A 230,686-nucleotide genomic window follows, 5' to 3' on the forward strand; every position below is an offset into this window, starting at 1 on the left:
AGCCGTTTCGATGGGTCTCGCTATGGGAACGGCTTTCCCTCCTTTGATGGTGCAGATCGCAATGGCGATCGCCGGGATGGTGATGGGTGGCATCTGGATCGGCGCGGCGGGATGGCTGCGGCACTATCGCGGCGTGAATGAGACAATTAGCAGCCTGCTGTTGAACTACGTGGCGATCGCCCTGCTGAATCACCTCGTTGGCGGCCCCATGCGCGATCCCAGTTCGCTCAATAAGCCATCGACCTTCCCGCTGGCGGAGATTAATATGCTGGGCGACATTCCTGGCACGCGGGTTCACTGGGGCTTGCTGTATGGGCTGATCGCCTGCGTCATCGCCTATTTCCTGATGCAGCGCACCACCTTTGGCTTCGCCGCCCGCACCGCTGGTGGCAACATCCGCGCCGCCAAAATTGCGGGGCTACCCGTTGGCAGGCTGACGGTGATGATCTGCTTTCTGGCAGGTTCCTGCGCGGGTTTGGCGGGCATGGTGGAGGTGGCCGCTGTGCAGGGTTCTGCCAATGAATCGCTGAATGTTGGCTACGGCTACGGTGGCATCCTCGTCGCCTTTGCCGCCCGCCACAACCCCCTCGCCGCTGTGCTGATCTCCCTGCTCGTCGGCGGCATCCTCGCCAGCGGCGGCATCCTCCAGCGGGCCCACGGACTGCCCGATGCCACCGTGCTGATCTTCCAGGGACTCGTCTTCTTGATGGTGCTCTATAGCGACTCGCTCTACGGCAAGTTCGGCCTCTTCAAAGAAAAGCCCATCGTTATCGAACCCCCCGCGCCGCCGCCGCCGAGTCCGGGGCAGGAACCAGTTATGACGGTGTGATGAGGAAGGATGAAGGCAGAAGGATGAGGCATGAATGGGTGCTTTATTGAGCAAAGTAGGTTCATCTCTGTATCACTCTAACGTTCCTTATTCGTTCCTACCATTCGTCTTCCAAGCATCTCTTCCTTGATTTCACAAGGTCATTTCACCCACTAGAAATCTCTGATTCATCCCTCATCATTACCCCTATGTCAGAACCCTCACAAGCAATTGGCTGGCTTGGTGTTCCCCTAGCAATCATTGCGGGAACCATGCGCGGCGGCACACCCTTTCTGTTCGTTAGCCTGGGCGAGTGCCTGACGGAAAAGAGCGGCAAAATCAACCTGGGTCTGGAAGGGACGCTGCTGACGGGCGCGATGGCTGCCTATGCGATTTCTTATCTTACCGGGTCGCCGTGGCTGGGTGTAATTGCGGCGGGTATCGCCGGAGCCGCCCTCGGCGCAATTCACGGCTGGCTATCGCAGCAGTTTCGCGTCAATGATGTGGCGGTGGGCATCGCCATGATTATTTTTGGCAGCGGTGTGGCGTTCTTTTTTGGCAAGCCTTTTATTCAGCCCAAGGCTCCCCAACTGCCGACGATTGACCTGGGTAACTGGAGCCAGGTTCCCGCCCTGCAAGCCGCGCTGCAAATCAGTCCGCTGTTTTTAATAGGGCTGGCGATCGCCCCTCTGATGGCCTGGTTTTTCCGTTCCACCCGCTGGGGACTCTTCGTCCGCGCCGTAGGCGACAGCCCCGAAGCCGCTCGTGCAATGGGCGTGTCGATTTTCAAAGTGCGGATGCTCAGCGTCATTGCCGGAAGTTTCCTAGCGGGCATCGGCGGCGCGGCCCTGTCGCTGTATTATCCCGGCCTATGGACAGAGCGTATCTCCAGTGGTCAGGGATTGATGGCAGTGGCGCTAGTCATCTTTGCCCGCTGGAACCCGATTATGTGCCTCTGGGCATCGCTGCTTTTCGGCGGCGCACAGGCCCTCGGCCCCGCCCTGCAATCCGTTGGCATTAAGGAAGGCTATTACTTGTTCAACGCTGCGCCCTACGTGCTGACGCTGCTGATCATGATTTTTACCTGCTCGCCCAAGCGCACGCTCAACGGCGTTCCCGGTGCGCTTGGAACCGATAGCTGATTCAGGAGGTTGATGATGGGACGATTTGTAGAGGCCGATCCCTATCCCTACCCATTTAACGGCGAACTGCATCCCGGCAATACGGCTGTGCTGGTAATTGATATGCAGATCGACTTTTGTGGCCCAGGCGGCTATGTAGACAAGATGGGCTATGACCTGTCGCTGACTCGTGCGCCGATCGAGCCAATTCAGTCCGTGCTGGCGGCCGCACGGGCGCAGGGCTATCACGTCATGCACACCCGCGAGGGACATCGCCCTGACCTGTCGGATTTGCCAGAAAACAAACAGTGGCGATCGCGCCAAATTGGGGCAGGCATTGGCGATCCGGGGCCCTGCGGCAAGATTCTGGTGCGCGGCGAACCCGGCTGGGAAATCATCCCCGAACTGGCCCCACTACCTGGCGAAGTGGTAATCGACAAACCCGGCAAGGGTTCCTTCTACGCAACCGATCTAGATCTTGTGCTACAGCGCAATCGTATTCAAAATATCATCCTTGTCGGAGTCACCACTGATGTCTGTGTGCATACCACCATGCGGGATGCAAACGATCGCGGCTATGAGTGTCTGCTTCTCTCGGACTGTACTGCTGCAACGGATTATGGCAATCATCTGGCCGCCCTCAAGATGATCAAAATGCAGGGCGGCGTGTTCGGCGCAGTATCCGATTCACGTTCCTTCATCGAGGCGATCGCTCCATAACGTCTGAATCATCAGCAGATTCATCAGTAGATTCATTGGTAGATTCATTAATCAATACATTTGCTCTGCATATCGCATCTCAAACAGCCCTATCTTCGACCTTGGTTAACCTCTAACTCCATCACCCCTCATGACTTCCATCGCCACAACCAGCCCAACCCTCCAAGTCGAGCGTCCACCCGATCTCCAGGTCACAGGCATGTCCAAGCACTTTGGCACACTCATCGCGCTGGATAACGTATCGCTGCACCTAAAACCTGGCAGCTTTCACGCGCTGCTGGGCGAAAACGGCGCGGGCAAAAGCACCCTGGTCAAGTGCATCATGGGCTTTTATTCCCCCACCTCTGGGGCCGTGCTGATCGACAGCAACCCGGTAAAAATCGCCAATCCCCGCGATGCACACCACTACGGCATCGGCATGGTGTATCAGCATTTCACCTCCGTTCCTGCCATGACGGTCGCCGAAAACCTGGTTCTGTCTCGCTACGAAAGCAAGGCGCTAATCAACTGGAAGGATGAACTAGAGGAGCTTCAAGCCTTTATGGATGCTTCGCCCTTCCGCGTGCCGATTGACGTGCCGATCGCCCAACTTGCCGCCGGACAAAAACAAAAACTGGAAATTCTCAAGCAGCTTTACCTGAAGAGCCGCATCCTGATTCTAGATGAGCCGACTTCGGTGCTGACCCCTGCCGAGGCGGACGAAGTCCTGGGTCTGCTGCGCGAACAGGTCACCGATGGCAAGCTGAGCGTGCTGATGATTTCGCACAAATTCCGTGAGGTGATGGCCTTTACCGACGAGATTACAGTCCTACGCAAGGGCAAGTTTGCAGGCAGCGGCCTGGTGAAGGATCTGACCGTGCCAGAGATGGCAGAAATGATGATGGGCGAGAAAAAAGAGCCAACACCTGTTAACAAAGTTGACGACTTGGAAAAAGTCTCTGTGCTGGAAGTGCGGGATCTGCACGCCAACAAAGACAACGGCGTAGAGGCCGTTTCAGGCATAAACTTAACCGTTCATAGCGGCGAGATCGTCGGCATTGCAGGCATTTCGGGGAACGGTCAGCGGGAACTAGTAGAAGTGCTGGCAGGACAGCGCGAACCCACGTCTGGCAAGATTTGGGTCAACGGTGAACCCTACAGCGCGACCCGTGCTGAAATGTTCAAACACAAGGTTTTTGCCTTGCCGGAGGAACCTCTAAAGAACGCCTGCGTTCCACATATGAGCGTCGCGGAAAACATGGCTCTGCGAACGTTCGATCGCCCACCCCAGGCAAAAGGAATCATGCTGATCTTGAACGCGATTAGGAACATGGCAGTGGGGCTGATTCACCAGTTTTCCGTCAAAACGCCATCACCCGAAACGCCCGTCGGCAATCTCTCTGGCGGAAACGTGCAGCGTGTGGTTTTGGCACGAGAATTGTCTGCCGATCACATCAAGCTGCTAATTGCGGCAAACCCCTGCTTTGGTCTGGATTTTAACGCGGTGGACTTCATCCACACTCAGATCGTAGATGCCCGAAACCGTGGCGTGGCGGTGCTGCTGGTCAGTGAGGATCTGGATGAACTGCTGAAATTGAGCGATCGCCTCATCGTCATCAGCGGCGGCAAGTTTGTATACGACAGTCCAACGAGTGAAGCAGACTTTGGGGCGATCGGCACCAGCATGGCCGGCCATTAGCCACGCATCCAAAATTCAAAACCCAAAACCGACCTGCCGGAGAACACCAGTCATGGATCTAACCATCACAGCGCTTCCTTACGAATACACCCTGCCAGACGACCTGAGCAAACTGGCACTGGTCATCATCGACATGCAGCGTGACTTTATGGAACCAGGCGGCTTTGGCGATGCGCTAGGTAATGACGTAACGCGACTCCAGGCAATCGTTCCAGCGCTGAAGGAACTGCTGGCAGCGTTTCGGACACTGGGTTTGCCTGTAATCCACACGATCGAGTGCCATCAGCCCGATCTATCCGACTGCCCGCCTGCCAAGCTCAATCGGGGCAAAGGCTCACTGAAAATTGGCGACGAGGGCCCGATGGGGCGAATTCTCGTGCTGGGGGAACCGGGAAACGGCATTATTCCCGATTTGGCTCCGCTGCCGGGTGAAATCGTCATCTCTAAGCCAGGAAAAGGCGCATTTTACGCGACACCGCTGGGCGCAATTTTGGCAGAGCGCGGCATCACCCACTTATTGATGACGGGCGTGACCACTGAGGTGTGCGTGCAGACGACGATGCGCGAAGCCAACGATCGCGGCTATGAATGCCTGATGGTGGAAGATTGCACCGAGAGCTATTTTCCAGAATTTAAGCAGGCGACTCTGGAAATGGTGCGGGCGCAGGGCGGCATCGTCGGCTGGACGGCTCCCTCAGCAAACGTGCTGGACACATTCGCCGCATTCCGAGCGTCAGAGGCTTCTCCTGTCTGAGCTACCGCTTCACCCTAAATCGGGCAGAGAACCTCTGCATGGCCGCCTGTGAATTCAGCCCCGCAGGCGGTTTTTCTTTTCGGCTGGCGCGTCGGTTCGCACGTCGGTTCGCACGTCGGTTCGCAGACCCGCTTGCTGCCTAAAATTCAGCGCTGAGCGGCGTTCGGGGGAAGGGGATGACATCGCGGATATTTTGCATTCCCGTCATGAATTGCACCAGACGCTCGAACCCAAGCCCAAAGCCCGCATGGGGCACCGTGCCAAACCGTCGTAGATCGAGATACCACCAGAGATCTTCGATGGGCATTCCTAAGTCTTGAATGCGTTTTTCCAAGACATCCAGGCGTTCCTCGCGCTGTGATCCACCGATGATTTCTCCAATACGTGGCGCAAGCACATCCATTGCGCGAACCGTTTTCTCATCGTCGTTCAGCCGCATGTAAAAAGCCTTGATCTCGACTGGATAATCTGTGACGATCAGCGGTTTCTTAAACAATTCCTCTGCTAGGTAACGCTCATGTTCCGATTGCAAGTCCAGTCCCCAGGAAACAGGGTACTCAAAGGTGCGATCGCTCTTTTCCAGAAGGGCGATCGCCTCTGTGTAGGTGATCCGTGCAAACTCGCTGTTAATAATATTCTCGGCCGTTTCCAGCACTGTGTTTTCAATGCGCTCATTAAAGAACGCCATATCTTCTGGGCATGTCTCTAGCACATGCTTGAACACGGACTTCAGGAAGGACTCGGCCAGTTCCATATTGCCCAGCAAATCGCAAAACGCCATCTCTGGCTCAATCATCCAGAACTCCGCCAAATGGCGTGACGTGTTGGAATTTTCGGCGCGAAACGTGGGGCCAAAAGTATAGACATTGGAAAACGCCATCGCCATGATTTCCGCCTCTAGCTGGCCGGAGACAGTGAGATAGGCGCGTTTGCCAAAGAAATCTTGCCCAAAATCAACCTCGCCTTCTTTCGTCTTGGGCGGATTTTTCAAATCCAGATTCGTGACGGTGAATAACTCTCCCGCGCCCTCACAGTCGCTCGCGGTGATAATCGGCGTATGCACCCAGAGAAACCCCCGCTCTTGGAAAAAATGATGCACCGCCTGAGCAGCAGCGTTGCGGACGCGGAAAACTGCGCCGAGAGTATTGGTGCGCGATCGCAGGTGGGCAATCGTCCGCAAAAACTCAAACGAGTGCCGCTTCTTTTGCAGCGGGTAGGTTTCCGGGTCTGCCTCGCCGTAGACCGTAACCGATTCCGCCCGCAGCTCAATCCGCTGCCCCTTGGCAGGCGACTCCACCAGCACACCGGAAATTTCCACCGCTGCACCCGTGTTGATGCGGGCGATCGCCTCGGCATATCCCGGCATGTCTTGATTTGCCACCACTTGCAGCCCCGCCATCGAGGAGCCATCGTTCACCTCGATAAAGGTGAACTCCTTTTGTTCACGTTTCGTCCGCACCCAGCCGCGCACGCTCACGGCATCGTTGGGCTGGCCCTGGCGGAGGAGGTCAAGAATGCGGTTCGGCATATTTCAAAGATCAGGGGTCAGGAGATGGGAGTGAGAGCCGGAAAGCCCTTCATTAAAAATAGCGGGTTTGGGGCGATCGCTCCCACTCTTTCACCACGTTTATCGCCTAATCCCACCTTCCTAACCCAAAAAAGACCATTTGCTACAGAGCAGCAGCTTCGTAGCACTGCATAAAACTTGTGGGATTGCCCCTCTGACAATTGCAATCCCAACACCGACACTTCTGGGCGATCGCCCTTCATCTCCCAACACCTGCACCTTTGGGCGATCGCCCTCATCTGGCAGCACCGACATCTTTCGGCGATCGCCCCCCGGATACCTTTTGGGGCATTACACACTGGCCTGAGTCTGTCGCTACTCCACCTCTGCGGCTGACCCGAAAGCGGCTGGGAGTGTACGGCTTGACCCAGATCTCGAAGAACTGAACCTTCGCAATTTGGGGGGCGAATCGCTGACCCCACCGGAAGCTGACAGAACCAAGGCGCTGAGGGCTAACGGTGAAGTTGTGCGGCAGCAGATAATCTTGAACTCTCACCAATAACCTCTGTACCGTCCGCACCAACGCAGTGTTTGACAGCTGACGCCAACCTTAGACAAAACGTCGAGATAAGAACATTTGTTCACAACACTTGCAAGCATGCTACCATCCAAGTAGCATGGGTACCTAGTTTTAGTTTCGCTCCCGAAAGCATGGCTACTCAATACCTCTCTGTAAAAGAAACCTCTGAAATCTTAAACTGCTCGGAGCAATATGTGCGTCAGCTACTCAGGTATGGCGAGATCAGCGGGGAGAGGATTAGTAGTCGGTGGATTGTGGCATCAGAGTCTGTTCAGAACTACCGTATTAAAGGAGAAGATGTTAGCTTAAAAGTTCCTGATCATGGGCGACGCTCGTTCAGCAAACCTGAGCTAAAAGCCTTGAGTTTTTTTTCTGGTTGCATGGGTTTGGACTTGGGACTAGAAAAAGAAGGTATTCAGGTGCTACTTGCTTGTGAAATTGATGCAGCCGCTCGAAAAACAATTGAGATCAATCGACCCGATATGGCATTGATTGGGGATATTCGGGATTACTCAGCTACAGAAATTCGAGAAAAAGCAGGACTGAGTTCAACCGATGAGATTGATGTCATCGTTGGCGGACCACCGTGCCAAGCCTTTAGCAGTGCAGGAAAGCGCCAAGGATTTAATGATGAACGAGGCAATGTTTTCTTGACATTTATTGATTTAATTACTGAGCTTAAACCGAGATTTGCAGTCATTGAAAATGTTCGAGGATTATTATCTGCTCCGTTGAAGCATAGACCTCACGAAATGCGAGGAAAAAATTTCCCACCCTTGTCTCAGGATGAGCAAAGAGGTGGTGCCTTGCTGTTTATTACTCAACGGCTCAGAGAGGCTGGGTACAGTATTTCCTTTAACCTGTACAATGCTGCTAATTTTGGATCGCCACAACAACGGGAAAGAGTTGTCATTGCTTGTAGTCGTGATGGAGAAAAACTTCCCTACCTCACACCCACTCATTCAGAAAAGGGTCTATATGGGCTACCAACCTGGAAAAGTCTACGAGAAGCCTTAGAAGGTCTTCCCAAAGATGGACATCATTTTGTCAAGTTTCCTGAAAAACGGCTTAAGTATTACAGGTTGCTGAAACCCGGACAATACTGGCGGGATCTACCAGAAGAGCTACATCAAGAGGCACTAGGCGCTTCTTATCACGCAGGAGGGGGAAAAACAGGCTTTTATCGCAGGCTAGCGTGGGATAAACCTGCCCCTACCTTAGTCACTCATCCAGCGATGCCTGCAACGGATCTAGCCCATCCAGAAGAGGATAGACCCCTGAGTATTGAAGAATATAAGCGTATTCAAGAACTTCCAGATGATTGGATTATTGCAGGCACCTTACTCGATCAATATCGTCAAGTTGGTAATGCTGTACCTTGCTCTCTAGGAAGAGCGATCGCAAAGATGTTGCTATCTCATCTAAGGGGTGAACAGCCTATTGCCTATCCAGATTTTCCGTATTCTCGTTATCATAAAACCGATGATGTTAGTTGGATGAGTGATATGGGCTGTCTTGAAGATTCCTCGACAAAGCAACTATCTCTTAGCTTAGTTTGATGAATTCGATAAATCCTTCCAAGGATTGTCCACCTCAATGGCTAAGGCATCTGGATTGCCAATTAGAACTTGTTGAACAAAAGCAACAAAGTTTTCTTCTGAAAAGCGATTCGTATTGTACTTGTCGTTGAAATAAGACCATTGATACGAGCCTGTTCTGGCATCAACCCGATGCCATTTTTCAATGGGCTGATTAATTCTGACTCTAGAAGATGAACTATTTTCCGAGTTGCTACGGTTTTTGACCTGTAAAAGAGAACCGTCAACATTGCAAAAATCTACGTGCCGAACAGATTCTCCCCAACAACAATACCAACCATAGTCAGCGAGTTGCTCAGCCAAAAACTCCTCTAGCAGTAGTCCTTGAATATTTTCGGCAGACATCGATAGCCTATGGGCATATTTGATTTGCTCAAGATGTTCTGTTGTTAGTCCTGTCAATCGAGCCTTGATAATTATACTGACGATTGGATCGGCAACTGTGCTTGGGAGTTGTGAGATCCGTCTTGAAATTCGATTTTCATAGCTATCGTTATATTTCTTTAACCAAGCCTTGGCTAGCGCTTCTGGTGTATTGGCTTTTAGGGTTGGAGAAAGTCCTGGATTTCTGTAGCAGGCTGTGAGAATTGTTCGGTGCGCTTCAAGCAATCGCTGATCCTGTTGAGAGAACGCATCTTCAAAAATCTTTAAAAAGTCTTCTTCAGAACTTGAAGTGTTGATAATGCTATCGAAGTTAACAGACATCTAATATTTTTCCTCTGAACGTACAAATCATGTGCCAGAAATGTCCACGATTGTACGTCACAGTGATTTTCCTGGATTTACTCCTCAAAGCTTAAACGGTTGTCCTCGAACAAGCAAGGTCTCGGCTACTGCCTCAGCCGAGACTTAAAGCTGTCTAACGGTGAAGTGCAGCGGCGGCAGATAGGCTTGACTTAGCACCGGCAGCTTTCGCCCGTCCGCTGCCACGCAGTGTTAGCCTGCGCCACTACTACGACGCTACAGCAAACTCCGTATACTGTCTCATCTTAGGCTCATGGAATGCCAGTACAATATCCTCTTTGGGAACACCTTCACGAATTAAATCAGTCGCAATACCGTTTTCAGTCCAATCCTCTTCGATCCAGAATTTACCATCCCGAATCCGAACATAGACCGTCATCCCAGTAATACGTTCCCCATTCTGCCAACCAAGGTTCATCCAGATATAGTGGGCTTTAGCCTCATCTACAATCAAAAACGTTTCAATGTCTGGGTTAGGGTGACGTTTACTCAGCTCCACGTATTCAGTCAAAATGCGCTTAATTAACTTTGGATACTTCGTTAATTTATCCATTGCAAAATTTCCTCCGTTTCTATATCTACAACAATGACGGGAAGTCGATGTTTATTGAGAATGAGTTGAGTCACATCCTGAGCAAAAAAGGTATTGTATGCAACTTTGTTGACGGCAACGTACAACTTACGGTCTGGGGCTATTTCCTCTAAAAGATAGCGGTATATGTCATACTGACCGAGAGCCCTGGTTGCCTGACACAAGTCCCGAAAGCCCAGAAAATTCGTTGTCTTGGGATCGAAGCCCATAGCTCCTGAGTTGGAGCCGGAGGGCTTGGTCAGAGGAGCTTTTGGGCCAGCGTCCCCTACAAGAAATCAGGGGTTTCCAGAGATGTGTCAGGCAGTCAGGTTTTCAGCACTTTCACCTACAGCAATTGTACCCACCAGCTTTAAATTGATGCACATTTAGAGATCTTGTACACCTCAGCTTTATCTTGTCATCCCTAACTGTAGCCGTACTAGCAGTTTTGAGATGTAACCTTACCACGCTGTTTTCTTGCCTACTGTGTTCTGGCTACTAACGGGTATGCTTTTGGTTGTGGCCTTATTGTTGACTCAGCAGGCTAACGTTCCCAATCACCCGCCGCAGACAATCTCGGACTCCAACCGATAACTGATTGGCGGCCGGTGTGCATTGGGGTTGTTAGCACTGAGCGATCGCCCTCATCTGGCAGTACCGACATCTTTGGGCGATCGCCCCCCGGATACCTTTTGGGGCATTGCACACTGACCGAAGTCTATCGCTACTCCACCGTGCCTTTACCGTCAAGTATATACCCGCCAGTTCTAATCGCACACCGACCGAAGTCTATCGCTACTCCACCTCTGCGGCCGACCCGAAAGCGGCTGGGAGTGTGCAGCTTGACCCAGACCTCGAAGAACTGAACCTTCGCAATTTGGGGGGCGAATCGCTGACCCCCACCGGAAGCTGACAGAACCAGGGCGCTGAGGGCTAACAATATTATTAGACGGAAAGTTTCTGGATAACTGCCCATCTGGGGGTGTTATACGGAAACCGTCGGGCTAATTCCGGATGTTGGGGAATTAAACCGAAACTTGCCGTATAATATCCGCCCCAGGGCAATTAAACCGACATTTTCCGTATGTTTTCAGAATCACGGCAAAGACCGTGAGGAATTTATACCCGTACACTGAATCGGGGTGGACGGGGGGAAAGAGTCCGTTGGATGGGTGAGTGCAGAAGAGGGCTTTGGGGGTGTTTGGACGGGTTGAGTTTTGGAGTGGGGATTTTGGATTTTGGATTGAGGGGATGCCCTGCTAAAATCCAAAACCCAAAATCCTCCTTATCTGTTCTTACTCGTTTGCGCTAGGGTTGCTGCGGATTTCACGATGGAGGTAGCGCAGCACTTCGCCGGGGCGACCGTCGAGGACGATGCCGTGGGGCGGGAAATCCAGGGCGTGCGTCCACTCGAAGCGTTCGGCATAGCGCAGCAGGTGGAGCCGGTCAATCGCCATCTGTGCGTCTTCGGGCAGGCCGATGATGCAGTGGCGCAGGCGGCGACGGTGGGGCAGTTCGCAGGTGAGCGGGGGCAGCGAAAACTGGGTCGCCTCCGAGAGTGGAGACGACCAGGTATATTGAATTTTCAGCATTTGGGGTTTCCTCCAGGAAACGAGGTAGGGAAACCCCGAAAAGATGGCCGCCCAAACGACGCAAAGCAGGTTTCAAGGCGGCCATACAATAGGCAAAGCCCTGAGACAGCTCACTCTGTCCTGGGGTCAGGCGTTGGTAGGTGCGCCAACATCTACCAATGCCGTAAACGACGAACCGGCCAAATTTTCGGGGAGTGAAGCAAGCTGCGTCTTGGAAAAATTACAGCTTGATGGACGATTGTAGTGGATACCCCTGATCGGCGCAAGCAAAATTTTGCTACGGAGTGTGAAGGGGTTTGTCGCTGCTTGGGAGGCAAGATTTCCCTGCCAAGGCTCGCACCGCAATGTCGGCCCTAGCCTACCCGCAGCCCGTCTGATCGGCGCAGCACCGCCAGGTCTTCCTCGTCTAGTTCTGCGGGGATGCCGCTGCGAATCAGTTCGGCAAAGTCTTCATTGGGCACCATGATGCAGAGTGCATACAGCCGCCCTGGCCCGGTGTTTTCAATTTCATGCGTGCCCGTTGCGGGAACCAGAATGCTGTCTCCTGCTGAAATATCGACCGTCTTGCCGTCGCAAGTGGCTCGCCCCTGGCCCTTCAATACAAAAAACATTTCCACAGCAAGCTGATGCCGATTGGGTGGCGTTTTTCCGCCCACGTCAAAAATTTCCACGCAATAGGTCAGCGACATATTTGCGCTGATGGGGTCAAATACGATCGCCAGTCGATTTGTATCCTGTGGACTAATGCGAAACGCCTGATAGTCCTTGGGCGTTCTGATCACTGGAATGACGCAGGTTTCGGTAGTCATGGGGGAGGGAAGAGGGAAAAAGGAAAGAATTTCGTTTTTCGTTTTTGCTCCATCACTCACTTCATGGCATCCAGAATTGCGTGAGAGTGAGTAACAAAACCGAAGCACTGATTCACGTTGTAGACCGTGGCTTGCCAGCAGTATTCAGGCGACGTGGTGGCTGTGCAATCGCTAACCAAAATGCAATCGTAGCCAAGAAAGTTGGCATCTTGCAGCGTGGCCATGACGCACTGATCGGCGTTGACTCCGCCAAAGAACAGGGTCGTCCGCCCCAGGTTTCGCAAAATGCTGTCGAGCGGCGTGTCCCAAAAGCCGCTCATGCGATACTTATCGACTTTGATATCTTGCGGCAGTTGTTCCAGTTCGTCTACGACGGCGGCGGCCCAGCTATCTTTTTGCAGGACGGGTGCGCCGTTTTTGGGCAGGGGGTCGCCCAGACCCACGCCATCGCCGGAACTGTTGTAAACGTGGCGCAGTCCGGCGCTGATGTTGAGCAGGTCGGGTCGGTTGCCCCAGTTGATCCAGAGGATAGGCACGTCCAACCCACGCAGCACGGGTAGTAGGCCTTGCAGCGGGCCGATGGGGGCGCGGGCGGGGGTTACGTCTACGCCGATGTGTGCTAGCCAGCCGTCGGGATGGCAAAAGTCGTTTTGCATGTCGATGACCAGCATGGCCGCTTTTGCCAGATCGACCCGCAGCGTTTTGGTGTCTGCTTTGAGCGAGATCGGGCGGGGGGGGAGCGGCGGGCGCGTCAGGTCAGCATTGTGGGCATCGACAAGCCAAGCGTTGGGCGGCGTGCCAAGCGATCGCATAGGAAACCTCGTCCAAAGTTGTTATGACAAGCCAGTATCGACTAGTCCTACGATAAAAGGCGATCGCCTTCAGTATTCACCGACACTTCTGCGATTGGCAGATTTGCACCACAAAGCTTAATGTGCCACGCTGATTTTAGATTTCTAGATTGCCAGTTTCAGATTGGGATTGGGAATTTTGCACTGCGAAACCAGGGACAGGCTCTCTTGGCTTTGTTCCCAGAGCCAATCCCTGATCCTCAGCCCCTAAAGCCTACTCTCCGCAGTAGGCAATCAAATCAATTTCGACATCGCCAAAATCTGCCAGCGCCGACACGCCGACCGTGGTGCGTCCTGGCAGCCGTCCTGATTCAAAGTACGACTTGTAGATATCGTTAACTGCGTCGTAGAAGCGAAAATCGGTGACAAAAATCCGCGCCATCACCACCTGACTAAAGCTGCTACCCGAAGCCTCCAGCACCATCTTCAGATTTTCCATCACCCGCACTGCTTGCTCCTCAATGGGGCCACGCACGACCTCGCCAGTTTTGGGGTCTTCCGCGAGTTGCCCCGTCACAAACAGAAAATCTCCTGCCCGTACCGCATGGCAATAGGGCGCAACACAGGGTAGACCGTCGAGGGTGATGTACTGAAGCATAGTTGGGAACAGGTAGATGAAAAGACAAACAGAATGTAGTTTTGTAGGCAGTAATTCAGAGAATTCATTAAATCTGACTTAAATCCGACTTAAATCTGACCTGAATCTAGTTTTAATCACCAATTACTCAAAGCACTGGATATTTTGAACGGTTTATACCCATTTGCAACTTGAAAGTTGGAACTTAAAAGTAACTGTATTCCCCTACAAACATCCGGTCACTCTATCGCAAAACGAGCATCCCTTGAAATAGGTACTTTACGGAACTCGCGTGCGGATAGCAGTCAAGAAATGTCATAATCCTGCTGTGCAGGGACAGCATTTTTGAAACGTCTTGGATGCTTTTGTGAATGCTATTTCAACGCCATTTGTGATACCCCCCAGGAGGGTTGCGGCAGTTTGCTAATTGTGCTGTTAGGCTTTAAGGGCTGTTAGAGGATGTTTGAAAAGTCCTACTGTTTGTAGCAAAGCGTGCAAGATCCCCCTTAAAAAGGGGGACTTTGAGGCGGTTTCCCCCCTTTTAAGGGGTTCTAGGGGGGAGCTCTGAGTGCTTAACATTACAGGCGATACCTTTTCAAACACCCTCTTAGGCTTTAGCTTTGCAAAGCACACCCTAAGGCAAGCGCAAGGGGCGCATCCTAGTTCTGTAAGTTTGCCCTCATCCCCCAGTCCCTTCTCCCAAAAACGGAGAAGGGGAGCCGGATTGGAAGTCCCTCTCCCGCTTTAGGAGAGGGATTTAGGGTGAGGGTTACAAAAGTGGGATGCACCCAGCGCAAGGATTTTGTTATAGAGCGATTCTGAGGGTTAAACCATTGACAGGCTATACGATTCGGCAGGCATGGATTGCAAGTGAAACGGGCTATGACACGGTAGATGTGCAAATTGAGGGCGGGAGAATTGCGAATATTGCTCCCCAGCTTGACCCTGTGGGAATCGTTGTGGATGGACGCGACAAGCTCCTGTTGCCAGGGTTTGTCAATGCCCATACCCACTCCTCGGAACTGTGGCAGCGGGGGGCAATTTTGCCTTATCCCTTGGAGCTATGGCTGGCGGAACTCTACGACTTTGCGCCCGCCGATCCAGAGCAAGTCTACCTGAGCGCCATTGGTACGGCGGTGGAAACCCTGCTCTCTGGGGGCACCACCGTTGTCGATCATCTGACCATCATGCCGGGTCAAGAACTGGAAACCATTGGCGCGGCGGTGAAGGGCTATCGCGAAGCGGGCATTCGCGCATTTGTTGCGCCGCTGATTCAGGATCAGTCGCTGCCCTCTAGCATTCCTACGGGAGGAACTGTCCAGGTCTACGAGCCGTATGCCCGCACAGCCCAAGAAACGCTAGAGATGATGAGCGAGGCGATCGCCCAGTTTCATCGTCCCGATGACGGTATCTATATTGTGATGGCTCCGACCGGGCCCCAGCTTTGCTCTGACGAACTGTTTGCTGGGTGCAATGAACTGAGCGATCGCCACGGACTCTGCCGCCACACCCACCTGCTAGAGAGCAAAGCCCAGAAGCTGCTGGCAGAAGAAAAATACGGCTGTACGGCAGTGGAATATCTGAAACGGCTGGAGTTCTTGGGGCCACGCACCTCCCTGGCCCACTGCGTCTGGCTCAACGACCACGACATCCAGCTTCTCGCCGCCACACAATCCACCGTTGTCCACAATCCCCTCAGCAACCTGCGCCTGGGGAGCGGCATTGCGCCAATCTTGAAATATCGGCAGGCCGGGGTGAACGTTACTTTTGGCTGCGACGGCTCCGCCAGCAACGACTCCCAGGACTTGCTCGAAGCAATCAAAATCGGCTCCATCTTGCACAACGTCACCGACTTTGACTATCGCCACTGGATTACACCCCGTCAGGCCGTCAGCATGGCCGCCTTGGGCGGCGCAACCGGGCTGGGAATGCAAGACCAGATCGGCTCCCTGGACGTAGGAAAGCTGGCAGATTTGGTGCTGTATGACCTCACCAGTCTGTCGCTGTTGCCGCGCACCGACCCCATCGGGCTGCTGGTGCTGGGTCGCCCGGTGCAGGCTGTTCATAGCGCCTGGGTGGGCGGCCGCCAGGTAATTGCTGACGGCAACATGACGACGGTCAATGTCCACCAGCTTCGTCAGGAACTCTTTGCCCGGAGCCAGTGGGCTGTCGATCGGCAGTCCCCAACGCGGGATGCGCTGGAGGCACGGTATCGCAGCGTAATGGGATTGCAGGGGGACTGAGCGCAGGGTGATGGCGGGACAGTGATGGCGGGATGAGACAGGCTGATAGACCCTGCTTCGACCCTCCATCACGCCCGCCCGCCGATCACAGAACTTGACACGTCATCCCACGCTTGTTGCGCTAAAGTTTCTGAATCGGAGTTTGTGCAACATCCTGGGATTTCGTCATGCTAGGCTTTTTCACCAAATCGGATTATCTGCTGCGAGAGACGCTGCTGGGGCTACGGCGGGGCGGCTGGATGAACTGGGCCGCTATCAGCACCATGACCGTGTTGCTGTTCCTATTTGGCATCAGCTTGCAGGCATCCTGGCAACTGGAAGGGTTGCTCAATCAGTTTGGCAGCCAGCTTCAGGTGTCTGTATTCCTCCAGTCGGGAGTTCAGGCCAGCACGCTTGCGCCCCAGGTGCAGGCAATGCCAGAGGTGGCAGAGGTGGTGGCTGTGTCTAAGGAGGAAGCCTGGGAGCAGTTGGTGAAGGAGTTGGGCATCTCCGATATTCGCGGCGCGACGCAGCAGCTAAATGGCAACCCGCTGGTGGACGAGCTAAAGGTGCGGGCGCGGAGTTCTGAGAGTGTGGCAGCCTTGGCGCAGCGGCTAGAGAAAACGCCGGGGGTGGATGCAGTGCAGTATGTCGATGAGGCAGTGCGCCGGATTGCTCAACTGCATCAGGGCTTGGGCTGGATCAGCGCGGGAATTATTACTGTGCTGACGCTGACGGCGATCGCCGTTCTAACCACTACGATTCGTCTGATTGTCATGGCTCGCCGCCGCGAGATTGAGGTCATGCAGTTAGTTGGGGCAACGTCTGCCTGGATCTATCTGCCGTTTATTTTGCAGGGCCTAGCGTTTGGCGTGGTGGGGGCGATCGCCTCCTGGGGACTCATTTCAGGCGTTCAGGGCTTTATCCATGAACTGCTCAGCCAACAGGCAGACTTTATTCAGTTTTTGACCGAAGGACTCCGCCTCAGCCCAGAAAAAGCGCTTATCTTGCCGCTAGCATTGCTGGCTCTGGGCAGCTCCGTTGGACTGCTCGGCAGCCTGTTTGCGGTGCGCCGTTTCGCCACCCGCTAAGCACCCTTCCGCGTCTAGCCGCTACGGTTATCCCAAATCTACTATCCCAAATCCGTCTACGAAGCAATCCAGATTCCCGTATCGCCTGAAGCAGCAATTGCCACACAGGCTCAAACTAGCGACGGATTTTTGTTTTTGAACGGGCTTTATGATTGCTTCAGGATGACGGCTTCAGGCTAGAATGCTATGTGGGTCATGACTTAACACTTAAATTTTCGAGGTCACCATGAAGTTGATTGCTCAAATTTCACGGAGTCTAAGTCTTGCCCTCTTCGCGCTTGTGCTGATGGTTGGTAGCTTTGTAGCAGTGGTATCTCCCGCTGCGGCTGAAACCTTCACCGTCAAGATGGGAGCCGATAGCGGCTTGCTCCAGTTTGAGCCTGCCAATATCACCGTTCATCCTGGCGATACCGTGAAGTGGGTGAATAACAAGCTCCCTCCCCATAACATTCTGTTTGATGAGAAGCAAGTTCCCGGCGCTAGCAAAGATTTGGCCGATAAACTAAGCCACAATCAGCTAATGTTCTCTCCTGGCGAGTCCTACGAGATTACTTTCTCTAGCGACTTCCCTGCCGGAACCTACACCTATTATTGCGCTCCTCACCGGGGGGCTGGCATGGTGGGCAAGATCACGGTTGAAGGCTAGTTCCCTTCCCGTAGCTTCAACCCGTAGCTCCAAAATGTGTGGCGCTTGACGCACGTCTACACATGGCTTGCTTTAGTCAAAGTCTAGTCAAACTTGATTCAGAATTAGGGCTTGTGAGTCCAGCTTGGTTGATGGTTGTCATCGACCTTTCTTGGGGCACAAGCCTTAATTGTTCTTTAACTGTTGGAGAGAATACTCCGGCAAGTTTTGATGCACCTTAAGCAATATCGTTCGCAATAGATATTCCCCCCTGAGCGTCCCTATAGTAGAGTACTCGGTGTAAGTTAGCCGGAAAAATTCCCTGTGGTTCCCTTAAACGACGAAAATCCAACCCGAATCACCCCCTATGTCACCTACGGGTTGATTATTGCGAACGTTCTGGTCTTTTTGTATGAGATTTCGCTGTCGCAGCCAGAGCTAGAGCGGTTTCTACAAACTTGGGCAGTGGTGCCTCGCCAGCTTACGGCAAGTTTTGGAGGTGGCGCAGGGGTGGAATCTCTTACCCCGGTTCCAGAATGGGTGACGCTGTTTACCTCCCAGTTTCTCCACGGCGGCTTTTTGCACCTGGCGGGCAATATGCTCTACTTGTGGATCTTCGGTAATAACATTGAAGACAAGCTGGGGCATGGCAAGTTCTTGATTTTTTATCTGGCCTGCGGGGCGCTGGCGGCGTTGTGCCAATGGTTTGTTGCGTCGGGATCAGAGATTCCCTCGCTGGGCGCGAGTGGGGCGATCGCCGGAGTGATGGGAGCATACATCTTGAGATTTCCTAAGGCGCGAATTCTAACGCTGGTGCCCCTAGGGATTATCTTGATTCCCTTCCGAATCCCGGCACTGCTGTTCCTGGGCTTTTGGTTTGTGATGCAGGCGTTCTCTGGTCTGGCCAGCCTAAGTGTGACCACGGCGGCGGAAACGGGCGGCATTGCCTACTGGGCCCACGCGGGCGGCTTTGTTTTTGGCATGATTTTGGGGCCGCTGCTGGGGCTGTTTAGTGATGGCACTCGCGAGTTTCGTTGAGGCGCGTGTGGGTCGAGCTAGGATAGAGGGAGAAGAGGGAAGAGGGAAGAGCGAAGAACGAAGAGCGAAGAACGAAGAGGGGAGAGTGAGGTTTTTGGGGGTGCTTGGTCGCCTGATTGAAGTTCGGAGATCCGGCTATGTATTTGGAGCGGGCGATCGCTATACTGCATGAAAGTACCTTTACGAAGGTGCTGTCTTAGAATTGCGGGGGATTGGGTGACGGCAGATTCGTGGCGTACTTGGCGATTCCCGGTTTTCCTGTAGAAGAAACTAGACCATATTCTTTAGACCATACTCCTTAGACAAGTCCAGACAAGTCCTATGACCTCTTACGCAACTGCTTCTGCCAGAGCCGATTTAAGCGAACTGCGCCGACTGAAATCGCTGCTGCCGCCTGAGTTGCGGAGCTGGGTAACGATCGAAGCGTCGCCTGGAGTCAATCCGCCGCTGATCACTAGCGAGGAGATTGGCAAAGATCAGGTCGAGGTTCAAGTCGATCTGGCGAAGTGGGATGCGCTGGCGCTAGATCAGCGGAACCTGCTGTTCTGGCATGAGGTGGCCCGCATCCAAAACGACACTATTCCTAAGGATGGCTGGGAAATGGCGGCTTTGGCCATCGGCCTGGGTGGTGCGGTCGGCGAGCTGTGGGTTCAAGATGGGCTGCTGTTGCTGCTGGCGCTAGGGCTGTGCGGCGTGTCGGGCTGGCGGCTCTATGCCCGCAACAATGGCGAGAAGACGCTGCGAGAGGCAATTGAAGCGGATGAAAAGGCGATCGCCCTGGCGACGCGCTTTGGCTATTCTCTGCCCAATGCCTACAAGAGCCTAGGCAGTGCGCTCAAGATTTTGGTGGAGCAAAGCAAGAACAAAAAGGAGCGCCGTCGCTATGAACTGCGTCTAGACGCGCTGAAGAAGAGTGCTGCTAAGGCAAAAGCTCGCTCGAAGGGAGAAGCGTATTAAGGACTTGCGACGCTTGACGGCTTCAGTTTGACCCGCTTTAGGTTGACCCGTAAGAAACTTGTTAAAAAACTTGTAAAAGATGCGATCGCCTTTCATGAGTGCGATCGCATCTTTTCGCTTTCTCTGTTCGGGCAGACCTTTCTGGCAGAACTTTCTGACGTACTTAACGTCTGAGTGCTTAACGGCAGCCTTATTTTCCAGAGGCCGTTTCAGAAAGCTGGTACGCATTTTCTAGGTCTGCAATGGACTTGGCCGGAGTGCCGCCCCACATTGCCGTCAGCCAGCCCGACAGCAACGCATCCACCGAAAACAGCCCCGCACCGTTGATAGTGAAGAACAGGAACACGGCTGCATAGAGCGTCGAGAGTTCCAGGTAGGGAATGCTTAGGCCTGCCACCTTGACATGGTGATACATGGCAACCAGCATCGTCGAGAACAGACCGAGCGCAGCAGGGCGAGTGAACAGGCCCAAGGCCACCAGCGGCGATGCCAGCAGTTCGGTGTAGGCGGCAAGGTAGCTGAAGAAAATCGGGAATGGCAGCCCAATCACCTTGACATAGGCTTCTGCGAAGCTGGGAATGTCGGACAGCTTATCGAGTCCGTTATGGATCATCACCACACCAGCAATCACACGAAGCACTGTCCAGGCAAGTTGTGAGGGATAGTTCGGCGTGAGGTTTGGACGAAGGACGGCGGACAATAGCCCGGTGGCACGCTGGATTATATTCATAGGGGGTGCGACTGGAGGTAAACGAGATTAAAGCGGATACATATCTTCATTAAGTAATATAACGAAAATTAATAGTCAAGACCAGTTCCCAAATGCAAATTCTCGGTGAGATTTCCCCACCTCGAATCTGCATCTTGCATGAACTCTATTCCAATGCGGCATTGCAATGCGGCCCTACTGAACGGCAGACTGACTCAACGGCGGCCCTACTGAACGGCAGCCCTTAAGCTTCAAGCACCCAGCCCAAATTCCAGCCCTTTGGCACAGTCACGGCCCTGACGTTTTGCATCTTGTAAGGCTTTCTCGGCGCGTTGCAGCACGCTGCGGGCGTTGCGATCGCCCCTGGGATCTTGCTGCGCCACACCAAAACTAACGGTGACCGAAACCGGCCCCGCCGATGTGTCAAACGGGTGGCCATGAATCGCATTCAGCAGACGCTCGGCCACGTCTAGCGCGGCGGTCAGCGAGGTGCGCGGCAGGATAATGGCAAATTCTTCGCCGCCGTAGCGATAGGCCAGCGTGCCCTGGCGCAACTGGCGACGCAGGCGCTGAGCAAGCTGGCTCAAAATTTGGTCGCCGACGCTGTAGCCATAGGTCTCGTTAATCAGCTTGAAATAGTCGATATCGCAAATGATCAGGCTAAAGGGCGGCTGCACCGTCCACAGCGCTGGCCGACTCAATTGTTGAAGCTCCTGATCAAAGGCTTCGGCGTTGAGCAACTGCGTCAGCGAATCGCGCAGGGGCGTTTGGGGAACCATGACTTGCAGCCGCAGCGCCGCAGTTTGCCGATGGGAATCGTGGTGGTGCTGGGCGCTGGCGAGGGCGATCGCCGTATGGTCGCCCACCTGCCGCACGGTTTGCACCTCGTCCAGCGCATACCACCGGACTTTGAAGTAATCCAGCAGGCAGATGGCCCCAAAGAAATCGGACTGGATCAGGATTGGGATCAGCAGCGCAGACGTTGCGCCCATCTGTTGCAGCCAGTGTTGCAGACTGCTGGAGGAGGCATCGGGGCGCACGGTCAAGTAAGACGCTCCGCCGTCTAGGAAGGTGTCGATTACGGGCTGCCAGACCTCGCTGCGCTCCAGATGTTCTAGCGCAGGCAACACCACTTGCGATCGCTCCCAGTGAGCCACTGGCGCAACGCCTGTCGCCTGGAGCCGCATCACCAAGCAGCGATCGCCCATTAGCCCCTGTCCCAACTCAGCAGCAATTTGCTGCAAAATGTCATCTGTTTCCAAACCAGAATTCAGCAGATGGGCAATCCGGCCCATCAGGGCGATCTGTCGCTGCGATCGCTCAAACTTTTCTCGCCACAGCAGCGAACTGTATGTCAACCCAAGCTCATTGGCCAGCCGCTTGATCAAGCTAACGTCGTGAGCCGTCCAGCCCTTCAGTGGATTGACATCGGCAGAGTCTCCCAGCGGTGGGGCGATCGCAGCAGTGCTGCTCAGGTCTGCGTCTTGGGCTGGGTCAGACAGGATCGAGTCTTGGGGCGATCGCCGGACTTGCAGCAGCAGTTGCAGATTGCCGCGAGTCCCGCTGTAGGTTTCTGGGGTGAATCCATCCACATCAAACGCCTGCGCCAAAATGGGCACGATCAGGTCGCCTGTCTCTAGCTGGGTCAGCCGGGGCGCGTCGAGTTGGTCAATCAGCCATGCTGGAAAGTTCCTCGGCACATAGCAGGCGATCGCCCCCTCATCCTGCGCGGGCTGCTCAGTGTCAGAATCAGCATCACAATCGGCGGGATGAGGGGCAGCAGGCTCTACCCCAGCAGGCTGAACCTCCACATCATGGAGCATGGCCCCTGCCCCCGGTGAACCATACACGCGAGACTCACCCGGTTCGCCCTCTAGAGATGTCCACAGTAAACACTCGACATGGAAGTAGGAGGCAATCGCCTGAACGGCCCTTCGCAGCAGCAAATCGGTGGGGCTTGGGGGAGCGATCGCCCGCTCCTCAATGCTGACCAGTTGTTTTAAGGGTTTCACTTTTTCACCAAACGGCCTGCGCCGCTCAAAGCGCAGAGGACAGAAAAAACGCCCAAACTCAAACCCGAAACCTCAAACTGCGCTCAAACACTCGCTCAAAAGTCCACTGAGCTAGATACCTGGCTAATCGCAAACCTAGAACCGACATAGCAATCGCTTGCCATAGCAGCCTAGCCCCAATCGCAACCCTCTAACATCCTCCAATGAGAGGGTATCAGTATCCTCCCAAGGGATACACGCCTGTAAGTAAAGCTAAATGCGCTGTTCCAACTATTCGTCTTTGAGCGTCGGATCTTGTTTGCTCTTTGGTTTCATATTGTTTAGCGAAACGGCCGCCGCTTGCGACAAAATTTTGTGAATTTCATCTGGTGTGAGATCACGCGGCGGCGGCGCAGATTTTTGCGGATGTGCGGCGGTCTGGCGCGGCTTGTCCGACCAGCCACATTTCATGCAAACTTGACGACCCGAGGACTTCAGCGGCGGCCCCAACCGATGCTGGCATTTTGGGCAATTGTCGAGTGGCATAGGCAATTGGCAACAAATCAACGAAACACGTCAGTCAGAGCAACCAGGTTAACGGCAAGGTCAAACCATCCTGTCCCCTCCGTCTGCTAAGACTATCCTTGCTTAAATCATAGAATAGCCTCCCGACGCGGCAGGCTGCTTGAAATTTAGAATGCCCCAATACCCCATAACCCACTGCCCCCATAAAACCCATAAAAGGAGAAGGCTCGTCTCAGTTGGCTAGGAGCCGCAAGACGAGCCTCACACTTGTAGTTTTCACACGGATCTCAAAACAATTGAATAGTTAGGATTGATCTTGGGATTCGTTCTTGGGATTCGTTCTTGGGATTCGCTGTTGAACACACCTGCTGAGGATTGCGTTTGAGAAAGGATTGAGAGAACGCCGTTTCGCCTTCTCTCAGTTCACCTTCTCTCAGGCAAGCTTTGGGCAAGCCTTGCTCAATCAACCCAGAGAACTTATTGCTCGGCGCTGCCTACCAATTCCAGGCTGTCGGGATCTACGTAGTGACAAGTCGCGTCATCCACGCAGATCAGTGCCCAACCCGATTGGTCAATCCCCATGAACTTGTATTGACCTTCCTGGATGAAAAAGCCCTTGTGATTGCGAGTATCCGGCTTTACTTCGACATTGTCATGCGACATAGCTGCCAACTCCTTGAATATGAATATGCTTTGTAGGCGATAAGTCATAGCCGAAACTTATCACCGATTTCATGAAATCTTATCATCCGTCTTGCTGAATCATAGTTAAAAGTCTTGAGGAAAGATTGCGTCTTCTAAATAATTAAATGATTGTGTAAGTGCCCCAATCCAAAACAGCAAAACCTCCATTCTCTATCGGGTTGAGCAATATTAACCCGGCAGAAAATGGAGGCAGTACAGCAGTTCAAACTATTAAGCGTTGTAACTCAGCCCTCGAACAACCACGACTGGACGCGCTTTAGGCTCTTCCATTCGGGGCGGCGGCTTAACCCTTCTTTAAAGTTGCCTTCGACTTCTTCTTTGAGTTCGGGGGCGATCGCCACGATTTGCCCTGCGATTTCCACATGCTCTCGCACGCCCTTGCTGGCGGTTTCCAGCATGGCGATCGCCAGATTAACTCGCGCCTGTGGGTCTTGGGGGTTTAGCTTGACGGCTTTTTGAGCAGCCTTCTGGGCAGGCGTGGGCTTGCTGTCCAGCAGGTATAGCCACGAGAGGCAGGTCCAAGCGGCGCTACTCTTGGGCGAGCGATCGCACACTTCCTTAAACAGCGGAATCAGAGCTTCTGGGCTTTCACCGGCCTGATAGCGCTGCACCCCCTGCTCAAACAATTCTTCGACGGTCAGTTCGGTCATGGTTCAACGGATAGTTTCTAAGCAGATGGACACAAATAAACATAAAACAAAAGCCCTGAGTCACCCACGCAGCGGGCAGCGCAGGGCTTAAGATCTGGTCTTTTTGGACTAACTACTTAGGAGAACGACTTCCCACAGCCGCAGGTTTGATTGGCGTTGGGATTGGTGAACTGGAAGCCGCCGCCAATCATCGCGTCGCTATAGTCCAGCACCAGTCCGTAGAGATACAGCATACTCTTGGGGTCGCAAACGACCTTAAACCCGTCATAGTCAAACACTTCGTCGGTGGGCTGGATGTTGTTGGGATCTTCAAAATCCATCATGTAGGACATGCCAGAGCAGCCGCCCTGACGCACGCCCACCCGCAGACAAAGATCCTTGCCCTGCTTTTCGCGCAGTTGCAGCACATGCTGAAGCGCTGCGTCGGTCATCAAGATACCGCGCTGTTGGGATTGTGGTGCTTGAGTGGTCATGGGCTTGAAGCTCTCCTTGGCGGGGTAAGTGAACTGCTCAAACGTTTCCAGAAAGACTTGAGGAAAGACACGCAAACGGCTCACAGGTGGGTTTTAGCGCTGCGAGCGTGAATTTATGCTAACAAAACCTGGGTTCTTCGGTCTGCCGAATCATCTAGGATTAGTATCATTTAGCATCTAGATATGCTGCATATGCCGTTGAGCAGGCTTTCAATAGCCAAGTTCTCAAAGACGGTGTATTCAGTTTGCAGAATCGCTTTATCTACCCAGCCCCACTGGGCTTGCTCTGGTTAGACTATGACACCATTGACTCCATCCACTCGGCGACGGCTGCAAAAATTGCCCCAGCTTTCTAGCGTGTGGGAGGGCGATCGCCGGACGCTGATGCCAGAGATTGCCGAAACCCTTGATGCCGACGATATGCAAGGGGACTGCATTCTTTGGGTGGATGGGGTGGAAGAAGTCGTGCGGGCAATGGATGTTGTCCCCAACGAAACTGGCTCGGAAGCCATCGTGCGAACCCTGCTGCGAGCGATGGAAAATCCCCACAGCGGTAGCGCTCGACCCGGAAGACCCCAGCGCATTTTGGTGCGCGATCGCGAGCTTCAGTTTTTTCTGCGCGGCGTGCTGCAAGGCCTAGATATCGCCGTGGAATATGTCGCTGAGTTGCCGATTATCGACGAAATCTTCTACGGCTTGCAGGATGCCGCCCGCCAGCGCCCGCCGTCGCTGCCCCCGGACTATGCCCGTGCTGTGCTAAGAGCAGCAGCAGAAATCTGGCAGGATGCCCCGTGGGAAAACCTAGATGAGGAGAAGATTTTTGCGGTCGAGCTAAACTACGGCGATGTGGGCACGCTCTACATTTCCATCTTGGGGCTGATGGGCATGGAGTTTGGCGTGTTGATGTATCGCTCTATTGAATCGCTCAAACAGTTTCGCCAGCAGGTGCTTGCTGCCGAAGATTCGCCCCGAGACTTGCAGCAGGCCTTTTTGCAGCAGGACTGCCTTTTTCTAACCTTTGACCCAACAGACGAGGATTTTTTGGACAACGGGGATGACCCCGAGTTGCACCCGGAAGAGCTGGCAGAGTTGCGCCTGGAAGCGTTGGGGGAGATGAGCGAAATGATTCCGACCTTCGGCAATCTGCACCCGCTGGAGGGAATGCGGTCGGTGCTGTACGACGAAGAGGCGATCGCCGTTTTGCTCACCCTCCAAGCACTCCACAAGTTTTTTGGGCAGCACCTCGATCGACTCAGCCCAGAAACCTTTCCGGCGTTGACCAAGAGCTATCGTCTGCCCGATCCCAAAAATCCCAAAGCAAAAGTATCCGTCAAAGTGTCTACCTTGCCCGATCTAGCCGCAGAACTGGCGGAAATGTCGGGCAGTGACCCTTCCGACTATATGAACTATCTCAACTCGCTAGGGGTCTTGGAGGATGATTCGGAGCCAGTGCCCATCTTGCTAGACGACCTAGTGCCCAAAGATGCGATGTACAGTCTGGGGGCAATCCCAACTACGCTGATTGAAACCCTGCGCCTGAGGGTGTCCCATCACCAGCCTGGCCCCGCCCCACTCCCTGCCAAAGCCAGCGAGTTTCCCGTTATCATGATCCAAACTTCGCGCCCCAAGGCAAATGAACTGCTGGCGGAAATTCAAGCGTTTGGCGGCGTGAAAGGCATTTCCTTCAACCCTGGCGAAGACCCCTCCAGCCAGAGCCGCTACGACCTCGCCATTTTGCACACCAACGACGGCAAGATGCATTTGCTGGGCGAGTTTCGCGATAGAGACCCGGTTCACCTCGCAGCGCGGCGCAAGTGGGATCAGCGCTGCAAAAAGACCAAGGGACAGTGTGGGCTGGTCGTGGCAATGGGGCTGACAGGCAAGTCTCGCGGCAACCCGGCTTTGCAACACATGCTGGGCTTTTTTGAAGCGCGATCGCTCTCCTCCGAAGAAGTTGGGCTGGGGACGCTCCAGCTTCTACCAAGACCATTTGACGAGCTTTAGCCCACGCAACCCTACCCAAGCCCGCCAAACTTTAGCCCGCCAAGTCTGTGGCTCAACAGGAGCAGGACTTACGCACTTGCGATAGGTTTTCTGGGTTTTGGACGATTTTTTGCGGGCTGTGCCCGCAAAAAATCGTCCAACTGCGTCAGTCCTAAGGAGATCAACAGGCTTGACAGGCGTGCCCCTGTTGCCCCTAAATGTCCACCTGTGGATGGGGGCATCGCCTCGGAATCCCTTCTGCCTAAAGAACTGTAACAGTTCCTCAAGAATTTGATTCGGGGGTTCAAACCCAGTGATAGGATGCGTAAAAACTGTTCAGGGAAATACTTTTCATGACAGAGACGCTTACTGGACAAACGCCCAAATTCGGCGGCAGCACCGGCGGCCTGCTGAGCAAAGCTGATACTGAAGAAAAATACGCCATCACGTGGACCAGCCCCAAAGAGCAGGTCTTTGAAATGCCCACGGGCGGCGCGGCCATTATGAACCAGGGTGAAAACCTGCTCTATCTGGCCCGCAAGGAGCAGTGCCTCGCGCTAGGTGGACAACTTCGCACGAAGTTCAAGCCCAGGATCGAGGACTACAAGATCTATCGTGTTTATCCCAACGGTGAGATCCAGTACCTCCATCCGGCCGATGGTGTGTTCCCCGAAAAGGTGAACCAAGGCCGCCAGCAGGTGGGTACGGTGATGCGGAACATTGGCAGCAACCCCGACCCTGCCACGGTCAAGTTCAGCGGACGGAATACCTTCGATCCCTAGGCGATCGCCCTTGGTCTGTCCTCATTTCTGGTCTAAACTTCTTGGTTTAATTTCTGTCTAATCTCTATAGGTTTTCGCGACGGGGCAGGCTCAGGTCTGCCCTCTTTTTTTGCGGGTTTCCTCTTAGAATGGGGGGTCAGAGGTTAGGGAGTGGTCGGCAGGGGGAAGTTCCGCCTTCACCCCCATACTTGCCCTCTCACCGGCTTCTAATCTCCTCACCCAACCCCTTATCACTCCTTTCCCAATGATCCTCCCTGATTTTCAGCACTTCACCGAACTCGCCGCTCAGGGCAACTTTGTCCCGGTGTATCAGGAGTGGGTCGCCGATCTGGATACGCCCGTGTCGGCGTGGTTTAAGGTGTGTGCGGGGCAGCCCTACAGCTTCTTGCTAGAGTCGGTGGAAGGGGGCGATCGCGTCGGGCGCTATAGCTTTGTGGGCTGCGACCCGCAGTGGGTGCTGGAGGCGCGGGGGGCTCGTACTGTGCAAACCCATCGAGATGGCGCTCAGGTTGTCTTTGAGGGCGATCCCTTTGAAGCGCTGTCGGCCTGTCTGGAACCCTATCACCCAGTGACGCTGCCGCAGCTTCCGCCGGGCATTGGCGGGTTGTTTGGCTTTTGGGGCTACGAGCTAATCCACTGGATCGAGCCACGGGTGCCTGTGTTTGCTGCCCAGGAAGACGACACGCCGGACGGGCTGTGGATGCAGATCGATCACCTGCTGGTGTTTGACCAAGTGCAGCGCAAGATTTGGGCGATCGCCTATGCCGATTTGCGCGACCCGGCCACTGATTTGCAAGCGGCCTATGAGCAGGCGGGCGATCGCGTCCGGCAGATGGTAGAAAAGCTGCAACTGCCGCTGGCAGGCAAAGACACGATTTTGGAATGGACCCCACCGAGAAAAGACGCTGGCGCAAAGGCAGACGCAGGATCTTTGCCGCCCGACTACCGCAGCAACACGACGAAGGAGCAATTCTGCGCCAATGTGGTCAAAGCAAAGGACTACATCCGCGCGGGAGACATCTTCCAGGTGGTGATTTCCCAGCGGCTTTCGACGCAGTATCGTGGCGATTCCTTCTCGCTCTATCGCTCGCTGCGGCTGATCAACCCTTCGCCCTACATGGCCTATTTCCACTTCCCCACCTGGCAAATTATTGGTTCTAGCCCAGAGGTCATGGTGAAGGCAGAAAACGGCGAGGGTGGAAGAATTGCCACGGTGCGCCCCATCGCAGGAACCCGGCCGCGCGGCAAAACTCCCGCCGAAGATCATGCGTTTGCCGAAGATCTGCTGCAAGACCCGAAGGAAATTGCCGAACACGTCATGCTAGTAGACCTGGGGCGCAACGATCTGGGGCGCGTGTGCAGTAGCGGCACAGTGCGCGTGGATGAACTCATGGTGATCGAGCGCTATTCCCACGTCATGCATATCGTCAGCAACGTGGTAGGCTGCCTCGCGCCCGGAAAAACCGCGTGGGAACTGCTGAAGGCTTGCTTTCCGGCGGGCACCGTCAGCGGCGCACCCAAGATTCGCGCAATGGAAATTATCCATGAACTGGAGGGCAACCGTCGCGGGGTCTACTCCGGAGCCTACGGCTATTATGACTTTGAGGGGCAACTGAATACGGCGATCGCCATCCGCACAATGGTTGTTCGCAATCAGCCCGACGGCTCCTCGACCGTCAGCGTGCAGGCAGGCGCAGGCCTCGTCGCCGACTCTGACCCCGAAAAGGAATATCAAGAAACCCTGAACAAGGCGCGGGGAATGCTAGAGGCAATCCGCTGCTTGCGACAGGGCTAGGCAATCGAGATTGGGTCAGTCCTGCTAGTTAATCCCTTGCGCCTGGGTGCTGATGGGTTCAGCAACAGGGGCGGCCAAGGGTGTGGGCAGCGCGACGGGCTGCGCGGTGGCGGGGGCAAGCTGTTTGGCGGCTTGCTGCACCAGGGTTTGCAAAAAGTCCGTGCGCTGGTTGTTTTGAAACACGGCCTTGATGGCCTGAATCAGGCGATCGCGCTTCAGGGCAAATTCGCCCGCCGGGGCCGCCGTGGAACTTTGCTCTTCAAAGTAGGCGACTAAGCTGAGGCCAGCGACGCGGGTCAGATACGCCGCACTCACGCCTTGCAGCGCCCCGCCTACAGCAAAGGTGGCCAGATGGCTCTTCAGCAGGGGGGCGATCGCCTGGGTAGACACTTCTACCAGCCCTAGCTTCAGCATCACTTCGGCCATCGTGGTGGCGATCGCCTTCGCCTGCTCTGCCGAAAACGCCTGCTGATAGACCTTGCCCAAGTCCATCACCATCTGTGCGTTAATCGCGCCCGTTGCCAGCAAATCTAGGCTGGGCATCGGCGTGGCAAAGGCGGCCGCGCCCGCAATCCACTGTGCCTGTTCGATCAAGGGCATCGCGCGATCGCGGCGCAACTGGTTCAGCGCTGCCAAAATCTCGGCCTTCAGCGCAGCGGCGCAACGCAGAACCGTGTTCAGCACCAACTGCGGCCCCGCCACTGAGACGATTCCCGTCAGCCGCTCAGTCAGCGCGGAGACATCGGGCGCAGGCTGCTCTAGCGTTTCCTGAATCGTGCCGTCGGCCTGGTGCTGACGCACTTTTAATGGTGCAGGCGCAGCGGTAATGGCAACCACTTCCTGCACCGGAACCTGCCCCAGCAGCCGCTCCCGAATTTGCTGGAGAATCAGCGGGCGATCGCCCGGTAGGTATTGATCCTGCTTGTTAAACGCCAGCACGATGCGCTGCTGCTGGCGCGACAGTTCCTTCAATACTTGAAATTCTGAATCCGTGATGTCGCCTGCTGTGACGAAGACCACCAGATCGGCCGCCGCAGCCAGGGCAACCTCTGATGCGGCATCTAGCTCATCAAACAGCGCGGGCGTATCGGTCAGCGTCACCGTTTGGGGCATATTGGGCAGCCAGTCGGCAGTGAGGCGCTCGGCAAGCGTGGTTTTGCCAACGGACTTGCCGCCGATCAGGGCAACATTCAGCGCGTCACGGTCTAGCTCGGTTTTGAGGAGGGCGAGGCGATCGCGCCAGTGTTGCGGAGCAATATCGCGCGGATCGGGTTGTAGCGACAGCGCAACGGTGCTGTCGGTCGGGCTGCCAGAGGTCGTTGCCGATTCTCGCTCTAGCTGATCCAGCAGCGGCTCCAGCGCCTTCAGCACTTGCTCAACGGTGGTGCGATCTAGCGGAGCCGTGGTGTCCAACTCTGGCGCGGGCTGCTGTTGTCTGAACCACCACAGGCCACCCCCCAGGGCGATCGCCCCCCAAACAATCGTTTCGCCCCAGTGCGCCCCGGTGGGATGCCCCAGTTGCAGCAACCAGGCACTCGCCGTCAGCCCCACACTCCCCACCACCAACGGTCGCCGAATCTTAGGAACCATGCTCGTTTCACCGCTTTCGCATCACCTGTTCTATTCTACCGGGCTGGCTGAAGGCGCTGGGAGTGCGGAGTCCTCTACAAAACCAGGCAGTTTTCCCCTGAAAATCGCAAAAAGCAGGAAAATTGCGTCATGAATAGGACTTACGCAGTTGGACAATTTCTCGCGGGCGCATCTCGCGGGCGGGCGCAGCCGTAAGAAATTGTCCAAACCCCAAAGAGCTGATCGCAAGTGCGGAAGTCCTGATCAAAACAGATGATTATTTTTGCATCCGAAAAAGCATCCGAAAAAAAGAGAAGCCAGCTTTCACACTGACTCCTCCTGACCTAGAAACCCATTACAGGGATCAAATTTGGTGGCGGGAAGTGGATTTGAACCACTGACCTTCGGGTTATGAGCCCGACGAGCTACCAGGCTGCTCTATCCCGCGTTGCCTTTTCAAGTATAGCGAAAGATTGGCGGGTATGGCCAGGTTTTTCGGAAAACTCTTGAAAAACGCTTAGAAAACTTGCTGCAACGCTTGACTAACCTAGTCAGGGTGGGGCTTTTGTTGAACATTTGTTGAACAATGTGGGAGTGTAACGGAGAGGGCGATCGCACCTGATTCGACCGCATCTAATTCGACCAGCCCACTCGTCTTGTTGGTTTTCACCTGTTGATGTTTATAAGCTAAGGAGGACAAAGGCAATGACTCAAGCCGCCAACCCGACCTCCAGCAGCGAGCTGCGTGACATTGTTCGCGATCAGCTCCAACTACTGCTGGAGCAAAAAAACTACGAAGGCGCAAAAATGCTGCTGGTTCCGGTTCCTCCTGTCGATATTGCCGAAGCGATTCAGGGATTATCGAGGCCGATGCAAATGCTTGCGTTTCGCCTGTTGAGTAAATCAGAGGCGATCGCCGTTTATGAATATCTCGACAGCGATGTTCAGCAATCTCTTTTAGAAGAGTTTCGCGATCAAGAAGCGATCGACATCGTAGAGAGCATGGCTCCAGACGATCGGGCCAACCTGTTCGACGAAATGCCCGCAAACCTGGTGCGGCGGGTACTAGCCCAACTCGACCCCAGCGAACGCCAGGCCACCGCGCTGCTGCTGGGCTATAAACCCGACACTGCCGGCCGGGTGATGACCCCCGAATTTATTTCGGTGCGGGCAGATATGACCGTGAGCCAGGCCCAGGAGCGCATTCGGGAACTGGCCCGCGACAAGGAAGTCGCCTACTACGTCTATGTCACCGACCCAGTCAAGCGACTGCTGGGCACCGTATCCCTGCGCGATCTGATTCTGGCATCGCCAGATCAGCGGGTAGAAGACGTGATGGAGCGTGATGTGATTTTTGCGCGGGCCGATGTAGACCAAGAGGAGGTGGCACGGCTGATTCAGCGCTATGACCTGCTGGCGCTGCCAATTGTGGATCAGGAAGGCATTCTGCTAGGCGTGGTCACGGTTGATGACGTAATCGACATCTTGGAAGAGGAAGCGACCGAAGATATCTACGCCATCGGCGGCGTGCGGGCTGAGGGCGAGAGCTATTTCGACAGCGGTTTCTGGTCAATTTTGAAAAGGCGGGTGCCTTGGCTGCTGGTGTTGGTGGTGACGAACATCGCCACGGTGTTCATCATGTCGCAGTACGAAGAGGTGCTGGACAGCGTGGTAGAACTCGCCTTCTTCACGCCGCTGCTGATCGACACGGGCGGCAATATCGGGGCGCAGTCTTCAACCGTGCTGATTCGCGGGCTGAGTACCGACGAGCTGCGAAACAAGAAACCTGCACGGGTGATTTTGCGAGAACTGTTTGCTGGGGCCGCGCTGGGGATTGTGCTAGCAGTGCTGGTATTGGGCATTGCGATGGTGTTTGTGGGCAAGGTGGAGATTGGGCTGACCGTGGGACTGAGTTTGATTGCGATCGCCGCACTGGCTGCCACTGTCGGCACGCTCCTGCCCTACCTGTTCCACAAAATGGGCTTTGACCCAGCATTTATGGCATCGCCGTTCATCACCACAGTTGCCGATATCCTGGGGATTTTGATCTACCTCAACATTGCCAAGCTGTTGCTGAACATTGGCTAGCCATCTCCAGTTACCCCTTCGACTAGCCCTTTGACTAATACTCTGGCTAGATTGCTCTGGCTAGACTGTTTTGCCTTCGTCAAAAGTTCATATCCTCAAACACGGCAAACCAATCCGAGAATCATAGTATGATTGCTATCAACGGGTATTTGATGATTGAATTAAGTCTATAGTTTTGGCTCACGCCATACAGGACTGGTCGAGGCGATCGCCGAAGGGATTGGGCTACGGCGGGGCCTGGGGTCGGTCTTAGTTTGGGCAAGGAGGATGCTGTGTTAGAGGCCTTTGTGATCGCCACCATTCTGTGCGGGTTCTTTGGCATCGTCTTCAAAAAGAACCTCGTGATGAAAATCATCTCGATGGACGTGATGAGTACGGGCGTAATTGCCTATTACGTGCTGATTGCTTCGCGAGAGGGCTTGAAAACGCCGATTCTGACCGAGGCACTGGACAACGCAGCAGGGATTGCCTATGCCGACCCCGTGCCCCAGGCCGTGATTTTGACTGCGATTGTGATTGGGTTCTCCATTCAAGCGCTGATGTTGGTCGGCATCATGAAACTGGCACGAGACAACCCCATCTTGGAGGCCAACGAGATTGAAAGGGAGAACACGCCATGACCAACTTCGTCGGCCTCCTAGAAGGGTTCAATGGGTGGATGAGCGGGTTTTCGTTTAGCAGCCCGATTGCCACAGATCTGAGCATTAGCAACACCACGATGAGTCGTTTGACCATTGGTTGGGTGGCATTGCCGCTGTTTGCTGGCTTTGCAGTGTACCTGATACCCCGTCTGGCCCGTCCTCTGGCGCTGGCGGCGGCACTCGCCTCGGCGGTTTATGCCACGCTGCTGTTTCTGCGCGAGGTGCCCCTCAGTTTGGGGCTGCTGGATCGGTTTGGCGTGACGCTGCTGCTCGATCCGCTAAGCGGCTTTTTCATTTTCACAAATGCTCTGGTGACGGCGGCAGTGATTCTCTACTGCTGGGATACGGGCAAGTCGGCGTTTTTTTATACCCAGCTCACGATTTTGCACGGCAGTGTCAACGCAGCGTTTGCCTGTGCCGATTTTATGAGCCTCTACGTGGCGCTGGAGGTGATCAGCATTGCGGCATTTTTGCTGGTTGCCTATCCCCGGAGCGATTGCTCGATTTGGGTGGGTCTGCGCTACCTCTTTGTCAGCAATACGGCGATGCTGTTTTATCTGATGGGGGCGGTGCTGGTCTACCAAGCGAATCACTCCTTTGCCTATGTGGGGTTGAGCCGTGCGCCCTTGGAGGCGATCGCCCTGATTTTTCTGGGGTTGTTGGTCAAGGGCGGTGTGTTTGTTGCAGGGCTATGGCTGCCGCTCACTCATTCGGAATCGGAGTCGCCCGTGTCGGCGCTGCTGTCGGGTGTGGTAGTCAAGGCCGGCATCTATCCCCTGATGCGCTGCGCCCTGCTGCTGCCAGAAATTGATCCGATGGTGCGGGTGTTTGGCGTGGGGACGGCGCTGTTGGGCGTGGCCTATGCCGTCTTTGAAAAAGACACCAAGCGGCTGCTGGCATTTAGCACCATCTCACAGTTGGGCTTTGTGCTGGCGGCTCCGGAGGTGGGTGGCTTCTACGCGCTGACGCACGGAATGGTCAAGTCGTCCTTATTCCTGCTGGCAGGCAACCTGCCCAGTCGCAGTTTCAAAGAGCTACAGCAAGTGCCAATTCGCAGGTCGCTGTGGATTGCGCTGGCGATCGCCAGTTTCTCGATCTCTGGCTTTCCGCTGCTGTCGGGCTTTGGCGCAAAAGTGCTGACGATGAAGAGCCTACTGCCGTGGCAGGTTGTTGGCATGAATCTGGCAGCCGTCGGAACGGCGATCGCCTTTGCAAAGTTTATCTTCCTGCCCCATCGCCAATTTCCACCAGACTCGCAGAGCCAGCCACTCAAGCCCGGATTTTGGGCGGCGATGCTGGTGCTGCTGGGTGGATTGGTGCTGGCTAACGCAGTCTACTACGAAGCATATACGGTCGAAAATGTCGTGAAGCCGCTGCTCATTATTGGAATTGCCTGGATTGCCCACAAGCTGATCTTCCGGCAAGCCAATGTCAAACTTCCCCGCACGGCTGAAAAGTTCGAGCATTTAATCGGCGGCATGAGCTTAATGTTAATCCTCGTCTTCTGGATGGTCTTTGCATGGGTGGCAAACTAGCTCGGCAGCTTATCTTACGGCTCACAATTTGGTTCTTGCTCACCGCAAATTTGAGCTTGGCAAATATCGTGATCGGCGTAACCGTGGCGCTGCTGTTGCCCCGGGGCGATACTGGCCGAAACGACCGCCTCAGCGAATGGCTGAGGGTGTTGTTCAAGGTGTTTGCCTCTATTCCTCAAGCCTATGCCGAAGCCCTTGAAATGATTCTCCGTCCCCACAAACGGGAGGAAATTGTTTTGCAGCATGTGCAGCCTCGGCGATCGCCCCACTTGCTTTTTCTGGATATATTTCTGATCACGTTCACACCCAAAACTATTGTGCTGAAATATCACGAAGCGGGCTGGTTCGAAGTGCATCGCGTGACGCGAGGGGGGCCATCATGAAGCTCATTCTCCTGATCATGTTGGTGGCGTTGCTGATTCCACTTTATGAAGCATGGCAAGACGATAATATCTGGCAAAAAATGTTAGCTTTTGCCAGCATTGCCACCAAAACCTCAATCATGATTTTGATTGTGTCGATCTTGCAAGACGACTGGATGATCGGCGTAGTGGGTGTGCTGATTCTGAGTGTTGGCAATGCAGGCTTGATGCTGCTGGCTCACGTCATCAAACGGCTCAATGACCTGTCACAAACTCTCTAGAAAACTAGAGGAAAACTTGTGTAGATCTGTAGAACTTTTGTCTAAGAGGGTGTTTGAAAAGGTATCACCTGTGATGTTAAGCACTCAGAGATCCCCCTAGCCCCCCTTAAAAAGGGGGAAACCGCCTTAAAGTTCCCCTTTTCAAGGGGGATTTAGAGAGATCTTGCACACTTTGCTACAAACAGTAGGACTTTTCAAACATCCTCTAAAACCGCCTTTCAACAGATTAGAAACCCACCATGATCACTATGCCAGTTGTGAATACCTTAATAGACCTTTTGAGTTATGGCTGCATCGCGCTGGGGCTGGTGTTTTGGTTTTGGGGAACCTGGCCGCTGGTGGGCGATCGCTCAGTTCTCTACAAACTGCACAGCCTCTCGATTGCCGACACCCTGGGATCTCTCAGCATCGTCTTCGGGCTACTGCTGAAAATTCCTCGCGAGTGGCCGCTGCTGCTGCTGGCTATCTTCTCATTGGCGCTGTGGAACACCATGCTAGGCTATGTGCTGGCCTATTGCGCCAGCGACCTGCCTGCCAAAGAACGCTGGGGAGAGGCTGTAGAGCCGTTTAGCAGCATCACCAGTGAACCGCAGACTGACCAGGGGGACGTATGATGCCACACAGCATATTCGGGCCACACGACGAATACGTGTACGCAATTACGGCGCTTCTGCCTCTGTCCGCTGCCATGCTGGTGTTTCAGGTGAATCCCTACCATGCGCTAGTGATTCGCGGCATCCTGGGCGCAGTGGCGGCGTTGGTATACACGCTGCTGGGCGCAGCAGACGTGGCACTGACGGAGGCAATGGTGGGCACGATGCTAGCGGTAACGCTTTACGCGGTAGCGGTGCGTTCCTCGATGGTGCTGCGGCTGGGCGTGCTAAAGGACGAAGCGATCGCCCTCAACCTGCTTTCCGAGGACGCTAGCCTGCCTTTGGGGCAATCCACGCCAGCAACCTCGGACTCTCCTCTCAAGTCGCTCATCAACGACCTCCGGCTAACGTTTGGTAAGTATCACCTGCGACTGGAGCTAATTCCCTATCTCAGCCCAGAAGATTTGCAGCAGGCGCTCCTCGAAAAGGAGGTGCATCTCACCTGCACTCAGCTTGAGGCAGACGACCCCTCTACCCCACACGATGTAGCCGTGAAGGCGACTTACCAGACTGCCACGCGCCTCCGCCGCATCTACGACATCTTGCAAGCCGAGTTGCCCTCTTCCCCGGCGATCGCCTACGTTGGCCCACCCACTCCCGGAGCAAAGCACCCATGATCTGGATTTATCTGCTGGCAGGCGTTGCCATTTTTTTGAAAATCCTGCTGATGCCCCAGCCTGCCCCTAGTGAACTGGATTTCTCCATTGTTGAAGCTATCGTGCAAGATAGCGGCGTGCCCAACGCCGTCACGGGCATCATTTTTCGCAATCGGCTCTACGACACCATTTTTGAAGTCGTGGTGTTCACTATTGCCATCATGGGAGCCTACTTCTTGCTGGCAAACGAAAAGCCTTCGGCCAAGTTTCGCCGCTTTACAGACGAACCCTCCATCGTGCTGGCACGGCTGGGCGCAACAATCGCGGCGCTGGTGGGCATTGAACTGGCGATTCGCGGACACCTTAGCCCTGGCGGTGGCTTTGCGGCTGGCGTGGCAGGCGGCACGGCTATTGGACTGGTGGCGATCACATCCTCTTCCGAACTGATGCAGGGCATCTATCAGCGCTGGCACACCGCCCGCTGGGAAAAAGTCTCGGTGATGATTTTTATCGTGCTAGCCGTGATGACGCTGGTGGGCCTCGAACTGCCGCACGGCGAACTGGGCAGCCTAGTCAGCGGCGGCGTGATTCCCATTCTGAATATTTTGGTGGCGCTAAAGGTGGCGCTGGGTTCCTGGGCGGTGATCCTCGTGTTTATCCGCTATCGAGGGTTGCTGTAGTCAAAGCGTAGGGCTGAACGCAGGGGATTCGCAGTCCAGCAAGATGAGCCTGACAACACACGCAGAGAGCCGATCCCAAGTTCAGAATCGACTCTCTGCCACAACTCTAGTCCGAATTTTTGGCTCAACCCCCACCCGTGACTCCTTCATTGCCGAAGCGCGGCTCGACACTGGCCACTTTGGGAAAGGGCGATCGCCCACTTTTGAGGAACACACTGGGTCAATGCAGACGATGCGGCTTCTGAGACCTTAGTCACCTGAAACCCCAGTCACCTGAAACCCCAGTCACCTGAAACCCCAGTCACCTGAAACCTTAATCGATGGAAACTGCTTGCACATCGACAGGCGTGTCCGCAGACGTAACCTGCTCAGAATCCACCACTTCTTTCTTGTTTTTCACGCGCTCGATTAGCAGTTGAGAAACTTCTGTGAACAGCAGCGTGATAATAATCGCATCATCAATTTGACCAATGACGGGAATGAAATCGGGCGCGATATCGAATGGCATAACGATATATGCAATCGTGCCTAAGATAATCCACCAGCGGTATTTGGGATTGCGAATGACATCGCGATACCAGTCGTAGAGGCTTTGCAGGGAGAACGCCATCGGGAATGTCCTTTACTCAACATCTTCATTCTGCGAGATTGTGCCTGCGCTGTAGAGTGGGAAAAACCGTCTGCGTTGGGATAGGAACCCCACCCACCCTTGGTCTAGCTCTCCAGGAGGATGCGCTCCAGATTTCAGTATCTTATGCTACAAAATGAAAGTTTGTTCGATATGATTAGAGAAGAGCCAATTTTTCAGCCTGTTTGAACGCTGAAACGGCTGCCCCCCAAGGCACAAAAAAAGATTCGCACATGCCCTTGCTGTCCAAGTTGCCTATAATTTGGCTGCATCAAGCATGGTGACAGGTTTGGATGTGCCTCCTGATCGTTGATTTACCAGGAGGTTCGCAATGCGAAATCTAAAATCTGACTGCTCCAGTTTGCTTGCTTCTGATCCTTCACTTCGAGATCGCCTGCCCCTGACCGTGGGCGATCGCCATGAGCTAGGCTCCATCCGCCATCCTGCCTTGCCGCGCCATTTGCATCCCAACTATCAGCACTGGCAGTGGCTCAGCCGCTGAGCCTGATTCGCAAATCAGGACCGTAAGCTGAACAATGCTAGCGGGCGATCGCTCCTATTCCAGTCCTTCCAGTAGCTCCGTCGGGTCGATGCCGCGCTGCCGCAGTTGCTCCAGGAGTCTCTGGGTACGCTGGCGCTCGGCAGCGAGTTCTGCGGCCGCGTCTTGGAGCCGCTGTTCTGCTTGGGCTGCGCGTTCTTCGGGCGTGGGGTAGCGATCGCCCGCTTCAGAATACCAGTACAGCCATTCCCGCGTGATGCCCAGGTATGTGCCGCGATCGCGCCCCAGCCCCAGCCCAATTTCCGGCATCCACAGTGGATTGTCGCGCTGGAGCGTGTACACACCGTCTTGCAGGCGGTAGATTTCTAGCGGCGGTTTGCGGCGGCGGCGCGTGGAATAAACGGCGTAGTATTTCACGCCCATCTCAGCATAGAAGGCTTTTTTGCTGCTGTACTCGCCCCGATACTTGCGCGAGACAACCTCCAGCACCAGCACTGGAACGATGTTCTGCTCCTCCCACAGCACATAGCTAAGGCGCAATTCTTCGTCTACAATCCGCTCTACGCCCAGGCTCAAAAAGCCGTCGGGGACGATGGCTGGCTCCTCTGGGTCGTAGTAGATGCCCATGTCTACGCCAAAAAACCAGTCCTGCCGATCGGCCCAGATCTGGGCCAGGATTGCTTTCAACAAACCGGGCATCAGATCCTGGAGTTCGTTATCCACGGGCGTTTCGTCGGAGTCGGGCAGTTCTTCGGACGAGGGCAGACAGAGGCGCGGGTCGTAGAACTTGAGCATGGCAGCCGGAGTGAGAGCAACAGCGCGAGGGGCTTGAGAGTCGGTGACTTGATTCTAGCGGCTGGGAAACAGTTGCTCAATGGTAGAATACTTCTCAAGCTAGGGGTGCTTGCCCTGTCTGAATCAAGACATGAATCAAGACAGAGCAGGCTGAGATTACACCCTTGGAACCTGAGACTGGGTTATGCCAGCGGAGGGAAGCGAGGCTTGCATCGACGACATCCGAAGGGTTGGCAGAACTAGCAGAATAGGGAAGTGAAATTACGGAAGTGAAATAGGTAGGGGCGATCGCCCTCTACCCTACCCTAAGCTGTCCTCCAATCTGTTCACGTCACCGTTCGCGATCGCGTCTTCAGCGTCAGTCCAGCCGATTCGCGCAAGCATCCGAGTTGCATTCACGAGGGCTTGCGTAAATCCTGGCAAAAACCTGTAAGGGCGGACTAGATTCAGCGACACTCGCTTGCGAACAAGCTGCGACAATCCCCAAGACCAAACCAGCCTCTAGCGACTTTACCGAACAATTCCCAGAGGAGGGTTTGAGCATGTCGGTTCAATCTGTGGCGCTGTTGGTGACGCTGGCAACGGCGGGCGGGTTTGCCCTGCTGGGGCTGGTGCGGGCCAGCCAGCAGACGATGAATTTGGAAGATTACATGGTCAGCCGAAATCGGTTTGGCCCGTGGATGTCCTTTGCCACCGTCGTTGCGTCGGCGCTGGGTGTGTGGATTTTGTTTAGCCCGCCCCAGGTGGGGGCCAGCAGCGGCATTGCGGGCATTGTGGGCTACTGTCTGGGGTCGGCGGCTCCCCTGGCGCTGTTCACCCAAATTGGCCCGCGCCTGCGCCGGATCTTGCCCCAGGGCCACTCCCTCAACGAGTTTGTGCTGTGTCGCTTCGGCAATGCGATGTATCTGCTGGCGCTGGGGGTGATTGTGTTTTATATGTTTATCTACCTGGCGGCGGAACTGACGGCGATCGCCAAAGCGGTGCAAATCCTGGCAGACGTGCCCCTCGGCTGGACGGCGCTGGTGGTTATTGCCGCAACGTTTCTCTACACCACCTACGGCGGCTTGGGCGCGACTATCTTCACCGACGCGATTCAGTTTGCGGTGATGGTGCCGCTGCTGCTGGTCAGCTTTCTCGTAGCGCTGGCGGCAATGGGCGGCTGGGAAGCGGCGCTGCAACCTGTGCGGCTGAATGCGCCCCAACTGCTCTCGCTGGGCAACGTGGACGGCATCAAGTTTGGCGCAACGCTGGTGCTGGCAATTGTTGCTGCTGAGGTGTTTAACCAGGCAAACTGGCAGCGGGTCTACGCCAGCCGCACCGACAAGACCGTACAGCAGGCGTTTCTGGGGTCCGCGGTGATTACGCTGCCGCTGTTGATGATAGCGGGGGCACTGGGGCTGCTGGCGGCCAGTTTGGGCTTCACGGACGATCGCGCTTTCTTTTCTCTGTTGCAGCAGCTTGCTTTGCCGCTGTGGTTCACGGTGCTGGTGCTGGTGCTGGCGCTGGCGCTGGTGATGAGTACGCTGTCGTCGCTGCTGAATGGCATTGCCAGCGTGTTTACCATTGACCTGATCCGCCTGTTTCCGCAAATGCAGACCAGCGGGCTGCTGCGGGCTTCGCGGCTGCTAACGGTGGCGGTGGGGCTGCCCGCGATCGCCATTGCGGCACGGGGCTTCGACGTGCTGTACCTATTTCTGCTGGCGGATCTGGTCTGCGCTGGGGCTGTGTTTCCGGTGATTTGGGGACTTTACTCCCGTCGTCTGACTGGGCAAACTGCCTTTTTCAGCGCTCTCGCGGGCATTGGCGCAGGGGCCCTGTTCTTCCCCAAGCCCGATTTTTCACCCTGGAACGGCCTACCCTTCGCGGGCGACCTGCTGGTGAGCTTTGCCGTGGCGATCGCCGTTTCTGCTGGAATTGCTCTCGTCGGAAGTGCGATCGCCAACCGCCGCCAGCAATTTGACTTTGCCACCCTGGGCGATCGTAGCCGCGCCTACGCCGTTCCTGCGCCCGATCAGATTAGCATCGGAAAGTAAGCAGCGGGGCGACGGAACGCCAACTCCAACCCTCGTCGCCGCCTCCCTCTCTCCCCTTGCCTAACATGGACTGGAACCTAATCATTGACCTCTGCATCGGCATCGGCCTCAGCGCGGCTGCTGGTTTTCGGCTGCTGGTTCCGTTTTTGGTGCTGAGCATGGCGGCGCTGTTTGGGCATTTCCCGGTTGCGCCCGATTTGCAGTGGGTAGACTCGTTCCCGGCGCTGCTCACGCTGGGCGTGGCGGTGCTGGTGGAGGTGATTGCCTACTTTGTGCCGTGGCTGGATACGCTGCTGGATTTGGTTGCGTTTCCCGCGTCGATTATTGCGGGGACGCTGCTGACGGCGGCGTTCTCCAGCGGGCTAGACCCGTTTTTGCGGTGGAGTTTGGCGATTTTGGCGGGGGGCGGCGCGGCGGGCGCAATGCGGGGGCTGTCGGGGTTTTCGCGGCAGTTGACCACAATCTTCACAGGCGGACTGGCGAATTTTTTGATTACGTCGCTGGAAATCCTGATTGCAGTAGTGCTGTCGGTGCTGGCGATCGCCCTTCCTGGCGCAGCGATTGGCTTCCTCCTGGGTCTGTTGGGGCTATTGGGGCGGCTGTGGTTGCGAGTCCGAACTGGACTGCTGGGACAGCCCGTAGCGGAATCACCCGCGCCCGCCGCCGCTGCGCCACCCCCGCCATCTCCCCCTGTCTGAACTTCTACTGAGCTTCTACTTGAACTTCTACCTGAGCGTCTGCCTCAGCGTCCGCAGTTGCGCCAGCCTAGAACACCAGAATATTTGCTGCGGCGATCGCCACGCCTGCGGGTAGCTGAGCAATTTGCACCTGGGGAGCGCTGCCGCTGCCGTCGGGGTCAAAGAACAGGTTGCCCGTGCTGCGGTCATAAATGAAGCGATCGCCCTCTCGCACTGCCCGCGTGCCCTGGCGCAGGAGTGTTGTAGGCAGTGTTGTAGGCAGTGTTGTAGGCAATGTCCCTGCCAAATCTGCCAGACCAAACTCCGCAGCGGGAACCAGCAGCACATCCTCACCGGGGCGAAAGTCGATCAGCGTGTCCAGTCCGCCGCTGCGCGTGGTCGAGAGGTCAAAGGAATCGCGCCCTGTGCCGCCAGTCAGCGTGTCACGGCCCACGCCACCCACCAGCAGGTCGTTCCCCCCATCGCCGACTAGCACGTCATTTCCGGCTTCGCCTTTGAGCGTGTCATTACCACCCTCGCCGCGTAGGGTGTCGCCGCCGCCGCCGCCCCAGAGCAGATTATCGGCTCCATTGCCAATGATCAGATTGCTCAGCCCATTGCCGCGCCCCGTGAGGGCATCGCCGCGGAGGGTGAGGTTTTCTAAAGAATCGCCCAGCACCCAGCTGATCAAGGCAATCACCGTATCAGCTCCCGCCCTGAGCAGTTCAATGACCCCATCGCCGAGGCTGGCTACGACATAGGTATCGTTGCCGCGACCGCCCTCCAGCGTGTCGTTGCCGCTGCCCCCATCCAGCCAGTCATGCCCGTCGAAGCCGCGTATCCGGTCGTGGCCGCCCATGCCCGCCAGCGTGTTGCTGCGGAAATTGCCCAATATCCCGTTACGGAGCAAATTGCCAATGCCCTCTGGCGCTGTGCCCTTCAGCGTCAGGTTTTCTATATGGTCGGGTAGAGTGTAGCTGATGCTGGCCTCTACCGTGTCGATGCCGCCGTCGGCTCGCTCAATCACGCGATCGCCCACATGGTCTATCACGTAAGTATCGTTGCCCCTGCCGCCGACTAGCTCATCGGCCCCAGGGCCCCCGTCGAGGCGATCGCCCCCGTCGTGCCCCATCAGCGTGTCATTGCCGGCGCCGCCCATCAGGGTGTCGCTGCCCGCGCCACCGATTAACCGATCGTTGCCATCGGTTCCCGCTAGGTTCAGCGGGTCAGACGGGCGGGGGGGATCTGGCGGCACAGCGCCCAAGTCTGGTTCTGCCCACCAGCGAGGATTGGCGCTCATGAAGGCTTGCAGGGCGGTGTACTTGGGCGCATCGGTCTGGTCGAGGCTTTCCATCATGCCCCAACTGCCCCATTTGCTGGGCCGGGCAATATCCACAAAATGGTTGAACAGCGTGCCGCCTGCCTCTTTCCAGCCGTCGAGCAGTTGTTGATAGAGTTCCGCCATTTCGGGGCGACGGTTGAGCGCGATGAAAAACTCGGTCAACTGCGCGTCGTTTTCGATGCCCGACGTGCCGACGATGTGCTGCCCGCCCTCGTAGGCGACGAGCTGCAAGTTGTGGCGCTGGGCGATGTCGGCGTGGTACTTGAATAGGGCGATCGTGTCTTTGACGGAATCTTTGCTGTCGCCCAGCAGACCGCCCTCGCGGAGGTGCTGAAAGGCTTTGGCAAAGCCGCCGTCGGGTTCCGAGAGCCAGGCGCGCACCGTGTCGGCGTGGGTGGGGCTGCCCAGGTTGTTGCCAAAGTAGCCTGTAACGGCGTAGGCATCGACGGCTTTCCAGGCGGGTTCGTTGCCCTCGGCAACCCAGGCGGGCGTGTTTAGCGCATAGGTTTCTAGCCCCTTCCAGCCCGTTTGCGTAGCCAGCACAGCGATGACGCGATCTTGCGCTGCAAGGCGATTGCCACCGCTCTTTTCTGCAAAGGTTTCCTTCCAGATTTTGGCGGTCTGCGCCGCCCTCATGCCATACCACTGCATCCAGCCGCCCTGCACGTCTTTGCCCCAGCGGGCCTCGGCCTGCGCCTGGGCATAGTGCGCCTGGTCAAACTGCCAATTCCACACCTCGTTGGAAAATTCCACATACACCCGCAGGTTGGGGTCGAGGTGGTCGCGAACGTAGGCGGCAAAGTTGGCAATGTATTCATCCGTTGCCTGGTGCGGCATGTTGAACCAGGGCGATACCTGCATCTCATTTGCCAGGGCCACCATTGTTTCTACCGACGCGCCTTTCCAGGCCCAGCTTGCGTCGGTCGGTTTGGGGCGATCGCGCCATTCGCGCTGGGTGGAATCATTGGTCTCCATCCAGTCCATGAACCGCAGTGTGCCAAAGTTGCGAATCCGCTCCTGAAACGTGGGATTGAAGACTGAGCCTTGCGCCACCAGCGGCAGGTCGTCTTCGTGATAGACGCGGATGTTTCGCAGATAGTCGCCCGTTTTCTGCGGGTCGGTCGCGGTGATCGAGAGCAGAATGCCCGCGTCTTTGGCGGGATCAACCTGGATCACGTCGCGGCCGGGCCGGGACAGGTTCTCCAGTTTTGCGGCGTTAAAACCGTATTCCAGCGTGCCCTGCCCGTCATACATCACCACATAGCGGCCGGGGCGATAGGCTCCGGGGATGTCGCGCAGCAGCAGCGTGCTGAGCTTGGTGTACGTCGTGCCTTTGGCGGCAGTGGGCAGACGGGTGGGCCAGCCGTGGGCATCCAGATTTTGCACCGCCTCGCCGGTATTCCAGACCTGGCTGGTTTGCGGAATCCAGGCGCGGGCTGTTTTGAACAGGTCAAGAAACGGAAGCTGGGGCGAAAAGTCGTTGATGCTCGTCAGACCGATGCCGAGCGATCGCCCTGTGGGTTGCCCTATGGATCGCCCTGTGGTTAACCGCTGCTCATTCAAACGTGCCGTTGGCATGAATGCAATCCTCCCAGACTGTCGTAAAGCTGGCTGCAAGCGGATGCGACAGGAGGCGGGTCTTGACCCATCACCCCTCCCACCCCGCTGACCCCTGAGAGCCAATCTCTAGTACTATCCCCCCTGCCGAAATCCGGGCAGACGACCGGAGAACTGCATAAATTCGGCAAAATACCGGAGATGAGAACCCCTGACAATACAAAGTGTGCAGTGATGCTTTAGACAAAGACCTCCGAAAACTTTGGGAACTGGATTTTTCACCCAAAATGCTGGGGGCGATCGCCCAACCCCCTTCCAGGAAATGGTTTCAACACGCTGCGCGACACTTCAAGTAGGCTTTATACCTGCTAATCTCCGTGTCTGTAGGTTGCTAACCTCATCCGTGCTTTACCTTTTGAACCCGGTGAGCCTACAGAACCGCATTACTCTTTGGCGAAGGCATCCCATTTTCTGCGTCAAACCACGCAGACGAGGGCGATCGCCCAAATGCGGATTCGCCCGATTTCTCGAAAATTTCCTGGATGATTCGCAAAATCATCCCAGCTTGATGAAGCCAAGCCTACGAATTGCGCTCAGTCATAAAGATTACGGAGAGATGACGGAGGAGCCTGATGGGGGAAATGCGATCCCAAAATGCGACTTACAAACTCCGAATCAGGGCGCGGGCGTAGGCAAGGGAGTTTCAGCGGGCGCGGCTCCTGTTGGCGAAGCGCTGGCGGCAGGCGCTTCGGGAGTGGCTGGTGAATTGGGAGCAAACGGATCGAGGGGAACGGGGCAATCATCGTGGGCGATCGCCCCATCGGGCATCGTTGTGCGGCAGAGCGTCGCGCCGTCTAGCTTTGCCCCGTTCAGGCTAGCTCCGGACAGGTTCGCATCGGTCAGGTTTGCGCCTGTCAGGTTCGATCGTCGCAGGTTCACCGATTGCAGGTTGGCGCGTTGCAGGTTTGCCCCTGGCAGTTGGGCCCGCCCCAGGTTGGCCCGCAGCAGACTGGCTCCCGCTAGGTTTGCCTCACTCAAGTTGGCAGCCGTTAGGTCGGTATCGTTGAGCGTAGTCTGTTGCAGCTTGGCGCGGCGCATGTCGGTGCGGGTCAGGTTTGCCCGCGACAAGTTGGCGTTGCGAAGCCTCGCATCCTTGAGCCGCGCATTGCCCAGATAAACTCGCCGCAGATCGGCATTTCGCGCATCCACGCCCGTCAGGTTCGCTTCGCCCAGGTTTGCACCCACCAAGTAGGCTCGATTGAGCGTGGCTGCCTGCAGATTTGCCCGACTAAAAATTGTTTCCCCCAGATAGGCCGCATTAAGCTGGGCCCGCTCTAGGTCTGCATCCCCTAGATAGGCCCGCCGCAGATCGGCTTCCTCCAGCCGCGCCTCTGCCAAAACTGCCCCACCTAACGTTGCATCGGTCAGGAGTGTCTTCCGCAGGTCGGCTCTGTCTAGGGCGGCTCCGGTCAGGTTGGCACTGCTCAAGTTTGCCCGCTTCAGGTCTGCTCCGCGCATCAGTACGTTTTGGAGGTTGGCATATTGCAGGTCTACTTCATCGAGTTCTGCATTATTCAGCCTGACGCGCTCCAAGTCGCAACTGACGCAGGCTTTCGTCCGCAAGAGCTGATTGACTCGCCCAGCTTTTGCGGCATTGCCCATACGAACCAATCCTACGGCGGTGGCCAGCGATCCCAAAAAGACGGCGATCGTGAGCAGCGCCATGACATCTTTTCGATCCATAGCAGGAAAAAGAAGAGAAATCGGCTTTAGCACGGAACTCTAGAACCCTAGGCATTGTTTTAAAACTTTCTAGGTCGGTGATTGCCCTGAGTTGATCCCCCTAAATCCCCCTTGAAAAGGGGGATCTCCGGAGCGGTTTGGCCCAGTTCCCCCCTTGTTAAGGGAGGCTAAGGGGGGATCAAATTGATCCAGTTCCCCCCTTGTTAAGGGGGGCTAAGGGGGGATCGTTAAGGGGGGCTAAGGGGGGATCAAAGGGTTTTAAAACACGCTCTAGCAAGTTGGCCAAACACCTCTAGCCTAACCGATGAGGAATCGCCCGCTTGCACCTATGGCGCGAATCATTCACGCTAGAACACGAACGGGGCAACTCATCCTATCCCCCCATCACCTCCCCTTATCACATCCTCCATCACACCACCCATTACAACACTATGGCCGACTATCACGAGCGTCGCAGGCTGATTCGCGAAAGCTTGAAAATTCAGCCCCTCAGCCACGGACAGGTCTATACCTACACCGTGGGCGTGCGATCGCAGCCGGAGATTTCTCCCGAACGCTATGCGGAGTTGCGCTGGAGCCTGGAGAATCACAAGAGCAACCTGATCCCCATTGTGGTGCGCCGCACCGATAGCCTCGGCGATGAAAAGGAATACGAAGCGATTTACGGAGCCGATTGGGTTAAGGTCGCGGAGGAGATAGGCATTGAAATGCTGTGGGCGTGGGTGTTTGACCTGAGCGATGAAGAGGTGAAGACGACGCAAGCTGAATTCGCTATGTTGCTAGATGCTTCTCTGAACACTTCTCTAGAAACTTCTCTAGACACCTCCGCCGATAACCCTGCCTCGCCCCTCCAGGCAGCGACCGCACCCGAAGAATCTGCCCCCATGCAGCCCAGTTCTGCGCCCCAGCCAATCGGCTCTGCGTCTGAAGGATCGGTGTCTGAAGGATTAGTGTCCGAGCTGATGTTGGAAACGTTGACGCGATCGCTCAGTTCTATGCTCGATCAAAAGCTGAATCAAACGCTGGATCGAAAGCTGGATCAAACGCTGTCTCGGCTGTCGAGTTTGGCGGGTGCAGGGAATGGGGGTGGAGGGGCGATCGCCCTCCTGGAAAATAAGCTAGATCTCTTGGAAAGACGGCTCAACCATCTTACTGATGAAATTTCCAACCTTGCCCGGAGCGTAGAAAGCCTCAAGCACCGTCCTGCCACTTCGCGTTCTACTGCTAGTTCTACTAATAAAGTCGATTTCAGCGAACTTGCAGCTAGGCTCAAACAATTCCGCCAAGACCCCAGTTCTGTGCCCGCTGCCCAGCTAAAAGCCGACCTAGAGCAGGCGACAAAAGACCTTCTTCGCGCTTGGGCAAACGAATTGGGAATAAGAGCCCCTAAAAGAGAGAACAAAGCTCCCCTAATTGATCGCCTTTTGACTTTCTAAGGTTAGGTGTAGGTTCGATATTTCGATGCTTTCCTGTCGTTTTTGTTGGCAGCATTGGATTTTCTTGTGCGATCGCCGATCTTTACGAAAATATCAGTCAGTTGTTCTGATGAATATTCTGACGAAGGTTCTGACGAAGGATGGCGGTGCTGCTGAACAATTCATGGCCTGTTGCTGCGTAGAACTGCTGCATAGAACTGCTGCACAGGACATCGATGACCCAGAGTACCAGGCGTGATTGGGCGTGATTGGGCGTGATTGGGCGATCGCGCAGTCACCCTTTAAACTGGAAATTGAACTGGAGATAAATCAGCAGCAGCGTGATTAGCAGCAGCAGGGTCGCCGCCGCCGCCGCATAGCCAAAATCAAACTGGGCGAAGGCTTCGGTATAGACGTAATAGACCAGCAGGTTCGTGGTATTCAGCGGGCCGCCGCCTGTGATCACGTAGGGCTGCTCGAAGCTGCGGAGCGTGAAGAGGGTCGTTGTGACGATTGCAAAAACCAGGGTGGGCCGCAGTCCCGGAAGTGTAATGTGCCAAAACTGCTGCCAGTCATTGGCTCCGTCTAGCTCGGCGGCTTCGTAGCGGCTTTGGGGAATGGTTTGCAGCCCCGCTAAAAAAACGACGAGGTTAAATCCAAGCTGCTTCCAAATGCTGAACAAAATTAGCACGGGCATGGCCCAAGTGGTGCTGCCTAGCCACGGAATTGGGGTAATCCCCAGCCAGCCCAGCGCCGCATTGACGGGGCCATCGGTTTGGAATAGCCAGCGCCAGCCCAGACCCACGGCCACCAGAGACGTAATCGAAGGGATGAAATATGCCGCTCGCAGCCAGTCCCGAAACTTCACGGCTCGATTCAGCAACACAGCCAATCCAAGCGGCAAGACTAGGCTGGGCAGCACTGTGGCCGCGGTGAAGTAGAGCGTATTTCCCAGCACTTGCCAAAAATCGGGCGTAGCCAGCAACCGTGTATAGTTTTGTAGCCCTACCCAGTGGATGCCGCTGCGGGTGAAGCTGCCCTGGGTCAGGCTGAGATAGGCGAGATAGGCAATCGGGAAAAATACAAAAACGCCCAAAAACGCCAGGGCTGGGGCGAGAAACAGCCAGGCGGTGAGGGTATCCTGCGAAGGGCGATCGCCCCCACCGGGTCTTTGAAACCTTGGGGACATCAGAAGCCGTTGTGGTCTATTAAATGCTTCACAATGCCAGAGATCACCTGCTTCACGGCGGGTTCGCTGGCGGTGTAGTTAATGGCGACCGAAATCACGTAGCGTTTGCCCTTGATGTTCACGCCGACGGTCGTGCCCAGCACGCTGGAGTTTTGCCCCGTTTTTTCGCCAATCCACACGGCGGGTCGCCGAATGGCCTCATAGCCCAATTCCCAATCGTACTGGTTTACCAGTCCTTCCAAAATCAGGTCTGCACCGGGAACTTCATTGTTATAGATGCTCACCATCATGTCAGTGAGTTCGTCCATGTTGATTTCGTTGGGCACGCCGCCGACATTATCCGTAGGACTGATGGAGTTTCCTGTGAGCTTGGTGCTGATGCGAGTGTACTGATAGCCGCGATCGCGCAGGGTTTGGTTAATTGCGTCCCAGCCCACGTAGTCGATCAGTTGATTCGTGGCGATGTTGCTGCTGTGGGTGATCGTTTGCAGCAGCACTTTGCGGATGGGATATTCAGTGCCGACCCAAATCTTGGCTGCGTCTTCGGTGTAGTTGCTAGGGTCGATGAAAATCGGCGTGTCGGGGTCGATCTTTTCGCGGGTCAGCTTGTCCATTGTGGCGATCGCCAGCGGCACTTTGATCAGGCTGGCGGGGCTGGCGGGTGGCTCTTTGCCCTGATAGCGGCGACATTCGCGCTCTAGCGAGCAGACCGTGACGTGAACCTGACTGCCCATGCCCGTACTGTCGGCGATCGCCTTCAGGAATCCAGAGCGGGCAGTATCGTATTCATAGGCGACCACGCTCAAGATGCCCTCATATTCCTTCAGCTTCTTGGCAGCCTGTTCCCCCACAAACGAATCGGCGGACACTTCCCGCAGCGAATCGGTTGCGGATTTCCAGAGCTGATAGCGCTTGGCAATGGTTTCCTCGGTTTGGTCAGGCTGCTGCTTCAGTTCAACTGCCTGGTTTGCCGTGCGGATGGCTTGCTCCCAGCTTACTTTGGCAGATTCTTCGACCCCAATACGAATTTCGACCGCTTGCAGCTTTTCTAGCAAGGCAGTTGGGACAGAATTTGCTCTAGTGGCCACGGAGACCAGGGTCGGCGGCTGGTTTTCGATGTCTTGCTGGAGGCGATTGCGGAGTTCGTATAGCTCTGCCAGCGACTTGGCTTCAGAAATGAGAGATTCTCCCTCTTTGTAGGGACGCTCCAGCACTGGTGTCAGGGCTGGATAAGAATGAACCAGGACGGCTCCTGCCATTACTCCGACTGCGCTGATGGGTGCAACGAGGGCATACCACCACCCGCGCTGCGCCACTGATTTCATGATTGCGACCACGGACTCACCCCTCCCCACGGAAGACCAGATGCTTACTAACTAGGCGTACTGATAGGAATGCAACCTTGAAGCTCAACCTTGAAGTTCAAGCTTGAGCAAGTGCAACCCTGCAACTGAACTTAATTAAAGTTAAATAATAAGACCATTCTTCATATTTAAATGGTGCAGTGTGACGCAATCTGGCAAGACACTGTGGCGGAAAAGGTTACCCAAGGCGCAGTCGGCTAACTGCTAAACCAGCTCAAGTATATGGCTTGCCGATTAAACCGGAACGCTTCGGTAGATAGACATTGGGGCTTCGGGAGATAGAAGGCGCAAAGCCACAGGGGGTCAGGGGGCGCAGCTTGGACGGGGCGATCGCCAAAAAGCGTCTGGAAATCGTCTAGAGTGAGGGTTGGAGTTTTTTGCCATCTGCTCCGATTGCCGTCTACGCATCACGTTTCCGTTTCATTTTGAGGTTTTCCAATGGCATCCATCCGTGAGTTGCATCAACAGCTCGTCTGCAAAGAGCGCTCGGCCGTCGAAATTGCTACCGAAGCCCTAGAGCGGGTTCAAGCCCTGGAACCCAAACTGCACAGCTTTATCAGCGTGACGGCCGACCGGGCGATCGCCCAGGCGCAGCAGGTGGATGCCAAAATCGCCGCCGGGGAAGCAATCGGGCCGCTGGCAGGCATTCCCATCGGCATCAAGGACAATCTGTGTACCCAGGGCATTCGCACCACCTGCGGCTCCCGCATTCTGGAAAACTTTGTGCCGCCCTACGAGTCCACCGTGACGCAGCGCTTGTTCGATGCAGGCGCAGTGATGGTGGGCAAAACGAATATGGACGAGTTTGCGATGGGCAGTTCGACGGAAACCTCTGCCTATCAGGTGACGGCAAATCCGTGGGATTTGGAGCGCGTACCGGGTGGCTCTTCGGGCGGTTCTGCCGCAGCGGTGGCCGCGGGGCAGTGTGTTGTGGCGCTGGGATCAGATACGGGCGGTTCGATCCGCCAGCCTGCGTCTCTCTGCGGTGTCGTAGGCATGAAGCCAACCTATGGATTAGTGTCGCGCTATGGGCTGGTGGCCTACGCCTCGTCGTTGGATCAGATTGGCCCCTTTGCCCGAACGGTGGAAGACGCGGCGATCTTGCTGAGGGCGATCGCCGGACATGACCCGCAGGACGCCACGAGCCTCAAGGTCGAAATCCCTGACTATGCCGCCGCCCTCAAGCCCGATTTCAAGCCGCGCGGCAAGCTGCGGATTGGCGTGATTCAAGAAACCTTCGGCGAAGGGCTGGACTCAACCGTAGAAGCGGCCGTCACCACAGCAGTCGAAACCTTGCAGGAACTCGGAGCCGAAATCCAGGTGATCAACTGTCCCCAGTTTCGCTACGGGCTGCCCACCTACTACATCATTGCCCCCTCCGAAGCCTCCGCCAACCTGGCCCGCTACGACGGCGTGAAGTATGGCTTCCGCGCCGACAATCCCGAAAATCTGCTGGATATGTACGCTAAGACCCGCGCCGAGGGCTTTGGCGCAGAGGTGAAGCGGCGAATTATGATCGGCACCTACGCGCTGTCGGCGGGCTATTACGATGCCTACTACCTCAAGGCGCAAAAGGTGCGGACGCTAATCAAGCAAGACTTTGAACGCGCCTTTCAGAAAGTAGATGTGCTGGTGTGCCCTACCTCGCCAACGACGGCCTTCAAGGCGGGCGAAAAGACCGACGACCCGCTCAGCATGTACCTGTCTGACCTGATGACGATTCCAGTGAACCTGGCGGGATTGCCTGCCCTCAGTCTGCCCTGCGGCTTTGACGACCAGGGCTTGCCGATTGGTCTACAGATGATCGGTAATGTGCTGCGGGAAGATATTTTGCTGAGCGTGGCCTACGCCTATGAGCAGGCAACGGAGTGGCACAAGAAAGCGCCAGTGATTTAGGGATTAGAATTGTTAGGGATTGGAGTTGCTGAGTTGGGCTACTCGCTCAGGCTGGCAGTTTTTAGGCCGGACTCTTGATCAGCCTTGCCAGAGAACCCAGGCGGTGGCGATCGCCAAGGTGGCCAGCGTCAGCGGCAGCCCAAACCGCAGATGCGTCCAAAATGATAGCGAAAAGCCCTGGCTGGCAGCGGCTTCGGCTGTGATCAGGTTGGCCACTGCGCCAAACAGCGTCAGATTGCCTGCCAGCGTGGAGCTAACCGCCAGCAGCAGCCAGGATTGGCTATCCTCGCGGGCAATCAGCGATTGCAGCAACAACACCGCAGGCACATTAGAAATCAGGTTTGACAAGATGGTAGTGACGCTGACCAGACCTACCGGATGGGCAATCCAGGGGAGCAGCCCCGACAGCAGGTTGAAGGATTGCAGGCTGCGCGTCAATACAAACAGTCCCGAAAAGATCACCAGCAGCCCCCAGTCCACATCCTGCAACACACGCTGGGGCTTGATGCGGCGCGTAATCAGCAGCACACCCGCCGCCACCAGGGCCGACTCCGCCAGCGGCAATCCCACCACAAAGGCGGCCAGCATTAGGCTACTCACCATCAGCGTCTTTCGCAGCAGCGGGCCATAGGCGCGGGGGCGAAAGGTGGGCACGTAGGGGCGCGGTTTGAGCGATCGCACCTCTGGATACATCCACCCCAGCAACCCAATTTGCAGCAGCAGGCCTATCAGAGCGATGGGGATCATCACCCGCGCAAACTCGGCGTAGGCGATGCCCGAAAAGGAGCCAACTAGAATATTCTGCGGGTTGCCGTTGAGCGTGGCGACGGAGCCGATATTGGTGGCCGCCGCTAGGGCCAGCAGGTAGGGAATTGGGTTGAGCGACAGGGTTTGGGCCAGGCTGACGGTGAGCGGCGTAAACACTAGGGCGATCGTGTCGTTCAGAAACACCGCCGACAACGCCCCGCAGCCCAGCGTCAGTGCTACCAGCAGTCCAAAGGGGCTACTCGTGAGGCGGATGAGATACAGCAGCGCCAGTTGAAAAAATCCGGCGTACCTGAGGTAGGCGTTGACAATCATCGTGCTGAGCAGAAACACGATGGTTGTCGGGTCGATGGCCTGCCAGGCCTCCTGTAGGGACAGTGTGCCTAGGGCAATGAGGGCGGCTGTTCCGGCGATCGCCATTGTGGCCCGGTTCATCCGCAGCCCTGGCACCGACCCCAAGGCCAGTCCCACGTAGGTCAGCCCGATCACCACCGCCTGGGCAACGGGCAGCCAGTTGGCGAGGGCGCGAAACTCGATGCCAAGGTACAGCACTGGTTTTGATGCCCAAAATTCAGGTGATATAATGGTAAGTCCAGGGTGACTAGCGCAACGGTAGCGCATCGGACTCTTAATCCGCTGGTTCTGGGTTCGAATCCCAGGTCACCCATATCCCAGGTCACCATATTACATGGCCATGTAAATGGCCCTAGTTGAAAGACCTAAGCTGAAAGACCTAGTGACGAGGCCTAGCTGCGGCGGTTGGGGGTTTGTCGATCCCTTCCCCAAGCAATCCCCTTCGCGATCGCCAGCTTAGCGGGTCGCGACCCCGTCGGCGCGGGCGGCCCGCTGAACCGCAGCAGAGACAGCGGTCGCCACACGCTCGTCAAACACCGACGGCACGATGTACTCGCGGTTGAGGTCGGCGGCGGTAATGAGCGAGGCGATCGCCCCTGCGGCCTCTAGGAACATGGTTGTGGTCATGGTCTTTGCACCACAGTCCAACGCGCCGCGAAAGATGCCAGGAAACGCCAGCACATTGTTGATCTGGTTGGGATAGTCGCTGCGGCCCGTCGCCATCACCGCCACATCATCGGTCACGAGTTCGGGCTGAATTTCAGGAATTGGATTGGCCATGGCAAACACAATTGGATCTGTCGCCATCGACTTCACCATGTCCACCGTCACCACCCCCGGCGCACTCACGCCCATGAATACATCCGCGCCCACCATTGCATCTGCCAGGGAGCCGCTCTGGTCTATGGCAAATTCTTTCTTTTGGTCGGTCAGGTCGCTGCGGCCGTGGCTGAGGATGCCCCGCGAGTCGCAAATCACGATCTGGGTGGCTCCTGCTTTTTGCAACAGTCGGGCGATCGCCAGCCCCGCTGCCCCTGCGCCATTGATCACAATCCGCACAGACTCCATCGACTTATTCACCAGCTTCAGCGCGTTGTAGAGCGCCGCCAGCGAGACAATAGCCGTGCCGTGCTGGTCGTCGTGAAAAATGGGAATGTCCAGTTCCCGCTGGAGCCGCGCCTCGATTTCAAAGCAGCGGGGGGCGCTGATGTCTTCCAGGTTTACACCGCCAAACACAGGGGCGATATTTTTTACCGTTTGCACAATCTCGTCGGTGTCTTGGGTGGACAGGCAAATCGGGAAAGCATCAATGCCGCCAAATTCCTTAAACAGCATGGCTTTGCCCTCCATCACGGGCAGCGCTCCGGCGGGGCCAAGATTGCCCAAGCCCAGCACGGCGCTTCCGTCGGTGACGATTGCCACAGTGTTGCTTTTGATCGTTAGGGAATAGACCTTGGATGGATCTTCGGCGATCGCCGTGCAGATGCGCCCCACCCCCGGCGTGTAGGCCATCGCTAGGTCGCTCTGGTTTTTTAGAGAAATCTTGCTCTGGACGCTGATCTTGCCGCCCCGATGCAGGTTAAACGTGCGATCCGACACGTTCAGCACCTTGATATGCTCCAGCCCCTTCAGCGCGGTGACGATTGCCTCGGCATGTTCCACGCTCGACGCTTCAATCGTGATGTCGCGGATGATGGTTTTCAGCGTCCGCTCGATCACCTCGATCTGGTCAATATTGCCGCCCGCCTCGCCAATGGCCATGGTGACGTAGGCCAGCATTCCCGCCTGGTTGGGCAACTGCACGCGCACCATGAGGCTGAAGCTGGGATTAGGAGTGAGGCTGACCATAGGATTCTCGATTTTGGATTTTGGGTTTTGGATTTTGGGGACGCTGAATGTTTTCCCCGTCCGCAGTGCAGTGATGATCTTACCGCTACGGATCGTCCCTAGCGTAAGGGAGTCGCCAGACTGCAATTGTGCCAGAGTGAACAATCGATCAGGTTTCAGGTTCGGTCGGGCCAGACGGCCAACCGTTGGTGCTAATGGTGCTAAAGACCGGAACCCGAACCGAATTTCTAACTTCTAACCTCTAATTCCTGCTTCGGGGGCAACTAGGGCGATCGCCCGTTGCAGCGCAGACAGGCGCGTAGGAAACACATGATTTTCGTCCATGGCGTTCAGCAGGTTGAGCCGCTGGAGGCGATCGCGCACGCTGCCCTCCACGCCCACCAAAAACACCTCCCGCTGATGTCGATGTGCTTCTTGCACCATACCCTCGATCGCCAGCGCCGCCGTCACCCCCAATCGCGGCACTTCCGTCAGATCCAGAATCAGCACGTCGTACTCTTGCACCAGCGTCATCTGCTGCGAAATTGCCTTTGCCGCACCAAAGCTCATGGGCCCGCTGAGTTGAAACAGCATGATCCGACCCTGACCAGCTTCCAACAAGGCCTGTTCTTCTGGAGCCAGCGCTTCGTCTGTCGGATGAATAATCGCACGGACGCGCTTGCTCTGCAAGTCGCTCAGGCTTTTTACGGTCAGCAAATTGGCGAAAAACACGCCCACCGCCACCGCCGTAATCAGGTCTACAAACACCGTCAGAAACAGCACGCTATACATCAGCCCCGTTGCCTTCAGCGACAGCCGATGCGCCCGCCGCAAAAAGCTCCAGTCGATGATGTCAATCCCGACTTTGATCAAGATCCCCGCCAGCACTGCATTGGGAATCGGCTCCGTCAGCCTGCCCAGCCCCAGCATCACCAGCAGCAGCAAAACACCGTGAATCATGCCCGATAGCCGCGTTTTGCCGCCCGCCTGCACATTCACAACCGTCCGCATCGTTGCCCCGGCCCCCGGCAATCCCCAAAAAATGCCCGACAGCAAATTGCCGATGCCCTGGCCGATCAATTCCTGGTTGGAATCGTGCTGTGTCCGGGTGATGTTGTCGGCAACGAGAGAAGTCAGCAGCGAGTCGATCGATCCTAGCGTCGCCAGCATCAGCCCGTAGCCCGTCATCACGCGCAGCGCCTCCCACTCAAACGCCGGCCAGTGCGGCTGCGGCAGTGTCGTGGGAATGGCTCCAATCCGCGTCAGGTTTGCACCCTCGCCAAAAGCCAGTGAAATGAGCGTGCCAACCACCAGCGCCAGAAGGGGGGAAGGAATGACACGATTCAGCCGACGCGGCCAGTTAAACACGATCGCCAGCGTCATCAGCCCCAGCCCCAGCGCGAACCCGTTGGGATGCGTCAGATACGTCGGCAGGTTCCGCAGAGAATCCACAACTCCACTCGACCCTTTGTAGCCAAACAACGGCCCAATCTGGAGGAAGATAATAATGACCCCGATACCCGACATAAAGCCAGAAATGACCGTGTAGGGCATGAGCGTGATGTACGTTCCCAGACGCAGCACCCCAAAGAGAATCTGGAACAGCCCCCCCAGCGCAATGACGGTAAACGAAAGCGCTAGGCCGGTTTCGGGATACCGGCCAATCAGTACCGTGAAAATCGTTGCCATCACCACCGTCATTGGCCCAGTTGGGCCAGACACCTGAGCGGGCGTGCCGCCAAACAACGCCGCGAAAATGCCGACGAAGATTGCGCCGTAGAGTCCCGTAACCGCTCCCGCCCCGGACGATACGCCAAACGCCAGCGCCAGCGGCAACGCCACGATCGCTGCGGTGAGTCCGCCCCAAAAGTCATCTCGAAAATTACGAAAATTGAGATCCGGGGGTTTCAGAACATGAGTAAACTGTCTGAGCCAGGAGTTGATGGCAGTCACAATGGCAAGCCTCCAGGATATGGCCTAGATGTTGCGATAGGCCCTAGCTTCGCAGGATACGGCTGGAAATCTGGTTCAGGCGTTTCTTTCAAGATGTCTTCACTTCATTTATCCATACTTCATTCATCTGTTAAGCATTTACCTACTGATTCAACCCAGGCGCTATGGCAAGCTCTCAAGACCCCTTTCAAAACTCCCAGGATCAAAGCTCCCAGGATCAAAGCTTCAAAGCTCAGATTGCCGATCAGATTGCCGGGGATCGCCGGGATCACCAGGATCGAATAATTGTGCCGCTGGATGCACCGACGCTAGAAGAGGCGATCGCCCTTGTAGACCAGATCTCCGCAGTCCGCTTTTGGAAAGTCGGGTTGGAACTCTTCGTCAGCACAGGCGCGACCATCCTGGCAGAACTGAAGGCGCGGCAGAAGCGAATTTTTCTTGACCTCAAATTTCACGACATTCCCAACACCATGGCCGGAGCCTGTCGCGCCGCCGGACGCTATGGCGTGGACCTGCTTACCGTTCACGCCACGGCAGGCAAAGAGGCCCTCGTCGCCGCCAACGCCGCCGCCCAAGACGGAGCCGCCGCTGCGGGCAGCCCGCCCCCCAGGGTCATCGCCGTGACGGTGCTGACCAGCATTTCGCCCCGCACCCTCGCCTTCGAGCTAAAGGTTCCCCTGGAACTGCCCGACTTTGCCCTCCAGATGGCGCTACTGGCGCAAGACAGCGGACTATCCGGCGTGGTCTGTTCACCCCAGGAAGCCGCCCACCTGCGCCAGGTCTGTGGCGATCGCTTCCTGCTGGTCTGCCCCGGCGTGCGCCCCACTTGGGCCAGCGCCAACGACCAGCGCCGCGTCATGACTCCTGCCGAAGCGCTTCGGGCGGGCGCAAGTTATCTGGTGATCGGTCGCCCAATCACCGCTGCCCCCAATCCAGCAGAAGCGTTTGCGCGGATTTGTGAGGAGGCAGCGGCCTGACAAAGCCGCCTGCTCCAGTTCTCCTGAATAGCGCTTAAGTAACGCTATCGACCAGCAATCCAAAATCCAAAACCCAAAATCTGCACTACGCTATCCCCACCACCTTCCAACCCCCTCCCCCTCACGCCTGCCGGGCACGGCAAATGCAAAACACCGATGTATAGCCGTGCAGAAATGTTGTGCTGCCGACGGGGCCAATTTCGCCATTGCAGAAAAAGCCGCTGACCGGCGCTTGGGTGATGTAGCGTCGGAACAGAGCGGAGTCGAAGTTCGGCTTGCCATACAGCCCTTCGCCGCGCCCCAAGCAGGAGAACATTAGCGCTCCGGCAGCAGACGTTTGCCCAGACTGGGCCTGGTAGCGGCGCAGCAGGGTTTCCAGGTCTGTCGCCGAGGCATCGGCATCGCGCAGGTGAAACTGGATGCGCTGGCCCGGACGGACGCGATCGCCAATGGCCACTGCTCCAGCGCGGGGATCGACCCCCAGCAAATTGCGAATCAGAAAATCGCCCTGCTCGAGCTGCTGCTTGAACTCACTCTGGGCAATGCCGACAAACAGCGAATGCTGGGCCAGCTCCCGGTCTTCTTCGCTGAGGTCTTGCAGTAGCTCTTGCAGCGCCTCTAGCGGCGTGCTGTCGGGGGTGGAACCAGGTTGGGCGGCTTCTGGCGCAATCTTAATCATAATATTGCGATCGCCCTCCACCACGCGAAACGGCTGGCCAATGGGCCGACAGCCCTGCGCCACAATGGTTTCCATCACCAGGTTGCCGCTCAGCGCCACGCCTACCACGCCGTCTCGGTAGAGCTTGCCGTTGCAAAACAGGTTGCCATGCCCCATCCCGCTGCCGTCCGTCAGACCCCCCACTTTGATTGCGCCCGGATAGGCATAGTCCAGCCCTTGCAGCAGGTCGTTAATGCTAGAAAACACAGGTTCCGCCATCAGGATAAAGTTGGGACGTTCGGCTGGATCAACGCCGACCAACTCAGCCCAGGCATCAGGCGGGCTATCCAGGTCGGGCAAGTCTTCCGCAGACAGGTGAAAGGCGTGGAGCTTGACCCCTGGGAGGCGGGCGAGGGTGAGGCTGAGGGCGGTTTCGCCTTCGATTTCCTGAATTTCCTGGATCGAGTCGGGGCCGGCCATTCCCACAATGCCGCCGCCGCCACAGCCCACCAGCACAGGCAGATCCAGCACCTCACTGAGTAGGGGCAACAGGCGGGGATATTCGCTGGCAAAGGTGGATGAGATGAAGACCAATCCCAGATCGGCAGGGGAACCCAACTGCGCTTGCGATCGCGCTACCACTTCTCGCACTGCCGCTTCTAGAGACGGGCGCGTGGATAATGCATTGACCCATCGCATCGTGTCAGCCACGGGCAGTTCCCCCTCGTATCAGTGACAACTAGCTACTCATAGAAAAATGGTAGTGCCGAATGGGACAGTCGGGATATCTCGACCCACGGGAAAGGGCGATCGCTTGCTAGCATGGAGACGAGACAAAAACCTGTTTGATTCCAGCTTTAGGTAGACAGACCCCTTGCCTTAAGACCTTAAGACATTCCCGCCATTCTCTTGACGGCTCCCGTCCTCAGGGTACTCTAAGAAAAAGGATACCGGCCTGCTACCGAGAGGTTCCTCGCACGATCTGTCTGGATGCCTTCTACCGAGATGCCTGTTCTGAGCGCTGCTGCTCAGATCCGTCTCAGATTAGATGCCTCTCAGATTAGATGTTTCCTATGCTCCTTAGTAGAGCTTGTTAGTAGAGCTTGAAGCTCGAACCTTAGAATCAAATTTGCAACTTTAGAGCCACTGAAATCTATGAGCGATATCCAAGCCAAAATTCAACAAGAGCGCCAAGAAGCTCGCGAAGTCTGTGAACTCAAGGGCGACGGATCTGCCGAGTGTGCTGCCGCATGGGATGCAGTTGAGGAACTTCAGGCAGAAGCCTCCCACCAGCGCGACAAGGAAGTAGAGAAGACTTCGCTGGAGCAATACTGCGACGACAACCCCGAAGCCGCAGAGTGCCGCGTCTACGACAACTAGTCGAATCAATCGAATAATAGAGGGTTTCCTTAGAGGGTGTTTGAAAGGGTATCGCCTGTAATGTTAAGCATTCAGAGATCCCCCCTTAGCACCCCCTTAAAAAGGGGGGAAACTGCCTTAGAGTCCCCCTTTTTCCTTAAGATCCCCCTTAAAAGGGGGGATTCGGGGGAATCTTACACGCTTTGCTACAAATCGTAGGACTTTTCAAATGTCCTCTTGGGCGGAGCCATTGAGTTGGCTCTATGTACCAAGAGGCAGGCTACTTTGGATTGAAGTCGCCTGGCTATGGCTTGTGATTCCGCAAGCTTTGGTGATGGGCAGAGAGATGGAGAGCGATCGCCCGCTCAATTCTCTCTGTCCATTGCTGTTTCTGCCCTCTGCCTTTTGCCCCATCTGGCATTAGCATGAAGAAAACTCGGTTTTACCACTCGGTTTTTTCAAACGCTGTGCTGTGATGGTTGCGCTGCTCATTTTGATGATTGGACTCACCCCCTCACTGGTGTCGCTCTGGATCATGCGACAAGCCGATGCCCAGGCTCAAGAGCGACTGCGCCATGCGCTAGAGGCGATCGCCCATCGAGGACTCCCCTCCCTCCAGCCCACGCCAGACCTGCGCTACATCGAAGGCATCGGGCTGCTGATTGGAGACTTTACCTGTCGCTACAACGCGCGATCGCGCTACCTCCGCTGCGCCATCAACCCGTCGGGCCCCTGCGAAGGCTGCCGACAATACGACCCGGTGATTCCCGATGAGTCGGTGATGCTCGATTCCTGAGCAACGCGCACAATTTCCTGAGGCGAATTGCTCTATAGTGCAGAAGTTGCAGAAGTTATAGTGCAGAAGTCAAACGTAAGGTTCAGGTAGGCAGCAGGCGGTCGGGCAACTTTGAGTAACGCAGAACAAAATCTGGAGCCGCAAATGACCGATTTGGCGGCAGATTCGGCAGTCGGCTCGACGGATCTGGAATGGCAGGCCGCGGCCGAGTCTTCGGCGGGCCAGACCGGACAAAGCCGCCCCGCACACTGGCAGGCGGCCGCAGCGCTAGGGATGGCCCTATTTGGTATTTCCATTGGCTCTATCTTTTTTGTGGCGGCGGGGCGCGAGATGAGTCCCAACGCGATCGCCCTCAATCGTCTGATCATCGCGGCGATCGTCTTTGCTGGGCTAAACGGGATTCAGGCAGTGCGCCAGCCCGATTTGATTCCGGAACTTCGTAAGACCAATCCACCAAAAGTTTCAGACGGGCTGCTGCTGCTGGCGGCGGGCGTTTGCTTTGCGCTGTCGCTGGTGCTGCTGGCCTGGTCGTTTACCCAGACCAGCGTTGCCAAAGCCTCGCTGTTTACCCACATGATGCCGCTGTTCACCACGCTGGGCGCATGGCTGGTGCTGGGGCGGCGGTTTAGCAGGCGATTTTTGATTGGCATGATGGTGGCGGTGGCCGGGGCGATCGCCATTGGCATCGACGACTTTGGCGGCGGCGACAACAGCCTGTGGGGGGATGCGGCGGCCCTGGGCGTGGCGCTGCTGTTTGTAGGTAGGAAACAGGAATCGAAAACTTCCAGAACAGATGCGGCGGCCCTGGGCGTGGCGCTGCTGTTTGCCACCGAAATTTTGATTATGGAACAGTTGCGATCGCGCTTTTCGGTACCCCTGCTGGCAATGGGCGAATGCGCGATTGGCAGTCTGCTGCTGCTGCCCACTGTGCTGCTCCAAGGCGAATCGCCCCTGCCCCCAAGCAGAACGAGCGCAGCGGCCGTCGTGGGGCTGGCGCTGGTGACGCAAATGGGTGGCCACGGGTTGATTACCTACAGCCTCAAGCGGTTTTCGGCGGGCGTGGTGTCGGTGGTGCTGCTGGCGGTGCCCATAATCTCCGCAGGGCTGGCGCTGGTGGCGTTTTCGCAGACCATTAGCCTAATGGATGCGATCGCCTTTGCGGTCGTGCTGACAGGTATTTACCTGTCCATTACCAAGTAAGATCGCGAAGTTTTTGCTTTAGTTCTTTCCAAAAGAAAAACATAAGTTACGATTTAGAAAATCGTCGAAAGCCATCGCTATACTTTCACCTGAAGCCTTACAAGTTAAACCAGCAAAGCGACGTGAACCTGGTTGCCTGACACAAGTCCCGAAAGCCCAGAAAATTCGTTGTCTTGGGATCGAAGCCCATAGCTCCTGAGTTGGAGCCGGAGGGCTTGGTCAGAGGAGCTTTTGGGCCAGCGTCCCCTACGAGAAATCAGGGGTTTCCAGAGATGTGTCAGGCAGTCGCGACGTGAACAGCATTTTACCGTCCAATCTATTCGATACACTGGTCTATGTCATTCCAGGATTTTTAATCGGCATTTCTCTGCTGTTTCTATTCTCACCAGAATCCTTAAGCCTGGATAATGACAAGATTGGCCTTGGAATGCTGACCCTTTTTTTGATTCTGTCCTACGTGTTGGGCATCATCGTTCATCGGCTCTCAGAAACGGTCATCTATCCGCTGTACTACCTGTTTGGAGAGGGAGTGCTAGAGGAGATTATTAGAGACTTTCCAGATATAGAGACGGTTCGAGCGCTGATCGACAACAGCCTGGAAATTACTCCCCTGGGCGATGTTGACTACTATCGATATGCATCGCTCATTGTCTATGAAAAGCTGCCTAAAACTGCCGAAATCGCTGAAAAGATGATGGCTATGAGTACGATGTCTCGGAGTCTTCTCATCTGCTTTCCCATTTTTGCCCTATCTGCAACAAAGGCGTTTACCCGAAAGTTTTCCAAGAGGATGGAACTCTCAATTTTCTTATTGTTGGGTGTTGTTTTGCTATTTATCGAGGTTGTCTTGCTGAGGAGCTTTTTGTCCTATTGGTCTTCTTCTGTATGGGAAGTTTTGAGGGGATATATCGTCTATAGTAAGCTGGAGAGTTAGGATAAAGCTGTCCTGAAGATTGATTCAAGTCCCAATCTGAAATCAAGCCCCGATTCATCATCAGGTTGACTCACCATGCCCCGCCAGACACCACTCCTCTCTAGCCCGACGCAATGGGTGCAGGTTCCCAACGGCGATTTGCAGATTGATGCTTATCTGGCGATGCCTGCGGGCGACGGGCCGTTTCCGGCGGTGGTGGTGATTCAGGAGATTTTTGGGGTGAATGAGCATATCCGCGACGTGACAGAGCGCGTTGCAGGGCTGGGCTATGTGGCGATCGCCCCTGCCATTTATCAGCGACTTGCGCCGGGGTTCGAGGCGGGCTACACGCCAGAAGACGTGAAGCAGGGACGGGTTTACAAAGAGCAGACGAAGCGAGAAGACCTGTTGAGTGATATCCAGGCGGCGATCGCCTTTTTGCACGCGCTGCCCCAGGTCAAACCCGGCGGTGTTGGCTGCATCGGCTTTTGCTTTGGCGGGCATGTGGCGTATCTGGCGGCGACGCTGCCAGAAGTCGTGGCTACTGCATCTTTCTACGGGGCGGGCATCACCACCTGGTGTCCTGGCAATGGCATTCCCACCGTCAGCTACACGCCAGATATCAACGGCACGATCTATCTATTCTTTGGCAAAGAGGATGCCAGCATTCCCCAAGAGCAGGTAGATCAAATCGAATCGACCCTCCAGGAAAACTACATCGCGCATCGCGTCTTTCGCTATGACGGTGCGGGGCACGGCTTCTTCTGCGATCGCCGGCCCGACTATCGGCCCGAAGCGGCTGCTGATGCCTGGGAAAAAGTCCAGCAGCTTTTTCAACAGCTTCAGACCGACAGCAACACCGATAGCGCTTTGTAGGCTGCGATTCCGAACCGCTACTCTGGATCGAGTCATCGGAAACGCCAGCGCTTCTGCTGCTAAAGGCTGAAGTTGGCGGCTGCTTCTCCGGGCATGACCAGCGGCAGCGTTTCAAGAAACTCCACCAAATCGTTCATTTGGCTGTAGGGACGACCGATAAAGTATCGACTTTCGACCCAATACAGAAGGCGATTGTCCATCATGCCGATGCGGAGGGTGCAGCCCCGTTCTTCCGCGAAGCGAAACACGTCTGCAATATTCACGGTACTACCAATCATGTGAGTCTTGACTCCATCTAGGTTTGGACGAAGTTTGGATGAACCTACAGCTGAGGGGATATGCGGATGACTCAGCGTTCCATGTCAGTGAGATTTGGCAACTGTTGCACGGTCTTAGAACAAAAAAGGTTCTTTGGATTTTGCATGTCCGTGGTTTTGCGGCGGGCGTTCCGAGAACCTGAGCAGAGACATTCCTGAATGATCCTATTTTTTATATTTTTTTAATCTTTGGGACTCCGTAGTTTCAACGATTTTTTCTTTGCAGACAAGCTTTTCTCCGTGGAATACGCAGGTATCAGTATTTGGAGTAAAAGATTTTAATCAGTAGCTACGCAATTACGACGAATTTCTGGGATTTTGGGTTATTTTCTATCAACTTTCATCGGCTGAGTTTACTAGAAATCATTGAACTTTGCCGAGCCTGAATGGCGTGAGGGATTGATAAAGTGGCGACCTGAAGCCGCGATTTGAGACTAGTATTTAGGTATTACTCAGTTCAATCCATGCAGGTTCGCTATGACGCTCAAGCCTTCCCAGATTTTGCAACTGCTGGATGCTCGACGGGAGCAGTTCACCGCGTTTGATCGGTCAGCAGTGCAGCGGTTGCAGAGCTACTGGGCGGCGCTGCGCCAGTTTTCTCAGCTTTCCGACGAGGGGCGATCGCACTTGCTGGCCCAATATCCGGGCGATGACTTGGGCGCACGACCGATCGAGAGCCTGGCCCATGCGCCGCAGTGCGTGTTGCCCTGCCAACTCCAGTGGGACAACCGAGAACAGAGCTTGGCCTGGGCCCGCGATCGCCTGCTGAATGTCACCACCTTTGCCGTTGATGGGTCGCAGATTTACCCCGGCAAAGACCTGTCGATTCCTGTGGCGCTGGTGCAAATTGGCTGGTATGAAAATCATCACCGTCCCAGCGGAGCCTACGAAAAGGACGTGGCGGTAGACCTAATGACCCCGCAGGATTTGCGCGAGGGCGGCAAGGGCGACCCAGTGGATCGGCGGGTGAATATGCGTCGATTTCAGCTTGAAACGCGGCGGCTGACGGAGTATATCCAGGGCCGAAAAGAGCAATTACAGAACCTCTCCGAGAAAACGCTGGTGTTTCTGGACGGGTCGATGGTGGCCAGCTTTGCAGAACCGTTTGACGAGGCAAACCAGCAGTTTTATGTAGATTGTCTGCTGCCGCTGCTGCACGCCAGCGAAGCTCAGCGAGTGCCCTTGGTGGCCTATATCGACACGTCCTATGCCGATGACCTAGTGCGGATGCTGCGGCTGTTGTATGACCTGGAGCCAGCCGACGCGATTCACGACGCGCAGATTTTGAACGCGCTGATGCGCTGGGGCGATCGCACGCCGCTGTTTCTCTGCGAGCGGCCGGGCATTTTAAGTCGCTATGGCCACCATCGCCGCCGGATTGCCTTTACGTATTTAAAGACCACCCGCGACACCTACCCGGCTCGGCTGGAACTCCCGCTGTGGGTGGTGGAGGCGGGCTTGGCGGACACTGTGATTGACTGGGTGCGGGCGGAGGTGATTGCGGGCGGCGGCTATCCCTACGCCATCGAAACGGCGGATCAGACTGCGGTGCTGCAAGTGGGCGATCGCCAGTTGTTCTTTCGCCTTTTGCAAGAATGGGCCGACAAGCAGGGGCTAGACCTGCGCTTTTCTCGCAAGATGGTGAGCAAAGCCCGGCGGCGCTAGCCCCACCAGATCGCGGTCCATTTAGAACAGGAGTTACGCACTTGCGACAAGTTTTCCAAGTTCTGAACGATTTCTCGCGGACGCAGCCTGCGAGAAATCGTTCAACTGCGTAAGTCCCATAGAACATTCAGGATCAATAAAATTTTCTAGAGATTATCCCTAAACGGCCCGCAATAGGGGTATCTATGAGGTCGGGACTCTCCAGCGTACACACTGGCGGAGAGCCACCGTGAGGAGAGCCATTCATGCAAAAGATTGGGCAGACCATTGCCGCTGCTGGCGTTTGGGTGCTGCTGGGGTTCCAGTGGGGGGGGATGTCAGGCGGGGCGATCGCTCTGGCCCAGGCGGTTCCGCCCCAGTTTGCGCCGACCCAGCCAGAGCGCAATCGCCTGCCCGCGCCGACCCTACCAGCCGTTCCCCTGTCGCCCGAAGCGCAAGCCCCTATCCTGTCGCCTCCCGATGGGTTTCCCCAACCGCTGCCGACGGATGAAGCAGTGCAAATCCCCATTCGGCAAATTGAGGTGCTGGGCAGTATGGTGTTTACCGAAGCAGACTTTGCGCCAATTGTGCAGCCCTACGAAGGGCGATCGCTCACCCTGGCCGATCTGCGCGAGGTTGCCGATCAGTTGACCCAGCTTTATCTCGACCAGGGCTACCTGACCTCGCGGGCCATTCTGGGCGACCAGCTTGTGGCCGATGGCGTGGTGCAATACCGCATTGTGGAGGGCAGCCTGGAGCGCATTGAGGTCGAAGGAACCAATCGTCTCCATCCGGACTATGTGCGGAGCCGCATCTTGCTGGGGGCAACCACGCCGCTGAATCAGGCGCGACTGGAAGACCAACTGCGGCTTCTACGGCTGAATCCGCTGTTTGAAACCGTTGAGGCCAGCCTGCGGGCGGGCAGCGGGCTAGGTCAGAGTATTCTGGTGGTGCGCGTGACGGAGGCGCGCCCCGTCACTGGCTTTGTCAGCGTAGACAACTATTCGCCCCCTGGCGTTGGCTCCGAGCGGCTGGGTATGGAGCTGGTGGCCCGCAACCTGACGGGCTGGGGCGACGAGCTTTCGGGAACCTACTACCGCAGCACCACGGGTGGATCGAGCAGCTTCGACTTTGCCTATCGCCTATCGCTCAACCCGATGGACGGCACGGTGCAACTGCGCTACGCCCCCAGCGAATATCGCATCACTGACCCAGAATTTGTAAACCTCGACCTCAGCGGCAGCGCCGATGAATATGAACTCAGCTTTCGCCAGCCCTTGTTCAAAACGCCCCGCGAAGAATTTGCTCTGTCGCTGAGTCTGCTGCACCGGGATGGCAGCTCGTTTTTTAGCGACAATCGCTTTTTTGACAATTTTTTGCTCAAGAGTGAATCCACCAGCCTGATTGCCTTTGGGCAGGATTTTGTGCGGCGGGATGCGTCGGGGGCCTGGGCGCTGCAATCGACGCTGAATGTGGGCGTGGGGCTGCTGGATGCGGATGTGGGGGGCGATCGCGACAGTTTGTTTGTCTATTGGCTGGGACGGGCGCAGCGGGTGCAGATTTTGCAGCCGGGGAACGTGCTGATTGTGCAGGCGGATGTACAGCTTTCGGGCGATCGCCTCCCGGCCTCGCAACAGTTGGCGATCGGCGGCGGACAATCCCTGCGGGGCTATCGGCAAAATGCGCTGCTGGGCGACAGCGGCTTTCGCGTCTCGGTGGAAGATCGCATCACGCTGGGGCGCAACGAAGCGGGCGAATCGGTGTTTCAGGTCGCGCCGTTTGTGGATGCGGGAACCGTTTGGGTGAATGGCGACGGCGACGACAGCCCGTTTCTCGTCGGGGCAGGCGTGGGGCTGCTGTGGGAAGCACTGCCCCGGCTCAACCTGCGGCTGGACTTCGCCATTCCCATCACCGAGTTTGACGGCGCAGGCGAAAACGCCCAGGATCGCGGGTTCTACTTTTCCGTAGACTATCGGTTCTAATGACCCAAAGGTGTTCTCACTCTGACTTTACCGCCATCCACACTCAACTCCTCAATCGGTTGTTCAACCTCTGGTAAATCAAATGTCTGACGATGTACGATGCGTTGTTGAGTTTTGGCAGGAACCCGAATTCCAGTCAGGTAAGCCAGATCCCGTTCTGCCTGCTCGTAAGAAACCGTCGCACTCAGAGGTAAACAACAGTTCTCTAAATGTGGGCTGATTTGGCGATGCGGCAACACCTTCAACTTTTCGGCTTGTTTGCTGGTAATCTCTAACTCTCCCAATGTGCTTTTCAACCTTCGGGGTCGTCCTGCGGTTGTTGCTGTAAGCGATCCAATAAAAATTTTTCCAACTCTGGACTCACATGCGCTTGAATCTTCTGCCGGACGGTCATTTCAATCCCTTCTGGTGACATGCTCCCAAAGCATCTCGCACCTGATCCAGCAATTTTTCAGGAGGTGACTGCATAGAGATAAGTAGATGTACCTTGCGCCCGATAGTACACTTGCTCGACTCCCTGAGGGATCTGAAATTATGCGGAATAATTCCTGCTATTTCGTCTGAGCAGCGTTTTATACAGAAAAAATCTGCATAAGTAGCGTATTTAGGGTGTTATGCCGAATTGTTCTGCCTATCTACCCTCTGCGGGATCTTAGACGGAAAAATTCAGTCTATTAATAGTTAGAGCTAATTTATGAAGCAAATCTTAAGAAGCCTGAAACTCTTGGCATGTGTGGCTTTGAGGTCATGTTTGCCCAGGAAAAGCGGTTTCTCGGAAATCCTTGATTAACAAGGCTTTCAGGCTCCTTTACAAATTAGCTCTTAGCCCTCAGTGCCCTGGTTCTGTCAGCTTATCGGTAGGTAGGCGATTCGCCCCCCAAATTGCGAAGGCTCGGTTCTTCGAGGTCTGGTCAAGCCGAACACTCCCAACCGCTTTTGGGTCAGCCGCAAAGGTTGAGTAGCGACAGACTTGGGCCAGTGTGCAATGCCCTAAAAGGTATCCGGGGGGCGATCGCCGAAAGGTGTCGGTGCTGGGAAATGAAGGGCGATCGCCCGGTTTCTCAGCCTGCGTTCGGCAAAACAGCAGCCTCTAAATTCTCTAAAAGTCAACCCCGCGCTTCAAGTCGATGCCCTTTTCGGCGTAGTGCTTGTGGCAAAAGACCTCGGAGTGGATGCTGGCTAAGTCGAAATAGGCCGGAGGATTTTTGCAGCGGCCGGTAATGATCACTTCCGTATCGCGGGGTTTTCGCAGGAGCGCCTGGATAATCGGCTGCTGGGGCAATAGCTCTAGATCTACTGTGGGGTTTAGCTCGTCGAGAATGATGGTTTTGTAAAGCCCAGAGGCGATCGCCGCCCGCGCAATTTCCCAGCCCCGTTCGGCTTCCACGTAGTCTAGCTCCTGCTGCTGTCCGCGCCAGACGATGGCATCGCGGCCGCAGCGCTGATGATCTACTAGGTTGGGATAGCTCTGGTGCAGCGCGGCGATCGCCGCATCTTCGGTATAGCCTGCGCCGCCTTTGAGCCACTGCATGATCAGCACGCGATGCGACTTGTCTTGGCTGATCCCGCGCCCGATTGCTTGGAGCGCCTTGCCCAGGGCGCTAGTGGACTTGCCCTTGCCTGCCCCCGTGTAAATCTCGATGCCCTCGATGCCGTGGGTGGCGGCGTTGGGATGAAAGTGGGGCTTCATTTCTGAGTGCAGGTCGGCAATATCCAGGAGGGGCGGGGGTGCGCCGCGCCCGGTGGCGATGATTTCCAGATCTTCGGGCTTATTTTTCAGCGTGCGAACCACGTCATCAATCGACAGCAGCCCCAGATCCAGCACAGGGTTAAGCTCGTCTAGCACGACGACAGAATATAGCCCAGAGGCGATCGCCCCCTTGGCCACATCCCAGCCGCGCTGTGCCTCCTGCTTGTCGAATCGGGTGATATTGTCGGGGCCAAAGAACTCTGCCCGCCCCGTCCGCACCTGATCAATCAGATGGGGAAAGCCCCGCTGGAGCGCTTCGATAGCGGCATCTTCATCGTAGGTGCGCCCCGGCCCTTTGAGGAACCGCAGCAGCAGCACCCGGGTTTGCGCCGACGTGCGAATGCCCAGCCCAATCGAGCGCAACACCACGCCCAGCGCGGCCTGCGACTTGCCTTTGCCCGCGCCGTCGTAGACGTGAATTTGCCCCAGGATGCGCTCGCTGCGCTGCTGCGCCGTCCGAATGCCAACACCCGCTCTTGTCATGGCTCTAAGATAGTTTTGAACGCAGAATCACCGAACGCGAAATCACCGGAAGCAATCATCCTACCAAACGCTACACTCGGTCTTGAGAATTACAGGCTTTTTCCTCAGAATCTTCCTTAGGGGACTCTGGGATTAGGCATTGTCTGGGCAGGCACGCTACCAGTAGCGCCTCCGAACAACTCCTTAATCTATATAAGCAGGTAATGTTCGCATCTGTCTTGCCCCTGCGGGCGATCGCCTTTCAAATTTTGTTTTTGCTGATGGCGATCGCCATTGAATCCCACGTCTTTGCCGTGCAGCTCACCCTGCCGCCCAAGCAGACCAACGGCATTTCGCCGCAGCAGTCGGTGCAAATTGCCGCAACGCTGAACCTGTTGACGGCGATCGCAGGATGGTTTGTGTTTTTCAGCGTCCAACCCCTGCTGTCGCCGCTGCTCAAGCAGCAGTTGCTGGGCTTTATTTTTTTTGACCAGTGGTCTGCCGATGCGGCGTTTCCTGCTATCCTGGCAGGTTTTCTGACGTTCTTTGCCAGCTTTGCGGTCAAGCTACTGGGGCTGTCGGCGCTGGAATGGCTCCTGCTCTCCCCTGCCGAATGGGCCGCCCTCCGAGAAGCCTCCAGTCCCCGCTACCGTTCGGGGCAAGGGCTGCTGCGAGACAAAGACCGCGATAAAAAACCCCCCACCAACCTATCCAATACCCTCTTGGCGGCAAACGCCTTCAGCTACACAGCAATTTTGGCAGTGCTATTTGCCCGCAGAATTGTGGATGAGGTAATTCTGCGGGTCGGCTGATCCACACCTGGTGCTAACAAGTGCTATACCATCAAGGTCTATCCTCTTGTTCCCCAGGGTTCTGATGTACGACTGGCAATGGCGTGACTGGCGCGGCGCGTCTTACCTGACCTGTAGTTTGCTGGACGGGTTTGATCACGGTTTTTTTACCCGGCAGTTTGCGCCGTGTGGCCCAGAATACCTAACCCCGGCGCTGAAGCCGGAGGCACGGCCGCTGCGAGTAAAGCAGGTGCATGGCAATCGGGTGTTGAGCGCGGCAGAGATTTGGGCAGAAGCGTCCGCAGGTCTGGGCGCGGCAGATGAATCGGGCTGGCCGCCGGCCGATGGCGGCGTGACGGATGAAGCGCTGGAGGCGGCGTGGGTCTGTTCGGCAGACTGTGTGCCTGCGCTGATTGCGGATGTTTCGACGGGGCAGGTGGCGGCGGTTCATGCGGGCTGGCGGGGCACGGCGCTGGAGATTGTGCCCGTGGCGATCGCCCGGTTGCAGGAGCGGGGCAGTCGGTTAGCAGACCTGCGGGTGGCGCTGGGGCCGGCGATCGCCGGCGCGGTGTACCAGGTTTCGACGACCGTTGCCGCCGAAGTGGGCGCGACCGTATTGCCGGAATTTGCCGGACGATGGCGACAGGACGCTACCCTGCTCGACCCACAAGCACCGTCAAGCGATGTGCCCGATCCGGCTAAACCGCGACTGCCCGATGGCGTTGCTGAGGCCATTCTGGAAACGCTGGGGTCGCTGCCCCTTTCGCCGCTACATCCCGACCCACAGCCCGGCCGGGTGCGGCTGGACGTGCGCCGGGTCAACCAGTTGCAACTGCTGAATCTGGGTCTGCTGCCAGAGCAGGTGGCGATCGCCCCCTACTGCACCTATCAAACACCGGAGCATTTCTTCTCCTATCGGCGAGAGCGGCGCAAGCAGGTGCAGTGGTCGGGAATTGTGAGTCGGTAAGTGTTGGGCAAGCTGGTGAACAGCAGAGCATCAGGCAAGGTGCGTCAGTGTTGAGAAAAGTAACCTTTGTGGGAATTCTGAGTAAGAAGCATTGGGCAGAGAATTTTCTGGCGGCGGATGCCCCGTGTTTCGTCTCCCATGTTTCGCCTGGTGTGTGAGTGATGGTTAATCAGCGTCAATGAGTAGGGTGGAGCCGATCGATAGAGTCAGCAGCGTTGTGGACAGTTGGGAGCAGCAGGGATCGATTCTGGACGCAGTAAGCGTCGGGGTGGTGGTCTGTGGACGGCGGGTTGAGGTACAGTTCTGTAACCAGATAGGGCGATCGCTCTTGGGGCTGACGGGCGATTTGCCGCCGGATAGCCCGCTCGAGTGCCTGACTGAAGGCTGGATTTGTGAAACGGGGTCGAAGCTATCGGTGGCGCAGTTGGTTCAGCAGGCGATCGCCACTGGAGCGACCCTGCAAGCGGTGGTGGGGATACCCCAGGCTTGGCAGAATAGTGCTTTCGGAGGGTCTGTGACCTGGCTCAGGCTGAGCATCCAGCCCCTGCCCCCAAGCGCCTCTCCGTCAGCGGCAGTTTGCACGCTGATCGACCTCACCGAGCAGTGCCGCGCAGCGCAACAGGGACAATGTCCGCAGGGATCGCTTTGCGAATCGCAGCGTGATCAAGTCGCAGACCTAGTGCTGGCCCGGCAGGAATTAATGCAGCGCACCGAGCAGCTAGAGGCGATCAACCGCGAGCTAGAGTCCTTTTCCTACTCGGTGTCGCACGATTTGCGGGCCCCCCTGCGCCATATTTCGGGCTTTGTAGCGGTCTTGGGCGATCGCCTAGCGGCCAACGGCTGGCTGGATGACCCCAAAGTGACTCACTATCTGGACACCATTCGCAACAGCAGCCGCAAGATGGGCCTGCTGATTGACGGGCTGCTCAATCTGTCGCGAGTTACCCGGCGATCGCTCGTGCAGCGCCCAGTGCCGCTCCGTCCCCTGGTCGATCGGGCGATCGCCCTGGCCACGTCCAACGAACAGCCCGGTTCCCCCGTCGAATTTGTGATTAGAGATTTGCCAACGGTGTCGGGCGACGCGACCCTGCTCCAGCAGGTGTTCGCCAACCTGATCGACAATGCCGTCAAGTTCAGCCGCCCTATGCCCCAGCCCCGCGTCGAAATCGGCTGCCTGCCCGACCACACGCTGTTCGTCCGCGACAACGGCGTGGGCTTTCCGCCCGAATTCACTGATCAGATCTTTGGCGCATTCCAGCGGCTGCATCCGGAGCAAGAGTTTGAGGGCATGGGCATTGGGCTGGCGCTGGTGCAGCGGATTGTCTTGCGCCACGGCGGCAAAATCTGGGCAGAGAGCCAACCTGGGCAGGGCAGCACGCTCTATTTCACCCTCCGGGGGGTTCAAACCTCTGGGGAGCGTGAATCAGAGTCAGGCTTGGAACGCGGCAGGTGAGCGCGTGAGACAAAAGCGCTACCATAATTGCCTTCCCGACCCCTGATTATGGATATATGTATAGGACTGACGCGCTTGCGATGAATGTTCTGGGTTTTGGATGATTTCTTGCGGGCCCAGTTTGCGAGAAATCATCTTGCGAGAAATCATCCCACTGCGTTAGTCCGAATTGAGTTGCTAAACCCCTTGAGTAAATTCCATGATGCTGACGGCTGAGAGTCGGGTTGCCATTCTGCTGCATGAGGGAACGCAGGGTTCCCACGGCAAAACAGGGCTGTCTCTATTGCGCTATAGCGACATTCCAATTGTGGCGGTGATTGACCAAGCGGCGGTGGGGCGATCGCTCCTCGAAATAACTGGGATTCCCCGCGATGTGCCGATTGTGGCCTCGGTGCGCGAGGCGCTGGCCTATTCCCCAACCGTGCTGACCATTGGCATTGCGCCGTCGGGTGGGGCGCTGCCCGATGCCTGGTGGCAAGAGGTGAAGGACGGCGTGGCGGCAGGATTGTCGGTGGTCAACGGGCTGCACACGCCAATGGCGACGGCTCCCGACTTGCGGGATCTGGTGCGCGACGGACAGTGGATTTGGGACGTGCGGCAGGAACCCCCAGGGCTGACCGTGGGCGGCGGCAAAGCGCGATCGCTCTCCTGCAAGCGAGTGCTGACGGTGGGCACGGATATGAGCGTGGGCAAAATGTCTGCCAGCCTGGAGCTAGACCGGGCCTGTCGGGCGCGGGGGCTGCGATCGCGCTTCATCGCCACCGGGCAAACGGGGCTAATGCTGGGGCACGACGGCATTCCGCTGGACGCGGTGCGGATTGACTTTGCCGCTGGAGCCGTCGAGCAAGCCGTGCTGCGGAATGCGCCCAACCAAGACATTCTGCACATCGAGGGCCAGGGTTCCCTGATGAATCCCGCCTCCACGGCCACGCTGCCTCTGATGCGCGGCAGCCAGCCCACCCACCTCGTCCTGGTTCACCGCGCGGGCCAAACCGAAATCCGCAGCTTTCCTGGTTTCCACATTCCGCCGTTGCCGGAAGTTATCCAGGTCTATGAAACCATCGTCCATGCAGGCGGCACCTTCGCCCCGACCAAGGTGGTGGCGATCGCCCTCAACACCTTTCACCTAGACGAAGCAGCCGCACAGCGGGCGATCGCCCAGACCCAGGACGAAACCGGACTGCCCTGCACGGACGTAATCCGCTTTGGCGCAGAGGGAATCTTGGAGGTGGTGCTGGATTGATATTGCCTGATATTACCTGTCATCACCTGATATCATCTAATATTACCTGACATTACCTGGTATTATCTGGCATTACCCCGTCACCTCGGCCACCTGCCGCTCGGCCGCGGCTTGCACAGACTGCGCGGCTGCCAGGGCCGCTAGCTGTTCCTCAAGCTGCGCTTTCACCACATGGCGAAACTGGAAGAAATGCTCGCCGGTGCTAAGGGCAACGAGATAGTCGTAGAGCAGGCGCGGCCGGGTGAGGGCGATCGCCAGCAGTTGCCCCCAAAACCGAAATCGCGTGGAGCGCAGCACGCCCTGTCGCCAGCAAATCGCGCTGAAGAGTTGCCACTCGGTGCGGGTGAAGGGGCGATCGCTCTTAGCCCGCCAGCCATTCATCATGCGGAAATGGCGAAAGGTGCGCTTCAGGAAATTCATCGGGTCATAGATATGCCAGAAAGCGTCGATATACTCGCGAGCAATCTCTTCCACGGGGCGCGTCGGCACAAAGTTCATAATCGTGCCCTGATGGAAGGTTCCCAGACCATCGGTGAGCCGTCCCTCCTGCTGGAGTCGGTTCCACAGGGCGGTATTGCGGAGCGCCTGCAAGATGCTAAATTGCGCCTGAGGAATTCCGGTTTCCTGAATAAACTCACGCACGCGCCGCCCCGCCCCCGGCCGTTCGCCATCAAAGCCGATGATGAAGCCTGCCATGATTTGCAGCCCGGCCCGTGTGACCTTGTGGCAAGCATCGATCAGCGATTGGCGCGTGTTTTGCAGTTTATTAATGCCCACCAAGCTCTCGGTATCGGGCGTTTCAATGCCCATGAAGACGATCGTAAAACCTGCTTTCACCATGAGTTCTAGCAATTCGTCATCTTCTGCCAGGTTCAGCGAGGCTTCGGTCAGTAAGATAAACGGATACTGGTGCGCCTCCATCCAGGGAATTAGCGCCCGCAGGAACACCTTGGCATTGCGCTTGTTGCCGATAAAGTTGTCGTCTACCACAAACACATAGCGCCGCCAGCCCAATTCATAGAGGCGATCGAACTCAGCCAGCATTTGCTCTGGCGTTTTGGTGCGGGGCTTACGGCCGTAGAGGTTAATGATGTCGCAGAATTCGCACTGGAAGGGGCAGCCGCGTGAAAACTGCACAGTAATCGCCAGGTAAGCTTCTAGATTCAGCAGGTCAAACCGGGGAATCGGCGTTTGCGTGACATCCGGCTTTTCAGCAGAGCGAAAGATGCCGCTGGGTTCGTGGCGGGCGATCGCCTCCAGAAACAGAGGAATCGTGCATTCTCCCTCGTCCAGAATCAGATAGTGGGCCCCTGCTTCCTGGGCCACGTCTGGATAAGAGGTCGGGTATGGGCCGCCCACTGCCACTTTCTTACCCAGCGCTACGCCCTTGCGAATCAGCGCTTGAAAGTCTGCTTTTTGAATCACCATTGCCGAGATCATGACCAGATCACACCAGTCCCAGTCGGCCTCGGTTTCGGGGCAGACATTGCGATCGGCAAAGCGCAGGTTCCAGTCTTCAGGCAGCATCGCCGCCACCGTAATTAGGCCCAGGGGCGGATTGGTCGATCGCAGTCCCGCTAGATCCAGCGTTTCCTGATACGACCAGAAGGAATTGGGCATCACGGGCCAGAGCAACAGCACATTCATAGGCACTCCAGGGAGCGAGGAGAATCCGTGATGGCAAGGCGTTAGGAATTGGGAATTGAGACGTTAGGGGTTGGGGTAACGGTCACTGCTCAAATCACCATTGAAATCACCGCTGAACAGGCTGAAAAGAGAGTCATCGATTTTGCCTGTCCCATTGACCTGTCCCATGAACCTGTCGCATTGACCGATCCTAACTGGCTTGCCAGGGGCTATTTCATGTCCCCTTAACCTACGCCGATTCATAACATTAGGGATTATCTATTCACTATTCGTTTCATTTCTCGTTAACTTCCGTTACGCTCTGCCCTCCCGTTCCCTAAGTTTCTGCCAACTGGGGCCGGGTGTCCCCAAAACGCCCCCCAACTGTACCCAGTTGTGCCCATTGCAACCGTACAAGTGCGCTATTTTGAAAAAATCACCGTATTCTTGAAGTTAAGCGTTCTGAAAATGAGGAAAGACGAGTCATCACCCGGCTTGCCCATTTTTCTGGAACTGTCAACCCGGAGCAGGTTGCTCCGGAATCGGGTGACCTTCCCAGCCGCACCAGATTCTACTGCTGGCTCAGGCGTTCACTATGGGGAAATATGCCCTGCTGATTGGGGTCAGCAACTACCAAAATCAGGATGCCGTCCGCCCATCTCCGAGCGCCCGAAACGATGTCAACGCGCTGCGGGAGGTTTTGCTGCATCCAGAAATCGGCGGCTTTGATGAAGCCCCGCAGGTGTTTGACCCCGACCGCATGGAGCTAGAGGAACGCATTGAGGAGTTTTTTCGCAAGTGCAGCGCCCACGATCTGGCGGTGATGTACTTTTCGGGGCGGGGGCTGCGCGACGATTTGGGGCGGGCCTACTTCGCGACCCGTTCCACCCGCCGCAACTCAGACGGACAACTAGTCAAAGCAACCGCCCTGCCTGTGGGGCTGGTGCGCGATCTGTCGGGCAGCAGCCGCTCGCGCCAGCAGGTGATGATTCTAGACTGTGGCTTTAACGCTCAGGTAGACCCGGCCGTGGCGGCACGGGCCAATGGCTCCTTTAGCATTGGGCATCAGTTGGGAGCGCAGGGGCGGGCGATTTTGCTGGCGGCAGATGATGCGCCTGTGGTGCTGGATGACTGCGATCCGGATCTGTCGCTGTATACGCATCATCTAGTAGAGGGGATGACAACGGGCGCGGCGGATCAGGATCACGACGGCCAGGTGTCGGTGAAGGAGTTGCACACCTACACGAGCGATCGCGTGCGCCTGGTTTTGCCGACGATGCAGCCGGAACTGATTGCGCTGCGGGATGAGGACGGGGCGATCGCCCTCACCCGCGTTTTCCCCCAAGACCCCCGCCAGCGCTATCGGGAAGCAGTGCAGCGGCAGCTTGACCCCGACGGACGACTGACTCCCGCATCCGTGGCGATTTTAAAACGGCAGCGATCGCAGTTTGGGCTGTCGGATGCCGATGCGCTCAGCGTCGAGGCAGAACTGATGCAGCCTTTCCGAGAACACGCCGAGCGCCTGCAAGACTATCGCCAGACGCTCAGCGCCGAACTGGCCCAGGCGTATCCGCTGTCTCCAACACAACTGGGTCGGCTGAGGGAATTGCAGCAGGTGTTGGAACTGTCGGATGAGGAAGTGGAGCCGATCCACGAGGCGCTGATGCAGCCCTACGCCGAGCGCGAAGCCGCCTACCGCACCCATCTGATTCAGTATGAGCAAGCCCTAACCAAGGCGCTGCTGCAAGCCGACCCGCCCAGTGACGCGGTGCGCGATCGCCTGCGACAGCAGCAATCTGTGTGGGGACTGGTCGACGCAGACGTGGCCGCCATCGAACGGCGCGTGCAGCAGCAAATTCAGGAACGCCGCGAGCGCGATCGCCACAACCTGTTGCGCTATGAACAGGAATACGAAGCGGCGCTGCGGGCTAGCGAAACCCTTGGCCCCGCCGATCGGCTCAAGCTCGACAAGCTGCAACACACGCTCGACCTGCGCCAGGTGCAAATCGACTCGGTGGAACAGCGCGTGCAGGCTCGGTTGCAGAAGGAACGGGCCGAACGAGAGGCGCGGCGGCAGCAATATCAAGCGGCGTTTTTGCAGGCGATCGCCCAGGAGCCGACCCTGCGAAAATCCGAGCGCGATCGCCTCCAGACCTTGCAAACGCGCCTCCAGCTTAGCGATGCAGACGTGGAAGCCCTAGAGCAGGCCGCGCTGCTCCACCAGCGCCAGCAGCAGCACCAGCAAAATCTGAAACGCTACGAGCAGGCGATGGCCCAGCGCCTTAGGCTAGAGTGTCCCTTAAACGAGTCGAGCCTATCTGAACTAAAACTGATTCAGGAGTCTCTCATGCTGACGGATGAGGAAATTGCCGCGATTCAGCGCAAGCTAACGGCCCTGGCCGAAGCCCAGCGCCGCGCCCAGGCAGAAGAGCAGCCCCAAACTTTCGCCGCGGGTGTGCCGCCTGCATCGCCGGCCGGAAGCAATGCTGCCAGTCCCCCGCCCGCCGCTGCACCTGCCCCATCCGTGCCGCTGCCCCCGCCCACGGGCCAGCCCGCGCCGCCCCAGAGCTTTGTGCCGCAGCCCGGTTCGGCTGCCCCAGAACCACTGAATTTGGGGACGAACCTGGGGACGAACCTGGGGACGAACCTAGGGACGAATTTGGGGGAGACTCCCGCAGGGGGCACTGCGCGAATCGCCCCGCCGCCCCCGCCCTCACCAGCGTTTACCACGCCACCCGCCGTCGTTCCCGCTGCTCCGTCTGCTAATTCATCCACAAAGCCTGCGACGGCCCCGCCTCCATCCCCCCTGCTGCCCGACCCCTGGGAAACCTCACCAGAAGACTTGCCCACCGACGCGACTTCCAAGGCGACGGCTGACACGACGGCTGACAATGGCGCAGGCGCAAGCGCAGAGGCGGCGACAACCGCAGCGCCTCCCCTCCCGCCGGAATTCACCGAAACCACAGCCAGCGACCCGCCCCCGCCCGCTGCCGAATCCCAACCTGCCCCAGACTCCTCACCCGCAGCCACACCTGCGGAAAATGGCAGTGCGCCGCTGCCCCTGCCGTCTCCGCCGCCAGCCCCCGAAGCGCCGTTGTCTGACCTGCCGGAACCCCAGCTTCAGGTCGAGGCGTTTGTGGTCGAAGGGCTAGGACAAGCCCCCCCAGCCCCCGAAGCGCCGTTGCCGCCAGAATCCGTCTCGCCGCCAGCGGGATCGCCTGAGCCTGCTGCCCCGGAGCCTGCTGCCTCTAAACCGTCGGTTGCCGATCCTGCACCTGATCTTGCAACGGAATCCGCAGCCGCACCCGCCACCCCTGATGATTGGCTGGAGGACATTGCCACCCACACCCCGCCGCCACCGCCCGATCTGGTGAATAGCATCGATGGCAGCGTGGACACGCCCGCCCCGCCAGCCGACTATCCAGAGGATGAACCAGAGGACTTGGGAGAACTGCCGCTGCCCGAAGGATGGTCAGCCGGAGTGCCGCCGGGTCTGGTTTCCCCGGGAGGGTCTGGGAATGGCGATCGCCCCATTGCAGATGCCCCCATTGCAGGCACTCCCATTGCAGACGGTTCCGCACCCCATCATCCCGACAACGCAATGCCGCCCGCAGGCATCCCAGCCTGGGGCAATGGCGGAGTCCCCATGCCGCCGGGCCAGGTTATCACCGCCATCGACCCACCGCCAGGAATCATAACAGGGGGCGGCATGGCTCCAGCGCCCCAGCCCGTCCAGGCTCCAGCCGACCTGCTGCCCTCCGAGTGCGGCATCGACTACACCCGGCTGCAAGGGCTATTGCAGGAACGACTCTGGCTCGAAGCAGATAGATACACCTGTCACCTGATGCTCTTAGCCGCAGGTCGCCAAAAGCAGGACTGGCTCAACCCAGACTCCCTGGCCCGGTTTCCCTGTGTGGATTTGAACACGATCAACGGCCTGTGGCAGAAGTATAGCAACGGACATTTTGGCTTTACGACGCAGGAGCGCATCTATCAAGGACTGGGTGTTGAACTGCCCCACGCGCGGCGAGCGCTGGACTTTGCGGTGCTGGTGGATTGGGCCTGGAAAGGGGTGGGCGGCTCCTACGCGATGTTCAAGCCCTACAGACAACTGACCTTTGGTCTGCACGCGCCACCGGGACATCTGCCCGCGCTGTGGTATTGGAAGCTGGGTCTGTGGTCTGGGTTCCGCTCTGGTTCCCTGGGCAAGATGCGCGATTTTGGGGGCGAGGACGAAATCCAAATGCTGGCGGCACTGATGGGGCGACTGTCGGACTGCAACATTCGCTAAAAACCAGGGGCATCCCTGCCCTGCCAGTTCAGGGTCTGCCCGATCAAACCCTGAACCCTGCTACACTGTGATGTTTGGAAGTTGGGAACTGGCAAGCTGCACGTTCCAGCCATCCACTGAAGCAGCACGTTAGGACTTACGCAGTTGGACGATTTCTCGCGGGCTGCACCCGCGAGAAATCGTCTAAAACCCAGAAAACTTATCGCAAGTGCGTAAGTCTTGCATGTTTTATCCCGTTTTATTCAGAATTCAGAACACAGGGCATGAGCGCAATTCAGGCGATTCGGGGCACGCGAGACATTTTGCCGGAGGAAGTGGGCTACTGGCAGCAGATTGAGGCGGCAGCCCGACAAATCCTGGGCAATGCGGGCTATCGCGAAATCCGCACGCCGATTTTTGAGCAAACCGAACTATTTGAACGCGGGATTGGCGAAGCCACCGATGTCGTGGGCAAGGAAATGTATACCTTCACCGATCGGGGCGATCGCTCTATTACCCTGCGCCCAGAGATGACGGCGGGCCTGGTGCGATCGCTCATCGAACACAAGCTGTATGCAGCGGGCAACGCCCAGCGGCTTTGGTGCGTCGGCCCCGTGTTTCGCTACGAGCGGCCCCAGGCCGGGCGACAGCGCCAGTTTCACCAACTGGATGTAGAAGTCATGGGCAGCGCCGATCCCCGCGCCGATGCCGAGGTGATTGCCCTGGCGACGGACTTGCTGCAACATCTGGGGCTGAAAACGCTGACGATGGATTTGAACTCGGTGGGCACGCCCGCTGACCGTCAGCAGTATCGCGCCGCCCTAGTGGACTATTTCACGCCGTTCAAAGCCGAGCTAGATCCCGATTCTCAGGATCGGCTGACGCGCAACCCAATGCGAATCTTGGACAGCAAAGATGCCCGCACCAAGGAAATCGTCCAGGACGCACCCAGCATTCTCGACTACCTGAGCGCCGAGTCGCAGCAGCGGTTCGAGGCGGTGCAGCAGCGCCTCACTGACCTGGGCATTGCCTACCAGGTGAATCCCCGTCTGGTGCGCGGGCTAGACTATTACACCCACACCGCGTTTGAGATTCAGTCGGCAGACCTGGGCGCACAGGCGACGGTCTGCGGGGGCGGCCGCTACGACGGGCTGGTGGCAGAACTGGGCGGCCCCGAAACGCCCGCGGTCGGCTGGGGGCTGGGCATGGAGCGGCTGGTGCTGCTGCTGCAAAAACTGCATCCGGCGACCGAAGTCAGCGTCGATTTTTATGTGGTGTCTAAGGGCGATCGCCCCGAAGCCCAGTCGCTCCAGATTGCCCAAACGCTGCGTCGACTGGGCTTTTCGGTCGATCTCGACCTGAGCGGCAGCGCCTTTGGCAAGCAGATGAAGCGGGCCGACCGCAGCGGTGCGGCTGCCTGCCTGATTCTGGGCGACGAAGAGGCAGAAACCGGCATGGTGCAGGTGAAATGGCTGGCATCGGGAGAGCAAGAGGCGATCGCCCAGGCCGACCTTGCTTCCAGGGCTGACCTGCTGCGCCAGCAGCTCGGAAAACGCTAAAGCCCAAAAGCCTCGCCCACACACTCGCTATGATGAATCTGCCAACCCTCTACCCCGGTTCTCCCTGACCCCCAACCCCTCCTCTCCTGCCCATGCGTCCGATTCTGCTTTTCCTTTTCATTGCCCTACTCGCCATCGTAGTGCTGCAAAACCTCTCGCCTTCGGTGGCGCTGACGTTTTTGGGGATGCAGACGGTGGCGCTGCCGCTGGCAGTGTGGCTGGTGGGGGCGGTGCTGGCGGGGGCCATCACAACGGTCTTGGTGGCCACGCTGATTCGGTTTTTGGCGAACGGGCGATTCGCGAAGCGATCCTTGCATGAATCGCCCCGTCGCAAGGCCCGCCGCCCCAGCCGCAGACCCTCCAGCACGCAGGGCGAACCCTGGACCCCGCCCCCCTGGACTGGCGGCTGGACAAAGCCGCTTGACCCGGAACCCGTCGATCGAGCAGGCAATGCGCCCCGTCCGCGAGAAGCCGCCTGGGCCGCGGCCGAAGATGACTGGGAAAATCCCCGCCCTAGCAACGAATGGGACGACTGGGAAGACGCACCGCGTGCTTCCACGGCAGGCAGCCGCACGGTGATTCAGGACGTACCCTATCGGGAAATTGCGCCGCCCATCGAGCCAGACCCCGCGTATCGCGATCGCCCCTACGAAGCAGCAGAATCGGCCTATCAATATCGCCCCTACGAGGCAGAAGCAGCGGCAGAGTCGGCCTATCAATATCGCCCCTACGAAGTTGTCGAGGAGCCGCCAGAGGCCGACGACTCCGCTGGCTATCAATATCGTCCCTACCTGGACGAGGAGCCAGAAGAGGAGCGCGAGGTCTGGGACGACTGGGAGGAAGAGCCGCCCGCCCAGCCCGCCTCGTCGCCTTCGCCAGAGGAGCCGCCCGCCGAACCTCGCCGCCCCATTGTGGAGATTAACCGAGAGCCAGAGACCGGCTATCGATCAGGCACGGTCTACTCCTTTAGCTATCGCCGCGCCCAGCCAGACACCCCCACCGACAACATCAAGGCTCCGCCAGACGAGTCGGCCCAGAGTTCTGCCCAGAGTTCTGCCCAGAGTTCCGCCCAAAGTTCCGCCCAGAGTTCCGCTGGAGAGGCTTCATTACAGACTCCTGCGGCAACGTCGGCTGACCCCTCGACCGATCGCCCAGCCGATTCTGCAACCGCCAATCCACCCCATTCACCCAGCGGGGAATCTACAAAGCCCGGTTCGATTTACGAGGCAGACTTTCGGGTCGTTGCGCCTCCCAGCGACCCAAACCAAGAGCCGATCGCCCCGGTCATGGCGGAGGATGACGCAGACTGGGACGACGATGGCGATCGCCCCATTGCCCCCGACGACGACTATGACCGCAGCGATGGCGGCGAAGTGTGGGACGACGAAAGCTGGGGCGACGAAAGCTGGGACGACGGGGCAGATGAGCCTGGGGCAGGGCAAGGGTCGCTGGATCGAGAAATTTGGGATGATTGGGACGATGACGAGGACGAAGAGAATGACGACGGAGACAATCCTCCTCCTCGCTCTGGGGGATCGGGGCGATCGCCAGAGGGCGACCCACCACTGCGGTTGGGATAAGATTAATGTTTACAGAGTCGCTGCTGGAATTTTTGTGGGTCATCTTCACCGACTTCTCGCCGCCCTTTTCACGCCATGAACGACACGCCGCCCAACGGCAAACCCACCGAATCGGAATCCCTGCTGCTTCACCTGTCCACCGATCACACCGTTCCCGCCGATGCCGAAACGACGGTGCGGCGGCTGCGGCGCACAAACCTCTATCTGGTGGGGATGATGGGCTGTGGCAAAACGACCGTCGGCCGCTTGGTGGCGCAAAAGCTGGGCTACCAGTTTTTTGACACCGACACGCTCATCGAGACTGCGACGCATCAGACCGTAGCGCAGGTGTTTGCCGAGCGCGGCGAAGCAGGATTTCGCGATCTAGAAACGCAAATTTTGGCGGAGCTGTCGTCCTATGCCTACGGCAGTCTGGCGATCGCCACAGGCGGCGGTGCGGTGCTGCGTCCCCAAAACTGGAGCTACCTGCACCACGGCATCGTTATCTGGCTGGATGTGCCCGCTGATCAGCTTTATTACCGCCTGCGCCACAGCACCACGCGCCCGCTGCTGCAAGACCCCGACCCGCGCCAGCGCATTCAGGAGTTGCTGGATCAGCGCCGCCCGCTCTACGCCCAGGCAGATGTCCACGTCCAGCTTCGCGGCCGCGAGTCGCCCGAATTCGTGACGGCACGAGTGCTAGAGGCGATCGCCCGGGCCATTCGTCCTGAAGCCGAAGACCCCGAAGCCGAAGCAGAATAGACCCGCCCTGCCCGATCTCCCTCTGAAATATTTTCCCTTACTGAAGCCAGCTTGCCATTGGCTCAGTAGACTTCACGCGATGCATCCCTGCGGCGGCAAAGCGCTCGTAGGCAGCATCGGCCGCGTCGGTAAAGTCCACCACGCCAGGAACGACGACGGGCGAACTGCAATCTTCCAGCAGATAAATTCGGTTCGTTAGCTTGGGGTGAATCGCCTGGATTTCCGTCAGCAGGTCGTCGATCGTCCAGGCGACGCAGTGGCTCTTGGCCTGTCCGGCAATCAGCACTGCGTCGAAGTCCAGCAGCATAGAAATCAGCGGCAAGTTCTTTTGGGCGATTCGCGAAGCGACCCCTGCGGGAATCGCCCGCTGTTGGGCATCCTCGGTCACTTCGGGCTTTAGCACCGAGTAGTTTTCCGTCAGCGGATGATCGCCTTTGAGTTCAAACAAGGTCTGCGCCTGACGGGCGATGCTGTGAAAAAAGCAGGCCTCCTCCACCGCCGACACCAGCGCGTGCCCAATGCCACCCAGCATGGAGTGGTAGGGCCAAATGGTGAGCGGGTATTTGCCATCCTGGCTCAGCTTGCGGACGTAGTAGAGGGCGTAGGCTTGCAGGCTGTCTGCGGTGCCGTAGGCGATATTAGGGGCGATCGCCGGATTCACACGCCACACGCCCGTTTCTACATCCTCCAGCGAAATCATCGTCATCGCAGGCGGATGTTCCCCAGCCTCGTTGATCCAGAACACCGCGTGGAAAATCTGGGTTGCGGTGTGGGTGTCCATCGTGGCGGCGATCGCCGTAATGCTGCCCAGGTTGCGATAGATAAACTCACACAGCCGCACGTTGTCGTCCACCGCGCCCCGTCCCGATCGCCCCCCCACAAACAGTTCATAGTCGGGAATGCAGAACGTATTCTGCACGTCGATCGCCAGCAGACACACCCGCTTCTCATCCATCACCGCTGGCGTTAATTCATGCTCCTTTGCCCACAGCGCTGCCTGGGCCGCCCGCGTTTCGTAAGGGACGCGCCAGACCTCGCCCACGCGCTGCGGGTCGAAAAAGGTGGGAACAGGAAGGGGGGAGGGCATAGACAAGGGCGGAGAAAGGGGCGGATCGAAGCGTTGGCACGAGAGCAGATTCACCATAGGCATATTCACAGCAGATTCACCATAAAGTGATCGCCGTATACAGCGATACATAGCGATCCTCTGCCCTCATACCGTCACTTTATCACGCAAATTATCACGCGAAACCCTCACACGCGGGCAAACGACATCCGGCTGAGAAACGCCCGCAGGCGATCGCTCTGGGGCGAATCTAGCACCTGCCGCGCCGGGCCTTCTTCTTCGACCTGGCCCTGGTTGAGAAACAAGACGCGATCGGCCACTTCGCGGGCAAACTGCATCTCGTGGGTCACAATCACCATCGTCATCCCCTCTTCGGCGAGTTGCTGCATGGTAAGCAGCACTTCGCCCACCAGTTCTGGGTCGAGGGCGCTGGTCGGTTCGTCAAATAGCATGATCTTGGGCTTCATACAGAGGGCACGGGCGATCGCCACACGCTGCTTTTGCCCGCCAGAGAGCATTTCGGGATAGACCTCGGCCTTTTCGCCCAGGCCCACTTTTTCCAGCAAGATCCGCGCCGTCTGCCGCGCCTCTTTATCAGACAGGCCCAGCACCTTGCGCGGAGCCAGCGTCAGGTTATCCAGCACCGTCATGTGGGGAAACAGGTTGAACTGCTGAAACACCATCCCCACCTGGGCATGGAGCAGGCGCAGATCGGCTGCGCTGAGGACACTGCCCGCCGACAGGTCAATTCCGTTCACCACCAGCCGCCCACTGTTGATCGTTTCCAGATGGTTAAAACACCGCAGCAGCGTGCTTTTGCCGCAGCCCGACGAGCCAATCACCGCCACGACTTCGCCGGGGTTGATATGGCCGCTGATGCCGCGCAGCACCTTCAATTGTCCAAAACGTTTTTCCACCTGAGCAAACTCAATCGCAGGCGTGGCGGTGGCGTTGGGCGAAATCAGACGGTCGTTCATGGGCGGTGCAGGCTGGGATAGCAGGAGAAGTAACCAAAAGGGGCAGAAATAGTGCTATAGGCAACGGAATTTCGCCCGCGGTCAGCAGACGATGCAGTTTTAGCACAGGCGATCGCTTCTACGGAGATGCGACGGCTACGGTCGGCTATTTTTAGGTCTGATTTAGGTCTGATTTGGGTCTGATTTGGTTATGTTTCTGGCTAAATCTTTTGAGCAAATTGTTTAACGATCTGTACCATCTTTGCGCGAGAAATGGGCGATCGCCTGTACAATTTCAGTCTCTCAAGGCAAACGACAATCCGCCTATCCCATTGGGATTTTGTAATTTTTGGAATCCTATTTTTGGGAATCCTGTAACGTTTAGTAACTTTAGGCTAGTAACTTTAGGCAAGTTTAGGAGCGTTCGATTTTCATGCTGAGATTTACTCGTATTCGCTGGCGGGCGCTGGTGCTAGGGCTGCTGAGCCTAGTCTGTGTGGTGCTGTTTGCGGCCTGCGGGGGCAGTGCGCCAACCGCCGACAGCGGCTCTCCGTCAACCGCCGACGCGGCTCCGCTGAAGGTGGCGCTCGATCCCACCTTTCCGCCATTCCAATCCCAAACGGGCGCGGGCCAGTTTGAGGGTTTTGACATTGACCTGATGAATGCCGTGGCCGAGGCGGGCGGCTTCACGATGAACATGGAAGGTCTGCCCTTTGACGGCATTATTCCGGCGCTCCAGGCGGGCACGATTGATGCCACCATCAGCACCATGACCATCACCAAAGAGCGGGCCGAAGTGGTGGACTTCTCTCGGCCGTATTTCAAAGCAGGGCTGGCGATCGCCGTTCAGGACGGCAACACCGACATCACGGGCTTTGATTCCTTGAGCGGCAAGAAAATCTCTGCCCAAATTGGCACAACGGGCGAGGCCGAAGCCCGCAAGTCTGGCGCAAGCGAGGTCCGCACCTTCGACAGCACGCCAATTGCCCTGCAAGAACTGTCGAACGGCAACGTCGATGCCACCATTAGCGACGCGCCGGCCATTCTCTACGCCATCAAGAGCGGCGGCGTGCGTGGTGTGAAGGTCGTCGGCGAACTGCTCACCGAAGAGTTCTACGGCATCGCCACGCCCAAGGGGTCGCCCAACCTAGCAAAAATCAACGCGGGATTGCAAACCATCATCGCCAACGGCAAATACAAAGAGATTTACCAAAAATGGTTTGATGGCGAACCGCCGGTGTTGCCCGAAGCCGCACCGATTTAGTCGCTCCAGGTGAATCGTGGGCCGATCGCGTCTGCGATTCACAGTTAGCTTCACAGCTAGATTCACAGCTAGATTCACAATTATCGGTTTACTTGTTTTTAGGAAACACCGTGCAGCGATCGCTCGAAGTCATTCTCAACGCGCTCCCCAGCCTCTACCTCGGAGCCATTACCACCCTCCAACTCACCATCGTCTCGATCTTGCTGGGGCTGGTGCTGGGGTCGGTGCTGGCGATCCTGCGGCTGTCGCCGTCGCGCTTGGTAAGGCTGGGGGCGATCGCCTATATCGACTTTTTCCGGGGCACGCCACTACTGGCGCAGTTGTTCATGATTTATTTCGGGCTGCCCAGCCTGCTGCAAGGCATGGGCATCGGGCTAAAGTTCAACCAGTGGACTGCGGCAATCTTCGCGCTCAGCCTCAACGGAGCCGCCTACATTGCCGAAATCGTGCGAGCGGGCATCCAGTCGATCGAACTGGGGCAGCGAGAAGCCTCGCAATCTTTGGGACTAGGGCCCCTGCAAACCCTGCGCTATGTGGTGTTTCCGCAGGCGTTTCGCCGGATGATTCCGCCCTTGGGCAATGAATTTATCAGCCGCCTCAAGGACACGAGCCTGGTAGCGGTGATTGGCTTTGAGGAACTGCTGCGGCGGGGGCAGTTGGTCGTGGCGCAGACCTATCGGGCGTTTGAAATTTACTTTGCAGTGGCGCTGGTCTATCTGCTGCTGACGCTCCTCTCGTCTCAGTTCTTCAGCTTTTTGGAGCGCTGGATGAACCCGGTGGAAAAGCTGAAGCGACAGGCATTGCGAGTTCACGAACAGGAAAGCTAGAGAAAGCTGAGCCTCTCGGTGTCTTTGGGAAAGTCAGGACTTACGCACTTGCGATCAGCTCTCTGGATTTTGGACAATTTCTCGCGGGCGCAGCCCGCGAGAAATTGTCCGACTGCGTAGATCCCAAAAGTTTCAACATTTTTTGCATGAGCTTAAAAAATGTTGGCAGTTTTGCTAACCTGTGCAGAATCCATTCCACAATTAATTCACTCATTCCACAATTAATTCACTGAAGTGAATTATCACAATTTGGGCAGGGTTGGGCAGGGTCACAATTTGGGCACGGCGCGAGATCTCCGTTCCGCAATCTCCAACCCAAAATCCAAAACCCAAAATCCCCAATCCAAAATCCCCAATCCCGCTTGTAGTCCCCAGCGCCAGGAGACGTTGTTGCGATGGTTTTTCCTGATTTCGTCCGATTCCCCCGATTCGTGCGATCGCTCTTTTTTATCCTGCTGGGTCTAACGTTCACGGTTGCGATCGCCGCCTGTAGCGCCCCCACGCCGCAAGCCGTTGCACCGGGTTCGACGATGCGCGTTGCAGTTGTGCCCAACTATCCACCGTTCGCTTCTAAAACGGCGGATGGCCAGCTCCAGGGCTTTGAGATTGACTTGATGAATGCCTTTGCTGAAGCCACCCAAACCCAGATGGAATATGTGCCGCTGTCGTTCTTCGACGATGTGATGCGGGAGCTGTATGGCAACGAGGTCGATATGGCGATCGCCGCCATCACCATCACCCCCGAACGGCAGCGCGTCGCCGATTTTTCGCGCCCCTATTTCAAATCTGGCATGGCGATCGCCGTCCGCGACAGTGAAACCAGCATCACCAACCTGGACAGTTTGGCAGGCAAGCGCATCGGGGTTGAAACGGGAACCGTTCAAGCCAGCATTGCCCGCACCATCCCCAACGCCACCGTCATCGGCTATGACAGCAGCAAAACCGCCTGGAATGAACTGCTGCAAGGCAAAGTGGATGCCGTCATCAGCGGCGAAACCGCCGCCTCCTACGCCATCCAAACCGGCAGCGTGCGGGGTATGAAGCTTGCAGGCGAACCCTTTACTGACGAATTCTTGGGAATCGCCATGCCCAAAAACTCGCCCAACCGAGAGTTTGTCAACAGCGGCCTCGCCTCCCTGATCGACAGCGGCAAATACGCCGAACTCTATCGCAAATGGTTTGACCGAGATCCGCGCCCGCTGCCTGAGAAAATTGAAGGCGTTGGCTCGGACGGCGTACCCGATTTTCCCTCGCCTCGCCGCCCCGCCCGCTGGACGCTTCCCAAAGCGGCCTAATCACCCGTTTGCATGAATCGCCACTGCGTTCCAATCCATAGAATCTGACCATTCAAATCTGGATGGTGCAACGCCCACTTTTGTGGCTCTACCCAAAGTGGAACAGTTGTGTCAATTTCCAAGTCTTGTGAATGATAGATTGGCCTGCATCCTGCGGGATGAATACTTGTAACGTGGTGTGAGTTGCGAATTCATGGGGAGTCTTTTGCTTTCACTGGTGAAGGCTGCTGCGCGTCGGAAGAAAAATCGGTTTGTCCAGCAAACCAAGAATGTCGCAGCAGTTCAAGAGAAGTTTTTACTGGACTTATTGCGCTGCTATCAAAACACGGAACTAGGGCAGCACTTGGGGTTGGCAAGTATCAAAAGCGTAGAGCAGTTTCGACAGCAGGTACCGATTTCGCCCTACGCGGTTTATGAACCCTACGCTCAGCGCGTTGCCCAGGGCATTCCCAACGTCCTGACCCCCGACCCGGTGGTGTACATCAACATGACCAGCGGCACTACGGGACGGCAAAAGCTGATTCCGGCGACGAAGCGATCTCGCCGAATGCTCTCGAAGGCAAACCAGGTCAGCACTGGCTTTATGGTAGCCGCAGCGGAAGAACGCGGGCTACCGCTGGGCAAAATGCTGATGACCAGTTCGGCGCGGATATTCGGCACCACCGAAGGCGGTATTCCCTACGGCCCCATCAGTGCAGGCACCGTGATTCATAGCGGCTGGCTGTACAAGCAGATTTTTGCCCATCCCTATGAAACGCTGTTCATCGGCGACAGCACAGCACGGCATTATGTCTGTCTGTTATTTGCGCTGCGGGATGCCAACCTGTCGCTGCTGGGGGCGACGTTCCCGGTGACGGCGCTGCAACTGTGCGACTATCTGGAGTGCTACGGCGCAGAGTTGGTTGAAGATTTGGATCAAGGGGCGATCGCCCCCTGGCTAGATCTAGAACCGCATCTCCGTGCCAAACTAGAACGCCAGCTCAAGCCCGCCCCCAAACGCGCTGCCCAACTGCGAGCCATCCTCAAAACCCACGGCACGCTCACGCCCAAACTTGCCTGGCCCAGGCTTTCCCTGATTGTCACTGCACGCGGCGGCACCTCCAGCTTCTACCTGGAGCGCTTCCCCCACTACTTCGGCAATACGCCCGTCTTTGGCGGCATCTATTCCTCCGCCGAAGCCACCTACGGCGTGTATCACGACATCGACCGCGATGGCACCGTCCTGGCTATCGAAAGCGGCTTTTTTGAATTTCTCCCCGAAGATCAGTGGGACTTGGAAAATCCTCAAACCCTACTGCCCCATGAGGTGCTGCTGGGCAAGCGCTATCGCATCGTCGTCACCAATTACAACGGGCTATACCGCTACGACAATGGCGATGTTGTAGAAATTCTCGGCTTCTACAACCAGGCTCCAATCGTCATCTTTCGCCATCGGTTGGGCGGGCTGCTGTCTTCCACGACCGAAAAAACAACCGAGTTTCACGCGATCCAGGTGATACAAGCCCTCCAGCACGAATTCGACCTGTCGCTGGCAAACTTCTGCATCACGCTATCCAAGCATGAAGTGCCACCCCACTATCTGGTCAACGTAGAACTGGCACCGGGGCAGACCCTCGCCGATCCAGAGCGATTCTTGCAGCGGTTCGACGAAATCTTAAAAGAGGTGCATCTGTCCTATGCCAAAAAGCGGGCAGATGTAGTGCCGCCGCCGCGCTTGCGGATCTTGGCACCGGGCAGCTTTGAAACGCTGCGTCAGCGCTTGCTCCAGCGGGGGATTCCCGAAGCCCATCTCAAGTTTCCCCACATCACCGAAGACCGCCAATATTTGGCAGGATTAACTGTAGAGCGCGAAATCCGCATGGCGGAAGAACGGGTTGGACTTAGAGGATAGCTACGGAGTCAGTCACAAAGGAAATATTAACCAGCACTATGGGAAACACGCTAACGGAAGTCGTCAAATTTATCGAGAGCAAGGTTCCGGAGTATTCGATCGTCGGCGAGTCGGTGTTCTTTAGCAAAGAGCAGTTTCCCTGGGCCGAGCGCCTGGAGGCAAACTGGCAGGTGATCCGCAAAGAACTGGATCAGGTGATGGAATATGCTGACGCACTGCCCAACTTTCAGGACATTTCGCCCCGGCAGCACCGCATCGCCAACGACGACCGCTGGAAGACCTTTTTCTTTTGGGCGTTTGGCTTTCGTTCGGAGCCAAACTGCAAGCGCTGCCCAGAAACCGTGAAGCTGCTGGAAACTATTCCAGGGCTAAAGGTCGCCTTCTTTTCGATCCTCGCGCCAGGGAAGCACATCCCGCTGCACCGGGGCAAGCATAAGGGACTGATCCGATATCACCTGGCGCTGAAGGTGCCCGAACCCCGCGAGAACTGCCGCATTGAAATCAATGGGCAAACCGCCTATTGGGAAGAAGGCAAGAGTCTGATTTTCGATGACACCTACTATCACCAGGTGTGGAACGACACGGATGACTATCGCGTGGTGCTGTTTCTCGACATTGCCCGCCCGCTACGTTTCCCGATGTCTCTGGTGAATTGGACGGTGAACAGTATTCTCGGCTATACGCCCGTTATTCAGGTGGCGCGGGGCAACCATCAGACCTGGGAGAAGCAGTTTGAGGAGATGTTGAAGTAAAAGAGAAGAGGGAAGAACGAAGAGGGAAAAGGGAAGAGGGTGGGATGATGGGGGGAGGGGAATCGACGACCCCGGTGTTCTAATACTCCCAATTTCTGATGAACCGACTTGCAAACGCCCAAAGCCTGTATCTGCGGAAGCACGCGGAGAATCCGATTGACTGGTGGCCGTGGTGCGACGAGGCGATCGCCTTGGCGCGGCGGGAGAGTTTGCCGATTTTTTTGTCGATTGGCTACTCAAGTTGTCACTGGTGTACGGTGATGGAGGGCGAGGCGTTTTCTAACCTGGAAATTGCCGACTATATAAATGCCCACTACGTTGCCATCAAGGTCGATCGGGAAGAGCGGCCAGACGTAGACAGCATCTACATGCAGGCGCTGCAAATGATGACCGGGGCGGGCGGCTGGCCGCTGAATGTGTTTCTCGATCCAGAAACGCTGCTGCCGTTTTATGGTGGGACTTATTTTCCAGTGAATCCGCGCTATGGGCGGCCGGGCTTTTTGCGGGTGTTGCAGGAGTTGAAGCGGATCTATGAGAGCGATCGCCCCCGTCTGCAATCCGTTCAGGCAGAGATTCAGGCGCGATTTCAGCAGACGGCAGCCCTGTCAGCGGTGGAGTCGCTGGACGATGTGCTGTTGCAAAAGGGCTTGCAATACTGCGCGGGCATCCTGTCGGCCAGAGACATGGGCCCCAGTTTTCCGATGATTCCCTACGCAGAGGCGGCGCTGCGGGGCATCCGGTTTGCCGACTCGGAACTGCTGGACGATGCAACCGTCCGCTATGATGCGCGGGAACAGTGCCGCCAGCGGGGGCTAGATCTGGCGCTGGGGGGCATTTTTGACCATGTGGCGGGTGGTTTTCATCGCTACACTGTAGACCCGACCTGGACTGTGCCCCACTTTGAAAAGATGCTCTACGACAATGGGCAAATTGTGGAGTATCTGGCGAACCTGTGGGCGGCGGGAATGCAGGAACCGGCCTTTGAACGGGCGATCGCCCTCACGGTGCAGTGGCTCCAGCGGGAAATGACCGCACCGGAGGGCTACTTCTACGCCGCGCAGGATGCCGATAGCTTTGTGAACGCAGACGATGGCGAACCGGAGGAGGGCGCGTTTTATGTGTGGCGCTATGCCGACCTGGAAACGCATCTCTCCGAACCTGCGCTGCAAGCCCTGACGGAACACTTCACGATCACGCCAGCGGGCAACTTTGAAGGGAAAATCGTGCTTCAGCGGCGGCAGCCGGGAAATCTACCCAATTCGGTCGAGGAATCCCTGGCGGCGCTGTTTGCGGTTCGCTACGGCAGCGCTCCGGGCGTTGCCCCCTTTCCGCCCGCCCGCAACAACAACGAAGCCAGAACCCACGCCTGGCCGGGCCGCATTCCCGCCGTCACCGACACCAAAATGATCGTCGCCTGGAATAGCCTGATGATTTCCGGGCTGGCCCGGGCGGCAGCGGTGCTTCAGCGAGAAGACTACTTTCACCTGGCCAACCGTGCTGCAGACTTTATCTGGCAGCATCAAATTGTCGGCGATCGCCTGCATCGGCTGAATTATGACGGCGCAGTGAGCGTGCTGGCCCAGTCCGAAGACTATGCCCTGCTGATCAAAGCGCTGCTGGATCTGGATCAGGCGGCGTTGGCACTAGCCTCGCGGAGCGATATCGCCCTTGCGCCCATTGCCTCCGGCGACCTGCCCCTCCATTTCCTCGATCGCGCCCTGACGCTGCAAGCCGAATTTGACGCATACCTGGGCAGCGACGAAGGCGGCTATTACAACACCGATGCCCGTGCGGATCTGATCCTCCGCGAACGCAGCTACGATGACAGCGCCGTGCCCGCGGCCAATGGCGTGGCGATCGCCAACCTGATCCGCTTGTTTCTCCGTGCCGGACGGCTGGACTATCTGGACAAAGCCCAGCACGCGCTCCAGAGTTTCGGCAGCGTCATGGAAAAAACGCCGCAGATCTGCCCCAGCCTGTTCATCGCGCTGGACTGGCTGCAAACCTATACGCTGGTCAAAACATCGGGCGATCGCCTCCCGTTCCTGCTGAGCCAGTACCATCCCACAACCATGTTCGCCGCAGAATCAAGCCTCCCCGCCGAGTCCATCGGCCTCGTTTGCCAGGGACTTAGCTGCAATGAGCCAGCCCGCAGTGTGGCCCAACTGCTGGAGCAGCTTTGGCAAAGTGAAAAACGGGGAGGGGAAAAGAGGGAAAAATGAAGAACGAAGAGAGAAGAGAGAAGAGAGAAGAGAGAAGAACATTTTCATTTTTCGTTCTTCATTCTTCGTTCTTCTCTCTTCCTTTTACCTCACTTCCCAGGGCTTCCAGCAATCGCTGATTCTCCGCCTTTGTCCGCACGGCAACGCGAAAGAAGCGATCGCCCAGTTCGGGAAAGCTGGTGCAGTGGCGAATCAAAATCTGGTGGTGCTGGAGCAGGTGGGCTTGCAAGTCAGTGGCAGAGATATCGGTTTGCACTAGAAGATAGTTGGCGGCACTAGGGAGGGGATGCAGACCCGGCAGAGCCGCGAGTCCGTCGAAAAGCTGCTGACGGGCAGGGGGCAGCCAACTCCAGGTGCGCTGCTGAAAGACTGTGTCGGTCAGGGCGGCGATCGCCGCTACAGAGGCCAGAGAATTCACACTCCAGGGATCGCGCCACTGCTGCCAACGCTGCAATCGGTCGGGATGGGCGATCGCATAGCCCAGGCGCAGCCCCGGCAGGCTATAAAACTTCGTGAGCGATCGCACGATCACTAAATTTGGATATTGCTCTACCCACGCCAGCAGGCTGGTTTGGGACTGTGCTTCCGGCGGCAAGAAGTCCATAAAAGCTTCGTCCAGCACCACCAGCGGCGACTCGTCCAGCAGCGCCCGGATAATTTCGCGGGATAGCAGGGTTCCGGTGGGGTTGTGGGGGCTGTTGAGCAGCCAGCCGGATTGAGGGTGGGGGCTTAGAGGCGTGGGGATGGCTTGCTCTAAGGCTCCATCCATCGTCAGGCGATCTACCGTCAGGCGATCTACCGTCAGGCGATCCACCGCTAGAGGGATTTTCTCCACGTTGGCCCCAAAGGCCCGCAGGGCGCGGAGATAGTCGCCAAAGGCAGGTGTAAGCAGCCGCACGGTGTCCAATGTGGCAAGATCGCGGGCGGCCCAGGTGAGCAGTTCGGCGGCTCCGTTTCCGGGCAAGATCCAGTCGGGGGAAAGATGGTGGAACGCGGCGATCGCCCGTCGCAGATCCGCATAGCTGGGGTCAGGATAGTGGCGCAGATCGCCCAGGTGAGCCTGGATCGCGGCGATCGCCGACGGGGGCGGCCCCAGCGGATTGATACTGGCCGAAAAGTCCAAAATTAAATGGGGAGAACAACCCGCCAGAGCCGCAGCCCAGGCAATGTTCCCCCCATGTGCAGGTTGGGCAGCCCCAGCGTGTTGAGAATCTGAGCGCTGCGAGTTGGATGGTGGCAGGTTGAGGTCTTGCCAGTCTTGCAACGAATTTTGCACGAGGCCGCTTGCTATTTTGCCACCAGGTCTTTGAACAGTTTGCCCGCCGAAAAGGCAGGCACTTTGGTCGCAGGAATTTTCATCGCCTCTCCCGTTTTGGGGTTGCGGCCTTCCCGCTCCTTGCGCTCACGGGGTTCAAAAGACCCAAACCCCACCAGCGTCACCTTCTCACCCTTCGACACCGCTTCCATGATCGAATCAATCGCGGCAGACAGCACTGCGTCGGCCTGTTTCTTCGTCACGTTTGCCTTTTCGGCTACGGCATCAACCAATTCACCTTTATTCATGAGAATCTCCTTCGATTAGATTATCCAGGATTCAAAATCTCTCAAATCTCGCAGATGCAGCTAGAGCAGTTGCAATCTGAACAACTCTCATCTGGAGATCGAGCAGCTAGACGTAGATAGACTTCATCGGCTTCAGGAAAAATCGCTGAAACCCTTGTCATCTCGAATTTTCAATGCCCTATTCTAAGGGCAACTCAGGGGTTCTGGATCGTTGAAACCTTTAATTTATGTGGATTTGAAGGATTTTTTTTTGGGTTTTTCATCCCGCAAATCGCTCGAAAGGCAGTCAAACTAATCCTGGAGGCGGGTTAGGGAACCGATGCACCCCCTCCAAACAAGCTGAAAACTCGGTATTCACCGCTAGCGTCTCCCCCGCTCCAAAATCTGCTGGACATCGCGGCTGGGCACGTAGCGATAGCCAAAGGTGGAGGTATCTGAGTCGTCGATAATCTGCGGCGTAAGCATCACGATCACTTCCTGCCGCTGATTCGTCCGCTGAGTCCGGCGGAACAGCGCACCCAAAATGGGGATATCGCCCAAGATGGGGACTTTCGTCACTTCAGCGCGATCGCTGTCTTGAATAATCCCCGACAAGATTAAGGTCTGCCCATCTCGCACCCGCACCAAGCCAGAAGACAGTCGCCGAATGGCCAGCAGCGTCACTCGCAGCACAGAATCCTGAATCTCGAAGGTTTCCACACGAGAAGGAGACGAAATCGTTGGACCAACCGAAAGGGTCACAAAGCCGTTGTCGTCAATCCCCTCTACACGCACGTTCAAAATCAGACCCGCAGGAGTAGTTTCTACCGTAATAGTCTGAGTGCGCTGGTTGCCCGTTCCCTCTGTCTCAATCTCAAAGTTCGTCACCACATCTTCCGTCAGTTGAACCTGCGCCTCTTGACCTTCTTGAACCACTAGCGTTGGATCGGTCAAAATCTTGGCATTGCCGCTGGTAACTGCAAAGCGCAGCTGGGCCAAGAAGTTTCGCGTGAAGTTAAACGCATTAGTGGGTTGGCCTACAATCAGTCCCCCCAACCCACCAATTTCAGTGACCGGACTCAAAATGCTTCCCGGTGTTCTGCCAGTATTCGGCCCACCAGAGCCAAAGTTGATAACCACTTGCCCACCGTCTTGAATGACGCGAGTATCATCGATACCAAAGGAGAAGCTGGTTCCAGCCCGATCGATTCCTAGCAGGTTCACGTCAATCACGCGGACATTAATCGCAACCTGGCGTTGACGAACATCAAGCTGGGAGAGTTGGGCCGTCGCAATCTCGATTTGCCGGGGCGTGCCCACCAGGGTAATGGAGCGCGTCCGCTCGTCGCCAATCACCTGTAGCCCGCGTAGCAGCGGCGTTGCGTCTCGATAATCTACCCGCTGCACTTCAATGCGATCTTCCTCGGTTGTTTGCACCTGAGTAGGCCCAGCAGCGGCCCCAGCGCCGATGTCGCTACCCTGCACGGGAACTGCCAGGGCGGTGACCACCTGACGACGACGGCTGACAGCGGTTTCTGCGCCCAAGCCCACCAGGAAATTCAGCGCAGCGCCGACGCTGGCCTGGTTGAGCCGGAGGGTTCGCGACACAACAGAGCGAGCGGAGTTGGGCAGGCGTGTGCCAACGAAGATGGTTCGTCCAACTAAATTGGCATCCAGCCCGCTAATTCGCAGCACGTAGTTAAACACGTTCTGCACGGGTTCGTTTTCGATGTCTAGCGAAATGCGAGCATCGGCGGCAGCAGAGGTCTCTTGGGCCGACTGGGCATCTACTCCTTCAGTTTGGGATGGTCGATCCAAATATGCTACGTTTAGCCCCGCAGCACGACCCAGCAGCGACAGCACATCCCGTACGGGCGCATCCCGCAGCACCAGGCGCGGCACGATCTCTGAAGTGCCCAGATCGATAACCGTGGGCGAAACATCGGTCGTAGCGACGGCAATATCCCCCACGGGTGGAGCCACTGCACGCGGCAGCAGCGGCGGCACCTGCCCTGGGAATGCGCCGGACGGGCTGACCGGGGTGCCATTGATTGAAACCTGCGGGTTGGGTACGAGTACCTGAGATGGCGGAATGGCGGGGTTAGACGGGAAGGTGCTTCCGCCGGGGAGTGTTGGTGGAGGAACTTGGGCAGAGGGGAAACTGGGCTGGCTAGGCAGGCTGCCGACACCTGTGCCGTCAGCAGTTAGGCTAAATACAATGGCGGTGCCGTCTTGCCGCACCTGGTTGGCTGGGGGAGCCGCCGTACCCATGACCGCGACGCGCACGCTGTTGGGATCGAGTTGCGTCACCATGACGGAGCTAATGCCAGGGGCGGGGTTGTTTTGCAAATAGCCATTGCCTTCGGGGAGACGCAGTTGAGCATTGGTGATATCGGCAACGAGGGTGTTGCCGCGATTGACGGCAAAGACTTGGGGGCGATCGCCATTTCGCGTTTGCAGCACCAACTCCATCCCAACGGCGGTTTGAAATACCTGTACACCCGTAATTTGGGTTGCAGCGGCTTGGGCTGGCTGGCTTGCCATCAGCACCACTGCACCACTCGTCACCAATCCAGCCAATCCAAGATGCGGTTTCACAGGTCACTCCTCCTTAACAAGCAGGCGAATTCTAAAGGATTAAGTCTTTGAGACAACAAAAGCAGGCATCAGCAGGGGGTAGTCCAGCAAACGCTACTGCGGGGGCGCGTTTGGGTCGGCAGCAGGCGCATTTGGATCAGCAGGCGGCGCAGGCGGGGCAGGCGGCTGGATCGGGGCGGGCATGAGCGCCTGCACCTGGAAACTGGTTCTCAGCCGAGGCTCCGTATCCTGATTCGGCAGCGGCCGTCCCTGCTGATTGAGCCGCAGCGTGGGCGGGTCAGTTGGGGTAGAGCTGAAGTTCCGCAGCACAAGCAGCGGCTGCAAGCGCTCAATGTTACGAATCACCGACTGCGCCTGAGCAAAGCTGCCCTCCATCTCCACGTTGTAGAGACGCTGGCGCAGCTTGTTGTTGACTGCAACGCCCAGAGAACCATCGGTCACCAGATCGCTGGGCTGACCGTCCGGCCCAGCCGGGGGTGGCACTAGCTCAAACTTTGACAGGGTGGCTCGACGATCGGGATCGGTAATGCGGGCATTTGCCGCCTGTACCCGCTCGTTCACGTCAATCAGCAGCGTATCCAGCCCTTCTTCATCAGCAAACAGCGCCAGCACATCAGCCCGGAGTTGCTCTGCCTCGGCTAGCTTGGCGCGGGCTTCTTCAATTTGCTGCTGCGCCTGCCCCTGGTTCACCAACTGCTGTTCTTTGGCGGCGATGTCTGCCCGCAGGGCTGCATTCTCTTCCCACTTGGGCAGCACAGCGTTAAACAGCAAGTAGCCAGCGCCCAGTAGCCCCGCTAGCGCCAGCAAAATCCCATTCACGCGGGGCGTGAGCCGCATCCCAAAGACAACGGGATAGCTCGGCTCTTCTAAAGCGCCGTACTCTTCTCCAGGAATGTAATCTCCACCCACGGTCATGGCGTTACAACCCCCAATTTGCGAAGCTGATCAATCCGAGCGGGCAAGCCCACCGATAGCGTGTTTTCCATATCTTGGAGCAGTTCAGAAGAAGGACGGGGCGTGAGTCCAGCGGTGATTTTGTACTGAACGACCTTAGGTAGCTGTACTTCCAATCCGTCAGGGCGATCGCCCTCACCCACAAACTCTGTCTGAATCGGGCTATCCACGAGCCGCGCATCCACTAGCCTCACCTCGCGGCTGTCCAAGAACGGCGACTGCTGAAGCAGCAGCATAAAGTCATTGGCTTCAGCAAAGGTGCGGGCGTTCCCCGAAATTTCCAATCGAGAAGGCGGCACCTCTGGGGGCGGCGGGGCGGGCTGGCTGGGGTCAGCGGGTGGGGGCGGCGGCGGAACAGCCTCCGGAGCCAACTGTGTCACGTTGGTCAACTGCACGCCCGCCGGAACCCGGCTGCGAATATCTTGCAAAATTGCCGACCAGGGGATAATCCGGTCAAAGACCTGAGCCAACGCTTGGTTCTCGGCATTCAGTTGTGCAACCTGAGCTTCGACATTCTGCACCTCCTGCATCGCCTGTTGCAGCGTTGCAAGCTGACTATCCAATTCTGCCTGTCGAGCCGTCAGCGAGGCCGTCTGGCTTTGCAAAAAGAGCCAGAACCCGCCCACCAACGCCGGAAGCAGCACCCCGATCGCCGCCCCCACATACATCGGACGCGGATCGTCCTGCACAACGGCCCTGCGGGCAGCAACCCCACCCCCATCCGTCGGGCGCTCTATGCGGTCATTGAGAAAATTGACATCCAGACTATACATCTCACCACGCCTCCCGTAAGCCCAAGCCCAACACCACTCCTAGTCCCGGACGCTGCAACTCAGGAATTTCCTGATCGACCTCCAGCGACAGCGCCGAAATCGGATCGACCTGGCTGGCGGGCAGGCTGAGCCGCTGCGAGAAAAACTCGTCAAGCTGCCCAATTGCCCCGCCCGGCCCCGCCAGCAGCAGTTGAGCCACTTCCAGGTTGTCGCCTTGATTCAGATAAAAGTCGATGGAGCGGCGCAACTCGTCCGCCAGTTCGCCCAACACGCGCAGCATCGCCGCCGTGCCAGGATTGGTTCCGGGTGCCTTGGGAGTGCCCATGCTGTCCATCGGCGCGATTGGCACCGTCATCCCCTGGAGCAATTCCGTGTTGCGCGAGGGGGGCAGGTTCATGGCGCGGCTCAGGGCAGATTGGATTTGGTAAGTGCCGATGGGAACCGTGCGGGAAAATTGGGGAACGCCATCCACCACAATGGAGATTTCAGTATTTTCAAATTCAATATCGACAATGGCCGCCGCCTCTTGGGGCGTGAACTGGCGCAACTGCTCTCGGATTGTGCGAATTAGCGCAAAGCTGCTGATTTCCAAAACATCTACGTCTAGCCCCGCCTGCTGAAACGTTGTCAAGTACGAGTCGGTCACTTCCTTGCGGGTGGCCACCAGCAGCACCTGCACCTTTTCGATGCCGTCTTCGTCTACAAAAAAGCCGAGCTTTTGATAGTCCACATCTGCTTCCTCACGGGGGAAGGGCAGGTATAGCCCAGCTTCCTGGTTCAGCACCATTTCGCGTAGTTCCCGGTCATCTAGCTCAGCGGGAACCGGAATGATGCGGGTTACGGTGTCTCGGCCACCCGGAATCGCGGTTGCGGCGTTTTTGACCTTGAGCTTGCTCTCACTCAGCACGGACTGAATGATTTCAGACATCGCGGCAGTGTCCAGGATTTGCCCTTCCTGGTAGATCCCCTCTGGCACCTCGGCCGAGGCCAGCGTGGTGAGCTGAAAGCCTTGCCCCTTTCGTTTCAGCCGGGCGACGTTGACACGCTCAGGGGTCAATTCAATGCCGACACCCTTTGTTTTTTTTGAAAATAATCCCTTGACGTTGCTAAACACAGTTTTAGGAATGAGGGTGGAGAGGGTCAGTATGGAAAGTGCCTGCAAACTTAGACCGTATCAAACTGCAAAACTGTGTCCGAAAACGAACACAACCCGGACTATTAACTGAGACTAAGTTTGGAGATCCTGAACACACATGCTACCCAATTTAATTCAGAATCATGCAGCCGAACACAAGAATATAGGCCTTCAAGCTAAAAAACCGCAAAGATCGCCGATCAAGCCAGAGAAATGGGTCTAAATACTCTAAGCACATCTCTCCTACAGCTTGCCCTCCATCGTTCAAACAGCAACGACCCACACAAACCGACACCCTGAATTGTCGAATCGGCTAACCTAAACCGACCTGCTGAACGAAATTTTTGAACCAAGCTGGCGATCGCCCGACAAAGGACACCAACCCGCCTCCCAAATCAACAGAGGAGAAATCTCCTGATGTAGCTACACTTAGCCAGCAATGGTACACGCAATTTAGAAAAATGGCACAGTTTATCTACAATTTGTGGAAAACTTGCGGAAACCCCAGGCTATATTTTGAGCAAAGGGTTAGGAAAAAACTGCCAGAACGCTTTCAGAGGGCTGTTTCTTGGGGTTCTTTGCGCGATTTTTGCTGGGTTGGCAGGGGCGGCGGGGTAGATTCGGTATGCGGCGACGGGCGCCTTTGGCGCTCGCGCTCCCGCTCGCTCACCCTGCGATGGGCGATCGCCCAGGAACTTTGCTACGGTAGCGCAATCTACGATAGGGTGAGCAATGCAGCAATCGAAACCTGCTCTAAACCACTGCCCTGAATGACCATGTACCTACGACACCCCTGGCGAAAACCCTGGAAATCTTTGAGCCTGATGACCCTGTTTGGACTGGTTTTGACCTGGGTCATTAGCTGTAGCCCCGGCGCACCGCCAACCGCGCGATCGCCCGAAGTCGAGTTTTGGACCATGCAGCTCCAGCCGCAGTTCACCGACTACTTCAATGAATTGATTGCCCGGTTTGAGCAAGAAAACCCCGGCGTTAAGGTCAAGTGGGTAGACGTGCCCTGGGGCGACATGCAGAGCAAAATTCTAACGGCCGTTTCCGCAGGCACTGCACCCGACGTGGTTAACCTCAACCCCGACTTTGCAGCCCAGCTAGCCGGACGCAACGCCTGGATGGCGCTCGATGACCAGGTGCCCGCCGAAGCCCGTCAGCAATATCTGCCCAAGATTTGGCAGGCGAACACGCTCGATGGCAAAACCTTTGGGCTGCCCTGGTATCTCACCACCAGCATCGCCATTTACAACCGGGATTTGCTCAATCAGGCCGGCGTGCAGCAGCCTCCGGCAAACTTTGCAGAACTGGCCCAGGTGGCTCGCCAAGTCAGAGAGCGCACAGGCAAGTACGCCACTTTTGTTACCTTTGTACCGACTGATTCAGCAGAAGTTCTGCAATCGCTGATTCAGATGGGCGTGTCGCTGATAGACGACAGCGGCAAGGCGGCGTTCAATACGCCCGAAGGACGCGCCGCCTTCCAGTATTGGGTGGACTTATATAAGGAAGGTCTGCTGCCCCAAGAAGTGCTAACCCAGGGACACCGCCGCGCCATTGAGCTATATCAGGCTGGGGAAATCGCCATCTTAAACTCCGGCCCGCAGTTTTTGAAGACTGTGGAAACCAATGCACCGGCGATCGCCCAAGTCTCCGCTGTTGCGCCCCAAATCACCGGAGACACAGGCAAAACCAACGTCGCTGTGATGAACCTCGTCGTTCCCCGCAGCACCGATGTCCCCGAAGCTGCCGTCAAGTTTGCCCTATTTGTCACCAATCCCGAAAACCAGCTTGCCTTTGCCAAAGCTGCGAACGTGCTGCCCTCTACGACGACCTCGCTGACCGATCCCTACTTCAGCACTGCCGCTGAAACGCCCGCCTCTACGCTCGACACCGCCCGCGCCGTCAGTGCCCGCCAGATGCAGTCTGCCGAAGTGCTGCTGCCCCGCATGGAGGATATCAAGGAACTGCAAAAGATTATCTACGACCAGCTTCAAGCCGCCATGCTGGGCGAAAAATCGGTCGATCAGGCCGTCAGCGATGCGGCCGCGACCTGGGATGCACGGTCATAAGGGGTGGCGATCCAGGAATAAACTGCGGGCAATGGGCACTCAGGAATGGTCGAAGTTCTTAACATTTCGCAATCAAAACCTCGCCCAAACCCTAGCAATCTGCGTCAGTTCATCGCAAAATAGAAATCAAAGATGAGAGCCTTTCACAAAACTTATAGAGGAGGATATCGACATGGACTGGCGTGTTCTGATTGTGTTGTTGCCCGTGATTCTTGCTGGTAGCTGGGCGGTTTACAACATTGGCCAAGCTGCCCTCCGCCAAGTCAAAGCGTTCATGGCCAGCAAGTAAGCTTTGGCAAGTGAGCTTCAGACATAGGTTTCTGCTAGGAACCCATCTACACTTCGCTCTAAGCTTTGCTCAATTCTTTGAATCACCCATTACTTTGAATCACCCATCAGAAGAGGTGGCTGCAAATTCTGAGGCAGTTGCCTCTTTTGTTTGTTTTTTCGCCTCTTTTGTGTATCGTCTAGCTTGAATCGCTAATCAAAAATCGCTAATCCAAAATTACCAATCCAAAATCCAAAATCGGAAATCTCCCCTGCTAACGCGGCACCTGCTGAAGTAGCTGGGCTGCGCTGTTGGCCCACTGAGCGTTGCCCTGAGAACTGTAGAGATCGCGGGCGTGCTGCAAGACGCGCTGGGCTTCGGCGTAGTTTTGCTGCTGAAGAAACACCAGGCCTGCGCCATAGTAGGCATTGGCGTAGGTCGCATTGGCATCGGTCGAGCGTCGGAAGGCATTGAGGGCGCTGCCGAGGTCGCCCTGCTGCATGAGGACGGAACCCAGGCTGTAATAAGCTTCGGCGTAGCGGGGGTTGATGGCGATCGCCCGCTGAAAGGCCTGGGCTGCCAGCGCCAACTGCCGCTGATCTTGATACGTCAGCCCCAGGTAGTAGGACGGTTCTGGCGCAGTGGGCGTAAGCTGGGCGGCCCGCTGAAAGCTGGCGATCGCCGCTGCTGCATTGCCCCGTCGCCGCTGCACCAGTCCCAGGTTGTAATACGCCAGCCCCAGATTTGGATCAAGCTGCACCGCCCGCTGGAGATACTGATTGGCAATATCGAGATTGTTGCCCTCCAGCAGCGCTGCACCCAGGTTTGCAAAGGCCAGCGCAAAGCCAGGATCGGCCTGGGCAGCGCGATAAAACGACTCCGCCGACGCTTGAAGCTGTCCCGTTTGTCGCAGCGCCAGGCCCAGGTTATAGTGCGCGGGAGCCAGTTGCGGATTGACCTGCACGGCCTGCCGAAAGGCGGCGATCGCCCCTTCCACCTGCCCCGCCTGAATCAGTTGCAGTCCCCGGTTTAGCTCCGCGACCCCTGCTTCGGCTTGCGCGACGCGCTGCGGGATTTGCTGCGGAGCTTGAATGGAGCGCTGCGTAGGGCGCAGTTGTGCCACGGTCCCTGTGGGTGTTGCGGATGTTGCACTTGTGAATGCCGGATCTGGTGATTCCAAACCTCTAGACACTGCACCCATAGATGCTGCACCCATAGATGCTGCACCTGTAGATGCTGCACCCATAGATGCTGCACCAGATGCTGCACCCAGCCACAGCAAGCTGCCTAGAAAACAACCGATTGAGCCACAGGAAACACGCATAGTTAAAACTCTAAACAGAAAGCAGAAGGCACCCTAAAGGTTTTATCTCAAATCGTTCCGCCCAAAGGTATAGGCTTAGACCATACAAAGGAGATGTTCTCAGGATCACAAATAGGAGGGAACAGCCTTCATTAACCACGCTTTGGACTCAGCCTAAAAGGGCTAAAACCATCTTTTGGGTTAATCAAGCAGCACCCAGACAAAGCTTAAATCTTGACGGGGAACGCCCCTGAGCAGCCTAGTGCGATCGCCTATAATGCAGTTTTGATCAAGCATACACGCGCTCATGGATAAATATTTTCGGATCGAGCTGCTGGAGCAAACCCCCAACCCCCAGCGCCTCATCTGGCGGTCGGCTCACCAATGCGTTTGCGAGGGCCCGGCCATCGATGACCCCGCGCCCGACGAAGAAAAAGCTGGGGAATATGCCGTGAAGCACCTGCTGGCGGGCGATCGCGGCCACTGGAGTCCGTTTGAAGCGCCGCAGATTTCGCTGAACGTCATCGGGTTTAATCATCGCACAATGCAGCAAATTACCCGCCACCGCGTCGGCGTGCATTTTTCGGTACAAAGCCTCCGCTATACCAGCGTCCGGTTTTGCGAGTTTGCCCAAAATCCTACCGTAGAAGACCTGGAATCGCTCGTGTATTTTCGTCCGGTTGGTGAGTATCGCGATCGCCAGGGCAAGCGCTACACCTACACCGAGGGCGATCGCCAGGCCGACATGGCTCTGGCCACCCAAATGCTCCAGCACTACGCCCGCAAGATAGATGCAGGCTATTCCGAAGAACATGCTGCGGGGCTACTGCCGATGGACACGCGCCAGCACTGGGTCATGAGCTTCAACGTGCGATCGCTCTGTCATCTGCTCGACCTGCGCTCCAAAGCCGATGCCCAACTCGAAATTCGCCAGCTCTGCGAACTGGTCTGGCCCCATTTTGAAGCCTGGGTTCCGGCGATCGCCCACTGGTACAAAACCAACCGCTGGGGCAAAGCCAAGCTCTCACCCTGAGGATTTCCTAATCGCAACGATTACGATTTCAAACTACGTTTGAGGGACAGAATCCTTTACCCTGAGTATCAGATGGTTCACTTGAAGAGTATCCGCCGTAAACTGCTAACGGGTGTCTAACGGTTGCCTCATGGTTCCTAACCGTTTCCTAATCGTTGGCAGTTTGCCCACTGTATCGCGTTTGACTGGGGATTTTTTACGATGCTGATTTTGCCAGGTTCTGCGGTTCGCGTAACAAATGTGGATGACACTTACTATGGCTTTCAAGGCTTGGTGCAGCGCATCAGCGACGGCAAAGCAGCAGTGCTGTTTGAAGGCGGAAACTGGGACAAGCTCATCACCTTCCGCCTGTCGGAACTGGAGCTCGTAGACGCAACAGCAGGCCGCAAAAAAGGGAAATAGGCGCAACGTTCTAGATAGGATTTTGCACAGAAACAGTTCAGATAATGAGGCGGACGCTGCTCAAATCCTGGACAAACTTGTACAAACTCGCCCAAAAAAGTGCATTTGTACGCTAGTTGCGGTATGAATGAGAAAGATTCTGGATTCAAGTTTGAAACTTAAGTTCAGAACGTTCGTTCATGCCTGAACCCTGGATGGTTGACCGATGCGCCTGCCGCTGCCGGATGCTGCTCACCAAACGCGATCGCCCGATTACCTGGCCGAAGTCATCGAAACTGCTACCACGGAGTTTCTGGCCCAATGCCTGGAGCCAGATGATTTGAACTTTGCCGCGATGCCGCCCTTCGGCAGTTGGGTCAAGTCCAGCGACGAAGAATCGGGCAACCAAATCTATGCGGTGGTCTATCACGCCACCACCAGTCCCATCGATTCTGTCCACCGAGCGCGGGCGCTAGGCCTGTCGCTCGCCGACCTGCGAGAGCAGCAGCCGCAAATCTTTGCCATGCTGAAAACGGAGTTTCGGGCGGCGATCGTTGGCTTTCGTCCCCGCGCTTCCGGTCGCAATGGCAAGACCCGCCTCAGCGAGACGGTCTATCAGCACTTGCCGCCACGCCCGCCCCAGATTCACCAAGCGGTCTATGCCTGCACGCCAGCAGAAATCATCCACTTCAGCGAACAGTTCGACTTTTTGCGGACGCTGCTGCAAGTGAGCAATGCCCCCGTCGAAGCGCTGATCGCCGCCGCCATCCGCGATATTTACCAACTGCGAAAGGGCGATCGCCCCTGGCTGGTGCAAGCCGGCCGCAGCCTCAGCCAAATCTTAAAAGACGACTACGATCGCCTGCGGATTATCCTCAGCCAGATCTATCTGCAACCCGCAGAGTAACGGGATGACAGGCTCATTAAGAGCAGACATTTTCGCCCTGATTGGCCGTCCGCATTGCGCCCAATAGCGTCTCAATTACCACACAACGCCGTACCCCTCCGGTCGCGGGCACCGACAGCGTAATCACAATCGGCAAGTTGGTGGCAGGCGTAATGTCCTGAGGGCCAGCAATGGGACCACCCGTAATCCCAAACGTAATGGTAGTTGCAGCAGTAGAGGTAACCGTCATCCCCACGCTACCCTGGCCAATCCTCCGGACTTCGCTCAACACATTAATGGTCGGGTTTGCCCCTGTATTCAGGGTCACCTGCTGAGGATAGCGCGTCCGAATGGCTTCGTCCTGCGCCTGACGGAGAGCTTGCAGCACGTCATTAGTGGCGTTGCCCAATCGCTGACGATTCAGCAGGGCCACCCAACTCGGAGCTGCGATCGCCGCCAAAACAGATATCAGCACCACCACCACGATGACTTCGGTCAGAGTAAACCCTGCTGCTGCTTGATTATCAGATTTATCGGGTTTATCTAATCCAACCTGGGCTGAGGGCGATCGCCCAAAAGACCGCTGCAAAAACCAATTCATCACGCGCCTCCTGAGACTGGGATACCGCTCACACTGAACCGAACTGAGAAAGCAGAACAAACCTTGCGCTAGGGCCCCGCACCAGACGGATTCCGCTCCAGCACAGCACGACCCAACACGCGCGTTTGCAATGTCGTTGTAAACTCGCGGTCTGAATTAATGCCTGGTCGCCCGAAGGCATTCCCCCGAATAAACAGCGAAACGTCTCGGAATTGGCTAGTCAACGTTTCATTCGTCACACAGGCATACAGCCCGCCCCGGTAGGTTGTAGCCGCCGTTTCTGGAGAAATGTTGTATCCAGTTGGACAGTTCGGCGCAGGCACACCCAGCGCATTCGCCGCTTGCCCGTCATCCACAAAATCCACCAGAACGGCCCAATTGCCCCCAAGTGCTTCTCCAGTAGCAGGCTGCCACGAAGCAAACGCGCCACTGGCTGGAGCCGTATAGCCCCCTGTTTTACTCCAGTTCGCACCCGAACCTGTAAACTCCGGCAGCACATACCGCACAATTCGCGCCCGCCCCCGCCAAATTCCTGTGTTGCTCGTCGTCAGTGCATACACAATCAGAGAGTAGGAACTACCCGTAACGCAGGGCACTGGATAATTGCCTGCCACAACCTGGGTGGTTCGGCAGCGCTCCCGCAGCGCGTTGGGCAGGGGATCTTGCTTCCAAAAGCCGATAACGGGTGTGCTATTGGCAGGCAGTACGCCATTCAGCGCATTTTGCAATCCAGGGCAGCCCGGCTCCGGAGGCACAGCAGCCGGATTGGCCGCGATACCCGTGCCCAAACAGCGTCCTCGATAGACAAACGTCGCCTCGCGCAGTTCCGCAGAAATGTAATCCAGGGCTTGCTGCATTTCTCGCTGGGTTTCCGAGCGAGATGCCTCGCGCTGATCAGCGGTCAGCAACTCTACCACCAGATACATCAGCCCCGAAACGATAATGCTGCTGATAATCGCGACAACGAGCAGTTCTGAGATCGTGAAACCTGCTGTCGAAGCCCCTGGAGAACTTCGCCGCCGCTTCAACAACTCCCTAATCCCTGCTGCCAGACGATCCCCCATCCCCGTTTTAGCCATAGTCGCTGCTCTTCTCAAGATGTTCTCCAGATACTTGCCGGATGTTCGCGATAAGTCGCGCGGCATTCACGTAAACTTCGATTCACCTTCAATTCAGTAGACGGATTAATCGACTCGATGAACTAGCCAAATCTCATCACCAGGTTCACATCTCCCAAAGTAGCCCTTGCAGTGAGCCATGCCATGCATCAGGGACAAGGCGTGCCGCCCTGCTGGTGAAGCTGACAAAGCGTCGTCCCCTGATCGCTCCAGGTCATGCGCGGATACAGCGCCACCAGCGGACGTACTCGCTGACTGCCCGTGCCAGAGGTGATGTTGAGCGCCGCAGGCTGTACCGGAGTCGTCATGCTGCCAAAGTTGTCTCGAGCAATTGCTGAGTAGACACGAACGCCCAGAATGAAGCTGTTTTGCCTTGTGCCGCCGGGAGCGGTGTCATTTGGGCTGACGCTACGAAATACCTGCATATAAAACTCAGGCGCACAGGGGTCGCCGTTCACCGTAATGCCGTCGATGTCTATCGGGATAGCCTGGAGTACGCCTACCCCCGTGCCAGTGTATTGATTGGCTAAGCCCGTATTGACGCATTTCCGCACACCCGCAACCCCTGTTGGCGGGCCAACGTTTGCGCCGTTTGTGAATGCCCCTGCTGAGGTAGGCAGATTTGTGGCATTGTGTCGGCCGCTGGCAACCAGCGCCTGGATGCGATCGATCTCGTCTTGGGCAATCTGAAACGCCTGCTCAGCGCGACGGTTCTGCGCCCGCGAGGCAGACGCAATGAACAACGGCGGCAAGATCAGCGTCGCGGTTACGGCAATAATCGCGATGCCGACCAGACATTCCAGCAAAGTCACGCCTGCCTCGGACGAGCGGTTCGAGCCGGACAAGGACTGAAGCCGTCGGACGCACTGGCTCAACGCCTTGGCAAAAACGCGGCTCGTTGCATTTGTTCTCTCAGAGTCGAGCGTTGGAGAGTTCGCAGTTGAGAATTTCATGGTGATTGACCTCTCAATTACGCAGGACACGGACGACGGTTAGCAGCGGGCAACGCGCCCTGAATTGCGCCGCAAAGCTGCTGAATATAAGGGTCATTGGCAGGCGGTTCGCTGTAGAACTCGCTGCGGATTGAGCGAACGGTGACAAATCGCTGGGCGATTGGCCCCGCTGGCGCAAGCTGTAGACCCACGTCATACCCCCAGCGTCGCAGCGGCGGCACGTAATAGCGAATTGCCTCATTGACCACTGGGTTTGTCCCTACTTCCCAAGCATCCTGGTCAAAGGGAGCCGTCGCTTGCTGACTAAAGCTCAGTTGGAGTAGCGAACCCGAAATGAACAGGGGCGAGTTGTTTGTCCAGTCCTCATTAAATCGAGGGAAGTTGTGCAATCCGCCGTAGGACTGGTTTGCGCGAGAGGGAACTAGACCACTGATGATGATGGAATTCACCCGCGTATTTGGCAACGCTGGAATCAGAGGACGGTTATCCGTAATTGGATAGTAGGCTCCCAGGTAGCGAGGGTTCGCAGTGACCCCCAGAACAGCACGGAGAGGGACTCCCTGCGGATGAACAATGATGGGAGAGTCACCTTCTTGGGGCTTTAGCGTCGCTGTTGCCAGCGTTCTGAACATGCTGTCCGCGTAATTGGTTCGCATCCAGCGTGCGGTCGGGTTACCGTTCTGATCTCGAACAACGTCGAGCGTATTTGGTGCGGCAGCAGTCGTGCCCGTGGCAAACGCAGCAGAGGCAGGTCCTGCATCGCTGGGGCGCGAGAAATTTAGATAGGTCGTGCGATTGCCATTTCCCTGACAGCCGTATCGAGCAGAGGTTGCACCCACTCTTGCACCATTGCGCGCATCAGCCAAGGTTGCAGCTTGCCCGACCCCAACGGTCAAGAAGACATCCTGCATACTGCCGTCGCAGGAGTTATCTGACAGAATCGTGATCGCGTCTGCCAGAACCTCGCTGGGTCGCCACAAATCCCCGGCACGGGCAAAGTTGGTATCAATTTGAGCCAGGGTGCGGTTGTGGAAGTTGGCGTATCGCTGCTGTGCGTCGTAAGTCAACAGGTTCGTAAACTCTTGAAGTTCAGTTCCAGCAGCATTTTGGTGCAGGTTGAAGTTGCCCTGGATGTAAACTGGGTTATCAGAGATAAAGGACAAGCCACGCCCGTTATCTCCGGGACGATCAAGCCGAGAGCCGTTCTTGAGACGGAACCCGTTTGGACGACGATCCGGGTCGGGGTAGTAGTCCACCGGTTTCGGCGTCACACCGTTGTTTTCATTTAAAGGCGGGTCAGTTGATCTGAACGCATCCACATTCCCTGTGTTCATCCGACAAGTTGCGTCTGTTCGTAGGTTCTGTTCAGAGTCGCAGCTTGGCCAGTCTGCCGGAGATGGACGGACAATCGTTGCTTCAGAGACAGCATCTTCGCGGAAGGCGTAGACAATCCCTGTGACAGGTAGCCAGCGATCGCTCGTCAGTCCGTTTGTAGCCCGACGCAGCAAATCCAGATTCACGTCTAGCACGCGCACGCTGAGCAGTTCACGGCCGTTCATCAAGGCAGCATCTTTGAAGCCAACGCGGCGGAAAGTGCCGTTGGTGGGGCTACCTCCCAAGCTATAGCGAGAGCAATTCTCTGTGATACAAACCTTAATCAGAGTGTCGCGGTTGTTGTTTGGCGTTGATTCGGCCGTGCTGCCCGCAGGAGCCGCCGTCAGGTTTTCAAACGGCAGCACCCAGCTTGCAGCAGGACGAGGCAGCAGGCGCACTGCTTCCGGACGCACCGGCTGATAGGTGACACTGGCATTGCGAGCTAGCAGATAGGCATCGTTTGCCGCATCAGCCTGGTCACGGGCAACAGTGCCGCCACCGTTGGCCAGTGGGCCTGCGGCATCCGGGTGAGCGCCTGTGCCGGTATCCAGCGCACCCCCCAGCGTGGGAAACAGGTTGTAGAGCGAAGGATAGAAGGGGCGATTAGAGCAGAGATACTTGATGGAATCACCAGAGTTGACACCATTGTTGGCCCACATCTCGCGGCAAGTTTTGCCATCGCCATAGAAGCCTGCAACCTGCACCGCTCCTCCAGGCGCACGGGAAGCGTAGGTTTCCGCCGAGTCAGCCAGGTTATCGTAACCAAAGAAACCCCACTGGCGATCGCGCGCGACCTGCTCTTTGGAAATAATCATCTGAGCCAGTCGGATGTAGTTGTTCATCTGGTCAGCCGTCAGGGTTCCGCCGCCATTGGGGAAGCTGTAAGGCGTTCCAGATGCAACAATCTGATCGCGCCACTGCTGCATCAGGGCAATGATGGTTTCGGGCGATCGCGGACGTTCAATAGCACCTCGATCCTTCACCATGATGCCAAAGTCGTTGCTATTGGCTGCCGAAAGCGGGCCAAAGGGGCTGACTCCGCGATCGAGGGCGCGAATGACACCCCGAAGCCCTGCGTAGAACTGGGCAGACAAGGCTGGATTGGTGAAGGCCGTGTTTTCTTCTGCCTGAGTTGCATAGGCATTCCCCAGAGGTACTCCCGCCGCATTCGGATCAAATTTTTCCAAATAGTCCAGCTGATAGGCCAGCATCCCCATCGTGCAGGCAGAGGTATACAGCGTAGACTTATCTGCTGGGCTGAGGTTCGCGAAGGACGTACCTGCTGCCATCCGAGCAATGACCCGACGCAGGATTGAGAAGTCGCCCCACATCGAGAACCAGGGGTAGGGGTGAACCTGCTGATCTTGAACAGGCGTGAAGGATGGTGCGCCGCCGCGCGGATCGCCCGCAAAGTTGGCTAGGTTTTGCAGCGCCAGCATGGTTGGCGTATTTAGCGCACTGAATGCATTGGCAGGCGGGAGGTTGTATTCCCAGCCATTGGTTCCACGTCCCCGCAAAAAGTCAGAAATAACTGAACCTGGGGTGTTATACGGCGCTGAGAATCCGGCTTCTATATTGAGCGCCAGATTCTCGAAGGTGGCGCTGCGGTCGAGCGTGCCTGCCGTGCCAGGGTGAACCGTGAGGGCAAGACAGGCCGCAGGGCGATCGCGGTCGGCGGAGGTTTCTGCTGCGTTCCGATGGTAGATCGCGGCCCCCTGTACAGCGGGAAGGCTGTCGTAGAGCGATCGCCGCTGCCGAGCTTCATTACAACGGTTTGCATTGTTCGTCAAGCAACCTGGCCAGGGCTTCAGGGGTTCATGAATCGCCGTGTCTCTGGGGAACGGGCCACCCCAGCCTGCGGCATCCCCCAGTTCCAAGCGCTGCCCGACGATGATCCGCATTCCTTCATTGCGGGCGCGGCGTTCCCAATAGCCATCTAGACCCACCGCACTTTCATCCTGCCCAACGCCGGGCGTATTGCCGACGAGTCGAGTTTGGGTGGTGGGAATTTGCTCCCCAATCAGACCTGGGATTGAAGTCGCCGGGTCGTCTTCGCGTCCGCCATAGGTCGGCTTGGGCCCATAGCGGTCATCGGCGCGATAGGAATCATCCACATAAGGCGGGTTTTCCTGCGGCGGCTGAATCAATCGTCCCTGACCATTTCGATTGAGGACTGTACCTGCCCAGCCAGGACGCGAAGCCGTGGGGTTTGCCAAGCCCCGTGAGGCAGACCGAGCCTCAGTCTGCAAGATAACCGGGTCTAGCGCGTAGTCTACGGGTGTGTTATTTCCCAAGTTGACCGAGTGGGTCCCTGGGGTGAGGTTTGCGTTGCTGGGGTTAATCCCATAGCCTTCATAAAGCTCAAACGTTGAGTTGTCGTCATTAAGGCTGCTGTTGTTGTTCAGCTTCGCAGCTAGGAATTGCCCTCGAAAATCGATTTGCCCCGCAGCGTTTTTGGTTTCCACTGTACTCACCTCCGAGGCATCGGCGCTGTAGAGGCATGAAAACCGAGAGCTAATCATGTAGCTCCGGAAACTACCGTTGCCAATGATGATGTTGCCCTCGGAGTGCATCGCGCCGTTCCAGTTAAACGCAGGACCAGGGAAGATCTCCAAGTCATTGCGGAACCAAGCTCCCCATTTGTTGCCCTGCTCCACTGTGCGGTCTTGCTGAAACTCCAGCGCTGCCACAGGTCGGTTGGGCGTATTGGGCTGGACATATACGTCAACCTGGAAGTTTTTCCGCAGCAAGGAGGTATTGTTGCCATCTGGTAGCCAGCCCCGTCCCACACCGTCAGCAGTTGCGGCGACGGCTCCGGTAGAGCAGGCGTTATTTTGAGAACTGTTGTTGCTCAGGGGGCCGTTGCGAACCTCTTGGCGACGTGCCCGCCCTGGGTTTGTGCCACTGCCGCGAATCGCAGTGTCACTGGTGTCTTGAATATTGTTCAGGTCGGTTTTGTAGAGAATTGAGTAGGCAACCGTTGCGTCATTCGTGCCGTCGCCATCGGTGTCGGTTGGATAGCGCCACGCATTGTCCACAAGGCCGTCTCCGTCCAGGTCAATGCGCGTTTCACCCGGCAGTGTGTAGGGGTCAAAGGTAGGATTCGCCAAACTGGAAGGATGGCGAGGAACGGTGACAGTTGTTCCAGGAACGGCTGTACCTGTGTTTAGCATCATCCCCAGCAGCCAAGTTTCCGATGGAATACCACTGGGGAAGCGGGGGTCGCGGCGGGGGTCAAACAAATACTCTAGCTTTGCCTTGGCACGGTCAATCGTGGGTGTGGCGGTGTTATAAACGACGCGCTGCTGCCGTTCTCCAATTGTTTGCACCGTGCGCGTGTAGGTGCGGTAGCCAATCGAGCCAACCGTCAACAGCACCACCAGCAGCAGCAGAATAGTGGTTGGCAACACAAAGCCAGCCTTGGCTGAAGCGCGATTTAAGCTGAGCCAGTTGTGAAATAGCCAGAGGACACTGCGCCGGATGCCTCGCTGGATGCGCTGGGTGACGGCACGATGAACCTGATTCAAGCCGCTGTGGATGGCCCTGGTGAACTTGCGGGTTGACATAGCTGCCTTCCTCTTACCTTCCTTGTGGGACGGGTTGGTAGATAAACGTTGGGATTTACGAAACGAGATTGACTGCGCCTAAAGCCGAGGACGACAGGAACAGAGACGCTGCCGTGGAGAAATCGGATGAGGGAAGCAATTCAGGGAAACACTCTGGGGGAGACACGCTCTCTAGGAAGCGCTGACGCTGACTCTGGGGACACGCTGGATGCTGGGAAAAGCTGAATGGGCGATCGCCCCTGACCACACCCCAAGCCCAAAGCGGTAGCTTAGAAAACAACTCAAGAAACCACAGTGTTAACAATTGAACCGCGCAAAATCAACAGGGAAAACACGAAAATTTGCCAATGCAGGCACGAATGACCATCAGTACAGATCTCTAAAGCCAGTTATGAATAACACCAGGCATCAGTGATATCAGAGTTTAATATATCAAATCAACAGTGTTAAGGAATGTGGCCGCAGAAACCTCCAAACTTGTCTGGGCAGCTTGCACAAGTCAATTGCACTGATTGCACAAGCCAATTGCAAAGCGAAACTGCACGAGTAGAGCTTGCAAGTAAGGCTTGTTTAGTGGGCTTTAGGGAACAGAAGCAGAACTTGTTTCAAACTTCTTTTGAAAATGCCAAGATACCAAATGCAGGTCGCGCAATTTCCCTTTCGCAAGAGGTTTGGGACTGCATTTGAGCTAGCTTAGCAAGCAAAAGAGTACCCTCCTAAGGGTAAAAAACGATCAGTCTGGGAAGGGAAATTTGAGAGCCGCTCAGCTTGCTAGGCAGTGTCTTAAAACTTTCTAGGTCGTTGATTGCCTTGAGTCGATCCCCTTAGAGCTAATTTACTGGTTGCCTGACACAAGTCCCGAAAGCCCAGAAAATTCGTTGTCTTGGGATCGAAGCCCATAGCTCCTGAGTTGGAGCCGGAGGGCTTGGTCAGAGGAGCTTTTGGGCCAGCGTCCCCTACGAGAAATCAGGGGTTTCCAGAGATGTGTCAGGCAGTCAGGCTAATTTATGAAGCAAATCTTAAGAAGCCTGAAACTCTTGGCATGTGTGGCTTTGAGGTCATGTTTGCCCAGGAAAAGCGGTTTCTCGGAAATCCTTGATTAACAAGGCTTTCAGGCTCCTTTACAAATTAGCTCTTAAATCCCCTTTAATAAGGGAGACTTCTGGAGCGGTTCGGCTCGGTTCCTCCCCTTTTTTAAGGGGGGTTAAGGGGGGATCAAAGGGCTTCAAAACATGCCCTTGACTACCGAAACAGTATCTAGGATCTCGGCTCCACTGGCGTTTTGAGAGAAAGCGGGAGGGCACTGGATGCGGACGCAGCAGTGCTAGAAGGCGGCGGGGGTTGCCCCATCCCATAGGTGAGTGCGTAGCTCCGGGCAAGGAGCCATAGCCACAGCGACGGATAGCGCGGCTCAAGCCAGGGCTGGATCTGGCGGGCAAACCCTGGTAGCCATTGAAACAGCCAGCTCAGGAGTGCAGCTAGCGTAAAGCTGAGATAGCTGCCGACCCAGCGCAGCAGGTCTGCCGGGCCTGCTAATTCCCAAATCCACAGCAGCAGTGCGGGATTAGTGCGAGCTGCTTTAAGCGCCATGCGGTTAAATGGCACCCAACCCGCACGGTCTTTGATAAAGCGATCGCTCACTTGGGGATCTTCGTCTGCCAGGATGCCAAAGAACGTGTTGAGCATGGCGTTGACCCGTTGCGGCGCGACCCATTTCCCGGTCGGCACCATCATGCCTTTGGAAAATAGCCAGGTGACGGCGATGTTGCTCTGGAAGGCGCGAATTTGCTCTAAATGGCGGGCTTGCAGCAGATCATGGCGCAGGGCAGTGTCGAGCAAGTCCGTGAGCCGGGGCAAGTTTCGCACGAGCGATCCAAAGCCCGTGAACACCAGCGGCGACTGGAGCGATGCCGCATCGCCAATGGCAATCAGGCGGTCGAAGGCCACGCGGCGATCGCTCTTGATCCCGCTGAAATGTCCTGGAATGTAGCCAAACGTAGCCTTACGCCAGGTCAGCTTATCCAGATCACAGCGGCGATACTCTGGCAGGATGGCGAAGAAATCCTCATACATTTCCAGCAGAGAGCCGGGGTTGTCGGGATGCACCTGGTGGTAGTGGAACAGATAGAAAGTCAGTTCTTCCCCGCGCCCCGGAAACAGTTCCCAAATCAACTGTCGCCCGCGGGAAATGTCGCCGTGGCTAAACAGCACATCGCCATAGCGGGCATCCCATACGCCTGGTTCAAAGCCGCGCTCGACCACCGCGCCCACCGTGGGACATACGCTGTCAAACGTGCGATCGCCATTCAGTTGCCACGCAATGGGGGAAGCCGTGCCCATTGCGTCCACCAGCAGCCGCCCAGTCGCCGTGCGGGATGTGCCCGTTGGCAACTGCTTTACATAAACCGTCACGCCACCAAGCGCAACGTCCACGCGCTCAAACTCGGTTTCATCCCAGATCTCGCCGCCCGCCGTCCGCAGCTTGTCGCCACAGATCTTTAGCAGCTTTTCTGCATCAATACCCACATTCAAAACCGTTGGCGTATGCAGCACGGGCGCTTTTGCCTGGGGCGGATTGTTGGCATCAAAGAACTTGCTGAAGCCGTCTATATACTCCCGCGCAATTACGCTCTCAAACTCCGCAGGTGTGAACAGTTCCAGGTCAATCAGGCTTTGAAACTCGGCCCGCGAAATATTCCACTCGCGGTTCATCCGGCCAAAGGGCAGCCGCTCGACCAGCAGCACCCGATAGCCGCGTCGCGCCATCACCGCCGCATGAATAATGCCCAGCGCTCCGCCGATGTAAATCAGGTCGTAGGCAGGTTGCGTCCCTGTATCTGCGACCGCTTCGACCGCTTCGACTGCTTCCACCGCAAACACAACCTGCTTGGGCTGCTGGGGATTTCGCACGCTCTCGCGCCAGCGCTGTTCCCACCAGTAGACCCGGTTCAAGTCGTACTCCCCGTTCGGAATGCGCTGAAAGTATTTCACCGTCTGGGGATAGTAGGGCGCTAGGGCCTCAAAGATAGATTGATGAGACAGGTCAACCTGCGGCGGCGCGGGGTAGCGCTGGGGAAACTGGGCCCGGAGCGCCTGGGTCAACTGCTGCAAAACGGTGCTCTCGTCAGGAAAGGGGCGATCGCCCCAGCGAAACACCTTGAGATACGTTGTGCGCTGCACCGACCAGACAAACCCAGACAGCACTGGCGCGTCGAGGAAGTCATCTCCCAAGTTGCCGCTGGAACCGCTTCTGGCGACAGTTTCCGCCGTGATCAGGAAACCATCGGGGGTAGCAGAGGTATTGCCGACGGCGGGCTGAAACTGGTGCTGAAGCCAGCGACGCACGGCATCCAGGTCAGGCGTAGGCACCTCTAAGTAAAGTAGCTCTGTTAAAGAATCTTTCATCCGATGACGTTGATAACGGCTGGCGAATTCACTGGGCAAGCTCACTGGACAAGCTCACTGGGCGAATTCACTGGGCAAGTTCATTGGGCGAATTCACTGGGCAAGTTCATTAAGGAGGCAGAGTTGACAGAATTGAAAATTGCGCTACACTTCACCAATACAATCAGAACGCTTGAAGAAAGTTTAAGACTTCTCATTTTACCTTTTGACCTGCCGGCCATTTAAGGCTTCACGTCATCCAGCTTGTAAGCTCTGAGAACCTCAAGTCTGAGAACCTCAAGCCTGAGAACTTCAAGCCTGAGAGCGTGTCTTGTGATTACCTGGGGCATTTCTGCCTGACTATGAATTATCCCATTCCGAGTAGTTCTCAAGAAGTCGTTGCCCTCCGCCAGCAGCCCGTAGACGATGAGCTGATTGCCGCGGCGATCGCCGGAGTCATCTACGTCGCGCGATCGCAGGGACAAACGCTGCAAGATCTCACCGCCGAGGTTATGGCGGACGATCGCCTGCTGGATGCCGATTTGCGGCGTTGGCTCAGCGATATCGTCTCGCAGGCGTGGGATCAGCTTGCCTAGCGCCCAGAGGTGCGTCGTTTATCGACCCTGTGCTTTACGTAATAATCATTCTGTTGTGCAGAAGCATTTTGTTTTACAGGCTGTTTACAAGCTCTGTTCGTAACCCCTGTTTGTAACAACATCCTGTTTGTAACAACATTCTGTTTGTAACCAGAGGGAATACGCTATGCTGAGTGCTTGAACCTCTAGCCAGGATGCAGGCTCATGGGCAGCAACGGTCGCAGCACAAATGGCAAAAGCCAACCGCTTTACGCAACCCGGATTGACCTTTCCTCCGAACTTCGCACAAAAGTCATTGCTATTTTGAACCACTCCCTTGCCTCGACGCTGGATTTGAAAACCCAGGTCAAGCAGGCTCACTGGAACGTCAAGGGATTACAGTTCTACCAACTGCACCAGCTATTCGACGAGATGGCTTCGGAGCTAGAAGAGTATGTGGACATGGTGGCAGAGCGCGTCACGGCGCTGGGCGGGCTAGCCGTTGGGACTGCTCGCACTGCGGCATCTCAGTCTATTCTGCCAGAGTATCCCTTCGACATTTTGGACGGCAAAGATCACGTCATCGCTTTGGCAGAGCGCTATGCTGCCTATGGAAAGCTGGTGCGCGAGTCCATCGACGCGACCGATGACCTGGGTGATGCCGATACGGCTGACCTATACACCGAGATCTCGCGGGATATCGACAAGCGCCTTTGGTTCCTAGAAGCGCACCTACAAACTTCGGTGGAGGAAGGGGTGGCCGCCGCTGTGTCCGAAGTCGCAGAACCGAAAGCCAAGAAAACGGCGAAACGGGCAAAGTGAGCAACTGTTCGGATGAGTCTTAACTTGCCCATTACTCCTCCATTACTCCTCTCTTGCCTCCGGCTTTAGCAGGGGGAAGGCAATCACGTCGCGGATACTGGCAGAATCAGTCAGCAGCATGACAAGGCGGTCGATGCCTGTGCCCATGCCCATCGTGGGTGGCAGCCCATACTCCAGCGCCATCAGAAAGTCTTCGTCTACACCGTGGGCTTCCAGGTCGCCTGCGGCCTTGCGAGCCGCCTGGGCTTCGAGGCGCTGACGCTGATCCACCGGATCGGTTAGCTCAGAGTAGCCATTTGCCGTTTCGCGCCCTACGATGAATAGCTCGAATCGCTCCACCAGACCGGGTTTGCTGCGGTGCGCCTTAGCCAGGGGTGAGTTCTCGACTGGGTAATCTGTAACAAAGGTGGGCTGAATCAGTGTCGCCTCGACCTTTTGCTCAAAGGCTTCTATCAGCAGGCGACCGATCGAGTCGCACTTGTCTAAATCTTTGAGACCAGCGGCGATCGCCCCTTCTTTTGCCTCCTCCAGCGTCGTGAACTGGGTAAAATCCAGCCCCGTGTGTTCCTGCACTAGCTCGTGCATCGTGACTCTGCGCCAGGGCGGGGTCAGGTCAATGGCTTGTCCCTGGTAGGTGATTTTCAAATCATCGAGAACTGACTTGGCAGCGGCGACGATCATCTCCTCCGTCAGCGTCATCATCTGCTCGTAATCGCCGTAGGCCTGGTATACCTCGATGGAGGTGAATTCCGGGTTGTGCCGGGTCGAAACGCCTTCGTTGCGGAAGATGCGCCCGATTTCAAACACCTTCTCAAAGCCGCCCACCACCAGCCGCTTCAGATGCAACTCGGTGGCAATGCGGAGATACAAATCCATCTCCAGCGTGTTGTGGTAGGTAATGAACGGCCGCGCTTCGGCTCCCCCCGCCTCCGATTGCAGCACGGGTGTTTCAATTTCGATAAAGCCCCGGTCGGTGAGAAAGCGACGGATGGCAGTGGTGATGAGCGATCGCCGTCGAAATGTCTCCCGCACCTCTGGATTTACGATCAAATCCACATAGCGCTGACGGTAGCGCTTTTCCACATCCGTCAGCCCGTGCCACTTGTCGGGCAGGGGTTGCAGCGACTTGGTGAGGATGGAATAGCGCTGCACGTTAATCGACAACTCGCCCTTCTCGGTGCGTTTGATGGTGCCCGTTGCGCCCAGGATATCCCCCGCATCGGTCAACGTTTTCAGATGGTCAAACGCCTGCGGGTCGAGGTCTGCCATGCCCGCTTCGATGGTCTTTTTGTCGAGATAAAGCTGAATGGTGCCCGTTTCGTCTTGCAGCGTGAAAAAAGCCAGTTTGCCAAAGACGCGACGATTCATCACGCGCCCCGCCACCGACACGACGACCTCTACCTCTTGCCCTGCCGCCAGATCCGCATATTTCTCCTGCAACTCCGCAGCGTGGTGCGTGACATCCCAGCGATAGCCGTAGGGATTGAAGCCTAGTTCGCGGAGTTGGGTGGCTTTTTCGAGGCGGGCAGCGCGGAGATCGTCGGACGACATTAGATTCAGAAGATTAGATTAGAAGTTTAGAGATGTATCGGGTTAAAGGGGACTCAGTGTCCAGCCTGGGGCTTCTGGGCGCTAGTCTCGCTGGTGGGAGAACTGGTATGCGCCGACGGCAGAGAGGGCGATCGCCACCGTCAGCAGCACTGGAATACTGTACCAGGGAAACTGGCTCAGCGGCAGATAGGCGGCAGCGCGGAGTCCAGTGCTTGTGTAGGTCAGCGGCAGCAGGTAAACGATAAATTTGAGGATTGCAGGCAGGGTTTGCGGGTCAAAAAAAGTCGCGCCCAGAAACGACATGGGCACAATCAGAAAATTATTCAACAGCCCCACACCCTCCAGCGACTTCACATTCAGCCCCACAATCACGCCCAGCCCAGAAAACACGGCGCAGTTCAGCACCAGCACCAGCAAAAACAGCGGACTGATGAAGCCCAGGTTGCGGGTAAACAGCAGCGCAATCAGAATCACTGAAGCCGAGGTCATCAGCCCCCGCAGCACGCCCGCCATCATCTTGCCCAGGAACAGCGCCAGGGGATGCACAGGCAGCAGCAGGATTTCTTCAAAGGTTTTGCTATAGAGCCGCTCGCCGCAGATGGAAAATGTCGTGCCGCCGAAGCTGATGGTCATGGAGGACAGGGCGACCATTCCCGGCAGGATGAAGTCTAGGTAGGTATTGCCGACGGGAGGCTTCATCGCCGAGTCGAGGGCGCTGCCCAGCCCCAGCCCAAAGGCGAGAATGTAGATCAGCGGCGAAACCAAGCCCGATGCGGCGACCTGGGCGATTCGGACTCGCAAGTCAAGCCAATCGCCCCAAAAGACGGTCAGTGCATCTTGCAGGATGTTACTGATAAGAGACGTTTTGCGAATTTGCCCAAATTCCAGCGAAGGTTGCGCGGTCACGGCAGCGTGGGTAAATGTTACCCCTAAATTTTACATTTCTTAGGACTTTCCGATCTGATTAGGACTTATGCAGTTGAACAATTTCTCGCAGGCTGCGCCCACCAGAAATTGTCCAAAATTCAGAAAGCTTATTGCAAGTGCGTAAGTCCTGCTGATTTTGGATGTTGGATTGGCGATTTTGGTTTGGCGATTTTGGATTGGCGATTTTGGTTTGTCAATCCGAGCCGCTGTAGCGCTTTCAGCAATTTGATCAGGAGGTTCGGGAGCCAATCGTGCTTCTCGTCAGGGCAGCGACGGCAGGCTGCTATTCGCCTTCTGTGCCCGTCTTAGCTACTGAGGAACCAGCTCAGTGTTGATTTCGTTGACGATTCGGCGCTTTAGCTCGACGGATTCTGAGCGCGGCAGCAGGTCGAAGACTTCCCGCAGCACGTCGTCAATGCGCTCGTAGGGAATGACTCCCGATTCATTCAGCACGACCTTGCCTGCCTTGTCGAACACGACTGTTTGGGGCGCATAGCCCGTTAGGTAATAGCCAGGTTCGCTGGGGTCATATTGGTCTTTGACAGGAATGGAGTCGATGCTGATGGGCAGGATGTCGGCGGCGCGCCCGTAGAAGGCATCGAGTTGGGAAATGACGGGGGCAAACTGCTTGCAGTCGGCGCTGTCGTCTACGTATAGCACCAGGATAGCGGGCGTATGGGTGCGGAGCGAGTCAGACAGCTTGAGGCTGGGCGGCACTAGGGAGCCGTTGCCTGCGTAGAGCGGAAAGATGTTGCCGTCGTAGTGATCATCTGTGAGGCTGGCGATCGCCGGATTGCCGCCCAGCAGCATACTAGCCAACACCAGAACGAGCAAGAGCGATCGCTTTGCCCACACAAGCTTCCGAAGTTGAGCGATCGCCGGATGCATCATTATGTTTTTCAAACCGCTTCTAAAACCCATCGCACGTTTAACGTCTTTTAACGTCCCGAAATATCCTGTCCTATTGTGACATCGAGTGACGTTCCGTGACGCTGCGGCGGGGGCGTGGCGTGTCCGGGGTGATGCATTTGGAGCGCGATCGCCATGCTTACCCACCGGACTGCTGTTCTTGAAAGCTCTGGATTACCTGTTGCAGCGTCGGCTGATTTTTCTCGAAATCAGCAGGCGGTGTCCAGGCGAGGATCTGGGCAAAGCGGGTCGGCGTTTCCACCACCGTATGCAGATACAGCACGTCAATGTTGTTGAGCGAGCCGCGCACCTGATACTGCACGGCCGGGTTGCCGCCCACCTGGGAAACGGGCGTGGGGCCACTGACTTCGGATTTTTCCAGTCGCCGCGTCAGGTAGCCGCGCGTGATTTCTGCATAGGTCTCGCGCTGCATTCCGCGAAACTCTGCCTTGGGCTGAGTCAGCACGATCAGATACATCTGCTCTGCCCGGTTCGACGCTTCCAACTGGGCGCGATCGTTCAGTTCGTCGTCTTTGACCCAACCCGACGGTAGCGTTATCGCAATCTGCCCGTCCTCGGAAATCAGCCGAGCCTGGGTCGGCAACGGTAAATTCGCTGGGGGCGGCGGCAGCGTCAGCACGATTTCCTCTGGCTGCGGCTCTTGTTCTGAAGGGGTGGGCGCAGGAACCAGGGTTGCGGCGATCGCCAGCCCGCCCAGCAACGCCAGCGGCACGCTTCCTTTTACCCATCTTGGAATATCTTTCAAATGCGTTATGTCCTCATCTCGCTTAAACTCGCCAAGCTAGCGTCCCCGGCTCCGTCCATACCGTCGCTCTTGGCGATCATAGCGCCCATCCTGCACAACGTTGTTCACGCCTTTGATGATGCCGCGCCCGATCAGCCCGATGCCGCGCCCGATCACCTCCGTCAGCACGTAAATCACGCCGCTGCCCAGCACAGAGATAACCGAACGCAGCCGAGGGGCGATCGCATCCCGCGTTTCCAGAGCCAGCGTGACCGCATAGGGCAGGCCCGACAGTTGTTCTAGCTCGTCGCGGCGGGGCGCGTAGATTGATTCCTGCTCAATGCCCCGCAGCCGCAGCACAAACAGACGGTATTGACTTTCAAAAATATCCTTCGGTTCTGCAAAATAGCGCTGCATCCGATAGCGCCAAGACAGGTCATTGCGAAACCGCTCAATGCCCCGACTCGACAGCAGCCGACGGTCATAAAACGACTGCTTGATGTCTTCTACATCGGCAAAGCGATTGAGCAACGGCTGCACGACAGCGTTGGCAATCTGAATCATCGTGTGGCTGAGCAGCAGCCCAGCCCGCCGCACCGCTTCGGGATTTCCGGCTGCGTAGGGCACACCGTCGATCACCAGCGGAGCCTGCACCAGCAAGTGCGCCAACAGGTCGCTGAATAGCGGAATCTTGCTGAGAATATCCGCCTGCACAATTGCCTGGTCGGCCAGCAGGTAGGGCGCAATTTCCACCTCCTGACCCGACAGCGCCAGCGTGCGATAGCGACCAAAAAACTCCACCGTCGTCGCCTGCCACAAATCCGCCAGCAGTTGGGGCTGCATGTCTGACAATCGCTGCTCTGGTACTTCGGCCACCCGCAGGTCATCCAGCAGGTCGTCTAGCTTGCGTAGCACCAGTCCAAACAACTCGCGCTTGCGATCGCTCCGCAAAATGTCTGTTTCCAGGGGCAAATCGGTGAGGTTGTCCAGATTGCCTTCCAGCGTTGCCAGCACCCGGTTAAATAGAACTGCCCGCATTTCACGAGAGGCTTGGGCCGTGGCCGTAGTCAGCGCGGGCTGGGGTGTGGCTGCCAAAGCCGTGGGGCGATTTCCCTCAGGAACCGATTGACCCACAGACGCACCAGATACAGGCTGGGGGCGGCCAGGGCGCGACGAAGATGCTGGACGGGCGATTCCCGTAGGGGTCGCTTCGCGAATCGCCGCTGGTGTGGCAGGGACGCTGAGGCTGGGCACGGGGTCTGGAGACACAGCATCCAGGGGGGTAGGAACCGTGGGCAGCGAAGGCTCCGAGACGGTTTCCAGCAGTTCCGGCGTGGCCAGCATCCGCAGCACAATCCACCGAGCCGCCCGTAGCTCTCGCCTGCGCCCCAACAATACCTGTCGCTGCAAAAAGGACAGGCGACGACTGCGGAGTTGGGCAGTGATCAGGGCGATCGCCTGATCGATTTGCTCTAGCCCCGACTGGCGCAGCGTCCGCTTTAGATAGCTGGCTTGGGACACGCGACGCGACAGCACCGGCCCGCGAGCCGCCGTTGCGCCACCACCCGCCAGCCCAGAGGAGGCCATCCAGTAGGGTTCCCCCGCGGCCACTTGCCGCAGGCATTTGGCGATCGCCCCGGGTTCCGCCCCCTTCAGGCAAAAGCCCTGCGCCCCCGCCCGCCGCACCGCATCCACCAAAATCGGCTCCGCTGTGGAACCCAGCACCAGCACCGGGATTTGCGGAAACATCGCCCGCAACTGCTGACACAGCGCCAATCCCTGCACTCGCGCTGGATTCGTGCGCCCCAGTTCCAAGTCCAGCAGCACCAGATCCACCGTTTCGCCCTGGCTTGTGCCCGTGTCCAAGCGCGTGCGAATCAGCAACGGCGCGTCTTCTCCACTGCCAGACTCAATCCCCACGCGAAACTCAGGAAACTGCTCCAACCACAGCCGCAACCCACCGCGAAACACCGCATCGTCGCTAATCAACGCAAGCTGGAGCGGGCGGGTGAAAAACACATCGGCAGAGCGCGAGGTCATGGGCGGGGCGAGAGGATGGGGGAAGCTTAATAAACTTTAAGGCATAGTTTAGGCGATCGCCCTACCGAGTTTCAGTTCGGCAGAGACAAGTTCGGGATTAAGGCTCATCCGCTCTCTCAAGCCCTCACCGCACATAAATTGCGCCAGACACCAGCGTCAGCCCGACGGACAGCCAAAAGGCGATCGCCGCTGCGGGGGTATCCATCGTCGGCGGACAGATTAGGAGGGCGATCGCCGCAATCTGGCTGACGGTTTTCAGCTTGCCCCAAAGGTTCGCGCCAGAAATCGTGGGTTGGCTGACCCGCCACCCGGCGATCGCCAGTTCTCGCGCCAAAATCAGAAACACCGCCCAGGCAGGAACCTGCCCAAGCTGGATTAGCATCAGCAGCGGAGCCAGCACCAGCAGCTTGTCTACCAGCGGATCGAGAAATTTGCCCAAATCCGTTACCTGGTTCAGCTTGCGGGCCAGATAGCCGTCTAGCCAGTCGGTTCCCGCCGCAACCAGAAAAATCGCCAGGGCAATCCAGCGCGATCGCTCGGTAGGATTTTGCAGCAGCACCAACAGCAGCGGCACGCCCAGCAGCCGAGAAACGGTGATCCAGGTGGGGAGGTTCATGGTGATGCAGGGAATGACTGACGGAGTAACTTCAACAAGTGTCAGTCTTTCACAAAAGTGCCAACAGACATCGGAGCCACTGCGACGAGAAGCTGTGGAATGGGTGCATCCCAGTCTTACAAGACTCAGGATGAGAATTGACCATTGAGATAAGCGCAGCGATGGCGAAGGACTTGTGGAACGTTGTCTTCCTTCCACTGAGCGCCTGAAATTTTCACCCGCCTACCAATTTGCTTGATAGTCGACTCCACGGCACCCGAGCCAATTGAAATCCCCTCAGCTTGGTAGTAGCTGTAGTTAACGATACGGAGCCGATGCTTAGCCAGATAGCCGATAAACTGGTCTACCCGCTCATGGGACCAGTCGTCGAATAGCCTAACCGCCCCATCCACATCCCCTTGCCACAAGCAGGCTTCGACGGCATCAAGACGCTGTTGAGACCCACCCACGTTACCCAAATTCTCCATCAGGTGGTACCAGTCCAAGATCTCAAGGCGCTCGCTGCGATGCCCGATCTGTGAAAACAGGTTCCAGATGCCGTCGTGACCATCCCCAAGACAAACGAGGGGATGCGCTAAGGGCTGCTGGTTGAGCCAGTTGACCAAGCTGTCGTTGTCTTTGTAGAAGGCGCTAATGCTGCACTGATGCAGGTTTACCCCCTTGTAATCGCGCCACTGGCAGGGCTGCCCCTGAGGAGTCCGCAGACGGACTTTGCCCCCGTCTAAGCTCATTTCCTTAACCCCGCTGTCCACCGCTGGTGGCTCTAGGTCTTGACGATGCACCAGCCGTTGCTGGGTACTCCCTGACACGCACACCCCGGTGAGCACAGCGATATCGTCGGCAGCTCGCGCATAGGCTTCGTTGGCACTCAGCAGCAAGCAGCACGTCTCAACCTGAGGACTCCACTGGGTGCGGGCCTTGACCTTAAACCGCTGGCTCTGGCGCTGACTCAGACTTAAGCGTCCGACGATACTCTGGATGTGCCGCTTTCGCCCAGAGCTTGTGCCGCTGCTTGTGCAGATAAAAAATTTCCGATCTCAGGCCCCACATACTCCAGTGGGTGGTCACGAACGGCGACTTCGATCCCGGCCAATGTTTTGACTTGTTCAGGGTCTGTCTCGTCGTAAAGCAACTCCGCTAACGCCAGTGCATGGGCTTTGATTTGGGCTTCCTTGGTGGCATCCATCGCTTCAACTATCCTTAGAGCAACTGCTCTGAGCCTACGGCGTCTGCCCTTAATCTGCACTAAGCACTTCTACTCATTGCATAACTGGGATGCACCCTGTGGAATCGTAGTTTCTTCTGATTGGGAATCATAGATTCTTCCTGATATAGCTGGGTTGTGCAAGTTTGCCCTCATCCCCCAGCCCCTTCTCCCTTTTTAGGAGAAGGGGAGCCGGATTGGAAGTCCTTCTCCCGCTTTGGGAGAGGAATTTAGGGTGAGGGTTACAAAAGTGGGATACACCCTCGTCCAAAACCCAAAGAACTTATCGCAAGTGTATAAGCTGGTTGCCTGACATAAGTCTCGAAAGCCCAGAAAATACATTGATTTAGAGATTTAGAACCGAAACTAATCTCCTTGAGCTAGAGATGGAAGGCTTGGCTGAAGGGGTCTTCAGACTGATACTTGCCACGAGAAATTAAGGGTTTCCCGCGATTTGTCAGGCAGTCAGGTGTCAGGAAGCTAGCACATTATCTGTCCGAAATCAAAAGCCTTGTGTTTGTAGCTTTCTCAGAAGCTATTAGCCCAACCCTTACTTTCCAGGAGTGCAACCTATGTCAGATAAAGAGTTGGTTCAGAAATCAAATGTCTTAATTAAAGTAGGCGGATTGTTAGGAGCCTTAGCTGTTGTAACCACATCTTTAGCGACTATCGTTAAAGACAGCAGCACTATCTGGGAGAAACTGCCTTTTGAAGCAGTGCCCGAAACAAAAAGCTCTTTGAGCTTGTCATCTCCGAATCCACAACTGAATCAGCCACAGAATAAAGAAAATGTATCCAAAACGCCATTCCCTTCAGAGAGGTACGAGTATGAGGAAGATGGCAAAACAAGGGCATTCTTTCGTGTTTCTGATGTGGTCTGGAAAGAAGAAAATGAGTTTGGTAAAGAGATTAATACCTTCAAAGAGATTGCGCGAGACTCAGATTTCATTACTCTTTATGACAAGAGTAGAGATATGAGAGTAAAGATACCTATTGAAGGCGGTCAAGTTTTAATCACATGGCCAGAAAGAAACTGGGTTGATTTGCAGTATCGTTACGTAGCGAAGAAATCCAGTACGAATTAGCTGTAGGGCACCTCAATTAATTTCCGGGCACCTCGATTAATTGCCTGATTGAGAATTTTAGGAGCCTGGAAACCTTGTTTTTTCGTAGCTATTCTCAAGAGGATCTGAATTTTTCGAGGTGCCCTTTCCTTATTGAGAATTCGAGGAGGGATAATCCAAAGAGGAATATAGATGGACTATTCAAGGGCGATCGCCCATTTGCAAGCGGCTGATCCCATCCTGGCAGCGACAATCGAGCGCAGCGGCCCCTGCACCCTCTGGCACGATCGGCAGACAGGCGATTTGCTGGAATCTCTAGCGGAATCCATCATTTACCAGCAGCTTTCCGGCAAAGCCGCAGGCACCATTCACCGCCGCTTTTTGGCACTCTATCCCCACACGCCGCACCCCACGGCTGCCGAAATTCTGGCTACGCCGGACGAGGTGTTGCGGGGTGCGGGGCTATCTCGCGCCAAGACGCTGTACGTCAAAGACCTGGCGCAAAAAGTGCTGGACGGGCTGCCCAGCCTAGAGGATCTGGAGCAACTGGAGGCTGATGCAATTATCCGCACGCTGACCCAAGTCAAGGGCATTGGCAAATGGACTGCGGAAATGCTGTTGATCTTTCGGCTGCACCGCTGGGACGTGCTGCCTGTAGACGACTTGGGCATTCGCAACGGAATGCGCTTGCTCTACAGCCTGCCCGACCTGCCCAACAAGAACACCATGCTGCAAATCGCCGAACCGTGGCGACCCTACCGCACGATCGCCGCTTGGTATCTGTGGCGCAGCGTGGATATCAAAGCGATGGGAAAAGAGGGGTAACGGGGTGTGGAGATGAAGAAGCACAGAGCGGGAGAGGGACTTCAACCCTCTCTTGCTCTCCTTCTCCCAAGTCGGGAGAAGGGGGCAGGGGATGAGGGCAGATTGAAAGTTGCACATCGCGTCTCGTAACGTTCTTCCATCACGCTCCTACACGCCCAGCGTCTCCTTCACCACGGCCTCCGCCGCCTTGAATCCCACCATCACGGCCTTGCCGTCTTTCACAAACAGCGGTCGCTTTAGCAGCATGGCATCTGCGGCAAAGGCTTTGGCCCAGTCTGCGTCGTCCCAGGTGTCTTTTTTCTCGCCCAGCGCCCGGTAGGACTGCCCTGAAGTGTTTCGCATCGGCTTTGACCCCAGCGCCGCGATCCAGTCCTCAATTTGCGCTTGGGTGGGTGGGGTTTCTTTGGTGTTGATGAACTCGTACTCGACTGCGTTGCGATCGAGCCAGGCGATCGCCTTTTTGCAAGTTCCGCAGTTAGGAATTCCGTAGACCTGGAGTGCCATTGCTGATTGACTTTCTGAGTGCCTTTGGTATCGATTTTAGATTTTGGATTTTAGATTTTGGATTTGCGATGTTGGGCTGCCAATTCAGCGGCTTTAGGACTGCGGCAAATTGCATCTACAGCGGCCTTCAGGCACGCTGACCCTTCAGGCACGCTGATACAGTGCCCAAGATTTTAGATTAGCAGGCTCTGGCTGGCAGTCCTCTGCAAAACACCAGATTCAAAAGCTTCAGACCATTAAGAACATTCAAAACATCAAATCCGTATCCATTTCCTTCAGGTTGAGCAAATGAAGTTGGGATTGGGCTTCGGTCTGGGTTGCCAGGAGGATGCCTGTGGTAGCAAACAGGGCGATCGCCACAGGTGAGGCAGGGCCCTGAAACCGCCCAACGGGTTGTCCCAGGTCGTCCAGCAGCAGCAGATCGCCCGCAGCGCTGGCCAGCACATAGCCCCAGTTCGCCGCCGCAAGCAACTTCGGCACAATTTCCACACCCAGCCGCACCACCCGAAATGGCTTCAGGTCAATCATCAGCAGCGCGTTGGGGTCGTCTGCATCGCAAGCGACTAGGCGATAGGGGTCGGAGGCGGCGGTGATATGGCCCAAACGCACAGGTAGCGTCAGGCAGCCCAGGCGATCGCCCCGTCGGTTAAACACCTCCAGCCAGGTTTCAAGGTGAGTATTGCCTCTCAAAATCTGCGACACCAGCACCAGATGCCGCCCGTCCAGCGCCGCCACATACAGCAATTGCCGACGATGATCGGCGGGGACTGGCAGCGGGATGGGGTTTGGCGCAGTCCACAGGGAGGTTGGGTGCTGCCCCAACGCGGCCCCATCAGGCAGCGATCGCAGCGTTAGGGAACCCGCTGCACCATCCCCCGACGGAGCGGCGATCGCCAGCCATCGCCCCGCCGCCTCGATCGCCACCAGACAATCCTGCTCCGTTTGGGCAATGGTCTGACAGCGCCAGGGCTGATTTGCATCGCTAGGCGGCACATCTAGCAAATAGATAGCCTGAGCGGCGATCGCAAAACAGCCCTGCGGCCGCACCTGCAATGCCCGAATAGGCTGCGGCAATTGCACAGCAGCCGGTGGGTCAACGTCTGCCAGGGGGCTGGGCCAGACCTCGGTGAGGTGGGTCTGGAACGAGACGCGATCGCCACTGGCTCGGTAGGTTTCTACCCTTTCTGGAAAAGGCTGGAACAGTGGCGTTCCCCGGCTGGGAGCGATCGCCAGCGCGGTGGTCGGCTGCTCTAGGGTCATAACGGAGCGCGATCGCCACGGCAGGAGCTTTAGGGGCTGGACAGGAGAAACAGTGGGCAGCGCCGGGGAAATCGTCATCGAGCGCGATTCGCAAAGCGATCCCTGCGGGCAGCGCCCATCCCAGTTGAGATTACCCAACCCATAGTCGGTGGCAGATTGCACGAGCGATCGCCACATCTCGCCCGCATTAGAAAATCGCCTCGCCGCCAGCTTTTGCAGCGCTTTCGACAGCAGCGGATGAAAGACAGCCGGAATCGAGTCCGGCAGCACCAGCGGCCGATTCAGATGAGCCGACATTAGCTCCGTTGGCGTGCCCGAAAACGGACGATAACCCGCCAGCAGTTCAAACAGCAAAATGCCGACGGAATAGAGATCCGCCGCAGGGGAATATTGTCCGTAAAACCGCTCCGGGGCCATATAGGCGGGAGAACCTGTATTTCCACCCCCCGACGGCGACTCCGCCAATTCCTGCCGCAGCCGCGCAATGCCAAAGTCTGAAATGCGGGCCGTCCAGCCCCACCGCTCCACGCTGAGGAGGATATTTTCTGGCTTGATATCGCAATGCACAATGCCCTGGCTGTGGGCATGTTCTAGCCCCGCTAGCATATCCGCTACCAGCTTCAGGCTTTGGGCAGGGTGCAGCCGATGGTCTTCGTTCAACAAGCTGCGAAGCGTCCCCCCTTCGCAATAGTCCATCACCAGATAGCGACCCGTGGCAGTATGCTCTAGCGCCTGACAGGTGACGATGTTTTCGTGCTGGAGCGTCAGCAAAAAGCGCAGTTCGCGCAGAAACTTGTGGGTCGGGAAGCGCTGTCGCTCCAGGTTTTTGAGGGCGACCAGTTGCCCCGTTTGCCGATGCACCGCGCAAAACACCCGACCGAATTGCCCCTGCCCAATCAGCCCCAACTGGCGATATCTAGAGCGCTGCCGCTCTTTTTTGGAAAAGCTGGCCACGGGTCACGCGAAAAAGAAGGGTTGAAACACAACAGGAACCCGAAGATGATTCAGGTTCCCTGAAGACTGGGATCGGTTGCAGCAGCATTGGCTCTCAAATCAGTCACAGATAAAGCGCTGGAGAACATTACAGGACGTTACGCTAGGCTTTGCAAAGCTGCTGCATAATTGCCTCGTGGTCGAGATTGGTGACCATCGTTTCGGCTGGCTCTAGCCGTTTGGGTAGCCCCAATACGAAACGATTGCAGTCTGCGCCCATCGACTCGCAGGTTGTTTGCACGCAATGCAACTCTCGCCCCGTAATCTGGCTAAAGAAAGAGGCCAGAACACCCGCTTCCAGATGACACACAGGCTGGTCTTTGCGGGGAGCCAGTCGCGCAAAGGGCGAGTTCCAGATCTTCACCACCAAAAAGCCGCGATGCTGATAGGTTTGATCCAGATCAATCTTGCCCCAGCCGTGGGTAATCCAGCACTGCTGGAGGCTCTGTAAAAACTCCACCATCGGCATATTCGACAGCGGCGTGCCGTAATAGTCGGTCAGCTCTTCCGAAAAGCGGCTGTAGAAGGTCTTGCCCCACCAGCGCCCGCAGTTGTATAGCACCAGCCGCGAGGCTTGGCCAGTTTCTTTGTCTAGCCCGCTGTAGATTGCCTGGATCAGCGTTTCGGGGAGGGCAATCAGGCGATCGCCCTGACGGTTTTCCAGCAGCCCCATTTCCAGATCGCTGCGGACGTAGGCATCGGTCGCAAAGTAGCTGCCGGGAATGCGGTTATTAACCAGTAAATCAGCGACGGAGATCATAGGTTTGTAGGGGTCAGGGATTGGGGATTAAGGAGCGGGAACTGGGGGTTGGACGGTCAGAAGTCCGCAGGGCAGGACGCAGGATTTTTGAAGTGGGGCAGTCCTTTGGCTAAATACTGAACACTAGATCCTGAACACTAAATCTGAACACTATCTGATTGCTGCCCCCCTTGACCTGTGCTGCCTAAAACAGGGCGGCTGCGGTGAGCGGTGCTTCGCCCGAAAGGTGCAGATCGCTCTGGGCGATCGCCAGCATCGGCAGCAGGAACTTGACCTGCTGGGGCGCGAGGTGATGGCTGAGGGATTGGCTTAGCAGGCGAAACAGCGCCGAGTCGATGCGCTGGCTGTCGTAGGCCTGAATCATTTGGGCCATGGGTTGCAGGCGGTCTTTGAGGAAGGCCTCATCGTTCATCAGCATGGCAGTAGCGCAGTGACGCAGCACCAGCAGCGCGTTTTTGACGCTGCGCTCCAGGGTTTCGGTCGATTCGCCGGGCAGTTCTGCCACCAGCCGATCGGCGGCTTGCTGCATGATAGTGATTTCGCGATCGCGCAGGCTGCAATAGGCATCCAGGCGGGCGGGAAGCGACTCGACATACTGGCTCAGCACGGCCAGTTCTTCGGGCTTGAGGTAGCGGTTTTCGGCTTCGTCGAAGAGTGCGTCGATTTGTGGGTGCATGGTGAGGGAAGAGGGAAGAACGAAGAGAGAAGAACGAAGAGAGAAGAACGAGGAGGGAAGAAGTTTGGATTTTTGTTTTTCGTTCTTCGTTTTTCGTTCTTCGTTTAAAACGTGGGGGAAAAGAGGGTTTAACTAGATATGGCGGGTTTAGAAGAGGTCGGAGAAGTCGTCGAGGGTGAAGGCATTGGCGGCGGGCTGGGGTGGCTCGCTGGAGAGGGGCAGATCGACTTCGGGGGCGATCGCCCTGCTGCTAGATGCACCATCCCAGTTCACTGAGGTAAAGAACTGGCGCACTGTCAGCATCAGGCTTAGCGGGCCGTCGCTGCTGGTCGCATCTAGGCGCACCTGCTCCACTTCGGGCGGGTTGTCGTCCCAGTTGATGCTGCTAAAAAAGCTGTGGGTGGTTTGGTGCAGCCAGGACGGGGGTTTGGGTTCGGCACTGGCGGGCTTGCTAAATCCGTTGCGTTCCATCAGGGCAGTGGGGTTCATTTCAGCCGATCTCCTGAGCGCAGCCGTTTTTCAATGTCTCGCGCCGTCGCGCCCTCGTTCATCCAGAAGGTGGCGGCATCGATGCGATCCTGTCCGCCCAGCAGAAACTTGCAGTAGGTTTCGCCCATCGAGTAGCACTGGATTTCGATGCAGCTCAGTTGCTTTTTCACCAGTTCAGTAAAGAAGCCTGCAAACAGGCCAGCGTAGAGATAGCAAACGGGTTTGCCCACGTCGCCCAGCGTCCGCGCCACGGCCGAGTCGAAGATATTGATGAACATGAAGCCCTGCTTGCGATCGCCCATGTCCACTTCCCAGCGTCCCCAGCCCTGCGAGGTGAAGGGCCACCACCAGGTTTCCAGCAAGAACAGCAGATTGGTCTGGCGAATGTTGCGGTCGAATTCTTTTTCAAACCACTTTTCAAAGAAGAAAGCGTCTTTTTGTCCCCATTCGCACCCAATCGTGTACATTGTGGCGGCGGAAGCATCGCCCACTTCTTCCTCCAGCCCTTCCACCAGACCAATGATGAAATCTTCGGTGGTGAGCAGGTTTTGACTGCCGTTCCAGTCCACAATCGTGCCCTTGTCGGGGTCAAACTGGAAAAAGTCGCGGAAGCCGTAGTGGTTGTGCTTCTTCGGGTTCCGCTGTTTGGTTGGGTTCTGAATGGCGTTCACCATAGTGGATTGCGGGGAGTAAGGGGGAACAGGAATCAGATCCGGCACATTTAGTAAAGGTTATACAGCGTCCGAATTTGATTTTTGAATTGTAATGTTGTGTGTTGTTTGCAACGGGGCTAAATCAGGACATACTGACCCGCTGCCGACTGGGTTGCAGCACGACTGACTCCAGCGCTGAGTTGCTTTGAGCTTAATGTTCCCACCAAAGGCTGGAACTAACGAGGGCGATCGCCCTCTGGTTGTAGAGATTTGTGAAGGGCGACGTTGCGACTGGCTCTGGGCAAATGGGTTGGGCGATCGCCCTTCTGCCTGATTTGGTGCAGATCAGAAGGAAGGCTTAGCACTGCTGCGTGTACCGTCCTCCCGCGCTCCAGGCTTGTCACCAGGCTCGGCACCAGGCTCATCAAAAAGGTGGTTAGGTAACTCCTCATGGGCGTGGGGGCTGCGGAATAGCTGCTGTGGCATCCCAATGTCGATGCCGTTTTTTTCGAAGGCGATTCGCACCCGCAGGCGAAACTCGCGCCCCACCGCGAACTGCTGCATCGGCTGCGTATCTAGCCACACGCGAATTGAAATCCCTTCATGGGACAGCGTTTCTACGCCCAACACCTGCGGCGGGTTATAAAACTTATCGCGCCACTGTGGGTCGTCGTACAGGCCCTGCGCCACGTCACGAATGACCGACAGCACATGCTCGATATTGCTGTCGTAGGCGACCGTGATGATCAAATCCACCCGCGACCACAGGCGCGTTTGGTTCTCAACCCGATCGACCATGCTGTTGGGAATCGTGATCAGCCGCCCATCGCTGTTGCGGAGTTGCGTCACGCGCAGGTTCATGTTTTCCACTAGTCCGGTGGAGTTGCCAATGGTGACGACATCGCCAATGGCGTACTGATCTTCGGAAATAATCAAAAACCCGTTGACCAAATCGCGAATCAGGTTTTGCGAGGCCAGCGATGCCGCGAAGGCTAGCACTGCACCAAAGGTCAGCACCGACCCCACAGGCAGCCCCAGTACGCTAAGTGCCCAGCCCAACCCCATCAGGTACACCAAAAAGGTCTTCAGCCCCTTCATGGCAGTGACGATGGTGGAAATGCGGAGCGATCGCCGCTGGGCTTCTTCCGGGGTGAACAGGTCATTTTCTTGCCAGGCGTTGGAGAGTCCGTTGATCAGCGCGTCGCCCAGCCGATTGAGCAGACCCACCAAAAACCAGATCAGCAGCAGGCTGAGGGGCTTGAGCCAGATGGATTCCGTCAGAGTGTACGTGCCGGGAAAGCGCGACACGATTAGCACGATGCCACCCAGCCAGATCAGGATTTGTCCCCAAAAGGCAAGCCATTGCAGAAAGGAAACGGCACTGAGTCGCCGATCGAGGGTGAAGATGCGGCGGAGGGCATCGAGCCAGGAGGGAGAGTATGGGGGAGCAGCAGGGGGGGTGGGGGTGTTCAGGGCTTGGGGCGATTCCTGCCGGGATTGTTTTGTGAATCGCGCTGGGGGACTGCTGTCGGTTAGGGCACTGCCAACGGAGCTAGATGAGCTTCCGCTGTCTACCTGGCTGTCTAACGTGGTGTAGCGCGGGGACAGGAGTTCTGCGTCGGCAGTGGGCGGTGTGGAGTTGGGTGCAGCCAGCGGATCATCCCTGAGATTGACCGCCGCTGCGTAGGTGACATCGGCCCGCATGGCGGTTCTGGCGGCTTTGCGGCGGGCTTGCAAGCGATCGCGGCGACGTTTCAGCCAGCGCTGCACCAGCCACAGCAGAAAACTAGTGCCGATCATGGCCAGGGCGATTGCTTGGGCAATCAGGGTTTGGCGCTGAATCGCCGCAGGCTGGCGAATTTCAATGGCCTGGGTCAGTTCCCGCTGCAAAATCTGCTGCCATTCTTCCGCCAGTTGCGGCACGCTGCGGCGGTGAAACTGGGCATCGAGCGGCGTGACGGTCAGCAGCGGCTGGGGCAGAGAGTTGGCATCGCGCACCGTCAGCACGGTTCCGTCGCGCAGGGAATCTGCCTCGACTCGCAGCGTATTGGGGTCGAGGGTTGGGGTTTGAAAGAGCCATGCCATGCCTGCGCCGCCCCGTTCGGTCGGATTGCTGGCCAGCACCCATCTCAGGTTGGACTGAATCGTGGCAATGCGGTCTTCGACGGGCACCCGGTCGCCCGGATTGCGGCGATCGCGCACTGTCAGCCCCGTGACTGCAAACAAAGGCTTGCCTTCAAACCGCACCATGCCCCATTCCAAATTTCCCACGCGCTCTATTGCATCCGGCGGGCGAGTGGGGTCAGCAGCCGTAGAAGTGGTGGGAAGGGGAACCTGGGCCATGGCGGGCGCAAAACTGCTGGGGGCGATCGCCAGCATCAGGCTAAGCCAACCCACCACACAGCACAAAGCTGGCCGCCGCAAGCTGCGCCGAGCGAACCAAAATTGGCGATCGCGCTGGGTCAGATATCGCCGCATGGATTGCCACACGAATTGCTGCATGGGCCAGAGTCGCCGACAAATCAGCGCAACCTCAGCCGCCGATCCGCAGCAGTTCTACATCAAAGACCAGCGTGGCATTGGGGGGAATCACGCCGCCCGCGCCCCGTGCGCCATAGCCCAGTTCCGGCGGAATAATCAGTTGGCGACGGCCGCCGACGCGCATCGTGCTTAGCCCTTCGTCCCAACCGCGAATCACCTGACCCATCCCCAGCCGGAACGAAAAGGGCTGGTTGCGATCGCGCGAACTGTCGAACTTGGTGCCGTCTTCCAGCGTGCCTGTATAGTGGACGATGACGGTTTGTCCAGCCTGGGGCTGTGCGCCCATCCCCTCGACCAGATCCACATACTTCAAGCCCGATTCGGTCGTCACCACCGCCGCATCGTCTCCCAAAGGTGCGCTCACAGAACCTTCTCCTGGGTTGATAAGATCAGCCGCCCCCGCTTCAGCCAGCAGCACGGTGTCCGACTTCACAATGCCAGACCTTGCTGCGGCAGGGGCAGACGGCTGGGCAGAGTCGGCGATCGCCGCTTGCCGCGACCCGGTGAACTGCGCCACCAGCAGCACCACACAGCACAGCACCATTACCCCAAAGCTAATCAAAATCTCTCGCATAGAACCCTCCCGCAGCAGGATTACCAAGTCAGCCACTCCCCAGTGTATACCGATTGCGGATCGGGCGACTGCGGATATGGCGATCGCGGCGGGGTGATTGCGCTAGGAGGTTGGAATCGGGCTTCCAAGATTCAGAGCGAGGTCAGAACGCCGATATTGCCAAAACTTCACTATCGCCAGAGCTTGTTTTCCAGGTCGCGCACCTGCCGCTCCAGCCGATCCAGCCGTCCGCGCAGCTCGTCCATTTCGTTTTGTCGGGGCACACCGAGATCCTGCAAGACCTGCCGCATCTGCCGCTGCATCTGTGCTTCAAAATTTCCCTGCTCCGACTTCAGCTGCTGCATCAGGTCGTTCATCAGCCCGTTGACCTGATCAGGGTTAAGACGACCTTCGCGTACCCACTCGTCGCCGACTTCCTTCAGCTTCTCGGCAACCAGAGAGGTAGTGCCAATGCCGAGCATGAGCAATTGTTGGATCAGGTTGTTATTGTCCATAGTTTTTAAGGGTTACAACGCAGAGACTTCGTAGAGATTTCGCAGAGATTTCAAAACCAGCAGCAAACCCAGACGCGCAACAGAACTCTATGCAACGGCAGAAAGCTGGCGACGGCAAAAAAGCTGGCCAATCATCCTGCTCTATTCTGTCAAACTTGCTCTGGCGTTCGGGTGAGGTTAGCCTCCCCAATCTTGCAGGAATACCGTCCGTGGCGCAGGCTTCATAACAGGACTTTATGATAAACACCCTGTAGACACTCTGCGGACATCTTGCAGACCCCCGAAGCTTATCCTGGCACGCCTTTGCCTTAAATCTGCCTTAAACCTGCCTTAAGAGCTAATTTATGAAGCAAATCTTAAGAAGCCTGAAACTCTTGGCATGTGTGGCTTTGAGGTCATGTTTGCCCAGGAAAAGCGGTTTCTCGGAAATCCTTGATTAACAAGGCTTTCAGGCTCCTTTACAAATTAGCTCTAAATTGGTTCACAACAGCCTCAAAGTAACGATTCACCTCAAACAAACGCACCCCTTCAAAATTCATTCATTCAGAATTCATTCATTCAGAAGAGTCTCTAGACCCATAATTTCGCTAGGTTAGTTGCAGGCAAAAGCAGCTTAACTGGGTCTGTCTGGAACTAGGCCATCCAGACAATATCCCCGGTCAATCAAAAATGATGAAATTTGAAGGTGACAGCGTGGTTATTGAATGGTTGCGGTTTGATGTGTCGCCTGAAGCGCGGGAGCGGTTTGTACAGCAGGATGCCGAAATTTGGACAACGGCATTATCGGAATATGGCGGCTTTTTGGGAAAGGAGGTCTGGATCAGCCCTGAGAATCCGCGGGAAGTGATTACGGTGGTTCACTGGGAAAGCTTTGATCAGTGGTATTCCATTCCCGAAGCTCGGCTGGCAGCGGTAGAAGCTCGTTTTAGCGAAGCGATGGGCCAGGGCACCTATCAATTGCTAGAGTCAAAGGCATACCAAGTGCGAAAGTTTGCCCGCGTACCCGCATGTTAAAGCGTCTGCTGACCCTAATACCTGCTTGCTAAGCTGCCATGCCAGAGTGTCCCAAATGCCGCCAGCCTGTCGAGACGACGGCGATCGCCTGTCCCCATTGCCGCACGACGCTGAAGGCGTTTGGGCATCCGGGGGTGCCGCTCTATCGGGCGGAGGGCGAGGCAGCGCTGTGCGACACCTGCGTGTACCACCACGACGATTCCTGCAACTATCCCCAGCGGCCCCATGCGCGGGAGTGTACGCTTTATACAAACCAACTGCGGCCGCTGACCAGCTCTGTCTATCGTCCCAGCGCCAGCAGTTTGGTAAAAAGCTGGCTTCAGCAACATTTGGCGTGGGTCATCCTGGGAGCGATTTTGCTGATCAGCGTGCTGCTGGCGCTGCGCGGCTAATCAAGCGGTTTATGGGGCTAATCGAGCGGTTTATGCGGCTAATCAAGCGATATTACAGCGATTTTATGTGGATCAGGGCGTAATCACAATCTCGCCTACCATGCCCGCTTCGGCGTGTCCTGCAATCACACAGCGCAGGTCATAAGTGCCCGGTCGCTGCGGCACAAACACCCACTCTGCAACGGCTCCGGGCTTTAGCTCTAGCTCGTGAATTGCGCCTTTGATTTCGACATTCCCGGCCTCCACCTTCTGCGTCCACACGCTGTCGGCAAAGTCTTTGGCGGTGAAATAGTGCTTCTGGGAACTGGGATTATCGAGAACGAGCTTGTATTTTCGTCCGGCGGTAAATTCCAGATGATCGGGCACAAACTTTAGCGCCTCTGATGCATCGCCCAGTTGAACCTGCACTTCGCTGACCAGACCCACATTCGCCGGACTGGCGATCGCCCTCGCTTGCGGCGTTAGCACCCCCAGCCACAGCACCCCGCCCAACAGCACACTCAGCAGCCCGCTCAGCAACCCACTCAGCGCGATTCGCAAAGCGCTCTCTGCAGGAATTGCCCCCACCCCCTGCCAGACTGACCTTTTGCCCCAGTTTTGTTCTCCAAACGATTTGCCAGCCATTCCAAAACTCTCCTTCACAGCGCGATACTCCCTACTTTATTCACAGCCGGCCCCATTTCTCAAATCTCATTTCTCAAGCAAATCTGCATTTGCTGCGGAATCGTATCGCAAGCGGGTAAGATATTTGGGCTTCTATTCATTCTCCTGCGGGGCGCTATCTCCTGCGGGGCGCTATCTCCTGCGGGGCGCTATCTCCTGCGGGGCGCTATCTCCTGCGGGGCGCTATACGTGGAAGATCCGCACACCCCGCAAACACCAGACTGGCAATCCAAAATCCAAACTCCAAAATCCAAAACCACCAAGCATGGCCCGTCTGGCGCTGGCTCTAATAATTCAAATTTTCACTATGGCAGCAAAAATCCCCGTCACAATCATCACCGGATTTCTCGGCAGCGGCAAGACCACGCTGATTCGCCACCTGCTGCAAAATAACCAGGGGCGGCGCATTGCCGTGCTGGTAAACGAGTTTGGCGAATTGGGCATCGACGGCGACTTGCTGCGCGACTGCCAAGTGTGCGATGAGGAGCCAGGGCAGGTCGCAGACGAGTCCAGCGCAAATATCGTCGAGCTAACCAACGGCTGCCTCTGCTGCACCGTGCAGGAAGAGTTTTTGCCGACGATGCAGGAGTTGCTAAAGCGGCGCGATCGCCTCGACCACATTTTGATTGAAACCTCAGGACTGGCGCTGCCCAAGCCGCTGGTGCAGGCGTTTCGCTGGCCCGAAATTCGCAATGCGGCGACGGTGGACGGCGTGGTGACGGTGGTGGACTGCGAAGCCGTTTTGACCGGGGCGCTGGCCCATGACCCAGAAGCCGTCGCAGCCCAGCGGCAAGCAGACCCCAGCTTGGATCATGAAACGCCGCTGGAGGAACTGTTTGAAGACCAACTTGCCTGCGCCGATCTGGTGGTGCTGAATAAGACCGATCTGGTAACGGCAGACGCAGTGAACCAGGTGGTTGACCGGGTGCAGACGGAGCTACCCCGCGCCGTGAAGCTGGTGCAGAGCGATCGCGGTCAGTTGCCTGCCGACCTGCTGCTGGGCTTCAACGCAGCGGTGGAAGACAACCTGGAAGCCCGTCCCAGCCACCACGACCACGAAGAAGACCACGACCATGACGACGAAATCGACTCCACCCACGTCATTTTGAACCGCGAGTTTGACCCAGACACATTGCGGCGATCGCTCGAAGCGCTAGTGCAGTCCCAAGAAATCTACCGCATTAAGGGCTTTGTGGCCGTGCCCCAAAAGCCGATGCGGATGGTGGTACAGGGCGTGGGCAGTCGCTTCGAGCAGTTCTACGATCGCTCTTGGCGACCAGACGAAGCGCGGCAAACGCGGCTGGTGTTTATCGGACGGGCAGTGGATGCGGGGGCGATCGCCCAGCAGCTTGCAGCGATTTAGGGGATTTTGGATTAGCGACTTTTGGATTGTGGATTGACGATTTTGGGATTTTGGATTGCTCAGTTCAGCGCTTTGCGAGGCTGCGGCGCTTGGTGTGTGCGCTATGACCCAAGCAGGTTGGTCGTTAGACAAAATCGCTCAGGCTGAGGTTTCGCACATCTACGCCCGTCAGCACTGCCAGCACGTCGGGGCCATAGCGAATCACCGCGTCTGCCCCCCGCTGACGCAGCCTCAGGCTTTCTATTGCCACATCGCCCAGCACGGTTAGCGCATCGCTGCCGCTGCGATAGTCGGTAATTGTGGCAAACCCTCTGCCCACTGCGAGCGCAAACAGGTCTGAGCCTCTGCCGCCCGTCAGCAGTGACCTGCCTAGCCCGCCAAACAGCACGTCGTTGCCTGCGCCGCCCAGCAGGATGTCGTTGCCATTGCCGCCCAGCAAGATGTCTGCGCCGCCCAGCCCCAGCAGGCGATCGCCCCCGCCAAGTCCGCTCAGAATATTGCTGGCGATGCTGCCCCGGAGCAGATCCGCTGCGCGATCGCCCAAGTCTAGCTGAGCAAGCCCGGTCGAAAAGTCGTCGAACACATCGCTGGCGATCGCCCGCACGCGCTTTGCCAGTTCGCCCCAGTCACTCGTGTCAATAGAGTCGTTAAACAAATCTTCTAAGTCTACTGAGCCAAGGAGTTGATCCAAATCTTTGACCAGCCGATTCAGGCTGATGTCTCCTAGCACGTCCTTCAGCAGCGCATCAAAGTTAACGTCGGACAAGTCCACGCCGCCAAACAAATCGTCGATATTCCCAACCAGTTTGGTAAAGTTGAAATCTTTGGAAAAGGTGTCGAGCGCGCTTTCTATGCCACTCCGCAGATCGTCTGTCCAATCTTCGAGCGAGATATTGCCAAACACGTCGCCCAGATTAATGTCAGACAAGTCCAGATCCTGAAGAAAATCAGCAACGCTTTTTGCCAGGTCACTTTCCAGCAATCGGTTGACGAGTTGATTGGCAGCGCGGTTTAGTCGAATAGCCATAGCCTGTCTAAGGGGAAAAAGTAGCTTTGGATTTCAGATGTCAAATATTCAGACCAGAGTGAATTACGTGGATTGCATGAATCGTGGATTGCATGAATCGCAACGCATTCAGCGCCGCCCGATGTCTAACCAAAGTCCTTGAACAGGGAAACCTGACGGATTCAGTCAGAAAAGGTTTCAGTTAGATTCGGTCGGATCTGCCAAACAAGTCTGAGAGGGTGTTTGAAAAGGTATCGCCTGTAATGTTAAGCACTCAGAGATCCCCCCTAGCCCCCCTTAAAAAGGGGGGAAACCGCCTTAAAGTCCCCCTTTTTAAGGGGGATTTAGGGGGATCTTGCACGCTTTGCTACAAACAGTAGGACTTTTCAAACATCCTCTGAGCAATCTCTAGTCAAAGTTCAACCCAAAAGTGCATCCGTTGGCGTGCATAACATAACACAAAAATCGTGCCCGACCCAATTCGTCAGACGCGATTTCACTTAAATCTAACCTTAGACAGATTCTAGACAAATTGAACGCAAACGTGCGATTGCCAGAAATCCATTCGCCGTGATTTATCGGTGAACAAACTCCGATCGGTTTAGTTCTCGATCGCGGAGTAACACCGGGTCTTTCCCTCAATCCAGCGCAGCGCTTCTATTTCTGAGAAGAAACTTTCTGTGCGTCCAATCATGGGATCATAGACGTGCCAAACCTGTTCGCCATTGCGTAGCTGCTGAATGGAAACTTTGATTTCGTCTTGTACCAGTAGAGTGCGGGCGATCGCCCAAAACGTGTTGCTAAATAACGCGGCAAAGCCGTAATTTCTGCGTATCGAGAGAGTGGCTTGGAGGGATTCTGAAGAGAGAGTTTTAGCGTTCATTGACTTGCTCCAAATGCTATGCGAATTACTTGCGGAATCACGATGCATAACCTAAGTACAGATGCAGATCGTTGCGTGTGGCAAAAGCCCAAAAATGGCTAGCTAATTGCTTTATCTCGTTGCTCTGTCTCGTTGTTCTATCTTGTTGCTCTATTTCGCTGGTTGCTTTATGGAACCTAGAATAGGCGATCGCCCAAGGGCTGTCGTTACAGAAAAGTTCAGGAGTTTAGCCCACCCACGTCTGAAAAGTTAAGGAAATCTTCCAAATAGCCGAAGCACAGCCAAAATGCAGGACACAACAAAACGGCAGTCAAGTTTTAATCAAGTGTTAATCACCTTGGCAATGGGCTAAATCCCCGACTCACAAGGCATTTGAAACATAGCCCGTAATAGCCCGTTCGAAAAATTTTTAGAAAAATTTGCTGGCTGCAAAACCCGACAAAACGCAGCCCAGGATTCAGAGCAGAAGCGATGTGGCCTGCAATACTAAGCCCTGTTTGTATACTCTTCTTGACACAAAAACAGTTTGATTTTGATACAGATTTTGTCTATCCAAGCTGCTAGAACTGGCTGGTAAACCCTATGACAAACGTTAAAGAATCTGCCCCTGCCGCGAAGTCTGCCGTTAACCTGAACGACCCGCAATACTACATCAACCGTGAGCTAAGCTGGCTGGAGTTTAATCGGCGGGTGCTGCACGAGGCGCTAGACGAGCGCACGCCGCTGCTGGAGCGCCTGAAGTTTCTGGCAATTTTTAGCTCCAACCTGGACGAGTTTTTTATGGTGCGGGTGGCAATCGTGAAAGACCAGCTTGAGGCAGGGATCACGACGCTAACGCCAGACGGGCGCACCCCCCAACAGCAGCTTGAGGAAATTAGCCAAACCCTGCGGCCTATGGTGGAAGAGCAGCATCGCTATTTCGAGAAGGTTTTGCGCCCCGCACTGAAAGAGCATGGCGTATTTCTCTTGGATCACATTGACTTGAGCCAGGAGCAGCGGAACTACGTGCGAGATCATTTTGAAAAGCGGATTTTTCCGGTCCTGACCCCGCTGGCGGTTGATCCGGGGCATCCGTTTCCACGCATGTCGAACCTCAGCCTCAGCTTGGCAGTGATAGTCAAGGATCAGCAGACGGGCGAAGAGCATTTTGCGCGGGTCAAGGTGCCCAGCAGCCTGCCCCGCTTTCTAAAGCTGCCTGCAGAACCTGGCCAAGAGGGCAGCAAAAAGGCAGTCTGGGTTGGCATTCCAGTAGAGCAGGTCATCGCGCATAACCTGGAAATGCTGTTTCCCGGCATGGCGATTCAGGAGTATTCTCTCTTCCGGCTGACCCGCGATACAGAAGTGGAACTGCGCGAAGAAGTGGCGGAGGATCTGCTGCAAGCGATTCAAGACATGGTGAAAAAGCGGCGAATGGCAGAAGCGCCTGTGCGACTAGAGATTCAGTCTAATGCGTCGCAGTTGGTGAAAGATACGTTGATAGATGAGCTAGAGCTACAACCCCACGAAGTGTACGAGATCGACGGGCTGCTCAACCTGAAGGATTTGTTTGCGCTGACGGGGGTGCCGCTGCCTGCGCTCAAGGATGCGCCTTTTTCGCCGATGCCGCCGCGTCAATTGCGGTTTACGGGGGATCTGCTGCCTGCCAATGCTGAGCGAGAAGACATTTTCTCCATTATTCGCCGTCACGATGTGCTGGTGCATCATCCCTACGAGTCTTTCAGCGGATCGGTGGAGCAATTTATTGCCCAGGCGGCCCGCGACCCCCAGGTTCAGGCGATCAAGATGACGCTGTATCGCACATCGGGCGATTCGCCGATTGTGAAGTCGCTGATCGAGGCGGCGGAAAACGGCAAGCAGGTCGCAGCGCTGGTAGAGCTAAAGGCGCGGTTTGACGAAGAGAATAATATCAACTGGGCGATGCAGCTTGAGCAGTCGGGCATCCATGTGGTCTATGGTCTGGTGGGGCTAAAGACTCATACCAAGGTGGTGCTGGTGGTGCGTCAGGAAGGGGACGAGCTTCGCCGCTATGTCCACATTGGCACGGGCAACTACAATTCCAAGACGGCCAAGCTCTACACCGACCTGGGCCTGCTGAGCTGCCGCGAGGAACTGGGTGCGGATTTGAGCGATTTGTTTAATTACCTGACGGGCTATTCACGGCAGCACTCCTACCGCAAGATTTTGGTGTCGCCTGTGAATATGCGCGATCGCATGACGGCGCTGATCCAGCGCGAAATTGAACACGCCAAGGCCGGCAAGCCCGCAAAGATCATTGCCAAGATGAACTCTCTGGTCGATCCGGGCATGATTGCCAAACTGTACGAAGCGTCGCAAGCTGGGGTGGAAATCGACCTGATTGTGCGGGGGATTTGCTGCCTGAAGCCGGGAATTCCCAACGTCAGCGAAAGCATTCGGGTGATTAGCGTCATTGGGCGCTATCTAGAACACTCGCGCATTTTCAACTTCCACAACGACGGCAACGAAGAATACTACATCGGCAGCGCCGACTGGATGCCGCGTAACCTTGATCGCCGCGTGGAAGCTGTCGCCCCCGTCGAAGACCCTGCGCTGAAAAAACTGCTGCGGGAGATTCTCGACACGACGCTGAGTGATAACCGTCAGGCATGGGAGCTTCAGCCAGACGGCAACTATACACAGCGCCGGCCGAAGGAAGGTGAACCCGTGCGTAGCTCTCAGGAGATCTTTATGCAGCGGGCAATCGAGCAGAGCAAGCCCTAGAAGTGCCTTTTCAGCCCCCTTGAACCCTTAGCTCAATGCTGCAACAGACACGCGGGCTGCCATTTGCTGGGCGATCGCCCTCAGTGCCCCGGCCGAAGCCGAGTCGGGGTATTCCACCACAATCGGAATGCCGCGATCGCCCCCCTGCCGCAGCGAAATCTCCAGCGGCACACGGCCCAACAGCGGCAGTTCCAGTTCTTTTGCTGTTTTTTCGCCGCCGCCAGAACCAAAAATATCGTACTGGCGATCGGGCAGGTCGGGCGGGATGAAGTAGCTCATATTTTCCACGATGCCCAGCACGGGAACTTGAAGCTGCTGAAACATCCGCAGGCCGCGCCGCGCATCTTGCAGCGCCACCGTTTGCGGCGTAGTTACAATCACCGCGCCCGCCATCGGCACGGCTTGGGCCAGCGTCAGTTGCGCGTCGCCCGTGCCGGGGGGCATGTCTACCAGCAGATAGTCCAACTCGCCCCACTGCACCTGATAGAGGAATTGGCGGATGATGCCGTTTAGCATTGGCCCGCGCCAGATCACAGGCTGATCCGGGTCGATCAAAAAGCCCATCGACACCAGCTTTACGCCGTAGTTAAATACAGGTTCCAGGATTTCGCCCTGGGGCCCCGGCTGCACCTTCACCTCTGCCTGTGTCAGTCCCAGCATCGTCGGCGTGTTGGGCCCATAGATATCGGCATCCAGCAGCCCCACCTTTGCGCCCGCCTGGGCCAGCGCCACGGCCGCATTCACGGTGACGGTGCTTTTGCCGACACCGCCTTTGCCGCTGGAAACGGCAATGATATTTTTGACACCGTCGATACCGGTTCGGTCTGGCAGGGCCTTTTGCTGGGGCGTTTCGGCCGTCACGTCCACCATCACCGACTGAACACCGGGCAGCGTTTTCACGGCTCGCTCACAGTCTTCCACAATGAACTGGCGCAGCGGGCAGGCGGGCGTTGTTAGCACCAGCGTAAACCGCACCTCACCCTCTGCCACAGTGACGTTGCGGATCATGTTTAGCTCCACCAGGCTTTTGCGTAGCTCTGGGTCTTGGACAGGGCGCAATACCTCCAGAACGGCATTGGCATCGAGGGTATTTAGCATTCGAGATACAGTTTAGGAATCCTTAATGAGATCTTACCGTTAGCCGCACCCCAGGCTCATGGGCGATCGCCCTCGGTATCCTTGAGAAACCGTAGGGAAATCATCAGATCTATCGCAAGGTCTATCGCATCCAGTCACGCTGACCGGAGGGGCGATCGCCCTTCTCGCGTTTCAGAAATCGCCCCTCTGACATTTCAGAAATTGAGGGAGACAAGCGCCGAAAAATGGGCGAAAAAGTTTTCCGAAATGGCGATCGCCCACCAAACTGGGCACTCTGAAGCTAAAGCGGCAAGCTGACTGTAAACGCTCACTGAGTCGATCTCGCCCCCGATCTCGCCCCTGATCCCTCCCCCGATCCCTCCCCCGATCTCGCCCCCGAATCTCGCTGCCCGATTTTCCGCTGAGTCTCGCTGTGAACCTCCGGTCAACCTCTACCTGCGCTGTTGCTCATGTCTTTGGGAATTGCTAGCACTATTCTGCTCGGCGGGCTTGCCTTTTGGTGGGGCATTCGGTTTGGGCGGCTGCTGTTGCGAAAGGGAGCAACCGCAAACGACCTGTTTAAGGGAAAAACCTCCGTATCGCTGGCTTTCTTAGGAATTTACATTGCTCTACTGCTGCTGGCGCTGTATATTCCTCAGTGGCAATGGCTGCCGCTGGCGTGGCGCGTATCGGGAATGCAGGTGTCTTGGGCGGCGATGCGGATTATCCTGCTGGGTATCTGCGGTGTGGCGTTTGTGGTGAGCTGGCACACGCGCCGTTTGCAGGTGATTGCGGTCGTGCTGATTGGGCTGATTGGGCTGGGAAGCTTTACAGCGGCCGAGGCCTATCTGCTGGCTCCGATCTATTCCACGCTGGATGATAACTTGCGCCCCAATGGCGTGTTTCAGCAAACCTCCACCAGCAGTTGTGCGCCTGCTGCGATGGCCACGGTGCTGCGCCGCTGGGGGCTAGAGGAAACCGAATCGAGCGTGGCAAAGCTGGCAGGCACCAGCCGCCTGGGAACCTCCATGCCGCAGTTGATTACCGCCGCGCACCAGCTCAAGATGGACGGGCTGGAGATCACGGGCGCAACCTGGGAGCAGATGCAGCGCGTCAATCGTCCGGGCGTGCTGGCAAGCTGGCTTTTTAATCGGGGTGGTCGGCGATCGCCCCACGCGATTGCGCTGCTGTCCCTCAGCGATGACACTGCTACCATTGCTGACCCTGCTTGGGGGCGGATCTATCGCCTCAATCGCCAGCAGTTTCAGCGGATCTGGCGACGAGAATACGTCCCGTTCTTTCGCCCAGAGGAGGTGGTGCTGTCTGCGGCGCAAGTGCGGGACTACCTGACGCGCCTAGGCTACCTGAACCCTAGCAGCGCGATCGCTAACGATACCATCGACCATGCCACCAACCATGCCACCATTAACGCGGCGCTTCGCCGATTTCAGCAGTCCGCTGGCCTCAGCGTCACTGGAACCCTAGATGCCAAAACGGCGCTGATGTTAAGCGGGCCGTTTTTGACAGAAGGGCCAAGTTTGAAGGATGAGATTCAAGGGTGAGATTCAAGAGTGAGCAGGGTGCTTGCTTTCAGGCCCCCTTGCTTCCGCTGCCTTACCCTCGATAGATCGCATACATCCCACCAACATAGAGCAGCAAAATCGCCACACCGTCCCAGGTCAGGTGAAGGCGCGATCGCTGACTGGCTCGATAGATCAGCCCCACCAAGGCGATCGCCGTCATCATGATGGCAATGACGGTGGCGAAAGCATGAATCAGATGGTTGATTTCGCTAAACAAACTGCCGCGTAAATAAGCCACGGCGTAAATGCCTAGAATCGCCAAATTGAACAGGTTAGAGCCAAAAATATTGGACACCGCTAGGTCAGCGGCATTCAGGCGAATCGCCGTCAGCGACGACACGACTTCGGGCAAGGAGGTGGCCGCCGCCAGCAGCAGCGCCCCAACAAAGCTTTCCCCTAGCCCCGTAACCACAGCCACGCGATCGCCCAGGGCGGCCAGCCAGATGCCCAGCACCACAATGGCGATCGCCAGCAGCCCAAAAGTGCTATACGCTCGCCGCTGCGAAATATGACCATACTGCAAGGCTCCGGCTTCCTCCTCTAGCAGTTGGGTGCGGCGGCGCAGTTCAAACTGAGCAATCAACCGGGCACTCACGGCATATAGCAGCAGCAGCAACACACTCGGCAGCGCAACCCACCCCAGCGTCAGATCCACGCCCCGCTCCGCCAGCAAAATACCCGCCGCTGCCATGCCCAGCATGACGCAGCCCAGTCCCGCCGATAGCCCATGACTCACCTGCACCTGTCGCAGCAGCGGTTCTGGCCCCGTAAAAATGTCCACAATCACCAAAATCAGCAGGTTAAACAGGCAGCTTCCCAGCACGCCGCCCACCGCCAGATCGGGGACTTGAAACAGCGCCACTGCGCTGATGCCGCTGGCCAGTTCTGGCAGCGAGGTCGCCCCTGCCAACAAGATTGCGCCGACCCAACTGCGCCCTAGCCCGGTCTCTTCTGCCAGCACATCGGCACTCTGCGACAGCCGCGCCCCCACCCACACCACCAAGCTAACGCAGAGAATGACCTGGAGAAAGAGCAGCATAGCAAGTCGGGCAAAACGAACAAAAAAGGCGCTCTTTTCGGCGCTTACGCCCAACTGTAGCAAGGATTCGCCCCTGTGCCTTTAGAAAACTAGAAGCGAAAACTTACAGCCAGAACTTAGAAGTGGAACTGGAAGCTAGAACTAGAAGCGGGTAATGTCCTGAAAGGCGGATGGGGCTGTGGCTGTGCTAGAGACAAAGAACTCAATATCTAAGGTGCCCAGCCGCACAATGTCGCCATCTTGGAGCGGGATGCGCTGCATTGGGGGGACGCGACGACGGTTAACCCAGGTGCCGTTGCTGCTGTTGAGGTCGGAAATGTAAAGCCCTTCGTCGGGGTGATAGCCAATCACCGCATGGCAGCGAGAGACGGACGGGTTATCGAGGGCGATCGCACAGGTGGAACTGCGACCCAGCGACCAGACCGTACCTGACTCGGTAGACCTCGACGGGGTATGCAGCAGGTTTGTCATCAAAATCGTCTTGCGACCATTTTGAAGCGCCTGTATGAAAAATTGGCTAACCTGGCATCTCGATTGGGTGGATTCCAGCATCGCTTCAACAGAACAGGTGTCCTCGAAACTGGTTCCATAGTCTGCCAACAGCGAATCTTTAAGATGAGGACTAGATTCTCCGACAGGTGGCAGGGGGTCTGCTGTGGTGTCGTGAAGTTTTAGATCTAGCATGACTTCCAGGTTTGTGTCGGGTGGGCAACTGAGCGAACGCAAGCGTAAAAAAGGGCTTGATATACCGAAGAGACTGGTTAAATTTCTTGAGTCAGGCTGTAGCAAGTACCTCTCGCCACAACTAAACACAGACGAATCAAATACAGACAAGCTAAGCGCTGCCGGAAGGTTAATACTGGGCTGCAAAATTCTACCGGGTCAACCTTCCAGATACCTTGACTAAATACCTTGACTAGAGACACTTCGGACTCGTAAAACCTGTTGTTGAGCCTAACGCTCTGGTTAATCCTTTGACTCCTCAACCGACCTCACACTATGAACTTAGTATGAAGCAGCGGCTAATACTGTAGCCAGTTTGCCGAACCTTTGACCGCCCGCCCAAAAAGCTTGCGATCAAGCGCTGCACACTAAGATACTGCATTGGGGGGACAAGTTGAGAAGGGGTTTCATCAAGGTTGACGAACAGGGTTGAATCTTGCCGTTCACCGCTGATGGGGGGGAAACTGTGAACTCAGATGCAAACTCAGAATTTACACGCAAGTATGACTCGGCAGATAGCTAAAAAATCTCTTGCGAAAAATTTCTGAAATTCCCTCAAACGCAACATTCAAAAATATAGTGAAAGGCTCGTAAAAACTGCACGCCTAAGGCCAGCACCCCGGCTGATGACTTCGACTCCAAGTGCGATCGCCCTGAACAAAACCAGAGTTGGTTCTGAAAGGCAGCGAGATGTGTCGATGTCGAGAAGACCAGTGAAGCAATCAAACAGAGTGAGTAGGCTCTATTGCTTAGACATTAAATGGTCATAAGAGAGCATTCGACAACAGGCTGATGAATGAAGTTCATAGAAGATTCATCTAGTTATGTATCAAGAACATCTATTTGAAAATTTGGTGAAGATTCAGCGCCCGATAGAGTGTAAATTGACACGCTACATCCGTAGAAGCCGCTGACCCCTTTGTGAAGCAGATGGTGAAGCGCGGGCTATAAGAAATCTTTCGACTACACGTTCGACCACATAAGTCCCAAAGGAATCGGGAAAGAATAGGGCTAAAATTAGGCACGATACTTACTACGCCCGTTTCTAAACCCTTTGATGCGCCATGTACCTTGATCTCAGGTCAGTGAGATGTGCAAGAGAGACGTTCTCCGCATGTGGCAGCACCAAACTGGGCGATGCCCGCAGGGATCGCTTCGCGAATCGCTATCCCGCTCAGGGCGCGTCGTTTGTCGTTTTAGGGGAGGTTTGGGTCAGGTGTAGGCGGGTCGCAAAGTCCTCTCGCAGCGCGATCGCCCGCCATGATGAGAAGGACGAATATTTTGGGCTGAATGGGAGTATGGTTTTCAATCGCAAGGAATCATGAGGTCTTATCTAGCGGCAGCAGTGCAAATGAATAGCGTGCCAGATCTGGATAAAAATCTGGCTCAGGCAGAAGATTTAATCGATTTGGCGGTGCGTCAGGGTGCGGAACTGATTGGGCTGCCAGAGAATTTTTCATTTTTGGGCGATGAAGACGCGAAGCTAGCCCAGGCAGAGGCGATCGCCCAGGGCAGCGAAAAATTTCTAAAAACCATGGCCCAGCGCTATCAGGTGACGCTGTTGGGGGGTGGCTTCCCGGTTCCCACGGGCACAGGCAAAGTCTACAACACCGCCCTGCTGGTAGACCCCAGCGGCAGCGAACTGGCCCGCTATGAAAAGGTACATCTGTTTGACGTGAACCTGCCAGACGGCAACACCTACCAGGAATCGAGCATTGTCCTAGCCGGAACGCAACTGCCCCCGATCTACCCCTCCAAAGACTTCGGCAATCTGGGGCTATCGGTCTGCTATGACGTGCGCTTTCCTGAACTCTATCGTCACCTGGCGCAGATGGGGGCGGAGGTGCTGTTTGTGCCCGCGGCCTTTACCGCTTATACGGGCAAAGATCACTGGCAGGTTTTGCTCCAGGCGCGGGCGATCGAAAACACCTGCTACGTGATTGCGCCCGCTCAAACGGGCAAACACAATGCGCGGCGACAGTCCCACGGACACGCGGCGATTATCGACCCATGGGGTCTGATTTTGGCAGAAGTAGAAGAGAAACCTGGCGTGGCGATCGCCTCCATTGAACCCTCTCGGCTAGCGCAAGTGCGGCGGCAGATGCCGTCTTTGCAGCACCGGGTGTTTATCTAAGGTAGAAAGCGATTTGCGGCTAATGTGCCAGGCCACTTCTAGCGCCACTGCTATCGAACTTCTTTATGTTTGTTGATGGAAAAATCCAGGGTTTAGTTCTACTAATTGCCCGTTTCTACAACTTTTATCGAAGCCTAGGATGCTTGTGTTTTCAGTAATTGTCTGGAGATCTTGAAGAATATCCAGGGGCGATCGCTGTTTTACGCAGGAATACTCACGGTAAAGTAAACAGGACGAGTCTTGTCAAGTGAATGCTGAGTCCGGCTACTTTGTTTCATCCATTCGGTTTAGACATTTCTGCCCTGTGGTTTAACCCCGCTTCCCAAAATGCCTTCTCGGTGGTCGCCGAGTCTGCTTCTCCGGAGGAAGCAACCTTTGTTCTCGGTAGCGTATTAGTCAGCCTGATTGTGGTCTATCTGGCGGCCAAGGCAGGCGGCGAACTCTGCGTCCGCGTGGGGCTACCCCCCGTGCTAGGAGAGCTAATTGGCGGCGTGGTGGTCGGGGTATCGGCCCTCCATCTGCTAGTGTTTCCCGAAAGCGGGTTCCAGGAATCTGGCTCCCTGATTATGCGGCTGATTGAGGCGACAAGCGGCGTTGGCACTGAGGCGGCAGGCAGCGTTTTTCAGGCAGAGAGCGAAGTCATCTCTGTGCTAGCCGAAATTGGGGTCATCATCCTGCTGTTTGAAATTGGGCTAGAGTCCGATTTGAAGGAACTCATCCGCGTCGGCCCCCAGGCGGCGGTCGTCGCCGTGATTGGGGTCGTGGTTCCCTTTGCCGCAGGTACAGCCGGACTCATGCTGCTGTTTGGGGTGCCGACGGTGCCCGCCATTTTTGCCGGAGCCGCGCTGACAGCGACCAGCATTGGCATCACTGCCAAAGTGCTGGCAGAAATCCAGAAGCTAAGTTCGCCCGAAGGTCAGATTATTATCGGCGCGGCGGTGTTGGACGATGTGCTGGGCATTATCGTGCTGGCAGTGGTCGCTAGTCTGGCCAAGACGGGCGAAGTCCAGATCGGCAACGTAATTTACCTGGTGGTCAGCGCGGCCGTGTTTCTCATCGGCTCCATCTTTTTGGGACGATTGCTCAGCCCCTTCTTTGTGGCGCTGGTGGATCGACTGAAAACGCGGGGGCAATTGCTGATTGCCTCGCTGATTTTTGCTTTCGGACTTGCCTATATCGGTGCAGCCATTCAGCTAGAAGGAATCTTGGGTGCGTTTGCGGCGGGGCTGGTTCTGGCAGAAACCGAAAAGCGGGAAGAGCTAGAAGAGCAAATTATCCCGATCGCCGATATGCTCGTGCCCATTTTCTTTGTGGTGGTGGGAGCGCGTACCGATGTCAGCGTGCTGAACCCATTTAACCCGGAGAACCGTGAAGGGCTGATTATTGCAATTTTCCTGCTGGCAGTTGCGTTTTTGGGCAAGCTGGTAACGGGGTTGGGCGTGTTTGGCAAGCCGGGGATTAACCGATTGGCGATCGGCGTGGGCATGGTGCCCCGGGGCGAGGTCGGTCTGGTGTTTGTGGGTGTGGGTTCCGCGACGGGTGTGCTGTCGAAGTCGCTGGAGGCTGCCATTATCGTGATGGTGATCGGCACGACCTTCATTGCGCCTGCCCTGCTGCGGATCGTCTTTAAGGAGCCAGATTCGCCCTCGGCTGGAACGGCGATCGCCCCCGAAGCCGCCGATGCCAGCGCTGTGTCTGCTGAGTAGCTACAAACCCTACGGTTTCTCGCAGGCCCCGGTTTTTCTCGTTGTAGGGAACCGGGGCTTTGCTTGATGCGTCTATGCGAGTTTAATAACTATTACTGGAGTCTGGAGACTGGGGAACCTGTAATGAAACAACGACTGACCGCAGCGCTAATGTCCTTCCTGCTGGCAGGCTGTGGGCTGGCGGTCGAGGTTGGAACTAATCCTGAAACGCCGCCGATGGCTCCTGCGCCCCGTGTGGGCGAGTTTTCCCTTGCAGAAAACAACCTCTACGGCTGTGGGATGGCGCTCTGGAAGGCAGACCGCACATCCCGCGAGCAATACGTCTTTTTCAACGGCATCGAAGACGGGTCGATGCGGATGCTGATTGACGGCAACTTGGTGGCGTTTAGCCGAGTCGATGGCAGCGGACAAGATTTCTATGGACAAAAAACGACCCAGATGTTTCGCAGCACTGACGGAACCATCACCGCAACCGTCACCGTGACGCTAGGCGCAGAAGGCGAAATCGAAAGCGTGGCGATCGCCGATGGCACAATTCAGGTCGAGCGGAACGGCGCAATGGTGGAGGTTCCAGTCGTGGGCGATGCGGGCTGTTAAGGCTGGTTTTGGATTTTGAGACTTCGGATTTTGGATTTTGGATTGACAGTTTGGATTGTCCAGAGCAACAAGAAAGCGAGTCATAGGCGATCGCCCGTTTCCGCGTCAAACCAGTGCAGATGCTCCGGCGGCAGTGCTAGCGCCATCTCGTCTGAGTTCCACACCGCATCCATCGGCAGCAGCGCCCGCAGCGTGCGATCGTTCGCGCCGGGAATGCGAATGCTGACAAGATTGTTCATGCCCAGATGTTCGGTCAGAAACACGCTGCCGTTGATCAGCGTGCGATCGCCCGTTCGAGCGAGCCGAACCTGTTCTGGGCGAATGCCGAGGGTAACGGCAGAAAGGGACTTGAGGCGATCGGGCAAGGGAATTTTGGCATTGTTAAGCAGGGCAAACCCGTTTTCGCAGGTCAGGTCAAACAGGTTCATTTGGGGACTGCCGACGAAGCCTGCCACAAAGCGATTAGCCGGGTGGCGATAGATCTCCGCAGGCGGCGCGAGCTGCTGGAGTTCGCCGTTGTTCAGCACGGCAACCTTCGTCGAAAGGGTCATGGCTTCGGTCTGATCGTGGGTAACGTAGACGACGGGGGCTTGCTGTTCTGCAAAAAGCTGCTTCAGGTCTGCCCGCACCTGTTCGCGCAGCAGGGCATCCAGGTTGCTGAGCGGCTCATCCAGCAAAAACACCTCTGGCTGCCGAACGAGGGCTCGACCCAGTGCTACCCGCTGACGCTGCCCCCCCGAAAGCTGACCAGGCTTACGATCTAGCAAATTCCCTAGCCCCAGCGCCTCGGACGCAGAGGCGACCCGCTGCCGAATTTCCTCTGGGGGAACCCGCCGCAGCTTTAGTCCCGACGCAATGTTGTCGAATACCGACAGGTGCGGGTAGAGTGCGTAGCTCTGAAAGACCATCGCAATGTTGCGATCGCCCGGTGGGATGTGGGTGACGGGGCGATCGCCAATCACCACCTCGCCCCGCGTCGGCTGCTCCAACCCCGCAATCATCCGCAAAATCGTAGATTTGCCGCACCCCGACGGCCCCAGCAGCGTCAAAAACTCGCCGTCTCCCACCGCCAGGCTCAAGTCTTTCACGGGCACGACGCTGGCGCTGTAGGTTTTATTGAGGTGTTGCAATTCGAGTTTAGACATGGGAGTTAGGGGTGCAGAGAGCCAAAATCAAAGTTCATCGCTGGATTAGCCCTTCACCGCGCCGGAGGTGAGGCCCTGGACGATGCGGCGCTGGAACAGGAGGACGAGCACGACCAGCGGCAGCGTGCCGATGACGGTGGCGGCGGCGAGCGGGCCGTAGGGCACCTCAAAGATGCTGGTGCCGCCGATTTGGGCAGCGGCAACGGGGACGGTTTTCATCGACTCGCGGGTGATGAAGGTGAGCGCAAAGATGAACTCGTTCCAGGCGAAGATGAACGCCAGAATGCCCGTGGTGACGAGGGCAGGGGCGGTGAGCGGCAGCAGGATTTGCGTCAGCATTTGCCCCGTATTGTAGCCATCGACCTTGGCGGAGTCTTCTAGGTCGCGGGGAAGCTGCTGAAAGAAACTCCGCATCACCAAAATCGTCAGGGGCAGGTTGATCGCAGTGTAGGGAATGATCAGCGCCAGGTAGTTGTTGCCTAAGCCCGCAGCCCGCACCAGTTCCAGCAGACCTAGAAACAGCAGGATGTAAGGAAACAGCGTGACGATCAGGATCAGCGAGAGCAGTAGGTTTTCGCCGGGGAGTCTTAATCGCGCTAGGGCGTAGGCGGCGGGCGTGCCGATCGCCAAACAGAGCACCGTGGAAATCACCGCAATCAAGAGGCTGTTCAGCATGTAGGTGAGGAACGGGCGGCGGCTGAACAGTTCCGCATAGTGCTGGAGCGTGAAGCGGGTGGGGAAATAGACATTGGGCACGGCGGAAATGTCGGCGTTTGTTTTCACCGAGGTCAACACCTGCCACAGGATGGGCGCGAGGCTGAGGATGACGACGAGGGCGATCGCCCCCATCATTCCTACCTGTCGCCAAGAAATTCGGCTGCGCGGCGTGTCGGTCGAAATCGGCTGAGTCGTCATCCTGTTTCTCCTGAGGCACTGCGGGCTTTGGCCAGGAGCAGCGTGGCGATCGCCACCACCGCCACCAGCAGCAAAAATGTGACCACCACCAGCGCCGCGCCATAGCCAAAGTCGAGATAGCGCATCACCGTGGCATAGATATAGACGGACACGGTTTCCGTTGCGCCTGCCGGGCCGCCACCCGTCATCACCTGCACCAGATCAAAAATGCCAAACGCCTGAGCAAAGCGAAACAGCGACGCAATCACAATCTGCGGCATTAGCAGCGGCAGCGTAATTTGGCGGAAGCTTTGCCAGCGGGTGGCTCCGTCCATCGCGTGCGCTTCATAAAGGTCTTGCGGGATGGACTGCAACCCCGCCAGCAGCAAAATTGCCACAAAGGAGGTCGTCTTCCACACATCCGCCGCGATCAGCGCCAGCATAGCCAGCGTCGGGTCGCCTAGCCAGTTCACGCCCGATTGCAAAATGCCCAGCCGCATCAGGATGTCATTCCACACGCCGTATTGGTCGTTGAAAATCCACACCCAGCCCAGCGCAATCAGCGCGGTCGGCAGCGCCCAGGGCAAAATGGCGATCGTCCGCACCCAGCCGCGCCCGCGAAACGCCTGATTTAGCACCAGCGCCATGCCCATGCCCAAAATCAGCTCCAGCGTCAGCGACGCCAGTGTGAACACCGTCGTATTCCCCAGACTCTGCCAGAAGCGCCCATCCGCCGCCATCCGCCCCAGATTCTCGAAGCCCGAAAACACTGGCTGTAGCTCCGTCCCCAAATTCTGGGTAAACAGCCCCAGCCAAAACGCCCGCAGAATCGGATAGGCATACACCACCGCCAGCAGCAGCAGCGCCGGAGCCACTAGCAGCCAGCCCGTGCGGCGATTCCCATAGGGATCGCTTCGCGAATCGCGTTGTTGGAGAGTCGGTTGGGGCATGGGGATTTTGGATTTTGGGTTTTGGATTTTGGGTGTGCGAACGAAGGATGGTGGCTTACGTCCTAATATCTATGCCTTTCTGGGCTTCTGGGTTTTCTAAGCTACGTTCCTAACAGTCGTCGGGTTTCCGCTGCGGCTGCCTGCATTGCGTCTGCGGGCGAACTGCGGCCGGTGATGGCGGCGCTGAGGTAGCGCTGGAGGATGTCGGAGGCTTGGGCGTATTGACCGATGGGGGGACGCAGGACGGTGGCGTCGAGGACGGGCAGCAGGGCGGGATAGTGGCTGAATTTTTCGACGATGGCGGGGTCGGTGAAGAGCGATCGCCTCGTGGGGACGTAGCTGCTTTCTAGGATGAACTGCCGCTGGGCTGCGGTGCTAGTGAAAAACTCGATGACGCGCCACGCTTCGTCGGGATGGCGGCTGCTCTTGGAAATGCCAAAGCCCCAGCCACCCTGGCATGCGCCGCTGCTGTAGCCGGGGGCGTGAACCATCGGCTTGATACCAAACTTGCCTTTGATGATGGAATCTTCTGTATTGCTGAGCGCCCAGGCGTAGGGCCAGCTTCGCATAAAGACGGTGTTGCCGCTTTGGAACAGGCGCAGGGCTTCGTTTTCCTGATAGGTCGTCACGCCGGGTGGCGAGATGCCCTCATCGATGGTGCGCTTGAGGAATTCCGCAGCGGCGATCGCCCCTGGAGCGTCCAGCCCCACCTCCCGTGTCTCCGGATTCACCCAAAACGCGCCAAAGCCCTCCAGAATTTCTACAAACATCGCCGCCAGCCCCTCATACTGTCGCCCCTGCCACACATAGCCCCAGTCCGCCAATCCGGCCTGCTTGGCAGCGCGGGAAATCTCCAGCAGTTCGTCAAACGTGTCGGGCGGGGTTGCCCCAAGCTGTTCCAGAATGTCGGTGCGGTAGTAGAGCATTCCGGCATCGGAGCGGAGGGGAATGCGGTATAGTCCGTCGCGGTAGCGGCCGCCGTCGATGTCGGTGGTCAGAAAATCTGAGAAGTCGCTCTGGGCCGCGCGATCGCTCAAGTCCATTAACCAGCCCGCCGCCGCAAACTTGGGCACCCAGACGATATCCATGTACACCAAGTCGTAGGGCGAGTCGCCCAGCAAAAACGACGAGGTGTAGAGGTCTTCGACCAGATTGGTGGCATTGGGGCCCTCGATCACGTCTAGCTTGATGTCGGGATTTTGCGCCTCAAATTCCTGAATGAGCGAGGCCCATTGCGTGCCCTCTAAGGCCTGAATCAGCACTGAAACATGGGTCGGCTGCTGCGCTAGCCCCATTCGTCCAACTGCCAGAAGACTGATACAGAGAGCGATCGCCAGCCCGACCCAGCGCCAGTTCAGCCGTCTTCTGCCAGACTCCAGGGGCGATCGCCAAAACCCATCCATCCTGCTGCCTACCCATCACAACATTGCCACCCTGCGAGAAAAATCAGGGCTGTGTTTGTTCCCTTTCAAGAAACCACAGGAAGAGGGCGATCGCCCGCCAAAGGCTCAGATTTGCAACGAAACTTAAAGCGACCGCCAGCAAGGGTTCAAAGCGCGATCGCCACTTTTACTAATTTCGATAAAAATATTAGTCCCAAATATTAGTCCCAAATATTAGCCCCACTCAGAGCTAATTTATGAAGCAAATCTTAAGAAGCCTGAAACTCTTGGCATGTGTGGCTTTGAGGTCATGCTTGCCCAGGAAAAGCGGTTTCTCGGAAATCCTTGATTAACAAGGCTTTCAGGCTCCTTTACAAATTAGCTCTCAGTCTAGATAGGTCGCATTTTTAGAATCATTCAGTTGGACTTTTCTGTCCCCAACTTCAGTTGTACATCGCGCCCTGATCATACTTCTAAGCTTTGGTCAAAAAGGGAGACTCGTATATCCTATCAATCTCGAAATCCATACTGGTAACTCCGTTTTCCCAAACAAGCTTGTGAATTTTAATGTCTGCATGAGCAAACCAACCCTCATCCACTAAAGGAATGGGAACATCTATTGGAACAATTCTATATCCCTCTTTTTGGGCAGAATATCTCTTTCCCTTCTCAAGTTGATAAGGATAGCCTTGAGAAGGCTTTAACTTTAAGATGCTATTGACTTCACAGGGCATTCCCATAATCTTTCTTCTTCAAGCTATTATTTCAGGACTTACGCACCTGCGATAAATCTTCTGGGTTTTGAAGGATTTCTCGCGAACACAGCCAGCGAGAAATCCTCCAGATGCGTAAGTCCTATGATTACAGAAAGACTTTGTATTGACCCAGAAGTGTTGAACGCAATGTTAGCAGGGCAAGTTCATAGCTGAATCCAGTACAAAAGATCTATAATTCTGCCTGTAATGACCTACTTATTGCTTCCATTCTCAATAATCCGCCTCTTGAGAGTGCTTTTTGTAAAGTTTTACCATCAAGATTCAACACTTCTGGTATTGACCAAGATGCCAGCTAACGGTCGCGTGCAGACTGCTTAAAGACCCTTCGATAATTATCAGGACGCTTCTGGTCGGAGACGGCGTTGAACCGAGACGGGATGCTGGAGGCGGGGGCCAGCGTGTTTCTATCCAAGCCCTATGCCCTAAACGACTTGCCGCAATGCGCCTATGACATGCCCGATCCCTGAATAAGCCTTAAGAGGTGGGCGATCGCCTTGAAAATTAGGGATAATTAGGTTAACCATAGGTTAAGAACTTGTTAAGCCCTCAAGGAGGCATTCATGGCTGATTACTCTGATTTCTTCGCGCCGCGCAGCCGCTACTACGGCCCGGTCAAACCCGAAAACCTGGTGTTCAACGCCAACCTGCAAGAGTTTTCCCACCGAGTCAGCCTGCTGTGCGGTCTGGAAACCAACGGCAAACTCTCGCCTGAAGAAACCTACCAAGAGATTAAATCGCTCTGGAAGCAGCTCAAACAGTCTAAGAAAGCGCTGGGCATCGGGCAGGCTCCGAGTGCTGCCGACGACGATCACTGACTGGGCATTCCAGTCTTTCAAGCGTCCCAAACAACAGTTCAAATGGGGAGTTCAGACCGCTGGACTCCCTTTCTGTTTTCTAGTCTGGAGGCGAGGATGCGGAACCAATCAATTTTGGATTTTGGATTGGGATCTTGGGTTGAGATCTTGGCTTGGGATCTTGGGTTAGTGCTTTCGGATGGCGATTTTGGATGGCCTGTCCAAGGCTCTGTAGGGCTTCCAAAACCCCAAGCCCAAAACCCAACCTCTAAACCGCAGCGCCACTCAATCGCCTCCAGCGCAGCAGCCCTGAAATCCAAAATCCAAAATCCAGCCTCTACCCCTCAACCCCCAAATACTCGTTCACATCCTCCAGCAGGCGCGTCAGTTCGGCTTCGGTCGTCAGCCGGATGCGGTCGTCGCGCACTGTCACCAGCACCTTCGCCGCAAAGGGACTGGGCCAGATGTTGGGGTTGCAGAAAATTTCTAAAAACACCTCGCCCGTATGCTGATATTCCATAGATGGCTTGGGGCTGGGGCGACCGCCGGTGCTGCTAGCGGAGACTGCCTTCAGGTGTTCCAGCAGCGTGGCGATCGCCCCCTTTAGCTCCTGCGCGGCTGCTGGCGAAAAGTTAAACGACACCGACCCTTCCACCAAATTTAATCTCAGTTGCGTCATCAAAAGCCCCACTTGCGTTTCACGCCCACGTCAAGATGCAGAATATGCCGTCGGTTGCCCGCATAAATGCCCAAGCCACCCGGCCACCAGCCCACCAGCATCTTCGCCAGATCTGCCCCCATATAGCCCTGCACGACGATATCTACCGCCCCCCCGCCGAGATGCTGGCTGCGCCGCGCTCCGCCAGCTTTGGAGTTGAATGGCTCTGGGCGATACCAAGAGGTAATCCGGAAGGGCTTGCCGATTTGCTGGCGGGCTTTTTCAAGCTGCGTCGCCAGTTTCACCATGTTCTCCACATGCTCAGCCGTTTGGGGCAGGCGCGTGCAGTTGTGGGTCGCCTCGCCCCATGTAAAAGAGCCGTTGGGGATAATCGGCTGGTCAGAATAGACGGTGCCCCGATTTCCAGCAAGCTTGATTTCCTTGCCAGAAAAGGTTTTGGGTGCCGCCGCCGGAGATGCCGCCGCCATTGCCGCTGCCGGAGCCGCCGCTGGAATCGGATACACCACCCTATCGTCAAATTTTACCTGGGCCTGCTGATCCGACACATGCCACAGGCTGATGCCACGAATATATTGCTCTGGATTGTTGATGGCAAAGCGAATATGCCCTTGCAAGCTACCGCTGGCATCGGCGTAGGCGTAGGAATGTAGGTCAAAGGTCATGCCCTTGGAAACTTTGAAGATTTCTTCTTCAGTGAGTTCTTCTACGGGCACGGGGCGGCGCTTGATGACCGTATCTTGGGTGATTTCTAAAATCTGCGCGGCGGTTTGCTCTTCGATGGGATACACCACTTCGCCATCCGACAACACTTCGGCAAAGCGATTGTAGATATACCACGTGTTGAATCCGCCGAGGTTGCCTTCCTTGAGCGCAAACTTGATGTGTTCGTCAAAATCTCCCGCTGAGTCGGCATAGGCGTAGGACTGAATTTCATACTCAGTGCCCGCGTCTACTTTATATTGCTCGTTTTGCGGCAGATGACCGACATAGGCGGGACGACGCTTTAAGACAGCACGACTGTCGGTGATCTTGATGATTTGCTTCGTCATTGGAAGATCCTTGGATAGATGCGAGGGGGCTAGATGCAACGGGCTAGGTACGACTGACCAGGCGCAGATGGTGAGGTGCGAACAGTAAAACCTGTGCTGGCAGGGATTTACCCTGTACGGAGAGGCTAGTAACCCGATTTAGAAGACTGATAGCAACTGATAGCAAGACAAGAATCGTTGCTCCGTTGAGGGTTGGAGGGCAACTCAGCGCAAAGCCTGACAACCAGAGAGCTTGGGTTTGTAGTCAGAGTTTTCATCTGGTTACAAGATTGACCTCATAATAACAATCAGCAGGTGGTCAGCGGGCGATCGCCCCTTGCCAGAGCGTTACGTTTCTCGAAGCGCCTCAACGTCCAAAGTACGCCAAAGCGCGTTAGTATCTCTGCGTAATTTCTGCCTAATTCCTGCCTACTGTACCGCCTATGACTCGCCAAGACCATCGCGCCACCGTGCGCCGCGTCCTGCTGATCACGCTGGGACTGAATCTGCTAGTGATGGTGCTAAAGGCGACCGTGGGATTTTTGACGGGTTCCCTCAGCCTGCTGGCCGATGCGCTCCACAGCGTCACCGACTCCGCCAACAACATCCTGGGGCTGGTCGCCAGTCGATTCTCGTCTCCCTATCCCGACCGCAGTCATCCCTACGGCCATCAAAAGTTTGAAGCGGTGGGGGCCTTGGGGATCAGCGCATTTTTGGGAATTGCCTGTTTTGAAATTTTGCAGGGGGCCATCACTCGCATCTTGGGCGGTGGCGAACCGCTGATCTTGGAAGGCTGGGAGTTGTTGCTCTTGCTGCTGGTGCTAGGCATCAATATTTTTGTCACATTTTATGAACGGCGCGTGGGAAAGCGCATTGGCAGCCCTATCCTGCTGGCTGATGCCCGCCACACCATGAGCGATGTCTGGGTGACGATTACGGTGATGGCTGGACTGTTGGGTGTGTGGGTGTTGGGGGTGCAGTGGCTAGATGTGGCGCTGGCGTTTCCGGTGGCGCTGCTGGTCTTTTGGAGTGGTTGGCAGGTCTTGAAGGAAAACTTGCCCTGGCTGGTGGATGAAATGGCGATCGCCCCCGAAAAGATTCATGCCATTGTCACCCAAGTTCCGGGCGTGGTGAACTGCCACAGCATCGCCTCGCGGGGGGTCGTAGGGCGGCAGGTGTTTATCGAAATGCATCTAGTGGTGAATGCCGAGGATGTAGACACGGCCCACGACATTACCGAAGCCGTCGAAGCAGCACTGGAAGATGCGTTTAGCCCAGTGCGAACGACAATTCACGTCGAACCGCAGCGGTATGTCTCCGACCAACTGACCTACGATACGACCCCTGAAAAATAGGGCGATCGCCCTTTCAAACATGCATCCCCAACTCAACCGTTCATTCACTAACCCGCTTCATGGGTGATCAGCTTCATCGGCTGCATGGATTCAAACCTACAGAAAACCTATAAAAAACTCAACCAGTCCAAGCGGTCTGAAAATTTGAGTGCTAGGGGACAGATTGAACCACAAACAGATTTACCAACGAACCGCAAACAGATTTACCAACAATTTAATGAGCAGTTAATCAGCAGGGGTACGTTCGCCACTAAACTTGCATTCTGGTAGCCCTATCTCTAGGATCAACCCTAGTGAGGTGAGTGCCCTGGTCTCCAGGGAAAATCGATAGCAGCCGATCCACGCTCCAATGCTGGCGATCGCTCGCACTGCCCCAACATAAATCTATGGACAAACGCTATGACTGCAACTGGCGCAACCTTCCCCATCGACCTCGGCGCATATCAAAAACTAACGCTTGATCCCACCGTGCCTACCCTGACGGCGGATCAGAAAGCGGCCCTCCAGGCTAATATCCAGCTTTGTCGAGATGCGATCGTCTTCTTCACGGCCACAGGCGCGGCCCACGGCGTGGGCGGCCACACAGGCGGCCCCTACGACACTGTGCCCGAAGTCATGATTTTGGACGCGCTGTTTCGCGGCAAGCCAGAGTCTTTTGTCCCCATTTTCTTCGACGAAGCAGGGCATCGCGTGGGCACGCAATACCTGATGGCAACGCTGAATGGCGACCTGCCCGCCGAGCAGTTGATGAGCTATCGCCTGGCCCATTCCAAACTGCCCGGCCACCCAGAACTGGGGCTAACGCCTGGGGTCAAGTTTAGCTCCGGTCGCCTGGGGCATATGTGGCCCTATGTGAATGGCGTGGCCTTTGCCAATCCGGGCAAGACGGTCTTTTGCCTTGGTTCCGATGGCTCCCAGCAGGAAGGCAACGATGCGGAAGCGGCCCGTCTCGCAGTTGCCCAACACCTCAACGTCAAGCTAATTATTGATGACAACGACGTGACGATTGCCGGTCATCCGTCTAAATATCTGCCCGGCTACAGCGTCAAGCGCACCCTGGAAGGACACGGACTCAAAGTGCTGGAAGTCAACGGCGAAGACATCGACGCGCTCTATGCCGCCATCTGCGAAGCAGTGAACACCCCCGGCCCGATCGCCGTCATCTGCAAGCGCCCCATGTGCCCCGGCATCGAGGGGCTAGAAGGCTCGAACCACGGACACGACGTGATCTCCGTGAAGCTGGCGCTGCAATATCTGGAAAGCCGCGGCCACAGCGCCGCCGTCGCCCACCTCAACGGCATCCAAAAGCCCAAGCAGGACTACACCTTCCTGGGCATCAGCGATAAATGGGATTCCAACCGCAACGTGTTTGGCGACGCGGTGAATGGAATGCTGGCCAAAATGAGCGAAACCGAGCGCAAAGAAAAGGTGCTGGTGGTCGATAGCGATCTGGAAGGCTCCTGTGGGCTGAAGAAAATCCACGATGCCTACCCAGAAGTGTTCATTCCCTCCGGCATCATGGAGCGGGGCAACCTATCGGCGGCAGCGGGCTTTGGTATGGAACAGGGCAAGCAGGGCATCTTCGCCACCTTCGCCGCTTTTCTGGAAATGTGCATTTCCGAAATCACGATGGCGCGGCTGAACTATTCCAACCTGCTGTGCCACTTCTCGCACTCCGGCATCGACGACATGGCAGACAACACCTGCCACTTTGGTATCAACAACTTCTTTGCCGACAACGGGCTGGACGACGGCTATGATACCAAGCTCTACTTCCCTGCCGATGCCAACCAGATGAAGGCCTGCGTCGAGGCGATTTTCTTCGATCCGGGGCTGCGGTTCATCTTCTCGACCCGCTCCAAGACACCGATTTTGCTCGACAGCAGCGGCAATGAGCTTTACGGCGGCAACTACACGTTTGTCCCTGGCAAAGACGAGGTGGTGCGCGAGGGCACGGCGGGCTATATCGTCGCGGTGGGCGATGCGGTCTATCGCGCCCTGGATGCGGTGGAGCGACTGAAGCAAGAAGGGCTGGATGTGGGGCTGATTAATAAATCTACGCTGAACGTGATAGACGAAGACGCGATGGCGAAGATCGGCAAGTCGCCGTTTGTGATGGTGGTGGAGGCGTTTAACCGCCGGACAGGGCTGGGCAGCCGCTTTGGGTCCTGGCTGCTGGAGCGGGGCTACACGCCGAAGTTTGCCTACTACGGCACGCACGAAGAGGGCTGTGGTGGGCTATGGGAACAGTTCCCCCACCAGGGCATCGACCCCGTGGGCATCATCGACAAAGTGAAAAAGCTGGTGTAGAAGAGATCCCCCCAACCCCCCTTACTAAGGGGGGCTTTGCTAGGCATTCCTCATTTGCTAAGGGGGCTTTGCTGAACATTCCCCCCTTTTTAAGGGGGGTGAAGGGGGGATCGCTTCTGGCTCAGCTTTTTTGAAAAGCCTTTTGTTAGGAATTATTGGCTGATGCCCCATCGCCCGATTTATCTCGACAATCATGCGACTACGCCCGCTGATCCGCGAGTAGTGGAGGCGATGCTGCCCTATTTCACGGAGCATTTTGGCAATGCGTCTAGCACGACGCACCAGTACGGCTGGGAGGCAGAGGCGGCGGTGGGGCGATCGCGCTCCATCCTTTCCGCCGCGATCAACGCGACCCCTGAAGAACTGATCTTCACTAGCGGCGCAACGGAAGCCAACAACCTGGCAATCAAGGGCGTGGCGGAAGCCTATGTTTCTCAGGGACGACATATCATCACCCTGACAACGGAACACAGCGCCGTCCTCGATCCCTGTACGTATCTGGAATCCCTGGGCTTTGAAATTACGCGGCTGGGCGTGCAGCCCGACGGCTTGGTGGATTTAGCCGCCCTAGAAGAGGCAATCCGGCCTGATACGATCCTGGTGTCGGTGATGGCGGCGAATAACGAAATCGGCGTGCTGCAACCGCTGGCAGAGATTGGCGTGATTTGTCATCAACGCAACGTGCTGTTCCACACGGATGCCGCGCAGGCGATCGCCAAAATTCCGCTAGACGTGCAGGCGATGCAGGTTGATTTGATGTCCCTGACGGCCCACAAGGTCTACGGGCCAAAGGGCATTGGGGCGCTGTATGTGCGACGGCGCGACCCACGGGTGCAGCTTGCGGCGCAGCTTCACGGCGGCGGGCATGAGCGGGGGATGCGGTCGGGGACGCTGTATGTGCCGCAGATTGTGGGCTTTGCCAAGGCGGTGGAACTGGCGCTGGAGAGTCGGGAAGCGGAGTCGGCCAGAGTGACGGAAATGCGCGATCGCCTCTTTTCCATAATCCAACCCCTGGGCGGCGTGTATCTCAACGGCCACCCCACCCGGCGGCTTCCGGGCAACCTGAATCTAAGCATTGAAGGCGTAGACGGACAGGCGCTGCTGCTGGCGTTGCAGTCGCAAATCGCAGTTTCTTCCGGTGCGGCCTGTAGTTCCACAAAAATCGCGCCCTCCCATGTGCTGACGGCGATTGGGCGATCGCCCGACTTAGCATTCGCCTCGCTGCGGTTTGGCATTGGGCGCTTTAATACCGACGCAGAGATCGAGCAGGCCGGCGCGGCGGTGGTGCAGACAGTGCAGGCGTTGCGATCGCAGCGTTCTACTTTCCCAGCACTTGCCTAAGGCAGCATGACGCATGGCAAGAGTCCTGACCCATTCTCTGAGCAAATTGATCCCCAGGACTCGAAGCTCCAGCCATAGCGCTCTACGCCCCTTAAGACGTTGTTGTTGGGGCAGAAGCGCCACCTTACAACAACATTTGTGTCCTAATGTGTCCCAATGTAAAGTGACTATAGCCATAAAAAGTATTACTTTACACAGTCTTATTGGCTCCTGTGTTTAGGAATACACGGGCCCGCGAAAAGACCGATGTTATTTTCTAGCTAAGTATTTCCTCAGAAATATGACGACTGAATCAGGGTGACGATCTGCTGATCAGACCGTGCATCCGATTTCAGATTGTCCCAGTTGCTCTCATTTACAGGATTGCTTTTGCAGTCCTCGGATTTTGGCGTGCGCTTGAGACAGCTTTGCAGAAACGGCCATCTCTAAGCTCAGTAAATTTGCGTAGATCTTTCAACCGTAGTTCTAATTTTTACGAAGATTATGACAATTACACTCTCAACCCTTGGAACCTATCAAGGTGCAGGTTCAGAAATCTCGGCCTACGACGTAACCACACGGCGCCTCTACGTGGTGGCAGGCACCAGCGCGTTAGAGGTGCTGGATGTCAGCAACCCTGCCGCACCGACGTTGGTAAAAACTATCGACACGTCTGCCTTCGGAATTGCCAACAGCATTGCTGTCAAGAATGGCATCATTGCTGTTGCTATCGAAAACGGAGACAGCAAGCAGGCTCCGGGCTTCGTCGCGTTTTACGACCTAGATGGCAACCTGCTGAACTCCGTCACCGTTGGCGCACTGCCTGATATGCTCACCTTTACCCCCGACGGCAAAAAGATCGTCGTCGCCAACGAAGGCGAGCCAAGTAGCTATAACCAGCCCGACTCTGTAGATCCAGAAGGCTCGATTAGCATTATCGACCTGTCAAAGGGTGTGCTGCGGATCGATCAGAGCAGTGTCAAAACGGCTGACTTTTCTGCCTTTAATGCAGCGAAGGATGCGCTAGTGGCTGCTGGAGTGCGGATCTTTGGGCCCAATGCGACTGTTGCCCAAGACCTGGAGCCAGAATACATCACCGTGTCGCCCGATTCCAAAACGGCTTGGGTGACGCTGCAAGAAAATAACGCCCTGGCAATTGTTGACCTGGAAACGGCAACGGTGAAAGAAATCAAGCCTCTGGGTTTCAAAGACCACAGCTTGCCAGGGAATGGACTGGATGCGAGCGATCGCGATGGGGGCATCAACATCCAAAACTGGCCTGTGTTCGGCATGTATCAACCCGATGCGATCGCCAGCTTTACCATTAACGGGCAGACCTACCTAATCACCGCCAACGAAGGCGATGCCCGCGATTACCCAGGCTTTGCTGAAGAAGTGCGCGTCGGGGCCAACAGCTATCGCCTCGACCCGACCGCTTTCCCCAGTGCCACCATCCTCAAATCTGCTGCCAATCTGGGACGACTGACGGTCACCAATGCTTTGGGCAATCCGGACGGAGACAACGACTTTGACCAGATCTATGTGTTTGGCGCACGCTCCTTCTCGATTTGGAACGCCAGCGGCGATTTGGTCTACGACAGTGGCGACCAGTTGGAACAGATTACCGCTGTCCAAGTCCCAGATTTGTTTAACTCCAACGGCACCGCAAACACCTTCGACACCCGCAGCGACAACAAAGGCCCCGAACCCGAAGGCGTAGTAACGGGCATCATCGACGGACAAACCTACGCTTTCATCGGGCTAGAGCGCACAGGTGGAGTGATGGTTTACAACGTCACCAACCCCAATAGCCCCGCCTTTGTGCAGTACATCAATACCCCCGGCGATGTATCCCCTGAAGGACTGGCGTTTGTTGCCGCCGAAGACAGTCCCACCGGGAAACCGCTGCTGGTTGTGACTAACGAAGTCAGCAATACTACCACCACTTACGAAATTACCACTGCCAGCGGGAGGGGCACTGTGCCTGTGATTCGGGGCACTAGCAGCAGCGATCGCCTGAATGGAACTAGCGCTACTGAAATCTTTTACGGTCTTGACGGCAACGACACCATTTTTGCGGGCGATGGCAATAACCGCGTTTATGCGGGCAATGGCGATGATACGGTCTACGCAGGCAACGGCGACGACGTGCTGAACGGTGGCGCAGGCAACGACAGCCTGTACGCTGGCGAGGGCAACAACCGACTCTACGGCGGCGACGGCAACGATAACCTGTATGCAGGCAGGGGCAACGACACGATCTACGGCAATGCCGGGAATGACAAAATCTATGCCGGAGAAGGCAACAACCTGATTCTGGCGGGCGATGGCAATGATTTGGTCTATGCAGGCGCGGGCAACGACGAAATCCTCGGCGGCGCAGGCAACGACAGCCTTTATGCAGGCGAAGGCGCTAACCTGATCGACGGCGGCGAGGGCAATGACCTGATTTTTGCGGGTGCAGGCAACGACACAATTTACGGGGGCACGGGCAACAACACCATCAACGCGGGCGAAGGCAATAACGTGATCGTCAGCATTGGTAACGACGTGATCAATACGGGCAGCGGCAGCGATCGCTTCGTATTAGGGGCAGGCAGCGGCGTGGCCACCCTCAATCGCTTTGGGCGAAACGACCGCATCCAGTTGACGGGTGGTCTGACCTTTGCCGATCTCACGGTGACGGGGAATAACCGCGAAGCCACGATCAGCGCAGGCAGTGATGTGATTGCCATTCTGAAAAACTTCAGCGTTGCCCAAGTGAACGCAGGGCTGTTTGTCTAGTCCATCTCCGGGTTTGGAGCAGGTGAGCAATACTATGGATTTGCGATTTTGGATTGCCCATTAGGTGCTAGTAGGGCTTCCAGCAGTCCAATTCGCAGCGCTCTTTAGGAGGATTGGTATTACGCTGCTCTCAATACCCCCAAGCCTATGAATGCACCTCAGAACTACAAGACTGGGGTGCATTTTTCTGTCGCAAGATACGACATCCTAGAATCCGCATCGATTACACTGTGATGCAAGCATTCTGGACAAACGGCCAGGCTTGACTCCCACACGACTGAACTTGCTATGAAAGACGAGGCTTTTGGCATTGTGCCTATTTTGCGCCAGGAGGACGGCGACAAGTTTTTGCTGATTCAGCACCACGCTGGGCATTGGGGCTTTCCCAAAGGACACGCCGACCCCGGCGAAACGGCGATCGCCGCTGCCTGCCGCGAGTTTGAAGAAGAGACGGGCATCACCGCCTACGACCTGCTTAGCGAAGACGCTTTTATGGAACACTATCGCTTCATGCGTGACAAAAAGCCCATCGACAAAACCGTGACCTACTTCCCTGCGCTGGTGAAGTCGGAAATCGTCACCTGTCAGCCCCAGGAAATCAAAGACTACGCCTGGCTGCCCTACGATGATGCTGTCAAAAAAATCACGTTTAACCCGGCGCGGCAAGTGCTGTCGCAGGTTTATTCTTATCTGAAAAATTCTGGAGCGTTGCTGTAGGCCGTCCATCTTGCTCAAGTGCCCCGATTGGGTGGCGTATGGCAACGCAAGAACGCGCTAGGATGGCGGCCGTTCTCTTGCAATCCGGGCGATCGCCCCCACTCCCATGGCCCAGCAATACGACTCTCTCACGCCCAAACTCCAGGACTTTATTGCCCAGCAGCAAATCTTCTTCGTTGCCAGCGCCCCGCTTAGCGCCGAAGGGCATATTAACCTGTCCCCCAAAGGACTCGACAGCTTTCGCATTTTGTCGCCCCATCGGGTCGCCTATCTGGATCTCACAGGCAGCGGCAATGAAACCTCTGCCCATGTCCAGGAAAATGGTCGTATTACCCTGATGTTCTGCGCCTTTCAGGGGCCGCCGCTGATTCTGCGGATTTACGGCCAGGGCACGACGATTTTGCCGCGATCTCCCGAATGGGACACGCTTTACCCACTGTTCCCGCCGCTGTCCGGCGCTCGACAAATCCTCCACGTTGAGGTTGCCCAAGTTCAGACCTCCTGCGGTATGGGGGTTCCCCGCTTTGGCTACGAAGGGCAGCGCAATGAACTCATAGACTGGGCCAGCCAGAAAGGCGAAGACGGACTGAACATCTATCGCCAGACGAAAAATCGTGTCAGCCTGGATGGACTGACTACGCCACTCGGCGCAGTAGATAGGTAGTGATAGGTAGTGGATAAGACAAGTAGTAGATAGAACATAGGGGAATCCCCCATTACTCTATGAGGCCGACCCCGACCCACGGAGTTTGGGCCAAATCGGCAAAGGTGGTGTTGCGCTGCTCCTGTTCCAGCACCTTGATGCGCTGATCTTCCAGATAAAGCTGCTGCTGATAGTATTGCCCCAATTCCGGTGACGTGGTGATGTCCGTTTTCTTCCACAGATCGAGAAAGTGCCGCCGCCGCTTTTCGCACATCACCATCTCCATGCAGGCCGTGGCGGTGCGAATCACTAGGGTGGCTCGCGCCAGGTCACGTCGCGTTTTTTCGTCAAGCTGAAAGAGAGAATAAACGGCTTCGTGCTGACCAGGGAGTTCGGCGAGGTGGTCTTGCAGGCGGGTGAGGAGAGAGACGGGGCTGGGCGGCTGAGCGCTGGTAGGCCACTCTGCCCCGCTCTCCGGCTCCGCGCTATCCTGCGCTGCGGCAGAGTCCTCAATCGCCAAAATCTGCTGCCACAGCAGGCGATGGTGGGCGATGCTGAATTCCAGATCTCGGGACTCCAGCGCTGCTCGGATTTCGGCGCGGTGTTCCGGCTGGTGTAGATAGAGGCGCAGCAGTTGGGCTTCGGCTTCTTCTAGCAGCGTGCGATCGCCCGGTGTTTGCCATTTTTGCGATCGCCCGTGCCAGCGCTGCCCCCGCACCTGGGTTCGCAGGTCTTGCTCAAGCTGCACGGCCAGGCGGGCGTTGCCCCGGCTCAGCAGTTCGGCGCAGCGGTGGATATAGTGGGTGCGGAGGGTGGCGTTGGGCAGGCTGCCCAGGAGTTGGGCGATCGCCTGGGTGCTGGCATGAAACTGGTCGGGCTGGCTCAGGTCTTTGTTGGCCAGGAGTTTTTGAATCTGCCAGTCGAGCCACAGCGGCGCGTCTTGCAGCAAGTCCTGATAAGCAGACGGGGAGTGGGCCTTGAGAAACTCATCGGGGTCTTTGCCCTCCGGCAGGTTCAGAATCCGCACCTGCACCTCGCCGCGATAGGCCAGATCTGCCAATTCGCCAATGGCCCGGTCAGCGGCTTTTTGCCCGGCCTTGTCGTCGTCAAAGTTAAAGATAATCCGCTTGGATTCGGTGTAGCGCAGCAGTTGCTTAATCTGCCCTTGGGTCAGCGCAGTGCCCATCGACGCGACGACGTTGGTGATGCCTGCGGCGTGCAGGGCAATGACATCAAAGTATCCCTCCACCACGATCGCCTCGTCTCGCTTGGCGATCGCCCCTTTGGCTAGATCCAGCCCATACAGCGTCTTGCCTTTGTCGAACAGGTCGCCCTCTGGCGAGTTGAGATACTTGGGCTGTTCGTCGCCCAGGGCCCGCCCGCCAAAGCCAATGACGCGCCCCTGCACGTCGCAGATGGGAATCATCAGGCGATCGCGGAATCGGTCGTAATATCCACTGCCGCCCTGCCGGGGCACCAGCAAGCCTGCCTGCTCCACCTGCTCCACGGGATAGCGCTTTTGCTCCACCAGATAGCCGTAGAGCGTCTGCCATCCGCCGGGGGCATAGCCCAGTTGAAACTGCTGGACGATTTCGGGCGACAGCTTGCGCTTGGTTCGCAGATAGTCGAGGGCGATCGCCCCCTGGCTCTGGTGCAGCGCATGTTCAAAAAACTTGGCCGTCACCGCCAGAATTTCGTAAAGCTGGTCTCGCTGCGACAACTGCCGCTGAAATTCCTGCCGTTGCTCCGGTTCCAGCGTCTTCACAGGCACCTGATAGCGCCGCGCCAGATCCAGCACCACCTCCCCAAAAGACTGCTTGCCAATCTCCATCAAAAACTTGATGGCGTTGCCCCCGGCTCCGCAGCTAAAGCAGTAGTAAAACTGCTTGCTGGGGCTGACGGAAAAGCTGGGCGATTTGTCATCGTGGAACGGACACAGGCCGGTGAAATCTTTGCCCTGCTTTTTTAGCACCACATGCTCGGACACGATATCGACGATATCGACCCGCTGCTTCACGTCTTCGATGGTGTCAGGGTGGAGGCGCGGCGTAACCATGCGGCTGGAGGGGGCAAGGGCGTATCCTTTATTCTGACGCTTTTCTACAAACTTGCACGGGTGGGACAGATTACGAATTTCTGATTGATTTCTAATATTTCTAACGCCGAATGGCCGGGGGCATTGCGGTCAATAAACCTGCGCCAAGGGTGCGGAATTTAGCTAGTCTTACGGGTAGCGCGATCGCCCCGTCTCCCGGTTCTAGAGTGCAAGGGGCGATCGCTGCCAAATTAGAAACGGGCACGCAAACGAGGATCAGCAGTCGATGGGACGGATTTTTATCTCTGCGGGGCATGGCGGCACAGAAGGCGCGGGCATCGACCCCGGCATTGTGGTAGCAGGCACAACGGAGGCGCGGGAGATGATCCTGACCCGCGACCTGATTGTGGCCGAACTGCGGGCGCGGGGGCTGGAGGTGCTGTCCGTGCCGGACGACCTGAGCATGGCCCAGACCCTCGCGTGGATCAACGCGCGGGCGCAAAACCTGGATGTGGCGCTGGAAATCCACGCCGATGCCTCCCCCAACCCCTCCGTGCGCGGCGCAACCGTGTTCTACATCCCCACCAACAGCCAGCGCAAAGCCCACGCGGAACTGCTGCTGCTGGCGCTGCTGCGGCGCGTTCCCCAACTGCCCAATCGCGGCGCAAAGCCCGACACCGATTCAGGGACAGGCAGCCTTGCCTTCTGCCGTCAGTTGATCGTTCCCTCGCTGCTGATGAATGTCGGCTTTCTCACGAGTCCAGAAGACCGCAGCATTTTGCAAAACCAGCGGCGCAACCTGGCACTGGGCATTGCCGACGGACTCTCGTCCTGGAGCCGGGCCGTGGCGGGTCTGCCCCCCGACCCCGGCGGCGAAACCTACCCCAGCATCAGTATCAATATCAACGGCGGACTATATGACGAGCGCGGCATTATCGTCAACGGCAATGCCTTTATTCCCGCCGATCTGGTCGATCGCCTGGGCATTGATATCAGCCAGTCGCCCGACATCCGGCGTGTCACCTATCGCAATATTGTCTACGTGCGGGCGGTGGAACTGCGACCCTTTAATGTGTCTGTCACCTGGGACGCGGCCACGCGCACCGTGATCTTGCAAAACTCTGGCATCTGTCCGGGGCAAATCGACCGGATTATGGGCCTTGGGCAGACCTCAGAACTGCAACTGCGGATGTTTTTGAAGAATAATAACGAGGCCGGGCTGAACCAGTTTCCCGACCTGCCGCGCCTCTACCGCGAAGAGGGCAGCGTGGAGGGCGTGAACTATGACCTCGCCTTTTGCCAGATGTGCGTTGAGACGAGCTTTTTGCAATTTGGCAGCACGATCCAGCCAGGACAAAACAACTTTGGCGGGTTGGGCGACGCGGCGGGCAGCCCCAGCGGTGCGTCTTTTCCCAGCGCTCGTATTGGCGTGCGGGCCCACATTCAGCACCTCAAGGCCTACGGCAGCACGGCTCCGCTGGTGCAGGGGCTAGTCGATCCGCGCTTTCGATTTGTGGCGCGGGGGGTTGCGCCGCTGGTAGGGCAGCTCAGCGGGCGCTGGTCCGCCGACCCGCAGTATGGCGACAAGATTATGGCGCTGGTGCGGCGGCTGTATGAGTCGGCGGGAATTTTGTAGGGATTTTGTTGAAAGACTGTCCCAGGGCGTTTTGCAAAAAGTTGCAAAGAGGCAGAGGGAAGCGCGATCGCCCCCTCCTCATGCACCAACACACCTTGGAACGACAAAAGAGACGCAGCTTCGAACCGCGCCTCTTCTCAGAACTACAAATCAGAATTACAAAGACTCAGAATCGCTGAAACTTAGATCTGTTGAGAGCTACAAGCGCTCAAAACCAAAAGACCCAAACCCTTGAACCTGAAACTTTGGCTGCGAGTTTCCGCTAGACTAGCCCAGCCCAGGCAGATTCAGCCCGCCTGTTAATTCTTCCATCCGCTCACGCATGGTGGCGGTGGACTTGTTGTAGGCATCTTTGGCCGCCGCCAGCACCAGATCGGCCAGCACCTCTGGGCCCTCGCCCATTGCGTCTTTCGTAATCTCGACTCGGCGAGGCTCTTGGTTGCCGCTCAGCACCACCTTCACCAGCCCGCCGCCTGCTTCACCTTCAATTTCCATGACTTCTAGCTCCTCTTGCAGGCGCTTTGCACCCTCCTGCACCTGCTGAGCTTTTTTGAACGCTTCGGTCAGCTCTTTCATTTTGCCGAGTCCAAAGCCGCCGAATCCCTGTCCTTTGGTCATAATAGTTGCGCTTTGTGGAATTACACACACTCGAATGCTAAAACCTTAGCACTTTTAGATCGCGATATCGTCAGGAACTGTGGACTTCGCAATAATCGCGCAATTCGCCCAGACCTGGCAGGAAAGCCTCCGGGTGGCGATCGCCCACGCCAGAATAAATTTCTAGCCCCCTTTGCTCGTGATCTGCCTGTCATTCGCCCATGATCGCCCGTGATCTGAATTCACCTTGCTCTCGCCTCACTCTGCGTCTCAGGCATCGAGCCATGATCAGGCCGCGTCTGACCTAATCTGCCTCGCATCCCCAGCCCCCTCTTGCTTTAACAGGTTGCCTTCACAATTTGCCTTCACAATTTGCCTTCACAATTTGCCTTCACAATTTGCCTTCACAATTTGCCCCTTAGGGTACGCGCTTTGCCTTGCCTGCCCGCCTCTCCAGGCTGCGGGACGAATTTCCCCAAATCCACGCAGGCGTTATCCGGCAAGGCGGGTCAGAATTTTACTAGGGCTTTAAGTAGATGAAGCTTGGGTATAGCCCCTATCCAGAATGAGAGAATGCGGTTTAAAACCAGAATCATCCCAAGGTTGGAAATCTATTGGAAATATGATGGGAGCATTAGGAATGCCAAGCCTATCTGGAGATGGGCAAATCCCTTGAAAATCCACAGAATTTCCTAAATTGGTTTATGCTACTGGGTAGGTTGTGAAGGGCAGCAAACGCTGCTCCAGACAGTTGGAAAGTCCGCTCGTGCGTTTCGTTGGCGCAGGTATCAGAACCGTCTGGCTCGGACTCAGGGATTTTTCGGATCAGCGCTGGCTTCTTTAATTTTGACTTTACATCTCAAACTTAATGATGGCGTCCTCCACCACCCCCCTAAATGCAGCCCGATCCTCCCGGCAACTGCTAACTCAGCCCGGCCAGCTTTGCCAAAATAGCCAACTGTTTCGCGATCGCTATCAGGTGCTGAAGGCCCTCGGACGCGGCGGTTTTGGCATCACCTTCTTGGCACGAGACGTGTCGCTGCCCGGCAGCCCCCTCTGCGTTATCAAGCAGCTTTGCCCCAAGATGGACAACCCCGCCGTGCTAAAGCGGGCCTCTGAACGGTTCGAGCGGGAAGCCAAGACCCTCAGCCAGTTGGGCAGCCACGCGAGTATTCCCCGCCTGCTGGATTACTTTCAGGTAGAAGGTGAGTTTTATCTGGTTCAGGAATACGTGCGGGGATATACCCTAGCGAAGCAGGTCAAGCAAAACGGCCCCTTTTCGGAACTGGCCGTCAAGCACTTTTTGCGAGAATTGCTGCCGATTCTGGGCTACGTCCACCAGCAGCAGGTGATCCATCGCGACATCAAGCCGCCCAACCTGATTCGCTGCGAAGACGACGGGCGGCTGGTGCTGATTGATTTTGGCGCAGTAAAAGAGCGGATTGTGGAAGCTGGCGAAACCACCCACAAAACTGCAACGACGCAGTTTGTGGGCACAGTGGGTTTTGCGCCGCCAGAGCAGCTTGCCCTGCGCCCCACCTACGCCAGCGACCTATACGCGGTCGGTGTGACCTGCCTGTATATGCTGACGGGCAAGCCGCCAATGGAGTTTGAGTATGACGCTTACACAGGCGAAATGCTCTGGGAAGACTACGTTCACGTCAGCGACCACTTTGGCAAAATTCTGGCTAAGCTGCTGCGGGTGTCGCTGCGCGATCGCTATACGTCGGTCGAGCAGGTGCAGCGAGCGCTTGACCTGGAGCCATACCTAGACAACCTGGCCGACTGCATGAACGTCAACCGCCGCCTGTCGGCTTCGGGGGCTGCGGAAGCGGTCGTTGAGCCTGCGCCCCGGTTTTCGCCCTTTGCCCAGACCGCCCAGCAGATTCGCCAGTGGCGATCGCGCCTCCAGCAGCGCCAGCAGGGACAAACCTGGAACAATGGCGAACTGGTTAGCTCCGGTTTTTGGGGCTGAGGGGCAGGTTCGCGCAATGGGCTAGCTCATCACTAGCTCACCGAAAATGACTCCACAATCGTCCGAAACGTCTTCTCGGCCTGGGCCCAGCGCCGCCCTGTGGTGGATAGGTTGAAAGTATACAGTTTGCCTCGCTTTACAGCGACACTCGCTAGGTTGTGACGCTGGAGATCGGGCGCATCCACGGCAAATTCCAGCAAATAATAGGTTTGCCCGTTGACCTCATGGGATTCGGCGCTGATTAGCTCCGCCCGTCGCCCGGCCGGGTTGGGTTGCAGCGCGTTTTTCCACAGCTTATAGCCCACCTCGCTGGGGCTGCCCAGGTCTTCCAGCGTTTTGTCGTCGGGCACGGGGCTGATGATCACGCTGACATTTTCGGTGCTTTCGATCAGGTCATGCAGCACGAGCTGGGGGCCGTCCTTCACCGTGACGGGCACCCAACTGTTGAGATAGAGAAACTCATAGCCCTCGGTGCTGTCTACATAGCGATCGAGCGCCGCCGTGACGGACGTGCAGCCCTGCATCGTCAGACCAATCGCGATCAGCACCGTGACAATCCATCGCTTTAGCATGGAGGCTTCCAAACGCAGCGGTTCTATTGTCCCACGGTGGCTTTCCCACAAGCTTGTCAGGCGCAAAAAAAACCTCCGGCCGCGAAACCGGAGGTTATTGAATCAGGGTGCATCTACCAATGACTTTTACGGAAATGACGACACGCATCAGGACGGATTTGGGGACAAACCTGGAATGAATTTGGAAAATGAATCTGGAATCCATTCGGAATCCGTTCGGAAGCAAACTCGAATCCTCGATCTGGAACCATCAACTGTGGTCGATCAGGAATTCGCGGGAACTGTCTGGAAGCCAATTCGGATTGATGGTGCGGATTGCATTAAGATCCAAGTCTAGGATCCAAGTTTAGGGTGGGCGATCGCCCCCTTCCCCGTTCAGAAATCTTCGGCCCCCCTTGCGGAACTCGCCCTTTCGGAACCCGTCCCTATGCCTCTACCTGACGACACGCCCGCCTGGGAAATTCGTCCCAACGATGCCTTGGTGCCGCTGCACTACGACGACGAACTGGTGGGCTTTCTGAAGCCCGATATCGCGATCCGCGTTGCCAATATCTTGAACGAAGAATATCGTGCTCGCAGGGCGCTGCGGCTGGCGTGCTATGACCTGGTGAGTCGTGCGGGCGGCGGCAATAGCGAGATTGAGGAACTGATGAACAAGTATCTAGCAAGGGCGACGCAGCCCCGATCGGGCGTGGGGGCGATCGCCCGCTGGCTAAAGCAGCGCCAAGACGAGCTAGGCGTAACCGATGCCGAATTTGAACGGTTTTGCGATTCCTATCGACTGCCCAAAGAAAAGCTGGAAGCGCTGTCGATGGGCGACATAGACGGCTCGATGCTGGTGCCCTTGGCGCGGGTGCTGGGCTGCTCCATTCAGGACGTAATGGAAGTTTTGGAAGGGAGTCGAAGATAGCCGTTTGAGGCTTTGCTAGAAATCCCAAGCCAATCTGAGCCAGCGGATTGACAACGGGCAGAGCAGCGGCTCCGCTCTGCCCAAACAACGAGCAGCAGAACAGAAAGCCGACTTGATAGGAGATGACAGAATTCCTGATACGCTCCCGCCGCTTGGATGATGCGATTTGGCGTACAGTTGGCTTATTGTTAATTTTGTTAATTCTCGTAGGACTTACGCATCTAGACAATTTCTCGCAGGCTGTGCCCGCAAGAAATCGTCCAAAACCCAGCAAACTTATCGCAAGTGCGTAGGTTCTGTCTCGATTTCGGGTGTGCGATTTTGGATGACCAGTTCAGCGTCTGCTGAGCGTCTAGCAACTCCATTCGTCCTGCCACCCAGGAGAGTGGATACTACCGCGTGCTGAGCCACTTGGGTTAATTAGGCTGTATCGATTTAGGTGAATTGCGAATTAATGGCAGATTGCATTTATTTAACCGGGCTGCGGGCCTTTGGCTATTCAGGCTATCTGGAAGCAGAGCAGGTCTTGGGGCAATGGTTTCAGGTGGACTTGACCCTGTGGGTTGATCTGTCCAAAGCAGCAGAGAGCGATCGCCTCGAAGACACCTACGACTACCGCAACAATGTGGCCACCGTTCTCCAACTCATTCGCACCGAACGGTTTCGCCTGATCGAGCGACTGGCCGGGGCGATCGCCCAAATCATGCTCTCCAGCGGCCAGGTCGAACAAGTCACCGTGCGCCTGACCAAGGTCAACCCACCGATTCCCGACTTTACAGGACAGGTCGCGGTAGAAATCACGCGGAGTAGAAACTAGCACAATTTTGCGTAAAGCAATTTTACAAAGCCCAAAACCCAAGACCCATGACCCAAAATGCTACCAAGCCTCCTCTGGACTCTCCTCATCGGCTTCTTTGCTGGACAACTGGCACGACGGCTGAAACTGCCCGCCCTCGTCGGTATGGTGCTGGCAGGCATCGTGCTGGGGCCCCAGGCGACGCAGACCCTTGCGCCAGAGCTACTGGAGTCAGCAGGTGTGTTGCGGACGATCGCCGTCATGGTCATCCTGATGAAGGCCGGGCTGGGGCTAGATCGAGAAAAACTGGCACAACAGGGGGCTGTGGCGCTGCGGCTAGGCTTTTTGCCTGCAACCTGCGAGGCGGTGGCGATCGCCCTTGCCTCCATTTGGCTGCTGGGGTTTGACTTTGCCACGGGGCTGCTCCTGGGCTGTATCATCGGCGCAGAGTCGCCCGCCGTCATCGTACCCGGAATGCTGCGGCTAAAAAGTCTCGGCTGGGGCGTACAAAAGGGCATTCCCGATGCAATTTTGACGGGGAGTGCCCTGTCGGATGTGCTGCTGCTGCTGGTGTTTAGCCTGCTGCTGGCATTTCTCTCCCAGGGCGCGGCGGCGGGGTTGACCCTCCCCGGCGGTCTCACGCTCACCCCCCTGCAACTGCTGCCGCTGCAACTGATCTTGCAAATTGCGCTGGGGGTGCTGCTGGGCTGGCTGACGGCGCAGTTACTGGTCTTTCTGCTGGCGAAGCAAAACTGGACGCAAAACGCTGTACAAGATGCGCTGGTGGCGGCAGGGTTTGCGCTGCTGCTGGTGGTGCTGGCAGAGGAATATCCCCTGTTTTCGGGCTATCTGGCGGTGATGTCGCTGGGGTTTTTCCTGATCGAACTGGATGCTCCCCTGGCGCGGCGGCTGCGAGGTGGGTTTGATGCGCTGTGGGGCGTGGCGGAGATTTTTCTGTTTGTGCTGCTGGGGGCTAGCATTCAGCTTAATGTGTTGGGCAACACGCTGGGCGTGGGGCTGGCGATTCTGGCGATCGGCACGCTGATTGGGCGAATGGTGGGCTGGTATCTGTCTACGCTGGGCAGTAATTGGAACTGGAAGGAACGGCTGTTTCTGCTGCCTGCGAACTCGGCCAAGGCGACGGTGCAGGCGGCGATCGGCGCAATTCCGCTGTCTCAGAGCATCGCAGGTGGAGAGGCAATTCTGGCGATCGCCGCGCTTTCTATCCTGGTCACAGCACCCCTGGGAGCCTGGGCCATCCCCACGTTTGCACCCCGACTGCTGGAAAAGGGCGACGTAGACCCGACCAAAGTGGCGATCGCCCGTCCTATTACCCTCCTGGCCGCCGTCGATACCTCGCCCCTCGCCCCCGCCGTCCTCCGCAAAGCCGCCGAACTGGCCCGCCGCGCTGATGCTAGCGTCATTGTGCTGCACGTTGTTCAGGTCAACGACCCCGCCAGCATCCAGCGCCTGCAAGCCCAAACCGAAACGCTCCTCGCCGATATCCGCCACCGCTTTGTCACCACGATCGGCCCCGCCCCAGAGGAAATCGTGCGCGTCGCTCAGGAGTTTCGAGTAGATGAGATTGTTATGGGCAAACGGAGCGATCGCGTTAGCGTTGCGGAGCAAGATCGCGCTTGGCAGGCTGGCTTCGTCGGCTCCGTATCCCAATCCGTCCTGGAAACCGCCGCGATTCCCATCGTGATTGTGGATGGCGAAACTGTGTAACCCTGGCCTGCACCAGCAATCCTACGGAACAGATTTCCAGTCTATTAAGCTAGATTGATATCTAAGTCAAAGACTCGCTACTCCACGCAAAGCGCTATGCAAGCCGCCGACACGTCCGACAATTTTCAAAAAGCAGTGCTAGAGCGCCTAGATAACCTCAAGGTCGAAGTAGACGGACTAAGGCAAGAGCTAGGACAAACCAATGTGCGCGTGGATGCGTATCAAAAAGCTTCTAATCAAGTTGTGAACCTGGCCTTTGGGCTGATCGCGACTGCGACGCTGACGATTATTGCAAGTACGGTTCTGCGATAGAACCCGCCAATAAACCGATAAAAACTTACCTTTTTGGCACTACGCATGAGATTGCTGGAAGCCCCACAGACGCTTGACTGACAATCCAAAATCGCAAATCCAAAATCGAGGATCGATATTAGGGTGTTGCGCTGCCGACTAAATCCGGCTGAAAAGGCTGCATGAGGATTCCCAGAATTTGCCCGATCTGGCTGATGTAATACTCTAGTGAATCAATCCAGACGGTCGTTCCTTCTAGCATTAGGAAGCGCCAGTTGGTGCCGCTGGTGACGGCTCCATAGATGCGAGGAATCGGCTGCTCTCTTTCCGCATTGAAAATCTGGGCGGCGACCATTGTGGCGATGCACTGCCCCAGCCCGCCGATAATATCCTCCCGCTTTGCCTCAACGACGGTCATCACCGGAGCCTCGATGTAGAGCTGCTCCCTGGAAGCAGAAAGAATGAAATCACAAAAGCCTTGCAGGCCTCTGGCGGCATCCACATTAAACTCAACGCCAGAAAAGAGGGCGATGCGGTAGTGCATCTGGCGGCGGACTTCGGCCAGGATGGGCGCGATCAGAAATTCGGAGCGGGCTTTTTCGGTGCCGATGCTGGTGGCGAGGGTGGTGAATTCGGTGAGGGTTTGGGACAGGGCGGGGGACGGCGGGACGGCGGGAATGCTGGCGAACAGGCTGCCGCTTTCCTGGGTGGTCAGCCCAAAGGCGGATTTGACTTTGGCTAGGGTAAAGTCGCTGTAGGCCATTAAGAGTCTCGCCTGAGTTGTTTCACTTCAATCTTATCGCTCCTCCGAGCGGGAGACTTGGGCCAGAGATGTTGACGAAATTGTCGGAGAAAGCGGATTTCTAGCTGAAAAGGTGAATTATAACGGTGCGTGGGTGGGTTCAGTGGGAATACTGAGACGACACTTTTATTTTGCTCATCACCCTCTATCCCGGTAGGAGGTCTCGGTATGAGAAAAACGACCTATAGCAAAGATGTCGATGCGCTGCTGATCGAGCTTTCGGACGAAGCGATCGCCCACGCAGAAGACGAGGGACAGGTGATTTTGCATTACTCTGAAGCGTCGGCTCCCTGACGTGCAAGCGCGAAGATTTGCAGCGGGGTGTGGAGCCAGACAGGGCCTACTATCTTCAAAACGAGCCGCTGATTCGGCAAAATGCCCAAGTTCAACTGCCCGACGATCCGCCGCCCGATTTAGTGGTGGAGATTGAGTATTCCAGCGCGGCGCTCGACAAGCTGCCCATTTATGCGGCGCTGGGTGTGCTGGAGGTGTGGCGCTATGATGGGCGATCGCTCTTCGTCTACGCACTGACAGCCAGCGCCTACGAAGAAACCGATCTCAGCCCAGCGTTTGCGCCAATTCCTGTAAAAGATATTCCCAACTTTTTGCAACGGGCATCTACGCTCGGAGAAATCGAAATGGTCAGACAATTTCGCGCATGGGTGCGACAACAGGTCGATATGGCGTGAGGAAATCCCTACCCCAACGCGGCATCCCGTCTAGTGTGTGCGCTCGAAGGACAAGAAACCAGCCGGGCGATCGCCCATTTGGCAACACCATCCTTTCGGCTGCCCTGCGTTTGGAATGTGAATCCTGCCCGGTGGCAAACCGCGCCTTTATCCCGCTTCCAAAACTAGCCCTTTCAAATATTGCCCTTCCGGGTGGTAGAGGCTGGTGGGGTGGTCGGCCGGCTGGCTGAGGTGGCCGAGCAGTCGCACGGGGCGGCCTGCATCGATTGCCCCGGCGGTGACGGCTCCTTTGAAATTGTCGAGTGAGACGACCTGGGAGCAAGAAAAGGTAAAGATCAGACCGCCGGGGCGAATTTTGAGGAGGGCGAGATAGTTGAGGCGGCGGTAGGCCAGGGTGGCCTGGTGGCGGGCGGAGAGGGATTTGGCGAAGGCGGGCGGGTCGAGGATGATCACGTCGTAGTCATCGTCGCAGTCTTTCAAAAAGTTGAACACATCGGCTGTGTAGGACTGGTGAGTGCCTGGGGTTGCCGGATTCAACGAGACATTTTGCTCTGTCCAGGCGATCGCCTTTGCGGAACTATCCACCGAATGCGCCACCGCCGCACCTGCTTGCAGGGCATAGACTGAAAAGCCGCCGGAATAGCAAAACGTATTCAGCACCTTCTTTCCGGCGACGTGCTGCGACAGCAGTTGGCGATTGTCGCGCTGATCCAGAAAAAACCCCGTTTTCTGCCCTTCTTCCCAGTCCACCGCAAAGCGATGCCCATTTTCCAGCACCTCGCCTAGCCGCTTTTCGCCCAGGTTTGCTTCGCCAAACAGGTATTGATTGGTGGGCTGAGACTTGCCCCCGTGCAGCACGGCCGCGCTTTTGTCATACACTGCCCGCAGGTCGGAACCGTAGAGCGTTTTCAGGCACTCCACAATGCGATCGCGCTGCTGGGCCATGCCCAAAGAATAGGTCAGCACCACTGCCACGCCGTGATACCAGTCCACAATCAGCCCCGGCAGCCCATCGCCTTCGGAATTGATCAGACGGTAGCAGTTGGTGGGATTGGGGTTGGCATTGGGGTTGGCATGGGAGGTAGCATCGGGGTTGGCATCGGGGCGATTCACAAAGCGATCCCTACGGGAACCGCCCGCCGCCAGTCCTAACTGTTTTCGCAGCGCATAGGCCTGCTGAAATCGTTGCAGAAACAGCACGTCTAGCGACTCAACGGGCTGAAACGAAACGACTTTGACCGCAATGCTGCCTGCGCCGAAAAAGCCCGCCGCCAAAAACTCGCCGCGATCGCTGTACACCTCGACCCAATCTCCCTCTTGAGCCTCCGGCTCGATGCGCTTAATTGCCCCCGAAAAGATCCAGGGATGGAAGCGCCGCACGGCATCGGCTTTATGATCTCGAAGAATAATGCGAGGAAGCGATACCATGACGTTGAGCAGGGTGTGATAAGGAGCCAGTCGGTCGATGGGGCGATTCGGAGCGACTCGGGGCAATTCGAGGCAATTGACCAAAGCGCATCTTCCACTATACAGCGCCTGATTTTTCTTGGTTTTGGGTACTCCACCCCGCAGTTTTGAAATTTTATTTTTCTGTAGCGTTATAACTGCGACAAATGTGCCCAAACTAAAAGCACAGTTACAGCATTCTCGAAGCGAGTGAGGAACGGGGGCCCAGAAGCCCCTGTCTCTTCGGGGCAGTGCTTACCTGACCCCGCCAGAAAATGTTGTATCCAACAGCCAAACGTTATCCAGTCACATTGCTGAATCACGAGAACAGCAGGCGAGCGGTTCCTGGCGATTCTTTTTATCAAAGGGGTGTGTTGTAGATCTGTTGTAAACGTGTAAATGCCTATTGAACGCCGACTCAGCCTCGCCACTGCTCAGGAGCAGCATTTTTCAATCCACTACCCAGCAACACAGCCAGTCAAACAGCAGCCAAGGATGGTTATGGACATTGCACTGCCGGAATTAGAACACATTAGTCGCCAGTTGGCCAGCTTGGAGCGGCCCAAGAAGCCCAAAATGCTGGTGGTCGATGATGAGCCAGATAATTTGGATTTGCTCTATCGCACGTTCCGGCGCGACTTTAACGTGCTGCGTGCAGAAAGCGGCGTGATGGCGCTGGAGGTGCTGGCTGCTGAGGGCGAAGTCGCGGTCATCATTTCCGACCAGCGGATGCCCGAAATGAAGGGCACTGAGTTCCTCAGCAAGACCGTCCCCCAGTTTCCCGACACAATGCGGATTATCCTGACCGGGTTTACCGATGTGGAAGACCTGGTGGACGCGATCAACTCTGGGCAGGTTTATAAATACATCACCAAGCCCTGGGACCCCAATGAGCTAAAAGCCGTGGTGCAGCGGGCGGTGGAAACCTATGACGTGCAAAAACATCGCACGGAAGAACTGCGCCGCGCCCAGTCGCAGACAATCCTGCTGGGAACGCTGGTCAAGGTGACTCAGGAGGCGACCGGGCTGGAGCAAGCGCTGGAGGCGATCGCCAAGACCTTTGGGGAAACCTATGAGGCTGATGGCTGCACGCTACAGTTGGTGGAAGCGGGCAAACCCGGCACGCTGCAAGGCAACTATGGCACTGCGCTGCCGTCCCTGGGCGATGACCCGGTAGTGCAAGAGGCGATCGCCACCCAAAAGCCCCAGGTGAAGGTCAATGAAAGCGCTGAAGAGGGCGTATTGGCTCATCTGGTGCTGCCCGTGCTGTTCCAAAGTGCCAGCATTGCCGTGCTGTCTCTCCGCTGGGGCAAGCCCTTCTCGCTGCAAGAAGACGAACTGCTGCGTTTGTACCTAGCGGCTCAGCAAATTGCGCTGGCGCTCACCTGTGTGCGGTTTGGGCAAGACTGGCGGGTGGCCGCGTGAGAGGAGGCTGGAGGAAGTGGAGTGATGGGGAAGAGGGAAGAGGGGAGCTTTTTCTCTCTTTTCTTACCCCACTGCACTCGCTGGGCCCACTAGTGATACGTACGGCTCTATAAAGTAGCGCTGGGCAGCAGCCTGGGCCTGGTCTGGCGTAATCTGGGCGATCGCCGCTTGAAACTGGGTGTCAAAGTCAATGCCCAGCCCCAGCGTTTCGTACCAGCCATAGATTTGGGCGATTTGGGCGTTGGTCTGTTTGCCGAGGGCGTATTGGCCCAGCAGCTTGTTTTTGGCAGATTGCAGTTCGTCTTCGCTGAGGGGTTCGGCGGCGAGGCGATGCACTTCGCGGTGCAGTCCATCGAGGGCGATCGCCACGTTGCTCGGAGCCGTGCCCATGTAGGCGATGAACTGGGACGTATCCAGCCGGGTGGGATAGTAGGCTGACACTTCGTAGGCGAGGCCCTGCTTTTCGCGCAGTTCCACAAACAGGCGGCTCGACAGCCCGTTGCCCAAATAGGTGCTGATCAGTTTCAGCGCCATATAGTCTTCTACATGAACTGCCGGGGCCAGGTAGCCCAGCATGACGATTGCCTGCTGTGTCTCTTGCACCGTCGCCACGCGGTGCGGGTTGGATAGGACGGACGGCGTGGGTGGATACAGCAGCGGCAGGGGTGCGCCAGTGTCATCCGTCGGTGGCTGCCAGTCGCCAAAGGCTTCGGACACCAGGGCGATCGCCTCATCAGGGGTAATTCGTCCCGTAATGCTGATGACAAGATTATCGGGGCGAAAGTGGGTTTGGTGATAGCGCAGCAGATCGGCGCGGCTGAGTTTCGACACGGTTTCCTCTGTGCCCAGCCCCGGTAGCGCGTAGGGATGGTCGCCATACATTGCCTGCCGGAGTTGCTTTTGCGCCACCGCAAAGGGCTGTTCCTGCATGGAGCGGATGCCCTGGAGGGTCAGCCGTTGCTCTAGCTCCACTTCGGATTCGGGAAAAGAGGGCGATCGCAGCAATTCTGCCGCCAGTATCAGCATGTCGGCAAAATCCCGCGACACCGTTTTCAGGCTCAGCAGGCAATAATCTGGCGATGAATCCGTGCCCAGGCTTGCACCCACCGACTCGATTTGTTCCGCAATCTGCATCGAAGACTTGTGCGTGGTGCCCTTCGTCAGAACCGAAGTCAGCAGGTGCGAAATGCCCGACTGCTCTGGCACTTCGTAGCGGCTGCCCACCCGCACAAACAGCCGCGCCGCCACAATATCAGCCGCCGAATTCTCCGTCGTCAGCACGACCAGACCGTTACTGAGAACCGTCCGGTGGAGGGGGAGCGCTGCGGGTTGGAGGGTGGAGTTGGACATAGGGGTGCGGCAGTGATGAAGGGTTGAGGGATGGCTGAGAAGAGAGGGAGAGCGTGTAGAAGCAAGAATGGAGGCTCGGACAGATGCTCAGACAGATGCTCAGACGGTTCCGTCACGCTACTCCTCTGCAACTCCATGATCTTGCCACTCGGCCCCGACCGCTGACTCAACCTCTGCCCTAACCTCTGGCCCGACCGCTGAATCAAGCCTCAATGGGCCGCAGCGTCGTCACGGCATAGTGGCAGGGCGAGAGATGCTGACTGGCAAGACGGTGCAGGTCTTCGACCTGGAGACTCTGGATGCGATCGGGATAGGTGACGGATAGCTCGGCCTGGGCGATGGTGTTGTAGTAGCCGTAGAGGCCGGCAAGCTGGCTGGAGGTTTCGGTGGAAAAAGCGTAATCGTTGCACAAGAGCCGCTTCACTCGGTTTAGCTCTGCGTCGGGAATGGGCGCAGCGCTGAGGGCCGAGAGGCGATCGCCCACAATCGCTTCCACCACGTCCAAATACTCTGGCTCCAACCAGGCCGTGATTGTAAACAGGCTGGAATCTCGCTGGAGCGAAAAGCTGCTGACAATGTCATGAACCAACTGCCGCTCTTCCCGCAGTTCTCGCACCAGACGCGACGTGCGCCCACCCGCCAGCAGCACCGACAGCACATCCAGCCCATAGGCACTTTGGAGTTGATCCACCCCAGGGCCCACCCAGGCCATCATCAGCCGCGCCGTTTCCAGCCGGGGCAGCCGCAGGTGTTGCCGTCGGATACCTGTCAGCGGCGGCTCTGCCTCGATCGGAATGGTGGGAAACTCCACTGCTGAGGCAAAGTCTGAAAAAGCCTGACGCGCCAGATCAATGGCATAGGCCGCATCGATATTGCCCACAATGACCACGGTCATTCGCTCTGGCTGGTAGTGGGCGCGATGAAACGACCGCATTTCCTCTGGGCGTAGCGCCATCAGCCGTTCCACATCGCCCAGCACCGATCGCCCGTAGGGATGGGTCTGGTAGACTGTTTCCGACAGCGCTTGAAACCCCAGCCAGTCCGGATCGTCTTCCGACTGACGCAGTTCCTCCAGCACCACATCCCGCTCCCGCTCAAACTCTTCATCGGGAATCGCCGCCCGCAGCAGCAGTTCTGCCAGACAGGGCAGCGTGTCGGGCAGGGATTCGGCTGTGGTGTTGATGAAGAAGTGGGCGTAGTCGTGGCTTGTTGCCGCGTTGGTCACGCCGCCATAGTTTTCGATCACGTAATCGAAGTATCCCGGCGGCAGTTGCTCGGTTCCCTTGAAGATCATGTGTTCCAGGAAATGGGCCACGCCAGCCCAAGGCTCTGGTTCGGCGATCGCCCCCGCCCGCACCCACACGTCTACCGTGACAACGGGCGTGGGAACCTGTTGATGAATAATCGTTAGCCCATTTTCCAGGGTGTAGCGCTGGGCAAGAAACTGGGCTGTCTGGGTCGAAAGAAGTGTAGTCAAGCGTTTGATGATCCTTGACGGAAATCTGGGATTAAGAAACGGTTAATTTGGAAACAGCTAATTTTACCTATGGTAGCGCTTTCTGTTCGCTTTGCCGAATTCCTACCTAGGGGCGGAGATCGGGGCAAGGGACGAGTCGCGGGCGATCGCCCTCAGTCATCTGCGATCGCCCTCAGTCATCTGCGATTGCCCTCAGTTCAGATGCGATGATTACTTGCGGTGACTACTGCGGTGACTACTTGCAGCGATTACTTGCGGTGACTACTTGCAGCGATTGCTTTTAGATTGCCCATCGGTTTGCTTCGTGTCGTAGCGAATCACACTGCACAAACGCCCGGCTGTACCAGTACAATTCAAGCTACAGCGTTTTTGAAGCCAGTGAGGTACGCAGGAGGCTGTCAGCCTTGAGTTTTTAGCGCAGGGCGTGCCTTATTCCGCAGGAAAGTGCTGTATTGCAGTCTATGAATCTTGATTTTGATTAGGACGTTTCCCAATGACGCAGTATCACACGGACGCAATTACCAACGGCAACGGTCATGTTGGCTCAGAGCCGGTGATCCTGGCTGAAAATGTGGAGAAATGGTACGACAACAATTTCCATGTGCTGCGCGGCGTTAGCCTGACGGTGCAAAAAGGCGAAGTGGTGGTGGTGATGGGGCCTTCCGGTTCGGGCAAGTCCACCTTTATCCGCACGTTCAACGCGCTGGAAAGCTATCAAAAGGGCAAGATTGTCATCGATGGGATTCACCTGTCCCACGACCTAAAGAATATCGATGCCATTCGCCGCGAGGTGGGAATGGTGTTTCAGCAGTTTAATCTGTTCCCCCATCTGTCGGTGCTGCAAAACGTGATGCTGGCTCCCATTTGGGTGCGCCGCTGGCCCAAGGCTCGTGCGGAAGAAAAGGCGCTGCAACTGCTAGAGCGGGTGGGCATTTTGGAGCAGGCGAAGAAGTTTCCGGGGCAGCTTTCGGGGGGGCAGCAGCAGCGGGTGGCGATCGCCCGCGCTCTGGCGATGGAGCCAAAAATCATGCTGTTTGACGAACCCACTAGCGCCCTCGACCCAGAAATGGTGCGCGAAGTGCTGGACGTGATGCGGACGCTGGCCCGGTCGGGAATGACGATGGTCTGCGTGACCCACGAAGTCGGCTTTGCCCGCGAGGTGGCCGATCGCGTGGTGCTGATGGCGGACGGGCTGCTAGTGGAAGAAGGCACACCCGAAACCTTTTTCAACAATCCCAAGGAAGAACGGACGCAAAAGTTCCTGTCGCAGATCTTGTGAGGGAAGGGTTTGCGGCTGGGAGTGAAGGCTGGAAGCTGGCCGCTGATGTGTCATCTGGCTGACTGTCATCTGGCTGACTGTCATCTGGCTGACTGACAGTTCTAGCGACTTGAAGCCTGGCCCTGATCCCTGTCCCCCAGCGCCGTGTTATTGTGGAGAAGACCTGGATCCACGCGACTACAACGCCCAAACCTTGTCAGGACCGGAAGGTAGCAGCAATACGGGATGCTTGTAGTAGGCGTGGTCTCCGGGTCTTTTTGTGCATTTATTTTGTGTATTTGTTCGGGTATTTGTTCGGGATATTGAGCAGACGGTGGAACGGCTTCAGGCAGAGCGGATCGAGTCGATTAAGGCTGGGGGACTGAGTGCCCTGGTTTGCGGGACGGTGGTGCTGGTAGGGGCGATCGCCAACACGGTGCTTGCCACTCGCTGGAACGCGCTGACGGTCTTTTCGCTCAACTGGTCGATTGGTTTGCACCTGGCCCATGCAATGCTGGCGGGCTTGCTGTTTGGCGTGACCTATCGCTACGTGGTGCGCCAGGGCGAAAATCCTCACCTCAGCGCGGGCGCGGTGCTGGCCTTTGCGCTGGTGCGGGGGTTGGCGCAGCTTGAGACGGGCTGGACGCTGCATGGCAACCCGACGCTGCTGCTGCTGCTGGGTGGCGAGAGTGCGCTGATGCTGGCGATCGCCGCTGGGGTTCTCAATGTTGCGCTGTCTCGCAAAGCCATTCAGCCCTTCGTGTGATTCTGACAACGGGTTCTGCTCAACGAACCCAGGCCAATATACTGCTGATATACGCCGATATACTAAGAATCGTAGCGAACCCGATGGCGCGTGGGACCCAACAGAACTTCCGCACACCCTCGGCAGAGGAGGCATCGTGAAAATTGCAGTGACCGGGGCGACCGGATTTGTAGGAACGCGGCTAGTTGAACGGTTGCTCGAAGAGGGGCATCGCGTCATCGCGCTGACCCGCAGCAAAGCACACGGCGATCGCGTTTTTCCCCAGGCGGCGTTCCCCAATGTGGACGTGGTGGAATACACGCCGCTGGAGTCGGGCGAGTGGCAGCAGGTGCTTTCCGGCTGCGATGGCGTGGTGAATTTGGCGGGCGCGGGCATTGCCGACGAGCGCTGGACCCCGGAGCGCAAGCAGGAAATTCTCGATAGCCGCAAGGTAGGAACAGAGAAGATTGTAGAGGCGATCGCCCAGGCAAGCCCCAAGCCCAGCGTCTTGGTTAACGCCTCTGCCATCGGCTACTACGGCACCAGCGAAACCGCCACCTTCGACGAAAGCAGCGCCCCTGGCGATGACTTTTTGGCGCAGGTGTGTCAGGCGTGGGAGGCCGCTGCGGAATCGGCCCAGACCAGCGGTACGCGAGTCGTGATCCTGCGAACGGGAATTGTCCTGGGCATGGGCGGCGCACTGGGTAAAATGCTCACGCCCTTTCGTCTGTTTGCGGGTGGGCCGCTGGGCACGGGCCGTCAGTGGTTTTCCTGGATTCACCGGGAAGATCTGGTGAACCTGATCCTGAAGGCTCTGACCGATTCCAGCCTGTCGGGAGTGTATAACGCCACGGCCCCCAACCCGGTGCGGATGGCGGAATTTTGCCAAACGCTTGGCCAGGTGATGGGTCGCCCCTCCTGGCTGCCTGTGCCTGCCTTTGCGCTAGAAGCCCTGCTGGGAGACGCGGCCCAAGTCGTGCTGGAGGGTCAGCAGGTTCTCCCCAAGCGCACGCAGGAGGCTGGTTTTGCGTATCAGTATTCAGATGTGAAGGCGGCGATCGCCAACATTTTGCAGCAGGGCTAGCTAGCGGCGAGCTTGGATGCGACCCAGGCTTCCCACCCGTTGGCTGATCCCGCTAGTTAATCCTGCTGGTTAATTCAGCAACGCACTCCAGAAAACTACTCCACCCGTTGCACCGGAATCGAGATACTCGCCTGCAACTGGCGCTGCATCTCCTGGCGGGCAATAAAGCGGCATCCAGCACAGTCGCAACCGCGCAGGGCGATCGCCATGTCGCCCTCTGCGTCTGAGCCAGTCAGCACCGCCAGCCCATCGCCTAATCCCGTACAGCCGCAGTCCAAGTCGTCCGGCGGAACCATCTCACCCGTCTGTGTGCTGGAGAAAATCAGTTCTCGAATGGGCACCGTTTGTGCCAGCAGCGGCTTTGGCAAGACCAGCCCCAGCGCCACTGCACCAGAGCAGCCCAGCCAAGTTAAAAAGCGTTTTTGAGTTGGGTTCATAAGCAAGAATGGGATGAACTCGCAGCTTGTCTACAGTTTGCCTACAGGTTGCCTTAGTACGACAGTTTATACCTTGGTGTGACAGTCTTTGCCTTGGTACGACAGTTTACCGCAAAAGCAGTGGGCGATCGCAAACCCGGTTATGCACCACTCGATCACGAGCGACCCAGGATTTGCTGAGTGAGTTCCCAAAAACCAGCCACTTCTTCAGCCTCCGTCATCGTGTGGGGCCTGTAGCTCAGCCGATCGAGATAATGGCGCACATTGCCCACGCCGACGGAATAGGGAAAGCGGCTTTTGTCGAACAGGCTCTCGTCATTCGGGCTATCACCCACGGTCACCAGTTGCGCGGGCAAGATGCGGGGAAAGTGCCGCTGCAAAACTTGTTCTAAGGCGCTGGCTTTGTCCTGAGCAGCAGGCTTGATATGGCACTGCACGGTGCTGTAGGTAAAGCCCCAGCCCGCGTCCTGGCAGCGATCGCCCATCGTTTGCAAATCCGCTGCCGACAAGCCCCGCACATCAAACGTCCAGTCCGTCAGCCGGAAGCGGTTGTCGGGGGCTTCCTGGATTTTGGGAAACGTGTTTTGAAGGTCGTGAAAGAGATCGGCCAGCGATCGCCGATGATCGGCCAGATCAGGCACATGAACCAGGAACTCCGGCTCGGTGTCTCCGGGAAGAAACACGCCGCCATTTTCGGCGATCGCCCCCGCTACGGGCAGATACGACACCACGCCCTGCACCCAGCCCGCCGATCGCCCCGTCACTATCACCACTGGAATGCCTGCCGATTGCAGGACTTCCAGCGCTTGCAGCAGCAGCGGCGTAAACTTGCCCCGGCGGGTCAGCGTCCCATCCATGTCGGTGGCAATCAGGCGAATTGAATTTGGCAAGTCTAGGAGCATGGTTTAACGCAAAAAAAATCGAGGGCCGTCCCGCAGGAAACACCCTCGATGAGTCTAAACGAAGCCGTGTGGCTTACACTAGCATTTCATTGCCCTGTCACCCATCACGCCTTACTTAAGCAATCGAGATTTGAGCATGGGTCAGAGACGCGCCAGCGTTGAGTTGAGCAATCTTCACCTGCTGACCCGCGCCGCTGCCGTCGAGGTCAAAGAACAGCGCTCCGGTCTTTTGGTTATAGACAAACCGCTCGGTTTCGGTCGCTGCCTTGCTGCCCAGGCGGAACTGCTCGGCGCTGATACCTTTGCCAATGGGCAGCTCTGCAAACTCTCGACCCAGCGTGATTTCGATGCGGTCTTCTGCGGCCTTGAAGTCGCGGATACGGTTGCTGCCCTTCTTGTTGGCGGCAAGCTGGAAGGTGTCGCGACCTCTGCCGCCGATCAGCGTGTCTTTGCCGCTGCGCCCAATCAGCACGTCATCGCCCGCGCCGCCGATCAGGGTGTCGTCGTCCTGCCCGCCGTTCAGCGTGTCGTTGCCGTTGCCGCCGTGCAGCCAGTCGTTGCCCGAGTCGCCGGCCACCATGTCGTCGCCGCCCAGTGCCCGGATGCGATCGCCCTTCTTCAGACCCACCAAAATTTCGCTCTGGTTGGTGCCCTTGAGGAAGTCGATTTCGTTGGTGCCTGGAAGGGTCGCTCGGTTTTTCATGGCTTCGCGGCGCTTCAGCCCGGCCAGCAGCCCATCGCCGGTATTGGCATCTAGCACCTGATCGATGGTCTTCGTACCCAGGATCGCAGCCGCCAGATCCTTCGAGGTGTTGTTGACCAGGAAGCCCTGGAGTTCGCTAACTTCCCGCAGCAGCGCCGCCGCATTGCCCGGTTTTGCCAGCACCGCCTGGAGCCGCTGCACACCTTCCGCCATGATGGTGGCGACCTGATCGGCGATCGCCGTCACCTTGGCTAGCTCCGGGGCAGGGCTGACCATTTCCAGTGCGCCAACGGTCGTCTTCAGGATATTCGCCACCACCGAGCTATTGCTCAAATCCAGCGGCTGACCCGGTTCAATCGCATCGGCGATCGCCCCCGTCACCAGCATCGCCAGCATCTCGCCCGATAGCCCCGTCGCCCCCCGCAGCAGCGTTGCCGCCTGATCCATCAGCGTGTAGATGGACACATGGGCTGCCATCACCTTGGCCCCGTTCGGGTCGCCGTCGCGCATGGCAATGATCGGGTCAAAGGTTCCCAGATCCAGCGTCTCAGGCAGCCCCAGCGCCGCCTTCACCTGAGCGGCGACCGTCGCCACATCCACATCGCCCATCCGCACCAGCGCGTTAATCATAGTGGTGACTGGCGTGATCATGCTATAGCCCACCGGAGCCGACAGCGGCACATCCATCTTCTCGTTGGTGAAGGTGTCGTAGCCGCCCACCGCCAGGATCTGTCCTTCGTCGGGGTCAATCACGCCGTTTTCATTCTTGTCAAACAGTTCGGTAGCAAACTTCAGCTCGTAGGAGCCGTCGAAGCTGCTGATGGTGTAAGGCTCGTTCTCGTCCAGCACCCCATTGTTGTTGGCATCCAGGAAGATCGTGGCCCCCGAAATATATTTCTGGCTGATCCGTCCTACAGAAGCGCCGCCCCCCACGCTGAACTCCATAATCTTAAACGTCGCCAGGTTCTTCCGCCACTCTTTGCCAATCAGCTTGCCAAAAACCCGCACCCCAACCCGCGCATAGGCATCCAGGAACACATTCACCACGCCCTGAATCTGGAACAGGCTCAGCGGATTGCTCAGGCGAGACGTAATCTCAGTGGTGCGGATGCGGCCGTCGCTGAGGTTAACAAACTCGCGAATACCCCGCGAATTGAGCGTTGCAATCGTTTGTGCGCCAACGAGTGGACGGAGGAAAGAGATATGGCCAATCTGCCGATTGATCTCGTTCCAGACTCGGCTATACTCCGAATCCCAAACTGGATTTCGAGCATTTTCGCCCACGTCGATCAGGTCGATGCCTGCCCTGCCTCGCAGACCCCCGTCAATACGTCCTGCGGCCACACCCACGTTCACCCCAAAGCCTGCGCCAATCGTCGCATCGACGGTAATTTCGTCGCCGGGGAAGTCGGTGACATAGAAGCCATCAATCAGCCTGGAGGCAGCAGAACTGGAGTAGCCTGCTCGCTGCCACTCTTGGAAGCCAAAGGTGTCATAGCCAAAGTCGAGATTGCTTCGCACGCGGAGATCGCCGAACAACCTGCCTTCGAGTGGCCAAATCACGGGGAACTTCTGCTCCAGGCGGAGGTTGAAGTCCAGGTCGGGCATGTCGTAGCGGAACAGCGTCGCCGTGCGCCCCAGCAGCAGGTTAATCGCCTGGTTGGGATCAGACAGAATGGGGAAGCCCAGCCCTTCGACTCGGTTTAGCGCATTGATAAAGTTCCGCACACGCGAGTTGCTCGAAGCCTGGGTCAGGGAGTTTGTGCTTTGCCCTCTAGTGGTGCGGGGGCTGCTCTGGGACAGGCTGCTAGGTGCCGCATTGGTGTCTACAGTGCCAATGCTGTAGGAGCCAAAGTTGATGGCCAAGTTGCCGTCGCTGGCGGTGAGCTGGTTGAGGGCAGTGATGGCGGCATCTAGAGCGCTAATGGCATCGATAAACCGAGTGTCGATACCACGCCCAAAGCGCCAGCGGCTGAGGGTGCTGACGACTTCTACGACCGTCGCCCGGCCGTCGCGGTTCTGGTCGAAGGGGCCGGTCAAACCCAGACTGCTGAGAATCCGAGTGTCAGCATTCAGGAAGTTGATGACCGGCCGGAAGGGTCTAATGGTGTTATCGATGCGAGTGAGGACGGGTCGGGCAAAGCCAGAGATGAAGGAACCTAGATCTAGCGTGACGTTGTTGAACTCAAGCTGGGGGCTGCCCGATGAGCTGCGGCCGTCGCGGTAGGTAAAGGCGTTCCACTTGAGCGCCAGATCAAAGTTAATGGAGGGCATTCCCTCAAAGTTGGCGATGCCTGTTCGGGCTTTCATGCCCAGGTTTGGCGTGATGGCAAATTCGGTGCCAAATAGTTCACGGAAGCTGGAATTGGCGTTGCGTCGCCGCAGCTCGGTGAGGGTGAGGCGATCGCCATCGTTGGGCGCACCCGGAATATTGTCGATGTCCTTCAGAAGCGCCTTAAAGCCGCCCGTCACCCGCGTAGGATTGGACAGATCATTGGTCAAGCTTGCCTGCAAGAAGCCCAGCGTCGCCTGGGCGCTGAAGTTATTCGACAGCGCAGCCGTCAGTTCTGCCCCAAAGAAAGTCTTACTGGGGTTCGTGTTGAAATAGAAGCCGAAGTCATCATGGAAGCCGAAAGTCAGCCTCATGCCGCCGAGGACGCTGGCATTGGCAGAACCCGTGGTTCTCATGCTCAGCATTGGCAGGCCCATGTTGCTATTCAGCCCGACGGAACCTAGGTTATAGGTCTGGGTCATGTCTAGCGTCACTTCAAACTGCTTCGCCTGACTGAAGTCGGTCAGCACTCGAATACCCGGCAGATTCCGACTGATGCGGTTTTGGAACTCGCCGACCGTGAGTTGCTCCTCATTAGCCATGCCGCTGACCAAGGTGCTGGTCAGGTTCCTCAGGAACGCAGGAACGTAGCGATCGCTCAGCGTTCCCAGAATCGGCAGAGAACTCCGCGCCAGGTCGTTGTCCAGCACCACAGCGAGCTGGGTCAGCGCCCCCGTCACGCCAGAGCGGAACTTCTCCACATCAATTTCTGGCACATCCTGCACGTTGATCGTGAAGCTCTGGGTGCGGCTGAGGCTGGGCGACCCGTTGTCAAAGGCCGTGATGCTGAGATTGACCTGCTTTTCCTGTTCAAAATCGATGCTCTGTCCAAACTTCAGCTTCAGTTGCCCATTCACTACTTCAAAGCGCTGATCGCTAACCGTAAAGCTATGAGTTTGGTTGCGATCTTGATCGGCAACCGTCAGGCGGCCAATCACCACGCCAGCATCGTTTTCTCGCACAGCGTTGTTGCTGAGGGTGATGCTGGTGGGCGCTTCGTTCAGGTCGTTGACGGTAATACTAAACTGCCGCTCAAAGAACTGCCCGCCCTGATCTGTCGTGCGGACGCGAATCGTGTAGTTCGGCTTGGTTTCAAAATCGGGTGCGTTGCGGATGCGGAGCTGGTTGCCAACGATGGTGAAGGCAGCATTGTCAGCCGAGCCAGCGCCTGATACCAGCGTGTAGGTGTGGGTATTGCCTGCATCGGGATCGGTGGTGGTGAACGTGCCGATCACACTATTCGCGGGCACGTTCTCATTCACGTTCGTAGCGCTGAACTCCAGTTGAGTCGGCACTTCGTTGACGTTGTTGATGCCGATATTGACCGTGCGTTCGGTGAACAATCCACCCTGGTCGGTTGAACGAAGACGAATGCTGTAGCTATTCTTGGTCTCAAAGTCAGGTGAAGTATTGATCCGAAGCTGGTTACCTACAATGCTAAATGCAGCATTGTCAGTGTCACCTTCGCCGCTCACTAGCGTATAGGCATGCGTGTTTCCTGCATCGGAATCGACTGTGCTGAGAATTGCAACAGCGCTGTTCGCAGGAAGGTTCTCATTGATGTTCGTCGTGCTGAGGTTGATGGCGGTCGGGGTTTCGTTCACGTTGTTAACCGTGATCACCATCTGCCGCTCAAAAATGCCACCACTCTGGTCGCGCGATCGCACGCGGATGTTGTATCTGGGCTTCGCCTCAAAGTCGGGCGATACGTTAATTCGGAGCTGATTGCCGACAATTGTAAACGCGGCGTTATCCGTCGAGCCGACCCCATTTACCAGACTGTAGGTATGCACGTCGCCAGGGTTGGGATCGACCGTCGAAAACGTGCCCACGACGGTATTGGCAGGAACGTTTTCATCAAGGCTGGCGGTGCTGAGGCTAATGCTGGTCGGCGGCGCATTGCCCGACTCATCCACATCCGTGATGTTGATCTGAACAGCTTTTTCATAGAACAGCCCATCGCGATCGACGGCGCGAATCCGAACTCGATACACCGACTTGGCTTCAAAGTCTGGCATCTCGTTGATTCGCAGCTCGTTGCCCTCCAGAGCAAAGGCGGCGTTGTCGTTGTCGCCTGCACCTGCCACCAGCAGATAGGTGTGCTCGTCCTCTGCATCTGGGTCTACGGCGCTGAGCGCGGCCACTACCGTATCTGGCACCACGTTTTCTTCAACACTGGTGCTGCTCAGGATGATATCTGTCGGAGCCTCGTTCGCATTGTTGATATAAACCGTCAAAACGCGGTCAAAGAACAGCCCGGTCTGGTCGGTCGTGCGAACCCGGATGCTGTAGCTGTTCTTGGTTTCAAAGTCGGGCGAGGCATTGATCCGCAGCTCATTGCCGACAATCGTGAACGCGGCATTGTCTTCATCGCCTGTGCCGCTGACCAAGTCGTAGGTATGGGTGTCTCCAACGTCGGGATCAATCGTACTCAGTGTGCCGACGACAGTATCGGCAGGGACGTTTTCCAACAGGTCATTGCTGCTGAGTTGCAGATTGGTCGGCGCTTCTTCCAGGTTGTTGATGTTGACCGTGAACACGCGCTCGGTGAATAATCCGCCCTGATCCGTCGTGCGAACCCGAATGCTATAGCTGCTCTTGGTTTCAAAGTCGGGGGAGGCATTGATCCGCAGTTCGTTGCCGACGATCGTGAAGGCAGCGTTATCGGTATCTCCCGCACCCGCCACCAAGCTGTAGGTGTGGGTATTGCCTGTGTCGGGGTCAACGGTACCGAAGTTGCCAATTAGAGAATTGGCAGGAATGTTTTCATCTCGTGTGGTGTTGCTTAGCGTCAGGTTGGTCGGCGTTTCGTTCACGTCGTTCACGTTGATAGTGAAGACGCGCTCAAAGAACAGCCCACCTTGATCGGTCGTGCGAACTCGGATGCTGTAGCTGCTCTTGGTTTCAAAGTCGGGTGGGGTGTTGATCCGAAGCTGGTTGCCGACAATGCTGAAAGTAGCGTTATCGGTGTCTCCCGCACCTGCTACGAGGCTGTAGGTGTGAGTATTACCTGCGTCGGGGTCAACGGTACTCAGTCCACCCACTGTGAAGCCAGCGGCGACATTTTCATTAACACTGGTGCTGCTGAGGTTAACGTTTGTGGGCAGGTTGTTAACCACGCCAGTTGCGCCCATAACGTTGAGGTAGCCTGTCGTACCAACTTTCTCAACGGTGACGCTTTGCAGCGTTTTGCCCGTGTTAGGAAGGAAGCGTGCTCCAAAGACGGCTGGATTGTTGGCATCCTCAAAGAGTGTGCCTGCGGTATTGTGGGCCCGATCCATGCCGTTGATCATGTAGTACAGCGAGGCAGATTCAGTAATTTCGTCGAACCAGTCGGGAATCGTGATGCTGCCAGTGGTTTGCGTGGTGCCATCGCTGTAGTGAAAGGTCAGCCGCATGGAGGATGCCCCTTCTGTGGACAAGACGGCGATGTGAACTTCGCTATATTGACCAGGTGGAACTGCAAAGTTCATGCTCTGCCCATTGGCCGTAGCAAACCAAACGTTGTTGCCGTTGTTGGTGTTGCTATAAGCGAGCTGCATATTGGGGCGAAAGGCATTGGCTGCGAAGAAGCCGTTGTCGGGTAAGCCCTGACCATTTGCCCCGCCAATGGCAGTGGCAACGGACTGGGTTATCATGACGTTGGTTTGGTTGTCTATTGAGTCTTGAATGCTGTCCCCCGTATTGGCAATGACATCGCGGTTCAGCACGCCGGAAAGGTTGAACTGGACAGGGGAGAGAATGCCAGAAAATCGGGCGATCGCCCCTTCAGAAAACACAGGCTGATAGGAACCGGGGCCAACCTGCATCTCCAGTTCCCAGTTGCCGCCCAGGGATAGGCTTCCCGTGTCGGTGGTGGAGGCGATGATTGTGGCTCCAGTCAGTTGGTGCAGCTTTTGCAGAAACTCTGCCCCGGTTTCGCCTGCTGCCACGCGACAGCCGTAGAGGATTAGCCTCGGCGCGTTTGCAGCAGAAAACCAGGACTGTAGTTCCCAGGCGTAGCGGTCGAGGGTTTCCAGAGAGAGGGGGCGATCGCCTAGTTGCAGACAGCCCTCGCTGCCGTGAGTCACGAGATGAACTTGGTCAATCTGTGGATACTGGGTCAGAACTGCCGTAATTTGCGCGATCGCATCTTGCTGAGCGTCCAGCACCAGCACGCCCGCAGCGTCCGACACACCCGCCACCAGCGTTCCCAGATCCGCAATGCCTCGGTCAAACACGACGAGTGTGCAGGCGCTTTTGGGAACCGACAGGACTTGTTGAGTTGAATGGGTTAAAGCAGACGAGGACAATCTAGAAACCGGGGAGGGAAGACAAACTGCGGACATGGCTATGAGCGCTCCTAAGCAAGGATGAAACAGCAGGTGAATGAATAGCCCAAATCGACAGAACTGTACCTGAAAGCAGGCCAAACCTGAGGCAGCACGATCTGCCGCTCTGCAACCGCAGAGACGCAAGGTTACACAGATGCAAACTGTGTAAAAATCAGTGCTAAGAACAAGCGACAGGAAAGAGGGCGGTAGAATGCACCAAACGTCTCGACAATGCACCCGCTTGATCGAGGAATCAGGAGGAGGCGGGGATGCAGGCGAGCGTATTTTGATCGGAAAACGGCTTGGCTTGCTCGCTTCGACGCGATGGGAGCTGCTCTAAGAGGGTGTTTGGAAAGGTATCGCCTGTAATGTTAAGCACTCAGAGCTCCCCCCTAGCCCCCCTTAAAAAGGGGGAAACCGCCTTAAAGTCCCCCTTTTTAAGGGGGATTTAGGGGGATCTTGCACGCTTTGCTACAAACAGTAGGACTTTTCAAACATCCTCTGAGCAATCTTTAGAGGGTGTTTGAAAAGGTATCGCCTGTAATGTTAAGCACTCAGAGATCCCCCCTAGCCCTCCTTAAAAAGGGGGGAAACCGCCTTAAAGTCCCCCTTTTTAAGGGGGATTTAGGGGGATCTTGCACGCTTTGCTACAAACAGTAGGACTTTTCAAACATCCTCTAAGGAAGCGAACCAGATGAACTTACGGCAAGGCTAGCGGCTAGCAAATTCACAATTATTTAGTCACTCAGTCTCAAAGAGATCGCGATAAACGATAGAAAGCACTTGCCGTGATAGAACACTTCGAGAAACAGACAGGACAATTTTGTATAAACTGCTCCTAAACTCATATTCTGACTATCTATCTTTCAGTAGAGGCCTAGCGTCCTGAGACTCACGGTTAATTATGTGCTTCATAGAAAAATTACAGTGAGAATCAGCGTGTAATTACTGAAGACGCAAGGAATAGAGTCTGACGGTTGCCTGCTATGGTTAGCAAAGGATGCTCTAAATACCATCCCTAAATACCGTCTCTAAGTACCAATAAAGAGTGAAAATCACTGCATAGGACGGCTACATAGAACGGCTACACAGCAATTTGCCAAACGATTTAAGGTTTAAGATTGCCTGTGATTTATGATCCGGTCAAGGGTGATCCAGATTTAGGCATCGGATGCAGGCAAGCCGTTTGAGGCAATTCTCGATGGACAAAAGCGTTCCGTTGTGGAGCCAAAAGTATGCTGTTTATGCCCCATTTTGTGACCTATGAAGAGGCGATCGCCGCCTAGTTCTGCCCCTCCCAGCACGTCCAGCCTTGCACCTGTCGTCGAATGGTTTCAGCGGCAGGGCTGGGAGCCATTGCCGTTTCAGCAGAAAACCTGGGAGGCGTTTCTGGCGGGGCGCAGCGGGCTGGTGCAGGTGCCCACCGGGTCTGGCAAAACCTATGCGGCGGTCATGGGGGCGATCGCCGCTATGCTGCACGACCCCAAACCAGGGCTGCAACTGCTATACCTGACCCCGCTGCGATCGCTCTCCCGCGACATCGAGCAATCCATCCGCCGCCCCATCGAAGACATGGGCTGGGATCTGCGGGTCGAGTCGCGCACGGGCGACACCAGCGCCAGCCGCAAAGCCCGCCAGCTCAAAAAGATGCCGCAGATCCTGATCACCACGCCAGAATCGCTTGCTCTGATGCTGTCCTATGCCGGTGCGGAGACGCTTTTTGGCAATCTGCGGGCGGTGATTTTGGACGAGTGGCATGAGTTGCTTAGTTCCAAACGAGGCACCCAAACCGAACTCTGCCTTTCGGCACTGCGTCAATTGCGCCCGTCGCTGCAAACCTGGGCCCTGTCGGCCACGCTAGGCAATATTCAGGAAGCTGCCCAAGTCGCCGTGGGGCTGGATATCGAACCCGTGGTGATTCAAACCAACCTCCAGCGGCAAACGATCATTCGCAGTATCTTGCCCGACTCGGTAGACACCTTTCCCTGGGCGGGGCATTTGGGCCTGCGAATGTTTCAGGAACTCGTAGACGCACTAGATATCGAAACCTCCACGCTGATTTTCACCAACACCCGCGCCCAGGCAGAAAAGTGGTATCAGGCGCTCACGTTTGCCCTGCCCGAAGAGGGCGATCGCATTGCGCTGCACCACGGCTCCATCGACGTGCAAGAACGAGAGGCGATCGAAGCAGCCGTGAAAACCGGGGCCATCAAGTGGGTCGTCTGCACCTCGTCCTTGGATTTGGGCGTAGACTTTCAGCCCGTAGAGCGAGTCGTGCAAATTGGCAGCGCCAAAAACCTGGCTCGGCTATTGCAACGGGCCGGGCGATCGGCCCACGTCCCCGCAGGCACGTCCGAGATTTTCTTCCTGCCGACCAACTCGCTGGAGCTATTGGAAATTTCTGCTTTTCGCAATGGACTGGCCCAGGGCGATATCGAAGTGCGCCGCCCGCTCCACAAGCCCTACGACGTGCTAATTCAGCACTTAGTCACCCTGGCCTGTGGAGATGGTTTTACGCCTGCCGACACGCTCTCCACCATTCGCAAAACATTATCCTACGAACGCTTAACGGATGCCGAATTTACTTGGATACTCGACTTTTTGGAAAAGGGTGGGAAGTCACTCAGCGCCTATCCAAGGTACAGAAAAATCACGCTGGAGGATGACCGCTATCGTGTCACCGACCTGCAAATTTCCCGGATGCACCGCATGGGTATCGGAACAATTATCTCGAACCAGTCGGTACAGATTCAGTACACCAATCGCCGCAAGATTGGCACGATTGAGGAAAACTTTGCATCCAAGCTGCAAAAGGGCGACGTGTTCTTTTTTGCAGGGCGACAGCTTGAGTTTTTTCAGATGAAAGATATGGTGGTGTATGTCAAAAGCACAAGCAAGAAATCTACCGTAACACCCACCTGGGGTGGCGGAAATCTCGCAATATCTGACACGCTGAGTATGCACCTGAGACGTGAAATTGAACGGAGTCAGGATGCAAGCACGAATCTGGAACTGATCTGCTTGAAACCAATTCTGTCTGCCCAGCAGCGCATATCCCATTTGCCCGCCGCAACCGAGTTGCTGATTGAAACCTGCAAGACCCGCGAAGGACAGCATCTTTATGTTTATCCCTTTGAAGGGCGCTTTGTGCATGAGGGGCTGGGCTTTTTGTGGGGCTATCGGTTTGCGCGACAAAAGCAGGCGACGTTTACGATTTCCGTGAATGATTACGGGTTTGAAATCCTCGCGCCTAAGGACTATCCGTTTCAAGACCTGTTTTCCGAAGACTTCTTTAGCCTGGAAAATCTGGAAGCCGACATCCGCGCCAGCCTCAACCTGTCGGAACTCACTGCCCGCAAGTTTCGCGGCATTGCCCAGATTGCTGGGCTGGTGTTCAAGGGCTATCCCTCTGCCAAAAAGACGGCAGGGCAACTCCAGGTCAGTTCGTCGCTGATTTACGAAGTGTTTTCCAAATATGAACCGGACAACTTGCTGCTGAAGCAGGCAGAGCAAGAAGTCCTCACTGATCAGCTGGAGGTGCATCGGCTGGCCAAAACGCTGGATAGAGTGCGATCGCTCTCTCTGGTGTGGCAAACCACCAAGCGCCCGTCGCCCTTTGCCTTTCCGCTGCTGGTGGAGCGGCTCAACTCGCGCCTGTCGAACGAGAGCCTGCTAGAGCGCATCGAGCGGATGAAGCAGCAGTGGGACGGCAAAGCGTGAACCCCAGGCAGAAAAAGCATTTCAGCCAGCGTTCTATAAAATTGGGGACAAAAAGCTTGATGCGATCGCCCAAGGCTGCTATATTAGTAGACTGTTCAGGACGCATAGCTCAGTTGGTTAGAGCACCACGTTGACATCGTGGGGGTCACTGGTTCGAGTCCAGTTGTGTCCACTGAGTCTGCGTTTATTGGCTGGAGTTGGCCTTCTTGCATCTGGTTTGTAGCCAGTTTTTTAGGCAATTTCTGACCGATTTCTAGCCAGTTGGGAAACGGGTCGAGTCTTTGTCTGGAATTCTACGGCCAGAGCGTGAAGTATCTGGCAAGACGGCACAACACGCTCTGGACACCGTTTCACACCATTTCACCACTTCAAAGTGCCGTTTCACAGGTTCGAGTTTGCGATTCAGGATTGACCAGGCAGCTTGTTTGACCAGGCAGATTGCTGTTGGCTGTAGGATTTTCCAGATTGACTTGACCGCTTAAACACAAGATTGCCGTGTGAAGACGGATTTCATAGCGGGTCGTTGTGCTGCGGACGTGAGTTTGGGCATTCTAAACTAAGTCATTCAGCACGCATCTGCTAATCAAAACGCGCTGCCGCGATCGCTCGTTCAGTTTTGCCCCAGTCAGCGCGATCGCACGCTGTGTTGTCATCACTTCAGAATCAGGGAAATCGCCATGACTAATGCTTCGGTTAATAATGCGACCAATTCCGCGCCCAGTAGCGCTGCCAGTCCTGCGCCTACGCTTGATAGCGCAAAACTTAGGACATATCGAGATTACGGAATTAGTCGCTTTGAGCAGCTTCTGCTGCAATTGCCACCCCAGCCCCACGATGCCGATCGGTTCCTAGATCGGGCGATTCGTCAGCTCACGGGGTTGCCGCCTGCGCCTGCCAGTGCCCATCCCTATCACGGCATCTATGGCACAACGTTCACTATGGCCCATTATCGAGATGGGGGGAGCGATCGCCTGCGAGATCTGCTGATGAAACAGCCAGAGCTACACGCGCTGGATGAAGAAATCGACTCGTTTATCCGACTGCTCTCCGATTTGCCTGCCCGTCCTGCCGGAACCTTACCCTACGTGCGGCTATTTATCTTACCTCAGGACGCACCGCCCCAGCCCCCGCCGCCCAATACCCAGGCCAACTATCCCCCCGCAAAACGGCAATTCGTTACGACAGATCAGATTTTGCAGATCATCGGCTCTAGCCAATTGCGCGATCGCGTAACTGCCATGACCCCCGGCATCAACGCCACCTTCGAGCGGTTTGAAATCAACACTCCCCTGCGAATGGCCCATTTCTTTGGTCAGGTGTTGCACGAAAGCGGGGGATTCCGCTATCTGCGCGAAATCTGGGGCCCGACAGATGCCCAGCGCCGCTACGAGCCGCCGTCGAGCCTAGCGCGAAATCTCGGCAACACGCAACCGGGCGATGGCGCACGCTATATGGGGCGCGGCGTAATTCAGCTAACGGGTCGCTCCAACTATGCTCAGTTTTCCAGGGCAATGGGGGTCGATTTTGTAGCAAACCCCGATTTGGTTGCGTCGCCGCAGTATGCCGTCACTGCCGCCGGGTGGTTCTGGCAAACCCGCAACATCAACCAACATGCTGACCGCGATGACCTGATTGCTGTAACCCGCGTGGTAAACGGCGGGCGCAACGGTCTGGCCGATCGCCAAAGATACCTGAACCGGGCAAAGCAGGTGCTAGGCGTTCGCTGATCGACGGGGGATTAGAGGGGGATCAGGCCCGTTCAAAATAGCGGGCCCGCTCCCAACTCGTCACCACTTCATCGAATTTGCGCTGCTCAGTTTTGAAGAAGTGCAGATAGTGGTCAATCGTGGCTTCGCCAAAGGTGTCCCGCGCCCACTGGCTCTTTTCCAGTTCGTGAATGGACTCATTCAGGCTGTGGGGCACCTGCGGCAAATCCCGTGCCTCGTACACATCGCCCTCAAACATCGGCGGCGGCTCGATCTGGTTTTTGATGCCGTCGAGTCCAGCAGCGAGGGTAGCAGCAAAGGCAAGATAAGGATTGGCATCGGCTCCCGGTGCGCGACACTCTAGCCGCAGCGAGGGGCCATGTCCCAAAATGCGAAAGCCCGCTGTGCGGTTGTCATAGGACCAGGCAATGCCCGTTGGCGCAAAGGAACCCGCTACGTAGCGCTTGTAGGATGTGGGATAGGGCGCGTAGAACGGGAAGATTTCGCGGATATGCGCCATCCAGCCGCCGAGGAACCAGCGAAACAGCGGCGAACTATGCACCGGGCCGAAGGCTTCCTTACCGGGGAACAGCGCTATCTTACCTTCCTGATCCCACAAGCTGGCGTGTAGGTGCATACTCGACCCGGCGTAGCGCTCGTCCCACTTGGACATGAACGTAACGGCGACGTTGCTTTGCCAGGCAATTTCCTTGGCGGCGTGCTTGTAGAGAATGTGGCGATCGCACATTTCCAAAAAATCTGCGTAGCGTAAGTTAATCTCCTGCTGCCCCGGCCCCCATTCGCCCTTCGAGAACTCGACAGGAATTCCCGATCGCTCCAAATGCTTGCGGATTGAGCCAATGAGAAACTCTTCCTTGGTGCCCTGGAAAATATGATAATCCTCAATGTAGCTGCCGATGGGCTGAAGGTCATGATAGTTCTTTTGCCGTGCGGTTTCGTAGGAATCGGCAAAGACGTATAGCTCCAGTTCCGAAGCCCCTTTAGCAACATAGCCCAGCGACTTGGCCCGTTCTACCTGCGTCTTCAGCAGGCTGCGCGGCGCAATCTCAACCCGCGCATCCTCTTCTTCGTTGTAAACATCGCACAGCACGATCGCCGTTTTCTTTAGCCAAGACGCAACTCGTAGCGTACTCAGATCAGGAATCATGCGAAAGTCGCCATAGCCACTGGCCCAACTGGTGAAGCTGTATCCCGGAACCGGGTCCATTTCCATGTCGCAGGCCAGCAAATAATCGCAGGCGTGAACGCCATCTTGCAGCACGTCGTTCACGAAAAAATCGCCCGTGATCCGCTTGCCGATCAGCCGTCCATAGAGGTCTGGAAACACGGTGAGGATGGTTTCAATCTGCTCATCCTGAACAAGCTGCGTCAGCATTTCGACGGTCAATCGTCCACGAGAAGAAGAATACATAAAGGAATACAAAATAGAAGGATTAAAGAATGGGGAGTGTTGGGCTAGAGAAGTGACAAAGAGACGGACGCTCCATCACTCTGCAATGAAGATACTCTTCCACTCACTGTAATGATCTAACACGGCGAGTCCCAGTTCGCGACCGATGCCGCTGTGCTTCACGCCACCGAAGGGGGCTTCCAGGTGGACGCTGTGGCCCGTGTTGATGGAGAGAACGCCCGTTTCGATGGCGCGGGCAATGCGGAGGGCGCGGCCAATGTCGCGGGTCCAGATAGAGCCAGAGAGTCCGTAGAGACTGGTGTTGGCGATCGCCACGGCTTCTTCCTCGGTGTCAAACGGGATAGCACAGAGAACTGGGCCAAAGATTTCTTCCTGGGCAATTCGCATATTGGGCGTGGCGTGGGCAAAGAGGGCAGGCGTGAGGTACGCGCCCCGGTCGAGCGGGGATTCGGTGGGCACTGTGCCGCCGCAGAGCAAGGTTGCGCCTTCCTGCTGCCCCAGCGTGATATAATCCAACACGCGATCGCGCTGCTGGGTAGAAATCAGCGTACCAATTTCCGTCGATTCGTCGAGCGGTGGGCCAATTCGGAGCGCCTGGAATTGCTGCGTCAGGCAATGCAAAAACTCGTCGTAAACCGGGCGCTGAATCAACAGGCGCGATCGCGCACAGCAGTCCTGCCCGGCATTGCCCAGCACGCTCCACATTACCTTGGGAACCGCCAAATCCAGATCCGCATCGGCAAACACCAGATTCGCCGACTTGCCGCCCAGTTCCAGCGTCACGCGCTTGAGATCGTCTGCCGCAGTCCGCATGACGTGCATTCCAATTTCAGTCGAGCCAGTGAAGGAGATCTTTCGCACTAGCGGATGCCGCAGCAGCGCCTCGCCTGCCACCGATCCCGCACCAGGAACCACGTTAAACACACCGGGCGGAATGCCTGCTTCTAGGGCCAGTTCGCCCAACCGCAGCGCTGTGAGCGGCGTTTGGGTTGCAGGCTTTAGCACCACTGGATTGCCCATTGCTAGGGCAGGCGCGACCTTCCAGGCGGTGATGGCGATGGGAAAGTTCCACGGCGCAATCAGCCCACACACGCCGATGGGTTCTCGAAAGGTTAGATGGGTGCCCGCCGCAGCCACAGGAGTTGTCTGTCCGCCGATCTTATTCACTACCCCGGCGTAATACTCGAAGCAGTCTGCGGCCAGGTTCACCTCGTCGCGGGCATCGCGGATGGGCTTGCCGACGTTGCGGCTTTCCAGTTGGGCCAGCGGTTCCAAATTTTCGCGGATGAGGGTCGCCAGCTTCAGCAACAGTTGGGTGCGATCGCGGCTATTGACTCTGCGCCAGGGCGATCGCACTTGGTCGGCAACCTGCACGGCCCGATCGACATCATCGGCTGCGGCAGCGGCGACTTTGATCCAGGCATCACCTGTGGCGGGGTCGATGAGTTCGGTATATTGCCCTGAGTCAGCGGGTAGGCGATCGCCTCCAATCAATAAATCTTGCGTCACAAAACCTTGCGTCACACTATCACCATCTGTATCAAGTCTGTATCAAGTCCACGGTCGGGACATTTTCAACACATTGTTCAAGCGGATCGCAACAGTGCAAATCAAGCACCAATCAACGGTCTAAGCCAATAACGCAGCCATGCCAATGTGAACCATGCAAGCTATGTAGATTGAATGTTCTGAGTGGACATGGATGCAAAAGCAAAAAGGCAGCGTCCACCCAAAGGTCTGAATCTATTCCATTCAACCTCAGAGCTAAAAGTATGCGGTTATTCCGTATGCTTCCGTAGCTAGCGCTACAAAGTTTGGATTCTGGTGATCCAACCTAAGATACACCTTAAAAAGATACACCTTAAAACGTGATAGCGATGTGTGGCGATCGCCAAAAGTATTGAAATGGCTCGGTAAGCAACGAAGCCCACTACAAAGCCCACTTCTAGGCCGATGGCTCGTGTTCAAGACTTGCCCTAGTCTGCTCAAAACATCAAATGCAAACGTCAAATGCAAACGTCAAATGCAAAAGTTTCCAGGCGTAGAAGTTGCTCTAGAACAGAAGTGTTGAAAGATAGCTCAACATACAAAAAATGGGGGCAGAATATTGTATTCTAGCCCCCAGCAAACAAAAACAATGTTTAAGATGCTAGTGTCATTTCCTGCGCTTGTCAAACCGATACTCAAGCAGTTGTGCCCACATAACTATCCTGTTTTGAACTCTCGCTTATTCTTTGAAATCTGGTTGACCTTCGTTTTAGACCAGGGTTTAACGAGCATGAGAAGCCTGTTTTATCGTCTCAACAAAGCAGGAATCAAGGTTGATATTTCCACCTTTTCTAAAGCCTGCAAGACTCGACAGGATGAACACTTTTGTCGCATCTACGCTGAGCTCATAAGACAGCTAAAACAAAAAAATCCAGCGACAGCACAGATGCTGTTTCCCATTGATTCAACGGTCATCACATTGACAAGCAAGTTGTTCTGGATGCAAGGCTATCATCAAGTCAAATTGCTTAATGGAGTCAACTTAACGCAAGGTAATCCCAGTGAATGCCTGATTCATTTTGGTCAAGGACATGACGCAAAATTTGCTGACAGAGTGACAGGAATGATTCCTGAAGATGCCATCGGCGTCATGGATAGAGGCTTTGCCAGTTGGGATTTCCTTGACCAATTAAGCCAGGATCAGACTCGCTTTGTTGTCCGCCTTAAGAACACGATGAAGACCGAGTTTGAGCATGAGCGATATCGAGTGGTTTGGTTTTGTGACTTAGAGAGCCAAACGGAGTTTCGGCTGGCGACCAATGTAGAACTGATGACGAATGAAGAGATTAGTGAAGTCTATCGCCATCGGTGGCAGATAGAAGTGCTGTGGAAGTTTCTAAAGATGCACTTGAAGCTAGATAAACTAATCTCTAAGAGTGTCAATGGAGTCACCATTCAAATCTACATGGTGTTGATTGCCTATCTGATTCTGCAATTGATAGAAATTCCAGAGTTTTATGGTCATCAATTACTAGATAAGTTGCGCTATTTGCAACTTGAATTGAGTCGTCGTTGTTCGATTGTCCATTGGAGCTACGATCTGCTGCCAGAGACACTCGTAGGAGCTTCGTAGGGTTGAATGTAAAGTTTTATGTCTCAATTCAACACTTCTGGCTCTAGAAATATCTCAAAATATCTCAAAATACCTCAAACCAACTTTCATAGCAGAGCATTCAAGTAGCTGTTAGTAGCCAAAATATGCTCCTGAATTTTAACGCGGGCGAGGTCGGGTCGTCCCACGCAGATGGCATCTACAATCAACTGATGCTGATCATTGGCATGGAGACACTGGGATTTGCTATAGGGCGCGGCTGTCAGCAAATCCGACAGTTCAGCATGAACCTCTGCAACAACCGACGACAGCCGATCGGTCTGGGTTGCGGCGGCAATCAGCAGATGAAACCGCGTATCTAGCTTGCGATATTCTGCATGGTTGTCTGCTTGCTCCATTGCATTAACCAGCGCTTGTAGTTCCCACTTTTGCTCGTCGGTCGCCCGTTGAGCGGCTAGCTCTACCACGCCCGACTCCACCACCAGTCGATGATCCAAAATGCCTGTAATCGAAGTTCCCCTTGCGCTAAGGCGGGTTCGCAGATTTTGTAATGTTTCGGGCACCGGGTGCTTGGAAACAAAGGTGCCCCCCGTGCGTCCCCGACGCGCTACCAAAATGCCCTGCTCGGTCATCAGGCGAATTGCCTCTCGAACGGTAGCCCGACTCACGCCCATAATATCGGCTATTTCCCGTTCGCTCGGCAGTTGGTCGCCGGGTTCATACAGCCCCATCTTCACCGCTGAACTGAGCCGCTCTAGAGTGACTTCAAAGGCGTTGACCGTTGGCTTTGGGCCTCGCAGGAGGGCATCAGCCGATTGTCGCGATGTGTTGAAGCTGAGCAGTTCGGTGCTGTAGGGCGCAATTGAAACGGAGGAGTTTGTTTGCTGTTGTGACGTTTCGTTTTGGTGCAGGATAGTCATCAGGTGGGAGCGTTTTCTATCACGTCAAAAATAAGAGCGAACTCAAAAATTTACGGGGTGATCTTATGGGGCGATCGCCCTGATAGATTTCACAATATTTTTCATAACATCACATACCTGTCCAAACATCCACCCAATAGATAGGACAGTTAAGACCGTTTAGGAAATGGTTTCTGTGCCGTGAGTTTGAAATATAGCAATTTCTAGCCTAGTGAGGCGTATTTTGATATAATCTATTCAGTGAATTTACTTTACCCTTAACTCAAATGCGACCCTACTCACTAGATCTTAGACAAAAAATTATTGATGTCTACATTGAAGGGAATACGTCGCAACGTCAAATCGCTCAACAATTTCGAGTTGCTTACAGTTTCGTGCGAAAGCTGATCAAACAATATCGGGAAACAGGTGAGATTGCCCCCAAACGCCGCACTGAGCAAACGCCAACCAAATTAAGTAATGAGCAACTAGAGATCCTAAAAACGATTGCTGAATCAAATCATGACGCGACATTGGCAGAGTTGTGTGACTTGCTGGAACAAAGGGTCGGTGTTCGGATTGGCGTTTCGACGATGTTTCGTATGTTAGAGAAACTGAACTTAACCCTTAAAAAAAACGCTGTATCCCGACAAAAAGGAAACTGAACGGGTGCAAATCGAACGAGTCAAATTTTGGCAACTGGTTCGAGGATTCCTGGCTCAAGACTTAATCTTTATTGACGAATCAGGAGTGAACCTGGCTTTGACTCGACTCCGGGCACGTGCCCCGAAAGGAAAACGAGCCCATGGCAAGCGGGGAGCATCCCACTTTCGCGAAAACAGTGCGAAGGGTGAGAATGGGAGGGTAGCCCCAGGGATGACTCACCATGACACCTGAAGACCAAAAGCGATTGGAAGCTTGTACAGCAGAGATCGCCGAGATTTTGTATCGCAATAGCAACCGAGAGGGGCTCGATAGTCTAGAAGGCATCGAGCAGACTGTACGACGGCAAATGCTAGAGGAGGTGAGCCCTCGAGTTGCCCTTTTTTTGTCAACCAGAAAGCCTACCCCGCCCGAGGCCGGGTTCGCCGATTGAAGAGTTTGGTAGGGGTCCTTGAGATTCGTCAAAGTCAGGCAGAACGGTTAGGCGTAAAGGCTTACAGCCGTCTCAGTGGTGGCCTAGAGAAAGCCAACCTACGCTTAAGTGCCAACGAATCGTTTCAAGATGCAGAGGATGACATCGTAGCCCTGACCGGGATGCGGGTCGGGCACTCGACCCAACAACGTCTGGTGGGGCGTCAGTCGTTCGAGTCTGCCGAGGCTAAACAAGGCGTCAGTGAGGTCAGCATTGATGGCGGCAAAGTCCGTCTGCGTGACCTGCTAGAGTCCGATAGCCCGTGGCGAGACTACAAAGCGGTGCGGGTGGAGGGGATTGATTACAACGCCTTCTTCCAAGACAATGACAGCTTGATTGATTATCTCAGCGCTCAACGCTTGCTCTCCCCACTGGTCTGTCTGGGCGATGGTCACGCTGGGGTGTGGAATCTGTTTGCTCAACTCACCACCGTTGAGACCCGTTGGGAAATCCTCGATTGGTACCATCTCAAAGAAAACCTCTACAAAGTCGGTGGGTCGCTCAAGCGCTTAGCAGCGGCGGAAATGCTGTTATGGCAAGGTCAAGTGGAAGCCGCCAGGGCCCTCTTTGCCGACTGTCGGCGCAAGCAAGCCCGCAATTTTGAAGCCTATCTGAGCACCCATCGCTCTCGCATCGTGAATTATGGGTTCTACCAGGCTGAGCAACTCTGTTCTATTGGATCAGGAGCCGTAGAATCGGCTGTCAAACAGATTGGGCGACGCCTCCAAATTTCGGGTGCTCGCTGGAATACGGCCTCCGTTAATGCCATGTTGAGTCTGCGCTGTGCCTACCTCAATGGACAGCTCGCCAGTTGACTGTTTCATCGAAAGTGGGATGCTCCTTGGCAAGCGTCCCAGCAAACGAGGGAAACGGGTCTCGATTCTTGGTGCAATTAGCCTTAAAAAGGTAATTACCTATTCCAATCTCATCGGTTCAGTCGATGGACTTACCTTTGAAGCCTTCATTTCCCAGAGACTCGTTCCTAAGTTGTGGAAAGGGGCATGTGTCATCATGGATAACTGCTCGATTCATCTTGGTGAAGAAGTTAGGAGGTTGATTGAGGATGCAGGTGCTAAACTGATGTTTCTACCGCCGTACTCGCCGGACTTTTCACCCATCGAGAATTGCTTTTCAAAGATTAAGAGTATTCTGCGCTCCCTTGGGGCACGGAGCTATCTTGATCTAGACAAAGCCATTGAGGAGTCCTTCTCCCAAGTGTCATTGAATGACCTACAGAATTGGTTCTCCCCAGAAGTGTTGAAAGATAGCTCAACATACAAAAAATGGGGGCAGAATATTGTATTCTAGCCCCCAGCAAACAAAAACAATGTTTAAGATGCTAGTGTCATTTCCTGCGCTTGTCAAACCGATACTCAAGCAGTTGTGCCCACATAACTATCCTGTTTTGAACTCTCGCTTATTCTTTGAAATCTGGTTGACCTTCGTTTTAGACCAGGGTTTAACGAGCATGAGAAGCCTGTTTTATCGTCTCAACAAAGCAGGAATCAAGGTTGATATTTCCACCTTTTCTAAAGCCTGCAAGACTCGACAGGATGAACACTTTTGTCGCATCTACGCTGAGCTCATAAGACAGCTAAAACAAAAAAATCCAGCGACAGCACAGATGCTGTTTCCCATTGATTCAACGGTCATCACATTGACAAGCAAGTTGTTCTGGATGCAAGGCTATCATCAAGTCAAATTGCTTAATGGAGTCAACTTAACGCAAGGTAATCCCAGTGAATGCCTGATTCATTTTGGTCAAGGACATGACGCAAAATTTGCTGACAGAGTGACAGGAATGATTCCTGAAGATGCCATCGGCGTCATGGATAGAGGCTTTGCCAGTTGGGATTTCCTTGACCAATTAAGCCAGGATCAGACTCGCTTTGTTGTCCGCCTTAAGAACACGATGAAGACCGAGTTTGAGCATGAGCGATATCGAGTGGTTTGGTTTTGTGACTTAGAGAGCCAAACGGAGTTTCGGCTGGCGACCAATGTAGAACTGATGACGAATGAAGAGATTAGTGAAGTCTATCGCCATCGGTGGCAGATAGAAGTGCTGTGGAAGTTTCTAAAGATGCACTTGAAGCTAGATAAACTAATCTCTAAGAGTGTCAATGGAGTCACCATTCAAATCTACATGGTGTTGATTGCCTATCTGATTCTGCAATTGATAGAAATTCCAGAGTTTTATGGTCATCAATTACTAGATAAGTTGCGCTATTTGCAACTTGAATTGAGTCGTCGTTGTTCGATTGTCCATTGGAGCTACGATCTGCTGCCAGAGACACTCGTAGGAGCTTCGTAGGGTTGAATGTAAAGTTTTATGTCTCAATTCAACACTTCTGGGTTCTCCCATTGCTGTTACTATGCCTCGCCAGAATGAAAAACGCTATACCCTAACACAACCTTGAGAAAACTCAGAAGATCAGGGAGAAAACTCAGAAGATCAGGTCAAAAATCAATTCTTGTTGAGAATGGCAATGAGATTTCACTGGTTTAAGTGCCGAAAAATTTGCAATAAGGCAATTAATCGAGGTGCCCTGATGACTATTTTATGTTTGTGGCAAACTCCAATTTGTATAGGTTGTTCAACTCTCTATGCGACCTCCTCCCCAAGCCTGGGCTTGTATTTTCTAAAGGTTCCTGGTTGATGGATGAGGAGATTGAGTTTGTAAACTCAGAATTTTGCACTTTCAGTTCGGCCTAATGGCAGATACGATTGGTGAAATTGGGGCGATCGCCCAACCCTCATCCCCACACCACAAGATCCCTCATCTTAAATGAGTCATTGTAAAGAAAAAAGTCATTTTTTTCGCGCAATCCAGCAGAGATTGGCCGGCGTGCGCTGGCGATCGCCCAACAGCTTATCTGCCAATAGACTAGATAAGTTAAGGACGGTAATCACTGGAGACAGCAACAGCGCCATATTTGCATTAAACTGCTGGGAAACGCCGGGTTTACGCTGGCTGAGCAGCAGATCCATCACAATCATCAGCGCAGCCGCTCTAAAGACTCCCCCATTCCCTTCAATGTGGATGTCGCAATAACCTTGCTGCTGAAGCAGTTGCTTTATACCCAGCGCAGTGTAGCGGCGATAGTCGTGTGGTTCTAAATGAACTAGACCGACATGGGGAACGCTGCCAATGAAGTAGCCACCCGGCTTGAGGATTCGAGCCATCTCACGCATCGCTTGGCTTGGATCAAGAACATGCTCAAGCACTTGATTGCACAGAACGATATCAACTTCACTATCGCCCAAAGGAATATCCTCTGCCGTTCCGACTTTAGTTTGGACTAACTGGCATCACAATAATGCTCAACAGGATGCCATAAAGAATCTGCTCAACCGTTCATAACAGTTGAACTTAAGGAATTGGATACAATCCTGCTCGCAGTTAAGCTGCTGTTGCAACCGGACTGTTCAGGGATTGTTCGGATGTCTTGCGTTTCGAGGCTCGTTTTTTGACCATCGGATAGCAGGGACGAGGAGTTGGCTTGTGCCCCTTGCCTCGTCCTGGCGATTTACCACGAGGTTTAGGCGCAGGAGCAGGGGTGCCAATCGCTGCCAAAATGCCTGCAAACGCTTGTGCGACCCGACCCGGAGTCAACGTTTCTTGCGGTGCCTGCCAGGGCAAGGGGTGGTCAGTACAGTCCTTTCGCGCTAACCACAACTGCCAACTGAGCAACGGCATCAGGCTGCTCCACTGTTCGGTTGCCGATACAGAACTGAACTGGGGATGTGTCCAATATAGCCTCTGCTTGGCAAAGCGATACCAGTGTTCAATGGCAAAGCGACGGAGGTAGTGCAACCACAGGGTTTCTAACGGAGGCATCTGCTCACCCAGCCAAACTAACCACAAAGGAGCCAAGCGTCGCGTGCTGCTCTGTGTCTCCAGCACCTCCACGCGCAACACTTCCATTGCCCGTTTAGGGGATTTGCGGAAATGGTATGCACTCCAACGACTGACCCGCACTCGTCCCCAGTTGGGATCATCGACTTCAACGGTTTCGACCGGGACACTCCAAGTGTCAGGGTCATTGAGTTTCATCTTATGTCCATGCTTGGCAGGTGCGCCTCGCCCTCGATACGCTGGGGGCGCGCCATAGACACATCGATTGGATGTAACCCGCAGCAGCAAGTCTGCCTCAATCCCTGCCGTTTGGTTGACAAAACTGGCATTGCCGTACCCTCGGTCGTAGATCGCCAACGGACGCACCGCTAACTGCCGAGTCACTTGTTTGAGTTGGAATGCCGCTTTACTGGCGGGTGTTTCAAAGCTGGTGATGCGCTCATGCCGCAATGGTAATGCCCAACTGCCCCTGTCTTCAGCAATCCAGGCTAAGGTACTGTAGTTTTGTCCGGCTATCGGGGCATGTCCTGTTCTGCCTGATAAGGTGCGGTCTTTCAAACGCCTGGCAGCAGGACGGTTCCACCGACTCGCATCACCTGCCAACAACGGTTGCTGCTGAGTCGGTATCTGCTGCACCAACAGCTTCAGCACCTTTGATCGGGGTAGGCGGCTATCGCGCAACGCTTCATAGGGGCTCGACCACTGGCGACGAAAGACAGGACTCTGCGATAGCCTCACAAACGACACGATGCACGCACTCACTAACACGGCATCCATCAGATCAAACAGGGCATCTCTGGCGTTTCCCAAGCTGGCATACAACGTTTGGCGAAATTGCTGAAGTTCGTTGAAAATCATGGGGTCAATGTTGGTTGTACTTCATTGACCTTACGGCAGTCGGTGCTTCTCATTGACTGCCTTCCTCTTCACCATTAGTCCAAACTAAAGTTCCGACTCGCTGTTGGATCGGCCGCGTTTCGCCCAGCGGCAGCGCATCTGCCAAGTCAACAACAAGGTACTCCGATGTTTTGGACGCAAAAAAGGGAAAATAGGGCGATCGCCCACCCCCACATCCGCCAACCGCAAATTAGACCCCTCAATTTGGGCCACTGTGCGCTCCAAAAATCGCCGAATGTGGCGAACATTGTGCCAATTGAAGGCAAAGCAGGTGTTGTAGGGATGAACTCCTAAAATCCAATTTGCGAGAACCTGGCGCATGGGGATAGGCTATACAACCTGAGGGAGAGCTTCCAGCAGCTACGGGCTAAAACGTCAGGGATAAAACGTCAACTGTGGCAGCCCCAGCGTTTCTTCCCAGCCCATCATCAGGTTAAGGCACTGGAGCGCCTGACCCGCCTGTCCTTTCAGCAAGTTGTCGATGGCAGACATGACGATCACGCGGCCCGTGCGCGAATCTAATTCGATGCCGATGTAGCAGAGGTTCGTGCCGCAAGCCCACTTGGTTTGGGGATAAGTGCCGCTAGGCAGCACGCGCACCCACGGCGCATTGCGATAAAACGCGGAGTAGATTGTGTGCAAGTCGTCGCGCACCAGCCCCGGATCACGCATCGTGGCATAGATCGTCGCCAAAATACCGCGCACCATCGGCACTAGATGCGGCGTAAACTGCACCAGCACCTCATGCCCAGCCAAGTCACTACAGACCTGCTCGATTTCGGGCGTGTGGCGATGGCGACCGCCGACGTTGTAGGCGCGGAAGGAACTGTCGGCTTCGGCCAGCAGCATGTCCACCTTGGGGGGCTGGCGACCGCCGCCGGAGGTGCCCGATTTTGCGTCGATGATGGCCGTTTCGGGAATGATCAGCCCTTGCTTGAGCAGCGGCGCAAGGCCCAGCAGGCTGGCAGTCGGATAGCAGCCGGGACAGCCGACGAGTTGGGCTTCGGCGATGCGATCACGGTATAGCTCTGGCAGCCCGTACACTGCCCTGGGCGCAACCGCAAAATCGTCGCGATCGCCCCCATACCAGGTCTTATAGGTCTGCAAATCGCTGAACCGATAGTCGGCAGACAAGTCCAGCACCTTGCAGCCCTTGTCCAGCAGGCGCGGAGCCATCTTGTAGGCGAGGCCATTTGGTAAAGAGAGAAAGACAACCTGGCAGCGATCGCCAATCGCCTCTACATCCACCGACTCCACCGACAGATTCACTCGATGCCCCAGATGGGGATAGAGTTCTGCAAACGGCTTGCCCGCCGTGCTTTCGCCGCCCAGATAGACCAACTCCAGCTTGGGATGATCCAGCAACAGCCGGACCAGTTGAATGCCGCCATAGCCCGACGCGCCCACAATGCCGACGGGAATACGTTCTGAATCACCCATGATGATTGCCCTTATACAACGCTAGCCTCAGCAGTTTTCACTTCAACAGGTTCAGCCTCAACGGCTGCAAAAATCAGGTTTAGCATTCCATCGTTCAGCATTCTGTCATTGATCGACGGGTGTATACGACGGGTGCCTATATGGATGCATCTGAGAGGCATCTCAAAAGAGAAACCTCCAGATAAACCTCGATATCCTGCATCGCCTGATCGGGTGATGCCCAGCCCCAACCCAAAAACGAGAATCATTCAAATCGTTCAATTCAAATCGTTCAACTAGCTGACAAATTCAGAACTTACGCACTTGCGATAGGCTTTCTGGATTTTGGATAATTTTTCGCGGGCGCAGCCCGCGAAAAATTATCCAACTGCGTAAGTCCTAAAATTCATAAATCAGTAGGTTAACCATAAAACACCCTGCCCTTTTGCGCTATCCAGAAAAACAAAAGATTTTTGGGAAATCGAGCTGCCCCGCAGAGCCAGCCTGCCTTGACCGCACCGGATTCATACTCGCTAGCATTTTTTGCCAACTGCTGCAAATAAACCTGCCCGCAGCGCAAACCGCCCCCATCATAGCGCCCCGCTTGTCAATGGTTTAGCCGAAAGAGATACAATCGATTTAGCCGATCGCTTCAGAGAACTTTACATTTGAGCCTAATTTCAGCCCGACTCCACTGCTGAGACGGCCCTATTTACCAACCTCTATTTTTCTCTCTTCAATCAGGAATTTTCTCGTGGAACCGCTTACGCCTGCCGCTACACCTGCTCAACCCGCTCCTGCATTCCAATTCGACTCGATCGAGTCTGCCCTGGCCGATCTCAAGGCGGGTCGAATGATCGTCGTGGTCGATGATGAAAACCGCGAAAACGAAGGCGATCTCGTCTGCGCTGCCCAGTTCGCTACACCCGACATGATCAACTTTATGGCCGTGGAAGCGCGGGGGCTGATCTGTCTGGCCATGACCGGCGAACGGCTCGACCAGCTTGACCTGCCGCTGATGGTCAGCAGCTACACTGACGAAAGCGAGCAGACCGCCTTTACCGTCAGCATCGACGGCGCAACCCACCTCGGCGTAACCACAGGCATCTCCGCCGAAGACCGCGCCCGCACGATTCAAATTGCCCTAAACCCGCTAACCAAGCCAAGCGACCTGCGCCGACCCGGCCACATCTTTCCTCTACGGGCGAAGGAAGGCGGCGTGCTGAAGCGGGCCGGTCACACGGAAGCGGGCGTAGACTTGGCGCAACTGGCGGGTCTGTATCCGGCGGGCGTGATCTGCGAAATCCAAAACCCTGATGGGTCAATGGCGCGGCTGCCAGAGTTGGTGGAATATTCCCGGCGGCACGGGCTAAAGCTGATCAGCATTGCCGACTTAATTAGCTATCGGCTCCAGCATGAGCGGTTTGTGCATCGTGAGGCAGTGGCGGATTTGCCGACGCAGTTTGGGCACTTCAAAATCTATGCCTATCGAAATCTGCTGGATAATTCCGAGCATGTGGCAATTGTGAAAGGCGATCCGGAGACATTCAAAGACCGCTCGGTGCTAGTGCGCGTGCATTCAGAATGCCTCACTGGAGATTCGTTGGGGTCGCTGCGGTGCGATTGCCGAATGCAGCTTCAGGCGGCGCTGAAGATGATTGAGAACGCAGGGGCGGGCGTGGTGGTCTATCTGCGGCAGGAGGGGCGCGGCATTGGGCTGATTAACAAGCTGAAAGCCTACTCGCTGCAAGATTTGGGGCTAGACACGGTGGAGGCAAACCAGCGATTGGGGTTCCCGGCCGACCAGCGCAACTATGGCATGGGCGCACAGATTCTCAACGACATTGGCGTTCGCCAGTTTTGCCTAATTACCAACAATCCGCGCAAGATTGCTGGCCTCAAGGGCTACGGGCTGGAGATGGTGAGCCGGGTGCCGCTGCTGATCGAGGCGACTCCGTTTAATGCTGATTATCTGGCGACGAAAGCAGAGAAACTGGGCCATCTGCTGCTGCAAACCTACCTGCTGACGCTGGCGATTCGCTGGGAAGACGACCCCTCGGTAACGGAGCGCTACGACCGACTGGAGAAACTGCGCTATCTGGCTAAGGCCCACGATCTGCTGGTGCAGGAAGAGGCGCGGCCGGTGGCGATCGCCCTCTTTAACCAATCATCGCTGATCGTGCATCTGGGTTTTGGACAATCGCAGACCGCTAGCCCCGACTGGTTTCAGCAGCCAGAGCATCCCGCGAAACGGGCGATCGCCCAAATTCTCGACCAGGTTGCCGCCTGGCCGACTGTGCAGCAGCTAGAGTTTCTGGTGTCTGCGGGTGGCGACCCCATGACCAATTTGCAGGTGCAACTGGATCGCCAAATCTTTCGACTGAAGCGGGACGACAGCGCCGAGCCAGTGCGTCCGTCGGAGGTCTTTACAAATCTGGCGACCCAGCGGATTTATGTGTTTTCCACGCACCCGCCGACGGACTAGCGGCTAAATTTCTACATCCACCCATACCAGGCGATGGTCGGAGCTGATAATCGGATCGCCATCGCCCACCAATCGGAACAGCGGATCACCCGGAGCGGGCCAGAAAACACCCGCACCGACGACCCGGAGATCCGTCGAGGGCAGCACATAGTCGAGGCGGAGGCTCTGGCGACCGAAGCTGGCGGTGTGGAAGCGGGTGGGGCCGGTGGCGGTGCTGGCGGCGGCGATTGCCTGTCCGCCTGCGCTACTGGGCGTGAGGTCAGCGTTGACGCGGGGATGGTCGAGCAGTTGGGCGATCGCCCCCGGCATTCCGTCGCCATCGATGGGGTCGGCGTTCAGGTCGCCCATAATCACAAACGAAGCCGTGTCGCTCAGACCGCCCCGCTGTCGCCGGTCGTCATAGAGATAGTCGGCGCGGCCAGGCGTGATGTAATCTGCCCACAGCCGCAGTTCGTCGTGGTTGCGGCGGCCGTTGCGGTCTTCGGGCCCGTCGAACACGGGCGGCGTGGGGTGGCTGGCAAGGACATGAATCGTGCGACTCCCGCCGGGATCGCTTCGCGAATCGCCAATCAGAATCGGCACGTCCCAGTGATTTTTAGACGACAGCCGCAACACCGCTAGTTCCTCTGGGGAATACCAGTCACCCGCGTTGGGAGTCGCCGGATTGCTGGGCAGCAGCGCACCGGGCATATCTTTCCACAAAAACATCTGGAACGTCCGCACCTGCTCTTGAATAATGGGGTATTTCGACAGCAGCACCATGCCATATTGCCCTGGAAACAGCCCAAACCCAAACGCATCGCCTCCGTAGGCGCGAGTCCCCGGTGTGGTGCTGACCTGCCCGTCATTATCCAGGTCAAAGCCAGACGGAATGCCCGTGTTGCTGGGCGCGAGATAGACGTAGGGAAAGTGGATGGGCGCAGCGCCGTTGTGTCCCACAGCGAGATAATTTTCCTGAAAGCGGCGCACGGCTTCACCCGTCGGGTCATAGTCAAACTCCAGCAGCAGCAGCACGTCAGGGTTCACCCGCTGGATGATTTCGGCGACGGCCCGCACCTGCGGATTGTCGGGTGTTGCCAAATCCGCCAGCAGTTGTCCCTCTGCTTCGCGGTTGAGATAGGCGTTGAACGAGGCAAAGCGAATCGGCGCTGCCCCAGCAGAAGATTGCAACACTCCGAGGCTGAAGCAGGCGGCTATTCCCAGCCGTGCTGCCTGGTGAAGCGCACTCACTTTTATGTTTGTTCTAATTATGTTTGTTCTAACCGTTGAGAGAAGGCGAGAAAGCATGAATGCCTCTAGGTTTCAGGAATTAGTCGCTATCAGATCGCCTCTATTGTCTCCCCCTTTAGAGGGAAGTTCAATCTGATTTGGCAAGATTTAATCCGTCGCTCTGCTGAGAAAAAAACTGTAAAAACCTGACCGCTTTCGCTCTAGGGATTGATTTGAAACAAGGGGCATCCAGCGTATAACTAAATGCAGGATAAATGAGTCACTCAATGATTCAAAAATGACAAAAATGATTCAAATGAGTCAAGCGGTGCGTATGAATTAAGTGGATTTCCAAGTCCAACTATCTAATTCAATTAGCGCAGTTCAATTGAGTCAGGCTTGACGAATTGTAACTCTTGGAGGAACTCCCATGAAAACTTGGAACCAACTAAAGCAGTCGATCTATAAAGTGGCGATCGCCTTTTCGTTTGTCGTCCTGATGCTGTTTACCGCCTCGCCTGCTCTTACATTTGGCTTTGGCAATCAGTCTAGCGCACCCAACGAAGGCGTAGAAAAGCTAGATGGAATCTATGAAAAAGCAGAGGAAGCGCTGGATTCGGGTCTGCAAAGCATGGAAGAAGTGCAGGATCGCGCCCGCAAGGGAATCAATGAAGTTCAGGAAAATGCTGATGTAGATAAGATGAATCGTCCATCCAATTCTCGTCAGGCAGTGACGATTCAAGAAAAAGCTGAGCGTGCTCTGGAAAAGGCAACTCAAAATCGATAGTAGACTTGGCGGCGCAAACTCTTAGTCTGCAAATCTAGAGCACAGTTTATACGAAAGCCCCTTGAGTTTCAATGGACTCAGGGGCTTTTGAATTTGACTGTTTGGTTCCAGAACTCATGTCCTTGTGAATGTGAAACATGGTCTGGATGTCGGGTTCTCAATCCAATCCCTGAGCTTTGGCAACGTAAGTCTATTGTTCAGAGAGGAGCGTAAGAAAAAAAACTGAGCAAAGAACTTGCAAGAAACCTACTCATACGAATTGGCTCTAGCAAAATCACCAACGGCGTAGCAAACGTTTCGCAGGCTGGTTAATAGCTGCCGCTCCAAGTCCTTATCCTGAGCAGATTGGGCGATCGCTAGCCGTTGTTCATAGCATTCGATGGCTTTGGCATAGTCTCCCATTGCGTCATAAATCACGCCAAGGCTTTCTAGCGCCTGGTCTTCATTGCGCCTGTCGCGGAGGGTGCGGGCGATCGCCAGCCGCAGTTGATGATAGGTAATGGCTTTGTTGCAATCTCCCAGGGAATAGCAGGCGCTCGCCAAATTTTTGAGGATTTGCCCTTCGGTAGATAGGTCAGACTGCTGTCGAGCAATTTCTAAAAGCTGCTCGTAGCATTCCACCGTTTTCTGACCGTTTTCCAGCGCGTGGTAGGCATTGCCCAAGTTCCGCAAAACCTGCCCCTCTACCTGCAAATCATGCAGTTCTTTCGCCAGACGCAGGCTTTGTTCGTAATAGGCAATCGCCTGTTCACAATCCCCCATTGCCTTATACACCATACCGAGGTTGTTGAGCGCCGCCATTTCGCCCCGTCGGTCTTGAATTTCGCGGGCCACGACTAGCGTTTGCCCTTTATATTCAATGGCCTTTTCAAAGTTGTTCAAATGGCGATAGGCATTGCCCAAATTTCCCAAGGCCTGACGCTCGGTGCGCCGATCCATCGTCTGACGGGCCATTGCCAGCGCTTGATAGGAATGGGCGATCGCCTCTTGGTATTGACCCAGCGCATAAAAGGCTAGACCCATGCCGCTGAGGGTCATGCCTTCGCCCTGCAAATCATGCACTTCTCGATAGCCAAAGAGGACATGCCGAAATGTTTTCAGGGCTGATGGATAGTCCCGAATTTGATATTGTTCAATCGCCTTTTCCAGCAGTTGATCTAGCTCAGCTTTTCGAGTGCTGAAGCTTGCTGCCTTTGAATTGCGAACGTCCGTGGTTCGCTCGGTTTCTGGGACAAAAGTTCCCCGATAGGAATCAAAAAAATCAGCCATGACTGCGATCGCCTCCCGATTCAGTCCATCTTCCAATCCGTCGGATCATTGCAGATGCAAACGTCCATTCAGATGGAATCTTCTTCAATGAAATATATCTGTAGTCCTAGCTGCAAGTTACTAGTGACTCGATCACCTCGTAGATCAAAATCTAGCCCCAGACCTCATGAATTAGACCTCATGAATTATCTCTGGCTTTTTAACCAGCTTATCTACTCGTTCCACTCTCTCGATTGAGTTTGGAAATCAATCAGCGTTTAACAAATTTGAGTGTAACTTAGCCTTTAACCTATTGGGCTTTAACTAGAGTTTGATCAGCGTTTAACTGGGGTTTAACTAAGGTTCAACCGGGGTTTAACTAAGGTTCAACTGGGATTCAACTGGAGTTCAACTGGGGCTTAATAACTGCTCTTGAGGGCAGCAAAATTCGTCACAAAATTGTCAATGTATGAGAACAGAGCTTTTCGGTATCTTCAGCTTGCCATGAAGATTGTGCAAACTCCTACGGTAGATGCCCTGAAAAATACCGCCTATAGTTTTCCAATTCCTCAATTGCTCCTGCCGCATCTGCGTACATCCCCATATTTTTTAGTAGCCAAATATACATGCCTGGAGTCCATTGCTGGCGGCGATCGCTACATTGCCCACATCTTCTGGGCTTTTGCTATAGGCTGAAGGAGAATGTCTCCTCTCTTGCTTCTGCCTTTGTGACTGCTGTTTTCGCCGATGAGCGGCTGCTGTTTACGCCTGCAACGCCGGATGCCGACGCGGTTCCGGTGATTTTTGCGTTTCCCAATGACTATACCGTTGGCATTACTAGCCTGGGCTATCAGGTGGTCTGGGCGACGCTGGCGACGCGGGCCGATGTGCAGGTCAGCCGCCTGTTTACCGATCTGCATGAGCCGCTGCCAGCCTGCCCCGAATTGTTGGGGTTCTCCGTATCCTGGGAACTGGACTATGTGAATATTTTGGGGCTGCTGGAGTCACTGGAGATTCCCTTGCGATCGCCCGACCGCACCGATGCCCACCCGCTCATTTTCGGGGGCGGCCCTGTGCTGACGGCCAATCCCGAACCCTTTGCCGACTTTTTTGACGTGGTGCTGCTGGGCGACGGTGAACTGCTCCTAGATGCATTCATCACGGCTTACAAAGCAGTGCGGCAGGAGGGGCGATCGCAGCAGCTTCGACACCTGGCGCAGGTTCCAGGAGTCTATGTTCCGTCGCTATATGACGTGACCTACACTGCACCAGACGGAAAAATCCGGGCGATCGCCCCGCTGGAAGGCGCACCTGCGGTCGTCGAAAAGCAGACCTATCGTGGCAACGTGCTGTCGGCTTCGACCGTTGTCACCGAGCGGGCCGCCTGGGAAAACATTTACATGGTGGAAGTGGTGCGGAGTTGTCCTGAAATGTGCCGCTTTTGCCTGGCCAGCTACCTAACGCTGCCCTTTCGCCCAGCAAGTTTGGAGCAATCGCTGATGCCTGCGATCGAGCGGGGTCTGGCGGTGACCAATCGGCTGGGGCTATTGGGCGCATCGGTGACGCAGCATCCAGAGTTTGACGAGTTGCTGGATTATCTCAACCAGCCGCAGTTCGATGATGTGCGGCTTAGCCTGGCCTCAGTGCGGACGGGCACCGTGACCGAGAAACTGGCGCGATCGCTCGTGCGACACGACACCCGCTCCATTACCATTGCAGTCGAAAGTGGGAGCGATCGCCTGCGGCAAATCATCAACAAAAAGCTGGAAACCGAAGAAATTGTCCAGGCTGCCATCAACGCCAAAGCGGGCGGCCTCAGCAGCCTCAAGCTCTATGGCATGGTTGGCATTCCGGGCGAACAGCCCAGCGACCTAGATGCGACCGTAGACCTGCTGAAAACCCTGAAAAAAGCCGCGCCCGGTCTGCGCCTGACGCTGGGGTGCAGCACCTTTGTCCCCAAAGCTCACACACCCTTTCAGTGGTTTGGCGTGAACCCGCAGGCAGACAAGCGATTAAAGATTTTGCAAAAGCGGCTGGGGGCACTGGGAGTCGAGTTTCGTCCCGAAAGCTATAATTGGTCGGTAATCCAGGCGCTAATTTCGCGGGGCGATCGCCGCTTGTCCCATTTACTAGAAAGGGTGCGCCACTACGGCGACACACTGGGCAGCTACCGCCGCGCCTTCAAGGAACTGCGGGGAACCCTGCCACCGCTGGAAGCTTACGTTTTCGACCCCTGGCAGGTGGATGACCTGCTGCCCTGGGAGCATCTGCATGGGCCGCTGCCCAAGGCAACCCTGCTCAAACATCAGGCGAGCGCGATAGCCCTGTTTGCCCCCGCAATGATCTAACCCGGCTCTGGCTTACCCGCGAACAATTTGCCCAATTCCACCGTCTGCAAGTTTATTCCTACGTATCCTTGCGTTGGAACCAGGCACAATCTGGGTAGTCTACGCTAGGGTTGCCCTTTTCGTTCTTCCCTCTTCGTTCTTCCCCTTTCGTCCTTCCCTCTTACCAAACCGTTGTCATGATTGAAAAGTCCAGTGAATGGAACCAGAGAGCAACGCTGCGCCGCGCCGCCCGCTCGCCCCATGCCTACACCGGGTCGCGGGTCAGGGTGGCTGCTGCCGTTGCGCCCCAGCCAGAAGTGCTGACCACGAAGGGTCTGGATTTTCTATCGCTGGCGGTTTGCTCCTGTGCGCTGACGCTGCTCTGCCACTCGGCCACCAGTCCGCTCCATAGCGCCAGCCCCAGCAACGCGACTCCCGTGCGCCCGCCAGCCATGAGCCGCACAGCCACCACGCCCTCTTTTGCGCCTTTTACGCTGGTTTCTCCTTCGCCCGAAGTGAAGGAACAGGACGAAGACCAGGACTTATAAACTGCGTGTCCAGCCATTTACCAGCCATCTAGCAGACCGTTTGGCAAACCGTTTTGATAATTTGATAAATAGTCTGCCAGATTGTTCAAATCTTTCCGAAGCGGGCAGCGGGAATCGAACCCGCATCAACAGTTTGGAAGACTGTAGTTTTACCACTAAACTATGCCCGCAAGTATTTCCACAACAGCCCGTGTTAAAGGTGTTCGTGAAAGGCGTTGAGAAATTCTCAAGCTTTACTAGGTTAGCACAATTCTAAAAGTATGCTTCCAAAAGCGGACTGCTCTAAAAGCGGACTGTTAGAAGTGTCACTTCGGTTTTGGCGATCGCCCTCCCACGTCGCCTTCGATGCGATCGGCCCTAAGTGCTGACTTTATGGCTGGTTTCTGGCTAGGGACTGGCGATCGCCACCGCCACCATCGACAGCAGCGCGATCGCCCCTAAAACGCCCCCCGTCCACAGCGCCAGCCGCCGCGAGGTAAACCGCGCCCACACCAGCAAGGTCAAAAATGCCGCCAACCCCACCAGCAGCGCCACTAGCACCAGGGGCAAATCGGGGGGCAAATTGTCGCGAATCATCTCCCGAAAGCGCCCCGGCGCAAACGCAGACAGCAGCAGCGTGAACGAGGTGAGGGCGATCGCCAGCCCTCCCATAACCACACAGGTGCCTGCAATGCCTTGCAGAAAATACAGCCCGTCTTGGCGCAGACGGTTTCGAGTAATCCGCATAGTAACAGGTGAAATAGAAGCGCAATGAAGCAGTTTCGACAAGAAACGTTGACCCAACATTGAGTCACTGTTGTGAGTGTACCGGAAGTTTGAACACTTGCTGGTAGACGAGCAGCCCAGAGATGAAGTGGGCTTTTGCTTCAAAGCTTGAAAGGTGGCTTGCAGCCCTGAAATTTTGAAGAGAGATGGGTACACTTTTCATCAGACAGGCTCCAGACAGAGCGAATCTGGCAGAAGGCGAAAACTTTTAAGTTTGTGTTTTACCTATGGAAAACCACTCCTCCGCCGATTATGAGCAAGTTTCGCCAGCAGACTGGAACCGCACCCCTGCCTCTGTTAAACGGTGGATAGCAGCCCTTCAGCAGGAATGCGCTAACCGTTTGGAGCGCGAAAGCCGCCTGCTTCAGTGTCTAGACGCAGCACCCATTGGCATCGCTGCCTACGACGCAACGGGGCAGCTAGTCTACATCAATCCTTCGGGTCGCAGATTG

At 56.2% G+C, this 230,686-nt stretch carries 191 protein-coding genes, 4 tRNA genes, 1 other RNA gene, 4 pseudogenes and 1 riboswitch (2 of these 201 running past the window's edge); of the genes and pseudogenes, 104 read left to right on the forward strand and 96 right to left on the reverse strand.

What is annotated here, in order from left to right:
- The 5 genes from JTM80_RS17515 to JTM80_RS17535 all read left to right on the forward strand — a co-directional run.
- Positions 1-829 carry the 3' portion of an ABC transporter permease gene (locus JTM80_RS17515; protein WP_172355033.1) on the forward strand. Its footprint begins 290 nt before the window's first position, so 829 of the gene's 1,119 nt are visible here — the last part of the coding sequence; its start codon lies beyond the left edge, outside the window; it ends in the stop codon at positions 827-829.
- Between the two features lie 188 nt (positions 830-1,017).
- Positions 1,018-1,950, forward strand: a complete 933-nt coding sequence (locus JTM80_RS17520) for an ABC transporter permease (protein ID WP_172355035.1) — start codon at positions 1,018-1,020, stop codon at positions 1,948-1,950.
- Between the two features lie 15 nt (positions 1,951-1,965).
- Positions 1,966-2,649, forward strand: coding sequence for a cysteine hydrolase family protein (locus JTM80_RS17525; RefSeq protein ID WP_172358867.1), 684 nt, complete (start codon positions 1,966-1,968; stop codon positions 2,647-2,649).
- A gap of 130 nt (positions 2,650-2,779) precedes the next feature.
- Positions 2,780-4,327, forward strand: a complete 1,548-nt coding sequence (locus JTM80_RS17530) for an ABC transporter ATP-binding protein (RefSeq protein WP_172355037.1) — start codon at positions 2,780-2,782, stop codon at positions 4,325-4,327.
- A 52-nt stretch (positions 4,328-4,379) separates the two neighbouring features.
- Entirely contained in the window at positions 4,380-5,081 is a 702-nt protein-coding gene (locus JTM80_RS17535) for a cysteine hydrolase family protein (RefSeq protein ID WP_172355039.1), read from the forward strand.
- Between the two features lie 54 nt (positions 5,082-5,135).
- On the opposite strand, the gene JTM80_RS23195 is transcribed toward JTM80_RS17535, so the two are convergent.
- On the reverse strand, positions 5,136-5,264 hold the full coding sequence (locus JTM80_RS23195) for a hypothetical protein (protein ID WP_255548802.1): 129 nt from the start codon (positions 5,262-5,264) through the stop codon (positions 5,136-5,138).
- A complete protein-coding gene (gene asnS, locus JTM80_RS17540; protein ID WP_172355041.1) occupies positions 5,221-6,609 on the reverse strand; it encodes an asparagine--tRNA ligase in 1,389 nt (462 codons plus the stop codon). The genes JTM80_RS23195 and asnS overlap by 44 nt, the downstream gene beginning before the upstream one ends.
- A 177-nt stretch (positions 6,610-6,786) precedes the next feature.
- Between asnS and JTM80_RS17545 the strand changes: the two genes are divergently transcribed.
- A complete protein-coding gene (locus JTM80_RS17545; protein WP_172355043.1) occupies positions 6,787-6,984 on the forward strand; it encodes a hypothetical protein in 198 nt (65 codons plus the stop codon).
- A 315-nt stretch (positions 6,985-7,299) separates the two neighbouring features.
- Positions 7,300-8,727, forward strand: coding sequence for a DNA cytosine methyltransferase (locus JTM80_RS17550; RefSeq protein WP_205369957.1), 1,428 nt, complete (start codon positions 7,300-7,302; stop codon positions 8,725-8,727).
- On the opposite strand, the gene JTM80_RS17555 is transcribed toward JTM80_RS17550, so the two are convergent.
- From JTM80_RS17555 to JTM80_RS23530, 3 genes are all read right to left on the reverse strand, one after another.
- Entirely contained in the window at positions 8,719-9,471 is a 753-nt protein-coding gene (locus JTM80_RS17555; RefSeq protein ID WP_205369958.1) for a SinI family restriction endonuclease, read from the reverse strand. The genes JTM80_RS17550 and JTM80_RS17555 overlap by 9 nt on opposite strands.
- A 247-nt stretch (positions 9,472-9,718) precedes the next feature.
- Positions 9,719-10,063 (reverse strand): XisI protein, encoded by a 345-nt coding sequence (locus tag JTM80_RS17560; protein WP_172355049.1) that lies wholly within the window; start codon positions 10,061-10,063, stop codon positions 9,719-9,721.
- The gene (locus JTM80_RS23530; RefSeq protein WP_225906671.1) at positions 10,051-10,311 is read right to left on the reverse strand and encodes an element excision factor XisH family protein; all 261 of its coding nucleotides are present in this window, start codon (positions 10,309-10,311) and stop codon (positions 10,051-10,053) included. Before JTM80_RS23530 ends, JTM80_RS17560 begins: the two co-directional genes overlap by 13 nt.
- Before the next feature lie 470 nt (positions 10,312-10,781).
- Between JTM80_RS23530 and JTM80_RS17570 the strand changes: the two genes are divergently transcribed.
- Positions 10,782-10,994 carry a hypothetical protein gene (locus JTM80_RS17570; RefSeq protein WP_172355051.1) on the forward strand — a complete coding sequence of 71 codons (213 nt, stop codon included), beginning with the start codon at positions 10,782-10,784 and terminating at the stop codon, positions 10,992-10,994.
- Positions 10,995-11,376: 382 nt separating this feature from the next.
- On the opposite strand, the gene JTM80_RS17575 is transcribed toward JTM80_RS17570, so the two are convergent.
- The 4 genes from JTM80_RS17575 to JTM80_RS17590 form a co-directional block, all read right to left on the reverse strand.
- The gene (locus tag JTM80_RS17575; protein ID WP_225906672.1) at positions 11,377-11,673 is read right to left on the reverse strand and encodes a hypothetical protein; all 297 of its coding nucleotides are present in this window, start codon (positions 11,671-11,673) and stop codon (positions 11,377-11,379) included.
- Between the two features lie 353 nt (positions 11,674-12,026).
- A complete protein-coding gene (locus JTM80_RS17580; protein WP_172355053.1) occupies positions 12,027-12,482 on the reverse strand; it encodes a cupin domain-containing protein in 456 nt (151 codons plus the stop codon).
- Positions 12,483-12,538: 56 nt separating this feature from the next.
- Positions 12,539-13,294 (reverse strand): cysteine hydrolase family protein, encoded by a 756-nt coding sequence (locus tag JTM80_RS17585; protein ID WP_172355055.1) that lies wholly within the window; start codon positions 13,292-13,294, stop codon positions 12,539-12,541.
- A 253-nt stretch (positions 13,295-13,547) separates the two neighbouring features.
- Positions 13,548-13,931: a RidA family protein gene (locus JTM80_RS17590; protein ID WP_172355057.1), complete on the reverse strand. Its 384-nt coding sequence runs from the start codon at positions 13,929-13,931 to the stop codon at positions 13,548-13,550.
- A gap of 812 nt (positions 13,932-14,743) precedes the next feature.
- On the opposite strand from JTM80_RS17590, the gene JTM80_RS17595 reads away from it, so the two are divergent.
- From JTM80_RS17595 to JTM80_RS17615, 5 genes are all read left to right on the forward strand, one after another.
- Positions 14,744-16,153: an amidohydrolase gene (locus JTM80_RS17595; protein ID WP_225906673.1), complete on the forward strand. Its 1,410-nt coding sequence runs from the start codon at positions 14,744-14,746 to the stop codon at positions 16,151-16,153.
- A 167-nt stretch (positions 16,154-16,320) separates the two neighbouring features.
- A complete protein-coding gene (locus JTM80_RS17600; RefSeq protein ID WP_172355061.1) occupies positions 16,321-17,223 on the forward strand; it encodes an ABC transporter permease in 903 nt (300 codons plus the stop codon).
- A gap of 226 nt (positions 17,224-17,449) precedes the next feature.
- A complete protein-coding gene (gene petE, locus JTM80_RS17605) occupies positions 17,450-17,869 on the forward strand; it encodes a plastocyanin (protein ID WP_172355063.1) in 420 nt (139 codons plus the stop codon).
- A 303-nt stretch (positions 17,870-18,172) separates the two neighbouring features.
- Positions 18,173-18,886: a rhomboid family intramembrane serine protease gene (locus JTM80_RS17610; RefSeq protein ID WP_172355065.1), complete on the forward strand. Its 714-nt coding sequence runs from the start codon at positions 18,173-18,175 to the stop codon at positions 18,884-18,886.
- 321 nt (positions 18,887-19,207) lie between these two features.
- Positions 19,208-19,843, forward strand: a complete 636-nt coding sequence (locus JTM80_RS17615; protein ID WP_172355067.1) for a DUF3318 domain-containing protein — start codon at positions 19,208-19,210, stop codon at positions 19,841-19,843.
- 190 nt (positions 19,844-20,033) lie between these two features.
- Here JTM80_RS17615 and JTM80_RS17620 read toward each other — a convergent pair whose 3' ends face one another.
- From JTM80_RS17620 to JTM80_RS17645, 6 genes are all read right to left on the reverse strand, one after another.
- Positions 20,034-20,573 carry a DoxX family protein gene (locus JTM80_RS17620; RefSeq protein WP_172355069.1) on the reverse strand — a complete coding sequence of 180 codons (540 nt, stop codon included), beginning with the start codon at positions 20,571-20,573 and terminating at the stop codon, positions 20,034-20,036.
- A 230-nt stretch (positions 20,574-20,803) separates the two neighbouring features.
- Positions 20,804-22,564: a diguanylate cyclase gene (locus tag JTM80_RS17625; protein ID WP_172355071.1), complete on the reverse strand. Its 1,761-nt coding sequence runs from the start codon at positions 22,562-22,564 to the stop codon at positions 20,804-20,806.
- Between the two features lie 270 nt (positions 22,565-22,834).
- Positions 22,835-23,014, reverse strand: coding sequence for a hypothetical protein (locus tag JTM80_RS17630; RefSeq protein WP_205371510.1), 180 nt, complete (start codon positions 23,012-23,014; stop codon positions 22,835-22,837).
- A gap of 531 nt (positions 23,015-23,545) precedes the next feature.
- Positions 23,546-23,731, reverse strand: a complete 186-nt coding sequence (locus tag JTM80_RS17635) for a hypothetical protein (RefSeq protein WP_172355073.1) — start codon at positions 23,729-23,731, stop codon at positions 23,546-23,548.
- A gap of 266 nt (positions 23,732-23,997) precedes the next feature.
- Positions 23,998-24,423, reverse strand: a complete 426-nt coding sequence (locus tag JTM80_RS17640; protein ID WP_172355075.1) for a M48 family metallopeptidase — start codon at positions 24,421-24,423, stop codon at positions 23,998-24,000.
- 116 nt (positions 24,424-24,539) lie between these two features.
- On the reverse strand, positions 24,540-24,896 hold the full coding sequence (locus JTM80_RS17645) for an iron-sulfur cluster assembly accessory protein (protein WP_068516864.1): 357 nt from the start codon (positions 24,894-24,896) through the stop codon (positions 24,540-24,542).
- A 297-nt stretch (positions 24,897-25,193) separates the two neighbouring features.
- Between JTM80_RS17645 and JTM80_RS17650 the strand changes: the two genes are divergently transcribed.
- The 3 genes from JTM80_RS17650 to JTM80_RS17660 all read left to right on the forward strand — a co-directional run bounded on the left by JTM80_RS17650 (position 25,194) and on the right by JTM80_RS17660 (position 29,456).
- The gene (locus JTM80_RS17650) at positions 25,194-26,900 is read left to right on the forward strand and encodes a DUF6930 domain-containing protein (protein ID WP_205369959.1); all 1,707 of its coding nucleotides are present in this window, start codon (positions 25,194-25,196) and stop codon (positions 26,898-26,900) included.
- Positions 26,901-27,232: 332 nt separating this feature from the next.
- Positions 27,233-27,661 (forward strand): photosystem I reaction center subunit II PsaD, encoded by a 429-nt coding sequence (locus JTM80_RS17655; RefSeq protein ID WP_172355079.1) that lies wholly within the window; start codon positions 27,233-27,235, stop codon positions 27,659-27,661.
- A 244-nt stretch (positions 27,662-27,905) separates the two neighbouring features.
- Complete coding sequence (locus JTM80_RS17660; protein WP_205369960.1) at positions 27,906-29,456, forward strand: anthranilate synthase component I family protein; 1,551 nt, start codon at positions 27,906-27,908, stop codon at positions 29,454-29,456.
- Positions 29,457-29,480: 24 nt separating this feature from the next.
- On the opposite strand, the gene JTM80_RS17665 is transcribed toward JTM80_RS17660, so the two are convergent.
- Together JTM80_RS17665 and JTM80_RS17670 are read right to left on the reverse strand one after the other, a co-directional pair.
- Positions 29,481-31,046, reverse strand: a complete 1,566-nt coding sequence (locus JTM80_RS17665) for a DUF697 domain-containing protein (RefSeq protein ID WP_205369961.1) — start codon at positions 31,044-31,046, stop codon at positions 29,481-29,483.
- A gap of 350 nt (positions 31,047-31,396) precedes the next feature.
- A tRNA-Met gene (locus JTM80_RS17670) sits at positions 31,397-31,473 on the reverse strand.
- Between the two features lie 257 nt (positions 31,474-31,730).
- Here JTM80_RS17670 and mgtE point away from each other — a divergent pair.
- From mgtE to JTM80_RS17710, 8 genes and pseudogenes are all read left to right on the forward strand, one after another.
- A complete protein-coding gene (gene mgtE / locus JTM80_RS17675) occupies positions 31,731-33,113 on the forward strand; it encodes a magnesium transporter (protein WP_172355085.1) in 1,383 nt (460 codons plus the stop codon).
- Positions 33,114-33,385: 272 nt separating this feature from the next.
- Positions 33,386-33,733: a cation:proton antiporter subunit C gene (locus tag JTM80_RS17680; RefSeq protein WP_172355087.1), complete on the forward strand. Its 348-nt coding sequence runs from the start codon at positions 33,386-33,388 to the stop codon at positions 33,731-33,733.
- Positions 33,734-33,831: 98 nt separating this feature from the next.
- On the forward strand, positions 33,832-35,289 hold the full coding sequence (locus tag JTM80_RS17685; RefSeq protein WP_172358869.1) for a cation:proton antiporter: 1,458 nt from the start codon (positions 33,832-33,834) through the stop codon (positions 35,287-35,289).
- Positions 35,274-35,672: a Na+/H+ antiporter subunit E gene (locus JTM80_RS17690; RefSeq protein ID WP_172355089.1), complete on the forward strand. Its 399-nt coding sequence runs from the start codon at positions 35,274-35,276 to the stop codon at positions 35,670-35,672. Before JTM80_RS17685 ends, JTM80_RS17690 begins: the two co-directional genes overlap by 16 nt.
- Entirely contained in the window at positions 35,669-35,932 is a 264-nt protein-coding gene (locus JTM80_RS17695; protein ID WP_172355091.1) for a hypothetical protein, read from the forward strand. The genes JTM80_RS17690 and JTM80_RS17695 overlap by 4 nt, the downstream gene beginning before the upstream one ends.
- A 248-nt stretch (positions 35,933-36,180) precedes the next feature.
- Positions 36,181-36,456, forward strand: a pseudogene (locus JTM80_RS17700) (monovalent cation/H(+) antiporter subunit G); the annotation flags it as partial.
- Positions 36,457-36,545: 89 nt separating this feature from the next.
- The gene (locus JTM80_RS17705; RefSeq protein ID WP_172358870.1) at positions 36,546-37,202 is read left to right on the forward strand and encodes a DUF4040 domain-containing protein; all 657 of its coding nucleotides are present in this window, start codon (positions 36,546-36,548) and stop codon (positions 37,200-37,202) included.
- Positions 37,199-37,861, forward strand: coding sequence for a Na(+)/H(+) antiporter subunit B (locus tag JTM80_RS17710; RefSeq protein ID WP_172355095.1), 663 nt, complete (start codon positions 37,199-37,201; stop codon positions 37,859-37,861). The genes JTM80_RS17705 and JTM80_RS17710 overlap by 4 nt, the downstream gene beginning before the upstream one ends.
- A gap of 313 nt (positions 37,862-38,174) precedes the next feature.
- On the opposite strand, the gene JTM80_RS17715 is transcribed toward JTM80_RS17710, so the two are convergent.
- On the reverse strand, positions 38,175-38,471 hold the full coding sequence (locus JTM80_RS17715; RefSeq protein ID WP_172355097.1) for a YkvA family protein: 297 nt from the start codon (positions 38,469-38,471) through the stop codon (positions 38,175-38,177).
- A 379-nt stretch (positions 38,472-38,850) separates the two neighbouring features.
- Between JTM80_RS17715 and JTM80_RS17720 the strand changes: the two genes are divergently transcribed.
- A complete protein-coding gene (locus tag JTM80_RS17720; protein ID WP_205369962.1) occupies positions 38,851-38,991 on the forward strand; it encodes a hypothetical protein in 141 nt (46 codons plus the stop codon).
- A gap of 54 nt (positions 38,992-39,045) precedes the next feature.
- Here JTM80_RS17720 and JTM80_RS17725 read toward each other — a convergent pair whose 3' ends face one another.
- Positions 39,046-39,783, reverse strand: coding sequence for a Uma2 family endonuclease (locus tag JTM80_RS17725; protein ID WP_205369963.1), 738 nt, complete (start codon positions 39,781-39,783; stop codon positions 39,046-39,048).
- A 91-nt stretch (positions 39,784-39,874) separates the two neighbouring features.
- A riboswitch (TPP riboswitch) is annotated at positions 39,875-39,999 on the forward strand.
- A gap of 326 nt (positions 40,000-40,325) precedes the next feature.
- Here JTM80_RS17725 and JTM80_RS17730 point away from each other — a divergent pair.
- Positions 40,326-41,816, forward strand: coding sequence for a sodium:solute symporter family transporter (locus JTM80_RS17730; protein ID WP_205369964.1), 1,491 nt, complete (start codon positions 40,326-40,328; stop codon positions 41,814-41,816).
- Between the two features lie 65 nt (positions 41,817-41,881).
- Complete coding sequence (locus JTM80_RS17735; protein ID WP_205369965.1) at positions 41,882-42,514, forward strand: DUF4126 domain-containing protein; 633 nt, start codon at positions 41,882-41,884, stop codon at positions 42,512-42,514.
- 67 nt (positions 42,515-42,581) lie between these two features.
- Here the strand turns inward: JTM80_RS17735 and JTM80_RS17740 are convergent, their stop codons facing one another.
- A complete protein-coding gene (locus JTM80_RS17740) occupies positions 42,582-45,413 on the reverse strand; it encodes a calcium-binding protein (protein ID WP_205369966.1) in 2,832 nt (943 codons plus the stop codon).
- Positions 45,414-46,067: 654 nt separating this feature from the next.
- Positions 46,068-47,135 carry a pentapeptide repeat-containing protein gene (locus JTM80_RS17745; RefSeq protein WP_172355109.1) on the reverse strand — a complete coding sequence of 356 codons (1,068 nt, stop codon included), beginning with the start codon at positions 47,133-47,135 and terminating at the stop codon, positions 46,068-46,070.
- Positions 47,136-47,455: 320 nt separating this feature from the next.
- Between JTM80_RS17745 and JTM80_RS17750 the strand changes: the two genes are divergently transcribed.
- The gene (locus JTM80_RS17750) at positions 47,456-48,571 is read left to right on the forward strand and encodes a hypothetical protein (protein WP_205369967.1); all 1,116 of its coding nucleotides are present in this window, start codon (positions 47,456-47,458) and stop codon (positions 48,569-48,571) included.
- A gap of 274 nt (positions 48,572-48,845) precedes the next feature.
- Here JTM80_RS17750 and JTM80_RS17755 read toward each other — a convergent pair whose 3' ends face one another.
- Both JTM80_RS17755 and JTM80_RS17760 read right to left on the reverse strand, forming a co-directional pair.
- Positions 48,846-49,739 carry a carbohydrate ABC transporter permease gene (locus tag JTM80_RS17755; protein ID WP_172355113.1) on the reverse strand — a complete coding sequence of 298 codons (894 nt, stop codon included), beginning with the start codon at positions 49,737-49,739 and terminating at the stop codon, positions 48,846-48,848.
- Complete coding sequence (locus tag JTM80_RS17760) at positions 49,739-51,064, reverse strand: serine hydrolase (protein WP_205369968.1); 1,326 nt, start codon at positions 51,062-51,064, stop codon at positions 49,739-49,741. The genes JTM80_RS17755 and JTM80_RS17760 overlap by 1 nt, the downstream gene beginning before the upstream one ends.
- A gap of 477 nt (positions 51,065-51,541) precedes the next feature.
- Between JTM80_RS17760 and gatA the strand changes: the two genes are divergently transcribed.
- On the forward strand, positions 51,542-52,999 hold the full coding sequence (gatA, locus tag JTM80_RS17765) for an Asp-tRNA(Asn)/Glu-tRNA(Gln) amidotransferase subunit GatA (protein WP_172355117.1): 1,458 nt from the start codon (positions 51,542-51,544) through the stop codon (positions 52,997-52,999).
- Positions 53,000-53,077: 78 nt separating this feature from the next.
- Here gatA and JTM80_RS17770 read toward each other — a convergent pair whose 3' ends face one another.
- A complete protein-coding gene (locus tag JTM80_RS17770; RefSeq protein ID WP_390820356.1) occupies positions 53,078-54,313 on the reverse strand; it encodes an anion transporter in 1,236 nt (411 codons plus the stop codon).
- A 46-nt stretch (positions 54,314-54,359) separates the two neighbouring features.
- Here JTM80_RS17770 and JTM80_RS17775 point away from each other — a divergent pair.
- Positions 54,360-54,431, forward strand: a tRNA-Lys gene (locus JTM80_RS17775).
- Positions 54,432-54,574: 143 nt separating this feature from the next.
- Here JTM80_RS17775 and JTM80_RS17780 read toward each other — a convergent pair.
- Positions 54,575-55,966, reverse strand: coding sequence for a malic enzyme-like NAD(P)-binding protein (locus JTM80_RS17780; protein WP_205369970.1), 1,392 nt, complete (start codon positions 55,964-55,966; stop codon positions 54,575-54,577).
- Positions 55,967-56,200: 234 nt separating this feature from the next.
- Positions 56,201-57,898, reverse strand: a complete 1,698-nt coding sequence (locus JTM80_RS17785) for a SulP family inorganic anion transporter (RefSeq protein WP_228721738.1) — start codon at positions 57,896-57,898, stop codon at positions 56,201-56,203.
- Between the two features lie 164 nt (positions 57,899-58,062).
- Between JTM80_RS17785 and pyrF the strand changes: the two genes are divergently transcribed.
- Positions 58,063-58,875, forward strand: coding sequence for an orotidine-5'-phosphate decarboxylase (gene pyrF / locus JTM80_RS17790; RefSeq protein WP_172355123.1), 813 nt, complete (start codon positions 58,063-58,065; stop codon positions 58,873-58,875).
- Between the two features lie 121 nt (positions 58,876-58,996).
- On the opposite strand, the gene JTM80_RS17795 is transcribed toward pyrF, so the two are convergent.
- The gene (locus JTM80_RS17795) at positions 58,997-60,232 is read right to left on the reverse strand and encodes an FIST C-terminal domain-containing protein (RefSeq protein WP_172358872.1); all 1,236 of its coding nucleotides are present in this window, start codon (positions 60,230-60,232) and stop codon (positions 58,997-58,999) included.
- 456 nt (positions 60,233-60,688) lie between these two features.
- Between JTM80_RS17795 and JTM80_RS17800 the strand changes: the two genes are divergently transcribed.
- The 6 genes from JTM80_RS17800 (at position 60,689) to JTM80_RS17825 (ending at position 64,677) form a co-directional block, all read left to right on the forward strand.
- Positions 60,689-60,913 (forward strand): Calvin cycle protein CP12, encoded by a 225-nt coding sequence (locus tag JTM80_RS17800; protein WP_205369972.1) that lies wholly within the window; start codon positions 60,689-60,691, stop codon positions 60,911-60,913.
- Positions 60,914-61,121: 208 nt separating this feature from the next.
- Complete coding sequence (locus tag JTM80_RS17805) at positions 61,122-61,316, forward strand: hypothetical protein (RefSeq protein WP_172355127.1); 195 nt, start codon at positions 61,122-61,124, stop codon at positions 61,314-61,316.
- Between the two features lie 51 nt (positions 61,317-61,367).
- On the forward strand, positions 61,368-61,688 hold the full coding sequence (locus JTM80_RS17810; RefSeq protein ID WP_216655393.1) for a DUF6464 family protein: 321 nt from the start codon (positions 61,368-61,370) through the stop codon (positions 61,686-61,688).
- Positions 61,689-61,799: 111 nt separating this feature from the next.
- Positions 61,800-62,888 (forward strand): DMT family transporter, encoded by a 1,089-nt coding sequence (locus JTM80_RS17815; protein WP_205369975.1) that lies wholly within the window; start codon positions 61,800-61,802, stop codon positions 62,886-62,888.
- Positions 62,889-63,180: 292 nt separating this feature from the next.
- Positions 63,181-63,822, forward strand: a complete 642-nt coding sequence (locus tag JTM80_RS23200; protein WP_255548806.1) for a hypothetical protein — start codon at positions 63,181-63,183, stop codon at positions 63,820-63,822.
- Between the two features lie 75 nt (positions 63,823-63,897).
- Entirely contained in the window at positions 63,898-64,677 is a 780-nt protein-coding gene (locus tag JTM80_RS17825; RefSeq protein ID WP_205369977.1) for a dienelactone hydrolase family protein, read from the forward strand.
- A 59-nt stretch (positions 64,678-64,736) separates the two neighbouring features.
- Here JTM80_RS17825 and JTM80_RS17830 read toward each other — a convergent pair whose 3' ends face one another.
- Positions 64,737-64,955, reverse strand: coding sequence for a hypothetical protein (locus tag JTM80_RS17830; RefSeq protein WP_205369979.1), 219 nt, complete (start codon positions 64,953-64,955; stop codon positions 64,737-64,739).
- Between the two features lie 516 nt (positions 64,956-65,471).
- On the opposite strand from JTM80_RS17830, the gene JTM80_RS17835 reads away from it, so the two are divergent.
- Entirely contained in the window at positions 65,472-66,659 is a 1,188-nt protein-coding gene (locus tag JTM80_RS17835) for a DNA double-strand break repair nuclease NurA (protein ID WP_172355135.1), read from the forward strand.
- 245 nt (positions 66,660-66,904) lie between these two features.
- The gene (locus JTM80_RS17840) at positions 66,905-68,620 is read left to right on the forward strand and encodes a ShlB/FhaC/HecB family hemolysin secretion/activation protein (protein ID WP_205369981.1); all 1,716 of its coding nucleotides are present in this window, start codon (positions 66,905-66,907) and stop codon (positions 68,618-68,620) included.
- On the opposite strand, the gene JTM80_RS17845 is transcribed toward JTM80_RS17840, so the two are convergent.
- A complete protein-coding gene (locus JTM80_RS17845; RefSeq protein WP_172355139.1) occupies positions 68,617-68,916 on the reverse strand; it encodes a hypothetical protein in 300 nt (99 codons plus the stop codon). The two genes, JTM80_RS17840 and JTM80_RS17845, sit on opposite strands and share 4 nt — an antisense overlap.
- Positions 68,917-69,719: 803 nt before the next feature.
- Positions 69,720-70,853, reverse strand: coding sequence for a cob(I)yrinic acid a,c-diamide adenosyltransferase (locus tag JTM80_RS17850; protein ID WP_172355141.1), 1,134 nt, complete (start codon positions 70,851-70,853; stop codon positions 69,720-69,722).
- A 203-nt stretch (positions 70,854-71,056) separates the two neighbouring features.
- On the opposite strand from JTM80_RS17850, the gene fraC reads away from it, so the two are divergent.
- The 4 genes from fraC (at position 71,057) to JTM80_RS17870 (ending at position 75,286) form a co-directional block, all read left to right on the forward strand.
- Positions 71,057-71,644, forward strand: coding sequence for a filament integrity protein FraC (fraC, locus tag JTM80_RS17855; RefSeq protein ID WP_172355143.1), 588 nt, complete (start codon positions 71,057-71,059; stop codon positions 71,642-71,644).
- A 64-nt stretch (positions 71,645-71,708) separates the two neighbouring features.
- Complete coding sequence (gene pgeF / locus JTM80_RS17860; RefSeq protein ID WP_172355145.1) at positions 71,709-72,590, forward strand: peptidoglycan editing factor PgeF; 882 nt, start codon at positions 71,709-71,711, stop codon at positions 72,588-72,590.
- A gap of 178 nt (positions 72,591-72,768) precedes the next feature.
- Positions 72,769-74,043 carry an ATP-binding protein gene (locus tag JTM80_RS17865; RefSeq protein ID WP_172355147.1) on the forward strand — a complete coding sequence of 425 codons (1,275 nt, stop codon included), beginning with the start codon at positions 72,769-72,771 and terminating at the stop codon, positions 74,041-74,043.
- Positions 74,044-74,242: 199 nt separating this feature from the next.
- A complete protein-coding gene (locus JTM80_RS17870; RefSeq protein WP_172355149.1) occupies positions 74,243-75,286 on the forward strand; it encodes a DUF1611 domain-containing protein in 1,044 nt (347 codons plus the stop codon).
- A 72-nt stretch (positions 75,287-75,358) separates the two neighbouring features.
- Here JTM80_RS17870 and JTM80_RS17875 read toward each other — a convergent pair whose 3' ends face one another.
- Entirely contained in the window at positions 75,359-76,933 is a 1,575-nt protein-coding gene (locus tag JTM80_RS17875) for a B12-binding domain-containing radical SAM protein (protein ID WP_172355151.1), read from the reverse strand.
- Between the two features lie 574 nt (positions 76,934-77,507).
- Here JTM80_RS17875 and JTM80_RS17880 point away from each other — a divergent pair.
- The 4 genes from JTM80_RS17880 to JTM80_RS17895 all read left to right on the forward strand — a co-directional run bounded on the left by JTM80_RS17880 (position 77,508) and on the right by JTM80_RS17895 (position 85,062).
- Complete coding sequence (locus JTM80_RS17880; protein ID WP_205369983.1) at positions 77,508-81,203, forward strand: GUN4 domain-containing protein; 3,696 nt, start codon at positions 77,508-77,510, stop codon at positions 81,201-81,203.
- 263 nt (positions 81,204-81,466) lie between these two features.
- Positions 81,467-82,741: a histidine--tRNA ligase gene (gene hisS / locus JTM80_RS17885; RefSeq protein WP_172355155.1), complete on the forward strand. Its 1,275-nt coding sequence runs from the start codon at positions 81,467-81,469 to the stop codon at positions 82,739-82,741.
- Between the two features lie 92 nt (positions 82,742-82,833).
- Complete coding sequence (locus JTM80_RS17890; RefSeq protein WP_205369986.1) at positions 82,834-84,321, forward strand: LapA family protein; 1,488 nt, start codon at positions 82,834-82,836, stop codon at positions 84,319-84,321.
- Positions 84,322-84,396: 75 nt separating this feature from the next.
- Positions 84,397-85,062, forward strand: coding sequence for a shikimate kinase (locus JTM80_RS17895; protein ID WP_172355159.1), 666 nt, complete (start codon positions 84,397-84,399; stop codon positions 85,060-85,062).
- Positions 85,063-85,099: 37 nt separating this feature from the next.
- On the opposite strand, the gene JTM80_RS17900 is transcribed toward JTM80_RS17895, so the two are convergent.
- Together JTM80_RS17900 and JTM80_RS17905 are read right to left on the reverse strand one after the other, a co-directional pair.
- Positions 85,100-86,149 carry an isochorismatase gene (locus JTM80_RS17900; protein ID WP_172355161.1) on the reverse strand — a complete coding sequence of 350 codons (1,050 nt, stop codon included), beginning with the start codon at positions 86,147-86,149 and terminating at the stop codon, positions 85,100-85,102.
- Between the two features lie 167 nt (positions 86,150-86,316).
- Positions 86,317-87,105 carry an amino acid ABC transporter ATP-binding protein gene (locus tag JTM80_RS17905; RefSeq protein WP_172355163.1) on the reverse strand — a complete coding sequence of 263 codons (789 nt, stop codon included), beginning with the start codon at positions 87,103-87,105 and terminating at the stop codon, positions 86,317-86,319.
- Positions 87,106-87,517: 412 nt separating this feature from the next.
- On the opposite strand from JTM80_RS17905, the pseudogene JTM80_RS23610 reads away from it, so the two are divergent.
- From JTM80_RS23610 to JTM80_RS17935, 5 genes and pseudogenes are all read left to right on the forward strand, one after another.
- A pseudogene (locus JTM80_RS23610) lies at positions 87,518-89,175 on the forward strand (ABC transporter permease subunit).
- Positions 89,176-89,570: 395 nt separating this feature from the next.
- On the forward strand, positions 89,571-90,470 hold the full coding sequence (locus JTM80_RS17920; RefSeq protein WP_205369988.1) for a transporter substrate-binding domain-containing protein: 900 nt from the start codon (positions 89,571-89,573) through the stop codon (positions 90,468-90,470).
- A 193-nt stretch (positions 90,471-90,663) separates the two neighbouring features.
- Positions 90,664-92,361, forward strand: a complete 1,698-nt coding sequence (locus tag JTM80_RS17925; RefSeq protein ID WP_205369990.1) for a GH3 auxin-responsive promoter family protein — start codon at positions 90,664-90,666, stop codon at positions 92,359-92,361.
- Positions 92,362-92,399: 38 nt separating this feature from the next.
- Positions 92,400-93,113 carry an aspartyl/asparaginyl beta-hydroxylase domain-containing protein gene (locus JTM80_RS17930; protein WP_172355212.1) on the forward strand — a complete coding sequence of 238 codons (714 nt, stop codon included), beginning with the start codon at positions 92,400-92,402 and terminating at the stop codon, positions 93,111-93,113.
- Positions 93,114-93,208: 95 nt separating this feature from the next.
- Positions 93,209-95,335, forward strand: coding sequence for a thioredoxin domain-containing protein (locus JTM80_RS17935; RefSeq protein ID WP_172358879.1), 2,127 nt, complete (start codon positions 93,209-93,211; stop codon positions 95,333-95,335).
- A 58-nt stretch (positions 95,336-95,393) separates the two neighbouring features.
- On the opposite strand, the gene cobD is transcribed toward JTM80_RS17935, so the two are convergent.
- The 6 genes from cobD to pilM all read right to left on the reverse strand — a co-directional run bounded on the left by cobD (position 95,394) and on the right by pilM (position 102,259).
- Positions 95,394-96,575, reverse strand: coding sequence for a threonine-phosphate decarboxylase CobD (gene cobD / locus JTM80_RS17940; protein ID WP_172358878.1), 1,182 nt, complete (start codon positions 96,573-96,575; stop codon positions 95,394-95,396).
- Positions 96,576-96,622: 47 nt separating this feature from the next.
- Positions 96,623-96,898: an HU family DNA-binding protein gene (locus JTM80_RS17945; protein ID WP_068509653.1), complete on the reverse strand. Its 276-nt coding sequence runs from the start codon at positions 96,896-96,898 to the stop codon at positions 96,623-96,625.
- Between the two features lie 360 nt (positions 96,899-97,258).
- Positions 97,259-99,475 carry an AMIN domain-containing protein gene (locus JTM80_RS17950; RefSeq protein ID WP_228721742.1) on the reverse strand — a complete coding sequence of 739 codons (2,217 nt, stop codon included), beginning with the start codon at positions 99,473-99,475 and terminating at the stop codon, positions 97,259-97,261.
- 93 nt (positions 99,476-99,568) lie between these two features.
- Positions 99,569-100,390 carry a pilus assembly protein PilO gene (locus JTM80_RS17955; RefSeq protein WP_172355210.1) on the reverse strand — a complete coding sequence of 274 codons (822 nt, stop codon included), beginning with the start codon at positions 100,388-100,390 and terminating at the stop codon, positions 99,569-99,571.
- A complete protein-coding gene (locus JTM80_RS17960) occupies positions 100,387-101,202 on the reverse strand; it encodes a PilN domain-containing protein (protein ID WP_172355208.1) in 816 nt (271 codons plus the stop codon). The genes JTM80_RS17955 and JTM80_RS17960 overlap by 4 nt, the downstream gene beginning before the upstream one ends.
- 1 nt (position 101,203) lies before the next feature.
- The gene (gene pilM / locus JTM80_RS17965) at positions 101,204-102,259 is read right to left on the reverse strand and encodes a type IV pilus assembly protein PilM (protein ID WP_390820242.1); all 1,056 of its coding nucleotides are present in this window, start codon (positions 102,257-102,259) and stop codon (positions 101,204-101,206) included.
- A gap of 902 nt (positions 102,260-103,161) precedes the next feature.
- Here pilM and JTM80_RS17970 point away from each other — a divergent pair.
- Positions 103,162-104,412: a sugar ABC transporter substrate-binding protein gene (locus tag JTM80_RS17970; protein WP_225906674.1), complete on the forward strand. Its 1,251-nt coding sequence runs from the start codon at positions 103,162-103,164 to the stop codon at positions 104,410-104,412.
- A 172-nt stretch (positions 104,413-104,584) separates the two neighbouring features.
- The gene (locus JTM80_RS17975; RefSeq protein WP_172355203.1) at positions 104,585-104,701 is read left to right on the forward strand and encodes a photosystem II protein Y; all 117 of its coding nucleotides are present in this window, start codon (positions 104,585-104,587) and stop codon (positions 104,699-104,701) included.
- Between the two features lie 253 nt (positions 104,702-104,954).
- Here the strand turns inward: JTM80_RS17975 and JTM80_RS17980 are convergent, their stop codons facing one another.
- Positions 104,955-105,803: a tetratricopeptide repeat protein gene (locus tag JTM80_RS17980; protein ID WP_255548808.1), complete on the reverse strand. Its 849-nt coding sequence runs from the start codon at positions 105,801-105,803 to the stop codon at positions 104,955-104,957.
- 487 nt (positions 105,804-106,290) lie between these two features.
- Here JTM80_RS17980 and thyX point away from each other — a divergent pair, with 487 nt between their 5' ends.
- The 3 genes from thyX (at position 106,291) to JTM80_RS17995 (ending at position 108,304) form a co-directional block, all read left to right on the forward strand.
- Positions 106,291-107,016: an FAD-dependent thymidylate synthase gene (thyX, locus tag JTM80_RS17985; RefSeq protein ID WP_172355202.1), complete on the forward strand. Its 726-nt coding sequence runs from the start codon at positions 106,291-106,293 to the stop codon at positions 107,014-107,016.
- Positions 107,017-107,220: 204 nt separating this feature from the next.
- On the forward strand, positions 107,221-107,418 hold the full coding sequence (locus tag JTM80_RS17990; RefSeq protein ID WP_068516242.1) for an NAD(P)H dehydrogenase subunit NdhS: 198 nt from the start codon (positions 107,221-107,223) through the stop codon (positions 107,416-107,418).
- 205 nt (positions 107,419-107,623) lie between these two features.
- Positions 107,624-108,304 (forward strand): HAS-barrel domain-containing protein, encoded by a 681-nt coding sequence (locus tag JTM80_RS17995; RefSeq protein WP_205369992.1) that lies wholly within the window; start codon positions 107,624-107,626, stop codon positions 108,302-108,304.
- A 16-nt stretch (positions 108,305-108,320) separates the two neighbouring features.
- Here the strand turns inward: JTM80_RS17995 and JTM80_RS18000 are convergent, their stop codons facing one another.
- From JTM80_RS18000 to JTM80_RS18020, 5 genes are all read right to left on the reverse strand, one after another.
- Entirely contained in the window at positions 108,321-108,884 is a 564-nt protein-coding gene (locus tag JTM80_RS18000) for a Tfp pilus assembly protein FimT/FimU (protein ID WP_172355195.1), read from the reverse strand.
- Positions 108,885-108,952: 68 nt separating this feature from the next.
- Positions 108,953-109,963: a PilW family protein gene (locus JTM80_RS18005; protein ID WP_172355193.1), complete on the reverse strand. Its 1,011-nt coding sequence runs from the start codon at positions 109,961-109,963 to the stop codon at positions 108,953-108,955.
- Positions 109,964-110,151: 188 nt separating this feature from the next.
- Complete coding sequence (locus JTM80_RS18010; protein ID WP_172355191.1) at positions 110,152-110,955, reverse strand: type II secretion system protein; 804 nt, start codon at positions 110,953-110,955, stop codon at positions 110,152-110,154.
- Positions 110,956-110,972: 17 nt separating this feature from the next.
- Positions 110,973-115,895 carry a hormogonium polysaccharide biosynthesis protein HpsA gene (hpsA, locus tag JTM80_RS18015; protein ID WP_172355189.1) on the reverse strand — a complete coding sequence of 1,641 codons (4,923 nt, stop codon included), beginning with the start codon at positions 115,893-115,895 and terminating at the stop codon, positions 110,973-110,975.
- A gap of 1,257 nt (positions 115,896-117,152) precedes the next feature.
- Positions 117,153-119,300, reverse strand: a complete 2,148-nt coding sequence (locus tag JTM80_RS18020; protein WP_225906675.1) for an NAD(P)/FAD-dependent oxidoreductase — start codon at positions 119,298-119,300, stop codon at positions 117,153-117,155.
- A 341-nt stretch (positions 119,301-119,641) separates the two neighbouring features.
- On the opposite strand from JTM80_RS18020, the gene JTM80_RS18025 reads away from it, so the two are divergent.
- Positions 119,642-119,875, forward strand: a complete 234-nt coding sequence (locus JTM80_RS18025; protein ID WP_172355187.1) for a hypothetical protein — start codon at positions 119,642-119,644, stop codon at positions 119,873-119,875.
- A gap of 204 nt (positions 119,876-120,079) precedes the next feature.
- Positions 120,080-120,676: a DNA starvation/stationary phase protection protein Dps gene (dps, locus tag JTM80_RS18030; protein WP_172355185.1), complete on the forward strand. Its 597-nt coding sequence runs from the start codon at positions 120,080-120,082 to the stop codon at positions 120,674-120,676.
- Between the two features lie 42 nt (positions 120,677-120,718).
- Here the strand turns inward: dps and lysS are convergent, their stop codons facing one another.
- The 7 genes from lysS to JTM80_RS18065 form a co-directional block, all read right to left on the reverse strand.
- Positions 120,719-122,227: a lysine--tRNA ligase gene (gene lysS, locus JTM80_RS18035; RefSeq protein WP_205369994.1), complete on the reverse strand. Its 1,509-nt coding sequence runs from the start codon at positions 122,225-122,227 to the stop codon at positions 120,719-120,721.
- Between the two features lie 81 nt (positions 122,228-122,308).
- Positions 122,309-123,115: an ABC transporter permease gene (locus JTM80_RS18040; RefSeq protein ID WP_205371462.1), complete on the reverse strand. Its 807-nt coding sequence runs from the start codon at positions 123,113-123,115 to the stop codon at positions 122,309-122,311.
- Positions 123,116-123,463: 348 nt separating this feature from the next.
- Complete coding sequence (locus JTM80_RS18045; RefSeq protein ID WP_172358875.1) at positions 123,464-124,045, reverse strand: thylakoid membrane photosystem I accumulation factor; 582 nt, start codon at positions 124,043-124,045, stop codon at positions 123,464-123,466.
- A gap of 157 nt (positions 124,046-124,202) precedes the next feature.
- Entirely contained in the window at positions 124,203-124,796 is a 594-nt protein-coding gene (locus tag JTM80_RS18050; protein ID WP_172355179.1) for a hypothetical protein, read from the reverse strand.
- 69 nt (positions 124,797-124,865) lie between these two features.
- A complete protein-coding gene (locus tag JTM80_RS18055) occupies positions 124,866-126,848 on the reverse strand; it encodes a DUF3685 domain-containing protein (protein ID WP_172355177.1) in 1,983 nt (660 codons plus the stop codon).
- 124 nt (positions 126,849-126,972) lie between these two features.
- Positions 126,973-127,464 (reverse strand): CDP-diacylglycerol--glycerol-3-phosphate 3-phosphatidyltransferase, encoded by a 492-nt coding sequence (gene pgsA / locus JTM80_RS18060; protein WP_205369996.1) that lies wholly within the window; start codon positions 127,462-127,464, stop codon positions 126,973-126,975.
- Positions 127,465-127,589: 125 nt separating this feature from the next.
- Positions 127,590-128,650 (reverse strand): ISKra4 family transposase gene (locus tag JTM80_RS18065; protein ID WP_205369998.1). Its coding sequence is split into 2 segments (ribosomal slippage): positions 127,590-128,494 and positions 128,494-128,650, totalling 1,062 coding nucleotides; the frame shifts between segments, so codons are not numbered across the junction.
- A gap of 590 nt (positions 128,651-129,240) precedes the next feature.
- On the opposite strand from JTM80_RS18065, the gene JTM80_RS18070 reads away from it, so the two are divergent.
- Both JTM80_RS18070 and JTM80_RS18075 read left to right on the forward strand, forming a co-directional pair.
- Entirely contained in the window at positions 129,241-129,753 is a 513-nt protein-coding gene (locus tag JTM80_RS18070; RefSeq protein ID WP_172355173.1) for a hypothetical protein, read from the forward strand.
- A gap of 171 nt (positions 129,754-129,924) precedes the next feature.
- The gene (locus tag JTM80_RS18075; protein WP_172355171.1) at positions 129,925-130,557 is read left to right on the forward strand and encodes a DNA-3-methyladenine glycosylase; all 633 of its coding nucleotides are present in this window, start codon (positions 129,925-129,927) and stop codon (positions 130,555-130,557) included.
- Positions 130,558-130,704: 147 nt separating this feature from the next.
- On the opposite strand, the gene JTM80_RS18080 is transcribed toward JTM80_RS18075, so the two are convergent.
- The 9 genes from JTM80_RS18080 to JTM80_RS18120 all read right to left on the reverse strand — a co-directional run bounded on the left by JTM80_RS18080 (position 130,705) and on the right by JTM80_RS18120 (position 139,501).
- Entirely contained in the window at positions 130,705-131,061 is a 357-nt protein-coding gene (locus JTM80_RS18080) for a Spx/MgsR family RNA polymerase-binding regulatory protein (protein ID WP_172357464.1), read from the reverse strand.
- Between the two features lie 246 nt (positions 131,062-131,307).
- Positions 131,308-133,275 (reverse strand): serine/threonine-protein kinase, encoded by a 1,968-nt coding sequence (locus JTM80_RS18085; RefSeq protein ID WP_172357462.1) that lies wholly within the window; start codon positions 133,273-133,275, stop codon positions 131,308-131,310.
- Between the two features lie 142 nt (positions 133,276-133,417).
- Positions 133,418-134,074, reverse strand: a complete 657-nt coding sequence (locus tag JTM80_RS18090) for a V4R domain-containing protein (RefSeq protein WP_172357460.1) — start codon at positions 134,072-134,074, stop codon at positions 133,418-133,420.
- A 184-nt stretch (positions 134,075-134,258) separates the two neighbouring features.
- Positions 134,259-134,750, reverse strand: coding sequence for a hypothetical protein (locus JTM80_RS18095; RefSeq protein WP_172357458.1), 492 nt, complete (start codon positions 134,748-134,750; stop codon positions 134,259-134,261).
- A 147-nt stretch (positions 134,751-134,897) separates the two neighbouring features.
- Positions 134,898-135,239 carry a hypothetical protein gene (locus JTM80_RS18100; protein WP_172357456.1) on the reverse strand — a complete coding sequence of 114 codons (342 nt, stop codon included), beginning with the start codon at positions 135,237-135,239 and terminating at the stop codon, positions 134,898-134,900.
- Positions 135,236-135,913, reverse strand: coding sequence for a V4R domain-containing protein (locus JTM80_RS18105; RefSeq protein ID WP_068509716.1), 678 nt, complete (start codon positions 135,911-135,913; stop codon positions 135,236-135,238). Before JTM80_RS18105 ends, JTM80_RS18100 begins: the two co-directional genes overlap by 4 nt.
- Before the next feature lie 324 nt (positions 135,914-136,237).
- Complete coding sequence (locus tag JTM80_RS18110) at positions 136,238-138,394, reverse strand: mechanosensitive ion channel family protein (protein WP_205370000.1); 2,157 nt, start codon at positions 138,392-138,394, stop codon at positions 136,238-136,240.
- A 31-nt stretch (positions 138,395-138,425) separates the two neighbouring features.
- The gene (locus JTM80_RS18115; protein ID WP_172357452.1) at positions 138,426-139,007 is read right to left on the reverse strand and encodes an FKBP-type peptidyl-prolyl cis-trans isomerase; all 582 of its coding nucleotides are present in this window, start codon (positions 139,005-139,007) and stop codon (positions 138,426-138,428) included.
- A gap of 170 nt (positions 139,008-139,177) precedes the next feature.
- Positions 139,178-139,501, reverse strand: coding sequence for a phasin family protein (locus tag JTM80_RS18120; protein WP_172357450.1), 324 nt, complete (start codon positions 139,499-139,501; stop codon positions 139,178-139,180).
- A gap of 693 nt (positions 139,502-140,194) precedes the next feature.
- Here JTM80_RS18120 and JTM80_RS18125 point away from each other — a divergent pair.
- Positions 140,195-140,515, forward strand: a complete 321-nt coding sequence (locus tag JTM80_RS18125) for a TIGR03792 family protein (RefSeq protein ID WP_172357448.1) — start codon at positions 140,195-140,197, stop codon at positions 140,513-140,515.
- A 38-nt stretch (positions 140,516-140,553) separates the two neighbouring features.
- Complete coding sequence (locus tag JTM80_RS18130) at positions 140,554-140,907, forward strand: zinc ribbon domain-containing protein (RefSeq protein WP_172357446.1); 354 nt, start codon at positions 140,554-140,556, stop codon at positions 140,905-140,907.
- Positions 140,908-140,979: 72 nt separating this feature from the next.
- Here JTM80_RS18130 and JTM80_RS18135 read toward each other — a convergent pair whose 3' ends face one another.
- On the reverse strand, positions 140,980-141,531 hold the full coding sequence (locus JTM80_RS18135) for a hypothetical protein (protein WP_225906676.1): 552 nt from the start codon (positions 141,529-141,531) through the stop codon (positions 140,980-140,982).
- Between the two features lie 346 nt (positions 141,532-141,877).
- Here JTM80_RS18135 and cobW point away from each other — a divergent pair, with 346 nt between their 5' ends.
- Positions 141,878-142,933 (forward strand): cobalamin biosynthesis protein CobW, encoded by a 1,056-nt coding sequence (gene cobW, locus JTM80_RS18140; RefSeq protein WP_205370002.1) that lies wholly within the window; start codon positions 141,878-141,880, stop codon positions 142,931-142,933.
- A gap of 124 nt (positions 142,934-143,057) precedes the next feature.
- Here the strand turns inward: cobW and JTM80_RS18145 are convergent, their stop codons facing one another.
- Both JTM80_RS18145 and JTM80_RS18150 read right to left on the reverse strand, forming a co-directional pair.
- The gene (locus tag JTM80_RS18145; RefSeq protein WP_172357442.1) at positions 143,058-143,960 is read right to left on the reverse strand and encodes a calcium-binding protein; all 903 of its coding nucleotides are present in this window, start codon (positions 143,958-143,960) and stop codon (positions 143,058-143,060) included.
- Between the two features lie 580 nt (positions 143,961-144,540).
- The gene (locus JTM80_RS18150) at positions 144,541-144,822 is read right to left on the reverse strand and encodes a hypothetical protein (RefSeq protein ID WP_172357440.1); all 282 of its coding nucleotides are present in this window, start codon (positions 144,820-144,822) and stop codon (positions 144,541-144,543) included.
- A gap of 582 nt (positions 144,823-145,404) precedes the next feature.
- Between JTM80_RS18150 and ppk1 the strand changes: the two genes are divergently transcribed.
- On the forward strand, positions 145,405-147,561 hold the full coding sequence (ppk1, locus tag JTM80_RS18155) for a polyphosphate kinase 1 (RefSeq protein WP_172357438.1): 2,157 nt from the start codon (positions 145,405-145,407) through the stop codon (positions 147,559-147,561).
- 27 nt (positions 147,562-147,588) lie between these two features.
- On the opposite strand, the gene JTM80_RS18160 is transcribed toward ppk1, so the two are convergent.
- Positions 147,589-148,659: an Mrp/NBP35 family ATP-binding protein gene (locus JTM80_RS18160; protein ID WP_172357436.1), complete on the reverse strand. Its 1,071-nt coding sequence runs from the start codon at positions 148,657-148,659 to the stop codon at positions 147,589-147,591.
- A 449-nt stretch (positions 148,660-149,108) separates the two neighbouring features.
- On the opposite strand from JTM80_RS18160, the gene JTM80_RS18165 reads away from it, so the two are divergent.
- On the forward strand, positions 149,109-150,200 hold the full coding sequence (locus tag JTM80_RS18165; RefSeq protein WP_205370005.1) for a cysteine peptidase family C39 domain-containing protein: 1,092 nt from the start codon (positions 149,109-149,111) through the stop codon (positions 150,198-150,200).
- A 52-nt stretch (positions 150,201-150,252) separates the two neighbouring features.
- On the opposite strand, the gene JTM80_RS18170 is transcribed toward JTM80_RS18165, so the two are convergent.
- Complete coding sequence (locus tag JTM80_RS18170) at positions 150,253-151,260, reverse strand: sodium:calcium antiporter (RefSeq protein ID WP_172357434.1); 1,008 nt, start codon at positions 151,258-151,260, stop codon at positions 150,253-150,255.
- A gap of 141 nt (positions 151,261-151,401) precedes the next feature.
- The gene (locus tag JTM80_RS18175) at positions 151,402-151,731 is read right to left on the reverse strand and encodes an FHA domain-containing protein (RefSeq protein ID WP_205370007.1); all 330 of its coding nucleotides are present in this window, start codon (positions 151,729-151,731) and stop codon (positions 151,402-151,404) included.
- A 1,573-nt stretch (positions 151,732-153,304) separates the two neighbouring features.
- Between JTM80_RS18175 and JTM80_RS18180 the strand changes: the two genes are divergently transcribed.
- From JTM80_RS18180 to JTM80_RS18190, 3 genes are all read left to right on the forward strand, one after another.
- On the forward strand, positions 153,305-154,117 hold the full coding sequence (locus tag JTM80_RS18180; protein ID WP_172357430.1) for a carbon-nitrogen hydrolase family protein: 813 nt from the start codon (positions 153,305-153,307) through the stop codon (positions 154,115-154,117).
- Positions 154,118-154,455: 338 nt separating this feature from the next.
- Positions 154,456-155,823, forward strand: a complete 1,368-nt coding sequence (locus JTM80_RS18185; protein ID WP_225906882.1) for a cation:proton antiporter — start codon at positions 154,456-154,458, stop codon at positions 155,821-155,823.
- Between the two features lie 123 nt (positions 155,824-155,946).
- Positions 155,947-156,420 carry a hypothetical protein gene (locus JTM80_RS18190; RefSeq protein ID WP_172357426.1) on the forward strand — a complete coding sequence of 158 codons (474 nt, stop codon included), beginning with the start codon at positions 155,947-155,949 and terminating at the stop codon, positions 156,418-156,420.
- 80 nt (positions 156,421-156,500) lie between these two features.
- Here JTM80_RS18190 and JTM80_RS18195 read toward each other — a convergent pair whose 3' ends face one another.
- From JTM80_RS18195 to JTM80_RS18215, 5 genes are all read right to left on the reverse strand, one after another.
- A complete protein-coding gene (locus tag JTM80_RS18195) occupies positions 156,501-157,565 on the reverse strand; it encodes an ABC transporter ATP-binding protein (protein WP_172357424.1) in 1,065 nt (354 codons plus the stop codon).
- A gap of 45 nt (positions 157,566-157,610) precedes the next feature.
- Complete coding sequence (locus JTM80_RS18200) at positions 157,611-158,417, reverse strand: carbohydrate ABC transporter permease (RefSeq protein WP_390820376.1); 807 nt, start codon at positions 158,415-158,417, stop codon at positions 157,611-157,613.
- A 59-nt stretch (positions 158,418-158,476) separates the two neighbouring features.
- A complete protein-coding gene (locus JTM80_RS18205; RefSeq protein ID WP_172357420.1) occupies positions 158,477-159,409 on the reverse strand; it encodes a carbohydrate ABC transporter permease in 933 nt (310 codons plus the stop codon).
- A 101-nt stretch (positions 159,410-159,510) separates the two neighbouring features.
- Entirely contained in the window at positions 159,511-160,812 is a 1,302-nt protein-coding gene (locus JTM80_RS18210) for an ABC transporter substrate-binding protein (RefSeq protein ID WP_172357418.1), read from the reverse strand.
- Between the two features lie 452 nt (positions 160,813-161,264).
- On the reverse strand, positions 161,265-161,531 hold the full coding sequence (locus JTM80_RS18215; RefSeq protein WP_172357416.1) for a DUF2584 family protein: 267 nt from the start codon (positions 161,529-161,531) through the stop codon (positions 161,265-161,267).
- 596 nt (positions 161,532-162,127) lie between these two features.
- On the opposite strand from JTM80_RS18215, the gene JTM80_RS18220 reads away from it, so the two are divergent.
- Positions 162,128-162,382 carry a hypothetical protein gene (locus JTM80_RS18220; protein WP_172357414.1) on the forward strand — a complete coding sequence of 85 codons (255 nt, stop codon included), beginning with the start codon at positions 162,128-162,130 and terminating at the stop codon, positions 162,380-162,382.
- 316 nt (positions 162,383-162,698) lie between these two features.
- Here JTM80_RS18220 and JTM80_RS18225 read toward each other — a convergent pair whose 3' ends face one another.
- Positions 162,699-163,040, reverse strand: coding sequence for a hypothetical protein (locus JTM80_RS18225; RefSeq protein ID WP_172357412.1), 342 nt, complete (start codon positions 163,038-163,040; stop codon positions 162,699-162,701).
- The gene (locus tag JTM80_RS18230) at positions 163,040-164,089 is read right to left on the reverse strand and encodes a D-Ala-D-Ala carboxypeptidase family metallohydrolase (protein ID WP_205370012.1); all 1,050 of its coding nucleotides are present in this window, start codon (positions 164,087-164,089) and stop codon (positions 163,040-163,042) included. The genes JTM80_RS18225 and JTM80_RS18230 overlap by 1 nt, the downstream gene beginning before the upstream one ends.
- 422 nt (positions 164,090-164,511) lie before the next feature.
- On the opposite strand from JTM80_RS18230, the gene JTM80_RS18235 reads away from it, so the two are divergent.
- The 6 genes from JTM80_RS18235 (at position 164,512) to JTM80_RS18260 (ending at position 173,218) form a co-directional block, all read left to right on the forward strand.
- Positions 164,512-165,423: a cation diffusion facilitator family transporter gene (locus JTM80_RS18235; RefSeq protein ID WP_172357408.1), complete on the forward strand. Its 912-nt coding sequence runs from the start codon at positions 164,512-164,514 to the stop codon at positions 165,421-165,423.
- A 399-nt stretch (positions 165,424-165,822) separates the two neighbouring features.
- A complete protein-coding gene (locus JTM80_RS18240; protein ID WP_172357406.1) occupies positions 165,823-167,733 on the forward strand; it encodes a transketolase C-terminal domain-containing protein in 1,911 nt (636 codons plus the stop codon).
- Between the two features lie 162 nt (positions 167,734-167,895).
- A complete protein-coding gene (locus tag JTM80_RS18245) occupies positions 167,896-169,074 on the forward strand; it encodes a cysteine desulfurase family protein (protein ID WP_205370014.1) in 1,179 nt (392 codons plus the stop codon).
- Positions 169,075-169,557: 483 nt separating this feature from the next.
- The gene (locus JTM80_RS18250; RefSeq protein ID WP_172357402.1) at positions 169,558-171,837 is read left to right on the forward strand and encodes a choice-of-anchor I family protein; all 2,280 of its coding nucleotides are present in this window, start codon (positions 169,558-169,560) and stop codon (positions 171,835-171,837) included.
- Positions 171,838-172,125: 288 nt separating this feature from the next.
- A complete protein-coding gene (locus JTM80_RS18255) occupies positions 172,126-172,554 on the forward strand; it encodes a bis(5'-nucleosyl)-tetraphosphatase (RefSeq protein ID WP_172357400.1) in 429 nt (142 codons plus the stop codon).
- A 106-nt stretch (positions 172,555-172,660) separates the two neighbouring features.
- A complete protein-coding gene (locus JTM80_RS18260) occupies positions 172,661-173,218 on the forward strand; it encodes a pyridoxamine 5'-phosphate oxidase family protein (protein WP_172357398.1) in 558 nt (185 codons plus the stop codon).
- 52 nt (positions 173,219-173,270) lie between these two features.
- On the opposite strand, the gene dnaG is transcribed toward JTM80_RS18260, so the two are convergent.
- A complete protein-coding gene (gene dnaG, locus JTM80_RS18265) occupies positions 173,271-175,253 on the reverse strand; it encodes a DNA primase (RefSeq protein ID WP_172357396.1) in 1,983 nt (660 codons plus the stop codon).
- 265 nt (positions 175,254-175,518) lie between these two features.
- Between dnaG and JTM80_RS18270 the strand changes: the two genes are divergently transcribed.
- The gene (locus tag JTM80_RS18270; protein WP_172357392.1) at positions 175,519-176,868 is read left to right on the forward strand and encodes an N-acetylmuramoyl-L-alanine amidase; all 1,350 of its coding nucleotides are present in this window, start codon (positions 175,519-175,521) and stop codon (positions 176,866-176,868) included.
- A 267-nt stretch (positions 176,869-177,135) separates the two neighbouring features.
- Here the strand turns inward: JTM80_RS18270 and JTM80_RS18275 are convergent, their stop codons facing one another.
- A complete protein-coding gene (locus tag JTM80_RS18275) occupies positions 177,136-177,486 on the reverse strand; it encodes a YbaB/EbfC family nucleoid-associated protein (RefSeq protein ID WP_172357390.1) in 351 nt (116 codons plus the stop codon).
- An 847-nt stretch (positions 177,487-178,333) separates the two neighbouring features.
- On the opposite strand from JTM80_RS18275, the gene JTM80_RS18280 reads away from it, so the two are divergent.
- Positions 178,334-179,440, forward strand: coding sequence for a serine/threonine-protein kinase (locus JTM80_RS18280; protein WP_228721637.1), 1,107 nt, complete (start codon positions 178,334-178,336; stop codon positions 179,438-179,440).
- A 32-nt stretch (positions 179,441-179,472) separates the two neighbouring features.
- Here JTM80_RS18280 and psbP read toward each other — a convergent pair whose 3' ends face one another.
- Entirely contained in the window at positions 179,473-180,012 is a 540-nt protein-coding gene (psbP, locus tag JTM80_RS18285) for a photosystem II reaction center PsbP (RefSeq protein ID WP_172357388.1), read from the reverse strand.
- A 427-nt stretch (positions 180,013-180,439) separates the two neighbouring features.
- Between psbP and JTM80_RS18290 the strand changes: the two genes are divergently transcribed.
- The 4 genes from JTM80_RS18290 (at position 180,440) to JTM80_RS18305 (ending at position 183,758) form a co-directional block, all read left to right on the forward strand.
- Complete coding sequence (locus JTM80_RS18290; RefSeq protein WP_172357386.1) at positions 180,440-180,922, forward strand: hypothetical protein; 483 nt, start codon at positions 180,440-180,442, stop codon at positions 180,920-180,922.
- 454 nt (positions 180,923-181,376) lie between these two features.
- Positions 181,377-181,739, forward strand: a complete 363-nt coding sequence (folB, locus tag JTM80_RS18295) for a dihydroneopterin aldolase (RefSeq protein ID WP_172357384.1) — start codon at positions 181,377-181,379, stop codon at positions 181,737-181,739.
- Positions 181,740-181,796: 57 nt separating this feature from the next.
- The gene (locus JTM80_RS18300) at positions 181,797-183,446 is read left to right on the forward strand and encodes a sodium:proton antiporter (RefSeq protein WP_172357382.1); all 1,650 of its coding nucleotides are present in this window, start codon (positions 181,797-181,799) and stop codon (positions 183,444-183,446) included.
- 96 nt (positions 183,447-183,542) lie between these two features.
- A complete protein-coding gene (locus tag JTM80_RS18305) occupies positions 183,543-183,758 on the forward strand; it encodes a hypothetical protein (RefSeq protein WP_172357380.1) in 216 nt (71 codons plus the stop codon).
- Positions 183,759-183,876: 118 nt separating this feature from the next.
- Here JTM80_RS18305 and JTM80_RS18310 read toward each other — a convergent pair whose 3' ends face one another.
- Positions 183,877-184,500, reverse strand: coding sequence for a hypothetical protein (locus tag JTM80_RS18310; protein WP_172357378.1), 624 nt, complete (start codon positions 184,498-184,500; stop codon positions 183,877-183,879).
- Between the two features lie 207 nt (positions 184,501-184,707).
- Here JTM80_RS18310 and JTM80_RS18315 point away from each other — a divergent pair.
- The 3 genes and pseudogenes from JTM80_RS18315 to JTM80_RS23205 form a co-directional block, all read left to right on the forward strand.
- Positions 184,708-184,818 (forward strand): annotated as a pseudogene (locus JTM80_RS18315) (DUF2283 domain-containing protein); the annotation flags it as partial.
- 44 nt (positions 184,819-184,862) lie between these two features.
- Complete coding sequence (locus tag JTM80_RS18320) at positions 184,863-185,228, forward strand: Uma2 family endonuclease (RefSeq protein WP_205370015.1); 366 nt, start codon at positions 184,863-184,865, stop codon at positions 185,226-185,228.
- A 33-nt stretch (positions 185,229-185,261) separates the two neighbouring features.
- Complete coding sequence (locus JTM80_RS23205; RefSeq protein WP_255548809.1) at positions 185,262-185,396, forward strand: hypothetical protein; 135 nt, start codon at positions 185,262-185,264, stop codon at positions 185,394-185,396.
- On the opposite strand, the gene JTM80_RS18325 is transcribed toward JTM80_RS23205, so the two are convergent.
- On the reverse strand, positions 185,376-186,656 hold the full coding sequence (locus JTM80_RS18325) for a class I SAM-dependent rRNA methyltransferase (RefSeq protein ID WP_172358997.1): 1,281 nt from the start codon (positions 186,654-186,656) through the stop codon (positions 185,376-185,378). The genes JTM80_RS23205 and JTM80_RS18325 overlap by 21 nt on opposite strands.
- A 519-nt stretch (positions 186,657-187,175) precedes the next feature.
- Between JTM80_RS18325 and JTM80_RS18330 the strand changes: the two genes are divergently transcribed.
- Entirely contained in the window at positions 187,176-188,099 is a 924-nt protein-coding gene (locus tag JTM80_RS18330; RefSeq protein WP_172357372.1) for a response regulator, read from the forward strand.
- A gap of 63 nt (positions 188,100-188,162) precedes the next feature.
- On the opposite strand, the gene JTM80_RS18335 is transcribed toward JTM80_RS18330, so the two are convergent.
- On the reverse strand, positions 188,163-189,449 hold the full coding sequence (locus tag JTM80_RS18335; RefSeq protein WP_172357370.1) for a pitrilysin family protein: 1,287 nt from the start codon (positions 189,447-189,449) through the stop codon (positions 188,163-188,165).
- 202 nt (positions 189,450-189,651) lie between these two features.
- Positions 189,652-190,926, reverse strand: coding sequence for a pitrilysin family protein (locus JTM80_RS18340; protein ID WP_205370016.1), 1,275 nt, complete (start codon positions 190,924-190,926; stop codon positions 189,652-189,654).
- Positions 190,927-191,419: 493 nt separating this feature from the next.
- Between JTM80_RS18340 and JTM80_RS18345 the strand changes: the two genes are divergently transcribed.
- From JTM80_RS18345 to JTM80_RS18360, 4 genes are all read left to right on the forward strand, one after another.
- Positions 191,420-192,205 carry an amino acid ABC transporter ATP-binding protein gene (locus tag JTM80_RS18345; RefSeq protein ID WP_068512250.1) on the forward strand — a complete coding sequence of 262 codons (786 nt, stop codon included), beginning with the start codon at positions 191,420-191,422 and terminating at the stop codon, positions 192,203-192,205.
- Positions 192,206-192,365: 160 nt separating this feature from the next.
- Positions 192,366-192,462: signal recognition particle sRNA small type (gene ffs / locus JTM80_RS18350), an RNA gene on the forward strand.
- A 2-nt stretch (positions 192,463-192,464) separates the two neighbouring features.
- Positions 192,465-192,950, forward strand: coding sequence for a hypothetical protein (locus JTM80_RS18355; protein WP_225906677.1), 486 nt, complete (start codon positions 192,465-192,467; stop codon positions 192,948-192,950).
- Between the two features lie 136 nt (positions 192,951-193,086).
- Entirely contained in the window at positions 193,087-194,013 is a 927-nt protein-coding gene (locus JTM80_RS18360; protein WP_205370017.1) for a TIGR01777 family oxidoreductase, read from the forward strand.
- 95 nt (positions 194,014-194,108) lie between these two features.
- Here the strand turns inward: JTM80_RS18360 and JTM80_RS18365 are convergent, their stop codons facing one another.
- The 3 genes from JTM80_RS18365 to JTM80_RS18375 all read right to left on the reverse strand — a co-directional run bounded on the left by JTM80_RS18365 (position 194,109) and on the right by JTM80_RS18375 (position 202,679).
- Positions 194,109-194,450: a hypothetical protein gene (locus tag JTM80_RS18365; protein WP_172357362.1), complete on the reverse strand. Its 342-nt coding sequence runs from the start codon at positions 194,448-194,450 to the stop codon at positions 194,109-194,111.
- 155 nt (positions 194,451-194,605) lie between these two features.
- A complete protein-coding gene (locus JTM80_RS18370) occupies positions 194,606-195,352 on the reverse strand; it encodes an HAD family hydrolase (protein WP_205370018.1) in 747 nt (248 codons plus the stop codon).
- 115 nt (positions 195,353-195,467) lie between these two features.
- On the reverse strand, positions 195,468-202,679 hold the full coding sequence (locus JTM80_RS18375) for a DUF4347 domain-containing protein (protein WP_205370019.1): 7,212 nt from the start codon (positions 202,677-202,679) through the stop codon (positions 195,468-195,470).
- A 1,284-nt stretch (positions 202,680-203,963) separates the two neighbouring features.
- Between JTM80_RS18375 and JTM80_RS18380 the strand changes: the two genes are divergently transcribed.
- From JTM80_RS18380 to JTM80_RS18390, 3 genes are all read left to right on the forward strand, one after another.
- Entirely contained in the window at positions 203,964-206,420 is a 2,457-nt protein-coding gene (locus JTM80_RS18380; RefSeq protein ID WP_172357322.1) for a ligase-associated DNA damage response DEXH box helicase, read from the forward strand.
- Between the two features lie 98 nt (positions 206,421-206,518).
- A tRNA-Val gene (locus JTM80_RS18385) sits at positions 206,519-206,592 on the forward strand.
- A 505-nt stretch (positions 206,593-207,097) separates the two neighbouring features.
- The gene (locus JTM80_RS18390; protein WP_205370020.1) at positions 207,098-208,147 is read left to right on the forward strand and encodes a glycoside hydrolase family 19 protein; all 1,050 of its coding nucleotides are present in this window, start codon (positions 207,098-207,100) and stop codon (positions 208,145-208,147) included.
- Positions 208,148-208,169: 22 nt separating this feature from the next.
- Here JTM80_RS18390 and JTM80_RS18395 read toward each other — a convergent pair whose 3' ends face one another.
- Together JTM80_RS18395 and JTM80_RS18400 are read right to left on the reverse strand one after the other, a co-directional pair.
- Positions 208,170-209,558, reverse strand: coding sequence for a glutamine synthetase family protein (locus JTM80_RS18395; RefSeq protein WP_172357320.1), 1,389 nt, complete (start codon positions 209,556-209,558; stop codon positions 208,170-208,172).
- Between the two features lie 75 nt (positions 209,559-209,633).
- Positions 209,634-211,082 (reverse strand): aldehyde dehydrogenase, encoded by a 1,449-nt coding sequence (locus JTM80_RS18400; protein ID WP_205370021.1) that lies wholly within the window; start codon positions 211,080-211,082, stop codon positions 209,634-209,636.
- A gap of 622 nt (positions 211,083-211,704) precedes the next feature.
- Between JTM80_RS18400 and JTM80_RS18405 the strand changes: the two genes are divergently transcribed.
- On the forward strand, positions 211,705-212,679 hold the full coding sequence (locus JTM80_RS18405) for a transposase (protein WP_205371237.1): 975 nt from the start codon (positions 211,705-211,707) through the stop codon (positions 212,677-212,679).
- An 86-nt stretch (positions 212,680-212,765) separates the two neighbouring features.
- Here JTM80_RS18405 and JTM80_RS18410 read toward each other — a convergent pair whose 3' ends face one another.
- The gene (locus JTM80_RS18410) at positions 212,766-213,578 is read right to left on the reverse strand and encodes a FadR/GntR family transcriptional regulator (protein ID WP_205370023.1); all 813 of its coding nucleotides are present in this window, start codon (positions 213,576-213,578) and stop codon (positions 212,766-212,768) included.
- Positions 213,579-213,844: 266 nt separating this feature from the next.
- Between JTM80_RS18410 and JTM80_RS18415 the strand changes: the two genes are divergently transcribed.
- From JTM80_RS18415 to JTM80_RS18430, 4 genes are all read left to right on the forward strand, one after another.
- Positions 213,845-214,222 (forward strand): helix-turn-helix domain-containing protein, encoded by a 378-nt coding sequence (locus JTM80_RS18415; RefSeq protein ID WP_205370025.1) that lies wholly within the window; start codon positions 213,845-213,847, stop codon positions 214,220-214,222.
- A gap of 221 nt (positions 214,223-214,443) precedes the next feature.
- A protein-coding gene (locus JTM80_RS18420; RefSeq protein WP_205370027.1) for an ISKra4 family transposase occupies positions 214,444-215,507 on the forward strand; the annotation gives its coding sequence in 2 pieces (ribosomal slippage) (positions 214,444-214,600 and positions 214,600-215,507; 1,065 coding nt in all).
- 19 nt (positions 215,508-215,526) lie between these two features.
- Positions 215,527-216,000, forward strand: coding sequence for a transposase (locus JTM80_RS18425; RefSeq protein WP_205370029.1), 474 nt, complete (start codon positions 215,527-215,529; stop codon positions 215,998-216,000).
- A 28-nt stretch (positions 216,001-216,028) separates the two neighbouring features.
- Positions 216,029-217,003 carry a transposase gene (locus tag JTM80_RS18430; protein ID WP_205371237.1) on the forward strand — a complete coding sequence of 325 codons (975 nt, stop codon included), beginning with the start codon at positions 216,029-216,031 and terminating at the stop codon, positions 217,001-217,003.
- A 498-nt stretch (positions 217,004-217,501) separates the two neighbouring features.
- On the opposite strand, the gene JTM80_RS18435 is transcribed toward JTM80_RS18430, so the two are convergent.
- From JTM80_RS18435 to argC, 5 genes and pseudogenes are all read right to left on the reverse strand, one after another.
- Positions 217,502-217,876, reverse strand: a complete 375-nt coding sequence (locus tag JTM80_RS18435; RefSeq protein ID WP_255548811.1) for a hypothetical protein — start codon at positions 217,874-217,876, stop codon at positions 217,502-217,504.
- Positions 217,877-217,957, reverse strand: a pseudogene (locus JTM80_RS23535) (methyltransferase domain-containing protein); the annotation flags it as partial.
- Positions 217,958-218,093: 136 nt separating this feature from the next.
- Positions 218,094-219,407, reverse strand: a complete 1,314-nt coding sequence (locus JTM80_RS18440; protein ID WP_205369514.1) for an NF041680 family putative transposase — start codon at positions 219,405-219,407, stop codon at positions 218,094-218,096.
- Between the two features lie 84 nt (positions 219,408-219,491).
- Positions 219,492-219,767, reverse strand: coding sequence for a hypothetical protein (locus JTM80_RS18445; RefSeq protein ID WP_205370031.1), 276 nt, complete (start codon positions 219,765-219,767; stop codon positions 219,492-219,494).
- Between the two features lie 54 nt (positions 219,768-219,821).
- A complete protein-coding gene (argC, locus tag JTM80_RS18450; protein WP_172357221.1) occupies positions 219,822-220,886 on the reverse strand; it encodes an N-acetyl-gamma-glutamyl-phosphate reductase in 1,065 nt (354 codons plus the stop codon).
- 733 nt (positions 220,887-221,619) lie between these two features.
- On the opposite strand from argC, the gene ribBA reads away from it, so the two are divergent.
- Positions 221,620-223,350: a bifunctional 3,4-dihydroxy-2-butanone-4-phosphate synthase/GTP cyclohydrolase II gene (gene ribBA, locus JTM80_RS18455; RefSeq protein WP_172357223.1), complete on the forward strand. Its 1,731-nt coding sequence runs from the start codon at positions 221,620-221,622 to the stop codon at positions 223,348-223,350.
- 3 nt (positions 223,351-223,353) lie between these two features.
- Here the strand turns inward: ribBA and JTM80_RS18460 are convergent, their stop codons facing one another.
- Positions 223,354-224,637 carry an endonuclease/exonuclease/phosphatase family protein gene (locus JTM80_RS18460; RefSeq protein ID WP_172357225.1) on the reverse strand — a complete coding sequence of 428 codons (1,284 nt, stop codon included), beginning with the start codon at positions 224,635-224,637 and terminating at the stop codon, positions 223,354-223,356.
- A gap of 352 nt (positions 224,638-224,989) precedes the next feature.
- Here JTM80_RS18460 and JTM80_RS18465 point away from each other — a divergent pair, with 352 nt between their 5' ends.
- Positions 224,990-225,346, forward strand: a complete 357-nt coding sequence (locus JTM80_RS18465; protein WP_205370032.1) for a hypothetical protein — start codon at positions 224,990-224,992, stop codon at positions 225,344-225,346.
- 246 nt (positions 225,347-225,592) lie between these two features.
- On the opposite strand, the gene JTM80_RS18470 is transcribed toward JTM80_RS18465, so the two are convergent.
- A complete protein-coding gene (locus JTM80_RS18470) occupies positions 225,593-226,615 on the reverse strand; it encodes a tetratricopeptide repeat protein (RefSeq protein ID WP_172357227.1) in 1,023 nt (340 codons plus the stop codon).
- Between the two features lie 483 nt (positions 226,616-227,098).
- Here JTM80_RS18470 and JTM80_RS18475 point away from each other — a divergent pair, with 483 nt between their 5' ends.
- The 3 genes from JTM80_RS18475 to JTM80_RS18485 all read left to right on the forward strand — a co-directional run bounded on the left by JTM80_RS18475 (position 227,099) and on the right by JTM80_RS18485 (position 229,469).
- Positions 227,099-227,290 carry a hypothetical protein gene (locus JTM80_RS18475; protein ID WP_172353197.1) on the forward strand — a complete coding sequence of 64 codons (192 nt, stop codon included), beginning with the start codon at positions 227,099-227,101 and terminating at the stop codon, positions 227,288-227,290.
- A 32-nt stretch (positions 227,291-227,322) separates the two neighbouring features.
- Positions 227,323-228,942 (forward strand): radical SAM protein, encoded by a 1,620-nt coding sequence (locus JTM80_RS18480; protein WP_225906678.1) that lies wholly within the window; start codon positions 227,323-227,325, stop codon positions 228,940-228,942.
- Between the two features lie 176 nt (positions 228,943-229,118).
- On the forward strand, positions 229,119-229,469 hold the full coding sequence (locus tag JTM80_RS18485; protein WP_172357231.1) for a hypothetical protein: 351 nt from the start codon (positions 229,119-229,121) through the stop codon (positions 229,467-229,469).
- A 99-nt stretch (positions 229,470-229,568) separates the two neighbouring features.
- Here JTM80_RS18485 and JTM80_RS18490 read toward each other — a convergent pair.
- Together JTM80_RS18490 and JTM80_RS18495 are read right to left on the reverse strand one after the other, a co-directional pair.
- Positions 229,569-229,639: transfer RNA gene (locus tag JTM80_RS18490), tRNA-Gly, on the reverse strand.
- Positions 229,640-229,856: 217 nt separating this feature from the next.
- Positions 229,857-230,195 carry a hypothetical protein gene (locus JTM80_RS18495; protein WP_172357233.1) on the reverse strand — a complete coding sequence of 113 codons (339 nt, stop codon included), beginning with the start codon at positions 230,193-230,195 and terminating at the stop codon, positions 229,857-229,859.
- A gap of 266 nt (positions 230,196-230,461) precedes the next feature.
- Between JTM80_RS18495 and JTM80_RS18500 the strand changes: the two genes are divergently transcribed.
- A protein-coding gene (locus tag JTM80_RS18500; protein WP_205370034.1) for an EAL domain-containing protein crosses the window boundary here: on the forward strand, positions 230,462-230,686 show its beginning. It continues 3,375 nt past the right edge of the window; 225 of the gene's 3,600 nt are visible here — the first part of the coding sequence; its start codon is at positions 230,462-230,464; the stop codon falls past the right edge of the window.

The sequence above is a fragment of the Thermoleptolyngbya sp. PKUAC-SCTB121 genome (assembly GCF_016919485.1).
Taxonomy (GTDB): Bacteria; Cyanobacteriota; Cyanobacteriia; order Elainellales; family Elainellaceae; genus Thermoleptolyngbya; species Thermoleptolyngbya sichuanensis.

Coding starts and splice junctions, on each gene's coding strand:
- JTM80_RS17970 (WP_225906674.1), top strand. CDS start 103,162: ATGACCCTGTTTGGACTGGTTTTGACCTGGGTCATTAGCTGTAGCCCC.
- JTM80_RS18370 (WP_205370018.1), bottom strand. CDS start 195,352: ATGCTCCTAGACTTGCCAAATTCAATTCGCCTGATTGCCACCGACATG.
- JTM80_RS18470 (WP_172357227.1), bottom strand. CDS start 226,615: ATGGCTGATTTTTTTGATTCCTATCGGGGAACTTTTGTCCCAGAAACC.
- JTM80_RS17955 (WP_172355210.1), bottom strand. CDS start 100,390: ATGACCGTGGGTGGAGATTACATTCCTGGAGAAGAGTACGGCGCTTTA.
- JTM80_RS17630 (WP_205371510.1), bottom strand. CDS start 23,014: ATGAAATGTGGCTGGTCGGACAAGCCGCGCCAGACCGCCGCACATCCG.
- JTM80_RS18070 (WP_172355173.1), top strand. CDS start 129,241: ATGTCAGATAAAGAGTTGGTTCAGAAATCAAATGTCTTAATTAAAGTA.
- JTM80_RS17635 (WP_172355073.1), bottom strand. CDS start 23,731: ATGTCGCATGACAATGTCGAAGTAAAGCCGGATACTCGCAATCACAAG.
- JTM80_RS17665 (WP_205369961.1), bottom strand. CDS start 31,046: ATGGTTCCTAAGATTCGGCGACCGTTGGTGGTGGGGAGTGTGGGGCTG.
- JTM80_RS17645 (WP_068516864.1), bottom strand. CDS start 24,896: ATGACCACTCAAGCACCACAATCCCAACAGCGCGGTATCTTGATGACC.
- JTM80_RS17895 (WP_172355159.1), top strand. CDS start 84,397: ATGAACGACACGCCGCCCAACGGCAAACCCACCGAATCGGAATCCCTG.
- JTM80_RS18210 (WP_172357418.1), bottom strand. CDS start 160,812: ATGGATGGGTTTTGGCGATCGCCCCTGGAGTCTGGCAGAAGACGGCTG.
- JTM80_RS18180 (WP_172357430.1), top strand. CDS start 153,305: ATGAGGTCTTATCTAGCGGCAGCAGTGCAAATGAATAGCGTGCCAGAT.
- JTM80_RS18245 (WP_205370014.1), top strand. CDS start 167,896: ATGCCCCATCGCCCGATTTATCTCGACAATCATGCGACTACGCCCGCT.
- pyrF (WP_172355123.1), top strand. CDS start 58,063: ATGGCAAGCTCTCAAGACCCCTTTCAAAACTCCCAGGATCAAAGCTCC.
- JTM80_RS17830 (WP_205369979.1), bottom strand. CDS start 64,955: ATGATTGGTAGTACCGTGAATATTGCAGACGTGTTTCGCTTCGCGGAA.
- JTM80_RS18365 (WP_172357362.1), bottom strand. CDS start 194,450: ATGAACCCAACTCAAAAACGCTTTTTAACTTGGCTGGGCTGCTCTGGT.
- JTM80_RS18115 (WP_172357452.1), bottom strand. CDS start 139,007: ATGCGAGAGATTTTGATTAGCTTTGGGGTAATGGTGCTGTGCTGTGTG.
- JTM80_RS17850 (WP_172355141.1), bottom strand. CDS start 70,853: ATGACAAGAGCGGGTGTTGGCATTCGGACGGCGCAGCAGCGCAGCGAG.
- JTM80_RS18410 (WP_205370023.1), bottom strand. CDS start 213,578: ATGACTATCCTGCACCAAAACGAAACGTCACAACAGCAAACAAACTCC.
- JTM80_RS23195 (WP_255548802.1), bottom strand. CDS start 5,264: ATGTCATCCCCTTCCCCCGAACGCCGCTCAGCGCTGAATTTTAGGCAG.
- JTM80_RS18430 (WP_205371237.1), top strand. CDS start 216,029: ATGCTAGTGTCATTTCCTGCGCTTGTCAAACCGATACTCAAGCAGTTG.
- JTM80_RS17600 (WP_172355061.1), top strand. CDS start 16,321: ATGCTAGGCTTTTTCACCAAATCGGATTATCTGCTGCGAGAGACGCTG.
- JTM80_RS17585 (WP_172355055.1), bottom strand. CDS start 13,294: ATGCGATCGCTTGGCACGCCGCCCAACGCTTGGCTTGTCGATGCCCAC.
- JTM80_RS17550 (WP_205369957.1), top strand. CDS start 7,300: ATGGCTACTCAATACCTCTCTGTAAAAGAAACCTCTGAAATCTTAAAC.
- JTM80_RS17805 (WP_172355127.1), top strand. CDS start 61,122: ATGTCCTCTTGGGCGGAGCCATTGAGTTGGCTCTATGTACCAAGAGGC.
- psbP (WP_172357388.1), bottom strand. CDS start 180,012: ATGCTAAAGCGATGGATTGTCACGGTGCTGATCGCGATTGGTCTGACG.
- JTM80_RS17960 (WP_172355208.1), bottom strand. CDS start 101,202: ATGTATAGTCTGGATGTCAATTTTCTCAATGACCGCATAGAGCGCCCG.
- mgtE (WP_172355085.1), top strand. CDS start 31,731: ATGACTCAAGCCGCCAACCCGACCTCCAGCAGCGAGCTGCGTGACATT.
- JTM80_RS18215 (WP_172357416.1), bottom strand. CDS start 161,531: ATGGGAATGCCCTGTGAAGTCAATAGCATCTTAAAGTTAAAGCCTTCT.
- JTM80_RS18250 (WP_172357402.1), top strand. CDS start 169,558: ATGACAATTACACTCTCAACCCTTGGAACCTATCAAGGTGCAGGTTCA.
- JTM80_RS17890 (WP_205369986.1), top strand. CDS start 82,834: ATGCGTCCGATTCTGCTTTTCCTTTTCATTGCCCTACTCGCCATCGTA.
- JTM80_RS17755 (WP_172355113.1), bottom strand. CDS start 49,739: ATGTCCCCAAGGTTTCAAAGACCCGGTGGGGGCGATCGCCCTTCGCAG.
- JTM80_RS17865 (WP_172355147.1), top strand. CDS start 72,769: ATGAGTAGGGTGGAGCCGATCGATAGAGTCAGCAGCGTTGTGGACAGT.
- JTM80_RS18300 (WP_172357382.1), top strand. CDS start 181,797: ATGCTACCAAGCCTCCTCTGGACTCTCCTCATCGGCTTCTTTGCTGGA.
- ppk1 (WP_172357438.1), top strand. CDS start 145,405: ATGACAAACGTTAAAGAATCTGCCCCTGCCGCGAAGTCTGCCGTTAAC.
- JTM80_RS17725 (WP_205369963.1), bottom strand. CDS start 39,783: ATGCTCAAGTTCTACGACCCGCGCCTCTGTCTGCCCTCGTCCGAAGAA.
- JTM80_RS18310 (WP_172357378.1), bottom strand. CDS start 184,500: ATGGCCTACAGCGACTTTACCCTAGCCAAAGTCAAATCCGCCTTTGGG.
- JTM80_RS18290 (WP_172357386.1), top strand. CDS start 180,440: ATGCCTCTACCTGACGACACGCCCGCCTGGGAAATTCGTCCCAACGAT.
- JTM80_RS18330 (WP_172357372.1), top strand. CDS start 187,176: ATGGACATTGCACTGCCGGAATTAGAACACATTAGTCGCCAGTTGGCC.
- JTM80_RS18080 (WP_172357464.1), bottom strand. CDS start 131,061: ATGGCACTCCAGGTCTACGGAATTCCTAACTGCGGAACTTGCAAAAAG.
- JTM80_RS17660 (WP_205369960.1), top strand. CDS start 27,906: ATGATCCTCCCTGATTTTCAGCACTTCACCGAACTCGCCGCTCAGGGC.
- asnS (WP_172355041.1), bottom strand. CDS start 6,609: ATGCCGAACCGCATTCTTGACCTCCTCCGCCAGGGCCAGCCCAACGAT.
- JTM80_RS18135 (WP_225906676.1), bottom strand. CDS start 141,531: ATGGCTGGCAAATCGTTTGGAGAACAAAACTGGGGCAAAAGGTCAGTC.
- JTM80_RS17930 (WP_172355212.1), top strand. CDS start 92,400: ATGGGAAACACGCTAACGGAAGTCGTCAAATTTATCGAGAGCAAGGTT.
- JTM80_RS17580 (WP_172355053.1), bottom strand. CDS start 12,482: ATGACTACCGAAACCTGCGTCATTCCAGTGATCAGAACGCCCAAGGAC.
- JTM80_RS17520 (WP_172355035.1), top strand. CDS start 1,018: ATGTCAGAACCCTCACAAGCAATTGGCTGGCTTGGTGTTCCCCTAGCA.
- JTM80_RS18160 (WP_172357436.1), bottom strand. CDS start 148,659: ATGCTAAATACCCTCGATGCCAATGCCGTTCTGGAGGTATTGCGCCCT.
- thyX (WP_172355202.1), top strand. CDS start 106,291: ATGGATAAATATTTTCGGATCGAGCTGCTGGAGCAAACCCCCAACCCC.
- JTM80_RS18165 (WP_205370005.1), top strand. CDS start 149,109: ATGTCTTTGGGAATTGCTAGCACTATTCTGCTCGGCGGGCTTGCCTTT.
- JTM80_RS18190 (WP_172357426.1), top strand. CDS start 155,947: ATGAAACAACGACTGACCGCAGCGCTAATGTCCTTCCTGCTGGCAGGC.
- JTM80_RS23530 (WP_225906671.1), bottom strand. CDS start 10,311: ATGGGCTTCGATCCCAAGACAACGAATTTTCTGGGCTTTCGGGACTTG.
- JTM80_RS17650 (WP_205369959.1), top strand. CDS start 25,194: ATGACACCATTGACTCCATCCACTCGGCGACGGCTGCAAAAATTGCCC.
- JTM80_RS17735 (WP_205369965.1), top strand. CDS start 41,882: ATGGACTGGAACCTAATCATTGACCTCTGCATCGGCATCGGCCTCAGC.
- pgeF (WP_172355145.1), top strand. CDS start 71,709: ATGTACGACTGGCAATGGCGTGACTGGCGCGGCGCGTCTTACCTGACC.
- JTM80_RS17945 (WP_068509653.1), bottom strand. CDS start 96,898: ATGAATAAAGGTGAATTGGTTGATGCCGTAGCCGAAAAGGCAAACGTG.
- JTM80_RS18435 (WP_255548811.1), bottom strand. CDS start 217,876: ATGGCTCGAATCCTCAAGCCGGGTGGCTACTTCATTGGCAGCGTTCCC.
- JTM80_RS17710 (WP_172355095.1), top strand. CDS start 37,199: ATGATCTGGATTTATCTGCTGGCAGGCGTTGCCATTTTTTTGAAAATC.
- JTM80_RS17655 (WP_172355079.1), top strand. CDS start 27,233: ATGACAGAGACGCTTACTGGACAAACGCCCAAATTCGGCGGCAGCACC.
- JTM80_RS17620 (WP_172355069.1), bottom strand. CDS start 20,573: ATGAATATAATCCAGCGTGCCACCGGGCTATTGTCCGCCGTCCTTCGT.
- JTM80_RS17560 (WP_172355049.1), bottom strand. CDS start 10,063: ATGGATAAATTAACGAAGTATCCAAAGTTAATTAAGCGCATTTTGACT.
- JTM80_RS18055 (WP_172355177.1), bottom strand. CDS start 126,848: ATGACCTCGCGCTCTGCCGATGTGTTTTTCACCCGCCCGCTCCAGCTT.
- JTM80_RS18255 (WP_172357400.1), top strand. CDS start 172,126: ATGAAAGACGAGGCTTTTGGCATTGTGCCTATTTTGCGCCAGGAGGAC.
- JTM80_RS17690 (WP_172355089.1), top strand. CDS start 35,274: ATGGGTGGCAAACTAGCTCGGCAGCTTATCTTACGGCTCACAATTTGG.
- JTM80_RS18000 (WP_172355195.1), bottom strand. CDS start 108,884: ATGAATTGGTTTTTGCAGCGGTCTTTTGGGCGATCGCCCTCAGCCCAG.
- JTM80_RS18240 (WP_172357406.1), top strand. CDS start 165,823: ATGACTGCAACTGGCGCAACCTTCCCCATCGACCTCGGCGCATATCAA.
- JTM80_RS17730 (WP_205369964.1), top strand. CDS start 40,326: ATGTCGGTTCAATCTGTGGCGCTGTTGGTGACGCTGGCAACGGCGGGC.
- JTM80_RS17715 (WP_172355097.1), bottom strand. CDS start 38,471: ATGGCGTTCTCCCTGCAAAGCCTCTACGACTGGTATCGCGATGTCATT.
- petE (WP_172355063.1), top strand. CDS start 17,450: ATGAAGTTGATTGCTCAAATTTCACGGAGTCTAAGTCTTGCCCTCTTC.
- JTM80_RS18305 (WP_172357380.1), top strand. CDS start 183,543: ATGCAAGCCGCCGACACGTCCGACAATTTTCAAAAAGCAGTGCTAGAG.
- JTM80_RS18195 (WP_172357424.1), bottom strand. CDS start 157,565: ATGTCTAAACTCGAATTGCAACACCTCAATAAAACCTACAGCGCCAGC.
- lysS (WP_205369994.1), bottom strand. CDS start 122,227: ATGTCGTCCGACGATCTCCGCGCTGCCCGCCTCGAAAAAGCCACCCAA.
- JTM80_RS18425 (WP_205370029.1), top strand. CDS start 215,527: ATGCTCCTTGGCAAGCGTCCCAGCAAACGAGGGAAACGGGTCTCGATT.
- JTM80_RS17925 (WP_205369990.1), top strand. CDS start 90,664: ATGGGGAGTCTTTTGCTTTCACTGGTGAAGGCTGCTGCGCGTCGGAAG.
- JTM80_RS18395 (WP_172357320.1), bottom strand. CDS start 209,558: ATGTATTCTTCTTCTCGTGGACGATTGACCGTCGAAATGCTGACGCAG.
- JTM80_RS18020 (WP_225906675.1), bottom strand. CDS start 119,300: ATGAAAGATTCTTTAACAGAGCTACTTTACTTAGAGGTGCCTACGCCT.
- pgsA (WP_205369996.1), bottom strand. CDS start 127,464: ATGAACCTCCCCACCTGGATCACCGTTTCTCGGCTGCTGGGCGTGCCG.
- JTM80_RS17640 (WP_172355075.1), bottom strand. CDS start 24,423: ATGACCGAACTGACCGTCGAAGAATTGTTTGAGCAGGGGGTGCAGCGC.
- JTM80_RS18225 (WP_172357412.1), bottom strand. CDS start 163,040: ATGACGCAACTGAGATTAAATTTGGTGGAAGGGTCGGTGTCGTTTAAC.
- JTM80_RS18380 (WP_172357322.1), top strand. CDS start 203,964: ATGAAGAGGCGATCGCCGCCTAGTTCTGCCCCTCCCAGCACGTCCAGC.
- JTM80_RS17840 (WP_205369981.1), top strand. CDS start 66,905: ATGCAAAAGATTGGGCAGACCATTGCCGCTGCTGGCGTTTGGGTGCTG.
- JTM80_RS17825 (WP_205369977.1), top strand. CDS start 63,898: ATGCCCCGCCAGACACCACTCCTCTCTAGCCCGACGCAATGGGTGCAG.
- dps (WP_172355185.1), top strand. CDS start 120,080: ATGGGCAGCAACGGTCGCAGCACAAATGGCAAAAGCCAACCGCTTTAC.
- JTM80_RS18495 (WP_172357233.1), bottom strand. CDS start 230,195: ATGCGGATTACTCGAAACCGTCTGCGCCAAGACGGGCTGTATTTTCTG.
- JTM80_RS17800 (WP_205369972.1), top strand. CDS start 60,689: ATGAGCGATATCCAAGCCAAAATTCAACAAGAGCGCCAAGAAGCTCGC.
- JTM80_RS17975 (WP_172355203.1), top strand. CDS start 104,585: ATGGACTGGCGTGTTCTGATTGTGTTGTTGCCCGTGATTCTTGCTGGT.
- JTM80_RS18005 (WP_172355193.1), bottom strand. CDS start 109,963: ATGGCTAAAACGGGGATGGGGGATCGTCTGGCAGCAGGGATTAGGGAG.
- JTM80_RS17920 (WP_205369988.1), top strand. CDS start 89,571: ATGGTTTTTCCTGATTTCGTCCGATTCCCCCGATTCGTGCGATCGCTC.
- JTM80_RS17905 (WP_172355163.1), bottom strand. CDS start 87,105: ATGAACGACCGTCTGATTTCGCCCAACGCCACCGCCACGCCTGCGATT.
- folB (WP_172357384.1), top strand. CDS start 181,377: ATGGCAGATTGCATTTATTTAACCGGGCTGCGGGCCTTTGGCTATTCA.
- JTM80_RS18090 (WP_172357460.1), bottom strand. CDS start 134,074: ATGATCTCCGTCGCTGATTTACTGGTTAATAACCGCATTCCCGGCAGC.
- JTM80_RS17615 (WP_172355067.1), top strand. CDS start 19,208: ATGACCTCTTACGCAACTGCTTCTGCCAGAGCCGATTTAAGCGAACTG.
- JTM80_RS18095 (WP_172357458.1), bottom strand. CDS start 134,750: ATGCACCCACAAATCGACGCACTCTTCGACGAAGCCGAAAACCGCTAC.
- JTM80_RS17875 (WP_172355151.1), bottom strand. CDS start 76,933: ATGAATGTGCTGTTGCTCTGGCCCGTGATGCCCAATTCCTTCTGGTCG.
- JTM80_RS17525 (WP_172358867.1), top strand. CDS start 1,966: ATGGGACGATTTGTAGAGGCCGATCCCTATCCCTACCCATTTAACGGC.
- JTM80_RS17745 (WP_172355109.1), bottom strand. CDS start 47,135: ATGGATCGAAAAGATGTCATGGCGCTGCTCACGATCGCCGTCTTTTTG.
- JTM80_RS18120 (WP_172357450.1), bottom strand. CDS start 139,501: ATGGACAATAACAACCTGATCCAACAATTGCTCATGCTCGGCATTGGC.
- JTM80_RS18200 (WP_390820376.1), bottom strand. CDS start 158,417: ATGATGGGGGCGATCGCCCTCGTCGTCATCCTCAGCCTCGCGCCCATC.
- JTM80_RS18130 (WP_172357446.1), top strand. CDS start 140,554: ATGCCAGAGTGTCCCAAATGCCGCCAGCCTGTCGAGACGACGGCGATC.
- JTM80_RS17705 (WP_172358870.1), top strand. CDS start 36,546: ATGCCACACAGCATATTCGGGCCACACGACGAATACGTGTACGCAATT.
- JTM80_RS17530 (WP_172355037.1), top strand. CDS start 2,780: ATGACTTCCATCGCCACAACCAGCCCAACCCTCCAAGTCGAGCGTCCA.
- JTM80_RS18045 (WP_172358875.1), bottom strand. CDS start 124,045: ATGATGCATCCGGCGATCGCTCAACTTCGGAAGCTTGTGTGGGCAAAG.
- JTM80_RS17995 (WP_205369992.1), top strand. CDS start 107,624: ATGCGCCTGCCGCTGCCGGATGCTGCTCACCAAACGCGATCGCCCGAT.
- JTM80_RS18235 (WP_172357408.1), top strand. CDS start 164,512: ATGACTCGCCAAGACCATCGCGCCACCGTGCGCCGCGTCCTGCTGATC.
- gatA (WP_172355117.1), top strand. CDS start 51,542: ATGGCATCCATCCGTGAGTTGCATCAACAGCTCGTCTGCAAAGAGCGC.
- JTM80_RS17760 (WP_205369968.1), bottom strand. CDS start 51,064: ATGAAATCAGTGGCGCAGCGCGGGTGGTGGTATGCCCTCGTTGCACCC.
- JTM80_RS18415 (WP_205370025.1), top strand. CDS start 213,845: ATGCGACCCTACTCACTAGATCTTAGACAAAAAATTATTGATGTCTAC.
- JTM80_RS18175 (WP_205370007.1), bottom strand. CDS start 151,731: ATGACAAACCTGCTGCATACCCCGTCGAGGTCTACCGAGTCAGGTACG.
- JTM80_RS17810 (WP_216655393.1), top strand. CDS start 61,368: ATGGTTGCGCTGCTCATTTTGATGATTGGACTCACCCCCTCACTGGTG.
- JTM80_RS18150 (WP_172357440.1), bottom strand. CDS start 144,822: ATGAACGCTAAAACTCTCTCTTCAGAATCCCTCCAAGCCACTCTCTCG.
- JTM80_RS18170 (WP_172357434.1), bottom strand. CDS start 151,260: ATGCTGCTCTTTCTCCAGGTCATTCTCTGCGTTAGCTTGGTGGTGTGG.
- JTM80_RS17535 (WP_172355039.1), top strand. CDS start 4,380: ATGGATCTAACCATCACAGCGCTTCCTTACGAATACACCCTGCCAGAC.
- fraC (WP_172355143.1), top strand. CDS start 71,057: ATGTTCGCATCTGTCTTGCCCCTGCGGGCGATCGCCTTTCAAATTTTG.
- JTM80_RS18260 (WP_172357398.1), top strand. CDS start 172,661: ATGGCCCAGCAATACGACTCTCTCACGCCCAAACTCCAGGACTTTATT.
- JTM80_RS18270 (WP_172357392.1), top strand. CDS start 175,519: ATGGGACGGATTTTTATCTCTGCGGGGCATGGCGGCACAGAAGGCGCG.
- JTM80_RS17795 (WP_172358872.1), bottom strand. CDS start 60,232: ATGCGATGGGTCAATGCATTATCCACGCGCCCGTCTCTAGAAGCGGCA.
- JTM80_RS17835 (WP_172355135.1), top strand. CDS start 65,472: ATGACGCTCAAGCCTTCCCAGATTTTGCAACTGCTGGATGCTCGACGG.
- JTM80_RS17740 (WP_205369966.1), bottom strand. CDS start 45,413: ATGCCAACGGCACGTTTGAATGAGCAGCGGTTAACCACAGGGCGATCC.
- JTM80_RS18025 (WP_172355187.1), top strand. CDS start 119,642: ATGAATTATCCCATTCCGAGTAGTTCTCAAGAAGTCGTTGCCCTCCGC.
- JTM80_RS18075 (WP_172355171.1), top strand. CDS start 129,925: ATGGACTATTCAAGGGCGATCGCCCATTTGCAAGCGGCTGATCCCATC.
- JTM80_RS18325 (WP_172358997.1), bottom strand. CDS start 186,656: ATGGTATCGCTTCCTCGCATTATTCTTCGAGATCATAAAGCCGATGCC.
- hisS (WP_172355155.1), top strand. CDS start 81,467: ATGAGCGCAATTCAGGCGATTCGGGGCACGCGAGACATTTTGCCGGAG.
- JTM80_RS18465 (WP_205370032.1), top strand. CDS start 224,990: ATGAAAACTTGGAACCAACTAAAGCAGTCGATCTATAAAGTGGCGATC.
- JTM80_RS18445 (WP_205370031.1), bottom strand. CDS start 219,767: ATGCGCCAGGTTCTCGCAAATTGGATTTTAGGAGTTCATCCCTACAAC.
- JTM80_RS17880 (WP_205369983.1), top strand. CDS start 77,508: ATGGGGAAATATGCCCTGCTGATTGGGGTCAGCAACTACCAAAATCAG.
- hpsA (WP_172355189.1), bottom strand. CDS start 115,895: ATGTCAACCCGCAAGTTCACCAGGGCCATCCACAGCGGCTTGAATCAG.
- JTM80_RS18405 (WP_205371237.1), top strand. CDS start 211,705: ATGCTAGTGTCATTTCCTGCGCTTGTCAAACCGATACTCAAGCAGTTG.
- JTM80_RS18230 (WP_205370012.1), bottom strand. CDS start 164,089: ATGACGAAGCAAATCATCAAGATCACCGACAGTCGTGCTGTCTTAAAG.
- JTM80_RS18460 (WP_172357225.1), bottom strand. CDS start 224,637: ATGCTTTCTCGCCTTCTCTCAACGGTTAGAACAAACATAATTAGAACA.
- JTM80_RS17685 (WP_172358869.1), top strand. CDS start 33,832: ATGAGTCGTTTGACCATTGGTTGGGTGGCATTGCCGCTGTTTGCTGGC.
- cobW (WP_205370002.1), top strand. CDS start 141,878: ATGGCAGCAAAAATCCCCGTCACAATCATCACCGGATTTCTCGGCAGC.
- JTM80_RS18485 (WP_172357231.1), top strand. CDS start 229,119: ATGATTGAAAAGTCCAGTGAATGGAACCAGAGAGCAACGCTGCGCCGC.
- JTM80_RS17900 (WP_172355161.1), bottom strand. CDS start 86,149: ATGCCCTCCCCCCTTCCTGTTCCCACCTTTTTCGACCCGCAGCGCGTG.
- JTM80_RS17575 (WP_225906672.1), bottom strand. CDS start 11,673: ATGCTGAAAATTCAATATACCTGGTCGTCTCCACTCTCGGAGGCGACC.
- JTM80_RS18335 (WP_172357370.1), bottom strand. CDS start 189,449: ATGTCCAACTCCACCCTCCAACCCGCAGCGCTCCCCCTCCACCGGACG.
- JTM80_RS18110 (WP_205370000.1), bottom strand. CDS start 138,394: ATGCAGCAATTCGTGTGGCAATCCATGCGGCGATATCTGACCCAGCGC.
- JTM80_RS18105 (WP_068509716.1), bottom strand. CDS start 135,913: ATGGTGAACGCCATTCAGAACCCAACCAAACAGCGGAACCCGAAGAAG.
- JTM80_RS18345 (WP_068512250.1), top strand. CDS start 191,420: ATGACGCAGTATCACACGGACGCAATTACCAACGGCAACGGTCATGTT.
- JTM80_RS18205 (WP_172357420.1), bottom strand. CDS start 159,409: ATGCCCCAACCGACTCTCCAACAACGCGATTCGCGAAGCGATCCCTAT.
- JTM80_RS18220 (WP_172357414.1), top strand. CDS start 162,128: ATGGCTGATTACTCTGATTTCTTCGCGCCGCGCAGCCGCTACTACGGC.
- dnaG (WP_172357396.1), bottom strand. CDS start 175,253: ATGGTTACGCCGCGCCTCCACCCTGACACCATCGAAGACGTGAAGCAG.
- JTM80_RS17555 (WP_205369958.1), bottom strand. CDS start 9,471: ATGTCTGTTAACTTCGATAGCATTATCAACACTTCAAGTTCTGAAGAA.
- JTM80_RS18390 (WP_205370020.1), top strand. CDS start 207,098: ATGACTAATGCTTCGGTTAATAATGCGACCAATTCCGCGCCCAGTAGC.
- JTM80_RS17590 (WP_172355057.1), bottom strand. CDS start 13,931: ATGCTTCAGTACATCACCCTCGACGGTCTACCCTGTGTTGCGCCCTAT.
- JTM80_RS18440 (WP_205369514.1), bottom strand. CDS start 219,407: ATGATTTTCAACGAACTTCAGCAATTTCGCCAAACGTTGTATGCCAGC.
- JTM80_RS18010 (WP_172355191.1), bottom strand. CDS start 110,955: ATGAAATTCTCAACTGCGAACTCTCCAACGCTCGACTCTGAGAGAACA.
- JTM80_RS17695 (WP_172355091.1), top strand. CDS start 35,669: ATGAAGCTCATTCTCCTGATCATGTTGGTGGCGTTGCTGATTCCACTT.
- JTM80_RS18275 (WP_172357390.1), bottom strand. CDS start 177,486: ATGACCAAAGGACAGGGATTCGGCGGCTTTGGACTCGGCAAAATGAAA.
- JTM80_RS18475 (WP_172353197.1), top strand. CDS start 227,099: ATGAAGATTGTGCAAACTCCTACGGTAGATGCCCTGAAAAATACCGCC.
- JTM80_RS17780 (WP_205369970.1), bottom strand. CDS start 55,966: ATGGTCAGCCTCACTCCTAATCCCAGCTTCAGCCTCATGGTGCGCGTG.
- JTM80_RS18280 (WP_228721637.1), top strand. CDS start 178,334: ATGATGGCGTCCTCCACCACCCCCCTAAATGCAGCCCGATCCTCCCGG.
- JTM80_RS17870 (WP_172355149.1), top strand. CDS start 74,243: ATGATGCTGACGGCTGAGAGTCGGGTTGCCATTCTGCTGCATGAGGGA.
- argC (WP_172357221.1), bottom strand. CDS start 220,886: ATGGGTGATTCAGAACGTATTCCCGTCGGCATTGTGGGCGCGTCGGGC.
- JTM80_RS18100 (WP_172357456.1), bottom strand. CDS start 135,239: ATGAACCCCACTGCCCTGATGGAACGCAACGGATTTAGCAAGCCCGCC.
- JTM80_RS18145 (WP_172357442.1), bottom strand. CDS start 143,960: ATGGCTATTCGACTAAACCGCGCTGCCAATCAACTCGTCAACCGATTG.